Below are 225,279 nucleotides of genomic sequence, written 5' to 3'. Positions count from 1 at the left end.
GGAAATCGATCAGCGGGGTGCGTTTGATATAACCGCCGGAGGTGACTGTCACGACCATGTCCTCGCGCGCAATCAGATCTTCGTCGTCCATATCGCCGGACCAGTCGACAATCTCGGTGCGGCGCGGCACGGCGAACAATTCGCGCACTTCGCGCAGCTCGTCCGCGATGATGCCCATGATCCGCTCCCGCGAGCCAAGGATTTCGAGGTATTCCTTAATCTTGGCCGCCAGCTCTTCCAGCTCGTCGGTGACTTCCTTGACGCCAATCTGGGTCAGACGCTGCAGACGCAATTCAAGAATGGCGCGGGCCTGCGTTTCTGACAGGTTATAGGTGCCATCGTCGTTCGCAGTATGGGTCGGATCATCGATCAATGCGATATAAGGCAGGATGTCACGCGCGGGCCAGCGCCGCGTCATCAGCTTTTCGCGCGCTTCTCCGGCATCGGCCGAGGACCGGATCGTGGCGACGATTTCATCGATATTGGTCACGGCAACGGCCAGGCCACAGAGGATATGGCTGCGTTCGCGGGCTTTACGCAAGAGATAAGCGGTGCGACGGGCGACCACGTCTTCGCGGAAATCAATGAAAGAGGTAAGGAACTTACGCAATGTCAGCTGCTCGGGTCGGCCACCATTCAGGGCCAACATATTACAGCCAAAATAAGTCTGCATCGGCGTAAAGCGGAACAACTGGTTCATCACGACTTCGGCGGTCGCATCGCGCTTCAACTCGACAACGACGCGCACGCCGTTGCGGTCGGATTCATCTTGTACGTGGGCGATGCCCTCGATCTTTTTCTCGCGCACCTGCTCGGCGATCTTTTCGATCATCGAGGCTTTGTTGACCTGATAGGGGATCTCGTCGAGCACAATCGCCCAACGATCTTTGCGGATCTCTTCAATCCGCGTCTTTGCGCGGATGATGACCGAACCACGACCCTCAAGGTAGGCTTTGCGCGCGCCAGTCCGGCCCAGCATAATGCCGCCGGTCGGGAAATCTGGGCCGGGCACGTATTCGATTAACTGCTCCGACGTCAGGTCAGGGTCTTCGATCAGCGCCAATGTGGCGTCAATTACTTCGCCAAGGTTATGGGGCGGAATATTGGTCGCCATGCCGACAGCAATACCGCCAGCGCCGTTGACCAGCATGTTCGGGAAACGGGCAGGAAGGACCGTTGGTTCGCGGTCTTTGCCATCATAGTTGTCTTGAAAGTCTACGGTATCTTTATCGATATCAGACAGCAGGAATGCGGCAGGCTTGTCCATGCGCACTTCTGTATAGCGCATGGCTGCAGCACTATCACCGTCCATGGAGCCGAAGTTGCCTTGACCGTCAAGCAACGGCAGCGACATCGAGAAATCCTGCGCCATCCGCACCAGTGCGTCATAAATCGCGCTGTCGCCGTGAGGGTGGTATTTACCCATTACGTCGCCCACAGAACGGGCCGATTTACGGTAGGATTTGTCGTGCGTGTTACCAGCTTCATGCATCCCATAAAGAATGCGGCGGTGAACAGGTTTCAGACCGTCCCGAAGATCAGGAATGGCGCGACTGACGATGACCGACATGGCATAATCGAGATAGCTTGTGCGCATCTCGTGCTCGATAGTGACGGACGGACCATCAAAGATCGGACGCTCTGGCGTGTTTTCGTCATTGTTTTCAGGCGTTTCTGGCGTGTCGTTCACGTGATCTGCTCAGCTTTTGATAGGCTCTATATGTTGCGGTTTTGTATAGCAGACGCCGCATATCAGGTGCAATGGCTGTGGCCCAAACGCACTGGCAGCATTTGGGTTAGAGTGCCAACACACTGTTTTTATTGAAAAGTAATAATTAACTGTCAGGCTGGTCGGGTAAGCAGCAAGGAGAGGTGAAAATGCCCGCAACTGATACCGAACTCATGCTAAAAGGCTATGGCCTGACCACGGCAGAGTTCTTTTACCGGATGCCTGACTATACACACGTGCTCAACAGCTATGTCTGGCAAGATTATGACATCGCGCCCGATCATCCGCGCCTGTTCAAATTTGTCGAGTTCTGGCAATCCGAGATCGAAGGCCCGCTCCACTCGGTGCGCTTTACCCATCGCAAGCTTTTGGCGACGGGCGAATGGCGCAATGTTGTGGGCGAGTTTACCCTGCACTGATCAAAGATCGCTGAATCAGGGCAGGCGCGATTAAGCTGAACAGCTTGCGCCGCCCAAAACGCAGAACTTGGCGCAATGGGGATGGTTTAGTGCCACGTCGCGCTCGGCCTCTTGCAAGGTGGCGCCAAGCTCGAATTCCGGCGCATAGGGCAGCAAGGTACAGGCCAACACGGCAGGCTTTTGCGCCCCTTTGCGTTTAACCACCATGCGGGAGGAGGCACACATCATCGCATCGGGCGAGACATCCAGAATACCCCAGCATGCGGTGGTAATTTCAGGAACTTCGACAGTTTCATCCATTTCGGGAAACAGCACTGTCATGCCCGCGTTTTGCGCATCAATATCAAAACCATACTCGGCAAAGAGGGCGGCATAACCGGCGCGGCTCTCGTTGTCGTTCTCAGCAAATATGGATCGGCCTGCGACAGCCATGCGAAAGCCGTTGTCGCGCAGCCATGCCATGCCGGTGAGGGTCTTCTCAAAAGCACCGGCACCGCGTTCGGTGTCGTGCAGGTCCTCGCGGTGGTGATCGACGGAAATGCGCAGGGTCAGCTTGCCGGGGTAGGCCGCATTCAACCGCATCAAGCCTGTCTGCACTGTTTTGCGCATCATCGGGCGCATGGCATTGGTCAGGATCAACACCTCATATCCGCGTGCCAATGCGCTTTCTGTCATGTCGATCATCTGCGGGTTCATAAAGGGCTCGCCGCCGGTAAAGGCGATCTCGGTCACCGGCCAGTCCCGCTGCTCCAGCTGGTCGAGGTAATCGCCAACCTCTGTCGGAGTGATGTAAACCAGCGCATCGTTGGTCGGGCTTGAGGCGATATAGCAGTTGGTGCATTCAATGTTGCACAGCGTGCCGGTGTTGAACCAAAGGGTCTTGGGGTTACTCAGCGACACGCGCGCGCGATCTTCGCCCTTGGCCGTCACGCGAGGGTCGAGAAATTTGCCGATATTCGCGCCGTCGGTCTCTGTCGCCAAGTCTTTCATCATTCGTCCTTGTCTCAACCCAACAGTTGCTGTGAAGTGTGCTATGTCAAACTTGGTCACATTAAAAGCCTGTGCAAGGTTAAGCACAGACTTGTGAAATGCTGGAAATAAGCTATGTTTGCGCTAACAGTTGGGTTTTGTGTCAGACACAAGCGTATTTAAGGGATCTTCAAAATGGTTTCACGCGTCATACCGGTTGACCCGTTCGACCTTGTTATATTCGGCGGTACGGGCGATCTGGCCCGCCGGAAAATTCTGCCAGGTTTGTTCCGGCGCTTCTGTGCAGGGCAGATGCCACCCGAGGCACGAATCATCGGCGCGGCACGCTCGGACATCGATGTTGCCGCATTTCGCGCAATGGTGGCCGAGGCGACGCAGGAATTTGGCGGCGGCTTTACCTGTGAGACCGGCACTCTTGAGGCCTTTCTCGAACAGATTGATTATGTCGCGATTGACGCGCGGGGCGATCAGGGCTGGGCCGAGTTACAGGAAAAGATGTCCGGCAAAGGTCGGGTCGAGGCCTATTATTTCTCGGTGTCGCCCGCCTTGTTCGGGGATTTGGCCGAGCGGTTGCAGAAATGGGGCATGGCTGATCAGGACGCGCGAATTGTGGTGGAAAAGCCCTTTGGCCGTGACCTTGAAACGGCGCAAACGCTGAACGCGACGCTTGCTACCTATTTCGACGAACACCAGATCTACCGGATCGACCATTACCTCGGCAAAGAGACCGTGCAGAACCTGATGGCGGTGCGTTTCGGCAATATGCTGTTCGAGCCGCTGTGGAATGCGCAATACGTCGATCATATCCAGATCACCGTGGCCGAGACCGTGGGTGTCGGCGGGCGCGGGGAGTACTATGACAAGTCCGGCGCGATGCGCGACATGGTGCAAAACCACCTGATGCAATTGCTGTGCCTCATCGCGATGGAACCGCCAGCGCGGTTTGATCCCGATGCGGTCCGGGATGAAAAACTGAAAGTGATCCGCGCGCTCGATCCGGTTCTGCCGCATCACATTATCCGGGGCCAGTATCAGGCCGAACCGATGAACGAGGCCAATGCGCCGGGCTATCGCACTGCCGTGGGCGATGCGCGGTCGCGTACCGAAAGCTTCATCGCGCTCAAGACCCACATCAGCAACTGGCGGTGGGCAGGGACGCCGTTTTATCTGCGCACGGGCAAGCGCATGTCGGCGCGCTCCTCCGAGATTACGGTCGTCTTCAAAGAAACCCCGCACTCGATCTTTGCCGAGGACGCCGGTCGGCATCGCAACGTGCTGTCGATCCGCCTGCAACCTAACGAAGGCATTACCCTTGGCGTCACTATCAAGGAGCCGGGACCGGGCGGTATGCGCCTTGTCGATGTGCCGCTGGATATGACCTTCGCCGATGCTTTGGGCGAAGAGGGGGCTGATCAGGTCGACGCCTACGAGCGCTTGATCATGGATGTGATCCGCGGCAACCAGACGCTGTTCATGCGCGGCGACGAGGTCGAGGCTGCTTGGGCATGGACTGATCCGATCATTGAGGGTTGGGAGGCGCGGAATGACGTGCCAAAGCCCTACGACAGCGGTTCGGACGGGCCGACTGATTCAACCGAATTGATGCGGCGTGACGGTCGCGAATGGCGCAAGGTGTCCTTATGAATGTGATCGAATACGCAGATCAGGAAATGCTGTCGATGAACGTCGCCAATGTTTTGGCGGGCGCGTTGAAGAAGTGCCTTTTGGTGCATGATTTCGCGTCCTTCGCCGTGCCGGGCGGCACCACACCGGGCCCGATTTTCGACATGCTCAGCGGCATCGCGCTGGATTGGAGCCGCGTGCATGTTTTGCTGACGGACGAGCGTTGGGTGGCCGAGGAGGACGGGCGCTCCAACGCGCGGCTGATCCGCGAACGCCTGTTGGTCGATCATGCCACCAACGCCCGATTTATCCCCTATTTTCAAAACGGTATGGATGCCGCTTCGGGCAGTGCTGCACTCGCCGAAACACTCACGTCTGAGTTGCCTTTGTCGCTGTTGTTGCTGGGGATGGGCGGCGACATGCACACCGCATCGCTGTTCCCCGGTGCGCCGGGGTTGAAGGAGGCGCTGGCCTCCGACGCGCCGCCGCTGTGCGCTGTGCAACCGCAAGATCAAGACATCGCCCGAGTTACTCTTGCGGCCCATGTGCTGGACGGCGCGATGGACAAGCATCTGGTGATCTTCGGCGACGCCAAACGCGCGGCCCTAGAGCGTGCCGCGACCTTACCGCCCGAAGAGGCGCCGATTGCCGCCGTACTTGACGAACTTACGGTGCATTGGGCCGCATGATGGATATTTGGAACAGCCTCGCCGCGCAGGCCAAGGCCGCGCAAGCCCGCTCGATCATGGCGTTGTTTGACACCGCTGATCGCGCCGACGACTTCGCCGTCGAAACCGCTGAAATGCGGTTTGATTATTCGAAGACCAACATCGACAATGCCACCCGCGATATGCTGCTGGCTCTGGCTGAAGACGCAGGCGTGGCTGCGAAACGTGACGCTATGTTCTCCGGCGCGCCGATTAACCAGACTGAGGATCGCGCAGTTTTGCACACGGCGCTGCGCAATCTCGATGGTGGGCCGGTTATGGTGCAGGGCGGGGATGTCATGCCACAGGTGCTTGATACACTGGCCCGCATGCGCCGCTTTGCCGATAAGATCCGTGCCAGCGACATAACCGATATCGTCAATATCGGCATCGGCGGCTCCGACCTTGGTCCTGCGATGGCCACCGCCGCGCTGCACCCTTATCACGACGGGCCGCGCACATATTTCGTCTCCAACGTAGATGGCGCTCATATCAGCGACACACTGCAGGGGCTCGACGCCAAGCGCACATTGATCATCGTCGCGTCAAAGACATTCACCACCATTGAAACCATGACCAACGCGCGCACCGCCAAGGCATGGATGCAAGAACACGGCGGTGATCCGGCCATCCAATTTGCAGCTCTCAGCACCGCCGAGGACAAAACGAGCACTTTCGGCATCGCGCCCGATCAGGTCTTTGGTTTTGAGGATTGGGTCGGCGGGCGATATTCAGTTTGGGGTCCTATCGGCCTTTCACTGATGATCGCCATCGGCCCCAAAGCCTTTGACGCCTTCTTGCGCGGCGCTCAAGCGATGGATAGCCACTTTCGCGCTGCGGCACCCCTTGAAAACATGCCGATGATGCTGGCACTGACTGGCATCTGGCACAATCAAATCTGCGGGCATGCCACCCGTGCGGTTCTGCCCTACGACCAGCGCCTGAACCAGTTGCCCGCCTATCTGCAACAGCTGGAAATGGAATCAAACGGCAAGTCTGTGCGGATCGATGGCAGCGACAGTCCGCGCAATACCGGACCCGTCGTCTGGGGTGCCGCAGGCACCAATGGCCAGCACGCCTTTTACCAACTGATCCATCAAGGCACCTGGGTTATTCCTTGTGAGTTCCTCGTGGCCGCCCAAGGTCATGAGCCTGATCTTGCCCATCACCACACGCTGCTGATCGCAAATTGCCTCGCCCAATCCGAAGCCCTGATGCGCGGACGTTCGTTGAATGAAGCGTGCGAGATGATGGCAGCGGCCGGCCTCACAGGTGATGAGCTTGAGCGCCAGTCCCGCCACCGTGTTTTCTCCGGCAACCGCCCTTCTACCACGCTGGTTTATCCGCGCCTTGACCCCTTTACTCTTGGCCAGATCATCGCGCTCTATGAACATCGCGTGTTCGTCGAAGGGGTGATCCTCGACATCAATTCATTTGATCAATGGGGCGTGGAACTGGGCAAGGAGCTGGCAACCTCGCTGCTTCCTGTCATCGAAGGCACCAAGCCTGCAACGGATAAAGATCCCTCAACCGCCACTTTGGTCGCTTGGCTCAATAAGCACCGCGGCTAAGGCAATTTGACCGAGAGTATTTCGGGGGAGTGCGGGGAGCAGTGTCCCCCGCCTTCCGCCCCCAGCCGTCGCAAACCTCACATAAGATCGGGCGCGCGCCCTAATCTGTTAGCCAAACGGCCCACGGTAAGCCCCTGCACGATGATCGAAAAAATCACGACGATATAGGTGCAAGTCAGGATCAGCGGCTTCCACTCGTTTTCTGGCAGCGACAGCGCCAGCGCCACCGATATGCCACCCTTCAATCCGCCCCATGTCATGATCGGTGTCACACCGGCATCAAACGTCCGAAAGGGTCGCAAGATCGAAACCGGAATAGCCACCGCCACAAACCGTGCGAGCAAGGCAATGAAGATTGTGGCCACGCCCGTGAGCAGCACGTCACCCGAAAACGCGATGGCAAAAACTTCAAAACCGATCAACAAAAATAGCACAGCATTTAAAATCTCGTCGATCAGCTTCCAGAAACCGTCGACATAGCGTCGCGTCAATTCCGACATGCCGCGTGCCGACCCGACATCGCCAATCAGCAAGCCCGCACAAACCGCCATAATCGGCGCGGAAACATGCAGGAATACTGCCAGTTCATAGCCGCCAAAAGCCAGCCCCAGTGTCAACAATACCTCCAGCGAATAGTCGTCGATATGGCGCATAACGCGGAATACCAGCCAGCCTAGAACCAACCCCAGCACCGCACCGCCCAATGCTTCTTGGACAAACAGCAGCGCAGCCCCAACCAGCGGGCTGCCCGCCTCGCCGTGGCTATCAGCGGGAAAGGCCAGCCCGACTAGCACCAGAAACACTACATAGCCGACACCGTCGTTAAACAGGCTTTCTCCGGCGATTTTGGTCTCCAACGACTTTGGCAAATCAGCTTCGCGCAAGACCCCAAGCACCGCGACCGGATCGGTCGGCGATATGAGCGAGCCAAAGACCATCGCCAGCAGTAAGGGCATGCCCGTTAGCCACGAAAACCCGAAGCCCACAACCAGCGTCGACAACGCAATCCCCAACGTCGCCATCAAAAATACCGCGATCCACTGTTCGCGCAGATCGCTGAGCTTTACGTGCAGCGCGCCGGCAAAAAGCAAGAGCCCCAGCATGCCTTCCAGCAGCGCCTCGGAAAAATCGATGCCCAGCACAAGGCCGCGTACAGTATCGGCGATTTGCAGGGCAGGCCAAATCAGATCAAGCCCCAGCAACACGAAGGACGCCAGCAGCGATACGACCAGAATGCCAATCGCCGACGGCAACTTGAGAAACAGATAGTTAATTGCCCCGAAGCCCCCCGCCAGAACAATCAGCAGGGAGGTAATTTGTAGAAAATTCATCGGGGGTTCCTTTTAAGGCTTCATATCATAGCTGATCCACATAGTGCGGGTGGCCAGCTTGTCATAAACACCGCGCCCGCGGTAATTATCGTCCGCCGTGATCCAGCGCACCACGCCCCAATCCTGCGCACGGGCCTCATCACCCACCGCGCGGATCAGCGCCTCGGCGGCCCCTGTGCCACGCGCTTGCGGCGCGACGAACAGATCATCAAGGAAACAGTTGGTTATGGCGCGCAACTGGCTGGTGAACGGGCGGTAGTGGGTGAACCCGATCAAGGTTCCGTCCGGCGATTCAGCCACGAAACAATTGGTCGTATGGCTCTCGTCCATCAACCAGCCAAACACGGTCTCGCGCATTTCGGCGGTTTGCTCGACCTTGTAGAACGTGGCATAGCCCTGAAACAGGCTTTCCCACTCTGCACGATCTGCGGCGGTAATGGGGCGGATGGTGACGGACATGCGGTTTCCTCTGTCTGGATGTCAGGTCGGTGGGTCTCAGGACTGGGGTAGTGCCTTGTCGATCATGGTAAACCTGTCGCGCACAGCATCCGAAATCGCACGGCGGGCACTGGCGTCAGGCTCCAGCAGGACCAGCACACAGTCAAAGGTTGCACGTAATGTGCCGCCTGACCAGAGTTGTTGGTTCACTGTGAAAGAGGTGTTGCGAAAGCCGCTACAGCCGCAGGTCACAACGTAATCCTCGTCCATCAACATCTCGCGGAGGTAGTGGATGTTGCCCGACCGGATCACGATGCGCGGCGCGCTGGCGCTGTGGAAATCCGCCAGTCCCCAATCCTGCACATAGCGGATGCGCAGCCGCTCGAACCACGCCATGTAAACCGCATTATTCACATGGTTCAGGCTGTCCAACTCGGAAAACCGGACTTGGTCGGCCATGGCCAGCGGTTGTCCCGGAGTGATGCCTGCCTGGGCCTGTAGGTCGGGGGACAGCGGGGTGTGATAGGGGATATTCATGTGATCATGAATATGTGTGCGGATGGTCGCTTGCAAGACTGGTGGCGTTACATCACTCTGCCGCAACATCGCTATTTATGGAGGACTTGTCGATGCTTGGCCAAATGATGACACAGCCGTTGCTGATCTCAAGCTTGATTGCCCATGCCGAACGGTATCATGCGGCCACGCCGGTTATTTCGGCCAAAACTGCAGGTGGAATCGAGCAAACGTCGTGGCAACAGGTCGCCATGAATGCCCGGCGTCTGGCCTCGGCGCTGACGGGTTTGGGGCTTGATCCGCAGGCACGCTGCGGCACGATTGCATGGAACAACCGCCGCCATTTGGAAATTTACTTCGGCGCCTCGGGTGGTGGCTTTGTCTGCCACACCATCAACCCGCGCCTGTTCCCAGAACAGCTGGTCTACATCCTCAACCACGCCGCAGACAAAATCCTGTTTATCGACAGTACCTTTGTGCCGCTGATCGCCAATATCCGCGACCAGTTGACCCATCTGGAACATATCGTTTTGATGGAGGCCGAGCTGGGCGACGCTGCTGCCACCTTGCCAGGAATCATCGCCTATGAAGCTCTGCTTGAGCAAGGCGATGCAGGCTATGACTGGCCGGAGCTGGATGAGAATACGGCCTCAAGCCTTTGCTATACATCAGGAACTACGGGAAACCCCAAGGGCGTTCTCTATAGCCACCGCTCTACTGTGCTACATTCACTTGCGGGCAATACCGCCGACGGTCTTGGTATTTCGGCCCGCGATGTGGTGCTGCCGGTTGTGCCGATGTTCCATGTCAACGCCTGGGGGCTGCCCTATATGTGCGCCATGATGGGCTGTCAGGTCGTGCTGCCCGGCCCGCGGCTTGATGGGCCTTCGCTGGTGCGGCTGATCGATGGCTACCGTGTGACCTGTGCCGCTGGCGTGCCTACCATCTGGCTTGGCCTCTTGGGCGAAGCGAAAAAGGCGGGCAGCAAGCTTGCCAGCCTTGAGCGCACGGTCGTCGGGGGCTCGGCGGTGCCACCATCAATGATTGCCACCTTCCGCGATAACTATGACGTCGAAACAATCCACGCTTGGGGCATGACCGAAATGTCGCCGCTCGGCTCGGTCAACCGACCCTTGGCGCGCCACCGCGATCTGCCGATTGAGCAGCAGCACAAGCTGCGCGAAAACCAGGGCCGCGCGCCTTGGGGGGTGGAGTTGGAGATTTGGGACGACAACGGCAAGCCAGTGCCGCATGACGGCAAAACCCAAGGTGATCTCGTCACCCGTGGTCACTGGATTCTGGATGCCTATTTCGGTTCGACCGCCGAAGAAACGCTCAGCAACGGCTGGTTTGATACCGGCGATGTGGCCACGATGGACGCTGACGGTTGCATCACAATTCGCGACCGCTCGAAGGACATCATCAAATCGGGTGGGGAGTGGATCAGTTCGGTCGAGCTGGAAAACATCGCCATTGCCCATCCGAAACTGGCCGATGCCGCTGTAATCGGCGCGCGTCACGCCAAATGGGACGAGCGGCCCGTGCTCATTGCGGTCAAAGCCGAAGGGGCCGACCCGAGCGAACAGGAAGTGTTGGATATTTTCGACGGCAAGATCGCCAAATGGCAGGTGCCGGACCGGGTGGTCTTTACCGATGCATTGCCGCGCAACGCGACCGGAAAAGTGCTCAAGCGCAATCTGCGCGAAGAGTTTGGCGAAGTGTTGATGGGCTAACCATCAGGGTCATATCAGTCGCGCAACTTTAGCCTAGTTGCGCGACACCTGACCTCGCGGGCCTTGTCGTGTGAGAGATGCTGCTGCCGTTTATGGGCAGCGCGCGTCGTGTGGAGGGCCGGGTGGTTCAAGACCAAAGTGCTGCCAGCAGCACGGCGGCCGTGATAAAGCTGTAGCTGATCATGTAGAGAAAATCGTGCATCCAACGGTGTGTCATATTGTGCTCCAATGTTGCTTAACTGACCTCATTGTTCACAAAACTCAGGGCGAGAATGAGCCGCAAATAGGGCGATAATGTGCCGTTTCACGATTTCTACGGTGGCTCGCGATATGCCGGTAAAGCCCGGCACAAGGTCACAATACATCAAGCCGCCATTTAGGAGAGGCCGCAATTCTGCTGGAAACATTGGATATTCTGGAGCGGGTAACGAGAATCGAACTCGTAACTAAAGCTTGGGAAGCTGCCGTGATACCTTTTCACCATACCCGCGCGCCAGTGCCTTGGGAAATAGGCTTGTGGGGCGGGGGCGTCAAGCCGACAAATGGTGCGAGGGGTGAGGACGAGCCCGCACTACGCTCATAACTTAGGGCTTGGTCGCGGTGAAAAAGTTGATCTGTGCAGGGATGCGCAGGCCCTCGGGGCCGTCAAATGGCGCAAAGACATCGATCACCATATCCCGCAGAGCGGCGATCTGTGCTGCGTCAGCCTCAAAGTGGGTGATCGCCATGCTGGCGGGGCCAATGCCAAGGCAAAGCTCGGCAAAATCCGCAATGCCGCCTTGTGGGGTCAAATGCACGGTCTGGGTGTCGCAGCCAATTTCGGCCAAACCAGCAGCACTCAATATCGCTTCGACGCGGGCCGGGTCGCGAAACGCAAAAGGGCCGGGGGCGTCTGGGTCGGATTTGGGTGTGGCACCCAGCACGGCACGCGCGGCTTGCGCAGGATAGGTGAAGTACGGGTTTTCAGGGATTTGCCCCCAAGCCGCAAAAGTAACGATGGAGCCAGATTTCAGAGCCTTCGCCATATTGGAAAAAGCCGCTTCGGGATCGGCAAAGAACATCACACCAAAGCGCGAGATCAGATTGTCAAAGCTCTGCGGCGCAAATTCGTGTCTGGCAGCGTCGGCGAGGATGAAATCTACATTATCGCGCCCTTGCGCCACGTTGCGAGCGCCCCCCAGTAGCGTCTCGGAAATATCGGCACCCGTGGCGTGGCCTTCAGGCCCGACCGCATCAGCCGCCTGCACCGTGCTGTTGCCCGCACCGCAACCAATATCCAACACACGTGCACCACTTTGCAAATTTGCCCGGAACAGAACGCCGTCGAGCACGGGTTGCATCAGGGCATCCAGGGCGGCCTGGTGGCGCAGCCATTTCGGCCCCGCTGCATCGGTCCAATAGTCGCGCTGTTCGCTGTTATCGGTCATCCACGTCTCCGTCTGCGGCCGCCACCGGCACCATCGCCGCCGCCCCCGGTATTAAAGGTGACGTTGGGCAGCTTTACAATGGAGTTGAGGATCGGGAAGGGCTCGACCGCGTTGGGGATGGCCGAAGCGTTCACGAAATGCTCCTGAAAGCGCGGCTCGATGGCGGTCTCGATCTTGTGGATCGCCCGCACGGTGGCTTCAATCTCGGCGCGGGCTTCGGTGTTGAGCAGCGCAATTCGCGCGCCCGTGCCTGCCGCGTTTCCGGCCGAGGTGACCTTGTCGAGCGGCGCATCGGGGATCATCCCCAGTACCATCGCATGTAGGGGGCTGATATGAGCCCCAAAGGCACCCGCCAGCACTACGCGGTCAACCTTGTCGACGCCGAATTTATCCATCAACAGCCGTGCACCGGAATAAAGCGCGGCCTTGGCCATCTGGATTTCGCGGATGTCGCGGTTGGTCACGGTGATTTTCGGCCCGCCCGACGCGGTGCCGTCATAGACCAGATAGGAATTCGTGCGCCCGTCAGGGAACACGTTGGGGGAGCCTGTCTGTTCTGCTGTGCCGATCAAGCCGGGGGCGTCGACAATGCCATGCATGCGCATTTCGGCGACCATTTCGATGATCCCCGAGCCGCAAATCCCTGTAACGCCGGTATTGGCGATCTCGGCCTCAAAGGCGGGGTCATCCGACCAGATATCGCTGCCGATCACCTTGAAACGTGCGATCTTGGTTGCCGGATCAATCTCGACCCGCTCGATTGCGCCGGGGGCGGCGCGTTGGCCCGAGCTGATTTGCGCACCTTCAAAGGCAGGGCCGGTGGGCGAAGAACAGGCCAGCACTTTGTCTTTATTGCCCAGCAAAATCTCTGCGTTGGTGCCCACATCGACGACCAGCATCAGATCATCGGATTTATCGGGTGCCTCGCTGAGTGCGACGGCGGCCGCATCGGCGCCGACGTGGCCCGCGATACAGGGCAACAGGTACACCCGCGCCGATTGGTGGATGTTCAGATCAAGATCATCAGCCCGCAGGCGGATCGCATTGGAGGTGGTCAGCGCAAAGGGGGCTTGACCCAGTTCAAACGGATCAATGCCCAAAAACAAGTGATGCATGACCGGATTACAGACAAACACCGCATCCATTATCAGTATCGGATCAACATTGGCTTCTTCGGCGATCTGCGCAAACAACCCGTTCATGCCTTCGCGCACGGCGCGGGTCATTTCCTGTGCGCCATCGGGGTTCATCATTGAATAGCTGACCCGGCTCATCAGGTCTTCGCCAAAGCGGATTTGCGGGTTCATTGTGCCGGAAGAGGCGACGACCTCGCCGGTCTGCAGATCACACAGATGCGCCGCGATGGTGGTGGAGCCCAAATCAACCGCCAGCCCGTAAACCGTGCCCTCATAGTAACCGGGCCAGATGTGCATGATCCGGGCGGGATTTTCCTGATCGCCCAGATGCACTGCGACCGTGACCTTCCACGCGCCTTTGCGCAGGATAGGTTGCATGGTTTGCAGGATATGCAGATCGGCGTTCACCTTTTCCAGCTGCCATTGTTCGCGCATCGCGTCCTGCAACCGCTCCAGGTCGCCGGAGGGGTCGTGCATGTCCGGCTCGGCGACCTCGACGTAAAACAGCTTGGTCGAGGGGTTGAGGATGATATCGCGTGCCTCGGCGCGTTTGCGCACCACCTGTTTGTGGACTTGGCTTTCCGGCGGTACGTCAATCACCACATCGGCCTGCACGGTCGCCTGACAGCCCAGACGGCGGCCTTCTTTCAGACCGCGTTTGTCCTGATAGCGTTGCTCGACACTGTTCCAAGGCGACAGGGCATCTTCGCGCACGGTGATGTTGTGCTTCGAAAAATCGCCATAGCTCGGGGTGATCTGGCATTTGGAGCAGATACCGCGCCCGCCACAGACTGAGTCGAGATCGACGCCCAACTGCCGCGCCGCTGTCAGGATCGGGGTGCCCACGGCAAAGCGTCCGCGCTTGCCCGAAGGCGTGAAAATCACCAGTGGTTCGTCGCTCATCTAACCCAAGTCCTCAACAGCTTTTGCGCCAACATAGCGCCCCGTGCAGCACGCGAAAGGCGACCAGCGGCAATTATTGACTATTACGCGCCACTCGGCGCGGTATCCTATGTCTTGCCCTCTTTGGGAATGACGGTTTTACCAAAGGCCGGTTCAGGCCAACTGGCGTCTGTCGCGCAGCATCAGCCAAAGCAGCGATCCACCCGCGAGTACCAGGAACGGCACCATCGCATAATTCACTGCCGCCCAGCCCTCGACAGCCGTGCCACCCGAGCAGTTCATCAACCCGCCCGACGCCAGCGAGGCCACGGTCACGCCACCAAAGACCAGCAGATCGTTCAGCCCCTGCATGCGCCCGCGCTCATGCGGGCCATGAGCACCGGCGAGCATCGTGGTCGCGCCGATAAAGCCAAAGTTCCAGCCCAGTCCGAGCAGGATCAATGCGACAAAGAAGTTTCCCAACTCGACCCCTTGCAAGGCGACCAGCCCCGCAGCAGCAAGGATGGCGATCCCCAGCCCCATGATCCGCTCAACGCCAAAGCGGGCAATCAGGTGGCCAGTGAAAAACGAGGGCGCGAACATCGCCAGCACGTGGCCTGTCACCACATCGGCGGCGATGGATTTGTCATAGCCGCACCCAACCACCGCCAGCGGGGTCGAGGTCATCACGAGGTTCATCAGGGCATACGAGACCATCGCACAGATCACTGCGACAGCGATGCGCGGCGTGGTCAACAGCTCCCAGCGGCTGCGGCCCTTGGGCGCATCATGCGCAGGGACCGGCGGCTTGGGGATGTCGACAAACAAAAACAGCAGGCTGCCGATGATGTTGATGCAGATGACCGCCAGATAGGTGCCAAAGAACGGCACCACATAGGCATCCGCCGTCAGCTTGACCAGCTGCGGCCCCAGCACCGCCGAAACCAGTCCGCCCGCCATGACATAGGAAATCGCCTTGGGGCGGAAGGTGTCAGAGGCTGTATCGGCGGCGGCAAAACGGTAAAACCCCTGTGCCGACATATAGATACCGGTAAAGAGGCTGCCCAGCAGGAACACCGGAAACGACGAGATATAAAGCCCGTAAGCGCCGATGGCACCGCCCACGGCGCCCCCCGCAGCGCCAAGGAAAAATCCCGTACGACGGCCATATCGCTGCATGATTGCCGAAACCGGCGTCGCCGCCAGCATGGAGCCGAGCACGATCATTGAAATCGGCAGCGTGGCAAAGCAGATGTTGGATGCAAGAGAAGTTCCGGCCAGCCCTCCGACCACAAAAATCATCGGCATTTGCGCACCCAGAAAAGCCTGCGCCGCCACCAGAACCGCGACGTTGCGCCGCGCTTGGGAATTGTTTGTCATCGTGTCCGTCCAACTAATGCCGCCAAGGCGTACGCCCGCGATCCGACAAGGGCAACCCCTTGCGCTTTGCCACGTTGCCGCGCAGGTTGCCCCGCGTGAGTGCAATCAACATCAGGCGGATAAACGGGCGATGCGGCAGGGGCTGAAACTTCTTATTCTGGCCGGCAGCGCCGAGGCCCGCAGCATCGCCCAAAGCGCCGCCGGGGCAGGGGCCGAGGTGCAAGCTTGGGTAACCGAACCGCCGCGCGGCCCGAACCCGATGCCTGTGCCCTGTGAACTGGTCAGCTTTGACGATCACGGAGCGATTGCGGCGCAGATGCGCGGCTTTGATGCGGTGCTGGACGCCAGCCACGGGTTCGACGGCGCCATGACCGCAATGGGATTTGCAGCGGCGCGTCAGGCGGGATTGCCATTTCTATCAGTCCAGCGCCCGCCTTGGCAGGCCGAGGCAGTGAACTGGCGCACCGCCCGCGATCTCGGTGCTGCACTGCCAATGATCACAGCAGGCGCCCGGGTTTTTTCAGCCACCGGATGGGCCAGCCTGCCGGAATATGCAGGCTTCAACGGCAGCGTGCTCATGCTGCGCCAGACCTCGCGCCATGACCGCATGCCGCCGTTCGATTTCGTTAAGCCGATTTTTGGCGATCCGCCTTTCAGCACAGAAAGTGAGATCGCGCTATTCGCAGAAGTCTCAGTCGATTTGCTGATTTGCCGCAATCTTGGCGGTACACCCAGCCGACCAAAGCTGGAGGCCGCTTTGGCATTGGGGCTGGATGTGATCCTGATCGACCGCCCCGCGCCGCCTGCGGGCTTGCGGGTCGTCACCGACACCGCCCCAGCGCTCGAATGGCTGGCAACCTTGTGAGCACGGTGGGCCGTATCATCCGCACTGCTGCCGATCTGGCCGAGGGGGCGGCGTGGCTGGTGCAGACCGAGCCGCGCTTTGCCCCGGTGATGGAGGCGGTCGAAGAATTGCCATTGCGGCTTAAACCTCCCGGATTTGCGGCTCTTCTGGATATTATCGCCAGCCAGCAGGTCAGTGTCGCCTCAGCCGATGCAATCCGGGCGCGGATGCTGGCGGCGGGGCTAGTCGATGAAACCGCTGTGCGGCAGGCGGGCGAGGACGGGCTGCGCGCTGCGGGGTTCAGCCGCCCGAAAATCCGCTATGCACTGGCGCTGTGTGACGCTGGCCTCGACTATGACGCGATGGCCGCACTGGAAGACGCCGAGGTCGCGCGCGTGTTGTGCCAGCAAATGGGCATCGGTCCGTGGAGCGCCGAGATTTATCTGATGTTCTGTCTGGGCCGCGCCGATGTCATGGCTTCGGGCGATCTGGCTTTGCAAGAATCAGCGCGGATCCTGTTTGATCTACCGGCCCGACCGAGCGCACCGGAACTGGCCGCGATGGCCGCCGCATGGTCACCTTGGCGATCAGTTGCAGCCCGCGCGCTCTTTGCCTACTACCGCATTAACAAACAACTGGAAGGGTTGGGATGACACGGGTTTTGAATTCAGAGCGGCGCGAACCGGTTTCGGGCGAGGTCCGCTCGGTTGTGGTGTTTCTGCACGGCTATGGCGCCAATGGGGCCGATCTTCTGGGGCTGGCCGATCCGCTGGGCGAGCATCTGCCCGACACGCTTTTTGTGGCCCCCGATGCGCCCGAAGCCTGCGCCGGTGCACCGATGGGATACCAATGGTTCCCGATCCCGTGGATCGACAATTCCTCCGAGGAAGAATCCGCCCGTGGCATGGCCAGTGCCGTGAGCGACCTGAATTCCTATCTTGATGCGCTTATGGTGGATGAAGACGTGCTGCCCGAACAGGTGGTGCTGTTTGGTTTTTCACAAGGCACGATGATGGCCCTGCATGTGGCCGCACGGCGCGAGGATGCGGTGGCAGGTGTGGTGGCCTTTTCGGGGCGGCTTTTGTCGCCCGAGACATTGGCCGATGAAGCCGTTTCCCGACCACCCGTTTTGCTTGTGCACGGCGACGCCGATGAGGTGGTACCGCCCCAATCGATGCCCGCAGCCGCGCAGGCCTTGCAGGATGCGGGCTGGGAGGATGTCTTTGCCCATATCATGAAGGGCACCGGCCATGGCATCGCGCCCGACGGTTTGAGCGTGGCTCTGGCCTTCATGCGCGACAAGCTCGGACTGTAAAAAGTTTGGCTGCGCCAACTTTCGGGCAATTGCGCCCGAACTGCTGTTGGCGCGGCCCGCTTCCCCAAATCTTTGCTGTTTTGGCGCGATGCTGTCACGTTTGTGTAACCTTGAGCGGAGAAAGATCGGCGCATATCTGGTGCTGCATCTTTAGCTTGCCAGTGAAAAACAACGAGATATAGTCTAGTTAAACGGGCAGGGGGCGGCACCAGAAATGGACGGCGATTTCAGAACCGAATTTACCCGGGTGCCGGGAGCGCTCAAACACAAGCCTGCGCTGGTGTTGAATGCGGATTACCGTCCGCTGTCTTATTATCCGCTGTCGCTTTGGCCCTGGCAGGAAGCGATCAAGGCCAAATGGCTCGACCGTGTCGATATTGTTGCCGAATACGACGATGTGGTGCGCAGCCCCAGTACGGTGATCCGAATACCGTCTGTTGTGGTACTGAAAGACTATGTAAAACCTCAAAAGCGCGTGGCCTTCACGCGCTTTAATTTATTTTTGAGGGACGAGTTTTGCTGCCAGTACTGTGGTGCTCGTGGCGATCTGACCTTTGACCACGTGGTGCCGCGCGCCGCCGGAGGGGTGACCTCTTGGCAGAACGTGGTCGCGGCTTGCAGCCCCTGCAACCTGCACAAGGGCTCCAAACCGCTGCACCGCACGGGTATGAGCCTGCGCCGCCCGCCGCGCCAACCTGCGGCAGAGGAGTTGCGCAATATGGGCCGTAAATTCCCGCCGAACCATCTGCATGAAAGCTGGATGGATTTTCTGTACTGGGATGCAGAGCTACAAGCTTGAGCGCGGGGCAATATCGTCGACGTGACTCAATAGAGCGCCTACGGCGCACACCTTTTACATGCCATCAGATATCGAGGTCGATCCAGACCGGGACGTGATCGGAAGGTTTGTCGCGGCCCCGCACGTCGCGGTCGATCTGACCGTCGCGCAGGGTATCCGCACAGGCGGGGCTGAGTAGGAAGTGGTCAATGCGGATGCCGTTGTTGCGGTTCCACGCGCCAGCCTGATAATCCCAAAAGCTGTAATGCCCTGGCCCCTGTGTGCGGGCGCGAAATGCGTCCGTCAGGCCGAGATTGATCAACCGGCGCCAAGCCGCGCGGCTTTCGGGGCGAAACAGCGCATCCTCGCGCCAAACCTCGGGCGTGGCGGCATCTTCGGCCTGCGGAATGATGTTGTAGTCGCCCGTCATCAAGAACGGCGTTTCCGCCGCGAGCAGGGCTTCGGCGCGGGCTTGCAGGCGCGCCATCCACGCCAGTTTGTAATCGTACTTCGGCCCCGGCGCAGGGTTGCCATTCGGCAGGTAGAGCCCGCAAATCCGCACCGCATCCCGCGCGCCCACCACAGTGGCCTCGATCCAGCGGGCCTGTTCGTCTTGCGCGTCACCCGGCAAGCCACGCGTGACATCTTCCAGCGGCAGCTTTGACAGGATCGCAACCCCGTTGAACGACTTCTGCCCGTGGGTTTCGACGTTGTAGCCACGATCCTCGAACAGGCTGCGCGGGAAAGTTTCGTCGACTGATTTGATCTCTTGCAGCAAAACGACATCCGGCTGGGCCTCGTCGAGCCATTGCGGCAAAGCCTCGGCGCGGGCCTTGATACCGTTGATATTGAAGGTCGCGATTTTCATGAACTCTCCCTCACGCTGCGCTGTGGCTTCTATCGCGGAACCGCCCCGCGCGGCAAGGCCACAGGGAACGGTAGTGGGCGGCATGTTTTGGCAATGATTCTCGTCAACAGGACGCTGATAGCGCAGTTCGAACGGGGCGAAATGCCGAGGACGGCGCCAGATATGGGGCTGTCGATAAGTTATTTTCCGCCGGTGGACATTTCGACACCCTGTTTCCACAACCGCAAATTGCACTGCTAACCTAATGTGGATAAATGAAAAATTTACTTTTTGTTAACTAATAATTTGTTGTTGGATACCGCTCAGCGGGCAATCGTTGTTGGACTGCAACTTTAATGCGCAACTCTAGAACGATTGGATTTTAATATGACTGCTCTTGCTCTTATCTGCGACCAAACTTTCGCTGCAAATGTGCAGATCCACGCTCAGCATGTAGCCGCGACTTCCATGATGACAGGCGGCGGGGTCGAGCTGTTCACTACCAGCTGTACCCCTGTGACCCTTACGGCCGGCATGGGGGTCGGGCTCTTCACCACCAGCTGCATCGCGCCCCAGACCGATACCTTGACCGGCGGCGGCGTCGCTCTCTTCACCACCAGCTGCTGAACACGAAGGCTCCGGCCCGGCGCGTTCACGTGTCGGGCCGCCAAACAAGTACGAAAGGGCGCGCCCCATGTCGAATATCGTTTCATTCCGGTCCCGCAGATTGCAAGTCGGCTTGGGCCAAGCGGCGCTGATCGAAGGGTTTGCGAGCATGCGTCGACAGCCTGATGACGTCTACTGGCTCAAAGAAAACGCCGAGCTACTGGGAATTCTCAGCGCCACGAAGCCGACCTGCGCAGTGGCAGACCTCGCGCCTTATCTCCCGCTCTATGAGACCATCTGCGAGCGGCTCCGGTTCTTTCCGCAATACTATCGTTTTTTACTTTCGATTTGTCTGGACCTCGAAGATTTGGGGATGCCGGGGCAAAACGGCGAGATGCTGTGCAACCATGTGGCGGCGGCGGGGTTGGTACAGGCCGAAGTCTCGGACCTGCAACGGGCCGAAACGCGGCGGCTTCTGGCGCGGCGCGGGATTGGTGGCGCGGTGGGGCAGGGTGCGCTTGGCGCGCGGTTGCACCGGTTCATTGATCGTTCGACCACCTTTGCGATCCCGAACCGCAAAGCCGCCTATGAGCTGACCCATATCGTCTTTTACCTCTCGGAATATGGCGCCCGTGATCCACAGATCAGCGAGGCGGCGGTCACCAGTCTGGAATATGCCGGATTGTTGGCATTTCTTGATCAGAACATCGATTTATTGGCCGAGGTCTGCATCGCGCTGAGGTTTGCCGGCGAGCGCCCGAGCCCGATTTGGGAGGGGGCGATAAAGGACACCCAAGACGCCCTGCAACCTGTCGATAATGCGGGCCTGCCGTTGGAAGATGCCTGCCACGAATATCTGGTCACCGGATGGGCGCAGCATGTGGCGGGCAGGCCAGCTTTCACGCAGCAGGTGCCGCAAGGGTCGCTGCGATTTGCTCAACGCGCGCGCCCCGAGGGCGTGCTGCGGCAGATGTCGGAGACATTATTTGGCATGACGGCCCTACGCGACGGCGACTGGCAGCATATGCGGGGCCATATCTGGCCTGATCTCGACGTCGCCGGCCATCAGCTTTTGCAAAATGCCGAACGGTCGACCGACAAGTTCGACTCATTTTTCGAAAAATTTGCGCGCACCGCGTCGGTTTAGACCCTACGCGGTGCCGAGTTTACATCGAGAACGAAGTGCCGCAGCCGCAAGAGGCCGTAGCATTAGGGTTTTCGATGACAAAACGCGCGCCGATCAGCTCTTCCGAGAAATCGATGACCGCATTGGACAAAAACGGCAGGGAAACGCTGTCCACAACAACCTTCTGGCCGCTGCCTTCAAGCACCAGATCATCCTCGGCCGGGGTGTCGAGCGCGATCTCGTACTGGAAGCCCGAACAGCCGCCACCTTCGACAGCGACGCGCAGGGCCTTGCCGTCAGTCGCAGCACCAATCTCGGCCAGACGCTCAAACGCGCGGGGGGTCACTTTGGGGGGCAAATTCATCTTGGGGGGTGCTCCGACCAGTCGGTTTCATTCCTGTGGTGTTCACTATATAGAAATCCGCAGGACAGGCCACAAGGACCAGCGACAATGCGCGCACCTTTCGCCTCTGATCCGGTAACCGCGCAGGGACGGCGCGTGCCGGAGGAGGAAAGCACATTCCGATCCTGCTTCCAGCGGGACCGGGACCGGATCATTCATGCCAGCGCCTTTCGGCGTCTCAAGCACAAGACGCAGGTCTTTGTGGAGCATGAGGGCGACTATTTTCGTACCCGTCTGACCCATTCCATCGAGGTGGCGCAGGTGGCGCGCACCATCGCAGGCGCACTGGGATTGAACGGCGAGTTGACCGAGGCTGTGGCGCTTGCCCATGACTTGGGGCATCCGCCCTTTGGCCATACCGGCGAGGACGCGCTTCAGGCGCTAATGTTCCCGTACGGCGGGTTTGACCACAACGCTCAGGCGATCAAGATAGTGACCTCTTTGGAGCGGCACTACGCAGCTTTTGACGGGCTGAACCTGACGTGGGACACTCTGGAAGGCATCGCCAAGCACAACGGGCCAGTGCTGAGCCCCGACGGGTCGGGCGATCTGCCGCATGCTTTGGCGGACTATAACGCCCTGCATGATCTGGAGCTGCACACCCATGCCAGCGCCGAGGCGCAGGTCGCGGCATTGTCGGATGATATCGCCTATAACAACCACGATCTGCACGACGGTCTGCGTGCGGGTCTGTTCACCGAAGAGGACGCTGCGGCGTTACCGCTCGTCGGCGCGGCCTTTGCCGAGGTGGACCGGCTCTATCCCGACACGGACAGCTATCGCCGCCGCCACGAGGCGCTGCGGCGGGTATTCGGGGTGATGGTGGCAGATGTCATCGACACCTCAAAGGCGATCCTGATTGGCAGTGGGGCGCGGTCGTCTTCTGACATCCGGCATCTGGGCCGTCCGGTGATCCGCTTCTCCGATGCGATGTGGGCCGATATCGACCAGATCCGCAAATTCCTGTTCCAGCGTATGTACCGCGCGCCCTCGGTCATGGAAAAACGTGCCGAAGTGACCAAGGTGGTCGAGGACCTGTTTCCGCTTTTCTTGGAAAATCCCGATATGCTGCCGCGTCATTGGGCGCGCCAGATCGAGGATGCGGCACAGGATCGCACTACGCTGGCCCGCATGGTTGCCGATTATATCGCAGGCATGACCGACCGCTTTGCCTTGCAGGAACATGTGCGTCTGCTACAGCCTGCGCACCCCCCTTTGCCCCGCGATTGACTGCCCCCCATCAAATGATACACGGGCGGTGAACACAGGAAGACCGACATGAACCTCTTTGCCGAAATACGCCAAACCATCATCAGTGCGCTTGAGACGATGGTTAATCAGGGCGCATTGCCCGAAACACTGAACTTTGACGCGATCACCGCCGAGCCGCCCCGCGATGCCTCGCATGGTGATATGTCGACCAACGCCGCGATGGTGCTGGCCAAGCCCGCTGGCATGAAGCCGCGCGAGATTGCCGACGCGCTGGCCCGCCAGTTGATGCAAGACCCACGGATCACCGCAGCCGATGTGGCCGGACCGGGGTTTCTGAACCTGCGTCTGGCGCCTGTGGTCTGGCAGGAAATCGCACAGGTCGTGCTGAACGAGGGCACCGATTTTGGTCGCGCCACTTTGGGGCAGGGCAAAAAGGTCAACGTCGAATATGTATCGGCCAACCCGACCGGCCCGCTCCATGTCGGCCACACGCGCGGCGCGGTTTTTGGCGATGCGCTGGCCAGCCTGCTGGATTTTGCCGGTTACGATGTGACCCGTGAATACTACATCAACGATGGCGGCGCGCAGGTCGATGTGCTCGCCCGTTCGGTTTATCTGCGCTATCAAGAGGCGCATGACCTGACTGTTGACTGGCCCGAGGGCAGCTATCCGGGAGACTATCTGATCGAGGTCGGCGAGGCGCTGAAATCAAAAGTGGGCGACGCCTATCTGGAACAGGGCGAGGATGTCTGGCTCGAAGAAGTGCGAAACTTCGCGACTGAGGCAATGATGGACCTGATCCGCGCTGATTTGGCCGCTCTGGGCGTCAAGATGGATGTCTTCTACTCCGAAAAGTCGCTTTACGGCACCGGCCTGATTGAGAAGGCGATCGAGGATCTGCGCAACAAAGGCCTGATCTACGAAGGCGTGCTGGAGCCACCGAAGGGCAAAAAGCCCGAAGATTGGGAACCGCGCGAGCAGACGCTTTTCAAGTCCACCAAACACGGCGATGACGTTGACCGTCCGGTGATGAAATCTGACGGGGCATGGACCTATTTCGCGCCCGATATCGCCTATCACTATGACAAGGTGCAACGCGGCTTTGACGCGCTGATTGACGTGTTCGGCGCCGACCACGGCGGTTATGTCAAACGGATGAAGGCTGCGGTCAGCGCGCTTTCCGAAGGCCGCGTGCCGCTCGATATCAAGCTCACGCAATTGGTGAAGCTTTATAAAAATGGTGAGCCGTTCAAGATGTCCAAACGGGCAGGGACCTTTGTGACCCTGCGCGACGTGGTCGATCAGGTCGGGCCGGATGTGACCCGTTTTGTGATGCTGACGCGCAAGAACGATGCCTCGCTTGATTTCGATTTCGCCAAGGTGCTGGAGCAGAGCCGCGAGAACCCTGTGTTCTATGTTCAATATGCCCACGCCCGCGTCGCCAGCGTGCTGCGCAAGGCCGAAGCCGCAGGCATCGACGTGAGCGATGCGGCCCTCAAAGCCGCCGATCTGGGCAAGCTGGATCATGAGGCCGAGCTGGCGCTGCTGCGTAAGATCGCCGAATGGCCGCGTCTGGTGGAGACCGCCGCACGCAGCAACGAGCCGCACCGTGTCGCGTTTTACCTCTATGAGCTGGCGGGCGATCTGCACGGGCTTTGGAACCGTGGCAACGACGAAACCCAGTTGCGGTTCATCCAGGAAGACGCCCCCGAAACCTCGCAGGCAAAAATCGCCCTAGCGCGGGCCACAGCGATTGTAATTGCGGCGGGTCTTGGTATTCTTGGCGTGAGCCCGGCGCAGGAGATGCGGTAAACGCACCACGCGCCACGACAGGCAACCCCAAGATCAGACCCGCTTGGCAATGTACCGCAGCGGGCAGCGAGGCGCAGATGGCAGACTTCAACCATACCCCTGACGGGGGCGATTACAGCTATGACTTCCAGAGCGAGTTCAGCACCGCTCCGCAGCCTAACACCTTGGGCAAGCTGACAAATGGTGCGGGGGCTTTGGTCTCGCTCGTGTTAATCGCAGGCATTGGTGTCTGGGGCTACAAGCTGTTGGTGCGCGACGTCAGCGGCATCCCTGTGGTGAAGGCTGCGGTCGGTGAAATGCGGGTCCGTCCAGACGAGCCGGGCGGGCAGTTGGCCAAGCACCAAGGCCTTTCCGTCAACAGCGTTGCGGCCTTGGGCACAGCGGGCGCACCCGCAGATGAACTGCGTTTGGCACCCAGCCCTATCGAGTTGACCGAAGAAGACCAGATCACTTTGGTGGCAATGGTTGCAGACGTACCACAGGACGGCACAGCCGAGGCCGCGATGGAGGGCGAGATTCCCGATGTCGCAGGCGCTTTGCAGTCCGGCGATGTGACAGCTTTGGTCGAGCAATTGACCGCCGGCATCGACCCGATGGATGCAACCTCGGACCAGCTTGCTGATATCGAACAGGCCGCTGTGGTCGTCGAGCCCGAGCTTGAATCCGCACCGGCCAATAGCATCACCGCACCAGGCGTGCGCAACTCGCTGCGGCCGCGTAAACGACCCAATGACGTTGCGATGGTGGTGCAGGCCTCGCTGCGCAGCGACGCACCCGCCGCTGCCAAGGCTTCCGCCGCCGAGATTGACCCCGCATCACTGGCCAAAGGCACGCGGCTGGCCCAGTTGGGCGCGTTCGACAGCCCCGAAGTGGCGCGCGAGCAATGGGACCAACTGAATATTCGCTTTTCAGCCTATCTTGATGGCAAACAGCGGGTCGTCCAAAAGGCGACCAGCGGCGGGCGGGTGTTTTACCGTCTGCGCGCTCACGGCTTTGAGGATATCGCTGACGCACGGCGCTTCTGCTCGGCTTTGGTCGCTGAAAACGCCGATTGTATTCCTGTCGTAACGCGGTGATGCGCCGATGAGCACGTTTGGTGCCACGATCCTGTCTTCGGACGGACCACTGCTGACGGCGGAGGAAAAGCGCTTCTTTCGCGAGGCTGATCCCTTTGGCTTCATCCTGTTTGGCCGCCATCTGGAAACCCCGGATCAAATCCGTGCGCTTTGTACGGAATTTCGCGAGGCAGTGGGCCGCGACTGTCTGATCACGATTGATCAGGAGGGCGGGCGCGTGCAGCGCCTGCGCCCGCCTTTGGCACGCGCATGGCTACCGGCACTGGACTTCGTGAATGCTGCCGCCTCGGCCTCGCGGGCGATGTATCTGCGGGCACGGTTGATCGCCGATGATCTGCGCCAACTTGGCATCGACAGCAATTGCATCCCCAACCTTGATCTTGCTTTGCCCGAGACCCATCCGTTTTTGCTCAACCGTTGCTATGGCAGCGATCCGGCAGTTGTCGCAGCCCTTGGGGCCGTGGTGATGGAAGGGATGGTCGCAGGCGGCGTGTTGCCGGTGGTCAAACATGCGCCCGGCCATGGCCGCAGCACGCTCGACAGCCACCATAACCTGCCCGTGGTTGACGCGCCGCTCGACACCCTGCGCAAAACCGATTTTCTGCCCTTCAACCACCTGCGTCACGCGCCGCTGGCGATGACCGCGCATATTGTGTTTTCCGCGATCGACGACTTGCCTGCGACCCTGTCGCCCAAGGTGATGGGGCTGATCCGCGACGAGATCGGCATGACAGGGCTAATCATGAGCGATGATATCTCCATGCAGGCGCTCTCGGGCGATCTGGCCAGCCGCAGCCGCACAGCCATTGCAGCAGGCTGTGATGTGATCCTGCATTGCAACGATACTTTGGTCGAGCGCCGCGCGGTCGCCGAGGCCGCAGGCCGGATGACACCAACCGCCCAAACCCGCGCCGATGCAGCGATGGCCTGTCGCACAGCGCCTGACGATGTTGACATCACCGCCCTTGAGCGCGAACTTGAGACGCTTCTGGGTGGGGCGGGACATGGCTGATACCACATTCGAGGAAGACACAGTCTCGGTTGCCGAGCGGCTTGCCGCAGAAGCGCTGATCATCGACGTTGACGGGTTCGAAGGCCCGCTTGACCTGTTGCTGACCCTCAGCCGCACACAAAAGGTCGACCTGCGGCGCATTTCAGTGCTGCAACTGGCGCGGCAGTACCTTGCTTTTGTCGAACAGGCCAAGGCGCTGCGGCTCGAACTCGCGGCGGACTATCTGGTGATGGCGGCATGGCTCGCCTTTCTCAAATCGCGCCTGCTACTGCCGCCCGACCCTGAGGATGAAGGTCCCTCGGGCGAGGAACTGGCCGCCCATCTGGCGTTCCAGCTTGAGCGTTTGCAAGCGATGCGCGATGCTGCTGCCCGTCTGATGGCCCGCGACCAGTTGGGCCGTGACTTCTTTGCCCGTGGCCAAACCCACGAGGTCGAGCGGGTGCGCCGCGTTACCTATACCGCGACGCTGCTCGATCTGATGCAGGGCTACGCCCGTATCCGCACCCGTGACGATTTCCGCCCCTTTGTGATGGACCGGGATGCAGTGTTTACGATGGAGCAGGCGCTGGAGCGGATGCGCGGGCTGATTGGCTATGCAGGGGATTGGTCGGACCTGACCAGCTATCTGCCCGAGGGGTGGGAGATTGACCCCGTCAAGCGGCGCTCGGCCACTGCCGCAACCTTTGCCGCCTCGCTCGAACTGGTCAAGGAAGGCCATCTCGAAATTCGCCAATCCGAGCTGTTCGCGCCGATCCAGTTGCGCAAGAAGGAACGTTAAGCGTGACCCCAGAGACTGAAGAAAAAGAAGAAAGCCTGTTTGCCGCACCGCCGCTGGCCGAACAGGAGCGGATGATCGAAGCCGTGCTTTTTGCGACCTCCGAGCCGGTCACGCTGGCCGAATTGGACGGGCGGATGCCGCATGGCTCGGACGCTGCCGAGGCAATGGTGCATCTGCGCAAACGCTATGAGGGGCGCGGTGTGACGGTGGTGCGGGTCGGTGACGGCTATGCCATGCGTACCGCGTCCGACCTTGGCTTTCTGATGCAAAAGGAGACTGTCGAGGTCCGCAAACTTAGCCGCGCCGCGATCGAAACCCTTGCCATCGTTGCCTACCACCAGCCCGTCACCCGCGCCGAGATTGAGGAGATTCGCGGTGTGTCGGTGTCGCGCGGCACTGTGGACCAGCTGCTGGAGATGGAATGGATCCGCTTTGGCCGCCGCAAGATGACACCGGGCCGTCCGGTGACTTTCGTAGTCACGCAGGAGTTCCTTGACCACTTCGGGTTGGAAAACGCCCGCGACTTGCCTGGCTTGAAGGAATTGCGCGCCGCCGGATTGCTGGAGAACCGTCCCCCCTTTGGATCGCTGCCGATTGTCGGCGATGGCGAGGTCGAAGAAGAAGCGACCCGTGGTCAGAGCGAACTTTTCGAGGATTGATCGCACAGAACCTGAAAAGGGCCGCAATTCGTGCTATATAATGCCGCGAGGTATTAAGGAGTTTTGGGCAATGAACCAAATTATCAACATGATTATCCGTCAAGTGATGAACCAGTTGGTGCGCCGTGGCATCAGTGCGGGGATCAATCAGGCATCCAAGATCGGCAAAAACAGATCAGGGCGCGATATGGCCGATGCGGGCACGGATCAACCGCAAATGAGCAAGCAAGACCGTCAAGCGGGCCGTGCATCGCAGCAAAATGGGAAACGTGCGAGCCAGTCGATGAAAGCCGTGCGGCGGGTCACCAAGCTTTGATCAGGTCCTGAATGCTTTAGAACGCGCAGCGTTTCGGCGTGCGCGGTTCTCTTAGCGGAAGTGCTTGGAGAGCTTGAGGCCCTGACCTTGATAGTTCGAGGCGATGCCCGCACCATAAAGCTGGGTCGGCACCTCGGCCATGCGCTCATAGACCAATCGCCCTACAACTTGTCCGTGCTCCAGCACAAACGGCGCTTCGTGGCAGCGCACCTCCAGAACCCCGCGTGATCCAACACCGCCCGCCGAGGCATGGCCAAAACCAGGGTCGAAGAACCCAGCGTAATGCACGCGGAATTCACCGACCATCGCCAGATAGGGCGCCATTTCGGCGGCATATTCGGGCGGGATTGTCACAGCCTCGCGGCTCACGAGGATGTAGAAGGCACCGGGGTCGAGGATGATCTGGCCATTGGCGCTATGCACCTCTTCCCAGAAATCCGCCGCCGCATAGTGGCCAATGCGGTCAAGGTCGATCACGCCGGTATGTGGCTTGGCACGGTAGCCAACGAGCGTGGTGTCGGGTAGTTTCAGATCGACGGAGAAGCCCAAGCCATCGTCAATCACGGCCACGCCATCCACCAGTGGCGTCTCGGCGTGCAAGGCACGCAAGCCGTCATCATCCAGCACCGCAACGCCACGGCCAAAACGGATCTGGTTTAACCGCATGCCGGGCCGGACGAGGACCGAAAACGAGCGCGGACAGATCTCGGCGTAGAGCCCGCCTTGATAGCCTGCGCCGATGCGGTCAAATTCGGTGCCGCCATCGGTGATGGTGCGGGTCAGCAGGTCCAGCCGTCCGGTTGAGCTTTTGGCATTAGCCACAGCCGCGACATCCTCGGGCAGCGCCAAATGTTCCATCAGCGGCACTACATAGACGCAGCCTTTTTCGAGAACGGCGCCATGGGTCAGATCGATCTGATGCATCTGGAATTCGGCCAGCCGGTCCATGACCTTGTTGCCATGTCCTGCCAGAAACGATGCTCGCACACGGTAGGCTGTGGTGCCAAGGCGCAGATCGAGGCTGGCGGGCTGGATTTGTTCGGGGGTGACGGCGGGATCGGCGGTAATCGCCTGCTGCGCGATCATCTGCGCGATCTGCTGGTTGGGAATTACACCGTTCATCGCGTCGCACCTCTCGCAAAGACAAACGCCCGCACCGATAAAGGTGCGGGCGCTGTAAATCGGTTGGTCGGGCTAGCAGGACTCGAACCTGCGACCTTCCGTCCCCCAGACGGACGCGCTACCAGACTGCGCCATAGCCCGACTATGGGCGGTTCATACCTGATCTTGCCTGCGGTGCAAGAGGGAATTCGCACCGCGTGCATGGCGCAGATCAGTCTTTTCGATCAGCCGGAGCGCCGCCCTTGCGGGTGGCGGCCATCGAATCGCGCAATGCGGCAAATTTCGCCAGCGCAGGAGCAATTTCGGCCGCTTGGCGGGCAGAGAAGCCGCGCGCGCGGAAGGCAGCAGAGAGCAACGAAGGGGCCGCGGCAATTTCCGAGTCCGAAGGCACCGCAGGCGTGTCGATCACCCGCGGCTTTGGCGCTGGTGGTGCAGCCGGTTCGGATTGTTGTGTCGGCTCAGGCTCTTGGACGGGCTTAACAGGCTCGGCCTGCAGTTCGGGTTCGGGCTGGCGCTCGGGCTCGGCCTGTTCTGATACGGTCCGTTCAGGCTCGATCTGCGGCTCAGCTTCATCCTGTTCGTGGGATGCGAATTGGGGCTCTGACTGGGCTGCGATTTCGGGCTTTTTATCCTCTGGCTTGTCGTGAGAGGACCCCTCCATCGCAGGGGGCGTGTTGTCAGAGACAGGTGGCACCTGTGGGGATGCGTCTCCCAGCGGGCGGCGCAGGAAGGCGGGCAGGGCGGTTGGCTCTGCTGTCTGCTCAGACGCTTGCGGCTGGTCGGCTTCTGATGGTGCTTGATCTGTGGTTTGCACAGGCCTTGCCTCAGCGGCTTCGTCGCCTGCTTCGGAAGTTGTCTCGGCTGCTGTCCATTCTGCGCGATCCAGCGCTTGCCCGATCATCCCGGATTCAGATACCGCCGCGTCGGTAGTTTTTGTTTCTGTTTCGTCAACAGTCTCCATTGTTTCCAATTCGGAAACCAAGTCCGGTGACGAAGCCTCTACTTCTGCCACGGAATAGGGCGTGTCTTCGCCTTCATCAGCGGCCATCGGAGCAGCATCGGTATCAACGGCGTCGGGCATTTCTTCGCCAGCTGAGGCGGGATCCTGCATCATCTCGTCAACAGGTGCGGCAACGTTTTCAGGCGCGGTGATGGGCTCGGCGGAGCTTTCGGGCGCGGGAGGCTCGGGCGCCGTGGCACGGAAATCCAGTACCACGCCTTTTTCTTCGATTTCAGGCTCGGGCAGTGGCGTAACCACCGGGACGGCATCGACCGGCCCCAATTGCGACAGCGTCAACTCGTCCAGCGGGCCGGAGAGGTCCGCGACATGGCTCATGCCCTCTTCGCGCAGGATTTTTTGGACGCCCTTAATGGTAAGCCCGTCATCATGCAGCAGCCGCTTGATGCCACCCAAAAGCAGCATATCTGCTGGGCGATAATACCGCCGACCGCCCGCACGTTTGATCGGCTTTACTTGGGTGAATTTGCTTTCCCAAAAGCGCAGCACATGGGCTTGGATGCCCAACCAGTCAGCAACTTCTGAGATGGTGCGAAAAGCGTCTGGCGATTTGGCCATGGGTTAGGACTTGTTCCCGTCCGCGACCCGGTCTTTCATCAGATGCGATGGGCGGAAGGTCAGCACACGGCGCGGGTCAATCGGGACCTCCTCGCCGGTTTTCGGGTTGCGGCCCACACGGGCGGTTTTATCGCGCACCGAGAAGGTGCCGAAGGACGAGATTTTAACCTGCTCTCCGGCCACCAGCGCATCGGACATGTGTTCAAGAACAGCTTCGACCAGTTGCGCGCTTTCGTTGCGGGAAAGACCAACTTCCGCGAAAACAGCTTCGCTCAGGTCCATCCGCGTCAAGGTCTTATTGGCCATTACATCCCCCATATTTTGGAACACCATAGGCTGTCACAATTTTCTGTGTCAATATTAATGACTTGCGAGGCACCTTTTAGGCGGAACTTTTGCACGTTTCGTCAGGCAGTTACCAGCGCAGGACCACCGCGCCCCATGCCAATCCGCCGCCGATTGCCTCGGTGACGATCAGGTCGCCCTGCTTTATCTGGCCCCGTTGCCGCCCGACGGACAGCGCCAGCGGGATCGATGCAGCAGAAGTGTTGCCGTGGTCCTGCACCGTGACGACAACCTTATCCATAGGCAGGCCGAGCTTCTTAGCCGTGCCTTGGATGATGCGGATATTAGCTTGATGCGGCACGATCCAGTCGACATCGCTGGCCTCGACGCCAGCACGTTCCATCGCCGTTGTGGCTGTGGCAGCTAGCTTTTCCACCGCATGGCGGAACACCTGATTGCCCTGCATGCGCAGATAACCGGTGGTGCCAGTGCTGACGCCGCCATCGACATAGAGAAGATCACGGTAGCGCCCGTCCGAATTCAGGTCTGTCGCCAGAATGCCGCGATCCTGCGGGGTGCCTTCGGCTTCTTGCGCCTCAAGCAGCACGGCACCGGCACCATCGCCAAACAACACGCAGGTGCTGCGGTCGGTCCAGTCCATGATGCGGCTGAAGGTTTCGGCGCCAATTACCAGCACGCGGCGCGCCTGACCCGACAGGATCAGCGCATTGGCATTGGACAGCGCATAAACAAAGCCCGCGCAAACCGCTTGCACATCAAAGGCAAAGCCGCCGGTCATGCCCAATTGGGCCTGCACCATCGTCGCGGCTGAGGGGAAGGTCAGATCAGCTGTAGAGGTCGCCAGAATGATTGCATCGACGTCATCGGCCACAAGCCCTGCATCCGCCAGTGCGGCTTTGGCAGCGGCGGTTGCCATCGCGGAGGTCGTTTCCCCTTCGGCGGCGAAATGGCGGCGTTCAATGCCGGAGCGCGACTTGATCCATTCGTCATTCGTATCGAGGGTTTTCTCAAACTCGGCATTCTCCACCACCCGCTCGGGCAGGTGATGGCCGCAACCGATGATAACCGCACGCAAATTCATTCAGATTTTTCCTCGCCAGGAAGCACAACAGCAACACGCGTGGCAATTTTATCGTTAAACCGGTTGGCGGACAATTGCGCCGCCAGCTTGATCGCAGCCGAGACACCCATCGCATCGGCAGAGCCATGCGATTTCACCACTGTACCATTAAGACCGAGAAACACGCCACCATTCACGCGGCGCGGGTCAATCTTTTTGCTCAAGCGCTGCAGTGAGGTATAGGCCAGAAGCGAGGCCAGACGCGACAGAGGCGAATATTTGAAAGCTTCGCGCAGGCGCGCACCGATCATGCTCGCAGTGCCTTCGCCGGTCTTGATCGCCACATTGCCGGTAAAGCCGTCGGTAACAATCACATCGGCGCGGGTGCCAGAAACATCAACACCTTCGACAAAACCGACGAAGTCATAGCCAGCATCGTCCGATTGGCCACGGATCAGATCAAAAGCTTCTTTAAGCTCGGCGCGGCCTTTGTGCTCTTCGGTGCCAACGTTTAGCAGACCGACGCGCGGGCGTTTAAGGTCCATGCCGTTGCGGGCATAGGAAGCGCCCATCAGCGCATAGCGCATCAGATCTTCGGCATCGGCACGCACATCGGCGCCAACATCGAGAATCACGTTAAACCCTTGCGGGTTGGAGGAGGGATAAAGCACCGCAATCGCCGGACGGTTAACACCGGGCAGCTTTTTAAGGCGGATCATCGACAGCGCCATCAGCGCACCGGTGTTGCCACATGACACGGCAACGGCAGCCTCATGCGTGCGCACAGACTCGATGGCGGACCACATTGACGTGTCCTTGCCGGTGCGGACAACCTGACTGGGTTTGTCATCCATGGTGACAACATCTGCGGCATGACGAATCTCGCACCGGCCCTGAAGCTCGCGACGTTTTGCCACGAGCGGAGCCAGCACAGATTCGTCACCATGCAAGATAAGCGTGATGTCTGGGTTTACCTTGGCGGACAAGGCACACCCGGCCACAACAATGGCCGGGCCTTGGTCACCACCCATGGCGTCCACAGAAATCAAGGTCTGCCCGGCTTTCGCTGCGGTCTGATCGGTCGGGGCCGTCATCGATTGCGAATGCCTCATCTGATCAATTTATGCGATATACCTGAAGCAGCTTATGCTGCGTCGTCTTCCAGATCAATCTCGTCGACCAGAGCAACAACTTCGGTGTTATCATAGTGGCCACAGGCCGCACAGATGTGGTGTGGACGCTTAAGTTCACCACAGTTCGAACATTCGTTCGGGTTGGCGGCGGTAAGCGAATCGTGCGAGCGACGGTTATTGCGGCGCGATTTGGAAACTTTATTCTGCTGGACAGCCATGTCTGGTGCCTTTGTCATTCGGGGCCAAACGGCACTTCGCGGTGCACATCAGCCGTGTTTCAATTTCGGACCCGGTCGGGCGTGACGCCGCTTTAGGCCCGCAGCCTCGCATTGTCCAACCTTAATTGGGGTGAGGCGGGCAAAATACCGTCAAAACGAAGGGATGCAAGCCAGTATTTGGCCTCAATCGTCCTACCCTGCGGTCATTTTCCTTCAAGCTTGTCCTTAAACGAGGCCAATCCGGCAAAAGGCCGCGCATCTTCGTCGGTCATCGGCGCGTCACCGGGTTTGGTGTAAACCAGCTGTCCGAGTTCGGCCTCGTCCTTGCGCGGATATTCCGGCACCGCAAGCACCAGAGCCTCCTGCATCACCACCGCAGGATCGATCCAAGCGCCGAGCGCCTCGGTGGTTTCGTCTTCCGGCATCTCGACCTCGGGGTCCTCGGGATCAGAATAATCATGCACAAACCGGCGGGTGATCTTCTGGTCGATCCGGGTGGTAACAGGCTCAAGGGTAACGACGCAGGGCTGGACGATGGTCGCACCGAGCTTTGCACGCAGCTCCCAATCAGTCTTGCCCAAGGGCACAATCTCGCCTTCAAAACTGAGTTTGCGCAGCGCCGAAAGATCAAGCGTGTTGGCGATCTCGGTGCAGGTCGCGGCGTCAGGGCGCAGCGCGAAGGTATTTCGGGCGCTTTGCAGCAGGTCTGCAACGCGCAGAGCGGTGGGGCTGGGAGGGGTACGGGACATGTGCATTAACTTTCGTTTCTTGAACCCGAGGGGGCCCTTAGTGTATGCGAGATAAAAGCCAGACGTTTAAAGGGCAAGAGGGCAGACAAAATGCGTGATGTGAACCGATCTGGCAGAAATGCCCTGCGGGCGGCAACCTGCGCGGCCTTTTTGGCGATTTCCGCCTGTACACCCCAGTTTGAGAACCACGGTTATGTCCCGCTTGAGGCAGACTTGCAGACCATTCAGGTCGGTCAGGACACCCGTGACAGCGTCGCCGAAAAGATCGGCGTCCCGACCTCATCGGGCGTTTTGGGGGACGGTGGCTACTATTACGTACGCACCCGCCTTAAGATCATCGGCCCCTTCGAGCCGCGCGAGATCGAGCGTGAAGTGGTTGCGATCAGCTTTACCAACGCCGGTGTTGTCCAGAATGTGGAACGTTTCGGGTTAGAGGAGGGCCGCGTTGTGCCCCTGTCGCGCCGCGTGACGACCTCGGATGTCAGCAGAACATCGATTCTGCGCCGTTTGCTGGGCAACTTAGGACGGTTTAATCCGGCCGGTTTCGGCGGATAGCATGACGTCATGACGCGGTCACATGTCATCGGCACAGATGCTTCGGCAGGGGGCGGTGGGATGGACAGGATGCTGACGCCGCTGGTCAAAGGCAAATACATCGCAGCGCAAGCGCAGGGGCAGGCCGATATCGAAGCCGCCCAGCGGTTGCGGGCCCAATGTTTCGGGCTTTCGCAAGACCTTGATATCGAGGGCTTTGACGCCGGCGCGGTGCATGTGCTGGTACGCGCACGCGACAGCGGCGTGCTGGTATGCTGTTTCCGCCTGCTGGCTTTGCGGGGCACCGATTTGCCGCGCAGCTATGCCGCGCAGTTCTATGATCTGCAGGCATTGCAGGGCTACGATGGGCTGATGTTGGAGTTGGGCCGGTTTTGCGTGCACCCTGACTGGCGCGATCCGGATATTGTGCGCGTCGCCTGGGCGGCGATGACCGACTTTGTCGATGCGCATGACGTGCAGATGCTGTTTGGCTGCGCGTCTTTCGCAGGGATCGATACAGCGCAGTACCTTGATGCCTTTGCGATGCTGAAAGCGCGGCATCTGGCACCGGCACGCTGGTTGCCACAGGTAAAGGCGCCGCATGTGTTTCGCTATGCCGCAAAGCTTCGCCGCAAGCCTGATCTGCGCAAAGCCATGCTGCGGATGCCCCCCTTGCTGCGCAGTTATCTGATGATGGGGGGCTGGGTGAGTGATCATGCAGTCGTCGATACCGGGATGAATACGCTGCATGTTTTCACCGGATTGGAGATCGGCGCGATCCCTGCCAGTCGAAAACGGTTGTTGCGGGCCTTGGTTTGAGAGATTTTTAGCCGCCGCCGGAGATATTTAGGGCCAAAAACAGGAGGCCCGTTGACGTCCCTGCGGCGTGCGGGTAGCGAGGCGCCATGGCAAGAGCACCTCTTTTACAACTCAATGAAATTTCGCTGACCTTTGGCGGTGATCCGGTTTTCGAAGGCCTGTCCCTTGTGGTGCAGGCGGGCGACCGCGTCGCGCTTGTAGGGCGCAACGGGTCGGGCAAATCGACGCTGATGAAGGTGATGGCCGGTCTGGTCGAAGCCGACAGCGGCGAGGTCGTGGCCGGTCCGGGCGTGTCGGTCGGCTATATGGAACAGGAACCCGATCTGAGCGGGTACGAGACCCTGGGCGATTTTGCAGCAGCGAATCTGGATCCGGGTGAGATGTATAAGGTCGAGCGGGCGGGCGAGGGGCTGAAGTTTGACCCTGCACGTCCTGTGGCAACCGCCAGTGGCGGTGAGCGGCGGCGTGCGGCTTTGGCGCGCTTGATGGCCGAAGAGCCTGAATTGATGCTGCTCGACGAGCCGACCAACCATTTGGATATCGAAGCGATCCGCTGGCTTGAGGACGAGCTGAAGCAGACCCGTACCGCATTTGTCATCATCAGCCACGACCGCGCGTTTCTGCGCGAGTTGACGCGGGCGACCTTGTGGATCGACCGCGGCATGGTGCGGCGTCAAGAGACCGGCTTTGGCGGGTTTGAGGCGTGGCGTGACCAGATGTGGGAAGAAGAGGACATGCAGCGCCACAAGCTGAACCGCAAAATCAAGGCGGAGGCGCGTTGGGCGGTTGAGGGGATTTCGGCGCGGCGCAAGCGCAATCAGGGCCGTGTGCGGGCGTTGCAGGAATTGCGGGCCGAGCGGTCGTCGCAGATCACGCGGCAGGGCACGGCGGCGATGGTGCTGGAGGCCGGTACGAAATCGGGCCGCAAGGTTGTCGAGGTTGAAGGCATCTCCAAGCAGTTCGGCGATAAAACGATTCTGCGCGATTTTTCGTTGAAGGTGCAGCGCGGCGACCGGATTGCTTTGGTCGGCCCCAATGGTGTGGGCAAAACCACGCTGTTGAACATGCTGATTGGCAAAGAAGAACCCGATAGTGGCAAGGTCACTTTGGGCACCAATCTGGAGCTCGCCCTGTTTGATCAGGCGCGCGCGCAGCTTGATGGTGACATGACCCTGTGGGACAGCCTGACCGGTGATCCCGATATGCGGGTCTCGGGCAAAGCGGATCAGGTTTTGGTGCGCGGCATGCCAAAGCATGTTGTTGGATATCTTAAAGAATTCCTATTTGACGAGGGTCAGGCGCGGGCACCGGTCCGGTCCCTGTCGGGCGGCGAGAAGGCACGGTTGTTGCTGGCCAAAATCATGGCGCGCGAGAGCAATGTGCTGGTGTTGGACGAACCGACCAACGATCTGGACGTCGAAACGCTCGATCTGTTGCAAGAATTGCTCGACAGCTATGACGGCACGGTGATCATGGTCAGCCACGACCGTGATTTTCTGGACCGTGTGGCCGCGACCACCATTGCGATGGAGGGCGACGGGCGCGCCACGGTCTATGCCGGTGGCTGGACTGATTACCTGAACCAGCGCGGGCAGGATGATTTCTCCGACTCGGTGACCAAGGCCAAGGCACCTGCGGCAAAGGAAAAGCAATCAAAGGCGGCGAAGTCCGGCTTGAGCTTTACCGAGAAGCACCGTTTGGAAGCCTTGCCCGAAGAGATTGCGAAAATTGAAGCGGAGATTGGCAAGCTCGAGCTTTTGCTGGCAGATCCGCAGCTTTTTACCCGCGAGCCGATGAAATTCAAGAAAGCCACGCAAGCCCTTGTCGAGCGTCAGGAAAAGCTCTCCTCAGCCGAGGAAGAGTGGATGGCGCTTGAGGAGAAGGCAGGGGGCTGAGCCGCCTGCCTGTCTGGCTCACCCCGTTTGGCTGCATCACAGGGGGGTGATGACCGCGCCCGTGGTGATGGAACCACCGGTGATGATACGGCAGTTGAGCCCCGAGCGATGGGTCAAAAGCTTGTCGATCGTCTTGCCAGTGATCATATCGATATAGCGGCAGGGCGTATTGAGCCGCCCGCCTTCCAATACCACATCCCCGACCTTAAAGCGCCGTCCGACCAGATGGTTGAGCGGCACGTCGCGGGTGGTCAGGTTGCGGCGATGCTCAGAAGGGTCGAGGGTGATCCCATGATCGCGCAGCAGGGCTTCGAGTGTCTCGACTTCGATCAAAGTCACTTCTCGCACGTCAGGAAAGGCGGAATAGGTGCCAGTATCGATGCCCTGCGCATAGCGATCGCCTTCAATTCCGACGCCTGCCACCAAATCAGCGCTACTGTGTGCCACCATCGGCGCGCGGGCTTTGGGGGTGGTGTGAATGTGTAGCAGGCGGCCTTGCCAGTGCGCTGACACTGTCATCACCGCATCCTCAAGGCCCCATCAAGCCGAATGACTTCGCCATTGAGATAGCCCATTTCGACTATGAAACCGGCTAACCGCGCATATTCAGACGGGTTGCCGAGACGTGCGGGGTTGGGCACATCGGCGGCAAGACCCGCTTGGACGTCGTCGGGCAAGCCTGCCAACATCGGTGTGTGAAAGATACCGGGGGCAATGGTCATCACGCGAATGCCGTCTTTGGCCAGATCACGCGCCATCGGCAGGGTCATACCAACGATCCCGCCCTTGGAAGCGGCATAGGCGGCTTGGCCCTTTTGACCGTCATAGGCGGCGATTGAGGCGGTGTTGATGATCACGCCGCGCGCACCGTCAGGTTCGGGCTCGTTGCGGGCCATGGCAACAGCAGCCAGACGCGCCACGTTGAAACTGCCCACAAGGTTGATGTCGATGGTGCGCTGGAAAGCATCAAGCGGGTGCGGGCCATCGCGGCCGATGGTTTTGATGCCATAGGCAATTCCGGCGCAGTTCACTGTGACGGTGATGCTGCCCATCTGCTCAATAGCGAAGTGAATGGCAGCCTGTACCGAAAGTTCGTCCGTTACGTCGGTGGCGATAAAATGGCCGCCAATATCCGCGGCGACCTGCGGGCCACGGGTCTCGTCACGGTCGAGCAGTGTGACCTTGGCGCCATTTTCCGCAAGGTGGCGTGCCGTGGCTTCACCGAGGCCCGACGCCCCGCCTGTGACGATGGCGCATGTGGTTGCGAGTTTCATGGAATTTCCCCCCGATATGCAATTTTGCCGCAGATGATCATGGACGCGGCGGGGGTGCAAGAGGCGGCAAGGGCGGGCAGGCGATCACTCTGCCGCCCCGTTTGTGCAGGGCGGCAGAGTTTGTATTTTAGCCCAGTTGCACGAGCGCGTGGCGCTTTTTGCCAGCACTAAGCTTGATCGGCGCAGCAAGAGCGGCAGCGTCGATCATCAGGCCCGCATCGGTCAGCGGTGCATCGTCGATCCGTGCGCCATTTTCGGAGATCAGGCGCTTGGCCTCTTTGCCCGAACCAGCCAGACCGGCACGCACAATGAGCTGCACGATGGAAATCCCATCGCCCAGTTCCGCCGCGCTGAGGGTCAGTGTCGGCAGGTCATCCCCAACGCCACCACGTTCAAACACCTCGCGGGAGGTGGCCTCGGCAGTTTGGGCCGCCTCGGCACCGTGCAGCAGGCCGGTGACCTCGTTAGCCAATCGGATCTTGGCCTCGTTAATTTCGGATCCTGCGAGTGCGCCAAGGCGGTCACATTCATCGACCGGAAGCTCGGTGTAGAGCTTGAGGAAGCGTCCCACATCGGCATCGGTGGTGTTGCGCCAGAACTGCCAGAACTCATAGGGCGACAGCATATCGGGGTTAAGCCAGATCGCGCCGGACTGGGATTTGCCCATTTTCTTGCCGTCAGAAGTCGTCAGCAGCGGCGAAGTCAGGCCGTAGACTTCCCCGTCGATCACCCGGCGGGTCAGGTCGATGCCGTTAACGATATTGCCCCACTGATCCGAGCCACCCATCTGCAGGATGCAGCCGTAACGGCGGTGCAGCTCCATGAAGTCATAGGCCTGCAGGATCATGTAATTGAACTCAAGGAACGACAGCGATTGTTCGCGGTCGAGCCGTGATTTGACCGATTCGAACGACAACATCCGGTTGATCGAGAAATGCCGCCCGATGTCGCGCAGAAAGTCGAGGTAGTTCAGCCCGTTAAGCCATTCGGCATTGTCGATCATTAGCGCGTCGGAAGGGCCGTCGCCATAGGTCAGGTAGGCGCTGAATACCTTTTTGATGCCCGCGATATTATCGGCAATATCATCAGGGCCGAGCAGCGGGCGTTCATCGGCGCGAAAGCTGGGATCGCCCACCCTAGTGGTGCCGCCGCCCATCAGGGTGATCGGTTTGCCGCCGGTTTTTTGCAGCCAGCGCAACATCATGATCTGGATCAGCGATCCGACGTGCAGGGACTTGGCAGTGGCGTCAAATCCGATATAGCCGGGTTGGGCGCCTTTCATCAGGGCTTCGTCCAGACCTTGATAATCGGTGCAGTCGGCCAGAAATCCGCGCTGCATCATCACGGCGATGAAATCCGATTTTGGGTGATAGGTCATGAAGCTTGCCTCGTCAGTGAATTGCGGGGCAATCTATAGGCTGCGGGCAGACAAAGGAAAAGGCCATGAATAAGGCCATTGGTAAAACAGGCGTGGTAAGCGCATTGGGTGCGATGTCGGGCACGTCGCTGGACGGGGTCGATGCAGCAGTCGTGCGCACTGACGGGCATGATATCACGGGGTTTGGTGAGAGCCGCTATCGTGCCTATTCGGAGGCCGAGCGGGTTGTGATTGCAGCGGGCTTTGGCAAATGGTCTGGGGACGCGGTGACGGCCGCGGCGGCCGTGGTCGAGGCGGCGCATCTGGAAGTGCTGAATGGGTTTGACGCAGTTGATCTGATCGGCTTTCACGGCCAGACGCTGGCTCATGCGCCGCGCATGCAGGGCACCTTGCAAGTTGGCGATGGCGCGGTGCTGGCCGAGGCGCTGGGGCTGCCGGTGGTTTGGGATTTTCGCAGTGCCGATGTTGAGCTGGGCGGCGAGGGCGCGCCCTTGGCACCGTTCTTTCACCATGCCTGCGCCCGCTATGCCGGTATGACCGAACCAGTTGCGTTCTTGAACCTTGGTGGGGTCGGGAACCTGACATGGGTGGACCCGTCCTGTGCGCGACCCGAGGCGGAAGGTGCCTTGCTGGCCTTTGATACCGGCCCCGCCAATGCACCGCTGAACGATCTAATGCAGGCGCGTCTGGGCAAGGCCTATGACGAAGGCGGCAAGCTGGCGGCACGCGGCACCGTGGAGCAAGGCGCGCTGGAGCTGTTTTTGGCTGAACCGTTCTTTGCGAAGATGCCACCCAAGTCGCTGGACCGGAACGATTTTGCCGAGATGGTCGCCTTGGTCGGAGAGTTGGGTGATGCCGATGCTGCCGCGACGTTGACAGCGATGTGCGCCGCAGGCGTGGCCGAGGCGATGCAGCATTGTCCGACGCCACCGGCGCGGGTTTTGGTGACAGGCGGCGGGCGGCATAACCCTGTGTTGATGCAAATGCTGAAGGTCAGTCTGGATTGTTCAGTAGTGGCGGTCGAAGCGGTCGGACTGGATGGCGACATGCTGGAAGCACAGGCATTCGGGTATCTGGCAGTTCGGGTGGCGCGGGGGCTACCAACCTCTTGCCCGGGCACGACCGGCGTTCGCGCGGCTGTGGGAGGTGGCACGGTTTCGATGCCTTCGGTGCGGCGTGGCTAGGCAGAAAGTTTGCGATTTGCCAGAAGCAAGGTTAGCGCTTCAGGGATTGGGCGTAGATTTTGGTAAAGCTGCGGTAGCTGGGCGAGACGGATTTAAGGTGTGACGCGATTTCCGCGTGCAAGGATGGCAGGGCGTGGAATGGCACCATCGGCATTGCGTGATGTTCGGCGTGGTAGGGCATATTCCACGCCAGAAACCGCAGCAGGCGATTGGTGAGCGTAGTGCGGGTGTTTTCAAGCATATTGGCGACGGGCGGGCAGTGGCCGTGCTCGGCCAGCAGGTAAAGCCGCAAAAAAGGCTGGCCGATCAGGGCGGGTAGCAGCCACAGCCAGAACACCAACGGCGAGAATAACAGGGAAATCGCGGCGAAGCCGTAGAGGGCCAGCAGGATACTGGCGTCGCGGCGCATGGCGGGGTGTTTTCGGGACGGCAGGTAGGGCGCGGTGATGCGCCCTTGGGCGTGGTGCCAGAGCAGTTTCGCATTGCCTGCCCAATAGCCCCAGCCAGACAGATAGACCAGGTATTCCGGCCATGTGGTTGGGCGCGGATGGCCGGCTATCTCGGGGTCGCGGGCGGGATCATTGGTAAATTTGTGATGCGCCAGATGGTAGTAGCGAAACCATGTGAAGGGCAGCGCGATCAGCGGGGAGACTGCGTGGCCGACAATATCGCTGAGCCCTGTTTGGGCGAAGGGCGTTTTATGGGTGCATTCGTGGCTCAGCGTGAACAAAAATACCATCGTGATGCCGTAAGGTAGAAGCATAAGCGGCCAAAGCGGGGCTTGCACAGTGATGTAGGCCGCCATTGCCGCCAAAATGCCGAGGTGCGCTGCGAGATGGACCAGCCCGCGGATTTTGGACTGTGCAAGCAGGGCTGCCTTACGTTCGGGCGGCAGGGTGGCGATAAACTGGGCGTGATTCATAGGGTGTAAATTGCGTGCCTGATACTTGCTGTGCAAGCAGGATCAGCAGGAGGATTGCGGTGACCAACGAAATACCGGTTCGCCGCGCGGTCGGGTGATCTTAGTGACGCAGATGCGGTCACCGACGCGCAGGGACGGATAGTGTTTGATGGGCGCAAGAGCGACCTCGCCTGTGCTGGTGCGGGCCTGCATGTGCCAACTGTCCGGTCCGGCAGAATCGTCGCGATCTTCGATTGACAGCAGCGTTGCAGGCAAGAGCCGCTCGGTCCGCTGGCGGCTGTCAAAAAAGTAGAGACCTGCCAGCAGGGCGATGCCGAGATAGGGGATTAATCGACGGTTCATCGGGCGGTTTTCTTGGGTTGCGCTGCGCCATCCGGCATCAAAAGAAGAGTGCCGGGATTGGGCAGGAATGCGGTAGAGAGCAGCGGTATCATGGTGTAATGTTATGGAAAATTAGCCTGCCGTGCAAAATAATTGCGACCGTCATGCCAAAGATTAGATTACGCGTCGGGGGCCGCAGTGAGGGACAGCTCATAGAACACCACAAGGTCTTCGGCGAGTGCGGGCAATGGCTGGTAGGGGCCGCGCTGCTGGAAGCCCAAGGCAGAATAGAGGGCACGCGCCGGTGCGAATGATTTTGACGTGTCCAGCAAGACCTGCACAAAGCCATCGTTGCGGGCTTGGGCGATCAGGCCTTCGCAAAGCAAACGACCCGCACCCGTGCCGCGCGCGGCGTCGGTAACATAGAGGCGCTTGATTTCACTGGATGTATCGCTCAGCCGGTGGGACATGCCACAGCCGATCACTTCGCCATCGCGCTCTGCCATCAGGATGACACCGGACGGGCGGGCGTGGATTTGCGCCAGATCGTCCATCAGCAGGGCATATTTAGCCTGCGGATAGAAGGTCTCGGTCATGGCGCGTTCGGCGGGGGCGTAGTTCAGCAAGAAATCGCGGTACGCCCAGCACAGCGTGCGTACCGCGTTGATATCAGCCTCCGAAGTGGCCTGTCGGATGGTAACTGGCTTAGCCACGCAGGATGCTGCGCCCAGCGTAGGTGGCGGTCTCGCCCAGCATTTCCTCGATGCGGATCAACTGGTTGTACTTCGCCAGCCGGTCGGAGCGTGCGAGGCTGCCAGTTTTAATCTGGCCGCAGTTGGTGGCCACGGCGAGGTCGGCAATGGTGGCATCTTCGGTCTCGCCGGAGCGGTGCGACATTACATTGGTGAAGCCCGCGCGGTGGGCCATATCGACGGCGCGCAGGGTTTCGGTGAGCGTGCCGATCTGGTTGACCTTGACCAACATCGAATTGGCACTGCCGCGTTCGATGCCCATTTTCAGCCGCTCGGGGTTGGTGACGAACAGATCGTCGCCGACCAGTTGAACCTTATCGCCGATCCGGTCGGTCAGGGCCTTCCAGCCGTCCCAATCGTCCTCCGCCATGCCGTCTTCGATGGAGATGATCGGGTAGTCGCCCACCAAGGCCGCAAGGTAGTCTGCGTTTTCGTCGCTGGAGAGGGATTTCCCTTCTCCGCTAAGCTCGTAGCGACCATTCTTAAAGTATTCGGTCGCGGCGCAATCCAGTGCAAGGTAGATATCCTCGCCCGGCTTATAGCCCGCCTTCTCGATGGATTTCAGTATGAAATCAAGCGCATCACGGGTAGAGCTGATGTTGGGCGCAAAGCCGCCTTCGTCGCCGACACCAGTCGCAAGGCCAGCGGCAGAAAGCTCGCCTTTCAGGGTGTGGAAGACTTCGGCACCCATACGCACGGCGTCGCGGATGTTTTCCGCCGCGACAGGCATGATCATGAATTCCTGAATATCGATCGGGTTGTCAGCGTGTTCGCCGCCATTGATGATGTTCATCATTGGCACAGGTAGCACGCGGGCCGAGGTGCCGCCGACATAGCGATAGAGCGGTTGTGTGCAATAATCGGCAGCCGCTTTTGCGGCAGCCAGCGACACACCCAAGATCGCGTTGGCACCAAGGCGGGCTTTGTTGGCAGTGCCGTCAAGCTCGATCATCATCTCGTCGATCTCGACCTGCTCGGTAGCGTCGATGCCGACCAGTGCTTCGGCGATCTCGCCGTTCACGGAGGCGCAGGCCTCCAAAACGCCTTTACCCATATAGCGCGATTTGTCGCCATCACGGCGCTCGACGGCTTCATGCGCGCCGGTCGACGCGCCCGAAGGCACGGCGGCGCGGCCCATGGTCCCGTCTTCGAGGATCACATCGACCTCAACCGTGGGATTGCCGCGGCTGTCGAGGATTTCGCGGGCGTGGATGTCGATAATCGTGCTCATGGGGGTCTCCTGTTGCGGATTTGGCGGTGGTTTAGCCTGCCGGGCCGGGCTTGGAAAGGCTGACGGTGGTTAGGGGGCGTGTTTTACGCTCGCGCAGCACGGTATAGACGCCGGAGGCGACGATGATCGCGGCCCCGATCAGGGTGAAACTGTCAGGGGTCTCGCTGAAGACCGTGACCCCCACGACCAGTGCAAAGACCAGACGCGCATAGCGGAACGGCGTGACAAAGCTGACATCGCCAATGCGCATCGCAGCAACGATGCCGTAATAGGCAAAAAGCCCGATGATGAGGGCGCAGGCGATATAGGCAGATTGTGTGAGGTCCAGCCCGACATAGGGGGTCTGCGTTACCGCCATCAGCGCGGTGCCCGTGGGGATAAGCACGAGAAACCCCATAAAGCTGAGTTGCATCGAGGTGACCTGTGCCGGTACGCGGCGGGTCGCCAGATCACGGGTGGAGAGGCCAAGGACCGCGATCAGCGCCAGCAGCGACAAAGGCTGGAACGAGTCCATGCCCGGGCGGATGATCAGTACAACGCCGAACATCCCGACCAAAATCGCGCTCCAACGCCGCCAACCAACGGGTTCGGCCAGAAACAGCGCGGCACCAAGCGTCACCACCAACGGCGTCGCCTGCAGAATCGCAGAGGCGCTGGAAATCGGCGTGAGCGTGATGGCAGAGATAAAGGCCAGCGTGCCGATCATCTCGCCCGCGCCGCGCAGCATGATCGGACGAGAGAGGTAGACGCGGTCAAACAGGCTTTGCCCTTGGATCACCACGATGGCCCCAAAACCGATTGCGCCACCCACGCCGAGCATCGTCAATATCTGGCCGATAGGGACATGGCCATTCGCCAGCAACTTGATGAACATGTCCTCGATGGCAAAGCCAAGCATCGCCAGCGTCATCAGCAAAGCGCCACGCAGATTGTCCATCGCGGAAGTCCTTCAGGTAGGGAATTGGGAGGTCATAAGTCGTGCTGTCGCCATGGCCTTTTTGCGCTGCGGGGGCAAGGGGTATGGCAGCGCGCAGGCCAAGATGCTAGCACCACGCACATGAGATGGCCTTCCCTTTCACGCTCCCCCGCAGACACGGGGCTTACGGTTTTGCTTGCCGCTTTCGGAGCTTGGCTGGCATGGGCGCTATCGGCGCCAGTCTATATGTTGCTGGGCCCTGCTGTCGCGGTCAGCCTTGCCGGTTTGGCGGGCATGCGTACGGCGATTGATGCGCGGTTGCGCGATGGGTGCTTTGTTATTCTGGGCGTCACCGTAGGGGCGGGGTTTGATGCGGATGCGCTGGCGGCGATGGTGCGCTGGCCTTTGGCGTTTGTGCTGATGGGGGGGGTGATTGTGTTGATCCTTGTGGTCAGTCGCATGGTGCTGACGCGGTGGTTCGGCTTTGACGCCCGTTCGGCCTTGCTGGCCGCGGCGCCGGGGCATTTGAGTTTTGTGATCGCCATGGCCAGCAGCATCGGCAGCGATGTTGCGCGGATTTCGATCACCCAGTCGGTCCGGTTGTTGTTATTGACCTTGGTGGTGCCGTTTCTTGCCATTGCGATGGGAGTCGATGTCTCGGGTAACATCGCGCCGCTGGGGGCTGAAATGGCGCCCCTGCGTATGGTGTTGCTGTTCGCGGCCGCGGTGCTGACAGGGCTGGCATTCAAACGCTTTTCGGTACCTGCACCTTTGTTGCTGGGTGCGATGGTGGTCTCGGCGCTGGGGCATCTGACTGGCGTGACAGCAGGCGTGTTGCCGCAATGGCTGGTGTTGCCTGCCTATCTGGTCTTGGGCGCTTTGATTGGCACGCGGTTCTCCGGTGTCACGCCTGCGTTGTTTTTCAGCGGGTTGGCGGCGGGGCTGACGATCACGGCCATTGCGGTCGGGCTCGCTGGCCTGGGCGCGCTGCCCGTGGCTTGGGGGCTGGAGATGCCGATAGCGCATGTGTTGGTCGCCTTTGCCCCTGGCGGGTTGGAGACGATGATTGCCATTGGCGTGGTCCTGAACGTGGTGCCGGGCTTTGTTGCGGCCTGCCATATCATGCGCTTGGTGGTGCTGAGTATCGTGCTGCCTTGGATGTTGGCGCGCTTGTCACGGCAGGCAGCGCAGCCCGACGGAGACCGCGTAATTTAACCTGCAATCCAAGTACCAAAACGCAGGCTAGGACGGCGGGGTGCCTGCCATCCAAGAAGCCCAAGGGTCGGCTTCGGCCTCTACTTCGGCTTCGCTCTTTTGCTGTGCCGCTGGCGCCGATGCGGTTTTGCCATCCGTGAGCTAATCTTTGGGACGGACCATCATCCGGTTGCCGAGCTTCTGGGTCTCCAGCGTATCAAGCGCCGAGACCAGTGCGCTGAGTTTGCCGTAGCCATAGGTGCGGCTGTCAAAATCGGGGTGACGGGCCTGAATGGCTTGTCCGATCTGGCCGAGGTTGTACCAGTCGTCCTCGCTGTCGATCTTGTCAAAGGCCTCGCGGAACAACGGCAGCGCTTTGTCCGCTGCACTGCCTTTTACGGGGACGGCAGGTGCGTCTGGGTCAGGAATATTCTCGATCAGAATGAAACGGTTGTAGACGTTGCGCAGGGACTCGTTGGTCTTTTGCTCGCCAATACCGATCACCGTAAGACCGTCTTCGCGCAGGCGATTTACAAGAGCGGTAAAGTCGCTGTCCGAGGACACGATGACAAACATATCGAATTTGCCCGAATGCAGGATGTCCATTGCATGGATCACCAGCCCGATGTCGGTGGCGTTCTTGCCGCGCGAATTGTTGGTTTCCTGATGGGCGACCAGCCCGAGCGTGCGGATCGGCTCGCGCCAGCCTTTAAGATGCTCGTTCGACCAGTCACCGTAAACGCGGCGCAGCGCAGGTTCACCGATAGAGGCCACTTCACGCATGATCTTGGCGGCATGTTTGGCAGGCACGTTATCGGCGTCGATCAATACGGCAAGCAGAGGGCGGTCACGGTCGGTCATGTCGGGTCCTTTTTGAGCGGCACGCCATAAAGCTCGAGCCGGTGTCCACGTAGTTCATAACCCAGCTTGGCTGCGATACGTTCCTGCAAGGCTTCGATTTCGGCGTCGACGAATTCGATCACCTCGCCGGAGTTCATGTCAATGAGGTGGTCGTGATGCTCACGCTCGGCATCCTCGTAGCGTGCGCGCCCGTCGCCAAACTCGAGCTTGTCGAGAATACCGGCCTCTTCAAACAGCTTTACCGTGCGGTACACCGTCGCGATCGAGATGCCCGCATCGCGCGCCACGGCGCGGCGTAACAGCTCTTCGACATCGGGGTGGTCGACAGCATCTTCAATCACCTGCGCAATGATACGCCGCTGGCCGGTCATGCGCAGGCCCATGGCTTCGCAACGGTGGATGATCGGTTTGCGCATGTCTCGCCCCTTGTCGCACGGGCTTTCGATGTAGCGGGATTTGGCCAAAGGTGCCACCGGCATTTGGGGCAAGAAGGTTGACATGTGGCGCAATGCAGCCCATGTGGAGGTCAAGCGATGCCTTCTGCCGCGTGAGCAGCCCGGATCCTTGCTGAATTTAGCAGGACCGATATCAAGGCCCGCCGATGTTCCCAAAATCACGCGTGGGGCCAAGCGCAATGGACAGGTGTAAGGCATATGGCCTGCGCCTGCGATCCGTTTTGCGTTACCCTGCGGCGCCTTTGAAGGGCGCGGCAAAGCGATGGGGCAAGGCCAAGGCCGGTGCCCGGAAAGACGACGATGAGCGATTTTGATATGATGGGCCTGCCCAAGAAACTTGTGGCACGGCTAACTGAAATGGGTCTGAAAGACCCGACTCCGATCCAGCGACAGGCGATTCCACACGGGATGAACGGCCGTGACGTGATGGGCCTTGCCCAGACTGGTACCGGCAAGACAGCGGCCTTTGGTGTGCCGTTGGTGGCCCAGATGATGGCCATGGAAGGCCGCCCGAACCCGCGCTGCGTGCGTGGCCTTGTTCTGGCCCCGACCCGCGAGCTGGCGACACAGATTTCCGTGAACCTGCGCGACTATGCCAAGGGATCGTCCTTGCAGGTGGCGATGGTTGTCGGCGGGCAGTCGATCAATACCCAGATCAAGCGTCTGGGCGGCGGCGTTGACCTGTTGGTCGCCACGCCGGGCCGTTTGCTCGACCTGATGGACCGCCGCGCGGTTCGTTTGGACGAAGCATCGTTTCTGGTGCTCGACGAGGCGGACCAGATGCTCGACATGGGGTTCATCCATGACCTGCGCAAGATTGCTTCCGTGATCCCGAAGAACCGCCAGACCATGCTGTTCTCGGCGACCATGCCCAAGCTGATGAACGAGATTGCAAACACCTACCTGCAAAGCCCGATCCGTATCGAAGTCTCGCCTCCCGGCAAGGCCGCCGACAAGGTTACCCAAGAGGTGCACTTCATCGCCAAGGCGGAGAAGACCAACCTGTTGATCGAGCTTTTGACCAAGCACAAGGGCGAGCGCGCTTTGGTGTTCGGACGGACCAAGCACGGTTCGGAAAAGCTGATGAAGACGCTGGTTAAGGCGGGTTTCGACGCGACCTCGATTCACGGTAACAAGTCGCAAGGCCAGCGTGACCGTGCGATTGAAGGCTTTAAAAAGGGCGATCTGACCGTTCTTGTGGCGACTGATGTGGCGGCCCGTGGTCTGGATATTCCCGATGTGAAGCACGTCTATAACTTTGAATTGCCGAACGTGCCTGACAACTATGTGCACCGTATTGGCCGGACCGCCCGCGCGGGCAAAGACGGGGCTGCAATCGCATTCTGCGCGCCTGACGAGATGGGCGAATTGAAGGCGATTCAGAAGACTATGGGTATTTCGATCCCCGTGGCCTCGGGCCGTCCGTGGGAAGCGATGGAAATCCCTGATAAGCCCAAGGGCCGTGGTCGGGGCGGTCGCCCTGGTGGCGGCGGTGGTCGTCCGGGTGGCGGCGGCGGTGGTCGTCCTGCGGGTGGCGGCGGTGGCGGCGCTAAATCAGGCGCAGGTCGCAGACGCAGCAGTGGCGGCGGCAAGCCGGGCGCGCAAAAGGTCGCGTGACCATGCGCAAGCTGACCCTTGGTCTGCTTTATATTCTCGTGGCGGCGCTGGTATCAGTGCCGCCACTTCTTGCTGTGCTGGTGCTGGACACCTGCACGGAGGGGGCCGAGGTGTCCTGTCGCGGATTGAGTGGCAGCACGTGGTTCGGCGGGGAAATGGCCTTGATCTGGATGTCACCGCTGGTTGTCGCGGCGGTTCTGATATGGGTGATATTCCGGCTTCGGCGCGGGACGACGACGTAAAGAACAACGCCCGCTCTGCTGGTCCGGCCAAGCCGGTTTGCACATTGACAACCCGCTGATCTTGGCTGCTTTTGACGCCATGGAACGTAAATCCCATATAGATACATTCGGCACCGTGGCACTGATCGCCTTTTCGTTGAACCTCGGGTTCAACCAAGTGGTGGTGAAGGTAACCGGCGACGGGTTGAACCCTGTTTTCGCGGCGGGCCTGCGCTCGGTCGGGGCGGTGGTGGTTTTGCTGATCTGGATGCGCCTGCGGGGGGCCAGCTTCTCTGTGCCGCGTCGCGCTTGGGCGGGCGGGGTCATAACGGGCTTGCTGTTCGTCATTGAATTCACCGGCCTGTTTGTGGCGCTAGATCTGTCGACAGTGAGCAGAGTATCGGTGATCTTCTATTCGATGCCAGTCTGGCTGACGTTAATGGCGCATTGGTTGCTACCGAGCGAGCGTTTGACGCGGCTCCGGCTGGCAGGGTTGGGAATGGCGATGGCCGGTGTGGCGCTGGCCTTGAGCGACCGCAGCGGCGGGCATGTCAGTTGGGCGGGTGATATCATGGCGTTGATGTCGGCACTGAGCTGGGCCGGTATCGCGCTGTGTTTGCGGATCACCCCGCTGTCCGAGGTGCCGCCCGCGCCGCAACTGTTGTTTCAAGTGGTGATATCAGCGCCGATCCTGCTGCTTCTGGCGCCGCTTTTCGGACCGCTGGTGCGGGAGTTTGAGCCGGTGCATCTGGCGGCGCTGATCTATCAGATTTTCGCGGTGGCGAGTTTCGGCTATCTGGCGTGGTTCTGGCTGCTTAAAATCTACCCCACGTCCTCGGTGGCTTCGTTCAGCTTTTTGTCGCCGGTGATTGCGGTATTGCTGGGTTGGTTGCTGCTGTCTGAACAGGTGGCGTTGTCGGTTTGGGGGGCGCTGTTCTTGGTGGCGGCCGGGATTTACCTGATCAACCGCAAGCCCCGCTTGCAAGCGGCGGAGTAAGTTTTCTCGGCCAAATAAAGCTTAGGTGCCGCAGAAAGTCGCGGGGACGATTTCATCTTCGGTTGGCGGGCGTTCGAGCGTCGGGTCGGTTGATGCGTAAGGTGTGGCCAGCGCGGCCATCAATTTGGTGAACGGTTCCATGTCGCCCGCGACGGCGGCCTCGATCATTTGCTCGATGCGGTGGTTGCGCGGGATGACGGCGGGGTTGGCGCGATTCATGGCCTCGGTGTCAGGGGCAGCGCCGAGCCGCAGTTTCCATTTGCTTTCCCAAGCGTCGAAAGACGCGCGGTCGGTGAAGTGATCGCGGGCTTGCGCAGTAGGCAGGGCGCGGAAGGTATTGGTGAAGTCGGCGCTGTCTTGTTGCATCAGGGTAAGCAGTTCCTGCACCAGCCCCAGATCATCAGGTTGTGGGGATGTGACGCCGATTTTGGCGGCAAAGCGGCGGAGCCATGCGGCTTCAAGTTGGCCGGGCATTGCCTCGACGATCTCGGTGGCCTCGGCGATGGCGGCGTCTTTGTCATCAAGCTGTTGGATCAGGCTGGTGGCCAGTTGGGCCATGTTCCAAACCACGATATTGGGTTGGTTACCATAGGCATAGCGGCCCTGCGTATCGATCGAGGAGTAGACGCGGCCGTTGTGAAACCCGTCCATAAAGGCGCAGGGGCCATAGTCGATGGTTTCGCCGGAGATGGCGCAATTGTCGGTGTTCATCACGCCGTGGATGAAGCCCACGGACAGCCATGCTGCAACCAATTCGGCCTGTGCCGCACAGACGGCGCGGAGCAGCCCAATCGGGCCATCTGCGTCGGGATAGTGGCGGGCGATGGCATAGTCGGTGAGGGTGCGCAGGTTGTCGACCTCGCCGCGATGGGCGAAAACCTGAAAGGTGCCAACGCGCAAATGGCTGCTTGCCACACGGGTCAGCACAGCGCCGGGCAGCCCGCCGGCTTCGCGAAATACCGGCTCGCCGGTGGTGACGGCGGCCAGCGCACGGGTGGTGGGGATGCCGAGAGCGTGCATCGCCTCGCTCACTACATATTCGCGCAGTACTGGCCCAAGCCATGCACGACCGTCACCGCGACGCGAATAGCGGGTCGGGCCGGAGCCTTTGAGCTGGATATCGCGGCGGATTCCATTGGTGTCCACAACCTCGCCCAGCAGGATCGCGCGGCCATCTCCCAGTTGCGGGTTATACGTGCCGAACTGGTGGCCTGCGTAATTCTGCGCCAGCGGCGCGGCGCCTTCGGGGATCTGGTTGCCGGAGAACACCTGCGCGAGGTCTTGGGCGCCACCTTCGGTGATGCCGAGCAGCAATGCGAGATCGCGGTTATAGGCCAGCAGGGTCGGGGTCTTCACGGGCGTCGGATCTTGCCGCGTGAAAAAGCCATCTGGCAGGGTGGCATAGCTGTTGTCAAAGGGGATGTGCATAGGTCAGAGCGTCCGTGACATGAGCATATATTGATCGCGCGGCTTAAATCCGGCGCGGGTGTAGAGCTTGACGGCGGAGGCGTTTGAGCGGTCGACCTCAAGATGCACGGCGCGCAGTCCGCCTTGGGCCAGTGCCCGTGGCAGCGCCAGCAGCGCCTCGGAGGCAACGCCACGCCCACGCACCCCGGGGCGCACGTAAAGCTCGTCGATGATTGCATCGAGACCGCCAAACTCCACCGACCAGCCAAAACAGATCACGACATAGCCGATGGCCGCCCGTGGCGGGCCAATCAGATAAACGGCACCATGCGGAATGCCATCAAGCAGCGGTGCAAGGCCACGGCGACGGGCCTCGTCGGTCATCTTGATCCCCGCTTCCTCATGAAACGCCGTGACCAGCGTGACGAGTTTATCGAGATGGTCGGGCGCACCGAGGGTGAGAGAGGCGCTCATAGCCGCGCCAGACGCTCGGTCAACAGGGTGAAGAAGCCATCGGCGTCCAGATCGTTGATGAAAGTCGCATTGGCGGGACGGTCGGTGACGCGCCACCAATCGGCGACGGTCATGCCCATCGTCAGTTCCGATTGGGTCTCGATCTCGACGTTGATGTGGCGGCCAGAGAAAAGCTCGGGATTGATCAGGAAGGCGGTCACGCAAGGGTCGTGCAAAGGCGCGCCTGCCGAGCCGTATTTCTCGATGTCGAAGCGCTCGAAAAAATCGGTCATCTGCGCCACAGCGGTGCCGACCTGCGTGCCAAGGGCGCGAAAGGCGTCGTTGCGCGGTTTGGTGACCAGCGCCTTGTGCGTCACGTCCAGCGGCATCACCACTATAGGTATGCCTGATTTAAAAACAATATCAGCGGCTTGCGGGTCGACGTAAATGTTAAATTCTGCCGTCGAGGTGATGTTGCCACCCTCGAAATAGCCGCCCCCCATCAGCACGATCTTTGCGGCTTTCTCGGCGATATCGGGGGCTTTTTGCAGGGCGGTCGCGATGTTGGTCAGGGGCCCCAGCGGGCAGAGTGTGACCGTGCCAGCGGGATGGGCGCGCAGGGTTTCGATGATGAAATCGACTGCATGGCCTTCGGCGAGCGGCATAGTCGGGTCGGGCAGGTCGGGGCCATCAAGGCCGGATTTGCCGTGCACATGCTCGGCGGTCACCAGATCGCGGCCCAGCGGGCGGTCGCAACCGGCAAAGACTTTGATATCGGGGCGTCCTGCCAGTTCGCACACGATCCGCGCGTTCTTTGAGGTCAGATCAAGCGGCACATTTCCCGCAACGCAGGTGATGCCCAGTACCTCGATCTCTTCGGGGCTGGCCAGCGCCAGCAGGATCGCCACGGCGTCGTCCTGTCCGGGATCGGTATCGATGATGATTTTTTGGGGCGACATCGCACTTCTCCTGTTTGGCGGCTGTGTAGGGCATATCGGGCACAACGAAAAGAGCGCGGCAGGCTGCGCTGCGGATTTGGCCGATCACATCGGCGTGGATTTGCCAGCGCGTTCATTGGCTTTTACCGCGTCCCACAGTGCATCCATCTCGGCCAGATCGCTTTGATCGGGGGTTTTGCCCGATGCGGCCAACCGCGCTTCGACACCTTCGAAACGACGGGTGAATTTTGCATTGGCGGCACGCAATGCAGCTTCGGGATCAATACCCAGATGGCGGCCCAGATTTGCCATGACAAACAGCAGATCGCCATATTCCTCAAAGGTTTCCGTCTCGGTCAGGGTATCGCGGGCCTCGACCAACTCCTGCGCCTCTTCGACGATTTTGTCGATCACCTGATCGGTGGAAGGCCAGTCAAACCCCACACGCGCTGCACGCTTTTGCAGCTTGTAGGCACGCAGCAGGGCGGGCAGGCCGACGGCGACACCGTCCAGCGTGCCACCCTGCGCCTTACCTGCACGCTCGGCGGCCTTGATCGCCTCCCAGTCGCGGGTCTGTTGCTCGGCTGATTTATCGCGATCTTCGTCGCCGAAAACATGTGGATGCCGAGCGACCATTTTGTCAGAGATGCTGCGCACTACGGATTGAAAGCTGAACAATCCCGCCTCTTCGCCCATCGCGGTATGATAGACCGATTGCAGCAGCAGATCGCCCAATTCGCCTTCAAGCTCGGCCCAGTCCTGCCGCTCAATCGCGTCGGCGACCTCATAGGCTTCCTCGATGGTATAGGGCGCAATGGAGGCAAAATCCTGTTCGATATCCCACGGGCAGCCCGTCTTGGGGTCGCGCAAACGGCGCATGATTTCGAGCAGCCGTTCAATGCCTGCGCCTTGGTCGTGAATGAGGTCGTCAGCCATTGCAGCTTGGTCCTGTCTGGTGTCAGATGCGCACCTGACCAATTTCGCACCAAGGAGTCCACCCCATGCCCGTCGTCAACCGCATCGCCGATTTCGCGTCTGATATGACCGCGTGGCGACGCCACCTGCATACGATCCCCGAACTGTCCTTCGATTGCCCCAAAACGGCGGCGTTTATCAAAGAACGGCTGGAGGAGATCGGGGTCGACGAGATCCATGATGGCATCGCGCAGACCGGCATTGTGGCGATCATCAACGGGCAGGGTGCTGGCGGCACTATTGGGCTGCGCGCCGATTTCGATGCGCTGCCGATCACCGAGGATACCGGTGTCGACTATGCCTCTACCCATCCCGGCAAGATGCACGCCTGTGGCCATGATGGCCATACCGCGATGCTGCTGGGTGCGGCGAAATACCTCGCGGAAACGCGCAATTTCTCGGGGCGTGTGGCGCTGATTTTCCAGCCTGCCGAGGAAGATGGCGGCGGCGCAGAAGTCATGTGCCGCGAGGGCATAATGGAGCGTTTCGGGATTACCGAAGTCTATGCCTTGCACAACACACCGGGGCAGGACGTTGGCAAGTTTCTGACCACTCCTGGCCCGATCATGGCGGCGGTGGACACTGCAACAATTCACATCACCGGGCGTGGCGGCCATGGCGCGATGCCGCATGAAACGATTGATCCGGTCGTCGCGGCTTGTTCTATCGTGCAGGCGATCCAGACGATCATCAGCCGCAACACCGATTCCGCGCAAGAGCGGGTGATCTCGGTCACGCAAATCCATGCAGGCAGCGCCAGCAACGTGATCCCCGAAACTGCGATGGTGCAGGCCACTATCCGCACTTTCGACGCCGACACCCGCGCGCTGATCCAGCGCCGGATGGAGGAGATCGTGCAGGGTCAGGCGGCAAGCTTTGGCCTGACCGCAAAGCTCGACTACGAGATCGGCTACCCCAGCACCGTCAACTCGGTCGAACAAACCGCCTTTGCCGCCAAGGTAGCGCGCGATGTGGCGGGTGATATCGGCGTTGATGCGGCGTTCCCCAAGGTCGCAGGAGCCGAGGATTTCTCTTATATGCTGGAGGAGCGGCCCGGTGCCTATCTCTTCCTTGGCGCGGGCGAAGGGGCAGGGCTGCACCACCCCAAATTTAACTTCAATGACGATATCGCCCCCGTCGGTGCCTCGTTCTTTGCGCGGTTGGTTGAAACCGCCCAACCGCTGGCGAAAGGCTGAGACATGGCTTTGGAAGATGCGAAAACCCAGATTGATCAGGCGTTTACCCGCGAAGATCTGAAGGGTCCGAGCTTTGAAAACGCTTTTGGCGGGGCGACGTCGTTCCTGCGCCGCCGTTACACCAAGGATCTGACCGGCGTCGATATTGCCGTGACGGGCGTGCCCTTTGATCAAGCAGTGACCAACCGTCCCGGCACGCGGCTTGGCCCCCGTGCGATCCGTGAGGCGAGCACTCTGCAGCCCTACGATCCGCCTTATGGCTGGGATTTTGACGTGCTCAGTGAATTTGCCATAGCCGACTATGGGGACCTCGCGTTCGATTACGGCCACGTCAGCCAGTTTCCCGACACGTTGACCGCGCATATTCGGGGCATTCTGGATGCCGGCGCGGCCAGTGTGGTGCTGGGCGGCGATCACTATATCAGCTTTCCGATCCTCAAAGCCTATGCCGAAAAATACGGGCCGATCAGCCTGCTGCATTTCGATGCGCATTCCGACACGTGGCCGGACGATGACATGACCCGGATTGACCACGGCACGATGTTCTACAAGGCGGTTAAATCGGGCGTGATTGATCCCGCGACCTCGGTGCAGGTCGGTATTCGCACGACCAACCCCGATACGATGGGCGTGACCACCATTGACGCCCGCGAGGTCCATGAAAAAGGTCCCGTAGCGGCGGTGGAGAAGATCAAAGCGGTGCTGGGCGACCGTCCGACCTATCTGACCTTCGACATTGATGCGCTTGATCCGGCATATGCGCCGGGCACAGGCACGCCGGTGTGGGGCGGGCTGACGTCGGCGCAGGCTTCGATCATGCTGCGTGATCTGGCGGGGATCAACATCATGGGCGGCGATGTCGTCGAGGTCTCGCCGCCATTTGACACGACAGGCGCCACGGCGATTGCAGGCGCCCATGTGGCGACGGAAATCCTGTGCCTGTTGGGCGCGCGGATGCGCAAATCCAAATAAGACCAATACAGCACTGCGCAAACCCCTGCGCGGCGCTGCGATAAAGGAAAAGGAATTGTTAAAGATGATAGGCTGGATCTTACTGCTGCTGGTGATTGGCTTATTGGTCTATGTGCGGATCGCTCCGTCAGATGCCAAACGCTGGAATGCGGAAATTGACGCCACTCAAGACAGCACGACCGCAGGAAGCGCCACGCGGGTGATTGTCGGGGACGCCGCTACATTCGCCCGTATCCACCGCGCCGCTTTGGCGCTACCCCGCACCGAAATCCTTTCCGGATCGGTCGAGGATGGCAAAGTGACCTATATCACCCGCTCAAATGCTATCGGCTTTCCCGATTATACCACTGTGCAACTGATCGGCGATCAAATCCGGATGTTCGCCCGCCTGCGCTTTGGCACGTCAGATCTGGGCGTCAATCGTGGCCGTCTGGAACACCTCGTCAGGGCTGCTCAACCCTGAGGAAAGACAGCCCTTTTGTACCTCGCGCCACATCGGCACGTTCAGCGACATCTGGCACTGCGCCATAAACATGCGCCCGTCGACTTGCAGGCAAATCGTCTCGCCCAACTCAACGCGGTTGTGGTTGCGATCGGTGCAATAACAGTCCGTCGTTTTATGCTCCTGCGCCTTCACATCTGAAAGAGCAGGCAGGATCATCAGCGCGAGGATCAATACAAAGCGAACCATGTGCCATGTTACCACGGCTCTGCCTCTTGACCAAATCATTCTCATCAGCGACAGCACCCCTATGATCCCAATGGACCGCCTTGAACAAATTTCGCAACGCTTCCAGTATCTGGAAGCGTCGATGTCGGCCGGCGCGGACGGGGCGGACTTTGCCCGCATCGCCAAGGAATATTCCGATCTGCGCCCTGTGGTGGAACAGATCGACGCCTATCGCCAGCTTTTGCGCGACATGGACGAGGCCCGCGCCATGCTGCGCGACCCTGAAATGGCCGAGCTGGCCGAAGAGGAATTGCCGCGCCTGAAGGCCAAGTTGCCCAAAGCCGAAGCCGCGTTGCAGCTGTCCTTGCTGCCGCGCGATGAGGCCGATGCCAAACCTGCGATGCTGGAGATACGGCCCGGTACGGGCGGGGATGAGGCTGCGCTTTTTGCCGCCGATCTGCTGCGCATGTATCAACGCTACGCCGAGGCGAAAGGCTGGAAGGTTGATCTGATCGAAGAGCAGATGACCGAGCTTGGCGGCGTCAAGGAAGTGGTCGCGCATATCACCGGTCGCGACGTCTTTGCGCGGCTAAAATACGAATCGGGCGTACACCGCGTGCAGCGGGTGCCGAGCACCGAAAGCGGCGGGCGTATTCACACCTCTGCGGCGACCGTCGCGGTACTGCCCGAAGCTGAAGATGTGGATATCGAGATCAACGCCAATGATCTGCGGATCGACACGATGCGATCGTCCGGCGCGGGCGGCCAGCACGTCAACACCACCGATTCCGCGGTGCGCATTACCCACTTGCCAACTGGCATCGTGGTGACCTCCTCCGAAAAATCCCAGCACCGAAACCGCGATAAGGCGATGCAGGTGCTCAAAGCGCGGCTTTATGACATGGAGCGTAACCGCGTTGATAGCGAACGCTCGGCCAGCCGCGCCGCACAGGTCGGCTCCGGCGACCGATCCGAGCGGATTCGCACCTATAATTTCCCGCAAGGCAGGCTGACCGACCACCGCATTAACCTGACGCTGTACCGGCTGGATGCGGTGATGCAGGGCGATCTGGACGAGATTGTCGATGCGCTGACCGCAGATGCCCAAGCGCAGATGATGGCCGAGATGAGCACATGAGCGCGCCCACTGCTGAGGTATCTCGATGAGCGCGCCTACGGCGGCGATGGCAATGGCGGCGGCAGCAGCACGGTTGCGGGCGGCGGGGGTGCCGGACCCTGCGCGGGATGCGCGGATTTTGCTGGCCCATGCGGCCTCGGTTGATGCGGCGCGGGTCACATTGATTGCCCCCGAAGAGATTGCCCCCGAGATCGCCGAGCGGTTCGAGCATCTTGTCGCTTTGCGTGCCGTGCGGGTGCCGGTGTCACAACTCGTTGGCGCGCGGGCTTTTTATGGCCGTGATTTCAAGATCAGCCGCGACGTGCTGGACCCACGCCCCGAATCGGAAACCCTGATCGAGACCGCGCTGGCGGAGCCATTCACACGGATGCTGGACCTCGGCACCGGATCGGGCTGTTTGCTGGTCACACTGCTGGCCGAACGCCCTGACGCCACGGGTATGGCGGTGGACCTGTCAGAAGCGGCCTGTCTGCAAGCCAGCGCCAATGCGGTGCTGCACGGAGTGCAGGCGCGGGCCGAAATTCTGCAATCAGACTGGTTCGAGCATGTCGAGGGACGGTTTGATCTGATCGTCTCGAATCCCCCCTATCTGGCTGCCGAAGAGATGCTGACTGTCGCGCCGGAACTTGCCTTGCATGAGCCGCGCATGGCGTTAACGGACGAATTCGACGGGCTCAGCGTCTACCGGATCATTGCCGCACAGGCGCAGGGTTACCTTACCCCCAAGGGGCGCGTGATGGTCGAAATCGGTTGGCAGCAAGGCGATGCGGTGCGGCAAATCTTTGAAAACGCTGGCTGGGGCAGAGTAACGCTAGCTACTGATCTGGACGGTCGGGCACGTGTTATTTGTGCAGACCGGCCTGCGTAAATCGGTAAAAAGCGTCTTTGTGGCAGAAAATATGCGACTTTACCCTTGCCGTGACCGCATCTGCGTGTTTATTCAGGGGTGTTGCAGCGGTGGATGCCAATCGGCGGTCCCGCGCGGCGTTATGCCCAACATATCGAACAGCCGGTTCTTTTTGGCGACTTTATCGCCGCCCGGTCTATACGAACACCAGCATTGAAGGCTGAAAACATTTCATGAAATCCTCCAGATCACGGTCCCGGTCTAAGAATAACCGCAACCGCCAACCGCAGGGCGGCAACGTCGTCAACCGCGTGTTCGACAGTTCCGGCCCCGAGGGCAAAGTGCGTGGCACGCCTCAGCAGGTCATCGAGAAATACAATCAGCTGGCGCGAGATGCCCATCTGAGCAACGACCGCGTTGCCGCCGAGAACTTTCAGCAGCACGCTGAACATTACCTTCGGATGCTCAGCGAAGCGCAGCGCGAAATCGACCAGCGCCGCGACGATCAGGAGCGCCAGAACCGTGAGCGTCAGGCCGAGCGGGATCGTGAGCGGCCCCAGCAGGGCGATCACGGCCAGCAGCAGGGCGATCAGGGTAACCAGCCACAGCAGGGCAACCAGCAGCAGCAGGGCAACCAGCAGCAGCAGGGCAACCAGCAGCAGCAGGGCAACCAGCAGCAGCAGGGTAACCAGCCGCAGCAGGGCAACCCGCCGCAACAGAACAATCAGCAGCAGGGCAACCAGCAGCCGCAAAGCAACCAGCCGCCAAGCGAGCCGCAAGGCGATGCGCCGCAAGAAAACCAGCGCCGCCGCAGCCCCAGACGCAACGAGCGCAAAGACAGTGGCGATCAGCCGCAGCCGGATCTCGCGCAGACACAGCAGCCGGACGCCGATGCGAATGACGCTGGTGATCAGGACAGCGGACTGGTCGAGACACCCGAGAGCAAGCCCAAGCCCAAGCGCGCGCCCCGTCGCAAAGCCGCGCCAAAGCCAAAGCCAGAGAGCGAACCGAGTGCCGATAACGGCGACCAGCCCGAAGCAGCCGAGTGATTTGAGATATTAAAAAGGCCCCGTTCATCGGGGCCTTTTTTCGGGCCTATGGCCAAGGCGGCGCGTCTGCGCAGTTAGTTGATCAGCGCCTTTGCAATCAGACTAGCAGCCGTCGCCAGATAAATGTCGTTGCCACTAATCAGATAAACTTCGTTGCGGCGCGGGCTCGGCAGGCCACGGCGGTGCCAGTCTTGAACCACCACTACCTTCTTGCGATCAAACCGGTGCCCGACTGCATATTTGTGCTGACGCCCGTGGGACTTGGCTTTGACGCTCTTGGCGGCATGGCTGTGACGTGAAGACTGCACATATTGAACAGGCTCCCTGCGATTGTGATCGCTACGCTCGGACTGTGCCTCTCGCGCAGATGTGCGCCGCGTGTCGGCCTGTGCGGGTGAGGTCGCGGCAAAGATCGCAATGGCGATCAGGCTGCTATTGATGAATTTGCGCATGTCATGCTCCTGCTCTGTTGTTTGGGCGACCCTCTGTTCGGGGCCGCATAGAGGTCAAACGCATCCGCACCGCGCTTCCGTCGCCAAAGGCTGCATATTTAATGCCTGCGCGCGTGAAACCGCCGATGCAGTCGCGCAGAAGTGGTATTACGTCAGCTAAGCTGACTTTTATTCTCCCCGCCTCTTGGATTTTGAGATCATGTCCCTTAACACCGCCCTTTCCGGTCGCAGCCTACCCGGACAACAAAACAAGGGTTACGAAATGAAGACGATAGTCATCTGCTCCGGCGGACTCGATTCCGTGTCGCTCGCCCATATGGTCGCGCAGGAAAACCAGCTTACCGGCCTTGTGTCGTTTGACTACGGTCAGCGGCACCGCAAAGAACTTGATTATGCCGCGCTCTGTGCTGTGCGGTTGAATGTACCTCACGATATTATTGATCTGCGCAGCATCGGCGCGGTTTTGTCCGGCTCGGCGCTGACCGACGATATCGACGTGCCCGATGGCCATTATGCCGAGGAGAGCATGCGCGTCACCGTGGTGCCCAATCGCAACGCCATCATGCTGAGCATCGCCTTTGGCGTGGCCGCAGCGCGGGGCGATCAGGCGGTGGCGACGGCGGTGCATGGCGGCGACCATTTCATCTATCCTGACTGCCGCCCTGCCTTCACCCAAAGCTTTGAAGTCATGCAAAAATACGCGCTTGAAGGCTATGCCGAGGTGGCGCTTTATACGCCATTCGTGCACCGCACCAAGGCCGATATCGTGACAGCGGGGCAGGAGCATGACACGCCGTTTGACTTGACATGGTCCTGTTATAAGGGCGGCACCGATCATTGCGGGCGCTGCGGTACTTGCGTGGAACGGCGCGAGGCCTTCCATCTGGCGGGGGTTGCAGATCCGACACCCTACGAAGACCCTGATTTCTGGGCTGACGCGATCACGGCCAAGGTGGCAAGCTGATGTACCGGATCACCAAGGAATTCCACTTTTCAGCGTCACACCAATTGGAGCATTTGCCCGACGGGCATCAATGTGCGCGGTTGCACGGCCATAACTATGTGGTGGTGGTCGAACTGGCATCGCCCGAGCTTAACGCCGACGGTTTCGTGCGCGACTACGGTGAGCTGAAACCACTGAAAACCTATATCGACGGCACCTTTGACCACCGTCATTTGAACGACGTGCTGGCGGTGCCCTCGACCGGAGAAAACATGGCGAAACATTTCTATGATTGGTGCGCTGCGCGTTGGCCGGAAACCACCGCTGTCAAGGTCAGCGAAACCCCCAAGACCTGGGCGGAGTATCGACCATGAGCAAGTTGCGCATTGCCGAGATTTTCGGCCCCACCATTCAGGGCGAAGGCGCCCTGATCGGCGAGCCGACCGTATTTGTTCGCAGCGGTGGCTGTGATTACCGCTGCACATGGTGTGACAGCATGCATGCCGTCGATCCGGTCCACCGCCATGAATGGGCCGCGATGACCACGGATGCAGTCTGGGGCGAGGTCAGTCGGTTGTCAGGGGGTGGGCCGTTGATAGTAACGCTGTCAGGCGGCAACCCCGCGATCCAGGATTTCGGCCCGCTGATCCGTCGCGGCAAGCGCGTCGGCTATCGTTTCGCCTGCGAGACCCAAGGCTCGCTCGCCAAATTGTGGTTCTCCGAGTTGGATACGCTGGTGCTCAGCCCCAAACCGCCCTCCAGCGAGGAGACTGTGGACTGGGTGGCCTTTGATGCCTGTCTGGAGGCGGCTAAGGGCTGTGGCAAGGTCGTAATGAAGATCGTGATTTTTGACGATCTCGATTACGGCTGGGCGCGTGTCGTGGCTGAGACCTATCCCGATCTGCCGCTGTTCTTGCAGCCCGGCAATCCGGACGTGGACCCCGACGTGGCGGTTGATCCGCAGCAGGTCGCGGACCGCTTGGAATGGCTGGTAGGTAAAGTCATCGAAGACCGCTGGTACACGGCACGGGTGCTGCCGCAGCTTCATGTTTTGCTTTGGGGCAACAAACGCGGGGTCTGATCCCCGCATCAGGAGAGTTTGATGGAAACGATTTACAGTAACCTGACCCAATTGGGTGGTGCGACTGAATTGCCTGCCTCGCCCGAGACCGCTGTGCTGGAGCGGGTCGCCAATCCGCAGGCCGATGTCGACTACTGTGTGCGCTTTACCGCGCCGGAGTTTACCTCGCTCTGCCCGATGACAGGCCAGCCCGACTTTGCCCATCTGGTGATCGACTATGTGCCGGACGCCTATCTGGTGGAGTCGAAATCACTCAAGCTGTTCTTGGGGGCATTTCGCAACCACGGCGCGTTCCATGAGGATTGCACCGTTTCGATTGCGCGGCGGTTGGTCGATTTCCTCGGCCCGCGCTGGCTGCGGATTGGTGGTTATTGGTATCCGCGCGGCGGTATTCCGATTGATGTATTCTGGCAGACTGGCGCGATGCCGCAGGGGGTGTGGATCCCCGATCAGGGTGTGCCGCCCTATCGCGGGCGCGGCTAGGCCGGCGACCGGTTCAAGGGTTAATCGGCACGCCTGCTTGGGTGACATAGCGAATGCGGCCGTGCTTGCGCAGCACGGCCTCGCGTTCCTGCCAGGGATAGCGACGGTCTTCGGCCACCCGCGACCAGAACAGCACGCCACCTTTGCGCCACGGGTCAAGCACGATACCGTCCTGCATTGACGCGCCTGCCGCCGAAATCACGGCGCTGGAATGGTCGATCAGGATGCGGCTGTCAGCATTGGCGATGGCGCGGTGCATGCTCAGGGTCGTGAAGTTTTCGGCGTCGAGCCGCTTTTCCATATCTTCCGCCCAATGCCAGCACAGCCCACGCGGTTTATCCCCGCGATTGACCTTGCTGTTATGTACCAGCGGCGCGTCTTCGATTTGGTAGGCCAGCGCCAGTTGATGGCTGTAGTCATAGGATATCTGCGCTGCGCGTGCCGCCTCCGATGGATCAACGTGTGGACCAAGCGCACGGATCGCGGTCGTGAGAGCGGCGATATCGCTCTGGCTACCGCGTGGCGGCGGGCCGCCGTAGCCTGTGGCACAAGCGCCAAGCGTGAAAATTAGCAAAACAGTCAGAAGTCGGAACATAAACAACTCGGTACAGTCTTAGGGTTTAAAGGTGCGCGCCAAGGCGCAGAATGCCTCAAGCGAGACCTGTTCGGCCCGCTCGGTCGGTTTGATGCCTGCCGCGTTCAGGTGGTCTTCGATATCAGGCGTCATTGATTTGAGCGCCGAGCGTAGCATCTTGCGCCGTTGGTTGAAGGCGGTGGCGACCACACGGTTAAGGATCGCAGGATCGGCGGGGAAGCGCGGCTCTGCAAGTGCGGTCAGGTGCACCACCGCCGAGGAGACCTTGGGCGGCGGGGTGAACGCCTCGGGCGGCAGATGCATCACAATACGCGGTTCCGCCCGCCATTGCGCGAGCAAGGCTAGCCGCCCGTAAGCCTTGGAGCCGGGGGTGGCGACAATCCGCTCTGCGACCTCGCGCTGGAACATCAAGGTCAGGCTCTCCCAGAACGGTGGCCATTCCGGCGGGGTCAACCAACGCACCAAAAGCTCGGTCCCGACATTATAGGGCAGGTTTGCTGCAACGCGGATCGGGGCCGTCAGATGGGCCAGCGGGTCAATCTCCAACGCATCGCCGACAATCACCTTAAGGCGGTCGGGGTAGGCGGCGGCGATCTCGTCCAGCGCGGGCAGACAGCGGGGGTCTTTTTCAATCGCCAGTACCCGTCGAGCGCCCTCGGACAACAATCCACGTGTCAATCCACCGGGGCCGGGGCCAATTTCCAGCACGTCACAGCCGGTCAGATCGCCCGCCTGTCGGGCGATCTTGGCGGTCAGGTTCAGGTCGAGCAAAAAGTTCTGGCCCAGTGATTTGCGCGCGCTGAGCTCATGGGTGGCAATGACGTCGCGCAACGGTGGCAGGGTGTCGATCGAATTCATCTGGTCTCCGCCATGCGGTGGGCCAGCCGGATCGCTTCGATCATGCTGGTCGGGTTGGCAATGCCTTGGCCCGCGATATCAAAGGCGGTGCCGTGATCGGGCGATGTGCGGATAAACGGCAAGCCCAGCGTCACATTCACCCCACGGTCGAAGTCGAGGGTCTTGATCGGGATCAGCGCTTGGTCGTGATACATCGCGATGGCCGCGTCATAACGGGCGCGCGCGGCAGCATGGAACATCGTGTCGGCGGGCAAGGGGCCTGCCAGATCAAAGCCTTCGCCGCGCATCTGGGTGATCAGGGGCGCGATCCAGTCCAGCTCTTCGCGCCCCATTGCGCCACCTTCGCCCGCATGGGGGTTTAAGCCCGCAATGGCGAGACGGGGATTTGCGATGCTGAACTGGCGGCGCAAACCGTAGGCCGTGATCTCGATGGTGCGGCGCAACAGGGCTGGCGTCAGAACCTGCGGTACCTGCGCCAATGCTATGTGGATCGTCGTGGGCACCACGCGCAGTTGGTCGGAGGCCAGCATCATCACAACATCGACATCGCCGGCCAAGGCCGCAAGATATTCGGTATGGCCCGGGTAAGCGAAACCTGCGCCATCCTGCAGCGCCTTTTTGTGGATCGGTGCGGTGCAAAGCGCCAAAGCCGCGCCGCGCTGGACCAGATCAACACCTTGGGCGATCACATCAATCACCCGTTGGGCGTGACGCGGATCGGCGGTGCCATGGGTGGCATCGGTCCCGAAGTCTGTGGCAAGAACCGGCAGCGCGTCCGTATGAATGCCGCAGGCGTCCTCGGTGCGATCCACCACGCGGTGGGGAATGTCGCGGGGCAGGTGGCGCGGATCACCAAGCCACAGCATCGGCACCTCACGCGCCAATGCCGCCCAAGCTTTCGCCGCGACTTCCGGTCCTATTCCGGCAGGCTCCCCACAGGAGAGCACCACCGGCAAGGCAGCACCGGTCACAGGCGCAAGATGCGGGCGTTGGCGCGAAGCTGTTCCAGCAACTGGTCGGAGTAGCCTTGCAATTTACGCTGGCGGATTGCCGAGGTGACCTGTTCGCGGGTGACTTCGGAGTTGCCCGCAGCGGTACGTTTGCACAGCATCAGGAACACCAGCGTCTGACCGTCCGAACGGGTCAGCGCGACCGAGGATTCACCGGGATCAAGCTTGGCCAGTTCAATGGCGATGTCTTGCGGAATTTCGGCAGGCTTTTTCGCGCCCCGCTCAAGCACGGTGGCAGGTTGGCCCTTGGCGACCCCGTAGAGATCGTCACAAACATCGACGCGGGCCCGCAACTTGGCTGCTTGGGTCAAGCCGGCTTCGCTGCGACCACCGGCGATGTAATAGGCGGCATATTCGATTTCGGAGTATTCCTGCTTGGGTGAGCCGGTCTCTTCGATGGCGCGCAACTGGAACAAGGCCACGGCATTGGGGATCGGCAGCGGGGCGGTCACCTCGCCGGGCGACAGTGCCAGAATGATCGAATGCAGGCTGGGCGGCAGATTCTCGAGCGGGGTCCAAGGCATTTGCCCCCCGGCGCCGCGCGTGGCCGTGGCTGAATATTGCCGCGCATAGTTCGAGAATTCCGCCTGCGAGCGGGTCTGCGAAATTTTTTCGGCCAGCGCGTTCACTTGGGCGGCATTGGGCGGTGGCGCGGGGATGATGATCTCGGAGAGCAGCACGCGGATGCCGCTGCCACCCGAGGAGGTGCCAAGCTCGCGGTCAATCTCGGTCTCGGAAATCTGGACGGTGCCGTTATAGCGTGCGCGAATGAGATCGCGCCACGCCAGCGTGACCTTGATGAAGTCGCGAAATGTCTCCTGATCCACGCCCGACTGGCCCAGAGCCTCGATAAATTCGTCCGATGACAGATTGGCGCGTGCGGCGAATTCTTCCATCCCTGAGGTGAGACTCGCAGGGGACAGGGTCAGCCCGACGCGGGCCACCTCGGCGGCGCGCAGGCGATCATCAACCAACGCATCAATGGAACTGGCACGGTCGGCGCCCGGCGCGTTGAGCAGTTGCAAAAACCGCTGGCGCTGGGTGACTTCGTATTCGGTGACCACACTGTCATCAACCCGCACCACCGGCGCGAAAAGATTTTGCGCCACGGCAGTTTGGCCCGTCATCGTGACCAGCATCATGACAGCCAGTGACCGGATCAGGGAGGGCGGTTTCATTCGGGTCAGTTTTTGCATGTGCGTTCGTATCTTTCTGTTCCAGTTGAGGCTGAGAAGCCCTTCAGGCCGATATTAAATCCGATATCTGTCGACGGCTCGACACTTGTAGACGATGAATAGCGGCGCTGGACCGAAAGGTCGACTGTCACACATTCATTGTTGTACGTCAGGCCAAGTCCCGCCGTAGCGGCGCGGTCGTCCTCGACATCAAAACGCCAGTCGGCACTAACCGCCCACTGGGTGTTGATCCTGAAATCACCGTCGAGATTGATTTCGGAGATTTCTTTCGTGCGGTCTTCTTCGGCATCAACGCCGAGCCAGACGTAACTGCCGCCCAAACGCCCGCGCTTGAAGGTCCAGTCGCCGCGCAGCTCGGCCTTGGTAAAGTCGAGATCACCGTCCACAAGGCTGCGTCCGGTAAGCGACACGCCCTTGGGCATTTTGATCTGTCCGGCAACCAGCACGGCCGAGGCGGTACCGCTGAGCCCGGAGGTTTCGGTAAAACTGGTGTCAGCGGCGCTGCGAAACACCTGTCCAAAGGTCAAATTGCCCTCCCAGCCGGCGGCGTTGATCCGCGAATAGCTTAGCCCGACGGCAGCCGCAGCATTGCGTTCGCGCCGGTCAGGGCGAGGAAATCGTGACAGGGCCAGCAGATTACCCTCGTCAAATTCTACCCGCGTGCTTTCTTCGTTGGGGATCGGCAGGCGGCTGTTGCCGGTCCAGCCAAGTTGCACCACAGGCTCCAACACATGCGACACACCTGCCGCGCCACGCCGGATCATCGGATAGCGCAAGGCCACTGCGACATGGGGCGCGATGTCGCTATGGTTCTGCGCGACACTGCTGTCTTGAGTGATGTCAAAGAAGTTGAAGCTCGCGCCTGCTTGCAGGTCGGTCACCAGACCGGTGCGGCTGGTAAGGCGGCGCAGCCAGTCGATTTGGCCGTTTATCCGCGCCACGTCGCGCCCGACAATGTCCATATCCGAGCCGCGCCTGTGGCTGTGGGCTTGTAAGCCAAAGCGGATTTCACCGCCCGCCGCGACAGGGAAAAACCGCCGCTCGAAATCACCATCCAGCACCAGTGTCGGTTGGGTATCGTTGTCTTCGCCGTCGCGCAGGGTCTCGAAGTTGTAGAGGCTTGCACGCACATAGGCATCGCGCTTTGCCCGCGACACGGTCAGCTCGCTCTTCAGGCGGTCCTTGCTGGAATAACCGTACTCAGACAGATACGAGGTGTCCCCCACGGCCTCGACGGTGAAAAGCAGTTTGTAGTTGCGCGCCAGATCAAAGGTACCTTCGCCGAAAATATAGCCGCGCGTGCTGTCGGGCCGCTGGTCATCTTTCGAGAACGCGCCGTTAAACTCCATCCGGCCCGTACGGAATGCCTGCCGGTATCTCAGCTCCAATGTGCGGGTCGCACTGGAGACATAAGGCGTCACAGTCAGATCGCGGTGATCACCGATTTTGATGAAATAGGGCACCTTAAGCCCTGTGCCGAGCTGTGAGGTGGTGCGGAACGACGGGGCAAGAAAGCCCGACGCGCGGTCAAGTGTCGGATCGGGCAGGCGCAGACGCGGCAGGTAAAACACCGGCACATCGCGGATGCGAAAGGTCGCCTCGTCAAAATAAAGCTGCTGTTCGAGTTCGTCGTGAATAACACGCTTGGCCCTGATCTGCCATAGAGGAGGGCGACCATCATTGCATACTTTACAAGAGGTTACGGAAGTTTTGTAAAGCTGGCTATAGCGGCCATCGACGCGGTCGATCTGCACTGCCGCAAGCTGAAGTTGCTGGTTCAACACCAGCCGCGCGCCTGTCAAAAGCCCGTTGCGCAGGCCTTGATCCAACTCACCGGCATCCGCGAGCAGCACCGTATTTTCGCCATCCAGCAACACAATCGGCCCGTCGAGGATCAGCGTGCCAGTCTGTTGGTTGTAGCGGATCGCCTTGGCGCGCAGGCGGCGGTTGCCCTGAAACGCTTCGACATTGCCTTGCGCCACCAGCGTGCGGTCACGGGTGATGAACACCTCGTCCGCTACGAGAATGGCAGGCTCCGCTGGAGTGACGGTCTGCTGCGCCTTGAGCGACAGCGGCAGCACAAAAACCATACACAAAAGGGCTATTGCACGCCGCATCAGCCGTCCTCCAACTGCAAAAGCAAACCGAGCGCGAGTAATACAGCCGCCACAGGTGTGGCCCAAGCCGATAGCACTACAGGGATCTGGCCGTTTTCACCCAGAATCTGGGTAAAGCTGCGGATGAAGTAGAGGCCGAAGCCCGTGAGTACCGCCGCGAGCACTGCAACGCCGGTGCCGCCGAAACGCGCATGCCGCATGGTAAAGGCGCTGGCGACCAGAACCATTGCCATCAGAAACAGCGGCCGGGCAAATTCGGACTGAAGCCAGACTTTGTGGCGGCGCGGGCTGAAGCCGGCCTGCTCAAGCTTGCGGATGAAATCGGGCAGATCGTAGATCGACACGCCCGCGGGCTCGCCGATGGTGTCGCGGATCTGGTCAAGGGTTAGCGAGGACGGCACGATGAGGGTCCCATAGGTTTTTGCGTTGCCTTCTGCGTTAACGCCATCCTTTAAAGGCCAGGTTTTGGCGTTGCTCAAGGTCCATCCTCCGTCTTCCAGCATCGCACTGCCAGCTTCGATGCGCTGGATCGGACCTTTTTCGGGGTCATAGGTGATAAAGGTCACATCATAAAGTATGGATGCGTCCGCATTGGAGCGCCACGCGCGGATGACCGTCTGGCCCGCTTCAGTGCCCTGCCGCAACCACAACCCCTCACTGCTGAGCGACAGCGCCGAAACCCCGCCCGAGCGGTATTTATCCGACAATTGCTCATAGCGCTTGCCTGTCGCCGCGACGATGGGATTAAGCATGCCCACAGCCATGACGCCAATGATCAGCGCCACCGTGACCGGCGCGATCAACGCTTGCAAAGCCGAGCGACCCGATGCGCGAGTCACCACCAGTTCGGACGACCGCGACAACGAGATAAACAACGCGATCGTAGCCAGAATGGTGATCAGCGGCAAAATCAGATTGATCGTTTCAGGCGTTTTCAGCAGCGTGAGCTGCAAAATCTTCTGCCACCCCAGATCAAAGTTGCTGAATTTGCGGGCCTGTTCAACCCCGTCAATCAGCATGACCAGCGTAAACAGCACAATGGTGATGAGGAGAAATGTCATGGCAAAGCGGCGGGCGAAATAGAGGTGCAGGATCATGCCGCAGCTCCTGATCTGAAACGGGTCCACCAGCCGGGATGAGCGGCCTGCCACAACATCGCGACCACCAAGAACGCCCCCAAGAGCGAAGGCGCATACATCAGTGGCCACATATCCGCATCGCTGCGCACCGTATCGACCAGGGTGCCGCGCAGCCCGTCAATCACGATGAGCAGGCCAAAAGCCAAAACAATCTCGCGCCAGACGCCAAAACGCGAAAACCCGCCAATTAACAGGGTGGAAAACCCGACGAGGGCTGCGACTATACAAAACAGGGGCTGCGCAAAGCGCGAGTGGATTTCTTCGGCAATGACGCCCTTCGTCTCGCCCGACGTTGCCGAGATCGTACCGAGATTGGCCAGAAGCACCGGTGTCACCATCGCGGTGATCGGCAAGGCTTCGTCGGTCCGGTCGGACATCAAGGCCGAGATATCAAAGGAAAAATCGCGGAATTTCGCAGTAGAAAGCCTTTTCTCTTCGCGATCCAACCGCTGCGCCAACCCGTTCACCATGATCAGCGTCGAGCCTTGTCCGTTGCGCACCAGATAGGCTTCGGCGGCTGTATAGATCACGCCTTGCTTTGCATCGCGGCGGTCAGATAAAAACACATCGCGCAACACGCCATCCGCATCGATCTGGCGTGTATAGAATGTGATTTCGTCGGAAGGGTGCAAAAATGTGCCTTCGGTCAGCAACCGCGCCGAGATATTTTGCGAAATGTCATTCTCGCGTTGCTGCAACTGCGCCTGTGCCAGCGGCACTAACAGATGGCTCAGCACCGTCATCATCACAGCGACGCAAATTCCGTAGACCAGCACCGGCCACGCCAGCCGCCACGGGCCCGAACCGGTGGCTTGCAGCACCGTCAATTCGCTTTCGCCCGCCATCCTGTTGGTGACATAGACCGCACCGGCAAAGGTGGCGATCGGCAACACGGTTACGATGAGCTTGGGCAACCCAAGTGCAGTGAATTCAAGGAAAACCAGCGCCGATTGCCCGTCGCCGATGAGCCGGTCAAACAGCACCACAGCTCTGTTGATCCAGAACAATGCCACAAGCACCAAAGCGAAAAAGCCAAACAGCACAAGAAGCTGTGACAGCATGTAGCGATCTACTCTGCCCATGGTTTCTCCCTGCACGGCTCTGTCGGCGTTTGGCGCGATCTTAATGTAGTTTAAGGCGGGGGAAAACTGCTATCTGCGCAGATCGGCTGGTCACTCGGGAACGGGCGGGCTAGATTTGCCGAGACCCCTCAATCAAGGCGCGATACATGACCGATCTTACCCCCCTGAGCTTCATTGAAACCGACATCGAGCAGTTTGCCGAATTCGAAGGGCGCATCGCCGTTTTGATCGCGCCGGATGCAAAACTTGGGGGCGGCAGTGCGCGCATCAACAAGCTGAGCCGTGGCGCGTTGCTGCGACTGGTGCAGAGCGCGGACTTTGCCAAGACCAAGCCAGGCGACGTGATAACAATGGCTTATCCGGCAGGAATGAAAGCCAAAGCGGTCGACGTCATCCATTTGGCGCGCCGCCCTGACGTGACACAGGCCCGCAAAGCTGGCGCGACGCTGGCAAAGCTGCGCGGCAACGCGGAAATGCTGGTGGTCGCAGGATCGGTCCAGCGCGTTGCCGAGGTCGGCTACGGCTTGGTCCTGCGTGACTATAGTTTTGATGATCATAAATCTGCCGCCACGCCGCGTGCGGGGCAGGTCAGCATCATGTGTGCCAAGCCCGAAGAGGCCAAAGCGGCGATGGCACCGCTGCTGACAATTGCCGAAGGCACCTTCATGACCCGCGATTTGGTCAATGCGCCTGCCAACTATCTGACTACAAACGCTTTCGCTGAACGGCTGAAAGAGATGGAGAGTCTTGGGCTTAAGGTTGAAGTTTTGAATGAAGAAGCGCTCGCAAAGCTCGGAATGAGAACGCTTTTATCCGTTGGTCAAGGGTCTGACAGCCCGTCGTATGTGGTGATCATGCGCTGGGACGGTGGCGCGAAAGATGCTGCACCCTTGGCCTTGGTCGGCAAGGGCGTGGTGTTCGACACCGGTGGCATCAGCCTCAAGCCCGGCGCGGGCATGGAAGACATGACGATGGACATGGGCGGCGCGGGCGTCGTGGCAGGGGTGATGCGCAGCCTCGCGCTGCGCAAGGCCAAGGCCAACGTCGTCGGGTTGGTGGGCATCGTCGAGAATATGCCTTCCGGAAGCGCGATCCGTCCGGGCGATGTGATCACCTCAATGAAGGGCGACACGGTTGAGGTCATTAACACCGACGCCGAGGGGCGTTTGGTGCTTTGCGATGTGATGTGGCACGCTCAGGAAGCGTTCAAGCCTGCGGCGATGATTGATCTGGCGACGCTGACCGGCGCGATCATCGTTGGCTTGGGCCATGAAAATGCAGGGGTTTTCTCAAACGATGACGCATTGTGCGGTGATTTCCTGAAGGCGGCGCAGACCGAAAACGAAGGTGCGTGGCGGATGCCGCTGGGTCAGGCCTATGATGACATGCTCAAAAGCCGCGTTGCCGATATGCAAAATATAGGCGGGCGCGCTGCCGGTTCGATCACCGCGGCGCAGTTCTTGCAGCGGTTTGTCAAAGAAGGCACCCCGTGGATCCACCTTGATATTGCGGGCGTGGCCTCGGTTAAATCCGAGACGGCGTTGGCGCCTAAAGGTGCAACGGGTTGGGGTGTGGCAGCGCTGAACCGTTTGGTAATGGACCGGTTTGAAACCAAGGATTAAACCGTTGGGCGGCGGGGTGCCCGAAAGTGCCGCGCCGCCCGGTTTTACGCAACGCGGGATCACAACACAGGATTAACGCCATGGGTGCTGCCTATTTCTATCATCTTACCCAGCGCCCCTTGGTGGAAACCTTGCGGATGTTGCTAAGCAAGTCACTTGAAAACGGTTGGACCGTGGCCGTGCGCGGGGCGCACTCAGCACAGCTTGAGGCCTTGGACGTAGCGCTCTGGGGCGGGGCTGCAGACAGCTTTTTGCCGCACGGTATGGCGGGCGGGCCGCACGATGCGGACCAGCCGGTGCTTTTGACAACGCAAATGCAGGCCACAAACCAGCCGCGCTGTGTGATGGCCGTGGGCGGCGCCGAGGTAGAGGCAACCGAAGTCGCAGCGCTGGAACGGGTGTGCATCTTGTTTGACGGCGATGACGAGGCCGCTCTGGCGCGGGCGCGAGAGCAATGGAAAACGCTTACGGCGGCGGGGGCTTCGGCACAATACTGGTCGGAAGAAAGCGGCCGTTGGGAGAAAAAGGCCGAGAAATAAATTTCGATCAGCGGGTCAGGATCATCTCGCCCTGCGAAATTTCGATCCGGCCCCAGCGCTGCAAATAGCCCATGCCCAAAAGCGATTGCTGCATCTCGCCTTCGTTGACCACAGCCCCGACATTTCGGTCGATATGATCGCCAAGCCGGAATTCGGCGAGGCGGACGTATGCGGTACGCACTTCGCCATTGGCTGTGGTAGCGCGCCCGAGATAACTTAGGCCATTGGTATCAATGCCGGCGCGCTGCGCATCGGCTTCGGTCAGGACAATATCGGTGGCGCCAGTATCTACGACAAAGCGAACGGCGGCATCATTGACCCGCGCGGTGAGATAATAGTGGCCGTCGCGGGCTTGTTTCAAAATGATCTGGCCGCTTTCGCTGAGGTTGAACTGACGGGGGGTGGTGTCCTTGCTGATGTCCTGCCAAAGCCCTACACCCGCCATCGCGCCAATAAATATCAGCCCCCAGACCGCGGCGTATTGCAGGGTTTTGTTAAGCCCTTCACGGCCCTGCATAAAAAACCAGCCGCCGACCACCGCCAAGAGCGCAATCAGATAGATCAGATGTCCGGTTTCAACGTCTGCCATGGGGACTCCTCGCGCGGCTGTCTGACAGATATAGGTACGCGCGGTCGGTCTGTCAGCCTACGCCGGGGCCGAAACCGAAGGCGCTCAGCCCGTCGAGCACGAATTGCACCGACAAGGCGGCAAGCAGCATGCCGAGCAAGCGGGTCAGAACGTTAATCGCCGATTTGCCAATCGCCCGTTCCAAGGCGCCGCTGGCTTGCAGAACCAATCCCATGACGACCAGCGTCAGCGCGGTGATCGCGAGCACGGTAATCAGCCCTTCGGCACCGGGTTTCTCGCTGGTCAGCAGGATCACCGACGCAATGGCGCCAGGGCCCGCGATCAGCGGGATTGCGATGGGAAAGACAGAAGGATCGTCGTGATCATCCTCGGTTTGGTCCTCGCGGCGCTTGGTGCGGCGCTCGAAGAGCATGTCGAGGGCGGTGATGAACAACAGGATGCCACCGGCCACGCGGAAGGCAGGCATCGAGATGCCGATAAAGCCGAGCACGGCCTCGCCGAAGGCTGCGAATACGGCCAAGACCAGACCGGCAACAAAGACGCCGCGCCATGCGATCAGGCGCCGTTGTGCGGGGGACATGCCGCGCGTTAACGCCAGAAAAAGTGGCGCGATCGCGATAGGATCGATCACCACGAACATGGTGACCAGCGCGGTTATCATATAGGCGGTGTCGAGTGTTAGCATATGATGTTCCCGGGGGGCGCGGACCCCGGACCCCGGGGATGTTTTAAGTCAAAAGGAACTAGGCCGTAGCTTTTTCCAGCTTTTCGAGGGCACCCATCCAGATGGATTCGGCCCGCTCCAATGCGTCCATAACTTCGGCGTATTTCTTGTTCCACACTTCAAGCTCGCCGACTTTGCTACTTTCGTAAAGGTCGGGGTTGGCAAGTTTTTTGGCGAGCTTATCCCGCATGTCGTTGATCTTGGTGACGCGGTCCTCAGCCTTGCGGACTTCGCTGCGCAGGGCCAGCACGTCTTCGCGGCTGGCACGTTTGGGTTTTGGCGCGGCCTTGGGGGCAACGCCCGCTTTGCTGACCGGTTTGGACGGGGTCAAAAGCAAGCGGCGATAGTCGTCGAGGTCGTCGTCATAGGGTTTGACCGTCCCATCTGATACCAGCCAAAGCCGGTCTGCGACCATCGACAGCAGGTGCATGTCGTGGCTCACGAGGATCACCGCGCCCGTATAACGGGTCAGCGCTTCGACGAGGGCCTCGCGGGATTCGATGTCGAGGTGGTTGGTCGGCTCGTCAAGGATCAGCAGATGCGGCGCGTGGAGCGTGGCAAGCAGCAGCGAAAGGCGGGCCTTTTGGCCGCCCGACAGACGGCCTACTTCGGTTTCTGCCTGTTCAGCGCCGAGCCCGAAGCCTGCAAGCTGGGCGCGCAGTTTTGGGGCCATTACGCCGGGGCGTGCGGTGATCATATGCTGCAACGGGGTTTCGTTGATGATCAGCTCGTCCACCTGATGCTGGGCAAAGAAGCCAACGCGCAGTTTGTTCGAGTTGATCTGCTTGCCCGCCATCAGCGGCAGACGGTCCGAGAGCAGTTTCGCCAGCGTCGATTTACCTTGGCCGTTTTTGCCAAGCAGCGCGATGCGGTCGTCTTGGTCGATGCGCAGATTTAGACGGCTGAGCACCGGATTGCCCTCGGAATATCCGACCGAGCCGTTCTCGATGTTGATGATCGGCGGCGACAGCTCCTCGGGTTCGGGGAAGGTGAATACCTTGCGCGCGACCTCTTCGGGCGGCGTGATCATATCCATCTTTTCGATCATCTTCAGACGGGACTGCGCCTGTTTGGCCTTGGAAGCCTTGGCTTTGAACCGGTCCACGAAGGACTGCATATGGTCGCGGCGGGCCTGTTGTTTCTTGGCCATCGCGGTCAGCACGGCACGCTGTTCGGCGCGCTGGCGGGCGAATTGATCGTAGGGGCCTTGGTAATAGGTCAGTTTGCGTTCATCGAGGTGCAGGATGCCGCTAACCGCGCGATTCAGCAGACCACGATCGTGGCTGATGATGATCACCGTGTGAGGATAGCGCGCGAGGTAGTTCTCCAGCCAGAGCGCCCCTTCGAGGTCGAGATAGTTGGTCGGCTCATCGAGCAGCAGCAGATCGGGCTGGGCAAAAAGCACGCCAGCAAGGGCCACGCGCATGCGCCAGCCGCCGGAGAAATCCGAGCAGGGCATCAGCTGTTCTTCGTCGTCAAAACCCAGACCTTTGAGGATCGCGGCGGCGCGGCCTTCGGCGGACCATGCATCGATATCGGCAAGACGCGCTTGGATATCAGCAATGCGGGTCGCGTCGGTGGCGGTCTCGGATTCGGCCATCAGTTCGGCGCGTTCGGTATCGGCGGCGAGCACCGTATCGATCAGCGAGGTCTCGGAGGAGGGCACTTCCTGTGCGACACCGCCGATTTTGGCGCGCGACGGCAGCGAGATCGCGCCTGCGTCCAGCCCAAGCTCGCCACGGATGATGCGGAACAAGGTGGTCTTGCCGGCGCCATTGCGGCCAACAAGGCCGACCTTATGGCCTGCGGGAATGACGGCGCTGGCCTGTTCGAACAGGGGGCGACCTTCGACGGAGTAATTTATTTCTGAGATGCGTAACATGCGCGGGCTGTAGCAGAGCCTTTCGGCAGGGGGAAGCGGCACGCGGCGGGTTTATCGGTTTTTGCGAGAGCCAACAGCCGCTGCCCTTTCCAAGCGGCATGAGCCATGCTAACGGGGCGCCGATGTAATATGCGGCTCTGGACAAACCGGGGCCCGTTAAACCGGAGACGCCCCATGGCCCTTGAACGCACATTTTCGATCATCAAACCCGATGCAACACGCCGCAACCTGACCGGTGCGATCAACAAGAAATTCGAAGACGCAGGTCTGCGCGTTGTCGCACAAAAGCGTATCCAGTTGAGCAAAGCTCAGGCTGGCGAATTCTACAAAGTGCACGCCGAGCGTCCGTTCTATGACGAACTGTGTGAATTTATGGCGTCCGCGCCAATCGTAGCTCAGGTTCTGGAAGGCGAAGGCGCCATTGCAAAGAACCGTGAAGTCATGGGTGCGACCAATCCTTCGGATGCAGCCGCAGGTACAATCCGCGCTGAATTCGCTGAAAGCGTTGGCGAAAACTCCGTCCACGGTTCCGATGCGCCTGAAACGGCTGCTGTTGAGATCGCGTACTTCTTCTCGGGTCTTGAACTGGTCGGTTGATCGGTTTCGAGCCAGTTCAGACTGAAAAAAGGCCGCTGAGAAGCGGCCTTTTTTGTTTTATAGTAGGAGTTTAGGAGCGGACATTCGCGCTCCTGTTTAAGTTCGCGTGATGCGATGAAAATTGCCCCTCGATATCCCTTGGATCGGGCGTAATGCGCGCCGCGCGGGTCAGATGGCCTTCTAGCAAGTCGACGTTGCGCAGGTGAGATTTCCAACCGACGTCAAAGAGGTCACCCACCAAGGGGACCGAGCCGATGACGAAATCGATACCAACGTTGGCAGCCATTTTGGCCAGTGTGGCCCGCGGCACGCCCATCCGGTGCGCCTCTTTCATAATATAAGCTGACGGCAGCAGGGCGGCGGCGTCACCGACACCGGGGATCAGGCCAATAATCGAGTCCCAGCCAACGCGCACACCAATGATCGGCAGGCGGAAGGCACTGTCCATGCGCGTGGCAAGCTTGCGTAGGCGGGCAAGGTCGGCGGAATGGGCGGGCTGGTGAGGGGTCATTGTGGTTGTTCCTTGGAGGTTCCAAAGACAACGCATCATACGGCGCGCAAGTTCCGTGGGCGTTTAGCCGGAGCGGACGCCGATCAGGTTCATCATCCGCTCGAATTCGGTCTGGGCGGGGTCACTGGAGCTAGACTTTAAGGCGTCGAACTTTACGCGCAGCGCGGCTTTTTCAGCGCCTTTGCAATCGTTCCACGGGCGGCCTTGCAGCGCCATGACCAGCACATAGTAGCCGATGAAATGGGGTTTGGTCCCGTTACACAACAGCCGCGCATAGGCGACATCCGCACCCATTTCGCGGAGCATTTCGGCAGATGTTATGCCTGCTGCAGTGCAACTGGCCTCAAAAGCGGGGCCGAGGTTGCGGATAGATGAAACCGGCGTCGTCATGGCGCTGGTTTACCGCAAACGGGCAGGGCTGTCGCCTGTTTAAAGGCTGGCGTAATCGGTGATGATCGGGGCCGGGCGCGCGGGTGGTTTCGCGGCTGTCGTCTGGTTCATTTGTGTGGGTTGCGCGCTCGGCTTTTGTGGGCTGCGCGTTGTGTCAAGTCGGGCCATCGTCGTGCTCCTCGTTGTGAGGGGTCCCTACATTAGGGCGATCCCTTCACAGGATAGTGCCGGACCTTCTGGCCGACAGATGGGCGCAATTGTGACCATTCCTTGCCGGTGTCAAGGGGCCGTGAAGCGGTGAAGTGTGGTTTGCTCCCAAGTCTCGCCAGTGCGCAACAAAATGGCGGGAAATGGCTTATGAAACAGCGCGTCAGGCCATAATTGTGGCTCTAGGGCGACACCGGCATAGGGGGCTAGAACGGGGTTGCCGGCCAGTGCGGTCTCGGCCTGCATAAGATTGCTGCCAGCATAAACCTGCAAGCCGGGCGCGGTCGTGGCGATCTCTAGCGTGGTGCCATCGGATCCGCGCAGGGTTGCGGCGGGTTGTGGGGTGGCGCGGGGCGCATGGGCGAGGCAGAAGTTGAGATCAAGCGCGGGATCGCGGCTCAGGCGGCGCGGGGTGGTGAAATCAAACGCGGTGCCGTGCAGGGGCGCGATCTCTCCGGTGGGCAGGTTCATCGCGTCTGTGGGCAAATAGCTTTGCGCCGCGACCTGCAGGGTATGGCCGGTGATGTCGGGCGCGCCGTCGAGGTTCCAGTAAGGGTGTGAGGCGACGTTGATCGGAGTGGTCCGGTCCGTGGTCGCGGTGATGTGCAGGGTGAGCGTGGTCTCTGCAATGCTGTAGGTTGCAGTGAAATGGCGGGTGCCGGGCAGGCCGTTGGTGCCGTCAGGCAGGGTGCAGGTGAACGTCACCGCGTGCGGGTGCTGCTTGGCCACCTGCCAAAGCTGTGCGTGCAACCCGTCAGGGCCTGAATGCAGGCTGGTCTGGCCGTTCTCGTTCAGCGGCATCTGGTAAGTCTGGCCGTCGATCTCTGCCAGCCCGTCACGGATGCGGTTCGCAACCGGCCCGACCAGCGCACCTGCCGAGGTCGGCTTGGCGCTGCGGGCGTTAGGGGTGGCATATTCCAGCACCAGATTGCGCGGAGAGGCCCCAAGGCGCAGGCCAACAAGTGCGGCGCCCAGCGGCAGGACCGTGGCGCTCATAGCGTTGGATTTTAGGGTGATGGGTGTGTTTGCTGTCATGCCCGTGAGAATGGCCGGATCAGCAGGGGGCTGCAAGACCGGACGCGTCGGGGCATCCGGCCTTGTCGGGTGTTTAGAAGCAGGCTTCGAACAGTGCTTTGGTGTTCTCTGCCGTCATCTCGATCGGGTTTCCGCCGACACTGGGATCGCGCAGCGCAGACGCGACCAGCGCGTCGATATCGGGGTTCTTCACGCCGAGTTCGGTCAGATTGGCAGGGATCGAGAGATTCTTGTTCAGATCGGCGACAAATGCGCGGAAGCCGTCAAAGCCGCCGTCGATACCAAGGTAGTGCGCGGCCATGGCCAGACGATCCTCAATTGCCGCGCGGTTATAGTCGAGCACCGGCAGCATCACGACAGCATTTGTGGTGCCATGGTGGGTGTGGTGCACCGCGCCGATGGGGTGGCTAAGCGCATGGATCGCGCCAAGGCCCTTTTGAAACGCAGTCGCACCCATCGCGGCGGCAGACATCATCTGGCCACGTGCTTCAATATCGCTGCCATCGGCAAAAGCGCGGGGCAGGTATTCCTTCACCAACCGCATGCCTTCCAACGCGATGCCTTGTGACATCGGGTGGTAATGCGGCGAGCAGAAAGCCTCGAGACAATGCGCGAAAGCGTCCATGCCGGTGCCTGCGGTGATGGCGGGCGGCATGCCGACGGTCAGTTCGGGATCACAGATCACCACGGCCGGCAGGATTTTTGGGTGGAAAATGATCTTCTTCTCATGGGTCTCGGAGTTGGTGATGACGCTGGCGCGGCCCACTTCCGATCCGGTGCCAGCGGTCGTCGGCACGGCAACGATGGGCGCGATGGCGTCGGCGTCGGCACGGCTCCACCAGTCACCAATGTCCTCAAAGTCCCACAGCGGGCGGGTCTGGCCTGCCATAAAGGCGACGACTTTGCCCAGATCAAGCCCCGAGCCGCCGCCAAAGGCGATGACCCCATCATGACCGCCCGCTTGGTAGGCTTTGACGCCCGCATCGACGTTTTGTTCGGTCGGGTTTGGATCGACGTCCGAGAACATAGCGCGGCCAAGGCCCGCAGCGTCCAGCAGGTCGAGAGTTTTTTGCGTGATCGGCAGGCTCGCGAGACCTTTGTCGGTGACCAGCAATGGCTTGGCGATGCCAGCAGCGGCACAGGCGGCAGCGATTTCCGAGATCCGGCCCGCGCCGAAACGGATCGCGGTGGGGTATGACCAATTGGCGGTAAGGCTCATGCTTCAGGCTTTCTTAAGGTGGTAGGATTTGGGACGGGTCAAGGCGTGATAGCCCAGTTCCGACAGGCCAGCGCCGCGTCCGGTGTTCTTGCAACCGGTCCAGCACAGGGCAGGATCAAGGTAGTCGGCGCGGTTCATCAACACAGTGCCAGTCTCCAGCCGCGCGCCGATGGCATCGGCTGCTTCGGCATCAGCGGTGAAAATCGCCGCCGTGAGGCCAAACTGACAATCATTCATTAATTCAATGGCTTCTTCGTCGTTCTTCACTGACATAATGCCAACGACGGGGCCAAAACTTTCGTCGCGCATCACGCGCATGTTGTGGGTCACATTTGTCAGGATTTGTGGTGTGAGGTAGGCACCGCCATCATCGGCAGGCATCTTTTCGATATGGGCCGTTGCGCCATCAGCCAGCGCTTCGTCGATCTGGGCACGGACTTCTTTCGCGAAACGGACGTTGGCCATCGGGCCAAGGGTGGTCGCTTCCTCCAGCGGATTGCCAAGCTTCAGCGCATTGACCCAAGCCACGGCCTTTTCCACAAAGCCGTCATAAAGGCTCTCGTGCACATAAATCCGCTCAATCCCGCAGCAGCACTGACCGGCGTTAAACATCGCGCCATCCATCAGCCCGTCAACAGCGGCATCCAGATTGGCATCGGCACGAACATAGCCCGGATCCTTGCCGCCGAGTTCAGTGGCGACGCCGGTAAAGGTGCCAGCGGCGGCGCGCTCCATCGCCTGACCACCGCCAACAGAGCCGGTGAAGTTTATGAAATCAAACGCGTTTTCGGAAATCAGCGCCGAGGTGGTGTCATGGTCCAGCACGATGTTCTGGAACACATCTGCAGGCACGCCGGCCGCGTGATAGGCATCGGCCAGATGCTCGCCCACCAAAATGGTCTGGGCGGCGTGTTTCAGGACTACCACGTTGCCCGCGATCAACGCAGGCGCGATGGTGTTGTTGGCGGTCATATAGGGGTAATTCCACGGGGCCACGACAAAGACCAACCCATGCGCTTCGCGGGTGATTTTGCGGCTAAAGGCGGCGCTGTCTTCGATGACAGTCGGGGCCAGCGCGTCGTGGGCAATTTTGGCCATATAGGTGGCGCGTTCCTTCAGGCCACCAAGCTCGCCGCCATAGCGGGTCGGGCGGCCCATCTGATGCGCCAGTTCGGTAACCATCCGGTCGTGGGTGCGCTCAACTTCCGCCAACGCGCCGAGCACGAGGTCGATGCGCTCCTGCAAAGGGCGCGCGGCCCATGCTTTTTGCGCTTTGCGGGCGCGGGCCACGGCCTCAAGGGCGGCGTCCTTGCTCAGGCATTCACGCTCGGCATAGACCGATCCGTCAATTGGCGAGATACATTTGGTTGTCTTGGTCATGGTGTGTCTTTCACTTCACAAAGGGCGTTCAAGCCCGTTCAAAGCCGCGGGCGATTTCCCAGTCGGTCACGACGCGGTCGAATTCTTCCAGCTCCCATTCGGCGCTGCGGGTGTAATGGTCAACCACATCATCGCCCAAAACCTCGCGCAGGAAGGCAGAGCCGCGCAGGTTTTCGCAGGCAGCCCGCAGGGTTTGCGGAATGTCGCCTGCTTTGGCGTCGTCATAGACGTCGCCCTTGCTCGGCGCGGCGAGGGTCATCTTATCTTCGATCCCCTTGATCCCTGCGGCCAGCATCACCGCTTGGGCCAGATAGGGGTTCAGGTCCGAGCCGCCAATCCGGCATTCGACCCGCACGCCTTTGGTGCCAGCGCCACACAAGCGGAAACCGGCAGTGCGGTTATCGACCGACCAAACGGTTTTCGTCGGTGCGAAGGTGCCCTTTGCGAAACGCTTGTAGCTGTTGACGTAGGGCGCGAGGAAATAGGTATAATCAGGCGCAAAGGCGATCAACCCGGCCATATAGTTCTTCATCAGTTCCGACATGCCAAGGTCGTCGTCCTTGTTGAGGAACATCGGCGTGCCGTCTTTCCACAGCGACTGGTGCACGTGGCTGGAGGAGCCGACGCGGTCGCGGTGCCATTTGGGCAAGAAGGTCGCGGCATGGCCGTGCTGCCACGCGATTTCCTTGACCGCATGTTTGGCGATGGTGTGGTAATCGGCACAATCAAGGGCAGGGGAATAGCGGATGTTGAGCTCTTCCTGACCAGCCTCTGCCTCGCCCTTGGAGTTTTCAATCGGCAGACCGGCGGCATAGAGGTGATTGCGGATCGGGCGCATCACGTTCTCTTCCTTGGTGGTCTGGAAGATGTGATAATCCTCGTTATAGCCGCTGATTGGCGTCAGCTCACGGAAGCCACCTTCGCGGATTTTATCAAGGCTGTCGGCAAAGAGGAAAAACTCAAGCTCCGTCGCCATCATCGCCTCAAAGCCAAGCTCGGCCAGACGGGCGATCTGCTTTTTCAGGATCGCGCGGGGCGAATGGGGGACAGGGTGGTTGTGATGGTCCAAGACATCGCAAAGCACCATCGCAGTGCCCTCAAGCCAGGGCACAGGGCGGATGGTCTCAAGATCGGGCTTCATCACATAATCGCCGTAACCTGACTGCCACGAGGTCGAGGCAAAGCCATCGGGCGTGGCCATTTCGATGTCAGTTGCCAGCAGGTAATTGCAGCAATGTGTCTCGTTGAACGAGGTTTCGACGAAGTTGACCGCGTGGAAACGCTTGCCCATCAGACGGCCCTGCATGTCCACCAGACAGACCAGCACGGTGTCGATGGTGCCTTCTGCAACAGCGGTTTTCAGGTCGTCAAAGCTCAATGTGCGCGGCATGGGTTCGTTCCTTGGAGGAGGGGTGTTCGGCGGGCCGTATCGGCCCGCCTTGGATAGCTTAAATCAACCGTTTGTATAGGGGGGGCCAGCTTTGTTGATGACCTCGTTATAGTCGCGGAAGATTTGCACGATTTTCGAGTGGATTTCGCCTTCCTCGGCGATTTCGGACCAGAATTCCTTGGCCGCGGTTTCAACTTCGGCCCATTCGCCAGCTGGCACTGTGCTGAGCTTGAGCTTGTCGCCCTGTGCCCGCAGACGCGCCTCGCCGCCCCAATACCACTGGTTGCGATAGGTGTGTCCTGCCTCAATTCCTGCCATCACCAACTGCTTGAGGTGATCAGGCAGATCCATCCACTGCTGCTGGTTGACGAAGAACGAGCCGATCCACGCGCCCGAGATGTTATTGGTCAGGAAGTAATCGGTCACATCGGCCCAGCCAACGGTATAGTCTTCGGTGATGCCCGACCAAGCCATGCCGTCAAGCTCGCCGGTTTGCACGGCAACTTCGGCATCCTCGTAAGGAATGTTTACCGGCACCACGCCAAAGCGCGACAGGAAGCGGCCCGCGGTGGGGAAGGTGTAAAGCTTCATGCCATCCAGATCGGCGACCGACTTGATCTCTTTGGTGGTGTTGAAGTTACACGGATCCTGACCCGCAGCAGACAGCCACGCGACGCCAACTTTTTCGTACTCCGAGCGCCAGATATCGGCCAGACCGTACTGGTTGAACAGCACTGGCACGTCGAGGATGTGTTTGGTCGCAAAAGGGAAATAGCCGCCGAACTGCTGCAGCGGCGTGGGCGACGCCATTGAGTCGTCGTCCGAGTGGACCATGTCGATGGTGCCGCGCTGCATCGCTTGGAAAAGCTCGCCGGTGGGCACGATCTGGTCGGCGTAGAACAGTTCGATCTCCATCTCGCCGTTGCCAGCCGCATTGATGTAATCAACACAAGGCTTGGTCACATGTTCACCCAATGCCGCACCGGCATAGGTCTGCATGCGCCATTTGATGGCGGACTGCGCGTGTACGATCGACGGGGCTGCAAGGGCTGCGGGGGCCGCAACCGCCGCGCCTTGAAGGAATTTTCTGCGAGTTGTCATAGGTCTCTCCATTGTTGAATGATCAAGCCGCCTTACTGGCGATTCTCGTTATTATTTGTCGTAGACGTAATCGGGCAGCCAAGTGGCGATCTGCGGGAAGACCATCACCAGCACCAGCGCCAGAACCATGACCAGCACGAAGGGTGTGATCGAGGCATAGATGTCGCGCAGGGTAATCTCCGGCGGGGCCATGGCCCGCATCAGAAACAGGTTATAGCCAAATGGCGGCGTCATATAAGCAATCTGCGTGGTGATGGTATAAAGGATACCGTACCAGATCAAATCAAAGCCAAGCTCGCCGACCAGCGGCACATAAAGCGGGGCGACGATCACCAGCATTGCCGTATCGTCCAGAAACGTGCCCATCAGGATGAACGAAAGCTGCATCAGGATGAGGATCGTCCACGGGCTGAGGTGAAGCTGGTCGGTGAACAGCCCCTCGATAGCCTTAACCGCGCCCAACCCGTCAAACACCGCGCCAAATGCCAGCGCCGCAAGGATGATCCACATGAACATGCAGGTGATGCCCAGCGTATTGCGCACCGAGTTCTCGAAGACTTCCTTGGTCATGCGGCCCTTAAGCACTGCCGCAAAGAATGCAGCCCCAGCACCGATGGCCGAGCTTTCTACAAGGCTGGTCCAGCCGTTGACGAAGGGTACCATCATCACCGCGAAAATCACCAGCGGCAGGATGCCCGCCCGAAGCAGGCGCAGCTTTTCGGCGCGGGGAATGTCGCGATCCTCAACCGACAAGACAGGCCCCAGCGCGGGGTTCTTCCAGCAGCGGATCACAATATAGGCAATAAACATCGCCGCCATCATCAAGCCCGGCACGACGCCCGCCAGCCACAACTGCCCGACTGGCTGGCGCGCGATCATCGCATAAAGCACCAGCACCACCGAAGGCGGCACCAGTATCCCCAAACTCGATCCCGCCTGAATGACCCCTGTCACCATCCGTTTGTCATAGCCGCGTTTGAGCAGTTCCGGCAGCGCGATGGTCGAGCCGATTGCCATACCCGCAACACTAAGCCCGTTCATTGCCGAGATCAGCACCATCAACCCGATGGTTCCGATCGCCAGCCCGCCGCGCACGCCCCCCATCCAGACATGGAACATCTTGTACAGATCGTCGGCAATCCGAGATTCAGACAGCACATAGCCCATGAAAATAAACATCGGCAGGGTCAGCAGCGGATACCACTTCATCAGTTTCATCGCGGCGGAAAACCCGATGTCATAGCCACCCTTGTCGCCCCAAAGCAGCAGGGCGGCCATCACGGCAACAAAGCCGATGGCACCAAACACCCGCTGCCCCGTGAGCAGCATCAGCATCATCGTCGCAAACATCAGCGTGGCGATCATTTCGTAAGGCATCAGACCGGCTCACCCTTCAACAACAATAAATCTTTGAACAACTCCGACACGCATTGCAGCAGCATCAAAAACAGCCCGATAATCATGATGGTTTTGATCGGCCACATCCAAGGCCGCCAGACCGAGGGCGAGGTCTCCAACCGCCCGATCTCTTCGGTGCCTGTGATCAGACCCGCAAAAAACGAGATCGGCTCGGTGCCCCAATAGCCCAGCGAATAGGCGGTCGAGCCAATCGCGCCATAGACCATCACGCCCAGATAGAAGATCAAGAACAGCACGGTGATCACATCGGTCCACGCTTTGCGGCGCAGCGACCATTCACCATAAAGCAGGTCCATCCGCACGTTGGACCCAAGCTGCAACGAGTAGGGGCCGCCGAGAATGTAATATGCCACCATGGTGAACTGCGCGACCTCAAGCGTCCAAAGTGCTGGCAGAAAGAAGGTCTTGCTGATCGAAGACCACAGCAAGATGCCCATCAGCACGAAAATCCCGTACATCACGATCCGGCCCAGCCGGTAGTTGATCGCGTCAATGGTGTTAATATAACCGCGTGCCAGCCTGATCATCGTGTGGTCCGTTCGAGGTTTTTCAGTGCTGCGGTGATCCAGTCGCTCAACATCTGCGCCATCGCGTGCTGGGCGCTGTCGTCGGCGATAAGATCATTGCGCAGTTCAAGCATGATATTGGGGTGCCCGCCTGCAATCGCGTGCTCTCTCAGTGTGTGGGTCACGCCGTCTTCAGGGCCGTAGGGCGCGTTGCGCTGGATAGCCATCGGGCTGAATTGCGCGGCAATGGCCAACATGGCATCCGCCAAGCGCGTATCTGTATCGTGCAAAATCCCGATTTCAACCGCGCGTGGCTTGCCATGATAGGTCGGCGTAAAGCTATGCACTGTAATGATTATCGGATCACTGCGCCCTGCAATTGCGGCTGCGAGTGTGGTTTTGAACGGCGTGTAATAGCTGTCGGTCCGCGCCTTGCGGGCCGCCGCATCCAGCCCGAGATTTCCAGAGACGCGGATAAGCTCGCTTTGTTCGGGCATTGCATCGGGCGCATGGGGCGGGCGGTTGCAATCATAAACCAGCCGCGAGATGCCGCTGGCCACCAACGTCGCATCCAGCATGCGCGCCATGTGTTGCGCCACGGCTAGCGCGCCTGGGTCCCAGACCGCATGGCTTAGCCGGTCCACAGCGGCCAGTCCCAAATCGTTTAAATCAGGCGGAATATGGGCGGAGGCATGTTCACAGACCAGCACAATTTCCGACCCGCCAGCCAGCGTTGTCACAATTTCAGCAGTATCTGACAACGCGATTTGCGGCACCGGTATTCCCCCAAGTTTCGGTCACACTCAGGGGGCATGGGGATTCTGTCAACAAGTATCTGTAACGAATCGTACATCTGCTGTAGTTCTGTAATGAAAGCTATCAAAATGGGCGTATCGACCTTGTCACAACAAGCCATCACCATCGCGGAACGCATTCAGAGGGCGCTTGATACTCTCACCCGTGCCGAGCGACAGCTGGCCCAAGCGATCCTTGAGAATTACCCAGCAAGCGGGCTCGGGCCTTTGTCAGCCTTGGCCAAGGATGCGGGTGTATCTGGCCCGACAGTCTTGCGGATGGTGCAAAAGCTCGGGTTCAAAGGCTACCCGGATTTCCAGACTGAACTGCGCGAGGAGCTGCGCGACAAGGTCAAAAACCCGATCTCCAAACATGATACATGGACCGAAGGCGCGCCGTCCGGCCATGTGCTTAACCGCTTTACTGACGCAGTAATGGAGAACATCCGCCATTCACTGGCCCAGATCGAACCCGCGGCCTTTGACGCCGCCTGCGCGCTGATTGCCGATCCCAAGCGTAAAATATTCATCGTCGGCGGGCGGATTTCGCATACGATTGCGGAGTATCTGTTTCTGCACATGCAGGTGATCCGGCCCGACGTCATCCATGTCCAGTCGACCTCGAACACATGGCCGCATTACGTGCTGGATATGAAAGAAGGCGATGTCGTGGTGGTGTTCGATGTACGCCGTTATGAAAACAACACTTTGAAGTTGTCTGAACTTGCTCATGCCAAGGGCGCGAAGATCATTCTGCTGACCGACCAGTGGCGCTCTCCGGTGCACGCCCTGTCTGACATCTGTTTCAGCAGCCGGATTGTGGTGCCCTCGGCGTGGGATTCTGCCGTGATGCCCTTGTTGCTGGTCGAATCCATGATCTCTGCGGTGCAGGATATCTTGTGGACCGACACACGCGACCGGATGGAGACACTGGAAGCGATCTTTGATCAGACCAAGATGTTCCGGAAATTCACCTGACCTGCGCAGATTTCCCTAAAAATTGATGCGCCAGTCAATGACGCGGGGCGGGCGGCTCGACCTTTTTTGAGCCGCATAGAAATTAATTTCAGAAACTTGAAACTAACTAAATAACCCTACGTGTATGAGTTAAGCCGCGGTGAACTTACGAGGGGTAAGCGCACTTATTTCAAACGGCTTCGTCGCACATGCGTCGGTCATAATGAATACATTGTTAACCAGGGAGACATCCATGCAGCTTACCATTCGCAATATGTTGCGGGGGACATGCGCGAGCGCACTGTGCCTGACGGCGACATTCGCAAATGCCGCCTCACACCGAGAGGCACCCGGCATCACTGAACAGCCAAAAGTTGACGCCACCGACTTTTATGTGTTTCGCAGCTACGAAGATGGCCGCGATGACTATGTGACCTTCATCGCCAACTACCAGCCGCTTCAGGCGCCCTACGGCGGCCCGAATTATTTCACCATGGACCCTGATGCGATCTATGAAATCCACGTCAGCAATGACGCGGACGCCGAAGAAGAGATCACGTTCCAGTTCAAGTTCGACAACAACCTGAAAGATGGCACTGGCATTCAGCTGGATATTGACGGCACCAATGTGGCCATTCCGCTGCGCACAGCGGGTCAGATTTCAAAAGAAAAACCGAATGCCGGTGGTTTGCTAGGTGAAACAGAGAGCTACGGCATTACCATGATCCGTGGTGACCGTCGCAGCGGTGAACGCACAACGCTGACCAACCCCCGTGGCGGTGCCGTTTTCCAAAAGCCGATCGACAATATCGGCAATAAAACAATCCCGAACTACCGCGCCTATGCAAATAATTATATCTACACCAGTGTCGATATCCCCGGTTGCGACATGAAGGGCCGTTCCTTCGTTGGCCAGCGCGCCGAAGCTTTCGCGGTTAACCTTGGCGAAGTCTTTGATTTGGTCAATCTGGTGCCAATCCAGGGCCCGGCAAATCCGATGTGGCCGCAGTATGACTCGGATAATTTTAATGCGGGTGGCATCGTTCAGGATCGTGCCAACGACGATCTGATCGGCAAATCGAACGTGACATCAATTGCGCTCGAAATCCCGACATCTTGCCTGACGCAAGGTAGCGAGACAGTGATCGGTGCGTGGACAACTGCAAGCCTGCCACAAGCCGAACTAGAAGATCCGTCGCCTTCCTACGAGGCAACATCGATCTACGGTGGTGCATGGGTGCAGCAGTCGCGTCTGTCGAACCCGCTGGTAAACGAAGTGGTCATCGGTATGCCGGACAAAGACCTGTTCAACGCCGCCGAGCCGATCATCGATGAAGCACTGGCTGTTTATGTAACCAACCCGACCTTGCCTGCGTTGCTGAATATTCTATTCAACGGCAACAGCGAATTCGGGACCGACAATATCGCGCCCTCTAACTTCCCGCGCGCCGATCTGGTTGCTGCCTTCCTGAGCGGCTTCCCCGGGGCCAACCAGCCACAGGGCTTCAACCCTGAAACCGATCTGTCGGAAATGCTGCGCCTGAACACGGCACTGCCAATCACGCCGCGTGATGAGCAGAACACCTTTGGCCTGCTTGCCGAAGATCTGGCTGGTTTCCCGAACGGTCGTCGCCCTGGCGATGATGTGGTCGATCTTGCCCTTCGGGTGATGATGGGCCGTTTGTGCCATGACGTTCCACTTGGTGACGAGTTGGGTGCAGATGCCGACAACATCAACCTCGGCCTTTGCGGCACTGGCGATCCGTCGACTGTTGCTCCAGCTGGCCTTGTGCCATTCACCGATGGCGCACCTCTGCGTGCCACCGAATTGCAAGCAACGTTCCCTTACCTGAACACGCCGCTTGCTGGTTCACCTAACAACTAAATCGCACCGGAAAGGAGAATTCCTATGTTAAAGAATATCTCGATCCTCGCGGTTCTGGCTGTGGTCCTTGTGGCCTGTGGCGGCGGCGGTGGCGTGACCGGTTTTGCGCAACTGGGCTCCGACTTTGCCCGGGCCTTTGCGCAGGATCGCAATGCCGAACCGATCTCGCTTGAGAATGTGACGTTGGTCAAGACGCCGCTGGTTGAACCCTTCAACCCTTGAGGCGACAGATCGGGCAGGTGAGTTTCCCGCCCGATCAACTAAAACCCAAATCAACGCGGCTGCCCTAGGGCGGTCGCGTTTTTTAGTACCCATTGTCTGGGGCGGTGAGATGCGGAGCGTCAGGAGCTTCGGGCCGCTAGGGGCTAACAACCGCTGGTAAGGCGCCGATCGACATGCCGTACCACCGCCCGGTCACCAGTACCTCACGAACGCCAAGGCCAGTCTGGCGCAACAACCGGCTGTTGAGGGTGACGGTCGTGCCATCCACTTCGGCGCGGCTGATGATGTCAAAGGCGTCGGAAGTAAATCCGACCCCGCCGAGCAGGATAACGCCCGCTTCTGCAAGATCGGACTTGGTCAAAAACCCTTTGCGCTCCCGTAACTTGATCAACTGTCGTGCACTGCTGGCAGAACCTAGAACGGCAGCGAGCACTGTCTGCTCGGCTGTATTGACGTTGAGCGCTCCGCGCGTTGCCAACAGGCTGACATAAGGGTCAAGCTTGGCCCGCTCCGCAGGATCGAGACCCGCAATATCGCTCAAGCTGCGTACGGGGCCGCCCCGAACCAGCGCGTCGGTCACGGTAGTGGCCACACGGTCGGGCAGGCCAAGGGAGGTAGTAAGCCGCGCAAATACCAGTTGCTGTGCCAATCCGCCCAAGCTCAGCGCGTTAAGGTCGAGCCGCCCACGAACATCCATGACGGTGATCGAAAATCGGCCCGTCGCCAGTACCACCTCTTCTTGCGCGGCAAGCGCCCAGTTTTCGGCGTAGTGATCGATATCGGGCGCTTGCTCCATGTCGCGGCGCAGGGCTGCCACCATTGATGCTTCGGCCCCCAGTGCCAGCGCCTCCGCTTGGGTTGCGGCAGCGGCACGGCGGGTGCGGTCCATCAGGTTTTCTTGCGAGGTGAACATCAGCACAATGATAGCGGCCCCCAAGGCGAGGGCGACCAGCACATTTACCAAGATGACACCCGCATCACGAGGGCTATTGCGGCTCATTCTATCAACGCCTGTGGCAAAGCCACTGTGCGGCTTAAGGTCTCACCGGAGGCAAAGGTCAACGCCATCCGGACGGCACGCGCTTGGGGAAACTGGCTGTCGCTGGGCCAGCCCTCATGCCAAATCCGCTCAAGATCCATAACTTCGAAGCGCAGGTCGCGGACGTCATAGACCAAGGCTTGTGCCAGCGGGTCGGTGGTCTGGGTATCCCCGCTCTCGCGGATCAACGCGCCATCGCGCAGCAGGTAGCGCCGCAGGCTTTTCTCACGGGAGATATCAGCGCGCAAAGAACCTTCGGCCAGCGTTACTGTCAGCGGGTCGACCTGAGCCCAATCACGCCCAAAGACCAGCAGCGCGCGGTCGATACGGGCGATCTGCTCCAGCCGTCCGTCTGTGCGGGCGCGTACCTTCAGGATGGTATCTAGCGTCGTAAACGACGCCATCCCAACCATCGCAAAGATGATCAGCGCGACCAGCATTTCGATCAGGGTGATCCCTGCGTCACGCGGGTGCGGCGCCGTCATACGGTGGTGGCGCCAATCAGCGTTGTTGTACCCTGTGCCACGCTGAGCACTGCAAGCCCGCGCAAACACTGGCCATCGGGTTGGAACTTGAAGGGCCCCAGCACCCCGTCAAATCCGGCCTCGCGCAGCAGACCCTTACGGTCTTGTTTCCCGATCCGCCCCAAAATACGGGCCATTTCGACAGCATCAAAGGCCAATCCCGCCACGACGCCTGCTTCGCCTTGACCGTCTGCCTCAAGCGCCGTGGCAAAAGCTTCAAACCGCACAGGATCGGGCGCGGCAAACCATCCGCCGCGCAGGGAGGCGATACGGTAAGGAGCGATCGCGGCCCATTGGTTGGAGCCAAGCAATTGCACTCCCGCCGCCTGAAGGGCCGCGGCTTGTTCCTCGAACGGGCCACCCACCACGGGCAAATACACCGCCTCGGGCAAGGCGCCGCCATTGGCGCTGCGCAGCTTGTCGACCAATCCGGCACCGGAAGCCGCCACGAGGGGCGGGGGCATATTTACGCCAATGCCCGCTGCGACAGACTGCGCCGCCGTGGCGGATAGCGTCCCGAAAGCGCCGGGCGGCACCACCACGGCGATACTGCGCTTGCCGCGTGTTGCGGCAAAGCCGAGGATCGATTTGGCCGATTGCAGCGGTGTGACGCCGAAAACAAACAGATTGCCCCCCGCGATAGAACTGTCGTTCGAGAGCGATACCACCGGTACATTGCGCCCCACCGCTGCCGCCACGGCGCGGCTTTGCCCTGACAAAAGCGGCCCCAAGACCATCTTGGCCCCGCCTGCGACTGCTGATTTCGCAGCAGCGACAGCGCTAGCATCGGTTTCACCACTATCGATGACGGTGACTTCGGCATCCGCACCAGTTGGATTGCCACCAAGGCTTGCAGCGGCGGCCATGATCTGACCTATTGACGCACGCGCGCCAGACAGGGGCGCTAGAAGGGCGGCTTTGCCGACGGTCCCCACAGGGGGCAGTTTATCATCCCCGCCCAGTGCCAACCCCGAACAACCCGAGAGCCCCAGAACCGCCGATGACCCAGACAGAGCCAGCAGCATCCGACGTCGAGATAGCCCCCGTCCCACCGCGCCGTGGATGGTTGCGCCGGAGTGTCTTTCTGCTGGGTCTGACATGTTTTGCGGTCCTCGTTTACGCGGTAGCATTGATCGTGACTTTACCCGCTTCGGCTGTGCGCGAGCTTGTCATACTCCCACCTCAAGTCACAGGGCTTAATGGCAGCGCATGGCAGGGGCGGGCAACGCTCGACGGCGGATATACGCTGAACTGGGATCTGCGCGGCTGGTCGGTTTTGACCACGCGCGCGGTGTCCGATTGGACCTTGCAGGGCCCAGATACGCAGCTCACGGGTATCTTGACGGTATCGCCATGGGCCGCCGAGGCCAGTGATGTGGCGGGCCGTGCAGGACCGGGCTTGTTGGCACTGCTGCCGGGATCACCGTTGAAAGACTGCACCTCCCGCGCTGTGGTCGATGTGCAGACACTGGCATGGCAACGCGACGCGGCCCGCGCGGGCGGCGTGATCCAGATTGACGCGGGCACCTGCCAGGATCTTCTGGGTCGCGCCACGGCGATCCCGCAAATGACCCTTGATCTCAGTGCGCAGGGCAGCGACGCCCGCGCCGTGCTCAGCGACCGCGACGGCACTTTGGCGCAGGTGACAGTGACGGGCGACCAACGCCTGATCCTACGGGTGGAGCCCGAGGGCGCGACGCTGGTGCCGGGCATGCCCACCGGCGGGCCGATGATTATTGAATACCCTTTCGCCACCCTGTTCTGACCCTTCGCCTCAATTCACCAGATTGTTCAGATTCACGATTGGTAGCAGGATCGACAGCACCAGAAGCATCACAATGCCCCCCATCAACAGCAGCACCGCCGGTTCGACCAAAGCGACCAAGGCCGCCACTAGTGCATTAAGATCGCGCGCCTGATCATCTGCCGCGCGGGTCAGTGTTGTGCCGAGCACACCGCCCGCCTCGCCACTGGCGACCATGGCAATCAGCATCGGTGGGAACACCCCCGCATCATCCAGCGCGCGCGACAGTGCCGTACCTTCGCGCACCCGCGCTGCAGCTTGAATGACCTTGGCGCGGATATGCAGGTTCGGCACGGTCTGCGCGGCGGCGGCCAGCGCGTCAACCAGCGGCACGCGGCTCACAGTCAATGTTGCCAAAGTGCCCGCAAACTGCACCGCATTGGTTTTCAGCGAAAACCCCCGGGTTATCCGGAACTGCGCCAGAAACCGGTGCCAACGCAGCCGGATCGCAGGCCGCCGCAACAGCGCGGCAATGCCGGTAATGGCCCCTGCAATCCCCCCTAGAACCACCAAGCCCCATTGATTGATAAAGGCACTCAGCGCAATCAGGGTGCGCGTCAGCAAAGGCAACTCCGCCCCGCGCGAGGTGAATACCCGCACGATATCGGGCACCACGAAGGTCAGCAGCGCCACGATCACCGCCAGCGACACCAGTGCGAGGATGGCAGGGTAGAGCAAAGCGAGTTGCACAGTCTGGCGGTTCTTGGCACGGGTTTCAACAAAGCCCGACAGATGGTCCATCACTTGACCCAACTGGCCCGAGGCCTCTCCGGCGGCGACGGAGGCGCGGTAGAAATCGCCAAAGGTCTGGGGATAATCGCCCAAGGCTTGCGCGAAACTGCGCCCGTCCAGAACCGCTCCGCGCAAATTAAGCAAAAGCGACGAGACAACGGGGGTGCTGCTCTGGTCGGCAACTGTTTTCAACGCCTGCTCCACCCCGATCCCCGAACCAACAAGCGTGGCCAACTGGCGCGTAACCAACGTCAACTGACGGCCCGAGATGCGGGATCGTGAAAACAGCGGTTTGCGTGCGTCAGCGCCCTTCTTGAGCACAGTCGGTTCGACCGAGACAGGCGCCAGTTTGCGGCTGCGCAGGGCACTGCGCGCGGCCGACGCACTGGCGGCCTCTATGATGCCCTTGGCATTTTTGCCATTCGGATCAACGGCCTGATAGGCAAACGCCGGCATCAGAAGACATCCTGTGGCACAACCGAATCCTCATGCACCGCGCGGGCAACCTCTTGGGCAGTGGTCAATCCGGCGCGCATTTTCTCGATACCGTCGAGCAGGATGCCAGGCCCGCGGGCGCGGGCAGCGGCGATCAAAGCCGCCTCCGATCCGCCTTCGTGCATCATCCGCTCCAACCCGGTGTCGATCTCGATCACCTCGTAGAGCGGCAGACGCCCGCGATAGCCGCTGTCGTGGCAGGCCTCACAGCCCGCACTTTTACGCACTGTCTCGCCAGCTGCGATTTTACCCGCCAGCAGGTCACTTTCTGCTGGAGTAACAAGGTGGTCGCCCAGACATTCGGGGCAATTTCGCCGCACCAACCGCTGCGCGATCAACCCGCGCAGCATCGGGGCCAGCAAGAACCGCTCCACCCCCATTTCGACCAGTCGCGCCACCGCGCCGATAGCCGTGTTGGTGTGCAGGGTGGAGATCACAAGGTGACCGGTCATCGCCGATTCAACAGCGATCTGCGCCGTCTCGCGGTCGCGGATTTCGCCGACCATGATCACATCGGGGTCTTGGCGCAAAATGGCGCGCAATCCACGGGCAAAGCTCAGATCGGTCTTGGCATTGACCTGCATCTGGCCGACACCGTCCATCGTGTATTCGATGGGGTCTTCGACCGTCATGATATTGCGCTGTCGGTCGTTGAGCATATCAAGGCCGGCATAAAGCGTGGTGGTTTTACCCGAACCTGTAGGTCCAGTAACCAAGACCATGCCATCGGGGCGTGACAGGATGCGTTTGAGCGCGCCATTATCCCGCTCGGACAGCCCCAAATGGTCAATGCCGCGCAGGGTCTGGCCACGGTCCAGCAATCGCAGCACCACACGTTCGCCGAACTGCGAGGGGATGGTGGAAATCCGCACATCCAGATCATAGCCGCCCACACGCAGTGATACGCGCCCGTCCTGCGGCAGACGTTTTTCAGCGATGTCGAGCTTGCCCATCACCTTGATCCGGCTGGTCAGCAGCGGCGCCAATGCGCGCTTGGGGCTCAGCACTTCGCGCAGTACCCCGTCAACGCGGAATCGGACCAGAAGGCGGCGCTCCTCGGTCTCGATATGCACGTCCGAGGCGCCTTCCTTGACGGCCTCCAGCAGCAGTGCATTGATCAGCCGCACTACCGGGGCATCGTCGTTCTGCGCCAGCAAATCGTCAACAGAGGCGGCGGTATCGGCCAGCGAAGCCAGATCATCATCGGCATCCGCCGCCACCTGCGCTGCTTCGGTCGCAGAATCGCGGTAAAGCGTGCCAAGGATCGCCTCGAACTCGGCTGCGGTGATTTCTTCGTAAGGCAGGGGGCCGCCGTGGATACGCTGCGCTTCAATCAGTGCCTCAAAAGGCGCATCGGCGCGAAACTGGCAAAAAGTGCTGCCCGACCGGTGCGACAGCACAACGCCATTGGTTTGCGCAAAGCCGTAAGCAAGCCGTGCGGCGGGGGGCATGTCATTCATGGCAAGACCTCAAGCAGCAATCGGGCCGAGACGACGCCCGGTTCGGGGCGACGGTCGATTTCAAGCGCACGAACAGTCACTGCGTCAGTTTGCTCAAGATCGGCGAGCCAGGTCAGCACTGTGGCAAAAGGTGTGTCGTCCAGCGTTACACGGCTGCCTTGCCCGTCAGGTTCGATCCGCCGCAAGGAAAGACCCGCGGCTTCCGCCGAGCGGGTGATGCGGGTTGCAATCGGCGTGTCGTTGATCGCGCGGGGCGCAGGGGCCTCGCCGCGTTGCGCCAATGCGGCGGTGTCGGTGACCAGGCGGTAAGCTGCGATTTCGGCCCGCGCTTCGCTTCTTGCGGCCTGCACAGGCTGCCAGACAAAGCGGTAGCCCGCAAACAATGCGACTAGAGGCAAAACTGCGAGGATGAGGATTTTTTCCCGCGTGCTCAGGGCGTTAAAGGCCTTCATTGACTGGCCCCGCGACTGATCCGCATCTCGACCTCTGCGGCACCGCCGTTGGCGTTGGCGGCACCACTGCGCACGCTAAAGCCTTGTTGTTCCAGAATTTGTTGCAACTGTTGCAGGTCATCCAAACCGCGCCCCTCGACCAGCACTACGAGGCTGCTCTCCTGCGCACCCCATGCAAGCCTGCGAAAGCTGACAGGGGTCGGCAACCCTGCCATCGCTGCAGTGACATCGCTGAGCAGTGGCAGGAAGGTGCCTTGCTGTTGGACCGCCGCGACAGGCGCAAGGCGCGCGAGGATCGCGTTAATATCGCTGCTTTCCAAGGTGATGCCGGGCAAAGGGGCGGCAATCGCGGCTTGTGCCTGGGCGCGCTCTTGCTGGGCGAGGCGGCGTAGCGCCGACAGATCAAACATCGCCAGTGCGACATGCACGATCAACGCGGCCACCAGCGCTGAACCGACAAACAAGGCAATGCCGCGCCGGTTGGCACTGTCTTGGCGCAGGCGGGCAAAGCTGAATGCCATATCGAGCGGATCAGGCGGCGGCGGGGCGGCAGAGAGGTCCTGCGCGGGCAGACTATCTGGCAAGGCTGCGGCCAGCGAGGTCAGCGTTGGCTTGCCCGCCCGCGCCCAGAGGATGGGCAGAATCTCGACCGGCGTGGCAAAACCTGTCCCGTCCGAGGACCGGACCACTACTCGGTCACCATCGCGCCAAGCCGCCCAGGCGGGGTTCTGCGCTGAGGCCACGGGGCGGGGGATCAAGAGGAAATCGGGCAGGGCGGGACGGGGCTGCGTCTCGAATGCTGCAAAGACAGTGCGGGCAAGCACCAGCGCCAGTGTTTCGCCTGCGCCTGATGTGGCCAAGGGGCCGTGGACGACTTGAACGGTGTCAATCGGCGCGGCAATCCGGTCTTCCACCGCATAGGTGAGCAAGGCGGCCCGCTGGCGCGATCCGGCTTTGGGCAGCGTCACGATATGGGCAGCGATCACCTCGGCGGGGACCAAGACTGGCGGACCGCCGCGCAGCATTGCCCCATATTGCGCAGCCCTGCGGGTCAGTGAAAGTGAAGGATAGGCAGGCAAGGCAGATTGCGCAGTGTCAGCAGGCATGCCGACTGGCAGCCCAAAGGCTGCGTCTGGCGCGCTAATGCTTTGATTAGTCACGAATTATTGCCTTTTCTCGATCCCGCTGTTGCGATACTATGCTACAGCCACGTCTACACAAGGGAAACAGTTTCATGGGTCTTAAGAAAATGCCACGCCATCGCGCCTTTGACAGTAAGGCGAGGCGCACGCACGGGCCTGATGCTGGTGTGACCTTGATCGAGATGATGGTGGTTTTGGTAATTATCGCCTTGGTCGCCGCGATCATTGTGCCCAATGTTATTGGCCGTCCGGATGAGGCGCGGATGACTGTGGCCCAGTCCGATATCCGTGCCATCGGTTCGGCGTTGGAGCTTTACCGTCTCGACAATCAGAACTATCCGACCACCGCGCAAGGGCTTGAGGCATTGGCCGTGCGCCCGACAGCCCCGCCCGAGCCGCGCAATTGGGTGGCGGATGGCTATCTAACGGCGGTCCCGATTGACCCTTGGGGCAACGATTACCTCTACCGCTCACCGGGCGATACGGGCGGGTTTGATCTGATGTCACTCGGCGGCGATGGCGCGCCGGGCGGTGAAGGTACGGCGGCCGATATCGTGCACGGCCAGACACAGGCCAACAAATGAGGCATCCGGCCCTGCCGAGACAGACACGCGGCGGCGGTGCTGCTGACGCAGGCGTGACGCTGATCGAGGTCTTGGTGGTGCTGGTATTGGTGGGCGTGATGGCGGGCACGGTCGCGCTCAGCGTCGGGAATGGCGGGCGCGGAGATGTGGCGGGGCAGCAGGCTGATCTGCTGGTCGCAAGGCTTAACAGGGCGGCGGATGAGGTGATCCTGACCGGCTCGGCAATGCGCTTTGACTGGACCGCCCAGTCCTACGGATTTTCTGTGTATCAGGGCGACAGTTGGGAGCCGCATTCGGTGGCGCTGTTGGCCGAACCTCATATTTTGCCAGACCGGCTGCGCCTTGGTGAAACCGCCGGATCAGCGACGCTATCCGCCGATATGCGGCTGGACGACGGGAAAGTTCTGGCGCTGGAATTGTTGTGGAGCGGCAGTCGCGCCGAGCAGATTACCTTTGACGGCATCAATGCGGAACGTGTGGGGCAGGGATCATGACGGCAGATCACGGTAAAGACAGAGGCTTCACGCTGATCGAAGCGCTTGTCGCGATGGCGGTTTTGGCGCTGGGGGCGGTATCGCTCCTCTCTGCCGCCGAAAGCCATACCAAGCGGATCACAGAACTGACCGGACGCGTCGCCGCGCGCTGGGTGGCGGAGGAGGCCCTGACGCAATTGCGGTTGGGGCTAGAGCCCGAGGGGCGCGGTGTTGTGATGTATGGAATTACCTTCGACGTCGATTATGACCGCGCTGAAACCACCGACAGTGATGTGCAACGGTTGAGCCTGCGGGTCGCACGCGCCGGGACCGATCAGACGCTCTATGTGCTGGATGGCTATGTCGATAGCGGAGCGGCGTCATGAAGCTTAGTCGCGTGACGTTGCTCCAGACAGGGATTGCACTGCTCGCCGTGGGCAGTGTCGCCGCAGCCGCCGCGCCGCTGAGCTGGCATCTGCGCGGGCATGACCGTGTGATGCCTCCCGTCGCGCAGCTTAGAACACCTGTGGCCGAAACATCCGGCGGCGTCGATATCGGTCCGGCGCTCGCACTTGCCCCGTTCGGCAGCGCCAGTGCACCGCCACAGGCGCAAGTCGCGGCGCCGCCTGTTGATCTGGTGTTGCTCGGCGTTATTGTGCGCGATGATCCGGCACGGTCGCTGGCTCTGATCAGCGTGGCGGGCACCGAGGCCAACTTCCGCCTGGGTGATGCGCTCACCCCCGAAGTCTTGTTGACCGATGTCGCAAAAGACCATGTCACGATCGAAATAGACGGCGTTTCCAGCATCTTATCTTTTGCGGGCAGGGAAATTGACCCCGAGGCCGAAGCGGCTCCTACGGGTCTGGAACGGTTGCAGGCGTTGGCAACCTCGGGCAGTGGCATGACGGCCAGCGAACGGGTGGATGCAGCGCAGCGCGCCCAGCCGACGACAACACAGGATTTCATCAACATGTGGCGCGACCGCATCAGCGCCAATCCCGCACAGGTTCTGGATACAATAGGTTTGGTGCCCACCGATAATGGCTATAGGATCGCGGAAAAGCATGACGTCGGTGTTAATCGTGCAGGGTTGAGGGCAGGTGATCTAGTGAAATCTGTAAACGGGCAAGTCGTGGGCAATGTCGATAAGGACCGCGATCTCTATGATGTCGTGGCCGAATCCGGTCTTGCGCGCATCGAAGTCGAAAGGGACGGGCAGACCATCGTGATGTCGTTCCCCCTGCAATGAAGCATCCTTCCTCATATTTCTGCGCGGCCGTACTGGCTGCAGCGCTGGCGCTGCCATTGCCGGCGCAAGCGCAAGATACCTTTGTTATCAATCTGCGCGACGCCGATATTTCGGTGCTGGTCGAGCAGATTTCTGAAATTACGGGTCGCACGCTGGTGCTTGATCCGGGCTTGATCGGTGATGTGACCGTGGTTTCGGCGCAAGCGCTGGACAAGGAAGGCGTCTGGTCGCTGTTTCAGTCCATTCTTCGGGTGCGCGGCTTTACGGCTGTGCAAGCTGGCACGATCTGGCAGGTGGTGCCCGAGGCCGAAGCCCGCACCGTGAGCGGCCCGACGATGGCGGAGACCCCGTTTGTTGGCGGTCAGGATGTGGTCACCGAGATGTTGCGGCTAAACCGTCTGCCCGCCGCCGAAGCGGTGCGGGTCTTGCGGCCTCTGGTGGCTGAATCAGGTTATATCGAAGCGGTTGAGGATCCTAACGGGATCATCATTACCGACACTCTGGACAATGTGGCGCGGATCACCGCGATCGCGCGTAGTTTTGACGGCGACGCCGAAGTGCGCGCCGAGGTTTTGCGCTTTCGCAGCGCCGATGCTGCGACTGTCGGCAGTGCCATCATAGAGGTTTTAGGCCCGGCGGGCACCGGCGCTCGGCTTTCGATTGACCCCAATTCAAACCTTTTGCTGGTGCGCGGCACGCCAACGGATATCGCCGAAATCCGCAGCCTTGCCATCGCCATGGACGTGGCTCCTCGCAAAGATCCACGCGCGGCTGTCGCCACCACCGTCTTTAACCTGCAATACGGCGACGCGGCTGTGATCGCCGAAATCATTCGCGGCACTGTGGGCGATGCCACCAATATCACGAATGTCGTCGCTGAAGATGTGGGCGCCGCAGGAACCGCCGAAGAAGTTGCGGGCGGCAAGTTTGTTCCGCTGTCACGGGTCATCACACCTGACGCTGTGGCGGTCACCCCCTCGGTCGAGACCAATTCGATCATCGTGCGCGGTACCGCCGCACAGGTGCAGGAAATCGGCCAGCTGATTCACGCGCTGGACGTGCGCCGCCCTCAGGTCATGATCGAGGCGGCGATTGTCGAAGTTTCGGGCGATGTGGCGGAGCGTTTGGGCGTGCAGCTTGGCCTTGGCCCCAATATTCCTAACGGCGGCATCGCCGCGACTGCTTTTGCAAATGGCGGCGGCAGCTCGTTAGGGGCGGTTCTCTCGGCGGTTGGCGTGCCTGCAGGCTCGGTTCTGTCAACAGGGTTCACGCTGGGCGCAGGGGCCAATGATTTCGGTATTTTAGTACAAGCCTTGTCGCAATCCACTCATGCGCGGCTGCTGTCGACCCCGTCGGTGACAACGCTTGATAACGAGCCTGCGACCATTGTCGTAGGCCAGAACGTGCCGTTCCGGACCGGCAGCTTCGCCACTGATGGCAATACACTAACCCCGTTCACCACGATCGAGCGCAAGGATGTCGGCATCACCATGAACGTAAAGCCGCGTATCACCGGCGGCAATGTCGTGCAGCTGACAATCGAACAGGAAATCTCCAGCCTCGTGGATGCAAACGTTGAGGGGGCCGCAGATCTGGTCACCAACCGGCGCGTGATCAACACCACCGTCATGGCCGACAATCGCGGCACAGTGGTGTTGGGCGGTCTGATCACCGATGATCGCAGCGGCGGCACCAGCAAGGTTCCCGGCCTTGGTGATCTGCCGGTGGTGGGGGAGTTGTTCAAATCCCGCAATGCCCGCAACACCCAGCGCACGCTTTTCGTGTTCATGCGCCCGACGATCCTGCGCAGTCGCGAAGATGTTCAGGCCGCCTCATCGTCACGCTATAACAAGCTTCAGGCGGCAGACGCGCGCCAACCGCCGAAATCCTTGCTGAAAGAGCGTGAAGTGCGCCAGCTGCCTTTGGAAATTCAGGGGCTTTACTAAGCCTGTGTTTCCAAAGGTCATGCGCTGGTTTGACCGAAGGGCGATGGTTTAAGGTCGGGCGCGTATCCCGAGTTGCGGCATACCCGCATCCTTAAATTCAGTGGTTTTTGGGGTGGGAGACGCCAAGGCTGCTTGCCAATGCATGCGATCCCGCTCGGCTTACGGGGCCGGATTTATGCGGGAGCATCCCTTTATCAGCTTTCACATAGGCAGCAGACGCACTAGGCATCCCTATCTTTCTCATTCTAGGACAAACCATGGCGCAGAAAGCCACTATTTATAAAGTTGAACTTTCCGTTTCCGACATGGATCGTCACTACTATGAGACCCACAAGCTGACCGTCGCGAAACATCCGTCGGAGACGGATGAGCGGTTGATGGTGCGCCTTCTTGCTTTTGCGCTAAATGCGCATGAGCAATTGGAACTGACCAAAGGACTTTCCACCGATGACGAGCCGGATATCTGGCAGAAAAGCCTGAGTGACGAGCTGGAGCTCTGGGTGGCGCTAGGTCTGCCGAGCGAAAAGGTTGTGCGCCAATCCTGCGGTAAAGCCGACAAGGTTATTGTCTATTCCTACGGTGGCAGGACGGCCGAGATGTGGTGGGAAAAGATCAAAAACAGCACCGCGCGTTTTGACAATTTGAAGGTTATCAACCTCTTGGAGGACGATACCCGCGATTTGCAGAAGCTGGCAAGCCGCTCGATGAAGTTGCAAGTGAACATCCAGGACGGCGAGGTTATGGTCAGCGTTGATGATAGCATCGTCTACATTACACCGGTCAAATGGAAGGACGCTTCCTAGGTGATTGCGTCCCGCAGGCAAAGCATCTGCGGAAAAGAGAATGCGGCGAAGGCCGGCTTGCCTCTATCCAAGGTTGAACCTAAAGCTGTGGCGCGGGAAACCTCCCGCAATCAGATATCGAGCGTTGCCTGAGATGCCCCTTACTCCGCCTTCCAACCTTTCGGGCTTTGCGGCTGCCTGGAGCATCGTGTTCGTCTGGTCGTTCTGGCTGATTGTAAGCCGCATCGCACAAGACAGCGGGCTGACGATCTATGATCTGGCGGCGTTCCGCTATGGTCTGGCAGCTTTGGTGGCGGTGCCGCTTTGCCTCTATTACAAACCGTGGCGCGGGCTGCGCCTGTTCCAAATCGCCGTAATTTCGTTCATTCTTGGTCCGGTCTATATCCTGACGGTGTTTTCCGGTTTCGTCTATGCGCCCGCTGCTCATGGCGGGATATTCATGAACGGCCTGTTGCCGCTGATCAGCATTATTTTCGGCGTCTTTCTGATGCGTACGCTGCCAAGCTCGCGGCAGATGGTGGGTGCGGCGCTGGTGCTCTTCTCGGCTGTGGTACTGGCCTATGATGCGAGTGTGACCAGCGCCGAGGGGGCGTGGATCGGCGATATATTTTTCACAATCGGGGCGCTGTTTTTCTCCTCCTATGTGATTTTGTCAGAGCGTTGGCAGCTCGGCGCAATGCAGATCATTTTCTGCGGGACCGTTGTGAACGCGGTACTTTATCTTCCGATCTGGGCGCTTTGGCTGCCTTCGGGCATCGCGGATGCGCCAACAGGCGCGCTGATGCTGCAGATGATATACCAAGGCTTCGTGCCGAACCTGATCGGCCTGCTTTTCATCGCCCATGCCTCACGGACGATCGGCAACGGCAATACTTCCTTCATTCTGGCGGCAGTACCGGGTGGCGGCGCGATCTTGGGCGCGCTGCTGCTGGGCGAAAGCCTTAGCATTCTCAGCATTTCAGCACTGGTCTTGCTGACCATCGGCCTGATGATCAGCGTGCGCAGACGCAAAATACTCACCGCCTGATCTGACGAGGGCGACAACGTCCTTTATTCAGCAGGCTGCCCGCCGACAAAGGATTGGGGCTGTTCCGCACTTTCCAGACCCCAACCCTTGATGACCCCGTAAACCGCAGGGATCACGATCAGCGTCAGCAAGGTGGACGACACCATCCCGCCAATCATCGGCACGGCGATGCGCTGCATGATTTCGGATCCCGTGCCATGCGCCCAGAGGATCGGCATCAGCCCGGCCATGATCGCCACGACAGTCATCATCTTGGGACGCACACGGTCAACGGCGCCGACCATGATCGCGGCATAAAGTTCCTCTCGCGTGAGGGGGCGGCCTGCGGCGCGGTCTTTGGCTTCGGTCAGCGCGTGGTCGAGATAGATCAGCATGATCACGCCCGTTTCTGCCGCGACGCCCGCAAGCGCGATGAACCCTACGGCGACTGCGACGGACATGTTGAACCCCATGAACCACATCAGCCAGATCCCCCCGACAAGGGCGAATGGCAGTGACAGCATAACGATCAAGGTCTCGGTCAGGCGGCGGAAGTTCAAAAAAAGCAACAGAAATATCAACGCCAAGGTTAACGGCACCACGACGGCAAGCCGCTTTTTGGCGCGTTCCAGATACTCGAACTGGCCGCTCCATCCCAGCGAATAGCCTTGCGGCAGGGTGACGGACGCCGCTACGGCTGCCTGCGCTTCGGCCACATAGCCGCCCAGATCGCGTCCCGCGATATCAACGAAGATATAGACGGCCAATTGCCCGTTCTCGGTACGGATCGACGTGGCTCCGCGGGTGCGTTCAATCGTGGCCACGTCGCCTAGTGGGATGGTGCCGCCACCGGGCAAGGCGACCTGCACCTCGCGCCCGATTGCTTCGGGGTCCGAGCGTAGGGCAGCAGGGTAGCGCACCGCCACGTTGTAGCGTTCGCGCCCTTCTACGGTCTGGGTGATCGCCTTGGCCCCCAGCGCCATGCCGATCACCTCCTGCACATCCTGAACCGATAGGCCGTAACGGCCCAAAGCCGCGCGGTTGGGGGTAATATCGAGGTAATAACCACCAATCACCCGCTCCGCATAGGCGCTGGTGGTACCAGGAATGGTTCGGACCACGGATTCGACCTCGCGGGCGACTTTTTCCATCTCGGTGAGGCTATTGCCATAAACCTTGATCCCCACCGGCGTGCGGATACCGGTCGACAGCATGTCGATGCGGGCCCGGATCGGCATGGTCCAGGCGTTGGAGACACCGGGGAATTGCAGGGCTGCATCCATCTCCTGTCGCAGGCTTTCGGTCGTGACGCCGAGGCGCCATTCCTCTTCAGGGCGGAGTTGGATGATGGTCTCGAACATCTCGGTCGGGGCGGGGTCTGTTGCCGTCAGGGCGCGGCCTGCTTTGCCGAATACCGTCAACACTTCGGGGAAGGATTTGATGATCCGGTCTTGGGTTTGCATCAATTCTGCTGCCTTGGTGACCGACAGGCCGGGCAGGGTGGTGGGCATATACATCAAGGTGCCCTCGTTCAGGGTCGGCATAAATTCCGACCCCAACTGCCGCGCGGGCCAAATGGTGACCACGAGGGCCGCCAGCGCCACGACGATTGTCAGGGTCTTGGCCTTCAGCACCCCTGTGATAACCGGCCTATAGACGGCTATTAAAAATCGGTTCACCGGATTCTTATGCTCGGGAATAATCCGCCCGCGCACAAAGACGACCATCAGCGCAGGCACCAGCGTGACCGACAAAAATGCCGCTGCAGCCATCGAAAAGGTTTTGGTATAGGCTAGCGGGCCGAACATCCGGCCTTCCTGACCTTCTAGAGAGAAGATTGGCAGGAACGACACGGTGATGATCAGCAGGCTGAAGAACAACGCTGGCCCGACTTCGGTCGCCGCCTCGATCAACACCTCGACGCGAGGCTTGTCAGGGGCGGCGCGTTCAAGATGTTTGTGCGCGTTTTCAATCATCACGATAGCCGCGTCAATCATCGCCCCGATGGCGATGGCGATGCCGCCAAGGCTCATGATATTGGCCCCGATCCCCAGCGCTTTCATCGCGGTAAAGGCCATCAGCAAGCCCACCGGTAACATCACAATTGCCACCAGCGCCGAACGGAAATGCAGCAAAAACACGATCGTCACCGCCGCCACCACAAGGCTTTCTTCCAGCAGGGTAGTTTTGAGCGTTTTGATCGCTGACAGGATCAGATTCGAACGGTCATAGACCGGCACAATTTCAGCCCCTTCAGGCAGGCTCTGGGCGATCACGTCTAGTTCGGATTTGGCATTTTCAATAACATCAAGCGCGTTGGCTCCAACCCGTTGCAACACGATGCCGCTGGCAACCTCGCCGTCACCGTTCAACTCGGCAATGCCGCGCCGCTCATCAGGGACAATCTCGACGCGTGCGACATCGCTCAGCAGGATCGGCACGCCAGAAACACTGCGCAACGTGATATTGCCGATGTCTTCGGTCCCAGACAAATAGCCGCGTCCGCGCACCATAAATTCGAACTCCGAAAGCTCTACAGTGCGCCCGCCGGTATCCATGTTGCTGGAGGCGATCGCGTCACCAATGTCGGTCAGCGTGATGCCTTGGGCCCGCATGCGGACCGGATCGACCGTGACCGAATATTGTTTAACGAACCCGCCGACACTGGCGACCTCTGACACGCCCTCGGCGCGGCTGACACCAAATCGCACAACCCAATCTTGCAGGGTGCGCAACTCGGCCAGCGACAGGTTTTCGCCGGTGATCGCATATTGATAGACCCAGCCTACGCCGGTGGCATCAGGCCCAAGCGCAGGGGTAACGCCCGCAGGCAGATTGGCGGCGGCGGCGTTGAGATATTCCAGCACCCGCGAACGAGCCCAGTATGGATCAACACCATCCTCGAAGATGATGTAAACAAAGGAAATGCCAAAGAAAGAAAAGCCCCGCACCACCCTTGATCGCGGCACCGTGAGCATCGCGGAAGTGAGCGGATAAGTCACTTGATCCTCGACCACTTGCGGCGCCTGTCCAGGATAGTTGGTCAGCACAATGACCTGCACATCCGACAGATCGGGAATGGCATCAATCGGCAGGCTGCGCAGCGACCAGATGCCCGCGCCGACGATCATCGCCGTAGCAAAAAACACCAGCATCAGGTTGCGGGCCGACCATGTGATGATCCGGCCGATCATTCTGCGGCCTCTGGTGCGACCAGGGCCGCGAGGGCTGCATTAAGGTTGCTTTCGGCGTCGATCAGGAAGGTCGAGGTGGTAACAATGCTATCGCCGCTCGCGATGCCTTCGCGGATTTCGACCATGCCGTTGCCTTGTCGTCCGATCACCACGTCCTGAGGCGCGAATTTGCCGTCGCCCATGTCGCGGATCACCACCTGACGGTCACCTGTATCGATCACGGCGGTTTGTGGGACCTGCACAACAGGGGCCGCATCGCCGGCTGAAAGCTCGACTTCGGCGAACATATTGACCAGCAAACGCCCGTCTTGATTGGGCAGCTCAATCCGCACGCGCGCGGTTCTGGTTTGCATATCCACAGCGGGGTAGATCTCGTTTATGGCGCCCTGGAAGGTCTCGGCGGGCAGGGCGGAGAAGGTGATTGTCGCGGGCGTGCCGCGGTTCAATCCTGCAAGCGCGGATTCAGGCACCTCGGCCATCACCCAGACCACCGAGGTATCGGCAATGCGAAACAACGGCGCGCCGGCGGATGACATCATACCTTGCACGGCCATCCGCTCCATCACTACGCCAGTGAGCGGCGCGATCAGCGGGGTATTCACCGGCGGGCTTTGATCGGCGCTAATTGCGTCAATCACCGATGACGGCACCCCAAGGTTTGCCAGCCTCTGGCGGCTGCCCTTGGCGCGTCCTGCGCCGCCGCGCAGGTCCGAGACATAAAGCGCTGCAGCGGCTGCAATTTCTGGTGAGTAGAGCATTGCCAACGGTGCGCCAGCAGTGACAGTCGTGCCGATCGTCACATCCTCAACCTGTTCGACAAAGGCATCGGCGCGCAGGGAAATAACGCTGATCTTGCGCTCATCCAGCTCGACAATGCCGGGCGCGCGCACGGGCATTACCATCGGCGCTGACACGGCAAGAGAGGTGCGCACCCCGGTTCGTTGCAGCTTTCCGGGCGAGACAGTGACGGATCCCGCATCGGTAGCCTCATCTGCATAGACCGGTAGATAATCCATATTCATCGAGTCCTGCTTTGGCACTGGCGAGGTGTCTGGAAGACCCATCGGATGGCGATAATAGAGGATTGTGCGCTCGCCTTCGGGCGCGGCTGTCGCGGTTTCGGCTGCGGGATCGAAAGAGACGTCTTGGCTGGCCAGCACCGCAGTAAAGTCGCGACCGTCCTGTGTTCGTGTGGGCTGCGCCGACCATTCGGCAAGCCCGTCAGGATGGCGGTAATAGATCACTGGCCCCGTGGCTGTGACTGCCGGGGCTGGCATGGCCTCAGCGTCCCGGCCAAGGAGGGCGGTGAACACCATCTGCGCTTCGCCGCTTAACCTCGCGGGTGTCCAACCCTTGCCGCCTGCCGACAGGCCGACCCATCCTGCCGTGCCGCCGACGATGCCGATCAGGGCCAATTTGCCAAACACGCTCATTCCTGCACCTCGATAACGATGCGGGTCTGAACCGTCTCGGCCTCGCCCTGAACTTTGGCGGCAACTGAAAGCTGCCAGTTGCCCTCCATCGAAAGATCGGTGGCAAAGCGATATTGGCCCGCCGTTTCAGTAGGCAATGCTGTGATCTGCGAGGCCATCATCGCCATGCCGTCGGGTTCCATATCGACGCGCGTGGCAAAGATGATCGCGCCCTCAACGGGCTGCTGGTTGCGCTGGTCGGTCAGGCGCAGGGTCAGCACGGCTTGGTCGCTGACAGGGTAAGTGGTTTCGATCAGCTCGAAGGCGTAATCGGTAGCTTCTGCCTGAACGGCGCGAACAGACGAAAGGCTGGCGGCAACGAAAGCCACGCAGAAACGCGAGAGGGTATGGGGCATGACAGGCCTGATATTCTAGAGATGTGTTGTGCGCGATCACGACATCGCCCCGGTGGGGAGCGGTCTGCAAACGCGGGGATCAAGGTGCGCGGAGCACCTGAGCTGTCAGGCTTCCGGAGGTCTCTGTAAATCACTGCCCGACCGTTGCGCAGTCTGCGCGAGAACGGGGGACGACAGCGGTGCCATGGCGGCCAGCAGGCGGCTCGGGACCAGTGTCCAATCAGGGCCGACCAGCCCCACAGAACCGCGACATTGAGACGACAGATGGCAAGGAGCATCGCAATCGGGGATATCAGCGCAATCGTCCATCGCAACATCCGAAGCTGCGTCGGCCTGCGCCATTTCCATGGTGGCCGCTTGGGCAGAAGTCACCAAGGAAGTGCCCGTCTGTGCAAGGATTGCACCGACCAGCAAAGTCATCAGGAAAAGGCGTAGTTTGAGCCACATATTGCTGGCTATGTCGCTAATTCGCAGGTGCAGCAATACACATTTTGTTGAAGCGCAGAGTGGTGATGTTGGTAGGTAGGTTCAACCGCACGGTCCGGCACGAGTGGCTGAATTGATACATCATTGAAAGCCTAGCGGAAGCGCAAGATCACGCCACGCAATATAGCAGGAGAACCACTACTTAGCAGTGGACCGCCGGAACATAAGCATCGGCGGCATCACACCCGCCCAGACACGGAAAATGGCCGCGTAAGTTCTATGAATGATCCCAGTTAAATATGGGGGATTATCGAAGTCCAAGCTTCCGTGGAGCTAAAATGAAAATCAGTGCAATGAGCGCTCCTGCCAGAGGTACACCCCAACTTAGCACTATGCGTTTCATTCCGGGCTCCAGCATCAAGGTGGATTGATAGATGTCGGTCCGGCGCAATATTCTAGTCATTTTGATTGAGCCTAAAAAGTGGTGGCCCAATCGTCATCCAGAGATCTAGGTAGCAAGTCAAAGAGAGTTGGGGAATGAGAATGCCCGCCTCGGTGACGAGGCGGACATTCAATTAAATTAATACTATTTAAGCGATTATCTCATTCGGGGCAGGCTGCGCCGGTCTCAATCCAGGATTTCGTCAGCGCGCCGAACACTTCTTGCGATCCAGGTGCGGGGGTACGCCCCTTGCCCGGATGCCAAGCCCAGCCGACCAGCCCGTCCGTGGCGTTGTGTTCTTGGATATCCGCGAGGGTACGATCGCCATTGCGTTCAGGATCTTTTAGCTGGGCGCAAATCTCGCCGACGGTCAGACCGACCCAGCCCATGCTAACGGGCGGCAGATGCCACGGCTCATGACCGGGGATACTGCCCTCATTTCCGACGAATTCGACATTCTCGGCTCCGTGGCACGACGTGCAATGCAGGCCGGGTGGGCCAAAACCACTTTCGTCCCAGCGAACAACTGGCGGGTTATGGGGCCGCATGTCGTCGCCTTGCGTGGGCAGGTTGCCAACGGGATGGCAGTTCATGCAACGCGGATGGGTGATCACTTTTGCCATCTCGTTAAACAGGGCTTTCGACCGCTCGGTCTTTTCCTCAATCGAGTTGAAGGCGTCCGGTCCGCGCAAATCCTGTGCGGCGAGAGGGGCGGCGAAAACCAAGGCCGCGAGTATCATTCCAGTGCTGCGCATCTCAGGCCTCCAATGCTTTGAGGATGTCTTGTGGACGAATTGGGATGGTCCGCAAACGGGCCCCCGTGGCATGGAAAATCGCGTTACCAATTGCAGGTGCAACCCCGATTACCCCGGGCTCGCCGAGGCCGACAGGCGTGTGATCGTTGGTCACGAAGTCGATATCCAGTTCAGGCACCTGATGCATGCGCATCGGCGTATAGGTATCGAGGTTTTGATCGCGCGGCAGGCCGTTTTCGATCTCCGTACCCTCGTGGATTGCAATCGATGCGCCCCACAAAAGCGCGCCTTCCGCTTGTGCGAGCGCTCCGTCAGGATGCGCTAAGGTGCCCGCGTCGATGCTGGCCCAAAGTTTTTCGAGTTTCACCTCGCCATTATCACGATCAACACGGACCTGCGCGACAGTGGCAATCCATGTTGGCATGCTGCGTTCTTGACCTGCAGTCACCGAGATGCCCATGCCGGTGCCCTCGGGAAGATCACCACGATTTGCCCAGCCGGATTTCTCGATAACACGCTTTAGAACTTCACGCATCCGTTCGGCCCCACCAACGGCGTTTGGTGCGGAACCTGCGTTGCGTCCCTCGGCGTCGAGCAACGACAAGCGGTAGGCGGCGGGGTCCTGACCCAGTGCGTTCGCAACTTCATCGATATGGGTTTCGACCGCCCAAAGCGTAAAGCCCGGCGCGACCGACCGCAGATTGCCCGGCAGGAATGTGTCGTGCACCAATTCGTTTTGTACAGTGCGGACCCGCATGGTTTCCGCCCCGTACCAGTGATCGGCGCCGCTGATCGAGAATGGATCAACCTTGCCACCCTGAATGCCGTCCCCCAGAAAACCCGGAGCGATTGGCACGGTCGACCAACCAGACGCGCAGGCGTGGTCATAGACCCGAAGTGCGCCATCTTCGCCAGTGACCGAGCGCACACGCTGAACCGTGGGTGAGCGCGGACAATCCAACTGGCTGTCATCGCTGCGCGACATCACCATTTTGACCGGGCGGCCAATTGCCTTGGCAGTCAATGCGGCAGGAATGACGAAGTCACAGAAGAGCCGGCGGCCAAACCCGCCGCCAAGATAAGAGGTCTCGAACACGAGGTTCGATGGGTCAATTTCCAGCGCTTCGGCGACAAGCGGCAAGGTCAGCGATTGCCACTGATTACCCGCGTGCACCCGCCATGTATCGCCATCTTGCCAGACCAGCGCGTTGCCGGGCTCTAGCTGCATATGCAACACGGTGTGGGTCCGGTATTCGCCTTCATGCACCGTTTCGGCTTCGCTCAGGATCGCGTCAGGCTCACCTTCAAGTACGAACAGCGATCCGGCTGCGTCGTCATTCACCAGCCGCGCGCCTTCTGCCATCAGCTCGGCTTCACCGGTTTGCAGCCCGGAGCCACCTTCCCATGTTACCTCAAGCGCCTCAACAGCGTTTGAAGCGGCAGTCCAGCTGTCGGCGACCACTACCATCCATCCTTGGATGGTGTTGGTGGGGTCATTGATTTCGACCGTCTGAATATAGCCGTCGATCTCTTTCGCGGCGGAATCGTCCCAGCTGGCGACCTTGCTGCCAAACCGCACCGGCGGCATGACCGGACGGGCATAGACCATGCCTTCGACGGTACGGTCGATGCCATAGATCGCACTGCCATTGACCTTTTCAGGCACATCGCGGGCCGTGGTGTCGCGGTTTAGCAAGCGCCGCTCGGACGCGGGCTTCAGCGTGATGGCTTCGAGCTCTTCAGCGGTAAACTGACGGTCAACGGCACCGCGCGCCACCAAGTCACCATAGCTGATAGACTGGTCGCCGTGGATGATCTTGCTGTTACGAGCTGAGCATTCCTCTGCTGGCACGCCCATCTCACGCGCGCCAGCGTCGATCAGGGCCATGCGGCCTGCGGCACCTGCGCGGCTGAAGGCAAAGTAATTGTGATTGACCGACCATGAACCGCCGGTGACCATATAGCCCCACTTCGGATCGGTATCGACATGGACGAACTCCACATCGTCCCAATCGGCTTCAAGCTCCTCGGCAATAATCCGTGAAAGAGCGGTGCCAACGTGCTGGCCCATCTCGGCCATATGGATGTGCATGGTGATCTTACCGTCACCAGCGATGGCGTACCAAACTGTCGGCTCATAGCCTTCGCCCAGCGTCTGCCCAACAGGCGCAAGCGCCGAAGCCGGGCCGCTCAACAAGCCAGAGGTCACGCCAGCGCCTGCAACGGCGAGGAACCAGCGACGCGTCATCGAAATATCTGTATGTTTGGTCATTACTTGGTCCCTTCGGACTGGGACGCAGCAGCGATTTTTATGGCTTTGCGAATTCGGACATAGGCCATACAGCGGCACAGATTGCCAGCCATGCCTGCGTTAATCTCTTCATCTGTCGGCTCGGGGCTCTCCGAGAGCAACGCTGCCGCCTGCATGATCTGGCCAGACTGGCAATAGCCGCATTGTGGGGCCTGCGCCTCAATCCATGCGGATTGCACGGGGTGGAGCGCACCCTCATCCAGACCAGCGGAAGCGGCCAACCCTTCAATAGTTGTTACGTCCGAACCTTCGAGCGAAGAAACAGGGGTCACACAAGACCGGCGCGCTTGTCCGTCAACATGCACGGTGCAGGCGCCGCATTGCGCGATTCCGCAGCCGAATTTTGTACCCGTCAGCCCCAGCTTGTCTCGCAAGACCCAAAGCAGCGGGGTATCCTCTGCGACATCAATCTCAACAGCCTGCGCGTTGAGCGTAAAATTCACCATATTCTGTTCTCCAGTTAAGCACGCGAAATCGCGTTGGAGAACTCAGCAGAGTAGCTCAACAAAACACACAATTTCTTCTAGGTCACACCAGCTAGTGCTGATTTAGCAATCGACCACATCTTTAACGCGGACAGCTTGCGAAAATACTAACAACCTCGGTCGGAGGTGGATCGCACTATCCGAAATCGAAAGGTGAGCGGATAGTGGTTAAGATAGTGGATCGTGCTTAAATCCTGCACAGGAGCAGCCGTAAGTTTTCCGTGATTTTCTATGGTAGATTGGTTTAGTAGATTGAACCGAGCCAACTTTTGCCCCGCGGGGGTCGGCAGCGCCTATTTGGGGGAAGGCGGAGTGATTGGGTATGGTAGGCCCGGCAGGACTTGGGTCGGTAGAAATATATAATTAATATCAAGCCCTTACATGGGGTGCGTCACACGCAGAATTGATCGTGTGACACATCACCAGTCCATGTCCGCTAAAAGACCCATGCCGGAAGCTGCCAATAGCGCACGCTCTACATCAGCTGTGTAGACCTGAGAAGAGCTCGAGCTGGCGTGGCCATGAATCGCCATGATTTGATATTGTGTGGCTCCATGGTGCGACAGGAGCCTGCCAGCGGCTTTGCGAATTCCGTGCGAGGATAAGTGTCCGAGGTCGGCCTCGATACACCAAGCCTTGAACCTATTACGCAGCCCCTCTGGTGAACGAAATGGCTTTCCATGGGCTGTCAAAAGATAGGCATCAGGGGACAGTACTACGCCTGATCTAATGGCCCGCTCTAATGGTGGCAAAACCGGCACAGAAACGGGCGACGATCCAGCTTTTCGGGGCTGCCAGCTAATGTGGAGGACACCGTCTATCCGCTTTTCCTGTTTAGGACCTAGCCAATAAGCATCGCCGATCCGGCACGCTGTGAACATGAATAGTGTTAGTGCAAGATGCGCCATCGTGCCGGGCTTATGGACCTCACGGTACTTCTCCAAATCTTCTAATGACCATGGTGTTGCACCACCCGCGCTCCGATAGTCAGCTGTTATATCAGCAACAGGGTTACGCGACACATATCCGCGTGCTTTGCCCCATTTGTACATCGCTTTGAGGAATTTCAGCACATTCTTGCGCTTCCCAGGGGTGGCGGCAAGGCTGTCTAGATAACGCTGAATTTCCGGCGCTGGAATGAGCGCGGGCAGCCCAGCAAACTGTTTGCCGCGAGAATTTGGACTTTGGCTGGTGAATTTACTTAGCTCTGCCGCAAATGGTTCGCGCTGCTTCAACGTGAGTGGTGACGACTGCCCGGCTTTTACCATTGCCTCTAGATGGCTAATGTAGAGGTTTGTGAGCCAGCTCACAGATCCTTGCAAAATCACTTGGGTATTGGTGATCTCATATTTCTCACCGCATCTTGCGGCGGCATATGCATCATGGAACAGGGCATGCCCTGGCGAAACCTTAAGAGTGATCCTTTTATTCGGATCACCAGCCACTCGTACAAGATAGCGAGTGTTCCCGCTGGGCATCTTAGCTGCAATGAGGCCCGGATATTCAACCTTCATATCTACCATCCCGCAACAGTCCCTTGTTCATAGGGCAGGGCATCGGCAAAAGCGTCAAGGTCGGCTTTGTCGTAGACCCTCTTCCCACCAAGCTCTTTTCTTGGAATTGTCAGCCCCCGCAACATGCTCTCAGATACCCCAATATAATGGGCGGCCTGAACGGCTGGCATCAATCTGGGTGCGAATTCACGTGCGGCTGCCATGGTGCCTCTTAGGGGTGTTTCGGCCCGGTGGATGAGATCACTTGATATGTGATCCAGCACCCCCGACAATGCGAGCCCTCGCAGACGTTAGTCTAACAGATTTGAAACGATTTTCCGCGCCCCGCTTGGTTCGGGGTTCCCGTCTAGGTCCGCATGCTCTCGATGATCTGCCAGACGTCCTGCTCTATGATTTGCCATGTCGCGCGCATGTCGTCGAGGCAGGCCTCAAGGGCATCGGCTTTGTCGTCTGAATAGTGGGCGGGAAAGGCCAGGCAGTAGGCCTTCTCGTATGCTTTGGAAAATTGGGCAAATGGATCATGCGGTCCGAAGACCTCAACAACTGCCTGAATCAACAACCTGTGCACAGCGACCTCGGCGGGTTTGAAGAATGGGTTGGCTGGGTCTGGCTCTGGTCCAAACCGGGCCGCCACCTCGCGCGCAAAGTCGGCAGGGGTAGGGGCATTCATGATGTTTTCCTTTCGTCAGTTCAAAAATCGGCGTCGAGCGCCGAAGTTCCGTTTTTCGGTCCATAGGTTTGCCTAGGGCAGTTCGCAGAGTGATGCGCCTGGTCGCGCTGCAGGCCCGACGATTTCGCCTCCCAAAGGATTTTTGGTGATCGGACTGGTCCAGCAGGCGGGCGAGAGGACAACCATTTGAGGTCAAAACTGCATCCTCACGGATGGGCATAAGTTTTGACGTACTGAAAGTACTCTCTGCGCCTACAAGTCGCCCATAAGAATTTTCTGCATCGGAACGGTTCTTTCTGACGCATCAGTGCATTTGAAATTCAAAGCCAGTTCCCACACTTCTCAGTCATCGCAACACAACTGGAAGAATGACAATGACAGACTTACCCGATTTTTTGACAGCTGAAGACACTGCCCGCTTGATTGGGGTGTCAGAGCGGACACTCGCCCGGTGGCACAGTGTGCGAAAAGGTCCCGCACGCATCAGAGTAGGTCGCAAGGTGCTCTACCGCCTCGTCTCGGTTCATGACTGGCTTCGCGCCAATGAAACGAGCCCTTCCAAGACCTTTGAGGGAGGTCGCTATGAACATGCTTGAAGCCGCATTGGACCATGCCTTTAAAGGACATTTTGTCTTCCCGACGCATTCGGTATTGGAAGGATCCTGCACCTGCAACAAACCAGATTGCAGCAGCCCCGGCAAACATCCAATCACTATGGGCTGGCAGGGGGCTGCCACGACGGACCCGACTCAGATTAGAGCGTGGTGGACGCAGTGGCCTTGGGCAAACATTGGCATCGCTATGGGCCCATCGCGCCTCATAGTACTGGATGTTGATGTCTCAGAGACCAAAGACGGCAGGATCACTCTTGCGCGTTTAGAGAGAGAATATCGCGCCTTACCCAAAACTTACACTGTCCGTACAGGGAGTGGCGGACTGCACTATTACTTTGCGGCAAATGAAACCGTCGTAAAAAACAGCGTTGGTCGCTTGGGCGAAGGCCTCGATATCCGCAGTGACGGTGGATACGTGATCGCGCCCCCCTCCCTTCACATCTCAGGAAACCGCTACTCCGTGGAGCATCAAAATGACTAAAATTGCACTATTCCCAAACTTCCTTCTCGACCTCGTTTCCGAGAAATCGAACGTCGTCTCCAGCGACCACTTCATGAGAGAGGGCCGTCGCAATAACGATCTGACCCGCATGGCTGGTTCTGTTCGGCGGATTTCAGGGTTAGACGAAGAGGGCCTTTCGCGCGTTTTGCTTACGATCAATCAGACATCGGGCAATCCGCTTCCCGAAAATGAGGTCAGAGGTATTGCGCGAAGTGTCGCTAAATATGAGGCGAACCCAATAGACCTTATAGATGACGTGCACCTGTCCAAGGCATTGGCGGAAGAGCTTCGCGATGAGTTCCGCTTTTGCGCTGGCGCTGGCTGGATGCGATACAGCCTGGGCCAATGGAAGAGTGATACTGGCGGAAAACATGTACAAGAACGTGTTAAAACTTTTGTTGCGGCACTTTACGAAGGAATGAAGTTGAGAGGCTTGGCTGCGGATTCTGACCGGGTGAAGGCCATCTCAGCCTACCTTAAAGCACCGAAGATCAACAACCTAATTACCTTGGCGACAAGTGATCCAGCGCTTTTGGTTGAGGAAACCGTGTTCGACGCCAAGTCGGGCCTCCTTAACCTGCGCAATGGAACCATTGAATTTGCCACCGGGAAGATTGTTTTTCGCGAACATCGTGCTGAGGACTACCTGACCAAAATTGCTGACGTCACCTATGATCCAGAGGCAACAGCACCTTTATTTGATAAGCTCTTAGCTGAAGCCCTAGAACCTGAACTTGGTGCATTCGTCATGCGGTTCTTCGGCTACGTTGCAACCGGCCAAGCGGACCAGAGGGTCTATAGCATCTTTTACGGAAAAGGCGCGAACGGGAAGTCGACGGTAGTCAACATCATCCAGCGAGTTTTGGGTGACTACTGTGCCAACGTTGAACCCGCCACGTTCCTGCAAGCCCGTAGCGGACAAGTCAGGGGGGATATTGCAAGGCTAAAGGGCATCCGGATGGCCGTTTCCAGCGAGTTTGGTATAGGGCAAGTTATGGATGCTCCATTGGTGAAGCAGTTGGTTGGTGGAGATGCAATCACGGCACGCCGCCTCTATCAATCTGAGTTTGAGTTTACGCCCACGGTGGTGCCGGTTTTCGTGACAAACGCGCTACCAGTCATCAACGGGGCCGACGAAGCGCTGGCAGCACGCACTATTGTGGTGCCCTTCACCAATATCATTCCACCAGAGGCGCGGGATCCGATGTTGCCCTTCAGACTATGGGAAGAACGTACCGGTATTCTGAATGTTCTTCTGGCTGGCGTGCAAGACTATCTCTGTGACCGGAAGCTCAGAATTCCGAAACCCGTGAAAGACGCCGTCGATGCCTACATAAAGAGTTCTGATTTGTTGGCTCAGTTCCTGGAGGATTGTTGCGGCATTGGCCCCTCCGGGACTGTCGGCGCACAGGATTTGTACAACGCATACAGATACTGGTGCATAGAACATGGCGTGAAGTCGCTGACGCAACCGGTATTCAAGGGCGAACTCTTGAAGAAGGACGGGATGCGCCAGGGGAGGACTAGCGAAGGGATGCGGTGGACGGGGGTTACCCTCAAGGCCTGATCAGGGCCGTGTAGGCTGTGTAGGCTAACATACAACTTTCTTAGGTATTTTTTTCATAAACCTGAATAGTTTGTTGTTCGCCTACACAGCCTACACAGATCATTTTCCCCTCAACTGTCACATTTTGTTTCCGTGGGGTGCATATGCACCCCACGGGTATTCTAATAGGATTTTTGTGCGGAAGACCGCCAATATGATCGAAAATCTGAAACCCTCATTGGCCGTAAAATCGTTTTTGTAGTCCCGCAGACTAATAAAAAACCGCGTTAGGGCGACGGAACATTCCTATTCTGTGCATTTCGACGGATTATGAGAAAACCGCGCACCTATTCATTCTCACTTCCGATCAGCCGCGTACTCCTCCCAGCGTCGTCGCGCCTCCGCAGCCCCCTTCTTGGCATGAGGGAACGCGGTCACTTCGGCGTATCGGGCAGCACCTTCGTAACTCGCCCAAAGCGCCGCTTGGATATCGATCGGAACTCGTTCAATTCCACCCTCCTTGACCCGCCTTTTCCGACCCCTGATCCGAAACCTTCTCCGGCTGGCCCCGTCAACCTGCATGGCCTTTTGAGAATAGGCTTCGCAAAACATGTTCAACATGGTCGGTCTCCAATATGGCCCTCGGCCCGAGGCCGTGAGAGGGCAGGTTTGTGCGTCAGGCCGGCGTTAGTGGGGTGGGTAACTAACCTGAGGGCCTAGGGCCTCAGGCGGCGCTCTGGAGCCCCTGTGACGTGGCAAGATAGGTGGTCAAGTTAGACCTCTCCGTTTGGTTCAGAGATTGAACTGCGTTTAGAAGATCGTCGAAGCCGATGGCTTTGCCAGAAGCCGCACCTTTGACAATCCGCAACAGTTGGGCGTCAATCACATCACGGGGGTCAGGTTTCTGCAGGCGGTCATCGGCCCGCGTCGTGAGGCTCAGGAGCGCCGCCGCAAAGTCCATGGGCTTGTAGGCAGGCTCAGGTTTGAACTCCCACCAGCGGACGTTTGCCAGCGTTTTGATCGACAGATCTGCATGTCTGGTTGTGCCTGCCTGGAACAGATCCGTCTGTGTCCAGACAAATCCCAGATGGGTCTCGACCCAAGCTTTGATGGCATTTGACCGCACGCCATGAGGCAGCGCCTCGATGAGTTTGTTGACCATGCCAACGGCGGGTCGCACATCGCCGGTGCTCGCCCAGCGAGAAGCGACAGCGACCAGAAACAGATGAATATCCAACTGGACCGCGTGGCCCCGACGCTGGATAGAGTCAATTGCGGCAAGGAACTGGTCGTCACTGTTGGCCAAGGCCAATTTGGTAAAGTTGATCGGTGCCATGATGTATCCTCCAAAGATGTGATGCTACCGTCAAACCACGCCTGTTGCCGTGGCTTGTCAGGTAGCACCCGGGGTCCCAGAGCAGAGGCTCAGACCCGGTTGGCCGGGTTTAGACCGGGTGCTACCTTTGGAGATTTTCATCGACTGTAGTGACATGTGCCGTGTCGATGGCCGGGAAGACCGGACTTTGAACGCGCAGGTTTGTTCGACCTGCCCAGGTGCGCCTGGGTCGCGGGGATTGGCCACTTCCGCCCACCACATTCCACCAAGATCTGGACCGTCAGGAACCGGATGTGGCATCAAATGCGGAAGCTGACAGAGTGCCTGCCCCTTCGCTGTCTCTGGCCGGACTGTCCCCCCTGACCCCATGGGGTCAGGCCTTACGGCACTGTCTCATTGGGGGTACGCCAAACCCCACCAATCCGGCATTTTGGACCCCGTCTACAACAGGGCAGAGCTATGGCCTGAGTGCCCCATCAAGAGGGCTAGCGAGCGCTTGTTCCGCGTGGGCCTCAGGTGGCCCCACCGAGAGGACATTTGCTGCCTCTCGATAGGTTAACTCTGGCTCAGATTTGAGGTTAAATATAGCAAAGGTGTACACCTTTTTTTGTTTATAAACAAAGTGCTGCGGCTTTAAATAGGGGGGCGCAAACTCGGCGGGGTTTTTGAGTTTTGGCTGTGATATCATAGCGGATGGGCGTGCCCGGGAAATGCTGTAGGCCGGGATCAAAGCGGATCTGAGAGCGAACAGCGTTTAGAAATGTGGAGACAGACAGGTGGCGCCTGTCCGATCCTAGGGGAGGTTCAGATAAAACTGAATCGCAGTGCTGGTAACTGCCGATGGGGGATGTAGTCTAATCATTATGATCAACTTCTCACAGCCGTCAGATGATCATCCGGATTTATCGTACTCGCCGCTGCTCAGGGCAGCGCTCCTGACGCTGACCCATGCCGATGACCAGGGACCGATTGGACTGACCAAAACCAAGGCCTTCAAGCGGACCTTTGTGCAGTGGGCCGCAATGCATTTTAACTGGCCTGGCTACAGCTATGAGGAGTTGATGCGCTACCACAAAGTTCTCAATGAATACGATCATCCGCCGCTTGAGCTGCTGCATTTTTTATTGATCCAGCTGAAGTTGGGGCGGCACTATAAGGGTGAGTTTAAGTTAACTAAGAGGGGCAGGGATCTTGCCCATTCGCCGGGTGCGCTTTTCCAAGAGTTGATCCCCTTTTACATTCTGAAGATCGATCATGCGGCGTATGGGCGCTTCGAAAACGCACTCTGCGGCAATTGGGATGTCTGGCTCAATGTGATTAACCTCGAAGTCGAAAACGGCGCAAGTGAGCACAAGCTCTACAGCACGTTTTATGATGATGGGGCTGACTGGCACACCTCTGAGTGGCGCAACATTGCAGCCTTCTCCCATTCTGTCCTGAAACCTTTGGAGTGGTCAGGCCTGATTGTGGGCCAACCGGTGGAGGAAAAAGGACGAACGGAGCATATCTACTTCAAGACACCGCTCTGGCGGTCGGCCTTGCAACTGGAAACGGACATTAGCCTTACGCCAGCTCAACGCCATTGATTGAGCCGGTGACCAAGATTAGGAAAAGGGCATCACTGCTATGCAGCAGCCGCTTAGTCGACGACCAGGGCACGAACCGCAGAAAGCTCCAGCAACTAGTTCGCTGCCTGGGACGCCTTTGATGCTGCGGTAAAGATCGCCCTTTTGTCTTGCTTTAGAACGGCGAGCCAAGATTTTATATAGCAAGCGTGGTCCTCACGCGGAACTGGTGCGAGGCCAAGTTCGGAACAAAGGAAGGCCGCACCCAGTTCCGCGACCAATTCTTCCATAGCGTAGGCCTGATCCCCGAACCGGCCAGAGAGGTCACGATCTAAGCGATGGGAAACACCTGTCCAGTGGACCAACTCATGACTCAGCGTGCCATAGAAGGCTTCTGCTGCCATGGTTGTGGCGGTGTCAATAAACCGGCAGCGCTCGGGCATCCGGATCAGATCCAGACTTGAGACGAAACAAGCCTGCTCACCGTTCTCTTCAATCCTAGCCCCTGTGTGGGTGGCAAAAGCCTCGGCCCGTGCAACGGGAGTAAACAGTGGCGTATTAAGCAGATTTTCGACCTGAAGTTCAAAGCCATCGACCTGTGCGGCGTTGAATACCCTACTTGCCCGGGCAACAAAATGTTTGGGTGCCTCGTCTTCTGATGTGTGATTTTGGTAAAAAACCACGAGGGAAGATTTTTCACCCTGTCGGACCTGACAACCAACTTGCTGCCATTGCCGGTACGTGCCCCAGGTGTTCGACGGATAATCTTTGGAGAGGGATGCGATCCACAAGTTCAAGATATTGATGCCGTTGTAGGGGCGTTTGGAGGCAACATTGACCGGCCTTGCGAAGCTGCCGCCAGACCTGGTGATCCAGGGTGTCTGGAACTCACCCGCAGTCTCAATGGCCGCGATAATGTGGTTTGTAATCTGGCTATGAACGTCAAATTTCATTGTGGTCCCTGACATTGGGCCGATCCTTTGTGTTGGGGTGGGGGATGATTTGCCGTGGATGCCGTCTTGCTGAATCTGCATTGGTTGAGCTTGTTGGTCAGAGGGCGATGCAAGCGCGTGCCTCATGGTCAACAAAGCTCACTGTCATTCGCCACAACGACTGCAGAGTAAGGTTTTCGAGTTTGAACCGCAGGAGATGGAAGCCAGGCTTCGTCCTCACTTGATCTGAGTAAAGATTGCCGCCGCGTTCTGTGTATGTTCCCAACCGTGAGGCGGCTCGCCGTGCAAGGAAAATAGTTTGTGCATGCAAGCAACTAGCCACGTTCAAAACGCTGGACATGGCATACACTTTTATATTTTGTGACAATCGAATTGGAGAAAAAAATGGGACGATCCGCTGCACTTATTGGACTTATCACCTTCGTTCTGACGTTACCGGTCGCCACAGCTGCGCGAGACAGGTTCTCTTCGTTATCAGGTGATGTTCGTATCGTCGGTGGAGCCATGGACATCAAAGCTGTAGCCGTTGGAGATCGAGTTTTCCCGCTCGAAGTCTCATATGCTGCGGAACTGATCGACAAGATAGGTAACCTGATCCTGGTTGCGATCTACAGCGGCGGCACCGGTTGTCCTGCGGAGTTTGCCTGGCTAAACACCACGCCGGGCAAAGTTGGCCTTAGTGAAACTTTCGGCACTTGTGCTGACGTACCCGAGGTAAGCTACGACGCGGAGACTGTAACTGTCACCATGAACTCCTTTGATGCCAGCGAGGGGCTGGTCGCTTTTGTGTATGATGGTGAACAGATCGAGCGTCGTTCGCTGGGCCTCGTGAGCTCGGATATTGCACGAACGTCTAAGGGCGATGTAAACGCGTGGATCGGCGAAAGCCCCTATGAATATTTGACAGCGCCTGAACATGAGGCAGAGATGATTGCCAATGTCGGTTGGGATGTGCTCGACGAATTGCGCAATACTATGATTATCGGATCGCAAGAAATGATCGTGGAGGGAAACTGGATCGTCGGATCAGGTTGCCAACCGCATATGTGCAACACTGACTTTGCGGCCATGGCATTGCACCGCGGCAGCGGGAACTTCATCGCCGCTATTAAGCGGGATGGGGTCGTGCCGCGCCTCATCGGCAAGCCCCCAGAAGCGCTGCCTGTGACAATCCGAAAAGTCATGACATCGCGTTGATCGGCACCGACGCAACGTGGTGGTGTCAGGCAGACCATATAGTGAACCGCCCAAGTTTCGGGCTCAGCACTGTGGTTCGGAGTCCCTCCAAAGACCGCCAGCTGCGCGTAGAGGAAATACGGCCGGCAAAGTGCTAAAGTCGATGTTTCTGAAGGATCACACGGACGAAGTTGATTAATCGTCTTCTGTTGGCCCATGCTCTGCAGTTGCAGCAACCTGCAGTATTTTCCTTTAATGCGCGACAAACCAGGATTTGAGTTCAATTGCCGTTGCCGAATAACCTGAATCCCGTCTAACGTCTCATAACAAAAGATTTAATTGATTTTCTGCCCCTAGTGGCATGCTACTTGACCGGGAAATATTTGTATGGACAAGCGATTGCTCAGTGAGCGTGACATCTGCACAAAGTACATCACCCCTGCGCTTCGCGGATCTGGTTGGGATGAAATCACCCAAGTTCGTGAAGAAGTTAGCTTTACCAAAGGTCGGATCATCGTCAGAGGCAAATTGGTAAGCCGTGGTAAGGGCAAACGCGCTGATTATATCCTTTCCGTTAAGCCGAACATTCCTATCGCCATCATTGAGGCGAAGGAAAACACCCAGGCCATTGGTGCGGGGCTTCAACAAGGTTTGGCATACGCAGAAACCCTAGAAATTCCATTTGTCTTTTCTTCGAATGGTGACGGTTTCGTTTTCCATGATCGGACCGGGATGAGCCCGACACCCGAGGTTTCGCTTGCTCTGAATGAGTTTCCATCACCTGAGGAGCTTTGGGCGCGGTATTGCCAGTGGAAGGGTCTGTCAGATGACGCGTCAGCCGTGGCCTTACAGGACTACTTTGACGACGGCAGCGGCAAGGCGCCGCGCTATTACCAGATCAATGCCGTAAACTCTACTATGGAGGCCATAGCAAAAGGGCAGGACCGGGTTCTTCTGGTTATGGCCACAGGCACTGGCAAGACTTACACAGCGTTTCAGATAATTTGGCGACTTTGGAAGGCAGGCAAGAAGAAGCGCATCCTATTTTTGGCTGATCGAAACGTGTTGATCGACCAAACGATGGTGAACGACTTCAGGCCCTTCGCAGGCAATATGGCCAAACTGTCAACGCATGCGAAAACCATTGAGAGGGCAGACGGCACTTCTACTGATTTGACGCTAGCTTTAGATAAGCGTCGCAGGATCGACACGTCTTATGAAATCTACCTCGGTCTATACCAAGCAATTACAGGTCCGGATGAAAGCCAAAAGATTTATAAGGAGTTCTCGCCCGACTTCTTTGACCTGATCGTCATTGATGAGTGCCACCGGGGCAGTGCGGCTGACGATTCTGCTTGGCGGGAAATCCTAGCCCATTTCACGTCAGCGACCCAGATCGGCCTGACTGCTACGCCAAAGGAGACCGAGTATGCGTCAAACATCGATTACTTCGGTGAACCTGTTTACAGCTATTCGCTGAAGCAGGGCATTCGCGACGGTTTTTTGGCACCTTACAAGGTCATCAAGGTTCACATCGACCGCGACGTTCAAGGCTATCGACCTGTTCAGGGGCAACTCGACCGCGATGGCGAAGAGGTTGAAGATCGCATTTACAATGCCAAGGATTTCGACCGCACGCTGGTTTTGGAAGATCGTACCAAGCTGGTAGCCCAAAAGGTGACAGAGTTTCTAAAGCAAAGCGGCGACAGAATGGCAAAGACCATCGTTTTCTGCGTAGATCAAGAACACGCTGCCCGCATGCGCCAGGCCTTGATAAACGAAAACGCCGATCTGGTGGCGCAAAATCACCGTTACGTTATGCGCATCACCGGCAATGACAAAAATGGCCTAGACCAGCTTGGGAATTTCATCGACCCCGAGGCACCCTATCCAGTGATCGCAACGACCTCACGGCTTCTCTCCACCGGCGTTGACGCGCAGACCTGTCGATTGATCGTGCTCGACCGCGAGGTCGGATCCATGACTGAGTTCAAACAGATTATTGGCCGAGGGACCCGCGTACATGAGGATACCCAAAAGCTTTTCTTCACGGTGATGGATTTCCGTGGGTCGACCAGTCATTTTGCAGACCCCGAATTCGATGGTGAGCCCGTCCAAATCTACCAACCTGGCCCTGATGATCCGATTGCGCCTCCGGATGATGTCCCGCAGACTGATATTGATGGCGAGCCTTTGTCGCCGGAACCGAGTGACGACGAAACGGTTCTTATCGATCCGGTTGATCCGCTTGATCCGCTTAATAGCAAAACTGGCGGTGGACCGATCCGTAAGGTCTACGTAGACGGTGTAGGGGCGATCATTGTAGCTGAACGCGTGGAATACCTGGATGAAGACGGAAAGCTGATTACAGAGTCCCTACGAGACTATACCCGCAAAGCACTGCAGCGGCAGTTTGCCAGCCTCGATCAATTCCTTAAGCGCTGGAATGGCGAAGGACGCAAGCAGGCTGTATTCGAAGAGCTGGAAGCCGAAGGCCTTCCTTTCGATGTGATCGCAGCGGAGCTTGGCAAGGACCTTGATCCGTTCGACCTGATCTGCCACATCGCCTTTGACGCCAAACCCCTAACCCGACGAGAGCGGGCCGAAAGCGTGAAGAAGCGCGATGCGTTCACCAAGTATGGTCCACAGGCGAAAGCCGTTCTCGAAGCTCTGCTGGAAAAATATGCCGATGAAGGCGTTATGGACCTCGACGACCTCGGTGTTCTGAAGATCGCACCGTTCAGTGGCATGGGAAGTGTGATTGAACTTGTCCGTGCTTTCGGTGGAAAACCCAAATTCGAACAGGCCGTTCACGACCTGCAGTCTGCAATATACCAAGAAAGCGCATAACTCATGTCCGTCCGTACCCTCGTTAAGTCCATCCAGGACATCATGCGCAAAGACACCGGCGTGGATGGCGATGCTCAGCGCATCAGTCAGCTGTGCTGGATGTTCTTCCTCAAGATCATCGACGATCAGGATCAGGAACTCGAGCTGACGAAAGAGGACTATACCTCGCCCATCCCTGATGCCCTGCAATGGCGCGCCTGGGCGGCGGACCCCGAGGGGATCACGGGCGACACGCTGCTGGATTTCGTGAACAACACCCTGTTCACGCAACTCAAAGCGCTGCCCACCAATGCAGGCCCCCGCGCCAAGGTCGTCCGCGATGTGTTCGAGGATGCCTACAACTACATGAAATCCGGCCAGCTGATGCGGCAGATGATCAACAAGATCAACGAGGTTGACTTCAACAATCTGACCGAGCGCCAACACTTCGGCGACATCTACGAGCAAATCCTGAACGATCTGCAAAATGCAGGCAACGCGGGCGAATACTACACCCCGCGCGCCGTCACCGCCTTTATGGTGCAACAGATCGACCCGCACCCTGGCGAAATCATGTTCGACCCTGCCTGCGGCACCGGCGGCTTTCTGACCTGCGCCATGCGCCACATGCGCGAGCGCTACGTCAAACGCCCCGAACATGAGGCACAGATGCAGGGCGCCCTGCGCGCCGTGGAAAAGAAACCGCTGCCCCACATGCTTTGCGTCACCAACATGCTGCTCAACGGGGTCGAGGAACCTGACTTCGTGCGCCACGACAACACGCTCGCCCGCCCCTTGGTCAGTTGGACCCGTGATGAAAGGGTCGACATCGTCCTGACCAATCCGCCTTTTGGCGGCAAGGAAGAGGACGGGATCGAAAGCAACTTCCCCACCTTCAAGACCCGGGAGACCGCCGATCTGTTCCTCGCCCTGATCATCCGCCTGCTCAAACTGGGTGGCCGCGCCGCGGTGGTCCTGCCCGATGGCTCGCTGTTCGGCGAAGGCATCAAGACCCGGCTCAAGGAACACCTGATGGAGGAATGCAACCTGCACACCATCGTGCGGCTGCCGAACTCGGTCTTCAAACCCTATGCCTCCATCGGCACCAACCTGCTGTTCTTTGAAAAGGGCACGCCCACGCAGGACATCTGGTATTGGGAACACCGCGTGCCCGAGGGGCAAAAAGCCTATTCAATGACCAAGCCGATCCGGCTGGATCATTTGGACGACTGCGCCGCATGGTGGGGCGGGGCCGCGCGGGAAGGCCGCGTCGAAGGCCCGCAGGCGTGGAAGGTGACGGCGGACGAGATCAAGGCGCGTGGCTATAATCTGGACGTCAAGAACCCCCATGCGGTGGAGGAGGATCACGGCGATCCCGAAACCCTGCTGGCCGAGTTGGACGGGGCAGAGGCCGAGGTCGCCGCCATCCGTGATCAGTTAAGAGCAATTTTGACTGAGGCGCTTATTCAATGAGTTTTGATCGGCTGCTGGCGTCCTTTGAAAAGATTGGTGACGATCCTGACCGCATTCAACAATTTCGAAAGATTGCCATCGCTTTGGCGATTTCAGGCAATCTGGACACGCCTTCAACAACGATGCCACCTGAGAAAATTCTCGAAGCCCTTGAAAAGGTTAAGGCCAATCTGATTAAGAAAGGCGAACTACCAAAACAGAAGAAGTTTGATGCACTCACTGATGAGGATTTCCCGGAAAGTTTTTCAGGTGTTTCCCGCTTTGCAAGATTGGGGTCACTTGCGCGGATAGAAAAGGGGCAAACCGGGATACAACAGGCGCAGCCCGGTACATTCCCACTTGTCGTGACAGCAGCCGAACGGGGCACTTGCGATCATTTTGATTTTGATGGTGCCGCCGCCATCGTGCCGTTGGTGTCTTCCACGGGCCACGGCAACGCCAGCCTGAATCGACTGCATTATCAGGAAGGAAAGTTCGCGCTGGGCACCATCCTTGTGGCGATATTTCCGCATGATCCTAGCCTGATTTCCGCTCGGTTCATCTTCGAATATCTTTCGGCTTTCAAAGACGAATTGCTGGTGGCGCGTATGACGGGCACCGCCAATGTCACACTGAGTGTCGGGCGGGTCGCGGAGGTGCCAGTGCCCTTGGTTTGCCCTGAGGTTCAGGCCAAGGTGGATGAGTTGATGGCGCTGTGTGATCGGTTGGAAGAGGCCCGCACGGCGCGCGAGGGGGTGCGCTACAAGCTCACCGCCGCCAGCCTCGCCCGCCTGACCGCACCCGAGAACGCACAAGCACAGACAGGCGAGAGCAAGCGAACGGGCAACGGTTCTCCGTCCGGCCCGGCGCGCTTAAAAGACGCGGATTTCCATTCCCACGCCCGCTTTGCCCTGGAATTCCTCCCCGCCCTCACAACCCGCCCCGACCAAATCAAACCCCTCCGCCAAACCATCCTGAACCTCGCCGTGCGCGGGAAGCTGGTGGAGCAGGATGCTTGTGATGAAGCTCCCTCTTTGGCGTTGAGTCGAATTGCTGCTGAGCGTGATGAACTTGTTCGGAACAAGATCATTCGGCGGGAGAAGCCTCTTGCGGGTGTTGATCCAACTGAGTTGCCTTTCGAAATTCCGAAGGGATGGAACTGGGCGCGGGTAGGAGATTTGTCACTATTTACGCAATATGGTACGTCCGAAAAGTCGCATCCAGTGGACAAAGGTGTCCCCGTTCTTGCGATGGGGAATATTCAAGATGGCCGAGTTATTTGGGGCAATGATAAGAAAATCCCTGCAACATCAAAAGAATTGCCGAACCTGTTTCTAAAGACATTCGATCTTCTCTATAATCGCACGAATAGCGCTGAATTGGTTGGCAAGACAGGCCTCTATCTCGGCGAAGATGATTGCCGCACCTTTGCGTCCTATCTGATCCGGATACGCCTGTCATCGCAGTCAACCTCGCCATACTATTTGAACCTGGCAATGAATGCTCCAGTCTTTCGGGACACGCAGATTGTCCCGTTGATCAAAAAACAGACAGGGCAGGCAAACGTTAACGGGACGGCGTTGAAAAATATGTTGGTCCCCCTCCCACCCCTCGCCGAACAACACCGCATCGTGGCCAAGGTCGATGCCCTGATGGCCCTCTGCGATCGGCTGGAGGCCAGCCTCGCCACCGCCGACACCACCCGCCAACGCCTCCTCACCGCCCTTTTGCATGAAGCGCTAGAACCCGCCGCAGAACTGGAAATTGCATGACGTTGAAAACCACCGAGGCAGAGCGGCTTCTGACCACCCGATTTGGTGAACCCGTCAAAGCCCCGACCGACTATGTTGTCGGCTTTCGCACGGGAACCGGAAAAGTGCTGGCGATGCACCGGCAAGCCAGTGAAACCCGTATCTGGTTTCAGCCACCTGCGCCTCCATCGCTTATAGGGGTGAAGCTTCTCGCCGAACCGAACAATGGCAACTCCAACATCAATGGTCCGCTGTTACCTTTGACTCGCTCAGACACCCTCCGGGCCGAGATTGACAGCGTGGCTGCTTTACAGCGCTTCATTGATTGGTACGGAGGTGGTCTTGCCCCTGAAACCGCAGCCTCCCCGACACTGCGCCCCTTTGACTTTAAGGCCGTGTTTGCCCGCTTCCAAAGCCTGGTCACGGAACGGTCTGGTCATCCATTTGAGACCTTTGAAGATGGGTTGGCGGCCAGTTGGGAAAACTACAAACCGCTACTGCGTGATCATGCCCTTACATTGATGCGCGCTGACACTTGGGACGAGACCAGCATCGGTTCCGGAATAATCCTTCAGCATGTGATTGATGCAATCGAAATCCAAAAGGATAGTCGCACGAACCTCACCAACAATCTTTTGTTCTGGCAAAACAGATACGGCCATGCGAACCGCGAGCATCGAATCTTGTTGGAGGCACTACATACTTCCCGCCAGCGACAAGAGGTGGAAGCGCTGCTCTTCGGGCTTTATAGGGGGGATGCTGACGACGCGGCGATATTTGATCGTCTTGCAGGCATGGGTGGAAAGTACACTTTGATTGCCTACCTGTTCTTTCTCAAGAACATGGATCGCTATATGCCGATCCAACCCACCGGGTTTGACCGGGCTTTCGACATGATGGGCATCGAATTCTCGACCCTGCGGAAATGTTCATGGGGTAACTATTCTACATATCTTGCAATCCTCGACTCCCTGCGTCCGCTGATTGCGCAAGAGGCAAAGCTGGCATCTGTCCAGCTTGTTGATTCACATTCATTTGTTTGGATTTTGGCATCACTCCTTAAACGGGAGGCGGCAGGTCAGCTGACGGTGTCTAGCGACAAACCGTCCGATGGCCGCGTTCTAGGCAGTCGTGAAAGATCGATTATTGCGATGCGTGGCTCTGTCGAAAACACAGTCAAAGGCTCAAATGGTCAGGTGGTCGAGCGCTTGGTGAAAAACAAAGAGCTACGGATGTCTTTGTATGAGCTGGAGGTCACCATTGCGCGCCTGCTTGATATACAAAATAATTGTTGCGCCCTGACCGGCATTCACTTTCAGTTCCACGGTGGTGAGGCTGACCAAAACCTGCTGCCATCGTTGGACAGAATTGACAGCAACGGGCACTATGAAGTTGGAAACTTGCAGGTTGTTTGCCAGTTCATCAATTTCTGGAAAAGTGATGGCGACAATGAGATGTTTGCCCAGCTCCTTATGCTCGTAAGGGGGCAGGAGGCGATCTAAAATGTTCCAGTTCAAATCCGTAAACCTGGGGCCCTAAATGCCTCCCAACTCGATCATGTAATCCGCCTCTGGCCGCTTATGGGTAACCAGCAAGATCTGGCCCAGCCGCGACTTTAGGGCCTCAAACATGGCGGCAGTATTGGCCGTGCGGTTCTGATCCATGCTCGCATCAATCTCGTCCCCGATAAAGACTGGGAAGATACCCTGGGTGAGGACCTGTCCGAGGCCGAGCCGGAGCGCCAGACAGGCCACGGCCTTGCCTGAGCCTGAGAGGGTATTCAGCGCTTGCCCGTCTACGGTGATGGCAAAACACTCGTCGGCGTAAATGATCTGTCGCTCGCCGCCGGTCATTTGCGCCAGATACTGGCTTGCCACCTTGTTCAGAGATGGGAGCAGGTGTTGTTTGACCATGCCACGAAGGTTGGTCAGCGCTTGCCGTGCCCGTTCCCAATCCTCAGCCTCCTTCAGACTGTCGGAAACCTCAGCCATGCCTTCAGTATAGCGTTGCAGGTCCAGCTCAAAGCGGATGCGAAGCGTGTCGTATAGGACCACGGCGCTACGCAGAGTAGCCAGCTTATCGTAGCCCTTAACCGGCTCTATCAGCGTTGCGATTTCTGCTTGCGCCGCCTTGAAAGCGCGCTGCCAGATGTCAAAGGCCGTCTGTTGATCTCGGTAAAGCGCCAGACGGTCTTCGAAGCGCTGCCGCTCTCGCAATTGTGCAACGTAGTCCGGCAGACCGGCAAGCGCCATATCCAAGGATTTGATCTCCTGGTTCAGCTCCGAGCGGCGAATTGCATAGCCGTTGCGAAGCCGGTGGTTTTCAATCTCAGCAAAGTCTAGGGCAGGGCGCTCGCAGGGGTGAACATCTGCCAGGGATGTCAGCTGCGGCTGGATGTCTTCCCATGCCTGTGCCGCCCTCAGAAGGGCCAACAGGGCCTTGCGCTCCGTCGGAACACCCTCAGGCTTCTCAACATCATTCACCAACGCCAGATCGGCTGCGATGGCCTCAATGCTGGCTGTTTCCACGGGCCATTGGTGGGCACAGGACGGGCAGATGTGCACACCCTTTGATCTTAGCGCTGCAATCCGGTGCCTCAGATGTTCAGCATCCTGAAATGCCATGGCTTGCTTGACCTTCTGAACGCCCGCGCCGGGATCAGGTGCACTGGCCAGCAACCGCTGCTTGTTTTGCCACTGTTGAAACCCGTCACTTTGACCCGCAATCTTGGCAAGCTCGGAGTCACTGTAGGGCGACGGCTTCGGCAGTGCGGTCAATTCCATCTCAGCGGCTCTCAAGCGGGCATTCATCCCATCTTGGCTCGACGCCAAAGCCTGCAGCTCTGGGACCGGGGTCGAGACGGTTTCGTGTGGGGGCGTGGGTGGGCTGCGTGTCTCGGTGGTAACGCCTCGCAAATGGTCCAAGCGGGTGCGGGCCTTGGCCAGGTCAGCCAAATCTGCATCGATCTCGCTCAGCAAGCGGTAGTCATCAGGCTTGGGTGGTGGTTCCGGGGCGCGCAGGTTCTGCGAGAGGTCCCTGGCACGACGTTTCAGGGCATTGGCCTCATCGCCCGCAGATTTGGCCAGTTCTTCAATGACGCCAACGCCGATGACGCTGTCGACCAGGCGCTTGCGTTCAGCGGGCTTCATCGTCCCTAACGCCTCGATTTCGCCCTGTAAGGCTACGCAGGAGGCATCAAACACCTCCAGACCAAAACCAAAAAGCTCGACAACCTTCTGGTTTACTGGCGTTGTCCCCACGGCAATCTGATCAGGACCTCGAAACAGCGTGGCATGAGACGCGGTCCGTTCGATCACATAGGGCTTGCCCTTAAGAACGATCTCCAATCGGGCGCTGGCCTTCTTGTAGTCGCCGATCTTGCCACGAAGGGCTGCGGAACCAAAGAGGCACCAGCGGATCATTTCGACAACAAGGGATTTCCCGCTCTCATTTGCGCCAGTAAGGATCCCGAAACCCGGGCGAAAGGTGATGTTCTCGGTCAGGGTCTTACCGGTTGTTGAAAAGGTCACCGTGTAGCGAATGGAGTGCAGCATGGATCATGCCTCCCGGGATAAGCGGCGGTCATGAAACCGCTGCAGCATTGTGTTGGACAGCGTGTCGGAGACCCTGGCGTCTTCAAAAGCTCGCCGAAACAAGGCCTCGATGTCGAACTCGCCCAGTGTCACCTCCTCGGCCTCAGCTGCGGCCTCAGCCACGCGCTTTACGGTTAGTTGCAGACAGTCGATCTCTTGATCCACGGTCTCGCCCGCTGCCAACAGGATGCGGACACACTTGTCCTGAAGGTCGCCTGCTTCATTCAACTCAGCGAGAGGCAAGGTGACATAAAGGGTGTCGTCACTTTCTTCGCCATGGGCAAAGGGTTGGAGCGATCCAAAGACCGTGACGTCAACGCCATCTCGCGTAAATTCGGTGGCCTTATGCTCATGGCCGTTGAACACCTTGTCTATCCCTAGACTGGCGAGCTTCTGAAGCGGGATAAGGTTGGTGTTACTGCCAAACCCTGTTGTATCTGCATGAAAAAACGCAGCCAAGGCACCGCGATGGTCTTCAGTGATCCGGTCCGCCAACGGGGTGACCGGATCATAGCCGACAAACAGATGATTTCGAACTACCACCGGATCTGTCACGATGGTGACATTGTCAGCTGACGCCACAAGACGTGCGAAGAGGTCAAAAGCTGAAGCGCGCTCGAGGTCTCTTAAGAGATCATGGTTGCCACGCAGAATTATGAACTGCGTCTCGGGCTTCTCTGCGGCAGTATGCAAGTAGACATCGGCGGCTCGCAAGATCGCATCATAGGGTACAATCGCCCGATCAAATAAATCCCCTAGGCACACATGGAGATCAGCCTTGGTGGCTGCCAGGTTGACGGCAAACGCTTGCCAGACCATCTCTTCTCGCTCGCCGCGCCGATGAAGGGGCACACCGTGAACGAAGGATTTCGCCAGATGCGGATCGCCCATCAGATCAATCGTCAACATCATAGACTCCGCACGTTGGAATAGGTCAGTACACCCCAATCGCCTTTCTGGTTCGACTGCGGCTCAAACCCCAGATCCATCTGCACAGCACTGCTGTGTATATCGATGCCGGTCCGCTGAGCGGACCGCAGGAACCGCTGGAAAAACTTCCAACCGGTAATGGAGATCGAATGCCCCAAAACATCGCCAGGTTGGACCAAGACGTCGCCCTTGCGGTCCCTGAGTGTACCACAAGAAACAAAGGGCACGTCTGCCGTCGGGAATTCAGACGCTTCAGGATCCACCTGTCTGGCTTGGCGCAGAACGTCGCGCCAGGCCAGGCCTCGCGCATCGGTAACGTGGTCGAAGGTCTTTGCATAAAATGCCGGGTTCCCAAACCGCAATCCAAAGCAATATTGGATCTCGGCAAAGTGCAGCTCGACGGGCAAAGCGGCAAATATCGTGGTATCCTCGCCGATGGTCATGCCGAACCTCGATACCTTGAGCCAAGCGTCGATGGCGAGACCGCCAACAAGCATGTCATCCACCGTTAGAGGAGAGGCCGGGGGCGCGAATATCGGATCTTTGCCATTGGATAGGACTGGGGGTATTGACCCCGGTTCAGGGCTGGTCATGTCGGTTCTCCACTGATGGTTTGAGGGTAAGTATTTGTGTCTTGGCGGCCCTGTTGCGGACTCGGAGGTCTGACCGGTTCGCTGGGGCAAGCGGGTCTGGTACTTTGCGTCGACTCCCACCGGAAGCTCGCGATGCTGCTGCCGCTTCACCCTGGCATCCGTGATGTCGTGTTTGACCGGGACGAGACCAATCTTGAACGCAAATTTGGTACGGTCTATCGGTCCACAATCCCGTTTGGGTCGATGGGCGTAATCATCGCATCGCCCGTCCGCGCAAGGTGTCCGACGGCTGTCGTAGTCGGATTTCGGTCAGTTTGGGATCAAATAGCGGCCTAGTGGAGGCGGTAGGCCGTGGCGGGCTGGTTGTAGTGGCCCGAAGGCGTCTGCTGCAGGCTCGCGGCGGACAAGCGGCGCTCCTGCGCAATTTCCGACTGTCGTGGCTGCCTGCATGTCGTTCCGGCCCTAACCAGCCATTCAATCGCTGACCTATTGCTGCAATGCAGCCCGTCAGAGCGGCCATTCGCACATCGTGCAGCAATTTTTTAGGTCAGATGACCGCAGAGCGGACTTTACGGTTCTCTGTTTGCGGAGAAGTCAAGAAGCTGGGTTACTGGTCTTTCGGGGTCGTGGTTCTCTTCTGGGCTCTAACTACACTATATTTTTCAATAAAATTAGATATTTAACCCCTAAAAGTGCCCCACTTTTAGGGTGCTTTGGAAAAGTGGGCACTTTTGTTCTGGAATTTGATCCATATTGCTGGATAACAGCGACCAACCGGAATGAAGTATGTGCTTTGCAGGACCAGACTACCGCCTTGGGGATCAACATCCTAAAATCGCAATTGTTGGTGCCTGCCCAGGAGCACAAGAAGAAGAACAAGGTAGGCCGTTCATCGAGGACGCTGGGACACACCTTGCTGAGATGATACGGATCATCAACGCTATAAGCCCTGCTAAATTCCCTTCGGCAAACCGCGACAGGTCCAGTCCTTGCAGAGACTGCTTCGCATTGGTCTGACAGCACCCTCTAGAGGCCTTCCTCAAAACGAGCGTGTGAAACCGATACTGGCGCCAAGGTTTCGATAGCTATTGAGAACGATGTTGGAGGTCTGATGTTCCGCTCTGACCTTGAAAACGGGGGCGAATCCTTGAAAGTTCCATTTCTGGTTGGTCAGTTGGATCGTACTAGAGGCCTTTCGATCACTGCGCGCCACCCCAAAAAGCGGATGCACCCCTCTAAAGTCGTTCAAGTCGTAGGACAGGTCCAGCCCAAGCCGCAAGCCGTTTGCGAACGTATAGTCACCGCCGAGGGTAAGGCCGCGCGCGAATCCCGCAGCCGGGGCGTATTGACTTGAACGGGTCTCAAGTCTCAGCCCTGTACGCAGGACCCATCTAGGAGAAACAGCATAGGACAACTGTGCTTGGGCGGCGGTCTGTTTCGTGTCGTATCGACCTTGCACGTAGGTCAACTTTTCATGCTGCGCCGCGAGGTCAATTCGCGCGCGGTTGCCAAGGGTCTTTCCATAGGTAAGTCCTAGACCGTGACTGCGCGAATAGTGTGTCTCATCAATCCAGCGTTGCGTGGCATAAATCTCAACCAAAAGGCGTCGGCCGTCGGCGTTAAAATCTATCAGGCCAGTATGAGCGCGTAGAATGACATCGTTGGGCGCATTGCCATCAAACAGGCGGGCGTTGACATCCAAGCCGAAGCGCGCATGCAACCGCGCGGACAAGGGCGGGACCGCTGCGAGGCCAAACCCAAGTTCCACACCATTCGCCGCCTGCTCGCGCGCGGCAGGGGTAAGGTTGAACGACAGACCGCCCAGATTGACAGTTTCCGCCTGCGTCTGGCGGGCTGCATTGCTCTCCGGGATAAAGGCCATGCGAAAATAGCCCAGCCAATGTTTCGGTCGGTCGAGCCGAACGATCTGGGCATCGACGCGGTCGCGGACCTCGGGCCGTAAATCGGCATTTCGTACTTGCTCAAGATGGTAGCGTGCGCGCTCTGTCTGTCCCGCTGCGAGCAGAGCGCTTGTTAGTTCGAGCCGAAATGCCGGCTGCGCGGGCATCAGTGCGACAAGTTCGGCCAGAGGGGCAATCGCTTCATCGACCCGTCCCGCGCGCGCATTGGCAACACCGAGTATCCACAGACGGCGTAGGGTCTCTTGCTCAGTCGTTGGCTGGTAGGCCTGCACGGCGGAGATGACATCGGCGGCACGCCCGACATTGATCGCTTTTTCGGCGTCATCAAGGACAAATGCAAGCGTTTGTACAGGGAGCCACAGACACCATAACGCCCATAACGCGACAACCAGAGCGGGATGCATTTTTCGGTTCATGACGTCCCCAGTGTGATTACACAATGCGAAAGCGACAGGGCGTCCCTGCTGATTGCCCTTGCACCGGGTCACCGGACTTATTGTGTGGCATAAAAGGTGCCGCCGATGCCCACATCGAAGATTTGCGGTGACGGGTTGTTCACATCGTTGATCCCGCCATTCACGGTTCCGACCATTGCATTGCCACCGGGACCGAAGAAGTTGCCGCCAAACTGCAGGTTCGCGTCACCTTCCTGTCCGCCATTTTCTAACCGTCCTGTCATGTGAAACAGGAACGCCCCCGTGTTGATGTCCGGGATCGTATTGCCCGCAATGACCTGCGAGGGCGTATGTGTCCTGTTGATCGACGCGGGCATGGCTGGGTCGACGGTCAATTGCCCATTAATTGCAACAGAATTTGATGTGCCTGCTTCGGTTGCGACAATATTGCTGGCACCGCCGGAAAAAGGATTGGCTGCCTGTCCATCGGTCCAGGCTACATCGATATTTACGTCACCAATGATTTCTGCCGACTGCGGTGCAACAGTCGTTCCCTGAAGGTTGGCTGTTCCGCTGTTCACGCCGACCTTGAGTTGGCCCGTGTAGTTGGCGTTCAAACTGGTTGGCATGTCGCTCGTCGGCACGCGGGCGGTGGCTGCATCGAAGGCAGCTTCGTACCCCTGCGATCCCCCGATCCCGGCACCCGCAAGAATGCCACTGCTATTCGACAGGCAACCGGACAGGCCGCTTACAAGGCCAATGGACACCGCGGACACGAAAATTCTCTTGCTCATTTGATCAATCCCCTCAAAGTATAAAACATAGATAACGAACTATCCCGTCGCATTGATGCGTCGTCTGCCCCCTGTTCGGGGGGGATGCGGGATCTGCTAATCCGACTAATCGTGGCAAAGAAATTTGATAATAGATTGACGCGTTGAACGTTCTGCTCCGGTCCGGCCACTACAAAATTGAGAGTGAATAACAGGGGAAAGGCTTTGCGAAGGTATTTTGCGCCGGGAGCATATTTTGTAGGAATTGTTGTCGTCAGTGTTGCGCTGGCGCTCGCTCTGGTCTGGCTATCTACAAAGCAACCTTGGTTGGGACTCGGTCTCACGGTCAGTCTTGATGGCGATGTTGTCATCGACAAAATACACCGAGAGTCGGTTTTGCCAGCCGCCCTCAAGGGCGCCCAATTGCTCAGCATCGAACCGAGTCAAAGATCTTCGGCTTCGCGGCTGAGCTTTGAACCGACAGACCTGATCGAAGAGCCTGACGCGCTGAAGTCCGCGGCTGCCCTGCGCCGGTTCTTCCGGCGGCAAGACGAGATGGCCGCGATGTTGCGGGCGGGACCGGTTGAAATCGTGACAGTTTCTTCAGGAGCAATAGAAAGCTTTACTGTCGAAGCAAGGGCCACACGTCCGTTGGCCGATCTTCCGGTCAAATTGTGGTTGCAGCTTGGGGTCGCGCTTACTGGCCTTCTTGTGGGCGCTTGGCTGGTTTGCTTACGTGTACAGGATAGGGCGGCATGGATGTTCATGCTTGCTGGCGTGGGTTTGGCCATGGCCTCGGGCTCGGCGGCTGTTTATAGCGCCCGAGAATTGGCGTTAAGCCTGCCGGTGTTTGCGACTGCCAGCCGGATCAACAGCATCGGGTCTCTGACTTTCGGCATCGGCGTTGTCACCCTTTTCTTAATGTATCCGCGCCGGATCGTGCCGCGCGGCTTGCTTCTGCTGCCCACCGTTTTGATCGGCGGTGTCATTGCATTCATCCAACTGGCAGATTGGCCACGATATGTGGGCTTGATGCAGGACGCGATTGTCGCTGTTATGCTTGTGCTCCTAGCGGCGATTATGGCGCAAGTCGTCGTCAACAGGCGCGATCCAAGGGCCCGGGCAATGCTAGGCTGGTTTGGCCTTTCTATTGCGATCGGAGCCGGCGCTTTTGTGATGACCTCGGTGGTGCCGACACTACTGAATCTCCCGCCGTTTCTTGAGCAGAGTACGGCATTTCTGTTCTTCTTGTTGATCTATGTCGGGATCGCCATGGGTGTACTGCGGTACCGTCTTTTCGATCTGGGCACCTATGCGTTCGGTCTACTGTTCTATGGCGTCGGCGCAGCCCTCTTGCTGCTTCTTGACGCGGCATTCATCTTCGGATTTTCGCTTGACAGGGCACCGGCGCTTGGACTTGCGTTGGGGATTGTCGGCATGGCTTATTTGCCGGTGCGCGAGGTCATCGCCCGATGGCTGCGGCGCAACCGGCGACTGCCAGCCGAGGTCCTCTATCAACGCATTACCGAAATAGCGCATGCTGAGGCCGGACCTCGGCAGCAGGCACTGTTGCAGTCATTCTGGGCTGATCTCTTCAACCCTTTGCACATTACCCCGACAACGGTGGTCCACGATCTCACGACAAAACTGGAGAACGACGGTGCGATATTAAAGCTTGCACCTGTGGCCGGGCTTCCCGGTTTGGAGCTGGAATGGGCCCACCAAGGCGGGCGGTTGTTTTCATCGGCCGATTTGTCGCGCGCCAAGTCCTTGAACACAATGATCGAAAGTAGTCTGCGATTACACCACGAATACGTCGAAGCCGTTGCCGCAGAAAGGCAGCGCATTAACCGCGATATGCACGACAATATTGGCGTTCTGCTGCTTGGGGCGCTCCATGCAAGCAAGCCGGATCGGAAGGATCATTTGATCCGCCAAACTATGTCAGATTTGCGCGAGATCATTTCGAACCCCAATCAAACCAGTCTCCCTTTGCCGCAACTTGTAGCCGACCTTCGGGTGGAAATGCTGGAGCATCTTGATGCGGCGCGCATTGTTACACAGTGGCATGACGAAGGTCTCCCTAGTGTGGAGCTTGCCCCACAGGTCGTTCATACGTTGCGGTCCCTGTTGAGGGAAACGATTAACAATGTGATCCGACATTCTTCCGCTACCGCCGTCGATGTAAGCCTCGCAATCGCTGATGGCGGGCTGAGGATTTCGGTGCAGGACAATGGAAAGGGGTTTAAGACAGACCATGTCTCAACTGGAAACGGTTTGACGAACCTTGCAAGCCGGGTTGAACAAGTTGGCGGACGCTTTGCGGTCGCTACCAGCCCGGCGGGAACGCTTCTGAGCGCCACGCTCTCTCTCTCGCCGCCAATGGCGGCTGAACCCGCCGCCCAGATAAAGCCGAGGGCCGCAGAATGAAAAGCGTTCTGATCGTAGAAGACATCGTCGAGACCCGCCGATGGCTCGTCGATATGGTCTTGGGTATATTCCCCGGCACTTGCGTCTCCACCGCGGCTACCGTGCGCGCGGCGACCCGTTTGCAGGACAGAACTTTCGACTTGGTACTGATTGATCTTGGCCTGCCGGACGGCTCTGGGTTGGAGGTAGTGCGCATGATCAAGCGGAGCAGCCCCGATGCCATCAAGGTGGTCACGACGGTCATGGGCGATGACGCCAGTATCGTGGCGGCGCTTTCAGCCGGAGCGGATGGATATCTGCTTAAAGAGACGGCGCCAGAGACCTTTGCCCATCAATTGGCGCAATTATCCATCGGCCTACCCGCCATCTCGCCGTTAATCGCGCGGCGGATCATGGCACATTTCCGGCTCACGGGTCCGTCTTCGGATGCCGAAACCCTGTTAACCCATCGTGAAACCGAAGTTCTGGGGCTGATCGCGCGGGGACTGAGGAATGCCGAGGTTGCTCAGGAGATGGGCATTGCAGTGACCACCGTGGCAGGCCATATCAAGGCAATCTACCGCAAGCTCGGCATTGGCTCACGTGCGGAAGCTGCGTGGCACGCGAGCCGTCTTGGTCTCAGGACGGAGCGCGAGGGCTGAGGTCGGGAAAAGTCGCCTATTAGCGGAAATGTTCGATTTGCGAAGGAGCCAAGCTCTTATCTGGGCACTGTCAGAAGAAACTGTCTTGAGCATAGCAGGGTCCTTTCGTAGCGTCGCCGGACGACCAAACCGGATACATTCCGCTATTTCAAAACGAGCCGCGAGATCATCCGCCTAGCAGTGAGGCTGTACATACGGTTCCCCCGCTCGCTTCAGAGTGTTGAGGATCTGCTGGATGAACGCGGCATCAATGTCAGTCATGAAGCGGTCCGTTTCTGGTGGCACAGGTTTGATCCGATGTTCGCATCTGAGATCCGAAAGCGCCTGATCCAAGGCATGCTGTCCTGTTGCTGGCGCTGGCAATTGGACGAGATGTTCGTGAAGTTAAATGGTGAGCGACACTACGTCTGGCGTGCCGTGGATCACGAAGGTGAAATCTCGGAGAGCTTTGTCACAAAGGCACGTGACAAGAAGGCAGCGTTAAAATTTTTAAAGAAAGCAACGCGTAAGCTTTGGTCTCATCCTACGCGGCCCGCCGGAATACATAAGGTCGGATAATGGCGCAGAATTTATTGCCAAGAAGGTGCGTGCCTGGATCGGTGCCGTGGGTGCAAAATCCGCATTCATCACCCCCGGCTCACCGTGGGAGAACGGCTGCTGCGAGAGATTCAATGCCCCTTTCCGGGATGAGCTGCTCAACCGCGAGGTCTTCACCACGTTATGCGAGGCCCATCCTGATCGAACGCTGGCGGCGTCACTACGATACGATCAGGCCCCACAGCGCCTTAGATACCGGCCGCCAGCGCCCAAGAGCATCGTCCCGATAAACCAAAGACCGACTATGCACTAACATTCGAACTGGACCACCCGATGGGGGCACACAGGGTCTTAGTCGAGGGCGCGTGTAGACTTGTAGACAGTTGGAAGCGCCAAACAGGCTGAGAGCTTTCTGAACTATTGTCATGGGCCCTTGAATGGCCGCTTTGCGCATTCTGGGCGTGTGTCGAGCACTTGCAACGAATGTCCGGTTTTCGCCCTTTTCACTCCCAAACATGGAAGTTCCTGCCTAGATTTTCCGGTCGAACTTGCGAGCCAATAGTGCGTTACCATCGATGGTGGGATTAGTGTCCTTCCCGTTACTCGGTTCGGAAACGCGGCTACGGGATCACTTGACACATATCCGAAACTTAAAAGAACAGGGGGATCTAGTGCAGTTACTTTACTGGCACTGCCCTCTGAAGGCAGTGGCATTGTTGGTATTCTGTGTGACACCCCCCTCGTAACCCATTGGCACACAATGCGCGCCGATTTCGCGGCGTGTGACACGCTATCATTGAAAACATTGTATTTTATGGCGGTATGGTAGGCCCGGCAGGACTTGAACCCGCAACCAAAGCGTTATGAGCGCTCTGCTCTAACCAGTTGAGCTACAGGCCCGCCATGCGCGAGTGGGTATTCGTAGGAGAAGCTTTCGTCAAGGGTTACCGTTGTGCAAAGCAGCGCGATGCACTAAGCGCAGTGGCATATTTATTTGCGACTTGGGGATCCGATCATGACTGAACCGAAAAACGGCATTACCTATGCAGATGCGGGTGTCGATATTGACGCGGGCAATGCGTTGGTCGAACGGATCAAACCGGCGGCGAAACGCACGGCTCGGCCCGGCGTGATGTCTGGTCTGGGCGGATTTGGCGCGCTGTTTGATCTCAAGGCCGCAGGCTTTGCCGACCCTGTGCTGGTTGCTGCGACCGACGGCGTCGGCACCAAGCTGCGGATCGCCATTGATACAGGCAACGTCGATAGTATCGGCATCGATCTGGTCGCCATGTGCGTTAATGATCTGGTCTGCCAAGGCGCCGAGCCGCTGTTTTTCCTAGATTATTTCGCCACGGGCAAGCTGGAGCTTGATCAGGCCACGCGCATCATCAACGGCATCGCTGCAGGCTGCGAGCAATCAGGCTGTGCGCTAATTGGCGGCGAAACTGCCGAGATGCCGGGCATGTATCATGCCGGTGATTTTGATCTGGCGGGCTTTGCTGTGGGCGCGATGGAGCGGGGCACCGAGTTGCCGCGCGATGTGGCCGAGGGCGATGTGTTGCTCGGGCTGCCGAGCGACGGAGTGCACTCCAACGGCTATTCGCTGGTGCGCAAGATTGTCGAACTTAGCGGTCTGGGATGGGACGAATCCTGCCCGTGGGGCGAGGGCACCTTGGGCGCGGCACTGCTGACACCAACCCGGCTGTACGTCAAAGGCGCGGTTGCAGCGTTGCGTGACGATTGTGTTTCGGCGCTGGCCCATATCACTGGCGGTGGTCTGACCGAAAACCTGCCTCGGGTGTTGTCTGAGGGCATGGGCGCCACCATCAACCTCGATGCTTGGGATTTGCCTCCTGTGTTCAACTGGTTGGCGGCCCAAGGTGGCATGGAGCAAGGCGAATTGCTCAAAACATTCAATGCAGGCGTCGGCATGATCGCCGTCGTGCCAGCAGATAAGGTCGAGGCTGCCAAGGCGGCTTTTGCCACCGACGGGCACACCGCCATCGAGATCGGCCATATCACTAAAGGGTCCGGCGTTACTTACACAGGCGCGTTGCTTTGACGCGACGGGTTGCAATCTTTGTCTCGGGGGGCGGCTCCAACATGCGGGCGCTCGTCGATGATATGACCGGCGATCACCCCGCGCGGCCCTGTGCTGTGGTGTCCAACAAGGCCGATGCGGGCGGGATTAAATGGGCGCAAGACCACGGCATCGCGACTGTGGTTGTAGATCACCGTCCTTATGGCGAGGACCGTGCCGCGTTCGAGGACGCGCTAAATGCCGCCCTCGTGACGCATGCGCCCGATATTATCTGTCTCGCGGGGTTCATGCGCAAGCTGACGGGCGGCTTCACTGACCATTGGGCAGGGCGGATGATCAATATCCACCCTTCCTTGCTGCCTAAATATCGCGGGTTGCACACCCACGCCCGCGCGCTGGAAGCAGGCGATACCCGCCACGGCTGCACAGTGCACGAAGTGACGGCAGAACTGGATGATGGGCCGGTGCTGGGGCAGGCCAGTCTTGCAGTTTTGCCAGATGATACAGCAGATACTCTTGCGGCCCGCGTGCTGATGTTGGAACATCAGCTTTATCCGGCGGTTCTGCGCAGGTTCGCGGCGGATGACCGGCAGCGCATCACCCTGGAAGGGTGATCTGGTCAACTGGGGCGGGTTGTTGTAGCTGTCTTGAAATTGAGCGCGCCCTATTCTGACCTTTTGCAAAGTGTGTCCATGAAAACCATTACAACGACAGCCGACCTTGCCGAATTTTGTGAAGAGGCGGCCAAGCACGATTACGTCACCGTCGATACCGAATTTCTGCGCGAACGTACCTATTATTCAAAGCTTTGCCTTGTGCAGTTGGCGATGCCTGGCACCACGGACGACAATGCTGTGTTGGTCGATCCACTGGCTGAAGGTATCTCGATGGAGCCGCTTTATACGCTGTTCCGCGATACCTCGGTCGTTAAGGTTTTCCATGCCGCACGGCAGGACCTCGAGATTTTCTTTGTTGATGCACAGGTCTTTCCCGAGCCACTTTTTGACACGCAGGTCGCCGCGATGGTTTGCGGCTTTGGCGAGCAGGTCGGCTATGAGACACTGGTTCGCAAGATTGTGAACGAAGGCGTCGACAAGACCTCGCGCTTTACCGACTGGTCGCGCCGCCCCTTAAGCGATGCGCAAAAGGTCTATGCGCTGGCCGATGTGACCCACCTGCGCCAGATCTACGAATTTCTCGCCAAAAAGCTGGAAGAGAGCGAACGCGGCCGCTGGGTTGCCGAAGAGTTGGAGATTCTCACCAATCCCGACACCTATATCACTGTCCCACACGAGGCGTGGAAACGGGTGAAAACCCGCACTAATTCGCCAAAGTTTCTGGCAATTGTGCGTGAGCTTGCTGCCTTTCGCGAAGACTATGCCCAGACCCGCAACATCCCGCGCAACCGCGTGATGAAGGATGATGCGCTGGTTGAACTGGCCAGTTTGAAACCAACGAATGTTGAGGAACTGGGGCGAGCCCGTCTGCTGCTGCGCGAAGCGCGGCGCGGCGATATTGCCGATGGTATCCTTGCCGCGATCAAGGCGGGCAGCGCCTGCAAGACCGCCGATATGCCGCAGCCCGACCGCAGCCGCGACAAGATGCAGGTTAATCCTGCCCTCGCCGATCTGTTGCGGGTGTTGCTGAAAGCCAAAACCGAATCTGCCGGTGTGGCAGCCAAGCTGATTGCGCCTGCTGCCGATCTGGACGGGATTGCCGCAGGTCTGCGCGATTTGCCCGCGCTCAGCGGCTGGCGGCGCGAAGTATTTGGCAATGACGCCCTGCGGCTTTGTGAGGGCAAGATCGCTCTTACTGCCAAGGGTAGTACGGTCAAAGTTGTAGAAGTCTGAATTCAGGAGACACATCAGATGAGTACTATTGAGCGCCACCACGGCGGACCCCGCATGAGCCAGATCGTTGTACACGGGGAAACTGTGTACCTTGCCGGTCAGGTTGGCACCGAAGGCGCCAGCGTCGCCCAGCAAACCCAGGATTGCCTTGATAAGGTTGATGCGCTGTTGGCTGAAGTCGGCTCCGATAAGAGCCGCATGCTGCAAGTCATTATCTGGCTGGCTGATATGGCTGATTTTGCCGAAATGAATGGCGTTTGGGACGCGTGGGTGCCACAGGGCAACACGCCTGTACGTGCCTGCGGCGAGGCCAAGCTGGCCACTCCCGGCTATACCGTTGAAGTCATCGTGACGGCAGCGAAGTAAGTTTGCGAAAAACCGGTTGTGCGGCGGTCAGCGCCGCGCAACCTGCGCGTTGAGCTGTCCTTCGACACGGATCGACGTAACGCCCGCCAATGTCTGGTCGGTCACCCGCCGCGCCGCGATCACTTCGCGGGTGGGCACCGCACCAACGGCGGTTTTGCCCGTGGGGCGGATACCCTCAAGCCGGTAGGTCAGAACGCCATCTACGGGCTCTTCGTCTGCATTGGCGGGGGTCAGCTGGACCTCGTAAATCCCCTGACGCGCCGCAAGGCCGGTCGCCCGGATAATTGCACCGCCAGGCACCTGTTCGATGGTCAGATCGCTGATTTGCTCGAAAGGACGACCCTCGTAGGCGTTCTTTTCGGCACTGGACCTGCGGAACAGCCCGCCACTTGCAGGGATTAGTGGATTGGTCGTGCTTGCCGAGGCTGGTTCTGAGCGCGATTTTCCAAACCAGTTGAATGGATTGACGCGGCTGTCACGGATCGTGCCGCAGGCGCCCAAGCTCAGGGTCAGTACCAAAAGAAGTGAAGTCGTCTTGCGCATGTGGTCCGCCCATGAGGTTAATCATTGTCTTTTGACTAGCGCATCAAACGGGCCTTGGGAAGGGGGTGGACCTTTGGGCGATGTCCTCCTACCTCTGCTGGGAATGCCTACCTCAAGGAGCCAACCCGATGGCAACTGCCGCCTTTGAAGAACTTGTCGAAGATTTCGAGTTTCTGGACGAGTGGGAAGACCGCTATCGCCATGTGATCGAACAAGGCAAGGCGATGGACGCACTGCCCGAGGCATTGCGGGTGCCTGCGACCAAGGTGGATGGCTGTGCGAGCCAGGTCTGGCTGCACGCGCAGTTTGACGCGGGCAAGTTGCATTTTGACGGGGCCAGTGATGCGATGATCGTCTCGGGTTTGATCGCGGTGCTACGTAGCCTGTATAACGGGCTGACGCCCGCCGAGGTTTTGGCGGTAGACGCGCGAGCAGAGATGGCACGGCTGGGGTTGAATGATCATTTGTCGGCGCAACGCTCGAACGGGTTGCGGGCGATGATCGAGCGGATTTGCGAGACAGCCGCGGCTGCGTGATATTGTTCGACCTGGGGCCAAGCCACAGCTATTCTGAGGTTAATGTTCCGGCTGAAGAACGTTCATTAATTATTTGATATTGCTTTAGAAAGATCGCCGTACCCAGTCAGGCGGCGCTCAAATGGCAGGCGAAGTTTATCCGCGCAGGCCTTCGCTTTCTTGGTCAGCGCGGGATCATCAAGCTGCGCTTGGTAGACCAGTTTTTCATAGTTGCCGAAGTACATGTCGCGCAATTCTGGGTGGCGGTCGAGGCCAAGCGGCTTCCAGATAAAGGCGTCGAATTGGCGGACAGAGAAATCTGTAAGGTAGAAGGCCGTCATTTCATCGAGCGCCGCGAAGGTGTCGTTGCCTTCGAAGAAGCTGTAGCAGTGCGGACCTTCGATCATGCGAATGCCCATGCGGTCGCAGGCGGCTTGCAACATGCCACCGGTACCACAATCGGCGTAGACCACGAAGATATCGGCGAATTCATCCCGGCGTTCGGCGACCATCTTTTCGACCGCGGGGGTGATCTTGTCAGGGTAGTGATGCAGGTTGGCGGGCAGACAGTGGAGGTGCAAGTGGTCCCAACCGTTCGCCGCCTTTAGGGCAAGAATTTCACGCGCCAACGCGCCGCAGGCGATCAGGAGAATCTGATCGGTCTTGTTCATCTCTTACCCTTCCACAGCAAGCGGGCCAGCGCGGCAGCAATGAGCAGGGCGAGGGCGATAAGACCGATGGCAAATGCGGTCATCTGAGAACCAGCGAATGCGGTAGCCACCCAAACGGTGGGGCCAGCGGCACTGATCACCAAGACCAGCATCAGCGCAAATCTTGAAACTGGCATATCACAAACTCCTTTCCATCAAGATAGGGGGCAGGGTCGCTTGGTAAAAGGTCTGATCGGGCGGCTGATGTGGTACACATAAAAAAGGCCCCGCCGGATGGGCGGAGCCGTTGTTCGAGATTAAGGACACATTACGCGGATTTGGCGTTGTTGTGCTTGCGCGCCATCCATTCCTTGGCGGTCTCCACAGCCACGGCGGCATCCCGGCAATAGGCGTCTGCGCCGATAGCCTTGCCGAACTCTTCGTTCAATGGCGCGCCGCCGACCAGCACGATGTAATCATCACGAATGCCCTGTTCGATCATCGTGTCGATCACGACTTTCATATAGGGCATTGTGGTGGTCAGCAGGGCCGACATGCCAAGGATATCAGGGCCTTCGGTCTCCATCGCTTCGAGATATTTCTCGACCGAGTTGTTGATGCCGAGGTCAACGACTTCGAAACCGGCACCTTCCATCATCATGCCAACGAGGTTCTTGCCGATGTCGTGAATGTCGCCTTTGACCGTGCCAATCACCATCTTGCCGACGCGCGGGGCGCCGGTTTCAGCCAGCAGCGGCTTGAGGATGGCCATGCCACCCTTCATCGCATTGGCGGCGAGCAGCACTTCAGGCACGAACAAGATGCCGTCGCGGAAGTCGGCACCGACGATGGTCATACCGCCGACAAGCGCTTTGGTGAGCACGTCATAGGGGATCCATTTGCGCGAAAGCAGAATGTTTACGCCTTCCTCGATCTCTTCCTTGAGGCCATCGTAAAGGTCGTCAAACATCTGTTGAACAAGTTCTTCGTCGTCCAGATCGGCCAGGATGATTTCGTCTTCGTCGGACATGCGCGGTTCCTTCGTTACGGGTATTGCGGCTGCTTCGCATTAGCGTCCTTTTGTCACGGATAGGCAGGCGTTGGTGCGCAAATTGCGACACTGGCCGATTGTTGCGCGACGCAGGACGCTGATTGGATAGCTTGGAACAGGGGGCAGCAGCAAGATCGCGGCGGTCATAACTTGCGTGCGTTCCTCATTTGTTCTAACAATAATCATGGATACCGAGCATCAGCGATTTCGCATCAAGGGACGGGCGGCCGCCAGCAACCACGCAGGCCGTTTCGAGCGCTATGCACAGGAAGCATTTGATGATAGTTGGGAGCCGGAGGAGGCGCTTCCGGTCCTACGCACCGAGACGAGTATTGAGGTGCCGCGCAGTGTGATCACCTATAATCGCTCGCCGGATTTACCATTCGACCGCTCGATCAACCCGTATCGCGGTTGCGAGCATGGTTGCGTCTATTGCTTTGCACGGCCGAGCCATGCCTATCTGGGTTTGTCGCCGGGGCTTGATTTCGAAACCCGGCTGGTGGCGCGGCCCGAGGCGCCGCAGGTGCTGCGGCGTGAATTGGCGGCGCGCAGCTACCGCGTCGCGCCGATTGCAATTGGCACCAACACCGATCCTTACCAGCCGATAGAAAAACAACATGGAATCATGCGCGCCTGTCTGGAGGTTTTGTCCGAGTCCAACCATCCTGTGGCGATTGTGACCAAGGGCAGCCTGATTGAGCGGGATATCGACATTCTGTCCGATATGGCCAAGCGCGGGTTGGTGCGGGTCGGGATATCGGTCACCTCGCTGGATGCAAAGCTGAGCCGGTTGATGGAGCCGCGCGTGCCTGCGCCGCAACGGCGGTTGCAGGTGATCCGCCGCTTGACCGAGGCGGGGGTGCCGGTGCGGGTGATGGCATCGCCGATGGTGCCGGCGCTGACCGATCCGGAGCTTGAGGCGATCCTGACTGCGGGCCGCGATGCAGGCGCGACCCATGCCAGTTGGATCATGCTACGACTGCCGCGCGAGGTGTCGCCTTTGGTGCAGGAATGGCTGGCGACCCATTACCCCGACCGCGCCGCGCGGATAATGGGGCATTTGCGGGCGATGCATGGCGGCAAGGAATATGATGCCGAATGGCACCGCCGGATGCGCGGCGAGGGCCCCTATGCGGAGATGGTGGCAAAACGTTTTGCGATCGCGGTCAAAAGGTTGGGGCTGGACGCGAAGACAGCGCCGTTGCGCTGTGATCTGTTTCGGCCGCCTGCGCGCGACAGCCGTCAGTTGAGCTTAATCTGAGGCACGCATAAAAAAGCCGCCCTGATTAAGGGGCGGCTTAAATTTGAAGTCTTGCCGACAAGATTAGCGGCGGCGGCCCCGACGCGGTGCGCGGACCGGACCTTCGCCATCGGTGCCGTCGCTGGCCGAGGAGAACGGGCCGAGCACTTCGACGATCTCTTCCAATGTTGGCGCATCGCCTTTGGGCGTTTCGTCCAGTGCGGCACGCATCGCGACGAGGTGTTCTGGCATCGTGCCACAGCAGCCGCCAATGATGCTCGCACCGCAATTGCGGGCCATCACGGCGTACTGGCCCATCAATTCGGGCGTGCCGTCATAGTGGATGTGGCCTTCGTGGTATTTCGGGATGCCCGCGTTGCCCTTTGCAATGATCGGCAATTGGCCGTTCTTGGCGGCAAAGCCCAACACGGTGCGCAGCAGGTCCGAGGCACCGGTGCCGCAGTTGGCGCCGTAAGCCATTGGCGCATTGTCGAGGCCGTGTACCATTTCGACCATCGCTTCGGAGGTCATGCCCATCATCGTGCGTCCGGCGGTGTCAAAGCTCATCGTGCCGCACCAGTCGAGTCCCGCCAGCGCGAATCCTTCGGCTGCTGCGCGGTATTCTTCAGGGGCGCTGATGGTTTCAAGCCAGCCGATATCGGCACCACCGGCCTTCAGGCCATCGGCAGTTTCGTGAAACATCTCGACGGCCAGCGCGTGGGTCAGCGGCCCGACGGGTTCCATAATTTCGCCCGTGGGACCAACGGAGCCCGCGACCAGCACTTTGCGATCCGCACGGTCGGCAACTTCGCGGCCCAGTTCGGCGGCGACGCGGCTTAGCTCATGCACGCGCTTTTCCGCGCCGTGCAGTTTCAACCGCGAGGCATTGGCACCAAAGCTGTTGGTCAGAAACAGGTCACTGCCGGAATCAACGGCAAATTTATAGAGCGCGATGATCTTTTTCGGCTCGTCGGTGTTCCACATTTCGGGGGCGTCGCCGGACATCAATCCCATGTTGAACAAATTGGTGCCAGTGGCGCCATCGGCCATCAAGGTGCCTTTTTGGGCCAGCAGATCAGTAAAAGCGTTCGCCATCGGGGGCTCCTTTCGCGGGAATTTGGCCTGATGTCACGCAGAGAACATCAAAGCAACCTCATATTCTTCATGTTGTTTATGAGGTTGAGGCAAGAACAAAAGCGCCAACCAGACGGGCTGGTTGGCGCCTGCTTAAGATTACAAAGGGCAGGGCAGGTGGACTATTTAACTTCCGCCATGACTTGTGCCTTGGCCTCGGCCATCAGTTCCAGCATTTTGCTGCGCACGGTGGCCTCATTGGCCTTTTCGCCCAGATCACCGGAGACCTTGCGGTAAACATCCTCGTCACCGGCCTCCTCGAAATCCGATTTTACGACCTCGCGGGCATATTCAGCAGCGGCTTCGCCGGCTTTGCCCATCAGATCTGCTGCCCAAAGGCCCAGCAACTTGTTGCGTCGGGCGCCGGCTTTGAAGAGCATCTCTTCGTCATGGGCATATTTGTTTTCAAATGCGTTTTCGCGGTCGTTGAAAGTGCTCATCGGGGTCTCCTGTTGGTGGACGATACGATTGGACCAAATATGCGACCGCAAGCCGCGCTGCACAAGGGGAAGGCATACTTGCAGCAAGGGGGGGCTTGCACTATGAGGGGCGCAAAGGGGCCATGGATATTCCGGCCCGTGAGCGGAAAGGACGCCAATGGCCCGGCGCAAAAAGATTTACGAAGGTAAAGCAAAGATACTTTATGAAGGCCCCGAGCCAGGGACGATCGTTCAGTACTTCAAAGATGATGCGACAGCTTTCAACGCCCAGAAAAAGGACGTGATCGAAGGCAAAGGTGTGTTGAACAACCGCCTGTCGGAATATTTCATGACCGGATTGAACAACATCGGCGTGCCGACGCATTTCATCCGCCGTCTGAACATGCGCGAGCAGCTTGTCCGTCAGGTCGAGATCATTCCGCTTGAAATCATCGTGCGCAACTATGCAGCAGGGTCGATGTCCAAACGTCTGGGTCTCGAAGAGGGGCTGCAATTGCCGCGCCCGATCGTGGAATACTGCTATAAGGACGATGCTTTGGGCGACCCGTTGGTCACCGAAGAGCATATCGCTGCCTTTGGCTGGGCCACGCAGCAGGATATGGACGATATTCTCAGCCTCGCGCTGCGGGTCAATGACTTCCTCTCCGGTGTGATGATGGCCGTGGGAATCAAGCTGGTAGACTTCAAGATCGAAGTTGGTCGCGTCTATGACGGTGATTTCCAGCGTTTGATCGTAGCCGACGAGATCAGCCCAGACAGTTGTCGTTTGTGGGACATCGAGACCGGCCAGAAGCTGGACAAAGATGTGTTCCGCCGCGATCTGGGCTCGCTCACCGACGCCTATACCGAGGTCGCCAAGCGTTTGGGCGTGATGCCTAAGAACTCGACCCCAATTACAAAGCCTACGCTGATCAACTAGGATCGGCGCAGGCATTTAATACAACGATACAGATCAAGTAGGAGTTAGCCCCCATGAAAGCACGGGTGCACGTGATGCTCAAGAATGGCGTTCTCGACCCGCAGGGCGAAGCGGTACGCCATGCTTTGGGTGCAATGGGTTTTGGCGGCGTGAATGGTGTGCGTCAGGGCAAGGTGATCGAACTCGATCTCGCGCCCGGCACCTCCGAGGCCGAGGTGACCCAGATGTGTGAAAAGCTGTTGGCCAATACGGTCATCGAATCCTACTCCGTGGAGATGGTCTGAGCCGCGGCTCGGATTACTGAAAGGTCTGCGCCATGAAAGCTGCTGTCATTGTATTCCCCGGTTCCAACTGTGACCGTGACCTTGCTGTCGCGTTCAAAGCCGCGGGGGCAGATGTCACGATGGTCTGGCACAAGGATAGCACCTTGCCCGATGGCATCGACATTGTCGGCGTTCCGGGCGGGTTTTCCTATGGCGATTACCTGCGCTGCGGGGCCATCGCCGCGCAATCGCCGATTTGCCAGAGCGTCAAGGCCCATGCCGAACGTGGTGGCTATGTGCTTGGTGTGTGCAACGGCTTTCAGGTGCTGACCGAGACAGGCTTGCTGCCCGGTGCGCTTTTGCGCAATGCAGGGTTGAAGTATATCTGCAAGACCGTCGGGCTACGGGTCGAAACCACCAAGAGCGATTTCACCTCGCAATATGATCTCGGCGCGGTGCTGGATATTCCAATTGCGCACCATGACGGTAACTATTTTGCTGATCAGGCGACGCTAGCGGCGCTTCGCGATCAGGACCGCGTTGCCTTCCGCTATGCTGATAACCCTAACGGCGCGCAAGACGATATTGCCGGTATCCTGTCGCATAACCGCCGCGTGCTGGGCATGATGCCGCACCCCGAGCGGGCTGCAGATGCAGGGCATGGCGGCACTGACGGAGCGGCGCTCTTCCGCGCATTGGCCGGGGCGCTTGTTACAGCGTGACTTGAGTGCGCGCCCGCGCAAGCGTAGATTGTACGGATGAGCGACACGTCATCACCCAAGTCCGGCCTGACCATATCCTGGCGGGTCAGGGTCGCTATTAGCCTTCTCATGCTTTTGGCTGTCATCACGATTTCGGTGACCAACAGGCTTCTGACGGACCGTTTTACCGAAAGCACCCGCAGCCGCGCCGAGTTGCGTATCGCGCTTTACAGCGGCAATCTGCTGGCCGAGTTGCGCCAGAACGCGATTGTGCCGCAGCTTTTGGCGCGGGATCCGACCCTGATCGGCGCGCTGAATTCGGCTGATTACTCTCTCTCGACCCAGCGGCTGATATCCTTTGTCGAGGAAATCGGTGCGGCGTCCTTGATGCTCTATGACATTGACGGGCGGACTGTGGCGGCCACAGATCGCAACAAACTTGGCTCGCAGCACGGGGCGCAATCCTATTTTGTCGATGCGATCCGCTCCAACGCGACGATCTTTAGCACCATAAAGCGCGATGCGGGCGGCTACCGGTTTCTTTATTCGCGGCGCATTCAGGATGGCGGCACAACGCTGGGCGTTATTGCCGTCGAGGTTGATCTGCAAAAATTCGAGCGGGCTTGGGCGGGCATTTCGGACGCTGTCATCGTGATGGACAGTTCGGGCGAGATTATCCTCGCCACCGCCCCGACATGGCGCGGATTGACAGAACCCGAAGCCTTGGCCAACCACACCCCGCAATCCGCCATCGAACGGGCGATCAAAGCTACTGCCGATTGGACGGCGCTGCCGCCCGATGCCTATTTGCAGGGCGAAGCGGTGATGCGGCTGGAGAACAAGATCCCGTTTCGCGGCTGGCGGATGACCAGCTACACCACTTACGCCAGCGTGCGCGAAAAGGTGAACGGGGTGCTGGCGCTTGAAGTGATGGGATTTGCTATTCTTTTGGCGCTGACCTTCTACTTCCTTAGCCGCCGCACAGCGGGGCGGCTGGCAATTTTTCAAAGAGAATCAGCAAAATTGCGGGCGCTCAACGCTGCGCTGCAACGCGAGATTGCCGAGCGAAAGCGCGTACAAGAAACACTGGCCGTGGCCGAACAGACGCTGGTCCAATCCAGCAAACTGGCCGCTTTGGGTGAAATGTCCGCCGCCGTCAGCCACGAATTGAACCAGCCTTTGGCGGCAATGAAGACCTATTTGGCCGGTGCGCGCCTGTTACTACGCCGCAACCGCCCCGAGGAAGCATTGTCGTCCTTTGGCCGTATCGATGACCTGATCGAGCGGATGAGTGCAATCACACGGCAGCTTAAATCTTATGCCCGCAAGGGGCAGGAGGCGTTCTCGCCGGTAGATATGGCCGCAGCACTTGCTTCGTCACTTTCCATGATGGAACCACAGCTGCGTCAGCGTCAGGTCGAGATTAGCCGCATTCTGCCCGATAATCCTGTTATGGTGATGGGTGACCGGATGCGCATTGAACAGGTTTTGGTCAATCTACTGCGCAACGCACTAGACGCGACAAAGTCGGAACGAAACCCGCGCGTAGACATTATACTTTCAGCGGGAGAAACCGCGACAGTAACGGTGCGGGATAATGGGCCGGGGATCGAAGACCTCGATGCTCTGTTCGAGCCGTTCTACACAACCAAGCAACCCGGCGATGGCGTCGGGTTGGGATTGGCCATTTCGTCAGGGATCGTTAGCGATCTGGGCGGGAGGTTGATTGCGCGCAACGGCCAAGGCGGTGGCGCGGTTTTTGAAATGCAGCTGCCCATTCTTGGGGCAGACACAAATATAGAAGCGGCGGAGTAACAGATGGCACAGGCAATGAAGATCGCGATTGTCGATGACGAACAGGACATGCGTCAGTCCATCAGCCAGTGGCTGGCCCTTTCGGGCTATGACACCGAAACCTTTGCAAGTGCCGAGGAAGCCTTGAAGATCTTGGGGCCGGATTACCCCGGTATCGTCATTTCCGACATCAAGATGCCGGGCATGGATGGCATGCAGTTTCTTAAGAAATTGATGGGCAACGATAGTGCGCTGCCGGTGATTATGATCACCGGCCACGGCGATGTGCCAATGGCTGTTGAAGCGATGCGCGTGGGCGCATTCGATTTCCTCGAAAAGCCCTTTAACCCAGACAGGATGAGCGAGTTAGCCAAGAAGGCCACCAATGCGCGCCGTTTGGTGATGGACAACCGCGCCCTGCGTCGGGAGCTGTCAGACGGCGGCCAGTTAATGAAAAAGCTGATCGGTCAGTCTCCGGTGATGGAGCGGTTGCGCGAGGATATCCTCGATCTGGGGCAGGCCGACGGCCATGTGCTGATTGATGGCGAAACTGGCACGGGTAAAACCTTGGTGGCCCATGCGCTACATGCCGTGGGCAGCCGCGCTGGTAAAAAGTTCGTTCTGGTGTCCTGCGGGGCGTTCGAGGAAGATGCGCTGAGCAAACGCTTGTTCGGTCCGATGCAGCCCGAAGACGCGCAATTGCCTGCGATTGAGGAAGCCCGTGGCGGCACCTTGGTTCTCGAAGACATCGAAGCTTTGAGCGAAACCCTTCAAGCGCGCCTGCTGAGTGTGATCAACGAGCAGGGCACACCCGCCGAGACGCGGATTGTCGCGATTTCCAACCTGCAAGAAGCGGGCCAAACTTCGGAAGATGCGCTGCGCTCGGATCTGTTTTACCGCCTTGCCGCCTTGCGGATCACCGTGCCGCCACTGCGCCAGCGCGGTGAGGATATCCTTACCCTGTTTACGCGTCTAAGCGATCAGTTCGCCGATGAATACGGCTGCGAAGCACCGCAGGTCTCGGCGCAGGAAGCGGCGCAACTGTTGCAAGCGCCTTGGCCGGGTAACGTGCGCCAGTTGATCAATGTTGCGGAACGCGCGGTGCTGCAATCGCGGCGCGGCTCGGGCACGATCGCTTCGCTGTTGATGTCGGATCATGACGAGATGCAGCCGGTGATGACCACAGAAGGAAAGCCGTTGAAAGAGTACGTCGAAGCCTTTGAGCGGATGCTGATCGACAACACCATGCGCCGTCACAAGGGCTCTATTGCCAACGTGATGGACGAACTTTGCCTGCCGCGCCGGACGTTGAATGAAAAGATGGCGAAGTATGGCCTGCAGCGGTCGGAATACCTGTAAGGCTGCTCATAGCTGGCGGTTAAAAAGGGGCCGCGTGTCAAGCAACGCGCGGCCCCTTTAAGGTAAACTCTATGCCCATCTATCAGCCGGTTTGCTGCTCGACGATCTGGGTCGCTGTGCCGTTCGCATCGGTGATGCAGGTCCAGCGGCTGCCATTGGGTACATTCACGATAAAACGGTTCAGCTCGATCACTGGAATGGTGGCATTGATGCTGGCGCCTGCGATGCCGGTGTGATCGGCCACTGCCGCTACACAGCTTTTCTGCCCGCGCACGTCGGCCAACGCGGCCGGGTCCCCCGCAACGGCGACTTCGTCACAGGCGGCAAGGCCAATCAAGGCGAGGCAGGCAAGGGCAGGGCGGAAGATTGGCATAATCTGTAAATCCTTGTGGCCAACGGTGCCTTCACCAGGTGCCGTCAAATAGCAATAAATGCCGCGCGAAAGGTGCTGCGGCGCAATAATGCAAATGTTTCGCCCAGCCGCCGCCTTGTCAAGCGATCGCGGTCATAAGGGCCAATTGGTAGGCTTTGCGATAATTGCCCATTGTCATTTGACCGCCAAAGCACTTAACTAGGGGGATGGAATTGTCGATGCCGATGCGTGTCGACCCTCCTTAGAGAGATTCGCTGCTCTTGCAGGCCCGCAAAACGGGCGCAAAGCAGACCGATTGGGCCGGAAACGGCCAGTGAACCGCTGACGAACTGATCAGGCAAGCCCTGTAGGTGACACAGTTTATAATGGGTGTGAAACGGCACTGCCGCTCTTTACGCCGGAGAAGAACCGCGATGACGCGCGCCACAGCATTGAGCAGACGGATAAGGGCCTTTTCAGGCCCCGTCGCGCCCGCGTCCCCCATCGCCCTGACAAGTCACACATCACGAACCGGGGCACCCCCTGGGTCCGCCGTTTCGCGGGTGCTGTGCAGTATGGATTTATGCCTAAGAAAATGCTTATCGACGCAACGCACGCGGAAGAGACCCGTGTTGTTGTCGTAGACGGAAACAAAGTTGAGGAATTTGACTTTGAATCGGAAAACAAACGCCAGCTAGCTGGCAATATTTACCTCGCCAAGGTGACAAGGGTTGAGCCCTCGCTGCAGGCTGCTTTTGTGGACTATGGCGGAAACCGTCATGGCTTCCTCGCCTTTTCGGAAATTCACCCCGATTATTACCAGATCCCCGTCGCAGACCGTAGGGCGCTGCTCGAGGAAGAGCGTGCCTATGCTGAAGCGCAGGCCGCCAAGGAAGATGGCGAAGACAAACCCAAGCGCTCCTCACGGTCGCGCTCGCGCAGCCGTTCGTCCTCCAAGGCTGAAGACACCCGCAGCAACGACGCCACCGCCAGCACCGAGATCGAGGGCATGGAAACCGTCGATCTGACGGAAGACGATGAAGTCGAAGTCGGGGACGAGGTTGCCTCCTCACCTATGGAGCGGGTAGCGGAATCGCCGGTTGATACACCCAGCGTGGATGAAGACGACAGCGACGAGAACGGCTCTGACGACGCCGAGGAAGAAATCTCCAAAGGCAATGACGCCGCGGCCAAGGACGACAGCATCGAATCCGTTGCGGATGAAGATGACGCCGAAGACCTGCGCCCTGTGCGCAAGCCCCGCGCCAAGCGTTATAAAATTCAGGAAGTCGTCAAAGTCCGCCAGATCATGCTGGTGCAGGTTGTTAAAGAAGAGCGCGGCAACAAAGGCGCGGCGCTCACTACCTATCTGTCGCTGGCAGGCCGCTATTGCGTCTTGATGCCCAATACGGCACGTGGCGGTGGTATCAGCCGCAAGATCACCAATGCCGTTGACCGCAAGAAGCTCAAAGAAATCGCAAACGAGATTAAGGTGCCTGCGGGCGCTGGCCTGATTGTGCGCACCGCCGGCGCCAAGCGCACCAAGGCGGAGATCAAGCGCGACTACGAGTACCTACAGCGGCTGTGGGAACAGATCCGTGAACTGACCCTGAAATCCATCGCGCCGGCCAAGATCTACGAAGAGGGCGATCTGATCAAACGGTCGATCCGCGATCTTTATAACCGTGACATCGACGAGGTTTTCGTCGAGGGCGAGCGCGGCTATCGCATCGCCAAAGATTTCATGAAGATGATCATGCCATCGCATGCTAAAAACGTGAAGCTTTACTCGGAAAACCTGCCGCTGTTTGCGCGCTATCAGGTCGAAAGCTATCTGAGCGCGATGTTCAATCCGACGGTTCAACTGCCCTCGGGTGGCTATATCGTGATCGGTGTGACCGAAGCGCTGGTCGCTATCGACGTGAACTCGGGCCGCGCCACGAAAGAAGGCTCGATCGAGCAAACCGCGACCAAGACCAACCTTGAGGCTGCCGCCGAAGTGGCGCGTCAGCTGCGTTTGCGTGACCTTGCGGGCCTGATTGTCATCGACTTCATCGACATGGACGAGCGTAAGAACAACGCCGCCGTTGAAAAACTGATGAAAGACAAGCTCAAGACCGACCGCGCCCGCATTCAGGTTGGCCGGATCTCAGGCTTTGGCTTGATGGAAATGTCACGCCAGCGTCTGCGCCCCGGCATGATCGAAGCAACGACCCAGCCGTGCCATGCCTGCCACGGCACTGGTCTGGTCCGCTCGGACGACAACCTTGCGCTGTCGATCCTGCGCCAGATCGAGGAAGAGGGCACGCGCCGTCGTTCACGCGAAGTGTTGGTGACCTGTCCGGTCGGCATCGCTAACTTCTTGATGAACCAAAAGCGTGAGCATATCGCCCATATCGAAGGTCGCTATACGCTTTCGGTTCGGATTGAAGGCGACCCCAGCCTGATCAGCCCTGATTTCAACATCGAGAAATTCAAGACAGCAACCCGCGTGGTTGCACCCGTCGCTCATGTTGTGTCGGTGGATACCTCGCTGATGGATCAAATCGACGAAGATGAAGCCAACGAAGAAGAAGACGAAGACGCAGACGAGGTCGTGACCGAAGCTGCAGAGGAGTCGCAATCGTCAGATCAGCAAGACGAGAATGGCCAGCAGACAGACGGTGAGGGTAAACCCAAGCGCCGCCGTCGTCGGCGGAGCCGCAGCCGCGGCCGGAACAAGAACGGCAACGGCGAGAACGGCAACGGCGAGAACGGCGATCGTGACGAGCAAAACGGTGACAACCGCAATGACGCGCAGTCCGAAACCGCAGATGCCGGTGATGGCGAGCCTGTAGAGGCTTCCGCTGAAGCGCAATCGGGCGAGGCTGCTGCCAGCAAGCCAAAGCCGACAACCCGCAGCCGGTCACGCTCCGGCAGTGCGAAGAAGAAGGTTGAGGCGTCAGAAGCAACGCAGGACGTGCAGGCATCTGAACCAGCAGCAGAGGCCGACGCTAGAGCTGCCGAACCCGTTCCTGAAGGGGATGAGGGTGCGGCCAAGCCAAAACCCAAGGCCAAATCGACCCGCTCGCGCAGCAGCAAAGCCAAGACCGCAGCGAAGACCGAGGACGCAGCCGAGGCGACAGCAGAGGGCGAAGAGAAGCCCAAGCCCAAGCCGCGTGCATCGCGCAGCCGTGCAAAGCCGAAAGCTGCCGTGATTGAGGAAGCTGCGCCGCAGGGCGACACCGCGCCGACACCCGTCGCGGCAGAGCCTGTTCCAACTGAAGCGGCACCAGTCGAGACTGCGGCAGTTGAAACCACACCGGCACAGCCGGAGCCGGCTCGTTCCGAGCCTGTTGTGGTCGAGCAAAGCGCGCCTGAACCGGTCGCGACAGAGGCACCTTCAGAATCTGTCCCAGCGCCTGAACCTGCCCCAGCGCCCGCAGCAGCGGTCGAGCCTGAGCCCGAGAGCAAGCCGGTCGAGAAAAAGCCACGCCGTAAGGGCTGGTGGTCGCTCGGCGGGTAAGCTTCGCGATATATAGAATGAACCGAGGGGGTGGCTTTGGCTGCCCCCTTTGTCTTTTATCGGGGGGAGAAAATTTCCAGCTGGTTTCTTGCGCAGAGTGCAGTATGTAGGGCTGTCGGCAAAGCCCCTGTCAGTGCAAGCGCGGTCTCTCTAGCCGCCCTTGCGGATCAAATAAACCTGCGCCGCACCTTCATCCTGCGTCTCGACCAATGTATGGCCCGCCTCGGCGCAAAAATGCGGCACATCAATCACCGCTGCGGGATCATCGGCACGTAATTTTAAGATGTCGCCAGCCGCCAGAGGTTGCAAACGCTTGCGCGCTTTCAGGACTGGAAGCGGACACAAAAGCCCCGTGGCATCAAGATCATGAATGGTCATAAACGCCAGATACCTCGGATGTTACACTGCGTCCACAACCTTGTGAGAACGCAGGGCGTGACGGCGGGCAGCAAGAAGACTAAGCATGCGGTTATGTTTGGTATTGAACTTATAGATGCAGGCCTTCTCCCTGCCATGATCGTCGCACTTATGGCGGGGATTATCAGCTTTCTCAGCCCCTGCGTCCTGCCCATTGTGCCACCCTATCTGGCCTATATGAGCGGCGTTTCACTGGGCGATATGTCCAGCGTCTCGGCTGCGAGGCGTCGGGCGGTGATTGCAGCGCTGTTCTTTGTGCTAGGCTTGAGCACAGTGTTCTTGATCCTCGGGTTCACCGCCTCGCTGTTCGGTTCGTTCTTCTTGCAAAACCAAGTGCTTTTTTCGAGGATTTCGGGGGCGGTTGTTATCCTGTTCGGCCTGCACTTTCTCGGCGTTTTCCGCATCCCGTTCCTGAACCGCGAAATGCGGGTGGAAGCGGGAGACAAAGGCGGGTCGTCCTTCGGCGCCTATATCCTCGGGCTGGCCTTCGCCTTCGGCTGGACGCCGTGTATTGGCCCGCAGTTGGGCGCGATTCTCAGCCTTGCGGCCTCCGAGGCTTCGGTTTCACGCGGGACCTTGCTTTTGGGCATCTATGCCGCCGGGTTGGGTATTCCGTTTCTGCTGGCAGCGATGTTCATCACCCGCGCCATGGGCGTGATGAACCGCCTTAAACGCCACATGCAATTGATTGAGCGCGTGATGGGCATTTTGCTGATCATCGTTGGCGTGGCACTGCTGACGGGCGCCTTCTCGGCCTTCTCGTTCTGGCTGCTGGAGGTCTTTCCAGCACTCGGGGTTCTGGGCTGAAATAGCACGGCGTTCAGCCAGTGCTAATGAGGGCTGAAAAACGCCTTACTCTCGGCTAGAAACGCCGCTAGAATTTGGCCATGACAGGGCAGATCACAGATCCGGTAACCAGACGCAGGGTGTTTTACATCCCTGGCTATGACCCGATTCATCCAAGGCGCTACCGCGAACTGTACCGCAAGGAGGGGCAGGCGCAGGCGGCAATATCCGGCTATGAAATCGGATTGAAGCCGCGCAAATCAGGCGGAAATTACGGTTGGCATGTCAATGGTTTGATTGACGGTATTGATGTTAAGGCTGAAGTAGAAGTACTGGTCTGGTCAGATATTGTCCGCAACAGTATGAGCACATCGATCCCCGCCACCTATGCCCAGCTATTGCGCACCGCTTGGGTCTACATCTCGTCAGGCGCTATGGGCCGGTTGATGAAGCTGCGCAAAGGTCCGGTGATTGCAGCGCTTTATCCGGTTGGCATGCTACTTTTGCAGCTTGCCCTCGCGTTGGCGATTGCGGCGCTGGTTGGCTGGGGTATTGCCGAAGCGGTCGGTTACATCGCCAAACTTGTTCTTTCAGAGACGCTTGCCGGATGGATTTCTACGGCATCTGCTTTACTCGCCGCTGCTGTGATCGTGCCGCTGATCCTGCGGTGGTTCAAACGCAAAGACGGTAAGTTTTTCGCCTACTACCTGATGCACGATTACGCCTATTCGGCCTCCACAAACGGGGCCAATCCCCCTGAGCTTGAGGCACGGATGGCGCAATTTGCGGATTCCATAGCTGCGGCGCTGTCCGAGAATTCCCAAGAGGTGTTGGTTGTCGGCCATTCCTCCGGCGCGCATCTGGGCGTGTCGATTCTCGCCGATCTGATCCGTCAAGGCAGAGCGTCCGCAAGCGGGCCGGTTCTGTCATTTCTGTCGTTGGGGCAGGTTGTCCCGATGGTTTCGTTTCTACCAAAGGCCCATCGTTTGCGGGCGGACCTTCAATATCTGTGCACCCGCGATGAGTTGACATGGGTGGACGTCACCGCGCCCGGAGACGGCTGCGCCTTTGCGCTGTGTGATCCCGTAGCGGTGAGCGGCGTGGCTCCCGAGGGGAAAAAATGGCCGCTGGTCTTTTCAGCCGCCTTTACCCAATCGTTAAGTGCGGCGCGGTGGAAAGAGCTTCGGTGGCGGTTTTTCCGCCTGCATTTTCAATACCTTTGCGCCTTTGACCGGCCAAAAGACTACGACTACTTCCAGATTACAGCAGGTCCGATGACTTTGGCGGCGCGCTATGCCGGCCGCGCGCCTTCCAAATCGCGGATCGAGGCAGCGGTCAACAAATACCCATTTGTTGCCGCATGACCCAGCCTCCGAAACCGCCCAGCCGGCCCGACAAGGTCTCGCTTTGGCGTTATGCCAAGTTGTTCCGCGCCGACCTGCTCTCCGCCCAACCGGCACGGCTTTATCGCGCGTGGATGGCGGAGTTCAAAACCCCGTTCTTCCGCAGCTATCTGCTTAACCAGCCCGAGTTGATCAAAACTGTGCTGAAAGAACGCCCCGATGATTTCCCTAAGTCTGACCGTATCGGCGAAGGGCTGCGCCCGCTTTTGGGGAACTCAGTGTTTCTGACCAATGGCGAGACATGGAAACGCCAGCGCCGGATCATTAATCCGGCTTTTGAAGGCGGGCGCCTGCGCGACACGTTCCCCGCGATCTGGGATGCCGCTGAGGCCGCTGCCGCGCGGCTGGACGCGCATGTCGGCACCACCCTTGAGATCGAGGCTGAAACCAGCCATGCCGCAGCCGACGTAATCTTTCGCACCCTGTTCTCCATCCCCATCGACCACCATCTGGCCCGCGACGTCTTTGACGAGTTCAAGACCTATCAACGCTCACAGCCCTTGTTGAACCTTGCCGCGTTTATTCCGTTGCCGCGCTGGATGCCGAGGTTTTTCAAGCGCGGCACCAAGGCGAGTGCGGCGCGGATCAGGCATTTGATCACCCAATTGACTGCCGCGCGCATGGACGAGATCGACGCTGGCATCGCGCCTGACGATCTGGCGACAAAGATCATGACCACTGCGGATCCGGTAACCGGCGAGAAATTTACCACCGACGAGATGGTCGATCAGGTCGCTATCTTCTTTTTGGCGGGCCATGAAACAAGCGCATCGGCGCTGGCATGGACGCTGTATCTGATGGCGACGCATCCCGAGTGGCAGGACCGTCTGGCCGAGGAGGCGCAAGCGCTGGATCGCTGCGATTTTGCCGTGATGTCCAAGCTTCGGCTCAGCCGTGACGTGTTCCGCGAGGCGCTGCGGCTTTATCCGCCAGTGCCGATGATGGTGCGGGAAACCACCTGTCCCGAACAGTTTCGCGACCGCGAGGTGCCCGTCGGTGCGCAATTGGTGATCAGCCCGTGGCACCTGCACCGACACACGCGGCTATGGGACAATCCCGACGGATTTGATCCGACCCGCTGGCAGACCGAGAACGGCAAGAAATGCGGTCGTGAGGCCTATATTCCGTTTTCGGCAGGCGCGCGGGTTTGTACGGGGGCGGGGTTTGCAATGGTCGAGGGACAGTTGATCCTGTCGCGGATTTTGCGCGATTACCGGGTGATTGCCGACCCCGACCGCGTACCTGTACCGGTGGCGCACCTCACTGTGCGGTCACAGGCAGGAATATGGCTCCGGCTGGAGCGGCGCTAGCGTCCTCGTGCAGATTGAATTAAACACCTTCAAAAGCGGAATCATTAGGGACGGTCACGATATGGCATTGAACGCAGATCAGAAAAATCAAATGGCAAGCGGCAAGGGCTTTATTGCGGCTCTGGACCAATCGGGCGGATCGACCCCTAAAGCGTTGAGCCTTTATGGCGTCGAACCCGGAGATTATTCCGGCGACGCGGAAATGTTCAAAGCCGTGCATGATATGCGCGCACGCATCATTTTGGCCGATGATTTCACGTCCGAGAAAGTTATTGGCGCGATCCTGTTCGAGCGGACGATGGATGACGAGATCAATGGCAAGCCTGTCGCCCAACTGCTCTGGGAAGACCGGGGTGTCGTACCTTTTCTGAAGATTGACAAAGGTTTAGAAGATACTGCCAACGGCGTGCAGACGATGAAGCCGATGCCGGAGCTTGATGCGCTTTTGGCCCGTGCCGTCAAAGCAGGTATCTTCGGCACCAAAGAACGCTCTGTCATTCACGAGGCGAACGAGACAGGGATCGCAGCGGTCGTAGCCCAGCAGTTCGAGATCGCCAAGATCGTGTGTGGCGCAGGCTTGGTGCCAATTATTGAGCCCGAAGTGAACATCCATTCCGACACCAAGGCCGAGGCCGAAGAAATGGTCCGGGACGCGCTGGTGCGGCATTTGAATACTCTGCCCGAGGGCGAGATGGTGATCCTCAAACTGACGATCCCAGAGGTGCCCGGCACCTACGATGTGATTGCCGACCACGCCAATGTGTTGCGTGTGGTCGCTCTTTCGGGCGGATATTCCACCGAGGAGGCTTGTACACGTCTGGCGCAGAACTCCAAGATGATCGCCTCGTTCAGCCGCGCCTTGACCGAAGGGCTTAATGTTAAAATGACCGATGCGGAGTTTAACACTGCTTTAGGTGCGAACATCGACAAGATCTACCGCGCCTCCGTCGCGTAAACGCCGAACATTCTCAAACTCCTAGCCGGTTCTATATGGCCGGCTAGGTGATCCGCCGGATTGGTTCGCGGTTGCAAAACACCACAATCTGTCCGGCATTCTCGACAGCCTGATAGCCGCGACGGACCAGTTCCCGTTCAAAGCGGGCCCGTCCGACGAACATATCGATATCGCGCACCGAGCGTTCGACAATATTGCCTCGACAAGCCGATCTGTCGTTAAACAACGTCAACAGCCAATCCTCGGGGGTCATGGGAGAAGGATGCATATTCATGCATCGACCATAAGATATCTAAAGTAAATTTTTCTTTAATTCGCGCAGCACATAGAGCCTAATCGCCGAAGCAAGCCCTGTCTCTAATGCCCGATCTGCATCAATCTCAGCCACCAAGGCATTGATCGGCATATCTTTTTGGGCACAGATTCTGCGGAACTCTACCCAAAACTCGTCTTCCAGTGACACAGAAGTGCGGTGGCCCTTCAGTGTCACTGATCTTTTTGCCGGACGCGCGTTCATTTATCGCGCTTATGGGCCTCAAGGTTGCGCGCGATCTGTTCGGCGCGGGCTTTCAGCGCTTCTTTTTGCGCTTTCGACTGGCCGAACTGGACTGCGTTTTCGTCAGAGCGGGCCTTGCGGGAGGCTCGGTTACGCTCTTTTTTGACCTTGCTGAGGTTAATGGGGGCGCTCATTTGGGTCCGATCATATCTTCGGGCCGCACGACCCGATCAAATGTTTCAGCATCCACCAGACCTAATGCGATGGCCTCTTGCTTGAGGGTGGTGCCATTCTTATGGGCGGTTTTGGCAACTTTGGTGGCATTGTCATAGCCGATTGTGGGCGCCAGCGCCGTGACCAGCATCAGCGATTCTTTCATCAATTTGTCAATCCGGTCAATATTCGCCTGCGTGCCGACCACCATATTATCGGTGAAGCTGCTTGCCGCGTCGCCCAACAGTTGCATTGACTGGATGACGTTATAGCTCATCATCGGATTATAGACGTTCAGCTCGAAATGACCCTGTGATCCGGCAAATCCCACGGCGGCGTCGTTACCCATCACGTGGGCGCAGACCATTGTCAGCGCTTCGGCTTGTGTCGGGTTCACTTTGCCCGGCATGATCGACGATCCCGGCTCGTTTTCCGGCAGGATCAGTTCACCCAGACCGGAGCGCGGACCGGAGCCGAGCAGACGCATGTCGTTGGCGATCTTGAACAGCGAGGCGGCCACGGTTTTCAAGGAACCGGAGAACATCACCATCGCGTCATGGGCGGCCAGTGCCTCGAACTTGTTTGGGGCGGTGACAAAGGGCAGGCCGGTAATCTCGGCGATCTCATGGGCGACCTTTTCGGCAAAGCCCTTGCGGGTATTGAGCCCGGTACCAACCGCCGTGCCGCCCTGCGCCAACTCGTAGATGTCAGGCAGGCAAGATTGCACCCGCGCGATACCTTTGGCGACCTGATGGGCGTAGCCGCCAAATTCCTGACCCAGCGTCAGCGGCGTCGCGTCCTGCGTATGGGTGCGGCCGATCTTGATGATGTCTTTGAATTCTTCGGACTTGGCGTTCAGCGCGTCATGCAGCTTGCGCAAACCGGGCAACAGCGTGTCCCGCGCCACCATGCCAATCGCGATATGCATTGCGGTCGGGAAAGTGTCGTTGGAGGACTGGCTCATGTTGCAGTGGTCATTGGGGTGCACAGGCTTTTTGGAGCCCATCTCACCGACCATGATCTCAATCGCGCGGTTCGAGATCACCTCGTTGGCGTTCATGTTCGACTGCGTGCCCGATCCGGTCTGCCAGACCACAAGCGGGAAGTTATCATCAAACTTGCCGTCGATGACCTCTTGCGCTGCTTGCTGGATCGCAGGGGCCAGACCGGCATCCAGATCGCCAAAGCCGAGGTTCACCTCGGCGCAGGCCTTTTTGATCACACCAAGCGCGCGGATGATCGCGACAGGCTGGCGCTCCCACCCGATGGGGAAGTTCTGGATCGAGCGTTGGGTCTGGGCACCCCAGTATTTATCTGCGGGGACCTCAAGCGGGCCAAAGCTGTCGGTTTCGGTACGGGTATCGGCCATGTCACGGCTCCTGAGGCTATATAACGTCAGGGGCGGTGTAGCGCCCCGCGCGGGGCGTGGCAATCGCGGGTGGCGCTAACGCCGCGACTACTTGCGGAACGAATCGAGCGAGACGATCTCGGCGTCGCGGGCAGGCGCCTCAGCAACCTCAAGCTCGCTCTCGTCGATCTGCGGCAGGGTGTCGGAATCTTTACCGCCCTCGGCTTCATCGGTTTCTTGCTGCTCGAACCGCAGGCCAAATTCGACCGAAGGATCCACAAAGGTGCGGATCGCGTCATAGGGTATATAAAGCGGCTCGGGCGCGTCGCCAAAATTCAGCGTGATCTTAAACCCGTCGTCAGTCACCTCAAGGTTGTCATACCAGTGCTGCATCACCACGGTCATTTCGCTGGGATAGCGGTCAGACAGCCAGTCGGCTAGTTCGGCATCGGGATGCGAAGTGTCGAACGTGATAAAAAAGTGATGGCTTCCGGGCAGACCGCGGTCGGCGATATCAAGCAAAACCTTGCGGATCAATCCGCGCATGGCTTCGTGCATGAGATTGCCATAATCTATGCTGCGGCTCATTTTAGTCCCCTCATCTGCGCATCACGCTGGGTCAGCATACCCCATTTGGCGGCGAGGAAAAGGGGCCACTTTAAACCAGCGTCAGGCCAAGCGATGCAATTGCGAGGATCAGCATGCTGGTGACAAATCCGCGGCGAAAAACCAGCATTAAAATCGCGGCAGCAGCCATTAGAAACGCGGCTTCGGGATTGAAGCTGTCGCGCACGGGCAGGGGGATGGCCCCCCATTTGGGCACCTGCATCTCATCAAATACCACGTGGAACGCGAACCAGACCGAGAGGTTCGCAATGACCCCGACCACTGCTGCCGTGATTGTCTGCAACCCATTAACAAGGCGCGGCTGGGTCGCGATACGCTCCATGTAGGGCCCCGCAAGGAAGATCCACAAGAAACACGGGGTGAAGGTCACCCAAAGCGCCAGAACCCCTGCTGCCACCGCGCCGCCGAGGCCTGCTTGGGCGAACCCGGCCAGCAGGGCGACGAACTCGGTCACCAGAATAAGCGGCCCCGGGGTTGTTTCAGCCAGCCCGAGCGCGTCGATCATCTGGTTGGTGGTGATCCAGCCGAAGTCCTGCACCACGGTTTGGGTCATATAGGCCAGCACCGCATAGGCCCCGCCAAAGGTGACGACTGCAAGCTTTGAGAAAAACAGCCCCAGTTGCAGCAAGAAATCCTGCCCCAGCGCCAAGAGCACCGCCAAAGGCGCGGCCCAAAGCGCGCCGAATATTGCAAGGGTGCGCAGGCTGTGTGCCCGTGGCAGCGGCGTGGTGTCAGGCGTCGGGGCAGGGGATTTGCCAAACCACATACCGAACAAGCCCGCAGCGATCACAACAAGCGGGAACGGCAGGCCAAAGGCAAACAGGGCCAGAAAGGAAAGCGTGGCAATGATCCAGCCTTGAGCCCCGTGCAGCGCCTTTGCTGCGACTTTGCGCAGGGCAGCGAAAACGACAATGATCACCGCCGCTTTGATCCCTAGAAACGCAGCCTGCACCAGCGGCAACTGGCCATAGGTGGCGTATCCAAAAGCTAGCATTGCGATGATCAACGCCCCCGGAACGACAAACAGCAACCCGGCCAGTAATCCGCCAGTGATGCCGCGCAGGCGCCATCCGGCATAGGTTGCAAGCTGCATCGCTTCGGGGCCAGGCAGAAGCATGCAGAGCGACAGAGCGCGCAGGTAGGCGCTTTCGGTCAGCCATGGGCGGGTTTCGACCAGCTCACGGTGCATCAGTGCGATCTGCGCCGCAGGGCCGCCGAAAGAGAGCAACCCGATGCGGCCAAAGACCCGTGTTAGCTCTGCCCAGCTTGGCGCGGTCATATTGCACGGTCCGCAGGCCAGTCGTGGCCTTCATCGCTGCCATCGCGCGCCCAACGATAAAGCGCATCATAAAGCGCCATGCCGGCCTCAAGCTGGGCGTGATCATCGCGGTACTGACGCGATAGCCCGACCGAAAGCGCCAGAAGCCCCGCCGCTTGGGGGGCGTCCTCATGCCGGTTGGTATCGGCGGCGCGGATCACAGTGGCGAGGCGGTTCAAAGCATCGCTGTGCAGGCAAAAGTCATCCAGCAGTGCGTCAAAGGTGCATTTGGCCCCGCGATGGGAAAACGTGACCCCTTCGACATCAAAGGGTGTCGCGCCAAACCGCTCGGCCACGCCCGAAACCTCGGCAGGGGAGACAAACAAAAACCGCGCTTGCGGATCGATAAAGCGCCGGATCAACCAAGGGCAGGCGATGCGGTCAATCTTGGGGCGGTGGCGGGTGACCCACAGGGTGGCACCATCAACCTTTTCGGGCAAGGCAGCGGCCGGAATGCGCAGTGTCTCCGCGTGATCACGCCAGCCATACATGCCGCCAGACAGATACTCCGCCCGCAGCCCGTCCGCCCGAAGCCGCGCCGCCAATCCCTGGCTTAGCTTTAAACCACGCTGGCAGACGATCACGCAGGGTCGCCCCGCGAGGTGCGCTTTGAGGCCAGCGAGATCGGTGTGTGGGTACCGCACCGACCCCGGTATCAGAAAGGGGTCCTCCGCATGATCAGGATCTATCGAGATATCGATGATAACCGGCGCGTCGGGGGTGCCGATCAGCCGTAAGAGCTGCGGGACAGTCATTTCATTGGGGGCAGCCATAGCGTGCATCCTTGGATCAATTTTCAGGATGCGATCCTTGGGCCGGAGCCTCACGGGGCAATCGCGGTCCCCATGCGGATAACCTGCCAAGCGGCGGCCCGAACGTCAATAGACGCATCCGTCAACCGAGACCAGCAAGCGGCGCGAGGTTTGCGAGAAAATTGGGGGGAGGAGTAAGTGCAGGCTTCTGTTGCCAGGTGCCTGCGAACCCCGCCTTACACCGCTAAGCGCAAGGACTTAATTTTCAACAGTTCCGGTCGCTTACGCGGCCATCGCCATTGGAGCACGATTGTCATTTGCAATTGTACATTTTACGCCGATAACGGTGGCAGTCAGCCGAAACAAAGCTACACCTTTAGACGTTCGTCGATCCTATTTCGACCCCAGAACCGTCAAATGAACGGGTTTTGGTGGAGCCGCCGGGTACCGCCCCCGGGTCCGAACCGCTTATTACGAGCGCGTTTATGTCCATAGTCCCGAAGGACACCTCTAATCTAGGCCGCGCGTTCTGTGAATTCAAGAGGGCATCGGTATATCTGTGCGGCGAAGAGGGGGAAGGCTTGTAATCCAGTCCCGCGATCAAGGTGCGCGCTTCTGCCGCCAGTGCCATAGCCCAAGGCCACCCGCGACAATAAGCACAATCACAGCCGCGATCAGTACATGGGAAGCGCCTGACATGCTGCCAAGGACCCGGGCGAGAATTTCACCTACTGCCACGCCGAAGACCGCGTAAAACACCGCCCAGATCACAGCTGATACGGCGGCATGGGCAGCAAAACGCAGGGTCAGGATTTTGGACTGTGCCAAGACCATTGGGCCGACAATTCGCATGCCTGGAATAAAGCGGAACACGCTGGCAAGACTGTGTGGATTGGCGTTCACCCGTGCCATGGTGCGCGCGACAATCGGGCGCGACATCTGGCGCAACAGCCAAGTGCTTTCCTGATGGCGGCGGGCGTAAAGAAATATGCCAAAATCAGCGCAGAATGCCCCGAACGCTGCTGTCACCGCCACTTGCCACAGCGGCACCAGCCCGTGGTGCGCCATAACACCCCCCGCAATCGCTGCGGTTTCGCCTTCGATAAAGCAGCCCAGAAAGACGGCTATCAGCCCGTAATTTGCGATAAAACCTTCTATGCCGGACACTCCATGCGTTCTGTGTGAGGGGAAAAACTTCAGGGGTAAAGCTTAATCCGCACGCAAGCGGGATCAAGCCTGACGGTGCAGGAGGAACGCATAGCGATTTAGCATTTATAGTGTTTTGCGGATTATCCAGCCGCCAGCGAGGCGCGGCCCCCGGTGGGCACATCAGCAATATCGAGCCTTGGCAGGGTCAGCTGGAACGCGCTGCCTTTGCCAATCTCGGATTTCAGACTGATGTTGCCGCCATGGGCAATCGCGATATCGCGCGAGATCGCCAAGCCCAGACCGGTGCCGTTGTGGCGCCGCGACGCACTGGAATCGACCTGATGGAACGGCTCGAACACCTGCTGCACTTCGCTTTCGGGAATGCCGATGCCGGTGTCATAGACGGTAAAGGTAACGACTTTCGGCAAAGCTTCGACCCGCAGACCGACTTCGCCTTCTTCGGTGAACTTGGTGGCGTTGCTGATTAGGTTGATCAGCACCTGCTGGATGCGTTTGGCATCGGCCTCGATCTGGGCGTCCTGTACGTCGATGTTGAATGACAGCCCCTTGTTTTCAACAAGCGGGCGCAGCTGATCGACGGTCGTAGCGACCAGTGTCGCGACCTCAACGGGTTGGAGATCGACCGTCAGATTGCCGGAATCGATCTTGGCAAAATCAAGCACCTCGTTGATCAGCGTCATCAAGTGGTTGCCTGACCGCTCCGCCATATTCATCATCATGCCGATCTGGGCCCAGACGCCGTCTACCAAGGGGGTCATTTCGGCTTCGGTCTCGGGATGAGCCTTGATGGCTTTTTCCAGCGATTGTGGTGCGGGTAGGCGGTTGATGTTGCGCGCCAGTCTGACCTGACCCAGAATAACTGTCAGCGGGGTGCGCAACTCGTGGCTGAGCACGCCCATAAAGTCGGTCTTGGCGCGGTTGGCGGCCTCGGCGGCAAGCTGGGCGTTCTTCAAATCACTCACGTCGATCCGCAGGCCAACAATACTGCCATCAGGCATACGTTTGTCCGAGGTGCGGATAATCCGCCCGTCCGATAGGTGCTGCTCGGTGACGTAGTGGCCGAAACCCCGTCCGTCGATCCAGTTATCTACCCAATGCTGTTCGTTACCGATCGCCTCGGGGACCAGACCCTTGTGCACAGAGTCGGTGACGAGGTCGCGGTAGGTAGTGTTGGTCAACGTTTCCTTGGTCATATTATGCATCTGGGCGTATTTGCTGTTATGCAGCACGATCTTGCCGTTAGAGCCGAACATGACAAAGGCGTGGTCGAGCGCCTCAATGCCGTTTGAAAGTCGGCTTTCGGCGATCTTGTGCTTTTGCGCAAGTTGCATGATCAAACGCGTGCCGACCATCAGGATTGCGATCATTGAAATACGGAATATCCAGCGGCCTTCGAAGTTCGGTCGTTGGGTTGGCCAGCCGCCTTCGGTGACAGCAGCCAATTGCCAATGGCCAAAGGGAAACCTGAAATCGATCATGATCGGCATGTCTTCAAGTAGGGAAACATCGCCCAGCATGATCTGCCCGGTTGCAGCGCCCTCGCTGACCTCACGGATCAAAATATCATATCTCTCGTCGACTTGGGATATTTTCAGGTTCTTAAGAAAGGCGTCGAAGTTGATCACCATCGACAGGATGCCCCAGATCTGCGGCGCGCCTGTTGCATCAGCACTATCAAGCATCACGGGCTTGCGCAGGATCAGACCGCGACCGCCTTGGACCAGATCGACGGGACCGGTCATCAGCCCGTCACTGTTGCGCATCGCGGCCTGCACCTGCGGCCATTGATCGGCATTTTCGCGGTAATTCAGTCCGATGACTTTTTCGTTGCCCGCAATAGGGCTGACCAGCGTTACAACCAGATCAGGGGCTGCAACGACAGAAATAATATCGGGGTTGTTGGCGATCAGCGACGCGGTGCGGCGGGCATATTCATCTTGGGTGATCGTCGGATGGGCGCTGATCACCGCAGCTAGCTCGCTGATAGAAAGGACGCGGGACATCACCTCGCCCTCAATCCGCTCACGCAGGTTAATCATCTGGATCGTCGCGGCAAGCTCTTGATCTTTAAGGTAGGATTGGTAGCCGAGCCGCTCTATCTTGTGGCCAAAGCCAAGCAGGATGCCACCGATCAAACTAATGACCAGCCACCTCTTCGCACTGTCAGTTAAAGCGGCGTTCCGGCTAGCACCTTGCAAAAAAATTCCTTCCGTCCACCTGCCTCAACGGGTCTGTTTCTCCGGCGCTCCGGGACGGACCTCACTTAGCGACAGTTAAGGCCCTCGGGGCGGGGTTATGTATATGAAAATGACACTAAATTGTGAAAATTTCTTGACCTGTGACCGTTTCGACCCATCAGAACTGCGGTTGCAGCTCACGCGGTAGCCCGAAGCCGGAAAATCGCAAAGATTTTCAACTGTTTACGCGGCGTACTATCGGGCGGCAGCAGGCTTGCGAGCCGCGAAAATTCCTTGCGCCAACTGTTTGGTTTCCTCTTCAAGCGCGGTCAGCCCGTCCGTTACCGCCGCACCGTTCTGCGCTTCGGCGGCATCCGCGATGGCGGTGTGCAGGGCGACGATGCGGGCGCGATCGCGGGCGGTGAAGGTGATCATATTCATTAAAGGCTGCATTGCCTCCACGGCGCCGGCTAGCTGGTAAGACAGCACCGGATTGCCTGCCGCATCGACCAAAGCACGGTGAAACGCAACATCGGAGGCGCAGAACGCCTCGTCGGTCAAACCGGGCTGGCTTTGGCGATGTATCTCGGCCCGCATCGAGGCCAGATGGTCGGCGGTACGGCGTGCAGCACTCAGCGCACCGCAAGCGCGCTCCAGCGTAAAGCGCGCCTCGCAGGCGGTCTCGAAGCTCACGGCATTCATGCTCAGCAGCAGGATCGAAGTGGTGATTTGTTGGGCCTGTGCTGCCTCGAAGCTCAACCGGTTCACAAAGGCACCGCCGGTCGCGCCGCGCTGGGTGCGGATCAGCGATTGCGCGGCCAGACGTTTCAATGCCTCGCGAACCGTGGGGCGGGAAACGGCGAATTGCTCGGATAGTTCAGCCTCCGATGGCAGCCGTTCATCAACAATCAGACGCCCTTCAATAATGGCATCGCGGATCGCGCCAGCGATCTGGGCCGACAAATCGGCGGGGCTGGAAGGGTCAATTTTCATTTGTCTTACATTTAATATTTGCGAGGCGTTTAATTGTCTGACATTACTTTGAAGGGAACAGACTCGAATGCCAAGGTTAAATCATGACACCTGTTTTGCGCTCATCACTCTGGCTGGCCTTTTTCGGGCTGGTGCTGCTGGCGTGGTGGATGATGTACTCCATGGCGGCACAGATGGGCGTTGATCTGCTGGGGCGTCCTGATGCGACGGGCGAGCGGATGCGCTGGATGGATCCGCGCATGGAGATGGCGATGCCGATGGCGCAGTTCGGCCCGCTGTTTGTGATGTGGGGCGCAATGATGGCGGCGATGATGCTGCCGACCATGATCCCGACCCTGCGCAGCTATGAGGACCTGATTGCCAGCGCCAGCGGCACCCGTGCTGGATGGTTGGGAGTGCTGGTCGGGTATTTCACCGTGTGGCTAGCCTTCGCGGCGGTAATTGCCACCCTGCAGTTGGCGCTGCTGTTTGGGGGCGTGATTGATATGCTGGGCATTGCTAGGTCGCGCTGGTTTGCAGCGGCTTTGTTGCTGGGGGTTGGGCTCTTTCAGTTCACCCGCACCAAGGAGCTGTGCCACGGGGTTTGCCATTCGCCGATGATGTATTTCCTCGGCCACTGGCGCACCGGCTTTTCGGGCGGTTTGCGCATGGGGCTTGGTCTTGGGGTGTTTTGCGTCGGCTGCTGCTGGGGTTTCATGCTGCTCGGCTTTGCCGGCGGGGTGATGAACCTTGCGTGGATGGGGCTGGCCACCTTGTTCATGGTCATCGAGAAACTGCCCCAAATCGGACATTACGTAATAAAACCAATGGGTTTTGCCTTGATCCTCGGCGCAATTGCTGTGGCAGGCTGGCCCGTTATCTCAGGAGGATAAAATGACAGATACACAAGCCGCCGCACCCGCATTGGGCCGTGGGCATATGACGCCTGCGAATTGGGCCATTAAGGGAGAGCTTTTTCTTAATTGCTCCTGCACCGTGTTTTGCCCCTGCGTGGTCAGCCTTGGCGCGCACCCGCCCACAGAAGGCCATTGCCACGCATGGATGGCCATTGCCATCGACGAAGGCAACTTTGAGGGCGAGGATCTGTCGGGGCTCAATGTCGGCCTATTGGTCGATATTCCGGGCCGCATGGGCGAAGGCAACTGGAAGGTCGCCGCCTATGTCGATGAACGCGCAAGCGAAAAAGCGTTTGACGGGTTACTGCAAATCTTCTCCGGCGCGGCAGGCGGCACCACCGGGCTGTTCACCATGTTGGTCAGCGAGATTATCGGTGCCGAGCGTGCGCCGGTTGAGATCGTGCGCGAAGGCACCAAACGGTCCATCATGATCGGGCGCAAAATTCAGGGCGAGATCGAGATGCTGGCCGGTGCCGATGCCGATCATCCGGTGATGGTGAGCAACTCCAAATACTGGATGGGGCCGGATATTATCGCGGCGAAAGGTCTCAAAAGCCGCGTTCGGGACTATGGTCGCGTTTGGGACTTCGGCGGAATGTCCGCCGAAATTTGCCCGATTGACTGGAGCGGTTCGGCTAAGTGATTGATGAGACGGGCGTAGTATGTTTTTTTTTAGAAACAGCATGCTACGCCTGATATCTCACGCGATAAATGTTTATTTGCTGCGAAACAAAGCTTGTGGGCTGTGAACGCGATACACGAGCTTGGCTTCCGAAAGGTTTAATATGGCACTGATTTCTCCCTCGCGCCGTGTGCGTCGTACGCCTTTTTCCGATGGTGTCGAAGCCGCAGGTGTCAAAGCCTATACCGTTTATAATCGCATGCTGCTGCCCACGGTGTTTGCATCTGTGCAGGAAGACTATCGCCACTTGAAATCTGCGGTGCAGGTTTGGGATGTCGCTTGCGAACGGCAGGTCGAATTGCGTGGACCTGATGCAGCGCGGCTGATGCAAATGCTGACGCCACGCGATCTGCGGGGCATGCTGCCGGGGCGGTGTTTTTATATTCCCATCGTCGACGAGACTGGTGGCATGTTGAACGATCCGGTCGCGGTGAAGCTCGCCGAGGACCGTTGGTGGATCTCAATCGCCGATAGTGACTTGATGCTTTGGGTAAAGGGTATTGCCAACGGTTATCGTTTGGATGTGCTGATCGACGAGCCGGATGTTAGCCCGCTGGCGGTGCAGGGCCCCCAAGCCGAAGTTTTGATGGCGCGGGTCTTTGGGGACGCGGTGCGGGATGTGAAATTCTTCCGCTTTGGCATGTTCAGTTTTCAGGGCCGCTCGCTGGTGGTGGCGCGGTCGGGCTATTCCAAACAGGGTGGCTACGAGATTTATGTCGAGGGCAGCGATATCGGGATGCCACTGTGGAACGCGCTGATGGAGGCAGGTCGCGATCTTGATGTTCGGGCAGGCTGCCCCAATCTGATCGAGCGGATCGAGAGCGGATTGTTGAGCTATGGCAATGATATGACCGACGATAACACGCCGCATGAATGCGGTTTGGGCAAGTTCTGCGATACCCAGACGGCAATTGGCTGTATCGGGCGTGATGCTCTGTTACGGGTGGCCAAGGAAGGGCCAGTACAACAGGTGCGCGCCATCAGGATTGAAGGCGATGCGGTGCCGGGCTGCGATCGGCCTTGGCCATTGATCGCGCAGGGCAAAGCTGTCGGTCAGATCACATCGGCGGCGTGGAGTCCTGATTTTAATATGAATGTCGCGATTGGCATGGTGCGGATGACACATTGGGATCCGGAGACTGTGGTGCAAGTTCAGACACCTGCGGGGATGTTGGACGCCACTGTTCGGGAGAACTTCTGGATTTAGGTTTGCCATAGGATACCCCGCTTTCGACGTGTCAGTTGTGGGGCGGGGATGAGTTTAATTTGCAAAATGAAGCAGGGGCTTGAGCCCGGATAGGAGACGATGATGTTTAATGCACTTGTTGTGAACAAGGACGAAGACGGCAAAACCCACGCCGAGGTGACACGGATCGGCTTGGATGATTTGCCGCATGGTGAGGTGACGGTCGCGGTTGAGTATTCAACGGTCAACTATAAAGACGGTTTGTGCATCGGGCCGGGTGGCGGCTTGGTCCGGAAGTATCCGCATGTGCCGGGGATCGATTTTGCAGGCACTGTCGAGAGCTCGGATGATGCGCGCTATAAAGCCGGTGACAAGGTGGTGCTGACGGGCTGGCGTGTGGGAGAGGCGCATTGGGGCGGTTATTCCCAGAAAGCACGCGTCAACGCCGATTGGCTGGTGCCACTGCCCGACGGGTTGGACACACGGCAGGCGATGGCTGTGGGCACGGCGGGGCTTACCGCAATGTTGTCGGTGATGGCTTTGGAAGATCACGGGATCAAGTCTGGTCCGGTCTTGGTCTGCGGTGCTGCGGGCGGCGTGGGCTCGGTCGCGACGGCGATATTGGCGTCTTTGGGTCATGAGGTTGCCGCTGTGACAGGGCGGCCCGAGATGGCGGATTACCTTAAATCTTTGGGCGCGACACAAATAGTGGCGCGTGACGAGATCAATGAAACCGTCAAGCGCCCGCTGGAAGGCGAAACATGGGGCGGCTGTATTGATGCGGTCGGCGGCGCAATGCTGGCGCGGGTCTTGGGGCAGATGCAATATGGCGCCTCGGTGGCAGCGGTTGGTCTGGCCGGAGGTGCGGGATTGCCTGCCACGGTCATCCCGTTCTTGCTGCGCGGTGTGAACCTGCTGGGCATCGACAGCGTATTGCAGCCCTATGATAACCGGCTGCGGGCATGGGCGCGGATCGCAAAAGACCTGCCCATGGACAAGCTCGAAGCGATGGTACAGCCCGCTAAGCTCACGGATTTGCCACGGTTGGGCGGCGAGATCCTCAAGGGTCAGGTCAAGGGCCGCGTTGTGGTTGACGTGAACGCTTGAAGCAAGATTTGTCCCGCGCGCCCGATTGCTGCGTTATTGCAGGCTTCGGGCGCGCGGGACGCTCGACGCGAGCAGGGGTTTCGGCGTACCAAGGCGAGACATGCGACAGAAAGGAGACGCAACATGCCCGACTATGATGGCCAGAATATCTTTGCCAAGATTCTGCGGGGCGAGATTCCCAGCGTGAAGGTCTATGAGGACGCGGAAACTTATTGTTTCATGGACATCATGCCCCGCGCGGATGGCCATTGTCTGGTGATCCCTAAAACGCCCTGCCGCAATATGCTCGATGCCACCCCTGCGCAGTTGTCGGCCTGTATGGCGACAGTTAACAAGGTCGCAAATGCCTGTGTCACGGGCTTTGCGGCCGATGGCATTACCCTGCAGCAGTTCAATGAGGCCGCAGGCGGGCAGGAGGTGTTTCACCTGCATTTCCATATCCTGCCGCGCCATGAGGGGGTATCCCTCCGAGCGCCCGGCAAGATGGGCGACATGGAGGCGATCAAGGCCCATTCCGAGGTGATTGCCGCAGCGCTAGCTGCCTGAGGCCCCGGCCGGAAGGGGCTCGGCTTTGCTTAATATCGCCGATTAGGTTTGTACTCATTTGCGTTCAGCGCAGCCAACCGGTTGCCCCTTCTGCCTAGGACCCTATGATTAGGGGACCATACACAAGAAATGGGCCGGATATTTTAGTGCATCACGGCCCGTCACCTATGGAGGGAACAGCCATGAGCGACACGACCTCGCACGGGATACCGGAGCCTGACGGTATCGCAGATATTATTGAGACAGATTATGAAATTGGACAGGACAATTTCGAAGGAAGTATCGGCCCTTTCGGGATGGATATCCACAACCCCGTTTTCGCGATTTCGGGGGCTGCAATTGTGGCTTTTGTCTTTTATACCATCGCATTGCCGGAACAGGCCTCTGGTATATTCTCGGCGATGTTCGATTTTACCACAAAGAACTTTGACTGGTTCTTGCTGGGCGCTGCCGACATCGCGGTCATCTTTGCGCTCATGCTGATTATCACGCCCTTGGGCAAGGTCCGTTTGGGCGGTGATGAAGCTGTTCCGGATTATACCTATGCGGGGTGGTTTTCGATGCTCTTTGCCGCAGGCATGGGCATTGGCCTGATGTTTTACGGCGTGTCGGAACCATTGACGCATTTCTCGACCTCTTTGGGTGAGACATCGATTGGCGATAATGGTTTGCGCAGCGACTGGGCCCCTTTGGGCGCGGCGACGGGCGATGAGGCGGCCTCAGTACGTTTGGGCATGGCAGCGACGATCTTTCACTGGGGTCTACACCCTTGGGCGATCTATGCAATTGTCGCGCTGGCGCTGGCTTTGTTCACCTACAACAAGGGCTTGCCACTGACGATCCGCTCGGCATTTTACCCGATCTTGGGCGAACGTGTCTGGGGCTGGCCGGGCCATATCATTGATATCATCGCGGTTTTTGCCACGCTATTTGGTCTGGCGACATCGTTGGGTCTGGGTGCGACACAGGCCAATGCGGGGTTGAACGAGCTTTTCGGCGTGCCGATGGGTCAGACATCGCAAGTGGTGCTGATCACAGTTATCACGGCGATTGCTTTGGTGTCGGTGCTGCGCGGCCTTGATGGCGGCGTTAAGATACTGAGCGAGATCAACATGGGGCTGGCAGCGTTGCTGGCGCTGTTCACGCTGATTGTCGGGCCGACGGTATTCCTGATTACCTTCTTTTGGGATTCACTGGTGGCCTATGTGCAATATCTGCCGCAACTTGCAAATCCCTTTGGCCGCGCGGATGTGAACTTTTCGCAAGGCTGGACCTCGTTCTATTGGGCGTGGTGGATCAGCTGGTCACCTTTCGTCGGTATGTTTATCGCACGGATCAGCCGTGGCCGCACGGTGCGTGAGTTTATCACCTGCGTACTGCTGATCCCGTCTATTGTTTGCGTCATGTGGATGTCGATCTTTGGCGGCACTGCAATCCATCAGGTGCTGACAGACAGCTATACTGGGGCACAAGACGCGGATCTGCCGCTGCAATTGTTCCGGATGTTGGATCAATTGCCACTGGCCTCGATCACCTCGTTTATCGGGATTGTGCTGGTTGTAGTGTTTTTCGTTACCTCGTCAGATTCGGGATCACTGGTGATTGATACGATTACCGCCGGGGGCAAGGTTGACGCGCCGGTACCGCAGCGGGTGTTCTGGTGCATCTTCGAAGGTGCCGTGGCCATTGCGCTGTTGATTGGCGGCGGGCTGGCGGCCTTACAATCCATGGTGATTTCCACCGGTCTGCTTTTCACCGTGCTGCTGATGTTGATGTGTTGGTGCATCTTCCGCGGTTTGCAGGATGAGCGTGCCAAGGCCAAATAAGCCTGCAACATGTGACGATTTTGACGGCGGCCCTTCGAGGCCGCCGTTTTTCGTTTTCAGCGGCTTGACCTTGGCGGGCTTGCGGAGGACCTTCGCGCTATGACACTTGATTCAAAATGGGTCCGGGCCCAATTTCCCGCCTTTGCCGAGCCCGCCCTTCAGGGGCAAGCTTTCTTTGAAAACGCGGGCGGGTCCTATACCTGCCAGCCGGTGATTGACCGGTTGTTCCGGTTTTACACCCAGCGCAAGGTGCAGCCCTATGCGCCCTATGAGGCCAGCAGCCTTGGCGGGCAGGAGATGGACGAGGCCCGCCGCCGGATGGCCGCCTTGCTTGGGGTTGCTACCGACGAGCTGAGCTTTGGCCCCTCGACCACGCAAAACACCTATGTTCTGGCGCAGGCCTTCGGGCAGATGTTGCAGCCGGGCGAAGCGATTGTGGTGACCAATCAGGACCACGAGGCCAACACCGGACCGTGGCGCAGGCTGGCCGAGCGCGGCATCGAAGTGCGTGAATGGCAGATCGACCCCGAGACCGGATACCTCGACCCCAACCGGCTCGAAGACCTGCTGGACGAAAAGGTCCGGTTGGTGTGTTTTCCGCATTGCTCCAACGTGGTCGGCCAGATCAACCCGGTGACCGAAATCACCGCGCTGGCCCATGCCGCAGGTGCTTTTGTTTGTGTTGACGGGGTGTCTTACGCGCCGCACGGCTTTGTCGATGTGGGCGATCTTGGGCCGGATATTTATTTGTTTTCGGCCTATAAAACCTTTGGCCCGCATCAGGGGCTGATGGTGATCCGACGTGCGCTGGCGGAACTGCTGCCCAATCAGGCCCATGTGTTCAACGCTGGCACGCTTTATAAGCGTTTCACCCCTGCGGGGCCGGATCATGCGCAGGTGGCGGCCTGCGCGGGTATGGCCGATTATGTTGATGCGTTTTACGCCCATCATGTAGGCGGTGATGCGGCCCCAGCCGCGCGCTCGGTGGCGATGCACGATGTGATGCGCGACCATGAGACAAAGCTGCTGCAACCACTGCTGGATGCGGTGAGCAATCGCAATGCGGTGCGGCTGATCGGACCAGAGAACGCGCAGGGCCGCGCGCCCACAGTGGCATTGGCCACCAGCCGTCCGGCGGGCGAGATTGCGGCAGACCTGGTCAAACACGGAATCATGGCAGGCGGCGGTGATTTTTACGCAGGGCGGGCACTGTCGGCAATGGGGGTCGATCCGGCCAAAGGTGTGCTACGGCTCAGCTTTACTCACTACACGACGCAGGCCGAAATCGATCAACTTTTGAACGCCTTGGATGATGTTTTGTGAAACCAATTCCTTGATCGCTGCGTGTCTGACCTAGGTTCTGGTTCAGGCCAGCATCAAAGGACAGGGTATTGAACGACACATCTCCCATTCTCATATGGTTTCGCCGCGATCTAAGGTTGAGCGATCATGCCGCGCTGACTGCGGCTTGCCAAACTGGCCGTCCGGTGATTCCGGTGTTCATCCATGACGGATTGGTGGAGAAGCTGGCCGCAGCCCCAAAATGGCGGCTGGGCTTGGGTGTGGGGGCCTTGGCCGAGACGCTAAGTGCCAAGGGTAGCCGGTTGATCCTGCGCCGCGGTGGCTGCGCGTTGAGCGAAATACAAAAGCTGATCTGCGAAAGCGGCGCTGGCGCAGTCTATTGGTCGCGGCTCTATGATCCTGAAACGGTATCGCGCGATACCTCCCTGAAAGAAGCCTTGCAGACCGACGGTATCGACGTGCAGTCCTTTGGCGGACATCTGATGTTCGAGCCGTGGACTGTGGAAACCAAGACTGGTGGGTATTACAAAGTTTACACGCCGTTCTGGAATAACGTGAAGGCGCGGGGCGTGGACATGCCGCGCGGCACGCCTGCCGCCCTCAAATCCCCCGCGACCTGGCCCGCGTCGGATACGCTGGCCGAATGGCGGATGGATGCCGCGATGGATCGTGGGGCTGCTGTGGTGCGGCCTTTCGTGCAGCTTGGCGAGCAGGCAGCACAAGCGCGGTTGGGCCATTTCATTGATGAGATCGTCAGCAACTACAAGGCGACGCGGGATATTCCTGCGGCGGATGGGACCTCGAACCTATCGGAAAACCTGTCGCTGGGTGAAATCTCTCCGCACCAGTGCTGGCATGCTGGCATGCGTGCGTTACAAGAAGGCAAAGCCGGTGCCGAGACCTTTTTGAAAGAGCTGGTCTGGCGCGAGTTTGCCTACCACCTGATGCATCACACCCCGCGTATCCTTGATCGGAACTGGCGTGAGGATTGGGATGCGTTTCCGTGGAAAGACGATGCCCGCGCCACTGAAGTTCGGGCATGGAAAAAGGGCCGCACTGGCGTGCCTTTCGTCGATGCCGCGATGCGCGAGCTTTATGTGACCGGACGGATGCACAATCGGGGCCGGATGATCGTGGCCAGTTATCTGACCAAACATTTGCTCACCGATTGGCGCATCGGGCAGAAATGGTTCGAGGAGTGCCTGATCGATTGGGATCCGGCCAGCAATGCGATGGGCTGGCAGTGGTCGGCAGGCTCGGGGCCGGATGCGACGCCCTATTTCCGCGTGTTTAACCCCGCGACCCAATTGGAAAAGTTCGATCCGAACCGGGCTTATGCTGACCGCTGGATTGCCGAAGGCCGCGATGCTCCGCATCAGGACGCGCTTTCATTTTTCGATGCGATCCCGCGTCATTGGGGCATGCAGCCGGACGATGGCTATCCTGATCCCATCGTAGCGCTGGATGCAGGCCGCAAGCAGGCTTTGGCCGTTTACGAGAACCGCCGTTTTTAACAATTGTCAAATTGGATCAAGCGGTTAAAATTGAACCGACTTGCCCCCCATGAGGAGTGGCCATGATTTTAACTAATGTCGAAGGACAGTCGGATCTTCCGCGATACTTCACTCGTGTTTTCGCAATGGCGCAAAACATGCAGCACGGGCGGGTCGATTTTGCACTGCCCGACGGCCGCACTTTTCGCGCCGAGGGGGCAAAGCCGGGGCCGGTGGCCGAAATCCGTATCCATAACAATGATCTGTTTGCGCGCCTGATCCGGGAGGGCGACCTTGGATTCTGTGATGCCTATCTGGATGAATGGTGGTCTACGCCCGATTTGCAGGCGTTCATGGATCTGGTTCATGCAGGCAACGAAGACATATATGACGGCTTTCCGGGCATGGGCTTGCTGCGTAGTTTCGAAAAGTTCCGCTTTTGGATGCAGCGCAACAATCGCGGCCAGGCGCGCAAGAACATCAGCTTTCACTATGATCTGGGCAACGAGTTCTATGGTCTATGGCTCGATGACACGATGACCTATTCCTCTGCTTATTTCGAAGGCGGCGCACAGGCATCTCTGGAAGCCGCACAGATCGCCAAATACAAGCTTCTGGTCGATCAATTGGGCGTGCAACCCGGTGATCATGTGCTGGAGATCGGCTGTGGCTGGGGTGGCTTTGCCGAATACGCCGCTAAAGAGCGCGGGTTGAAAGTGACGGGGCTCACGATCAGCGAAGAGCAGATCAACTATGCGCGTGATCGCATTGAAAAGGCAGGGCTTTCTGACGTAGTTGATTTTAAACTTCAAGACTACCGCGATGAGCAGGGGCTCTACGACGGCATCGCCAGCGTCGAGATGTTCGAAGCCGTGGGCGAGCAATATTGGCCAGTGTATTTCGACACGCTGCGCAATCGCCTCAAGCCCGGAAAGGCCGCAACCCTACAGATCATCACGGTCGCTGACCGGCGGTGGAAGGTCTATAAACGCGGGGTGGATTTCATTCAGAAATACATCTTTCCGGGCGGCATGCTGCCCAGCCCCACAGCGTTGCGTCAACAGGTGGAGCGTGCCGGTCTGGTTGTGGATCGCTCTGTCGAATTTGGCAAAAGCTATGACCTGACCCTGCGGCGCTGGCATGAAACCTTTAACCAAAAGTGGGATCAGATCGCCGATCTGGGCTTTGATGAACGCTTCCGGCGGATGTGGAATTTTTACCTCACTTCCTGCGCCGCTACATTTGACAGTGGAAATTGTGACGTAACGCAGATTACGGTAAGGCGTCCGGGCTGACATTTGGCCCGACGCAAGACTGTAAAGGACCGCTAGATGCCCAGTGCCGCGCGACTGATGGGCGCCATTTGTTTGGCGATCGTTGCCTATGTGATCTCGGGAATGGTGATTCCGTTGCTGCCGGATAGCACCGATTTTGGTAATTTTGTTCCGATTAACGTGACCTTGGGCCTTCTTGCCGGTTGGTTTATCATGGGGCCGCGTGCAGGTCGGGGTACCACGGCGGGTATTAACAACGGGCTAACGGGCGTGCTTGTACTGATGCTCTGGGGGATCGGCGCGCAGGCAGTTTTCGAAATGGTACGCCTTGCCATGCGCAACCGATATGACGGCGCTTTCGAGGCGCTTGTGGCGGTGTTCACCATCTGGGCGGAATATGCGGTCTTGGTCGCAACGGCCCCGATTGGCATTGCACTGATCGTCTCGGCGGTTATTTCTGGCCTTCTGACCGAATTTGCGGGAAAGCGCTGGAGCTAATTACTTGAGAAATTTGTTTTTTTACGGCTCGCTGCGGCATTTGCCGCTGTTGGAGATCGTTTTGGGGCGCGATGCCAGCACCATCGAGACGCAATCGCTGGCGCTGAATGACCACGTTGTTTCGGCGGTGGCGGAAGGCCCGTTTCCGATGATCGAGGCGCAAAGCGGCGCGCAGGCTGCAGGGCTGTTGGTCCAAGGCCTTTCGGCGCAGGATATTGACCGCTTGGATTTCTACGAAGGCAGCTTTGCCTACGATCTGCTTGCAGTGAAATTGGCAGACGGGCAGGGCGCCGAGGTCTATTTTCCCCAAGCAGGCCTGTGGACCCCGCGGGGGCCGTGGTCGCTTGGGGAGTGGCAGCACAAATGGGCGGAGCTGTCGTGCATCGCGGCACGGGAGGTGATGTCATATTACGGGCGCAAGCCGCGGGAGGATGTGGCGCAGATGTTCCCGATGATCCGGTCGCGCGCGCAGGCGCGGATCAACGCCGTCACCACACGGCACGGGAGCGGCACCTTTCAGGGCAAGGTCGAGATCGTCGAGCGCACCCGCACTTATGCTGAGTTTTTCGCGCTAGACGATATCTATCTGCGCCATCAGCAGTTCGATGGCACAATGACCGAGACACTGGATCGTGCGGTATTTATCGCCACCGATGCTGCACTGGTCTTGCCCTATGATCCGGTGCGTGACCGTGTGCTTTTGGTTGAACAGATGCGCATGGGGCCCTTGGCCCGTGGCGACCGCACTTTATGGCAGCTAGAGCCCATCGCAGGCCGCATTGATGCGGGCGAAAGCCCTGAGGCTTGTGCGCGCCGCGAAGCCCGAGAAGAAGCGGGCCTGACCCTTGGCGCACTGGAACCCGTGGCCGAAGTATACGCCTCGCCGGGTACATCAACAGAATTTTACTATATCTATGTGGGCATCGCCGATCTGCCTGACACTGTGACAGGTACAGGCGGTCTGGACGCGGAGCATGAGGATATACGCTCGCATTTGCTCAGCTTTGACGCCTTGATGGATCTGGTTGATACGCTAAGTGCAGCAAACGCGCCACTGGTACTTGCTGCGTTCTGGCTGGCACGTCACCGCGACCGCTTGAGATCGTTGCGGGGGGGAGCTAAACCAGAGGTCAATTGAATTTTGGGGGCACCTATGCACGTCGCATCTGATCTGGCACAGGCCATCGGCAATACACCACTGATCCGGCTTCGCCAAGCCAGCGAAGAAACCGGATGTGACATCTACGGCAAGGCCGAGTTTATGAACCCCGGCCAGTCGGTCAAGGACCGCGCCGCTTTGTTCATCATCCGCGATGCGATTGCCAATGGCACGCTCAAGCCCGGCGGCACGATTGTCGAAGGCACGGCGGGTAACACAGGCATCGGCCTCGCACTGGTTGGTGCCTCGATGGGGTTCAAGACCGTTATCGTTATTCCTGAGACGCAAAGTCAGGAAAAGAAGGACATGTTGCGCCTTGCAGGGGCCGAACTGGTGCAGGTGCCCGCCGCGCCTTACCGCAATCCCAACAACTTTGTACGATATTCCGAGCGTCTGGCCAAAGAGCTTGCCCGCAGCACGAATGAAGGCGTGATTTGGGCCAACCAGTTTGACAACGTTGCCAACCGTCAGGCCCATATTGAAACGACCGGCCCCGAAATCTGGGAACAGACCGACGGCAAGGTTGACGGTTTTTGCTGTGCTGTCGGCTCCGGAGGCACGCTGGCAGGCATCGCGATGGCGCTGCAGCCCAAGGGCGTCAAGATCGCGCTGGCCGACCCTGATGGCGCGGCGCTGCACAGCTTTTACACCACGGGCGAGCTTGCAGCCGAGGGCGGGTCCATCGCCGAAGGCATCGGGCAGGTGCGCATCACCAAAAACCTCGAAGGTTTCACACCTGATTTCAGCTATAATATCCCCGATAGCGAAGCGCTGCCTGAAGTCTTTGACATGCTGAAGAACGAGGGGCTGTGCCTTGGCGCGTCTTCGGGTGTGAACGTGGCGGGGGCCAAGCGCATGGCGCGCGAAATGGGGCCAGGGCACACGATTGTCACCATCCTGTGCGACTTTGGCACGCGCTATCAGTCAAAGCTCTTCAACCCCGAGTTCCTGCGCGAAAAGGGCCTGCCGACGCCGGACTGGCTTGATAAGGCACCTGCCTCCATCCCCGGTGTGTTCGAAGACTCATGATGACTTTTATTCTGCGAGGTTTCGCGGTCCTCGGGCTGGTGTTCGGCCTCGCGACAGCTATTCTGGCGCAAGACGACATCAGCGCCGATCTTGACCGTTGGGAAACGATGGCCGCGCGCGCAGAAGCCGTTGTGGACGACGAAAGTGCGACCGACGACACCTATCGCGCCCTGCGCGCCAGTGTCGCAAGCTATCGCAGCGAATTTGATGCCGCGCGGAACCTGAATGCCGCACGGATCGAAGTGCTGCGTGAACAAATCGCCGCCCTTGGCACCCCGCCCGAGGGCGAGGGCGCCGAGCCGGAAGATGCCGAAATAACCGCGCAGCGCACCGAACTGACCGCACAGTTAAATACGCTGCTGGCGCCTGTCCAACGCGCCGATTCCGCCTATGTGCGCGCCGATGGTCTGATCAAGGAAATCGACAACATCCTGCGCGAACGACAGACGCAAGAACTGTTGTCGTTGACCCCCACTCCGTTGAACCCCGTCAATTGGGGCATTGCCCTTGGCGACCTGCGCGCCGCGCTTGCAGCCATTGCGAATGAGTCAAACGCCGAAGTTGCTGAGCTTTCGCGCAGCGATCTGCGCGAGACCCTGCCATTGGCTCTCGGTATTGCGGCCGTTGGTTTCCTGTTGGTGCTGCGGGGCCGAAAGTGGGCCACGATGCTGGTCGGTCGGTTGCAGCGTACGGGCGCGCGGGGCCTTGGCATCTGGCGCTTTGTGGTCTCGTTGTTCCGGATCATTTTGCCCTTGTTGGGGCTATTGTTGCTGGCGACTGGCGCGGTCATGTCTGGCGTCCTGGGTCCAATTGCTATTCAGATCGTCCGTCTGCTGCCCTTGATCGGCGCGATTGTGCTTGGATTTCGCTGGGTATCGGAACGCGTCTTTGCCCGTGATGCCGACGAAGCGCTGATCTTGCTGGAACCGCCGATGCGCACCCGTGGGCGGTTTTATGTCAGCGTGATTACTGTCGCCATCGTTATACAGGTGATCTTGCTGCAGGTCATCCAGATCGGCACGCCAGCTGTCAGTTCCGAGCCGGTCGTTGCCTTCCCGTTTTTCGTGGTCATCAGCTTTGCGCTCTTTAACCTCGGCAAACTTCTGCGCGGTTACACGGATACCGAAACGCCGACGGGGGACCCTGATGAGACCCGCGTCAGCACCCTAAGCCGCGTGGTGCGCGCACTAGGGCTTGGCGCGGTAGTCGTGGCCTGCATCGCGCCCTTGATGGCTGCGGCGGGTTACTACCAGCTCGCCGATGCGGTGCAGGGCCCCTATGTGCTCAGCCTCGCAGTACTGGGATTGGTCATGGCGTTGCAACGGTTCAGCGCCGATGTTTACGGCGCGGTGACGGGTCAAGGCGAACACGCGCGCGAGACCTTGATGCCTATCCTGTTTGGGATCTTGCTGGTCTTGCTTGCCGCCCCCGTTTTGGCGCTGATCTGGGGCGCGCAGGTCACTGACCTGACCGAGCTTTGGGCCGCCTTCAGCCGCGGTTTCGCCATCGGGGAAAGCCGCATTTCGCCGACCGATTTCCTCGCCTTCGCGCTGATCTTTGTCTTTGGCTATTTCCTGACGCGGCTCATTCAGGGCGCGTTGCGCAGCTCGGTGCTGCCCAAAACCAAGATCGACATCGGCGGGCAAAATGCCATCGTCTCAGGTCTTGGCTATATCGGTATTTTTCTGGCGGCGTTGCTGGCGATCACCGGAGCGGGGATCGATCTCAGCGCCTTGGCCTATGTGGCAGGCGCCCTGTCGGTCGGGATCGGTTTTGGCCTGCAAAACGTGGTCTCCAACTTTGTGTCGGGGATCATCTTGTTGATCGAGCGACCGATTTCCGAGGGCGACTGGATCGAGGTCGGCGGGCAGATGGGCTATGTCCGCGACATCTCCGTCCGTTCAACGCGGATTGAGACATTTGACAGAACAGATGTGATCGTGCCCAACGCCGATCTGATCAGCGGCACGGTCACCAACTACACCCGTGGCAACACGGTCGGGCGCGTGATCGTCCCCGTGGGTGTGGCCTATGGCACCGATACCAAAAAGGTCGATCGGATCCTGCGCGAAATCGCCGAGGACCAGCCGATGGTGCTCGCAAACCCGCCTGTCGCCGTGCACTTCATCCGCTTCGGAGCAGATTCGCTCGATTTCGAGATCCGCTGCTATCTGCGCGACGTCAACTTCACCATGCCGGTGAAGACCGCAATCAACCACGAGATCAACGCCCGCTTTATCGCCGAAGAGATCGAGATACCCTTCGCGCAGCGCGATGTTTGGTTGCGCAACCCCGAAGCCCTCACACCACGCACAGCAGAGCCCGCACCGCCTGCTACCGAGTTGGAAGAGGGCAGCGCTCCAAGGCAGGTACCGGACGGCTTGGCAGGCTCGAACGCATGACCAAAGCCCTGTTTCGAACCGACGCGTATCTTCGCGATGCGCCAGCCCGCGTTGCCGCTCATACCCCGGAGGGTGGCGTGGTGCTGGACGCGACGGTGTTCTATCCCGCAGGCGGCGGCCAGCCCGGTGATTCCGGCTGGCTTGATTGGGATGGCAGACGTCTGCCGATTGCCACAGCGATCAAGGGGCAGGGGGACGATATAATCCTTGTGCCGTCCGAGCCCGAGCAATTGCCCCCGCTGGGCGCGCATATCACCCAATCGCTTGATTGGGACCGGCGGCACCGTTTCATGCGCGTGCATACGGCGCTGCACCTTTTGTCGGTCGTGATGCCCTTTGCGGTCACGGGCGGGCAGATTTCGGCAACCCACGGCAGGCTTGATTTCGACATGCCCGACGCCCCGCAAGACCGCGAGATGATGGAGGCCGAGCTTAACGAATATATCAGCATGGACGCACGGGTCAGCGAAGAGTGGATTACCCGCGCCGATCTGGAAGCCGCGCCGCAGATGATCAAGACGATGGCCGTGAAACCCCCGCGCGGGGTCGAGCAGATCCGCTTGATACGGATTGGCGAGGAGACCGGCTGGATCGACCTGCAGCCCTGCGGCGGCACCCATGTCGCTCGCACCGGAGAGATCGGCGGTTTGCGTCTGGGTAAGATCGAGAAAAAAGGCCGGTTGAACCTGCGGGTTTATGTGCATCTCGACACCTGAGGCCGCGGGGCGGAAAACTTGGGGAACTTCCGCAGATAAGCGGGATTTCCCTCTTGCAACTTAGGGACTGCTCACGCTAAACCCCCGCTCACGGATCGGTGGCCGAGTGGTCGAAGGCGCACGCCTGGAAAGTGTGTAGGCGGGAGACCGTCTCCAGGGTTCGAATCCCTGTCGATCCGCCATTACATCTTTAATTCTAGATAGCTGTCAAAGTCTTAGAAGTCGGTAAGGCAAACGCGTACTCCATTGCGTCCGTCACTTCGATTTGCCACGGCGAAGTTGTTATGTTGGAATTGATCTTTGAATTGGCTCGTGAGGGGGGGGGCATTGCAGAAGACGCCGTTCTGGAAGGCCGATTTTTTCCATGCTGCTTGAATTGGGTCTCGCGATGCGTCCAACCTAGATTACAGAAGCTTGTTTGAGCGAACTGATTTTCCGCAAGTTTGCCTGAAATAGCAAGTGAAGATAGTACGCAATACGGCCACGATTTTGCTGCATAGAGAGCTGGATTTGCAGTTTTCGGCAGAATATGGTACAAATTCTCTCATATTACCGCAGTAAGTGGGATTTTATAATGGGACTTGCTCCGACGCCAGTCGTGCCACTTGACCCGCTTTTGCAGCAATTTCTTCGACTTGTAGAAGTGTTTGAGGCGAACCCGACTCCGGCTGGATTGCGAGAACTTGAGAGATTAGCCACGCATCTTATGGCGCGTGCACGTCAGCTGGGCCCTGCCGCGCTCGCGTTATTGCAAGGCGCAGTAGCGCGTGTGCTTGCCGTTCTGGTCAGCCCGACGGTGGTGATTTGGGCGGGGGCAATCGCCGGGGCCGCGTTGTTGTGGTGGGGGTTTTTTACAGTGCTCTCTGAACAAATCAAATTCCCAGACCCCAGTGTTGCCGCCGATGCGGCGATTGCGGCCATTCAGGCGCAACTTTTCGGGTGGGGAGTCGAATTTTGGAATGGGGCTGCGCGCAGATGCTGGGAGGCCTTCAAAGAAAGTTTGATCGATTTGATTAATCGTGCGGGTAGCATGAAATCGGTTCTTGGAAGCCCCGAGTGGCTGCCTAAATACAAGCTTCTAATCGGCGCATTGCTGAAATGCGTTCTGGGCGATTTGGGGTCGCTGACCGTCGGCATGCGGGACAAGCTTGCTGACTTGCTTCAGAAAATGCTGGTCGCTTCGGGCTTGCTGGCTGGTGGCTTGCTTGCAGGTGCTGGAGCCGCTGACGCAGCTGAACCCCACGATCAGGACGTTGCAGATGCAGTTAAAACGCTGGGGCTGACAGGTATTCCACGTGGAGATGGCTTCGGATACTGCGAAAGTCGGCCGCTTGACGAGGCCGAGGGCGCAGATTCGCATGAAGATGGAGAAGTACTTGCGGAAGAAGCTCCGTGCGATCCGATGCCATGGGATGTCGAGCTTCGTGTCGATTTGCCGCTGTCAGGATTCCCGGATGTGGATCTAGATAAACGCAAAGCGATTCTTGCGTGCTGGATGAAGTATTACGAGGACCTGATTGTTCAAGACCGCGGTGCCTTGCGTAAAAGAGATGATGATACGGACACTCGACGCGAAGATTTGTTGCGTTTGCGCCTGCAGGTTAATCGGCGCGAGCTGGAACGCCTTCGCCGTGCCAAACAGAACACGGACCGAGAATGTCAACTGCGTGAATTGCGGCGTAGCCCGACGGTTCTTGCTCCTCCTATGGAGAGCCGATTAAGATTGCGCTTCCCTGATCTATCCAATCCATTTTGATAGATCACTGGTTTTGCCAACGTCTCTGGGCGTTGCTCTTTCAAAGCAACCCGGATTTTTAAGGTCTGCAATGGCCTTCAAAGCAGACTTCGCTTCTCTATGATGCAAAGGTCCGCGTTCCGCCTGCCTTGCAAAATGTTATTCAATCAAGATGGAGATTTCGCACTTAAAATGTGCGACATCCCCTAAATTAAATCCCTGCGCAAATAGCTTCCTGAATCTCCTGGAGTTTGTCGGAGACCATCAACTTAAGTAAGGATGATGGTCTCCGACAAAAAGCAAAATGGCAAATCGCCAGAGGTCCGCGCACCTGCGGTCCGGATGGTGTTTGAGCATCAAGGCTCCTACGAAACGCAGGCGGGTGCGATTGCGGCCGTTGCACCCAAGATTGGCTGTATTCCCCTAACTATGAGCGGATGGGTCAAGTAGGCTGAGAAGGACAGCGGCATGCGGGCTGGCGTGACAACCGAAGAACGAGATCGCATCAAGGCGCTGGAACGGGAAAAACGTGAGCTGCGCCAGGCAAATGAAATTCTCCGCAAGGGCGAGGCCTTTGTCCGCCATTGGTCCGAGGACAATGGACGGGCGCTTATTTTGCGCCCACTCTCATCGTTTGCAATGCAAACGACTGCCGTGCAGCGGGACGGAACCCGACCGCCCACTGAAGCGATGATCGCCTTCATTCACTGCCCGTCAGGGCATTGCATAGCAATGTCCAGAGAGGGGTGGCAGGGCTTTGTCTATGTAGCCTTCGCATCGACACATTCGCAGATCGCATCGTCGGGTGGCGGGTCTCACGGTCCGCCAAAACGGACTTTGTTCTCCCCTCTCGGGACATTGCCGCCCACTGCCCTGCCGGGCAGTGGGCGGCAATATTTGTCAATTCGCTACACCGAGCGTTTGGCTGAGGCTGGCATCGAACCGTCGGTCGGCAGCGTCGGGGATTCCTACGACAACGCCCTCGCTGAAACGATAAATGGTCTCTACAAAACCGGGTTGGTTCGTCGTCAGGGCTCGTGGCGTAACATGCAGGATATGGAAATACCCACCCTCGGCTGGGTCGATTGGTTCAACAACCGGCGTCTGCTTGGTCCCATCGGAAACATCCCGCCAGCGGAGGCTGAACAGAACTTCTATGCACAGCACGACGTGCTCGATATGGTCGCATGAAGTGAAGCTACAGGTCTCTGGTAATACCGGGGCGATTCAGATCGCCAGCCACCTGTTTGCGTGTCAGCCCACTGGTCAGCGCGATTTGCACCGCGTCCTCGCGGAATTCGTCCGTCCGTTTCAGTCCCATAGTTCACCTCCTTTGCTGCAGTAAATGCTAACAAAGGAGCGGCACGAAGCCGCGACAGGTCCATTCCGGCATTCAGGGTCATTCTGAGACTGGTTCGATTTCGTCTGACAGCACCGCCAATACCCTCTTGGCAAGATTCCAATGCTGAGCGTTGCCCGACTGCCTGCATTTTGGCGGTACGATTTAGTCAATCGGTAATATGTGAACGGCACATTTTTGTAATTTAAGCATCAGGTGATGTGTGCGGTGGATAAGGTACGATATGCATGCCTTGGGTGGTAGCTGTGCATAACACCACTTATCCCACAACGAAAAACCCCCGCTGCGCTGGGGCAACGGGGGTTTCGGTCGTAGCGCATAAAAGTGATTTAAATCACCCTTCGCGTTCCAATTTCTTGCGTGCGAGCTTACGGGCACGGCGGATAGCTTCAGCTTTCTGACGCGCGTTCTTCTCGGAGGGCTTCTCGAAATGTTGCTTGAGCTTCATTTCGCGGAATACGCCTTCCTTCTGAAGTTTTTTCTTCAGGACCCGAAGAGCCTGATCGACGTTGTTGTCGCGAACACTGACCTGCATGTGGTTTACACCACCTTTCTAGTTTGAAGTTGCAATAATTTGCAGGAAGTTTGCCCATACCAACGTTGCGATCATTTGTACAGCCCGAGAGTTACGAAAAAGGGATAGAACAGCCGCGTATAACTTAAGTGATGCTATACAGGCGTTTGAGGCGCTAGCGAACGTGAAACTGTGCTGCGGTGTACTTCACGAGCCATATGCGATAGGCATCTCGAGATGCGCCGCCTTTCTGGCACGCATGGCTTTTTCAAAAATGATTTGGTTTGGCATGCCTCACGGCAGCCGTTCCCGATGCTCCGAGAAATCGGACGAAAGGAATATTACATGGAATTACCCGCAGCGATCCAAGGCGAGTCCCTCACACGCCTGTTGCAGGGCTTCGGCCTTGGTGCGGTTGTCGCAATGGGTGTCGGATTTGGGTGGGGCGGCTGGACATTGGCCAGCACCGCCGCAGACCAAACCGAAACCGAGACGACAGCCGCCGTCGTCGCCGCTTTGGCTCCGATCTGCGTCAAAGAGTTCAAAGCGGACGCACAGGCATCCGTCAACATGACCGCGCTTATGGAAGAATCCAGCTACAAGCGCGACGATATGTTGGAAAAAGCTGGCTGGGCCACCTTCGCGGGTAGCGACAAGCCAACACCAGGTGTCGCGAAGGAATGTGCCGAGCGTCTGACGGAAACTTAAACCACAAAATCTCGGTGACCAGAGGCGACTTTGGTCACCGTTAACGTCGGTCAATTGTACCGGCTTAGCCTGTTGAAAAATCGTTAAATCTAGGCGCTACATCCATCAGGTTGCGTTTCAGTACCATAGCTGTCACGCCGTCCCCCAAAGGGAGATTGGCGATGAATGGCAAACTCACACGCGCAACAGAGGTCGATCGGGTTGCGGAGCTTTTGGGCCTGCCGGAACACATCAACGATACTGAATCTCTCAACACCGAGGTTGCCAACGGTCTACCCGCGGCATCTTTGGAGAAAATCCTAACAGTCTTGGCCTCTCGACCGGTGCTGAATATTATTTCAGAGCGGGCGTTTCGACGGGCCAAAAGCGAAAAACTCCCGATCAGTGCCGTCAACAGCCAGATCCTCTATGATTTCGCCCGCGCTTATGTCGTTGCGGATAGAGTTCTCCACGGCAACGGGGCGTTGGTCATGCGCTTTCTGGAGAAGCCAAGCCCCGATTTCGATGGCGCACCGCCAATGGCCCTGGCAATTTCTAGCCCTGCGGGCGCGGATGCGGTAATCGAGCTGCTGAATAGCTGAGCCAACAAAGACGAAGCGACCGTGGCTAAGGCCACCAACACCATATTTCCTCTCGTGACGCTGTCGTGCAATGTATTAGCATGCATGTAGACGAATGGAGATGACATATGAGCGAAGTGGTCGGTTTTCTTGAAGGTCATTGCCTGTGTGGCAGTGTGAAAGTGCGCGTCGACGGCCTGCACGACCCACGGGCCGGTGGCTGCCATTGTCGCATGTGCCAACGCTGGTCCGGGGATTGTTTCTTTGCTTTAGTGCCGCTGCGGAAGCCGTGGAAGTGACAGGCCCTGTCACCCGCTATGCCTCCAGCCCGTTTGCAGAGCGGGCATTCTGCGCGACCTGCGGCTCACACCTCTGGATGCGAAACCTGAACGAGCAAGACCAGGACTACGACCTAATGCCGGGTTTGTTTGACGAGGCCCGCGGCTGGCCGCTCCGCTCGGAGATTTACACCGACTGTGCGATGGCATCGATTGCCCTAAAGGGCGATCACGATCGTGCAACGGCAGCGGCGTACGAGGCCAAGAAGGCACATACGAAAGCGGACCAATAAGGCAGGTGGGCATCCATCTGCGGCGGGTGATTTACTTAGTCAGGCAAAGAGGCGGTGTTTTCGCCGGCGACATGTATCGCCCCAACCTCAAACGTCCGCAACAATCTCGCCTTTCATTTCGCCGGTCAGCCTTGTTTGATCATCCCGGTGGATCGACTTGCGCACCTCGTCGATCTTCAGTTCAGCTGCGTCTCTGGTGGCTTTATCTGGCCATTCCGTGATCGCGGCGGTCGTCCGCGCGCTTGTGCGCACGATGGTAATCCGGCTCGCCCCGAAACTCTTCAGCGCGGGAAGCCGCTTTTCCTCGATCGCGCGCAAGGACACGTTATAGTCGGTGCCGTCGGCGATTTCCCATGTGGTAATAGTGATGTAGCGCATATGTCCCTCCATCATTTACCAGTTGATAATACCACAATTCGCCCAACCTGTATGCCGGATAGTGTCAGTGTTAATCTTCGCTCCAATCGCGGCGGGCGCGTGACTTGCACTGCAATGTCGGGAATACCTGACAGACAATGTGACCTACGCTGTTGAAACGCGGAAGAGATTTGCGCCTGGCAGGTTGAAGAACCCGTCGGCGCGGCCTAACGATTGCCTAGGATGGAGTGCAGAATGACCGAAATTTCCCGCCTTGATGGCGATTACGATTACATCATCGTCGGGGCAGGGACCGCGGGCTGTGTGTTGGCCAACCGTCTGACCGAAAACCCGAAAACGCGGGTCTTGTTGTTGGAGGCGGGCAAGTCCGACAATTACCATTGGGTGCATGTGCCGGTTGGCTATCTCTATTGCATCGGCAATCCGCGCACCGACTGGATGATGAAAACCGCCGCTGAGCCTGGCCTGAACGGGCGCAGCCTTGTGTATCCGCGCGGCAAGGTGCTGGGTGGCTGCACCTCGGTCAACGGCATGATTTATATGCGCGGGCAGGCGGCAGATTATGACCATTGGCGGCAGCTGGGCAATACCGGCTGGGGCTGGGACGATGTGCTGCCCTACTTTCTGAAATCCGAAGACCACCACGGCGGCGATACGGATTTGCACCGGCAGGGCGGCAACTGGAAGGTCAGCAAACAGCGGTTGAAGTGGGACATTCTTAAGGCGGTTCAGGAGGGCGCGAAAGAGTTCGGCATCATGCCGCGTGCCGATTTCAATGATGGGGATAACGCGGGCTCCGGCTTTTTCGAGGTTAACCAGGACAAGGGCCGTCGCTGGAGCACCGCGCGGGGGTTCTTGCGTCCCGCGATGAAACGGCCAAATCTGCGGGTCATTACCGAGGCGCATAGCGACCGGCTAATCCTCGAAGGCAAGACCGCACGTGGCATCAGGTTTCGCCACAAGGGCAAGGACTTCGAGGCTTTTGCAAATGCCGAAGTGCTGCTTTGTGCAGGTGCGATCAACTCGCCCAAGCTGTTGGAACTCTCAGGCATAGGCAGGGCAGATGTGCTGGCCGATCAGGGCATTGACGTGCAACACGAGAGCAACGGCGTTGGGGAAAACCTGCAAGACCATCTGCAAATCCGTACGGTTTACAAGGTCACAGGTGCGAAGACGTTGAACACGATGGTCAACAGCCTGTCCGGGAAGGCGCGTATCGCGCTTGAATACGGGCTGAACCGCTCCGGCCCGCTGTCGATGGCCCCCAGCCAGTTCGGCATGTTCACCAAGTCCGACCCGTCGCTGGCCACGCCCGATCTGGAATACCACGTACAACCGCTGTCCACGGACCGGCTGGGCGACCCACTGCATTCTTATCCGGCGATCACAATTTCGGTGTGCAATTTGCGCCCCGAGAGCATCGGTTCGTGCCACATCACGACATCCGACAGTGACACGCAGCCCGACATTCGCCTGAACTATCTCAGTGCAGACAATGACAAACGCATTGCGGTCAAATCGCTGAAACAGGCACGCGAGATCATGACAGCGCAGGCGCTGCATCGCTATGCGCCCGAGGAGGTCTTGCCCGGGCCGGGTTATGCCACCGACGCGGAGCTTCTCGCCAAAGCAGGCGACATTGCCACGACGATCTTTCACCCTGTCGGCACCTGCAAAATGGGGCAGGATACCAATGCGGTAGTAGGGACCGATCTGCGGGTCCACGGGATGCAGGGGCTGCGTGTAATCGACGCCTCTGTCATGCCACGCATCGTTTCGGGCAATACGGCGTCGCCCACGGTCATGATCGCCGAGAAAGCGGCGGATATGATCTTGCGAAGCGCGAACTGAGCCACGCAAGCGGCGCGCGGTTTAATGTGCGCCGTTCATCTGACGCGCAGCAGACCTTTCACAGGTCTCTGCCACCACTACTTTTTCTCAAGGAAGTTAAAGGCTTCTAAGATAGTGTCAGCCAACCCGTCGAAAAAACCGGGAGCGGTCACGTCGATAAGATCCTCGCCAGAAACCGGTGCGGCTTCAGCGCCGCCCTCGGCTGTTTTTATGGTAAAGTGAGTTGTCGGTGTATCGAGCAACTCTCGATAGCTCGCACCTTTGCCATGTTTCAGCACGTTGGTCATCAAGTAATACTGGTAAACCCGATCAGCGAGTTCAACTTCTCCGGCCTCCGCCAACAGAGACCTCAATTTTCTCGAAAACGGACCACGTTTGAAATGGTGCTGCATCCTCGCCTCAAAAACCGAGAAGATGTCGATTGCCGTATCTTTGAGCCCTTGTGTCGCGCTGCGAAGCTCTTCTCCGCCCGTTCCGGTAGTCGCCTGTTCCGCGACGAGATTCGAAGCTTCAACAATGCGATCTTCGAACGTCCTGGCGTTTGCCTTCGCTGCTGAGACCAGTTCGGGTAGGCTCTGTGACGCGTCCATCATATTCTCCTTAAGGTGCCACTCCCGTTAAAGCCAAGCGACTAGGAATGATAGTGCTCGCCTATGCAATTGTCTGACGTCAGGTCCTATGGGTCCAAAAGTGTCCGTCGTCAGAGTTTTCAGAACCAAAGGCGGCTAAATTTAGAAGAGTGTCTGGCTCATCTGATTGGTTGCATTATGCGGCGCGTTGGCGGCGTTGCAAGCGCCGCGCCTCAAGTGCTTTTCGTTTGATCTGAGCTACCCCTCGAACATCGGACACTGACGTAAGCTGCGATTTGAAGCTTGCTGATCTTCAACACGAAGGAGATCAGGAATGTCGAAACGGAAGCAACATCACCCAGAATTCAAAGCCAAGGTGGCGTTGGGAGCGCTGAAAGGCGAAGAGATTGTCAGCGAGCTGGCCAGTCGGTTTGGGGTTCACCCGACGATGATCCATCAATGGAAACGTGCATTGCTTGCGGGCGCATCTGGTGTGTTCGAGCGAGGCAGCCGGAAGGCACAGGAAGTCGATGAAGTGCAGGTCAAAGACCTGCATATCCCATTGCCCGACAGCACATGCTTGCATGTATGAGAGGAGAGATTGGGGAGTTAACCGTCGTCAACGATTTTTTGGCCAGAAAGCTCAAACCCTGGAGCGGCAAGTGAGGTGCAAGATGATTGAGCCGAACATTCCGGGTCTGTCCGTGGGCAAGCGATGTACCCTGCTGTCGATCTCGCGGTCGTCATTTCACTATGACCCAAGGGTGAGAGCGAGATGAACCTCGATCTGATGCGCGTCATCGATTGCCCGGCAGTCGAAATACAGTTTCGACGGGAAGGGCATTTTCCCATAAATTTTGAATTAGTTAGCCTACTTTTGCGGCTTGGATCGCGACTGGCGCCGCGCGATGGGCTGGGGCGCCCAACCCCGCAACACGCGCGGGATCGGGCCAGTTCTCAAGTATCTCGCTTACTTCATCGCGACGACGGTCAGCTTGCCTTTGACGCGCTCGGCGACGAACTGGATGTCCTTACCTTCTGCGAGCTTGGCGATGATCGCTTCGTCCGCGCGGAAGACCATTGTCATCGCAGGCATGTCGAGGTTCAGCAGGGGACCATGCGAGATGGTGACCTTACCGGCCTTGGTGTCGACCTTTTTGATCTTGCCCGAAGTGTACTCGGCAGGCGCTTTGGCTTCTGCTGTCACTTCCACTTTGGCTTCGGGCTCTTCCGCGGCAGCGTGGTCGTTTGCTGAGACGGTGATCGGGCCATGCATACCGGATTCGTAGTGGCCGGGGATCAGGCAGGCAAATTCGAACGTACCAGCGTTGGCGAAGGTCCAGACGATCTCGCCCGAACCACCTTCCATGAGGCGGATCGAGTTCGGATCATCATGCTCCATGTCCATTTTGGCCATGGCTTCTTTGTGTTCCTGATTGCCCTCGACAGTATCCAGCACAAACTCGTGCTCGATCTCGCCGCTGTTCTGGATCATGAACTTGATGGTTTCGCCCTGCTTGATCTCAAGATCATGGGGTTCAAAGATCATCTCGCCGTCGTCGGTTTCGCGCATTGTCACTTCGATCGTGCGGTCGACTTTGGCAGCATCGCCCGCCATGCCGATCTTCATTTCCATAGCATGGTCGTCGCCGTGGCCGCCGTCATGGCTGCCCGCTGCGAACGCAGGAGCCGAGAGGGTCAGGGCGAGGGTGGTGGTCAAAAGAAGATTTTTCATCGTTAAGTCCTTTGTGTTGCTCGTCTAGGTTTAGTCCAAGGGCCTGTTAGCCCTTGGAGGTAGGTTTGGGTGTCAGCAGGGTTTTGGGGCTGTTGTTTGAAGCGAAATCGGGCAATTCGCCGGTCCACTCATACGCCTGCTCGCCCGGAGGGTTCTCGTACCAACCGGGATCGGAGTAATCGTCCGCTTCGATGCCTTCACGCACCTTTACGACCGAAAACATGCCGCCCATTTCGATGGGGCCATGTGGCCCCCAGCCGGTCATCATGGGGATGGTATTATCCGGCAGCGGCATTTCCATCACGCCCATATCGGCCATCCCGTTGGTGCCCATTGGCATGTATTCGGGTTGGAAGGTCCGTATTTTTCGGGCGAGTGGTTTCTTATCCACGCCGATAAATGTGGGCACATCGTGGCCCATCGCGTTCATCGTGTGGTGTGACTTGTGACAATGGATCGCCCAGTCGCCAAGATGGTCGGCGGTGAACTCATAGGCGCGCATCGCACCGACGGGGATGTCGATGCTGACTTCGGGCCACTGTGCCTCTGGCGGCACCCAGCCACCGTCGGTGCAGGTGACCTTGAAGTCATAGCCGTGCATGTGGATCGGGTGGTTGGTCATCGTCAAATTCCCAACCCGCACCCGCACGCGATCGCCCTGATTGACCACAAGCGGATCAATGTCGGGGAAAATCCGGCTGTTCCATGTCCATAGGTTGAAGTCCGTCATCGTCATGATGCGCGGAATATAAGTGCCCGGATCAATGTCGAAAGCATTGAGCATGATCAGGAAATCACGGTCCACAGGCATGAAGTTCGGATCCTTGGGGTGCACGATAAACATGCCCATCATCCCCATCGCCATCTGCACCATTTCATCCGCATGCGGGTGATACATAAAGGTGCCCGATTTGGTCAGGTCGAACTCATAGACAAAGGTTTTGCCCGGTGGAATGCCCGGATGGCTCAGGCCACCCACACCGTCCATGCCCGAGGGCAGGATCAGACCATGCCAGTGCACCGAGGTATGTTCGGGCAGTTTGTTGGTCACATAGATCCGCACACGGTCGCCTTCGACGGCTTCAATGGTCGGGCCGGTGGACTGGCCATTATAACCCCAGAGCCGTGCGATCATACCGTCGGCAAGCTCACGCTCGACCGGCTCGGCGACTAGGTGGAATTCCTTGATGCCGTTGTTCATCCGGTGGGGCAGGGTCCAGCCGTTGAGGGTCACCACGGGGTTGTAGTCCGGCCCGGAGTTCGGGCGCGGCGTAATCGCGGTCTGGGCGCTGTCCATCACAGCGGCCTCGGGAAGCCCCATGTTTTCATGACGCGCCCATGCTTTTGAGGAAACCAATGCAGCACCTGCAGCGCCGGCCCCGAGTAATTGACGTCTGCTAATCATATCGTCGTTCCTTTTCAGTGTCCTGCGCCGCCAGCGGCGAGTGTTGCACCTTCTCCACCGGCAGAGCCGCTGGAGGCACCGCCGCCATAGATGGCAGCAGTCATATTGGCTTGGGCCACATAGAATTCACGTTTCGCGCTTGCGGATTCCAGTTCGGCGTTGAGTTTCTCACGCACGTCGGTCAGCAGCTCGAAAGTGTTGGTGATCATGCCGTTGTAAGACAGCAGACCTTCATCCTCGACCGTGCGGCGTAGCGGCAGCACGACATCGCGGTAGTGGCGTGCGATCCGGTAGGAGGACAGGTAGCTGGCCTGAGCGCCGCGCGCTTCGGAGCGTACATTGACCGCTTTTTCCGCCAGCACGTTTGCCGCTTGCAGATAGGCCAGCTCGGCCTTGCGCATGCGGGCCTTGCCCGTGTCGTAGATCGGGATGACAAACTCGACCTCAACCTGAGGCGTAATGCCGGTCTCGATCTCGCCGTCTTCGACCTCACGCTCGGACTCAAGGCCCGCGATGATCTCCAGATCGCTGACCAGACGGGTCTGATCTGTCAACCCGAATGCCGCAGCCTGTGCTTCGAGACCCAACTTGGCGACACGCAGGTCCAGCCGGTTGCGCAGGGCTTTGGCTTCGATATTGCCAACGCCACCAGCAGATTTTGGCAGGGAGGGCAGGCTGTCTGGCACGTAATAGTCGACGTCAGATCCCCAAAGCCCCATCAACCGCGTGAGTTCTTCTTTGGCCGAAGTCGCGTTCATCCGTGCCTGTGCAAGCTGACCGGAAAGCTCGGCGTGAAACGCCTGCTCGCGCGCTTGGTTGGCTTTGTTTAGTGCGCCGGTTTCACCCAATTTACGCGCAAGTTCCGACCCTGCATCCGAGGTGGCCGTCGCTCTTTTGAGGTAGCTCACAGTCTCAAAGGCCGCGACCGCGTTAATCCACGCCTGACGGGTCTCGTTGGCGAGGGTCAGCGTGTCGTTCACCGCACTCAATTGCGCGGCGCGAAAGTTCACATCCGCCAAGGCGACGCGCTGTTTGCGGGTGGTTGCGTCAAGAATATTGGTAGCGATCATGCCCTCAAGCGCGCGGTATAGGCCGAGTTCGGCCGCACCGATCCCCAAGATACCAACCGACACAACCGGATTTTCCGGCATCGATTGCTGCCATGCTTCAACGGCCGACAGACCGACGCTGGCGTAAGACGCCTGAAGACCTTTGTTATTGAGCAGGGCGACCTGCACAGCCGTATCAGCCGACACGGTCTTACGATACACCATCGCCCGCACTTGCTTTTCCAGCGCGGCATTTTCGCCTTGGGTCTGGGCAAAGGCAGTCTTTTTGCCAATCGCGGTCGAGGTTTGGCCTGACACCACGGAGAAACCAGCCTTGGCATCGGTATAGATCTGCGGAATTTCAGTGGCGCAGGCGCTGATCACCAGCGGCAGCCCGAGAATAAAGGGTAATTTTGGAAGGGGCATCAGTGGCTCTCCGACATTTCATTCAGCATGCGCCAGTCGCGCGGCTCGGTGGGGGCACGGTAGGCATAGCCTGCCATCGGATCGCTATAGCCGGAGGGCGAGCTGACAGCCTTCTCGGCGACCGCTTTCTGGGCGGCGACCACGGGCAGGGGCGTTGGCTCATAGGTGCAGGCACCTAGGACAAGGGCAGCAGCCCCTGTGAGGATTCGGGTTTTCATGATTTTTATACCTGTTGATATTTCTTCAGTCTTACGCTGCCTCAGGCACGCAAGACACTGGCCCCTACGGGCCGGAACGTCAGATCAGGTATTGGGGAGGGCGCAGGAACGACCCCAGCTCGATCGAGCGGGTCTGGGCGTGCAGCAACATGTACTTGCCGCGCGCTTCGGGCCTGGCACCGGCTTGCAGGGTAGTTTCGAGTACGGCTGAAATGCAGATGCCATTACAGCATTTGTCAGCCGTATGGTCCTTGGCATTCTTTTGCGATTCAGGTGTGCATTCACCCGCCATCGCGTCGTCAACCATATCGACTTGCGCCATATCGCTATGGTCCATCTCGGCATGACCCGTCATCGCATGATGAGGCGAAGCCGCCCCGCTACATTGTGCGGTGATCTGGACCGTTTCATGCATGCCAGTGGCCGCATGAGACGCTGTCGAGGGGAATGACATCAGCGCAACAATAACCCCAAGGCAGGCGAGTGCCCGAAGCCATGACGATATGATCTGCGCTACTTTCATGAGGGGATAGATGTGCGATATGTATCTGCCTGTCAACGCTTCCTGCGCGGGAGGGTTCACAGGGTTTTTGTCAGGCATTAAAGTCGGAAGCCGCGCTGGCAATGTATCTGAGGTGTATTACCTATGATTTCATGGCGCAGAGACCATCGGCGGAAAAGCCGCTGCCTAAGCGTTCTGACGGGATTGTGATCAATTTCTGCGCCTCGGCGGGTGCAGGCTTGCATGGTCCCGAGATACACGGCAAGGATATGGCCGCCTCGTTTTATTGTTGCTGCCTTATGGTACAACCCGCTCTTTAGAAAGTTTCCTGATGAATATGCTCAAAATCGTTGCCGTTCCCATGCACCGTGAAGGGCGCAAATTCGTAGCGATTTTCGCTGCCATCACTGTAGTGCTCGGATTTATCTGGGAGCCACTGTTCTGGCTGGGTGTGGGTGCAACAATCTGGTGTTACTACTTCTTTCGCGATCCGGTGCGGATTATCCCGCAAACGCCGGGGCTGGTGATTTCCCCCGCGGACGGGGTCGTATCGCTGATCCAAGAAGTGATCCCGCCCGCCGAGCTTGGCCTCGGAGACGCAAGCGTGACGCGGGTGTCGGTCTTTATGAATGTGTTCAACTGCCATGTGAACCGCGCACCGGTTGCGGGCACGGTCCGCCATGTCGCCTATCATCCCGGCAAATTTCTGAATGCCTCGCTTGATAAGGCCAGCGAGTTGAACGAGCGTAATCACGTCACTATCGAGACCGATGCAGGCGTCAAGGTCGGGGTGGTCCAGATCGCCGGTCTGGTGGCGCGGCGGATTGTGTGTTTTGTGAAAGAAGGGGACCGGATCGAGGCTGGCCACCGCTTTGGGCTAATCCGCTTTGGCAGCCGCCTTGACGTATATCTGCCGCACGGGATTGCTCCCGCTGTTGCCGTTGGTACCACAGCCGTCGCGGGAGAGACCATTTTGGCTGATCTGAATGCGGCGAGTACCGCTGCCGTAGGTGTTTCGGTATGAGCGAGCCCCGCGAAATTAAACTCAGGCATATCGTCCCCAGTCTGGTGACTGTCTTTGCCATCTGTGCCGGTCTCACCTCGGTTCGGATGGGCCTTGAGGGGCGGTTGGAATTTGCTCTGTCGTTTATCCTTTTGGCGGTATTTCTGGACGCGGCGGACGGAAAGCTGGCGCGGTTCCTTGATACGGCCAGCCCCTTTGGCGCAGAGCTTGATACGCTCGCCGATTTCTTCAACTTCGGCATCGCGCCGGGGATCCTGATCTACAGTTCGCTCTACCACGGCACGCCCAACGCCAATTTTGGCTGGCTCGCCGTCCTCGTGCTTGCGGTCTGCTGTGCCTTGCGGCTGGCGCGGTTCAATCTTTCCCTCGGGGAGGAGAAGGCCGCACTTAAGAAGGATAACTTCTTTGTCGGTGTGCCTGCGCCTGCGCTCGCCTGCCTTGCGCTGATGCCGGTGTTTATGCACCTCTCGGGCTGGGAGAACGCTGACTTCCCAATCCTGCGGGCATTTTACATCATCGGTGTTGGCCTGCTGGCTGTCAGCACGATCCCGACCTTCTCGATCAAGCACGCCTCAATCAAGCGCAAGCATCTGGCTGTGGTTATCTTGCTGGCGGTTCTGATGGTGATCAGCTTTATGACCTATCCTTGGCCGACACTGGTCGCGCTGAATTTGCTCTATCTCGCAACGCTGCCACTTTCCTACTTTGCGCACCGTCGTCTGACCCAAGCGTAGGCAATGCTGCAAAGCCAAAAAAGGGCCGCGTCTCAACCGAGGCGCGGCCCTTTTTTGTGTTAAAGACTTGAAGCTCTTAGCCGCGACGGCGTCCGCCTATGCGCCCAGCGCGTCCACGGCCTTCGTGACCGGCTTTTGGCGTGACCTTGTTGAACTTGATCCAGTCGGTGCCATGCGGGTCACGATCAAAGAGGAAGTTGGCAGCGCGGATCGCTTCCATCTCTTTGCCCGCACGGGGCAGGGTTGAGCCCAAGCCAAAGATCGTCACGAAAGTCTCGTCGTCGATGTCTTCGGGCAGGATAATTCCCGCAGCCATCACTTCGGCCTTCTTCTCGGCAATCTTGGTCGCGTTCACTGGCAGGCCGACAGGGTTCATAATGGCGGAGGTCATACCCGCGCCCATCGCCATCGGCAGGAAGGCGTTGTTGATACCGTGGCGGTTCGGCAGACCAAAGCTGATGTTGGAAGCGCCACAAGTGGTGTTCACCCCAAGCTCCTCGCGCAGACGCCGCACCAGCGTAAACACCTGATGTCCTGCCGTCGCCATCGCGCCGATTGGCATCACGAGCGGATCGACCACAATGTCATGCGCTGGAATGCCGAAATCAGCGGCACGCTCGACGATCTTTTTAGCCACGTTAAACCGCACGTCGGGGTCTTCGGAAATGCCTGTATCGTCGTTCGAGATCGCCACAACCGGCACATTGTATTTCTTCACCAATGGCAGAACGAGCTCTAGACGCTCTTCCTCGCCGGTGACGGAGTTTAGCAGCGGTCGCCCTTCACAGGCCTCAAGCCCGGCTTTCAGCGCGCCCGGAACCGAACTGTCGATACAGATCGGCGCATCGACAACCGATTGCACCCGTCTGATCAGTTCTGGCATCAACATCGGCTCGACAAAGTTGTTGTCGGCGTAGCGCGGGTCTTCGCCCATTTTGTTAGAGAACACCGCGCCGGAGTTCACGTCCAGAATGGTGGCACCTGCGGCAACCTGTGCGATGGCGTCCGCCTCGACCCGAGAGAAATCGCCCCGTTCCAACTCTTCCGAAAGGATCTTGCGGCCCGTAGGGTTGATCCGCTCGCCAATCACACAGAAAGGCTGGTCAAAGCCGATGATGGCGGTCTTGGTCTTGGATTCGACAATAGTGCGGGTCATGTAACAATTAATCCTTTGAGCCGGTGTTAGCAGGCTGCGCGGCAGCGCCGCCGTTTTCTTGCGCCCATGTGGCGTTGGTCTTGATCCCACCCAGCGGGAAGAAGTGCACATGGGTGATGTTAAAATCTGGGTTCTGGGCCTTATACAAGGCAAGCTCACTGATCACATCTGTCGGCTCATAAGGCAACAACAGCTTGGTTACATCCATCGCGCGTTTTTGCAGCACTTTCAGCGACGGGCCGACGCCGCAAGCAATGGCAAATTTAATCAGCGTCTGGAGCTTCGCGGGCCCTGCAATGCCAATGTGAATAGGCAGGGTGATGCCGGCGAACTTCAGGCTATCGGCCCATTCAATGATCGGCTGTGCCTCGAAAGCAAATTGCGTCGCGATGGCCATCTTGGCATCGGTACGGGTCTGGAAGTCGTTCTTCCACTTCAACGCCTCATCGACCCGCAAGCGTTTCCCGTCGGTGTCAATGTCGCGGTTGCCTTCAGGGTGGCCAGCCACATGCAAACGCTCGAAACCCGCTTCATCAAAAAGGCCGGTTTCCATCAACTGCATGGAGTCGCTGAAATCTCCAAGGGGTGCAGCAACGCCGCCCGCCAGCAACAAAGCCTGCTTCACATCCGCTTCGCCCTGATACATCGCGATCCAGTTCGCCAGTGTGGCGCGGTCCTTGATGATGCGGGCAGGAAAGTGCGGCATGACCTTGTAGCCGTCCGCATTCAAACGCTTGGCCGTGGCGACCATGTCCTCGATCAGGGTGCCCTCGATATGGGCAATGTATACCCGCGTCCCCTCAGGCAGCAAATCGCGGAAATTCTCAACCTTCTCGGCGGTGCGCGGCATGACCTCTATCGAATAGTCTTGCATAAACGCCGCGATCTCGGCGGTCGGCATCACAGGGGCAGGGGCTTGCTTGCGGCGGAAATTCAACAGAGACATGATATTATCCTTGAACATGAGGGGCGTCAGGCCCAGCCGTCGTTGTCGATAAGGGATTTGATCTTTGCGCGGTCAAATTCGGCGTCAATGCGGGCCACTTCGGCGTCGGCAATCGCGTCGTCACTGTCGCCCGCAACCTCGACCGCCGCAGCTTTGCGCCACTCCGCCAGGTATTCATCGGTGCCCGCAGCGCCGGTTTTCATCGCGGCGCGGTCAATCGCCTGCTCGAAACGTTCGGGCAATTGCCGTTTGGTGCCGCGACGGCCCTTACCGACGATCACCTGCGCCGGAATATCGCGCCAGTAAACGATTGTGACCTCAGACATTGTTGATTCCCCGTTCCCTCTACCATTCCGCCTTCTCTAAAGGATGCATCGCCCCCACCAAAGACGGTTTTCGACTTAAAGCAGGGCAGCAGCGACCAAACGCGACAGCCGCGCCAACATCCGTCCTCACTATTTGACCCAAACTATCTGCACCGAAGGCCCCCAAACCCCCTCTCAGCATAACCTGCATGGCCAACCACTATGCAAAAGCCCACCTCTGCTCTAGGCTCCAACAAACGCCCCGATGAGATCACACGCTATGCCGAGACCGACCGCCTATGTGATCTGTGCCACGCCCCGCAGCGGCAGCACCCTGCTGTGTACCCTGCTCAGGTCCACCGGAATCGCGGGTGACCCAAACTCCTACTTCCGTCCGAATGATGTCGCTGAATGGGCGCTGGAATGGGGCCTGCCATCGGCCGATCACTGCTTTGGCCCTTGCAGAAGCCGCTTGGAGCGAATGGTTCGCCGCTCAATCGATCACGCCGCTGCGCCTCACGTACTCTGCGTTAGCCGCCGACCCTCAGGGCGCGGTGGCCCGAGTCTTAACGCACCTGAATCTTGATCCAGCACGGGCCGGAGCCCTTGAACTGCGCACTGCTATTTTGCGCGATCGACAAAGCGCTGAGTGGTGTGCCCGCTATAAATCCCAGACCGGCAGTGTCGGCTAAGACGCGCTTCCGCTGGGCGTTCCCGCTTGCGTGTGCCTGCGCGTCCGATTACGCTAACGGCAACTCTATATGAAAGGCGCGAACCATGGCGCCACAGCGTCCCAAAGGTGCGGACGCGCTCGACAAGGACAAAAAGCCGAATCTGAGCCCCGCGCCAGTTCCGCCCAGATCGTCCGAACTTTACGCGGCCCTTGATCTGGGCACAAATAGTTGTCGCATGTTGATCGCGCAGCCAAAAGGCAGCGGATTCCATGTGGTTGACAGTTTTTCCAAGTCGGTCCAGCTCGGATCGGGGCTGGAAAAGACCGGGCGGTTGTCGCGCGGATCCATGGCGCGCACCCTACAGGCATTGCGCATCTGTCAGCAAAAACTGCGTCGTAACAAGGTGCGCCGGATGCGTCTGGTCGCCACCGAGGCCTGTCGCCGTGCGCTCAACGGGGCCGAGTTCATGGCCCGCATCCACCGCGAAACCGGCCTGCGGCTCGACATCATCAAACCCGAGGAAGAAGCCCAGCTTGCGGTAATCTCCTGCGCGCCATTGGTCAGCCAAAAGACCGAAAACCTGCTGGTGGTGGACATCGGCGGCGGCTCGACCGAACTGGTCTGGATCGACATCTCGAAGGTGCCCAAGGCCGATAGGGCACGGTCAATCATGCGCCTGCATTCAGGGTTCAATCAGGCAATAACGGATGTCCCTGCCGCCAAGGTGGTGGACTGGATCAGCGTGCCCTTGGGGGTGGCTACCTTGCGCGACCAATTCTCCGATGTTGAGGATGATGCCGCGCGTTTCGCGCTGATGAGTTGGTTCTTCGAGGAAAACCTCGCCGATTTCACCCCCTATCAATCGGCCCAGCCGCAGGAGCGGTTCCAGATTGTCGGCACATCCGGTACTGTTACGACAGTTGCCGCTAGCCATCTTGGCCTGAAGCGCTATGACCGCACCAAAGTAGACGGCTTGAGCATGACCAGCGCCCAGATCGACAAGGTGATCCACTCCTACCTCGCGATGGGGCCGGGCGGGCGGCGTGCCGATCCCCGGATCGGTCAGGACCGTCAGGCGCTGATCATGTCGGGGGCGGCGATCTTGCAGGCCTTGATGCGCTGCTGGCCGACAGACCGGCTCAGCGTCGCGGATCGTGGCCTGCGTGAGGGGCTGCTCTACGCACAGATGAGCGCCGATGGCGTATTGGAAGAAGGAAATTACTGATGGCCAAGATACCGGACGGCAAGAACACATCCGGACGCGGGCAACGCGACCTGAAGGTCAAAGTAAAATCGGCACGTGGCCGCAAGCTCAGCTCGACCCGTTGGTTGCAGCGCCAGTTGAATGACCCTTACGTCAAACGCGCCCGCGCCGAAGGATACCGTGGTCGCGCGGCCTATAAGATATTGGAACTGGACGATAAATATCGCTTTCTGGTGCCCGGCGCGCGGATTGTCGATTTGGGGGCAGCCCCCGGTGGCTGGTGTCAGGTCGCCGTCAAACGCAGCAACGTTCTGGGCGAACGGTCGGGCAAGGCCGTCGGCACGATCCTTGGGATCGACTTGCAGGAGATGGAGCCTATTGCCGGCTGTGAGTTGCATCAGATTGATTTTATGGAAGACGACGCTGATCTCAGGGTCAAGGAGTTGCTCGGCGGTAAGGCCGATGTGGTGATGTCGGATATGGCGGCCTCGTCTTCGGGCCACAAACAGACCGATCACAACCGGATCATGGCGCTCTGCGAAGCGGCTGCCTATTTCGCCTTTGATGTGCTGGAAGAGGGCGGCACCTTTGTCGCCAAAACTCTGGCTGGCGGCGCCGAAGGCGATTTGCAGAAACTGTTGAAACAGCGGTTCACAAAGGTCGCCAACTATAAGCCACCCGCAAGCCGTGCCGACAGTTCCGAGAAATTTGTCGTCGCAACCGGATTTCGCGGCGAAGTTTAGGCGGCGATTACCAGTATGAGATGCAGCTAGCGCTGCTGATGCAGGAGGCTTGGGCTGGCGGATGGTCGTAGCGATTGGATTGCGGCCTGCCGGAACCCATCCGTCGACGCTGCCTCGACGCGGCGCGAGGCGGCCTGTACGCGCGCTTTCGTGATATCAGCCTGTCCGGCCTGACGGATCAGTTCAAACATGCGCGCGTGGCGGCTTGCAGTCTCTAGGGGTGGGGAGTGCATGCATCTGTCCTTTTCACGGTATGATGCAGAGCGGCGTATAGGATCATTAAGCCATGAGAGCGGCGCAGATCAGGCAAAACTGCGGTGTTGAAATGCCACCTCGCGGTCGAATTATCAAGGTTGCTAGGCGACTGCGACTCAAGACATTAAAGGGGAAAACGCTATCGTTACGGGTGTGAATGCTATATTTGAACAATTTGCAGCCGTGCCGAAAGGCGCGAGGTCGCTCGATTGATGTAATGCTTTATATCTTACGTTTAACTATCTGTATTATAGCGTAAATAATATTTTATTCCGACCGTTAAAAGCCAATATATTGGCCCTCCCCATCAAAATGCTTGACGACTATCATTTTTAAGAAGTAGCCTCTCCCCATCGGCAGGAAGCATCGTTTCCCGCCACGGGGAGGAACAATGAAAAGTCCGACGCTTCATGATGTCGCGCAGTTGGCGGGGGTCAGCTACGCCACCGCAGACCGTGTGCTGAACCAGCGCGGCAATGTGGCGGCGAAGTCCGTGACCAAGGTTGAAGCTGCTGTCGCGCAACTTGGATATGTGCGCAATATCGCAGCGGCAAACCTGTCCAAAAACCGCACCTATCGGCTGGCTTTTGTCCTGCCGCACCGCAGCAATGCCTTCTTTGGCCGGATGCATGACCACCTTGATCAGGCAAAGCTGCACCTGAAGGCCGACCGCATCGCGATTGATGTGATCGAATTTAAAGCGTTTGAAATTGATGCCCTCCAAGAAACCCTTATCGGACTTGCGAAGGCGCAGTATGACGGCATTGCAATCGTCGGTCTGCAACAAGACCGGATCAAAGCGCCACTGGATGCCTTGCGCGCCGCTGGCACCAAGGTTGTCTCGCTTGTCTCCGACCTGCCAGAAAGCTGCCGGGATTATTACATCGGCATCGACAATAACAAAGCCGGGCGCACTGCCGCGCGGCTGATCGGCATGGCGCACGCGGGGGCAGCGGGGCAGGTGCTTGTCACTGCCGGTTCGCTTGATGCGCTTGACCACTTTGACCGCTTGCACGGCTTTCGTAATGTGCTGGAGCGGGATTTCCCCAATCTCATCCTCCAAGACGTCAGCGAAACCCGCGATGACCCGCGGCTGATGCGTGAAACGCTTGTGCAATCGCTGGGACAGCCGCACGGCATCACAGCGCTCTATAATGTCGGCGCGGGTAATGACGGGCTGATCGACGCGCTGCGCGTTGTCGGACGCCCCGATCGGTTCTGCTGCATCGTGCACGAACTTTCCCAACCCACGCGGCAAGCGTTGTTGGAGGGAGCCGTGGATGTCGCGATCGACCAACGCCCCGAAATCGAATTGAACCGCGCCTTGGCTGCTTTACGGGCCTTGCTGGATGGCAGGCCCCCACCGCCTTCACCGGAGCTCATTCCGGCGATCTACCTGCGCGATAATCTTCCTGATGAAACCATTCAATAATAACGGCCCAATATCCCATGACCAAATTCTTTGAAAACCTACAACCTCTGCGCTTTGACCCTGAAAGCCGCGATCTCGCGTTCCGGCACTACAATCCGGACGAGATTTTTATGGGCAAGCGGATGGAGGAGCATCTGCGCTTTGCTGTGGCCTATTGGCATTCATTTGCGTGGCCAGGCGGCGATCCGTTCGGCGGGCAAACGTTCGAGCGGCCTTGGTTTGGCGACACGATGGAGAATGCCCGCCTCAAGGCCGATGTCGCCTTCGAGATGTTCGACATTCTCAATGCGCCGTTCTTTTGCTGGCACGATGCCGATATTCGCCCCGAGGGCGATAGCTTTGCCGAAAGCCGCCGCAATTTCGAAGAGATTATTGAATATTTCCAAGCCAAGATGGAGACCCACAAGACCCGTCTGCTTTGGGGTACGGCGAATATGTTCAGCCACAAACGCTTCATGGCGGGAGCGGCGACCAACCCCGACCCTGACGTTTTCGCGTGGTCGGCAGCGACGGTAAAGCTTTGCATGGATGCGACCCATAAGCTTGGCGGGCAAAATTATGTGCTCTGGGGCGGGCGCGAGGGCTATGAGACGCTGCTCAACACTGACCTGAAGCGAGAGCGCCAGCAAGCAGGCCGCTTCTTGCAGATGGTCGTCGAGTACAAGCACAAGATTGGCTACCAAGGCGCGATCCTGGTCGAGCCGAAGCCGCAGGAGCCCTCCAAACACCAGTATGACTATGACGTGGCCACGGTTTACGGCTTTCTCAAGGAGTACGGGCTTGAGGGCGAGGTTCAGGTGAACATCGAGCAGGGCCATGCCATTCTGGCGGGCCATTCGTTCGAGCATGAACTGGCCCTTGCCGCATCACTGGGCATCCTCGGCTCCATCGACATGAACCGCAACGACTACCAATCCGGCTGGGACACTGACCAGTTTCCTAACAATGTGCCGGAAACCGCGCTGGCCTATTACGAGGTTCTCAAAGCAGGAGGCTTCAAGACCGGCGGCACCAACTTTGATGCCAAACTGCGCCGCCAATCGCTGGATCCGGTCGATCTGATCGCCGCCCATGCCGGTGCAATGGATGTCTGCGCTCGCGGGTTCAAGGCTGCAGCGACGATGCTCAACGATGGCGCTCTCGAGACGCTGCGCGACGAACGCTATGCGGGCTGGGACAGTCCGGCGGCGGTTCAGATGTTGCAGGGCGATCTGGAAACGGCAGCGGCACGGGTCGAGCGCGAGGGCATCAACCCCGAACCCCGGTCGGGTCGTCAGGAAATTCTCGAAAATATCGTAAACCGTTTTGTGTGAGACGCCTGTGGGAGGACAATTATGAAATCGATCAAGGGACCAGCGCTGTTTCTGGCGCAGTTTGCCAGCGACGAAGCCCCGTTCAACTCATGGGACAGCATCACCAAATGGGCGGCTGATTGTGGCTATAAGGGTGTGCAGGTGCCGTCATGGGACGCCCGTCTGATTGACCTCGAGAAGGCAGCAGAAAGCACCGATTACTGCGACACCTTCAAAGGCCAAGCTGCCGAGAATGGCGTAGAGGTGACCGAGCTTTCGACCCATTTGCAGGGCCAGTTGGTTGCCGTACATCCGGCCTATGACACTGCTTTTGACGGTTTCGCCGCCGAGCATGTGCGCGGCAATCCTGCGGCACGGCAGGAATGGGCCGTGGATCAGGTCAAGAAGGCGCTGACCGCGTCGAAAAACATGGGGATCGGCGCCCATGCGACCTTCTCCGGCGCGCTGGCGTGGCCCTACATCTATCCGTGGCCCCAGCGCCCCGCGGGCTTGGTGGAGACTGCCTTTGACGAGCTTGCCAAGCGCTGGCTGCCCATCCTCAACCACGCCGAGGATTGTGGCGTCGATGTTTGCTATGAGATCCATCCGGGCGAAGATCTGCATGATGGCGTCACCTATGAGATGTTTCTAGAGCGGACCGGTAACCATGACCGCGCCTGTATGCTCTATGACCCCAGCCACTACGTGCTGCAATGCCTTGATTACCTTGATAACATCGACATTTACAAAGACCGCATCCGGATGTTCCACGTCAAGGACGCCGAGTTTAATCCAACGGGTCGGCAGGGCGTTTACTCGGGCTATCAAAGCTGGACCGACCGCGCCGGACGCTTCCGCAGCTTGGGCGACGGGCAGGTCGATTTCGGGGCAATCTTCTCGAAAATGGCAGCAAATGACTTTGATGGTTGGGCTGTGGTGGAATGGGAATGCTGCCTTAAGCACCCCGAAGACGGCGCGCGCGAGGGGGCACAATTCGTCAAGGATCACATTATCCGCGTGACCGATAAAGCTTTTGACGATTTCGCCGACGGCGGCACCGACGAGGCGGCAAACCGCAAGATGCTGGGGATCAACTGATGGCCCGTCTTCGTCTTGGCATGGTAGGCGGCGGCAATGACGCCTTCATTGGCGGCGTGCACCGCATTGCAGCGCGCATTGATAATCGGTTCGATCTGGTGGCAGGCGCCTTGTCCTCCACGCCTGAAAAGTCGGCCGCCAGTGCGGAGACCTTGGGGATCGCGCGATCCTACGGCTCATTCACCGAAATGGCCAAGTCCGAGGCCGCCCGTGCGGATGGTATTGAAGCCGTGTCGATCGTCACGCCCAACCATGTACATTTCGCTGCTGCCAAGGCATTTCTCGCTGAAGGTATTCATGTGATCTGTGACAAGCCGATGACCTCGACTTTGGAGGATGCAACGGCGATGCAGCAGGCCGTTGCCGACAGTGACGCTTTATTTGTGCTGACTCATAACTACACCGGCTATCCGATGATCCGGCAGGCCCAAGCGATGGTTCATGCAGGCGAGCTTGGCGATATCCGCATCGTGCAGGCGGAGTATCCGCAGGACTGGCTGACCGCGCCGATGGAGAACGAAGGCGTCAAGCAAGCCGAGTGGCGTACCGATCCCGCACGTTCGGGCGTCGGTGGGTCGGTTGGCGATATCGGGACGCACGCGCATAATCTGGCTTGTTTTGTCAGTGGCTTGGCTGTTGAAAGCCTTGCCGCCGATTTGCAAAGCTTTGGTGCAGGCCGCAAGCTCGATGACAATGCCCATGTGATGTTGCGCTTTGCGGGCGGCGCACGGGGGATGCTGTGGTGCAGTCAGGTCGCACCGGGCAATGAAAACGGGCTCAAGCTTCGGGTTTATGGCAGCAAGGGCGGGCTGGAATGGCATCAGGAAGACCCCAATTACCTGTGGTTCACCCCGCTGGGCGAGCCTAAGCGCCTGATCACCCGAAACGGTGCCGGAGCAGGACAAGCCGCTGCTGCCGTCAGCCGCATTCCTGGCGGCCACCCCGAAGGATATCTCGAAGGGTTCGCCAATATCTACACCGAGGCCGCCGATGCCATTCGCGCTGTCCAAAACGGCACCCCGCGCGACGCCGCGATGGGGCTGTTGCCGGGCATCAGCGAAGGCATGGCTGGCATGGCCTTCATCAACGCCTGTGTCATGTCATCGTGGCAGGACGCCGCTTGGGTGACGCTCTGATGTCAGTGCCCGTGCTCGCCCTGCAAGCTGTCAGCAAAAGCTTCGGCCCTATCGAGGTGTTGCATGGCATCGATCTCGCCTTGCGTGCCGGCGAAGTGCACGCGCTGATCGGCGAGAACGGCGCGGGCAAATCGACGACGATGAAAATCCTCGCGGGCTATCAACCAGCCACCCAAGGCAGGCTGCTGCTCGACGGGGCCGAGGTGACGTTCGAGAACCTGCATGCGGGCGAGAAAGCCGGCATAGTGATGATCCATCAGGAGTTTAACCTCGCCGAGCAACTCACTGTGGAGCAAAACATTTTCCTTGGGCGAGAGCTGACGCGCGGGCCGTTTCTGAACACCTCGGAAATGCGGAAATTGACCCGCTCCTATCTGGCGCGGGTGCGCTGCACCGTCGATCCAGATGCGCCGGTTTCGACCCTTTCGAACTCAGACAAACAGTTGGTAGAGATCGCCAAGGCCCTGTCGCGCGAAGCGCGGGTCTTGATCATGGACGAACCGACCGCCGTGCTGACTGCTAACGAGACAGACGTGTTGTTCGAACAGGTGCGTATCTTGCAGCAAGAGGGCACGGCGATCCTGTTCACCTCGCACAAGCTCGACGAGGTGGCGGAAATCTCTGATCAGGTCACCATTCTGCGCGACGGGCACGTTGTGCATGCAGGGGCCACAGGCCAGATCAACGAGGACGGCATGGCCACGGCAATGGTCGGGCGCGATGTATCCGACCTCTATCCCGCCAAGCCCGGCGTGGCCGAGGATGCCGAAACAGTATTGTCTGTCAAAGGCTTGACCGTTTCGGGCCATGCACAGGACATCGATATTGACCTTAAGCGTGGTGAGATACTCGGCATCGGCGGGCTGATCGGGGCAGGCCGGACCGAAGCGATGGAGGGGCTGGCCGGATTGCGCCCCGCGCAGACCGGCGAGCTGACGCTTTTTGGCAAGTCGGAGCAGATCAACGCGCCTGCCGACGCGCAAGCGCTGGGGCTTAATTATCTGACCGAAGACCGCAAACTGCGCGGCCTGCTCCTCAATTGGCAGATGCGCGAAAACCTGACGCTGCAAACCCTGTATAAATTCGGCGGATTGATGATTGACCGCCGCGCCGAGAGCGCCGCCTTGGACACTGCAATTCGCGAATTTGACGTTCGCGCGGGCAGCCGCGATATCAAGGTCGGCAATCTGTCGGGCGGCAACCAGCAAAAACTGTTGCTGGCCAAGGTCATGCTGGCCGAACCGCGCATACTCATCGTTGATGAGCCGACCCGCGGCATCGACATCGGCACCAAACAACAAATCTATGTCTTCCTGCGCAAACTCGCGGCTGAAGGGTTCTCAATCATCGTAATCTCCTCAGAGATGCCCGAACTTATCGGACTTTCCGATCGTATCGTGGTGATGCGCTCTGGCCGGATTGCAGGCACGCTCGGCGAAGATGACATTACCGAGGACGCAATCGTGCGCCTGTCCATGGGGCTGAGCGCCACGGCTGGCACCACGCCCCCCAAGCAGATGGCATGAGGCAACCAACATGACCGATATTCCCCTGACGACACCCGCCCGCAAGATGCCCTCGATGGCCGTGCTCGGCCCGCTTTTGGCGCTGATTGTGCTGGTCGTGATCGGCGCGTTGATGAACCCGAACTTCCTCAGCGGGGCCAATATCACCAATGTGCTGGCGCGCTCGGCCTTCATCGGGATCATTGCAGTCGGCATGACATTCGTGATCACCGCAGGCGGGCTTGATCTCTCGGTCGGCTCGATGGCAGCGTTTATCGCGGGTCTGATGATCTTGGTAATGAACGCGGCTCTGCCGACCATGGGGGTGGGCGTGCCGATCATCCTGCTTGGCATGGCGGTGGCGCTGGTTGCGGGCATTCTTGCGGGGCTGCTGAACGGGTTTTTGATCACCACCTTGGGCATCGAGGCATTTATCGTCACGCTGGGGTCGATGGGTATTTACCGCAGCCTTGTCACGTGGCTGGCCGATGGTGGGACGCTGTCGCTCGATTTTTCGCTGCGGACCTTTTACCGTCCCGTTTATTTTGATGGCTTCCTTGGGATCAGCTGGCCGATTATCGTCTTTGCCCTCGTGGTTATCATTGGTGAAATCGTCATGTCGCGGTCGGTCTTCGGGCGCCATTGTGCAGCCACGGGCTCCAACGAACATGTGGCGCATTATTCCAACGTGAACGTGAACCGCACCCGGCTTTTGACCTATGCCGCTCTTGGCATGCTGGTCGGGGTCGCGACCATCATGTACGTGCCGCGCCTTGGCTCCGCATCTTCCTCCACCGGTGTGCTCTGGGAGCTGGAGGCGATTGCTGCGGTGATCATCGGGGGCACCGTCCTCAAAGGCGGGTTTGGCCGTGTCTGGGGTACCGTGATTGGTGTGCTGATCCTCAGCCTGATTGACAACATCTTAAACCTGACCGACTTCGTCTCGCCCTATCTGAACGGCGCGATCCAAGGGGTCATCATCATTCTCGCTGTAATTTTACAGCGCGAACGCAAGGCGGGCCAATAGGGCCGCTCATATCGAAAAACGGGAGAGAGAAATGAAACATACAACGACATTCGTCGCTGCCGCACTTGCGACACTGGTCGCAGGGGCCGCATGGGCCGAAACCAAGGTGATTGGCGTGTCCATTCCGGCTGCCACGCACGGCTGGGCAGGCGGGATGAACTTCCACGCCCGCGAAACCATCGAACGGCTTGAGAAAGTGTATTCTGACCTTGAGTTTGTCTTGTCGACGGCGTCCGACCCGGGCACGCAGGTCAATGACATCGAAGACATGGTCGCCACGCGCAACATCAACGCACTGGTCGTGCTGCCATTTGAATCCGATCCGCTGACCCCGCCTGTACAGGCTGTGGCCGATAGCGGCGCTTGGGTGACCGTGGTGGATCGTGGCCTCTCCGTCGCGGGGATCGAAGACCTTTATGTTGCCGGTGACAACAGTGGATTTGGCACCGTTTCAGGTGAGTTTATGGTGTCGCGGATGCCTGAGGGCGGTGATATTGTCGTGTTCCGCGGCATCCCGACGACGATCGATAACGAGCGCGTTGACGGCTTTACTGCCGCCATCGAAGGCTCCGGCATCAATGTGCTCGACATGGAGCACGGCAACTGGAACCGCGATGACAGCTTTACGGTGATGGAAGATTTCCTCTCCAAATATCCAAAGATCGACGCGGTTTGGGCTTCTGATGATGACATGGCCATCGGTGTATTGGCTGCGATTGAGGCGGCTGGCCGCGATGACGTGAAATTTGTGCTCGGCGGTGCCGGTATGAAAGAAATGATCAAGCGCACCGCCGACGGCGATGTGATGGTCCCCGCCAACGTCACCTATCCACCCTCAATGATTGCCACCGCGATTGAACTGACCGCCGTGGGCCTGACCTCGAACGCGCCAGTCTCGGGCACTTTCGTCATCGGCTCGGTATTGGTGACCAAAGACAACGCGATGGACTTTTACTATCCTGACAGCCCGTTCTAAACAGAGCTAACCGGCTTTGGCCCGCCAGTCGGTGGGCCAAAGCGCCTCTCACCAAAGAAAGCGCGCGCATGTATCTCGGACTGGATCTGGGCACCTCCGGTGTCAAAGCGTTGCTGATCGATGCCGCGCAGACCGTTGTGGCCGAAGGGCAGGCGCCGCTCGTCGTCAGCCGCCCGCAGTCGGGATGGTCAGAGCAGGATCCTGACAGCTGGATCACTGCTTGCGAAGCTGCGATTGACGCGGTGCGCCGCGCCGCACCACAGGCATTTGCGGCACTGAAGGGCATCGCGGTATCAGGGCAAATGCACGGGGCGACCTTGCTTGATGCGCAAGATCAGCCGCTGCGCCCGGCAATTTTGTGGAACGATGGCCGCTCTGTCGAGGAATGCAGGACGCTTGAGGCCCGCGCCGATTTTCGTGGCATTGGCGGCAATATCGTTATGGCCGGCTTTACGGCGCCAAAGCTGGAATGGGTACGCACTCATGAGCCGGAAGTATTCGCGAAGACCAAGAAAGTATTGCTGCCAAAGGACTACGTTGGCCTGTGGCTGACGGGGCGGCATATGTCAGAGATGTCGGACGCCGCTGGTACGCTTTGGCTCGATGTTGCGCGGCGCGACTGGTCGGACGCCCTGCTTGAGGCGACGGGCCTCACCCGCGCCCATATGCCCGAACTGGTTGAGGGTTCGGCGCAGGCAGGGATGCTTCGCAAGGAATTGGCAAGCGTATGGGGTGTCGGCGCTGTCATTGTCGCCGGCGGGGCCGGAGATAACGCGGCGACGGCTTGCGGGCTGGGCATCACCCAAGCAGGCGACGCTTTTGTGTCGCTGGGCACCTCGGGGGTGCTGTTTACAACCACAGACCGTTTTGCCGCCAACACAGAGGCCGCAGTTCACAGTTTTTGCCACGCGGTGCCTGATACCTGGCATCAGATGGGGGTGATCCTGTCGGCGGCGGACGGGTTGAACTGGCTCTCTGAAGTCGTCGGACAATCGCCGCAAGCCTTGGCAGCATTGGTGCCTGAAAAGCCCGAAGCGCCGTCGCCGGTAACTTTTCTGCCCTATCTCTCTGGCGAGCGCACGCCTCACAACGCGCCACAGGCATCGGCGGGATTTCTGGGTCTCAAACGGGAGCAGGGGTTGCCGCAACTGGCGCAATCTGTGCTCGAAGGGGTGGCCTTTGCCTTGGCCGATTGCCGTGATGCCATTGAAGGCAGTGGCGCGGAGCTGAAAACTGCATGGGTGGCGGGTGGCGGGAGCCATTCAAAAGCCTGGCTAAATATTATCGCTGCTTCCACGGGCCTGACACTTAAAGTGCCACAAAGCGGGGCGCAGGGTGCGGCCCTTGGCGCGGCCCGTCTGGCGATGGCGGCTTGCGGCGAAAGCGACGTTTTCACGACGCCCGAGCTGATGGCGGAGATCACGCCAGACCCACTACTTAGCGCAGCCTATGCTGAACGCATTAAAGGTTTCCGTAAGGCTTTTCATGCGCTTAAAGAAGTCGGGATGGGGTGAGGACAACCCGCGCAGATCTAACCGATTGCTGCCAAAAACGGAAATGTCCCTAGCAGCCAATAGGCCAGACGCGAAAGCTGTCCCGTCATGATTGCCAGCCCCATCAGCACCATCGCAATGCCAGCCCCTTTGTAAAGCCAGCGCCCCGCCGTGCCGATGCCACGGATGCGCGCGGCAATAGCATCGGTAAAAAGTGCTGCAAGCAGAAATGGCACACCAAGCCCGGCGGAATATATCGCCAGCAACCAGATGCCATCCTGCATCCCGCCCGAGGTCGAACTGAGCGTCAGGATCGCGCCAAGGATCGGCCCGATACAGGGCGTCCAGCCGAAGGCAAAGGCGAGCCCTAGCACATAGGCGCCCAGCGGACGCCCGCCGGGGATATTCAACGCGGGGCGCGTATCGCGAGACAATGCCGGAATGCGAAACAGGCCCAACATGACAAGGCCAAACAGGATAATGATCGCACCGCCCAGAAAGTTGAGCTCGGTCCGCCATGCCAGCAGTAGAGAGCCAAGCGCGCTGGCCCCGGCACCTAGTGCAATGAAGACCGTCGAAAACCCGAAGACAAAACAGACACTCAATCCCAATGCCCCAGCACGCGCACGCAACCCGACATGACGGGTGGTGCGCAGGTCAGGTTGCCCAGCAATATAGGACACATAGCCCGGCACCAAGGGGAGCACACAGGGCGACAGAAACGAGATTGCTCCGGCCAGAAACGCTGCAAGGATGCCGATGCCCGAGATATCCATCGCTATGCAGCCTTGATTAATATTGTACGAATTCTTGCGGCGCATGCACGCAATCCGGCAACCATCCGGGGCAGGTCGCGAGGGCCTGTGAGAGCCGCCGGACGGCGCGATGGGCTTACCTCAGCAATCATTCAATATAGCCCCGCAAAAACGACACCATCTCAGGATCGTCCCATTTTGCTGGCCCGACCAACCGTCCGAGTTCTTGCCCCTCGGCATTGATCAGGATCGTGGTCGGCAAGCCAACCGTGCGTAGGGCGGTGGCCGATAACATCGTTTGATCGACATACATCTTCAGATGCGTCACCCCGATCTCGTCATAAAATCGCTGGACCACGGGTGGGCCCGCCTTATCGATCGACAGCGCCACGACCTCAAATTTGTCACCGCCAAGTGCGGCTTGCAGCGCGCCCAGCGTTGGCATCTCTTCGCGGCAGGGGATGCACCATGTCGCCCAGACATTGACCAGCAGCACCTTGCCCCGCAGCGATTCCATATCCGCGCGCGTGCCGTCGTGGGTGACAAAGCGGACATTGATCACCGGTTGCGGCGTGTCATGCAAAGCAAAGCCTTGCGGCGCAGCGTTGCTGATACTTGGCCAAGCTACCAGTAGAGCAAAAGCTAATTTGCGCAGGCTCATTTCAGTGCTCCCTTGGATGCCGGCTGTTGTAGTTCGCGGATCAATGGCAAAAGTTTCTCTTGGACAATTTCGCGGGTGATCGGGCCGACGTGGCGATAGGCAATTGTCCCATTTGCCGCAATCACGTAGGTTTCGGGCACGCCGTAGACACCCCAGTCCACGCCAACACGGCCGTTTCTGTCAGCCCCGATCCGGACATAGGGATCGCCCAACTCGTCCAACCACGCGCGGGCCTGTTCGGGCGGGTCTTTGTAATTTATGCCAAAGAGTGGCACGACACTCGTGGCGCTCAACTCCATAAAGATCGGATGTTCGGCGCGACAGGGGACACACCACGAAGCAAAGACATTCACCACAGACACCTGTCCGAGCAGATCCTGCGTGGTCAATCCTTCAGCCCGCCCAAGAACCGCAGGCAGCGTGAACTGGGGCACCGGTTTGTCGAGCATGACCGACGGCAGCGCGTCATCGCCGGTAAAAAGACCCCAGCCAAACAGCCCCATCAGCGCAAAAGCAATGATCGGCACAATCGTCAAAGCGGAGATTTTTCGGCGGCGTGGCTCAGGTAGCGCCAAAGGCTCTAGCTCGTTCATTCCCGCGCCTCGATATCGCCGCGGGTGACGTCTTCTTGCACCGTACGGGCGCGGTCGGGCCATGTGCTCTTGATATAGCCAAGGATCTCCTCAATCTGCGCGTCTGTCAGCACATCGGCAAAGCCCGGCATGTTACTCTCGTAGCCACCACCAACAATCTCGGCGGTGCCGCGTTTGATGATGTCGGTCAAAATGCGATCGGCGTGATGCCACGTATGTCCTGTCTCGTCGTGCGGCGGCGCAGGCAGTTTGCCATCAGACGACCGCTCTCGCCAGTTCGGTTCTCCTTCAAGGGTTGCGCCATGGCAACTGGCGCAGTTTTCTTGGTAAAGTTCCTCACCTGTCTGCGCCAGAACCACTTGCGCAGCGACGGGGCCTGCCGCGATCGCCAAACCCAGAGCGCAAGATCTGATATACCTGATCATCTATTAACTTACCTTTACCTCAGCAGGGTGCAGCGGCGGCTCTCTCGAGATGACTGGCGATGCGTCACATGCACTCCAGCCTCACAAGGCCCCACTGCACCACATGCTCTTATTTCGTGCCGTCAGAACGGATGTACTTCACCAGTGCGATTGCTGCGAGGATCAAAACCACCACGAACAAAAGGCATATCAACGCCATCGCGACTATACCGCCGCCCATTAACTCACCATTCATCATCATACTGTATTCCTTTGTTTATTTCCGAAATGCGGTTGGGCACAGAAGTATGCCAAACTGCGATCTGTCCTATTCGACGGCATAGACCGTCGGCGCTGCGTCTTTTTCGACCGAGTAGACCTTGAAAGGTTCCTGCTTTTCGCCGCCCATTCCGGGCGAGCCGAGCGGCATGCCGGGTAGGGTGATCCCTGCTATCTGGGGTTGTTCGTCCAGCATTTTGTTCACGACATCTATGGGCACGTGACCACTGACCACATAGTCACCCAAGAAGGCGGTATGGCAGCCTTGAAATGCTTCGGATATTCCCGCGTCTTTGCTGATCTGCTCCAGGTCATGGGTCGGCTTTACGTCGACCGTAAAGCCATTTTCGCGCAGATAATCAGCGTAGTTTTCGCAGCATCCACACTGCGGGTTCTTATATAGCGTCACGGTTTCAGCGCTAAGGGGGGCGGCATTGAGACTCATTGCGAGCACCGCTGCAGCGCCTGCGCTGGCAAGGGTGGTCAGACCAAAGATCTTTTTCATCTGGGTGTTCCTATTATTCAGGTAAATTTTCTAAAGGGTATTTCGGTTTTCTTTTCGCGCGCGAGTTTGTGAAAAGTGAATTTGCCACAAATCCGGTGGCCGCGACGACGACAGGCGCAGACCTTGCGGCCCGCATGGCCGCAAAAGCGTCAGACGAAGTATTTGGGGGGCTGTGGGTCTAGAACATGTTCGATGTTGCGAAGCATTGGCACAGCGGGCAATGGCGGCATAAACATGCGAGATAACACATGCGGGGCACATGCGACGACTGGCAAAACAGCGGCAGACCCGACGCCTGCGCCGCAAGGCACAGCACATTCTGCCTCACAGACGACACCATCAGACATCTCTGATCCAACGCATCCGTCGCAGGGCAGGGCGCCTAAATCACTGGAGCTTGTCTGTGCCATCGACATTTCAACGCTTCTCGCCAGTGATCCCTTCGGCGCCACAAGGGTGCCGAGTGTCAAGGCGATGAGCAGAACAAGATGAAATGCGCGGTTCATGGCCCCGATATGGCACCTTCCAGTTGGGGGAGGTCAAGACGACGGTGAAAACGTTTATGTGATGCGCAGTGCACAGCATCGCAATCACAATGCCGGTGACGAGCACCGATGTGGTGATACACTGAGCACGGTTGAAAGATTAATAAAAAGGGCCGTCCTGTCCGTCTCCGCTGAATCGAACATTTCCGCTAATGGGCGACTTTTCCCGACCTCAACCCTCGCGCTCCGTCCTGAGACCAAGACGGCTCGCGTGCGGCTTTGATGATGTAACCGCCCTCCGGCGGCATCGATGTGCCAAGGTGGGTCTGCAATGATCCACAAAAAGGAGAGCGGTCATGTCGGATATTA

General features: G+C 58.7%; 226 protein-coding genes, 4 tRNA genes, 1 other RNA gene and 5 pseudogenes (1 of these 236 only partly in view). 117 read left to right on the top strand and 119 right to left on the bottom strand.

From position 1 onward, the window contains the following. Positions 1-1,690, bottom strand: the 5' portion of a protein-coding gene (gene gyrA / locus BM174_RS03615; protein ID WP_093922466.1) for a DNA gyrase subunit A. The gene continues 1,067 nt to the left of window position 1, outside the view; only the first 1,690 of its 2,757 coding nucleotides appear in the window; its start codon is at positions 1,688-1,690; the stop codon falls past the left edge of the window. A gap of 188 nt (positions 1,691-1,878) precedes the next feature. Here gyrA and BM174_RS03610 point away from each other — a divergent pair, with 188 nt between their 5' ends. Further along, a complete protein-coding gene (locus BM174_RS03610; RefSeq protein WP_093922465.1) occupies positions 1,879-2,148 on the top strand; it encodes an usg protein in 270 nt (89 codons plus the stop codon). Positions 2,149-2,178: 30 nt separating this feature from the next. Here the strand turns inward: BM174_RS03610 and BM174_RS03605 are convergent, their stop codons facing one another. Beyond that, positions 2,179-3,138 (bottom strand): radical SAM protein, encoded by a 960-nt coding sequence (locus BM174_RS03605; protein WP_093922464.1) that lies wholly within the window; start codon positions 3,136-3,138, stop codon positions 2,179-2,181. Between the two features lie 174 nt (positions 3,139-3,312). Between BM174_RS03605 and zwf the strand changes: the two genes are divergently transcribed. From zwf to pgi, 3 genes are read left to right on the top strand one after another with little or no spacing between them, the layout of a single operon-like run. After that, on the top strand, positions 3,313-4,782 hold the full coding sequence (gene zwf / locus BM174_RS03600; RefSeq protein WP_093922463.1) for a glucose-6-phosphate dehydrogenase: 1,470 nt from the start codon (positions 3,313-3,315) through the stop codon (positions 4,780-4,782). Further along, entirely contained in the window at positions 4,779-5,450 is a 672-nt protein-coding gene (pgl, locus tag BM174_RS03595; protein WP_093922462.1) for a 6-phosphogluconolactonase, read from the top strand. Before zwf ends, pgl begins: the two co-directional genes overlap by 4 nt. Next, entirely contained in the window at positions 5,447-7,039 is a 1,593-nt protein-coding gene (pgi, locus tag BM174_RS03590; RefSeq protein WP_177209404.1) for a glucose-6-phosphate isomerase, read from the top strand. The genes pgl and pgi overlap by 4 nt, the downstream gene beginning before the upstream one ends. Positions 7,040-7,116: 77 nt before the next feature. Here the strand turns inward: pgi and BM174_RS03585 are convergent, their stop codons facing one another. Genes BM174_RS03585 through BM174_RS03575 form a run of 3 tightly spaced genes read right to left on the bottom strand, consistent with a single transcriptional unit; the run spans position 7,117 to position 9,345 of the window. Continuing rightward, positions 7,117-8,370 (bottom strand): cation:proton antiporter, encoded by a 1,254-nt coding sequence (locus BM174_RS03585; protein ID WP_093922460.1) that lies wholly within the window; start codon positions 8,368-8,370, stop codon positions 7,117-7,119. Between the two features lie 12 nt (positions 8,371-8,382). Beyond that, positions 8,383-8,829 carry a GNAT family N-acetyltransferase gene (locus tag BM174_RS03580; protein ID WP_093922459.1) on the bottom strand — a complete coding sequence of 149 codons (447 nt, stop codon included), beginning with the start codon at positions 8,827-8,829 and terminating at the stop codon, positions 8,383-8,385. Between the two features lie 36 nt (positions 8,830-8,865). Then, positions 8,866-9,345: an acyl-CoA thioesterase gene (locus tag BM174_RS03575; protein ID WP_093922458.1), complete on the bottom strand. Its 480-nt coding sequence runs from the start codon at positions 9,343-9,345 to the stop codon at positions 8,866-8,868. Positions 9,346-9,437: 92 nt separating this feature from the next. Between BM174_RS03575 and BM174_RS03570 the strand changes: the two genes are divergently transcribed. Next, the gene (locus BM174_RS03570) at positions 9,438-11,057 is read left to right on the top strand and encodes a long-chain-fatty-acid--CoA ligase (RefSeq protein WP_093922457.1); all 1,620 of its coding nucleotides are present in this window, start codon (positions 9,438-9,440) and stop codon (positions 11,055-11,057) included. A gap of 416 nt (positions 11,058-11,473) precedes the next feature. Here BM174_RS03570 and BM174_RS03565 read toward each other — a convergent pair. From BM174_RS03565 to BM174_RS03550, 4 genes are all read right to left on the bottom strand, one after another. After that, a tRNA-Gly gene (locus tag BM174_RS03565) sits at positions 11,474-11,547 on the bottom strand. A 94-nt stretch (positions 11,548-11,641) separates the two neighbouring features. Continuing rightward, complete coding sequence (locus BM174_RS03560; RefSeq protein ID WP_093922456.1) at positions 11,642-12,484, bottom strand: class I SAM-dependent methyltransferase; 843 nt, start codon at positions 12,482-12,484, stop codon at positions 11,642-11,644. Continuing rightward, on the bottom strand, positions 12,481-14,523 hold the full coding sequence (locus BM174_RS03555) for an ASKHA domain-containing protein (protein ID WP_093922455.1): 2,043 nt from the start codon (positions 14,521-14,523) through the stop codon (positions 12,481-12,483). The genes BM174_RS03560 and BM174_RS03555 overlap by 4 nt, the downstream gene beginning before the upstream one ends. Before the next feature lie 153 nt (positions 14,524-14,676). Further along, on the bottom strand, positions 14,677-15,882 hold the full coding sequence (locus tag BM174_RS03550) for an MFS transporter (RefSeq protein WP_093922454.1): 1,206 nt from the start codon (positions 15,880-15,882) through the stop codon (positions 14,677-14,679). A 130-nt stretch (positions 15,883-16,012) separates the two neighbouring features. Here BM174_RS03550 and BM174_RS03545 point away from each other — a divergent pair, with 130 nt between their 5' ends. The 4 genes from BM174_RS03545 (at position 16,013) to BM174_RS03530 (ending at position 18,840) form a co-directional block, all read left to right on the top strand. Further along, positions 16,013-16,747 carry a precorrin-6A/cobalt-precorrin-6A reductase gene (locus BM174_RS03545; RefSeq protein WP_177209403.1) on the top strand — a complete coding sequence of 245 codons (735 nt, stop codon included), beginning with the start codon at positions 16,013-16,015 and terminating at the stop codon, positions 16,745-16,747. Continuing rightward, positions 16,729-17,379, top strand: coding sequence for a DNA-3-methyladenine glycosylase family protein (locus tag BM174_RS03540; RefSeq protein ID WP_093922452.1), 651 nt, complete (start codon positions 16,729-16,731; stop codon positions 17,377-17,379). The genes BM174_RS03545 and BM174_RS03540 overlap by 19 nt, the downstream gene beginning before the upstream one ends. Next, on the top strand, positions 17,376-18,041 hold the full coding sequence (locus BM174_RS03535; protein ID WP_093922451.1) for an alpha/beta hydrolase: 666 nt from the start codon (positions 17,376-17,378) through the stop codon (positions 18,039-18,041). Before BM174_RS03540 ends, BM174_RS03535 begins: the two co-directional genes overlap by 4 nt. Before the next feature lie 214 nt (positions 18,042-18,255). Further along, positions 18,256-18,840, top strand: a complete 585-nt coding sequence (locus BM174_RS03530) for an HNH endonuclease (RefSeq protein ID WP_093922450.1) — start codon at positions 18,256-18,258, stop codon at positions 18,838-18,840. Between the two features lie 64 nt (positions 18,841-18,904). On the opposite strand, the gene xth is transcribed toward BM174_RS03530, so the two are convergent. Beyond that, positions 18,905-19,687, bottom strand: a complete 783-nt coding sequence (gene xth, locus BM174_RS03525; RefSeq protein ID WP_093922449.1) for an exodeoxyribonuclease III — start codon at positions 19,685-19,687, stop codon at positions 18,905-18,907. 673 nt (positions 19,688-20,360) lie between these two features. Between xth and BM174_RS03515 the strand changes: the two genes are divergently transcribed. Then, positions 20,361-21,419, top strand: coding sequence for a DUF6902 family protein (locus tag BM174_RS03515; protein ID WP_093922447.1), 1,059 nt, complete (start codon positions 20,361-20,363; stop codon positions 21,417-21,419). Positions 21,420-21,438: 19 nt separating this feature from the next. Here BM174_RS03515 and BM174_RS03510 read toward each other — a convergent pair whose 3' ends face one another. After that, positions 21,439-21,762, bottom strand: coding sequence for a HesB/IscA family protein (locus BM174_RS03510; RefSeq protein WP_093922446.1), 324 nt, complete (start codon positions 21,760-21,762; stop codon positions 21,439-21,441). Positions 21,763-21,849: 87 nt separating this feature from the next. Between BM174_RS03510 and BM174_RS03505 the strand changes: the two genes are divergently transcribed. The 7 genes from BM174_RS03505 to BM174_RS03475 all read left to right on the top strand — a co-directional run bounded on the left by BM174_RS03505 (position 21,850) and on the right by BM174_RS03475 (position 28,666). Beyond that, positions 21,850-23,031 carry a deoxyguanosinetriphosphate triphosphohydrolase gene (locus BM174_RS03505; protein ID WP_093922445.1) on the top strand — a complete coding sequence of 394 codons (1,182 nt, stop codon included), beginning with the start codon at positions 21,850-21,852 and terminating at the stop codon, positions 23,029-23,031. 48 nt (positions 23,032-23,079) lie between these two features. Beyond that, positions 23,080-24,825, top strand: coding sequence for an arginine--tRNA ligase (argS, locus tag BM174_RS03500; protein WP_093922444.1), 1,746 nt, complete (start codon positions 23,080-23,082; stop codon positions 24,823-24,825). Positions 24,826-24,902: 77 nt separating this feature from the next. Continuing rightward, positions 24,903-25,901, top strand: coding sequence for an SPOR domain-containing protein (locus tag BM174_RS03495; protein WP_093922443.1), 999 nt, complete (start codon positions 24,903-24,905; stop codon positions 25,899-25,901). A 7-nt stretch (positions 25,902-25,908) separates the two neighbouring features. Continuing rightward, a complete protein-coding gene (gene nagZ, locus BM174_RS03490; protein ID WP_093922442.1) occupies positions 25,909-26,913 on the top strand; it encodes a beta-N-acetylhexosaminidase in 1,005 nt (334 codons plus the stop codon). Continuing rightward, complete coding sequence (locus BM174_RS03485; RefSeq protein WP_093922441.1) at positions 26,906-27,691, top strand: segregation and condensation protein A; 786 nt, start codon at positions 26,906-26,908, stop codon at positions 27,689-27,691. Before nagZ ends, BM174_RS03485 begins: the two co-directional genes overlap by 8 nt. A 2-nt stretch (positions 27,692-27,693) precedes the next feature. Beyond that, entirely contained in the window at positions 27,694-28,350 is a 657-nt protein-coding gene (scpB, locus tag BM174_RS03480; RefSeq protein ID WP_177209402.1) for an SMC-Scp complex subunit ScpB, read from the top strand. Positions 28,351-28,420: 70 nt separating this feature from the next. Further along, entirely contained in the window at positions 28,421-28,666 is a 246-nt protein-coding gene (locus BM174_RS03475) for a hypothetical protein (RefSeq protein WP_093922440.1), read from the top strand. A 51-nt stretch (positions 28,667-28,717) separates the two neighbouring features. On the opposite strand, the gene BM174_RS03470 is transcribed toward BM174_RS03475, so the two are convergent. The 8 genes from BM174_RS03470 to BM174_RS03435 form a co-directional block, all read right to left on the bottom strand. Further along, on the bottom strand, positions 28,718-29,788 hold the full coding sequence (locus BM174_RS03470) for a 2'-deoxycytidine 5'-triphosphate deaminase (protein WP_093922439.1): 1,071 nt from the start codon (positions 29,786-29,788) through the stop codon (positions 28,718-28,720). Between the two features lie 64 nt (positions 29,789-29,852). After that, positions 29,853-29,929: transfer RNA gene (locus BM174_RS03465), tRNA-Pro, on the bottom strand. Positions 29,930-29,999: 70 nt separating this feature from the next. Next, positions 30,000-31,364: a MerR family transcriptional regulator gene (locus BM174_RS21325; RefSeq protein WP_245766253.1), complete on the bottom strand. Its 1,365-nt coding sequence runs from the start codon at positions 31,362-31,364 to the stop codon at positions 30,000-30,002. Between the two features lie 3 nt (positions 31,365-31,367). Continuing rightward, positions 31,368-31,670 (bottom strand): integration host factor subunit alpha, encoded by a 303-nt coding sequence (gene ihfA, locus BM174_RS03455; RefSeq protein ID WP_093922438.1) that lies wholly within the window; start codon positions 31,668-31,670, stop codon positions 31,368-31,370. Between the two features lie 109 nt (positions 31,671-31,779). Further along, positions 31,780-32,751, bottom strand: coding sequence for a beta-ketoacyl-ACP synthase III (locus BM174_RS03450; RefSeq protein WP_093922437.1), 972 nt, complete (start codon positions 32,749-32,751; stop codon positions 31,780-31,782). Then, a complete protein-coding gene (gene plsX / locus BM174_RS03445) occupies positions 32,748-33,824 on the bottom strand; it encodes a phosphate acyltransferase PlsX (RefSeq protein ID WP_093922436.1) in 1,077 nt (358 codons plus the stop codon). Before plsX ends, BM174_RS03450 begins: the two co-directional genes overlap by 4 nt. 50 nt (positions 33,825-33,874) lie before the next feature. After that, positions 33,875-34,081 carry a 50S ribosomal protein L32 gene (gene rpmF, locus BM174_RS03440; protein ID WP_093922435.1) on the bottom strand — a complete coding sequence of 69 codons (207 nt, stop codon included), beginning with the start codon at positions 34,079-34,081 and terminating at the stop codon, positions 33,875-33,877. A gap of 203 nt (positions 34,082-34,284) precedes the next feature. Continuing rightward, positions 34,285-34,830: a YceD family protein gene (locus BM174_RS03435; RefSeq protein ID WP_177209401.1), complete on the bottom strand. Its 546-nt coding sequence runs from the start codon at positions 34,828-34,830 to the stop codon at positions 34,285-34,287. A gap of 90 nt (positions 34,831-34,920) precedes the next feature. Between BM174_RS03435 and BM174_RS03430 the strand changes: the two genes are divergently transcribed. From BM174_RS03430 to BM174_RS03420, 3 genes are all read left to right on the top strand, one after another. Continuing rightward, positions 34,921-35,385, top strand: coding sequence for an outer membrane protein assembly factor BamE (locus BM174_RS03430; RefSeq protein ID WP_093922434.1), 465 nt, complete (start codon positions 34,921-34,923; stop codon positions 35,383-35,385). Positions 35,386-35,454: 69 nt separating this feature from the next. Further along, entirely contained in the window at positions 35,455-36,183 is a 729-nt protein-coding gene (locus BM174_RS03425; protein ID WP_093922614.1) for a GNAT family N-acetyltransferase, read from the top strand. Positions 36,184-36,269: 86 nt separating this feature from the next. Then, complete coding sequence (locus BM174_RS03420; protein ID WP_093922433.1) at positions 36,270-38,078, top strand: ABC-F family ATP-binding cassette domain-containing protein; 1,809 nt, start codon at positions 36,270-36,272, stop codon at positions 38,076-38,078. A gap of 36 nt (positions 38,079-38,114) precedes the next feature. On the opposite strand, the gene BM174_RS03415 is transcribed toward BM174_RS03420, so the two are convergent. The 3 genes from BM174_RS03415 to tyrS all read right to left on the bottom strand — a co-directional run bounded on the left by BM174_RS03415 (position 38,115) and on the right by tyrS (position 40,730). Beyond that, positions 38,115-38,597, bottom strand: coding sequence for an MOSC domain-containing protein (locus tag BM174_RS03415; RefSeq protein ID WP_093922432.1), 483 nt, complete (start codon positions 38,595-38,597; stop codon positions 38,115-38,117). Further along, the gene (locus BM174_RS03410; protein ID WP_093922431.1) at positions 38,597-39,352 is read right to left on the bottom strand and encodes a 3-hydroxyacyl-CoA dehydrogenase; all 756 of its coding nucleotides are present in this window, start codon (positions 39,350-39,352) and stop codon (positions 38,597-38,599) included. Before BM174_RS03410 ends, BM174_RS03415 begins: the two co-directional genes overlap by 1 nt. Positions 39,353-39,479: 127 nt before the next feature. Continuing rightward, positions 39,480-40,730: a tyrosine--tRNA ligase gene (gene tyrS / locus BM174_RS03405; protein ID WP_093922430.1), complete on the bottom strand. Its 1,251-nt coding sequence runs from the start codon at positions 40,728-40,730 to the stop codon at positions 39,480-39,482. 65 nt (positions 40,731-40,795) lie between these two features. Here tyrS and BM174_RS03400 point away from each other — a divergent pair, with 65 nt between their 5' ends. Further along, the gene (locus tag BM174_RS03400; protein WP_093922429.1) at positions 40,796-41,914 is read left to right on the top strand and encodes an anhydro-N-acetylmuramic acid kinase; all 1,119 of its coding nucleotides are present in this window, start codon (positions 40,796-40,798) and stop codon (positions 41,912-41,914) included. Positions 41,915-41,945: 31 nt separating this feature from the next. Here the strand turns inward: BM174_RS03400 and BM174_RS03395 are convergent, their stop codons facing one another. From BM174_RS03395 to BM174_RS03375, 5 genes are all read right to left on the bottom strand, one after another. Then, entirely contained in the window at positions 41,946-42,836 is an 891-nt protein-coding gene (locus BM174_RS03395; protein WP_093922428.1) for a fatty acid desaturase, read from the bottom strand. A 42-nt stretch (positions 42,837-42,878) separates the two neighbouring features. Next, positions 42,879-43,178: a hypothetical protein gene (locus BM174_RS03390; protein WP_093922427.1), complete on the bottom strand. Its 300-nt coding sequence runs from the start codon at positions 43,176-43,178 to the stop codon at positions 42,879-42,881. A 158-nt stretch (positions 43,179-43,336) separates the two neighbouring features. Further along, positions 43,337-43,870 (bottom strand): GNAT family N-acetyltransferase, encoded by a 534-nt coding sequence (locus BM174_RS03385; protein WP_093922426.1) that lies wholly within the window; start codon positions 43,868-43,870, stop codon positions 43,337-43,339. Further along, positions 43,863-45,140, bottom strand: coding sequence for a phosphopyruvate hydratase (eno, locus tag BM174_RS03380; RefSeq protein WP_093922425.1), 1,278 nt, complete (start codon positions 45,138-45,140; stop codon positions 43,863-43,865). The genes BM174_RS03385 and eno overlap by 8 nt, the downstream gene beginning before the upstream one ends. 31 nt (positions 45,141-45,171) lie before the next feature. Continuing rightward, complete coding sequence (locus tag BM174_RS03375; RefSeq protein WP_093922424.1) at positions 45,172-46,077, bottom strand: DMT family transporter; 906 nt, start codon at positions 46,075-46,077, stop codon at positions 45,172-45,174. A gap of 120 nt (positions 46,078-46,197) precedes the next feature. On the opposite strand from BM174_RS03375, the gene BM174_RS03370 reads away from it, so the two are divergent. After that, positions 46,198-47,271, top strand: a complete 1,074-nt coding sequence (locus BM174_RS03370) for an AbrB family transcriptional regulator (RefSeq protein ID WP_093922423.1) — start codon at positions 46,198-46,200, stop codon at positions 47,269-47,271. Between the two features lie 141 nt (positions 47,272-47,412). Here the strand turns inward: BM174_RS03370 and BM174_RS03365 are convergent, their stop codons facing one another. Both BM174_RS03365 and BM174_RS03360 read right to left on the bottom strand, forming a co-directional pair. Next, on the bottom strand, positions 47,413-48,111 hold the full coding sequence (locus BM174_RS03365) for an NYN domain-containing protein (protein ID WP_093922422.1): 699 nt from the start codon (positions 48,109-48,111) through the stop codon (positions 47,413-47,415). Beyond that, entirely contained in the window at positions 48,108-48,527 is a 420-nt protein-coding gene (locus tag BM174_RS03360; protein ID WP_093922613.1) for a Fur family transcriptional regulator, read from the bottom strand. Before BM174_RS03360 ends, BM174_RS03365 begins: the two co-directional genes overlap by 4 nt. 339 nt (positions 48,528-48,866) lie before the next feature. Here BM174_RS03360 and BM174_RS03355 point away from each other — a divergent pair, with 339 nt between their 5' ends. The 3 genes from BM174_RS03355 (at position 48,867) to BM174_RS03345 (ending at position 51,401) form a co-directional block, all read left to right on the top strand. Further along, complete coding sequence (locus tag BM174_RS03355; RefSeq protein WP_093922421.1) at positions 48,867-50,183, top strand: DEAD/DEAH box helicase; 1,317 nt, start codon at positions 48,867-48,869, stop codon at positions 50,181-50,183. A gap of 2 nt (positions 50,184-50,185) precedes the next feature. Beyond that, complete coding sequence (locus BM174_RS03350) at positions 50,186-50,425, top strand: hypothetical protein (protein WP_093922420.1); 240 nt, start codon at positions 50,186-50,188, stop codon at positions 50,423-50,425. Between the two features lie 79 nt (positions 50,426-50,504). Then, positions 50,505-51,401, top strand: a complete 897-nt coding sequence (locus BM174_RS03345) for a DMT family transporter (RefSeq protein WP_093922612.1) — start codon at positions 50,505-50,507, stop codon at positions 51,399-51,401. Between the two features lie 21 nt (positions 51,402-51,422). On the opposite strand, the gene BM174_RS03340 is transcribed toward BM174_RS03345, so the two are convergent. From BM174_RS03340 to mazG, 4 genes are all read right to left on the bottom strand, one after another. Beyond that, positions 51,423-52,829 carry a protein adenylyltransferase SelO gene (locus BM174_RS03340; protein ID WP_093922419.1) on the bottom strand — a complete coding sequence of 469 codons (1,407 nt, stop codon included), beginning with the start codon at positions 52,827-52,829 and terminating at the stop codon, positions 51,423-51,425. A 3-nt stretch (positions 52,830-52,832) separates the two neighbouring features. Next, positions 52,833-53,282 carry a GNAT family N-acetyltransferase gene (locus BM174_RS03335; protein WP_093922418.1) on the bottom strand — a complete coding sequence of 150 codons (450 nt, stop codon included), beginning with the start codon at positions 53,280-53,282 and terminating at the stop codon, positions 52,833-52,835. Continuing rightward, a complete protein-coding gene (locus tag BM174_RS03330; RefSeq protein WP_093922417.1) occupies positions 53,279-54,220 on the bottom strand; it encodes a nucleoside hydrolase in 942 nt (313 codons plus the stop codon). The genes BM174_RS03335 and BM174_RS03330 overlap by 4 nt, the downstream gene beginning before the upstream one ends. A gap of 84 nt (positions 54,221-54,304) precedes the next feature. Beyond that, positions 54,305-55,135, bottom strand: coding sequence for a nucleoside triphosphate pyrophosphohydrolase (mazG, locus tag BM174_RS03325; protein ID WP_093922416.1), 831 nt, complete (start codon positions 55,133-55,135; stop codon positions 54,305-54,307). A gap of 65 nt (positions 55,136-55,200) precedes the next feature. On the opposite strand from mazG, the gene BM174_RS03320 reads away from it, so the two are divergent. The 3 genes from BM174_RS03320 (at position 55,201) to BM174_RS03310 (ending at position 57,805) form a co-directional block, all read left to right on the top strand. Continuing rightward, complete coding sequence (locus BM174_RS03320; RefSeq protein ID WP_093922415.1) at positions 55,201-56,370, top strand: M20 aminoacylase family protein; 1,170 nt, start codon at positions 55,201-55,203, stop codon at positions 56,368-56,370. A gap of 3 nt (positions 56,371-56,373) precedes the next feature. Then, positions 56,374-57,342: an agmatinase gene (gene speB, locus BM174_RS03315; RefSeq protein ID WP_093922414.1), complete on the top strand. Its 969-nt coding sequence runs from the start codon at positions 56,374-56,376 to the stop codon at positions 57,340-57,342. Between the two features lie 64 nt (positions 57,343-57,406). After that, positions 57,407-57,805, top strand: a complete 399-nt coding sequence (locus BM174_RS03310; RefSeq protein WP_093922413.1) for a DUF1499 domain-containing protein — start codon at positions 57,407-57,409, stop codon at positions 57,803-57,805. On the opposite strand, the gene BM174_RS03305 is transcribed toward BM174_RS03310, so the two are convergent. After that, positions 57,746-58,003, bottom strand: a complete 258-nt coding sequence (locus tag BM174_RS03305) for a hypothetical protein (RefSeq protein WP_245766265.1) — start codon at positions 58,001-58,003, stop codon at positions 57,746-57,748. The two genes, BM174_RS03310 and BM174_RS03305, sit on opposite strands and share 60 nt — an antisense overlap. Positions 58,004-58,094: 91 nt before the next feature. Here BM174_RS03305 and prfA point away from each other — a divergent pair, with 91 nt between their 5' ends. The 3 genes from prfA (at position 58,095) to BM174_RS03290 (ending at position 61,046) form a co-directional block, all read left to right on the top strand. Then, positions 58,095-59,150, top strand: a complete 1,056-nt coding sequence (prfA, locus tag BM174_RS03300; protein WP_093922611.1) for a peptide chain release factor 1 — start codon at positions 58,095-58,097, stop codon at positions 59,148-59,150. A gap of 25 nt (positions 59,151-59,175) precedes the next feature. Continuing rightward, the gene (prmC, locus tag BM174_RS03295) at positions 59,176-60,018 is read left to right on the top strand and encodes a peptide chain release factor N(5)-glutamine methyltransferase (protein ID WP_093922411.1); all 843 of its coding nucleotides are present in this window, start codon (positions 59,176-59,178) and stop codon (positions 60,016-60,018) included. A 212-nt stretch (positions 60,019-60,230) separates the two neighbouring features. Continuing rightward, complete coding sequence (locus BM174_RS03290) at positions 60,231-61,046, top strand: DUF4167 domain-containing protein (RefSeq protein WP_093922410.1); 816 nt, start codon at positions 60,231-60,233, stop codon at positions 61,044-61,046. Between the two features lie 74 nt (positions 61,047-61,120). Here BM174_RS03290 and BM174_RS03285 read toward each other — a convergent pair whose 3' ends face one another. Continuing rightward, the gene (locus tag BM174_RS03285; protein ID WP_093922409.1) at positions 61,121-61,498 is read right to left on the bottom strand and encodes an RcnB family protein; all 378 of its coding nucleotides are present in this window, start codon (positions 61,496-61,498) and stop codon (positions 61,121-61,123) included. A gap of 262 nt (positions 61,499-61,760) precedes the next feature. Between BM174_RS03285 and queC the strand changes: the two genes are divergently transcribed. The 4 genes from queC to queF are packed head-to-tail and all read left to right on the top strand — an operon-like array spanning position 61,761 to position 64,005. Continuing rightward, positions 61,761-62,462, top strand: a complete 702-nt coding sequence (gene queC, locus BM174_RS03280) for a 7-cyano-7-deazaguanine synthase QueC (RefSeq protein WP_093922408.1) — start codon at positions 61,761-61,763, stop codon at positions 62,460-62,462. Then, the gene (gene queD / locus BM174_RS03275; protein ID WP_093922407.1) at positions 62,462-62,815 is read left to right on the top strand and encodes a 6-carboxytetrahydropterin synthase QueD; all 354 of its coding nucleotides are present in this window, start codon (positions 62,462-62,464) and stop codon (positions 62,813-62,815) included. Before queC ends, queD begins: the two co-directional genes overlap by 1 nt. Beyond that, positions 62,812-63,522, top strand: coding sequence for a 7-carboxy-7-deazaguanine synthase QueE (gene queE / locus BM174_RS03270; RefSeq protein ID WP_093922406.1), 711 nt, complete (start codon positions 62,812-62,814; stop codon positions 63,520-63,522). Before queD ends, queE begins: the two co-directional genes overlap by 4 nt. 18 nt (positions 63,523-63,540) lie before the next feature. After that, positions 63,541-64,005: a preQ(1) synthase gene (gene queF / locus BM174_RS03265; RefSeq protein ID WP_093922405.1), complete on the top strand. Its 465-nt coding sequence runs from the start codon at positions 63,541-63,543 to the stop codon at positions 64,003-64,005. Between the two features lie 13 nt (positions 64,006-64,018). On the opposite strand, the gene BM174_RS03260 is transcribed toward queF, so the two are convergent. Genes BM174_RS03260 through lptF form a run of 7 tightly spaced genes read right to left on the bottom strand, consistent with a single transcriptional unit; the run spans position 64,019 to position 72,002 of the window. Further along, positions 64,019-64,600 carry a hypothetical protein gene (locus tag BM174_RS03260; RefSeq protein WP_093922404.1) on the bottom strand — a complete coding sequence of 194 codons (582 nt, stop codon included), beginning with the start codon at positions 64,598-64,600 and terminating at the stop codon, positions 64,019-64,021. 18 nt (positions 64,601-64,618) lie between these two features. Further along, the gene (gene rsmA, locus BM174_RS03255) at positions 64,619-65,458 is read right to left on the bottom strand and encodes a 16S rRNA (adenine(1518)-N(6)/adenine(1519)-N(6))-dimethyltransferase RsmA (RefSeq protein ID WP_093922403.1); all 840 of its coding nucleotides are present in this window, start codon (positions 65,456-65,458) and stop codon (positions 64,619-64,621) included. Continuing rightward, the gene (pdxA, locus tag BM174_RS03250; protein WP_093922402.1) at positions 65,455-66,429 is read right to left on the bottom strand and encodes a 4-hydroxythreonine-4-phosphate dehydrogenase PdxA; all 975 of its coding nucleotides are present in this window, start codon (positions 66,427-66,429) and stop codon (positions 65,455-65,457) included. The genes rsmA and pdxA overlap by 4 nt, the downstream gene beginning before the upstream one ends. Then, entirely contained in the window at positions 66,426-67,664 is a 1,239-nt protein-coding gene (locus BM174_RS03245) for a peptidylprolyl isomerase (protein WP_093922401.1), read from the bottom strand. The genes pdxA and BM174_RS03245 overlap by 4 nt, the downstream gene beginning before the upstream one ends. Further along, complete coding sequence (locus BM174_RS03240; RefSeq protein ID WP_093922400.1) at positions 67,652-69,781, bottom strand: LPS-assembly protein LptD; 2,130 nt, start codon at positions 69,779-69,781, stop codon at positions 67,652-67,654. The genes BM174_RS03245 and BM174_RS03240 overlap by 13 nt, the downstream gene beginning before the upstream one ends. Continuing rightward, positions 69,781-70,878: an LPS export ABC transporter permease LptG gene (gene lptG, locus BM174_RS03235; RefSeq protein WP_093922399.1), complete on the bottom strand. Its 1,098-nt coding sequence runs from the start codon at positions 70,876-70,878 to the stop codon at positions 69,781-69,783. The genes BM174_RS03240 and lptG overlap by 1 nt, the downstream gene beginning before the upstream one ends. Next, a complete protein-coding gene (lptF, locus tag BM174_RS03230; RefSeq protein WP_093922398.1) occupies positions 70,875-72,002 on the bottom strand; it encodes an LPS export ABC transporter permease LptF in 1,128 nt (375 codons plus the stop codon). Before lptF ends, lptG begins: the two co-directional genes overlap by 4 nt. Before the next feature lie 146 nt (positions 72,003-72,148). On the opposite strand from lptF, the gene BM174_RS03225 reads away from it, so the two are divergent. Beyond that, on the top strand, positions 72,149-73,624 hold the full coding sequence (locus BM174_RS03225; RefSeq protein WP_093922397.1) for a leucyl aminopeptidase: 1,476 nt from the start codon (positions 72,149-72,151) through the stop codon (positions 73,622-73,624). Positions 73,625-73,704: 80 nt separating this feature from the next. Beyond that, positions 73,705-74,163, top strand: a complete 459-nt coding sequence (locus BM174_RS03220; RefSeq protein ID WP_093922396.1) for a DNA polymerase III subunit chi — start codon at positions 73,705-73,707, stop codon at positions 74,161-74,163. Positions 74,164-74,170: 7 nt separating this feature from the next. Here BM174_RS03220 and BM174_RS03215 read toward each other — a convergent pair whose 3' ends face one another. Genes BM174_RS03215 through BM174_RS03205 form a run of 3 tightly spaced genes read right to left on the bottom strand, consistent with a single transcriptional unit; the run spans position 74,171 to position 77,358 of the window. Then, entirely contained in the window at positions 74,171-74,752 is a 582-nt protein-coding gene (locus BM174_RS03215) for a retropepsin-like aspartic protease family protein (RefSeq protein ID WP_093922395.1), read from the bottom strand. A 52-nt stretch (positions 74,753-74,804) separates the two neighbouring features. Then, the gene (locus BM174_RS03210; RefSeq protein WP_093922394.1) at positions 74,805-75,437 is read right to left on the bottom strand and encodes a MarC family protein; all 633 of its coding nucleotides are present in this window, start codon (positions 75,435-75,437) and stop codon (positions 74,805-74,807) included. 58 nt (positions 75,438-75,495) lie between these two features. Continuing rightward, entirely contained in the window at positions 75,496-77,358 is a 1,863-nt protein-coding gene (locus BM174_RS03205; protein ID WP_093922393.1) for an ABC-F family ATP-binding cassette domain-containing protein, read from the bottom strand. Positions 77,359-77,532: 174 nt separating this feature from the next. Here BM174_RS03205 and ndk point away from each other — a divergent pair, with 174 nt between their 5' ends. After that, positions 77,533-77,955: a nucleoside-diphosphate kinase gene (gene ndk / locus BM174_RS03200; RefSeq protein ID WP_093922392.1), complete on the top strand. Its 423-nt coding sequence runs from the start codon at positions 77,533-77,535 to the stop codon at positions 77,953-77,955. Between the two features lie 70 nt (positions 77,956-78,025). Here ndk and BM174_RS03195 read toward each other — a convergent pair whose 3' ends face one another. The 11 genes from BM174_RS03195 to BM174_RS03150 form a co-directional block, all read right to left on the bottom strand. Beyond that, a complete protein-coding gene (locus BM174_RS03195; RefSeq protein ID WP_093922391.1) occupies positions 78,026-78,466 on the bottom strand; it encodes a DUF4112 domain-containing protein in 441 nt (146 codons plus the stop codon). Positions 78,467-78,529: 63 nt separating this feature from the next. Further along, complete coding sequence (locus tag BM174_RS03190) at positions 78,530-78,856, bottom strand: TfoX/Sxy family protein (RefSeq protein ID WP_093922390.1); 327 nt, start codon at positions 78,854-78,856, stop codon at positions 78,530-78,532. Between the two features lie 39 nt (positions 78,857-78,895). Further along, on the bottom strand, positions 78,896-79,024 hold the full coding sequence (locus BM174_RS21545) for a hypothetical protein (RefSeq protein WP_281244828.1): 129 nt from the start codon (positions 79,022-79,024) through the stop codon (positions 78,896-78,898). Positions 79,025-79,135: 111 nt separating this feature from the next. Continuing rightward, on the bottom strand, positions 79,136-80,098 hold the full coding sequence (locus BM174_RS03185) for an aldose epimerase family protein (protein ID WP_093922389.1): 963 nt from the start codon (positions 80,096-80,098) through the stop codon (positions 79,136-79,138). Between the two features lie 73 nt (positions 80,099-80,171). Beyond that, positions 80,172-81,317, bottom strand: a complete 1,146-nt coding sequence (locus BM174_RS03180; RefSeq protein ID WP_093922388.1) for an iron-containing alcohol dehydrogenase — start codon at positions 81,315-81,317, stop codon at positions 80,172-80,174. A gap of 3 nt (positions 81,318-81,320) precedes the next feature. Further along, positions 81,321-82,697 (bottom strand): aldehyde dehydrogenase family protein, encoded by a 1,377-nt coding sequence (locus tag BM174_RS03175; protein ID WP_093922387.1) that lies wholly within the window; start codon positions 82,695-82,697, stop codon positions 81,321-81,323. Positions 82,698-82,725: 28 nt separating this feature from the next. Next, on the bottom strand, positions 82,726-84,087 hold the full coding sequence (locus BM174_RS03170) for a glutamine synthetase family protein (protein WP_093922386.1): 1,362 nt from the start codon (positions 84,085-84,087) through the stop codon (positions 82,726-82,728). A gap of 63 nt (positions 84,088-84,150) precedes the next feature. After that, a complete protein-coding gene (locus BM174_RS03165) occupies positions 84,151-85,188 on the bottom strand; it encodes a TRAP transporter substrate-binding protein (protein WP_093922385.1) in 1,038 nt (345 codons plus the stop codon). 51 nt (positions 85,189-85,239) lie between these two features. Beyond that, positions 85,240-86,565, bottom strand: a complete 1,326-nt coding sequence (locus BM174_RS03160) for a TRAP transporter large permease (RefSeq protein ID WP_093922384.1) — start codon at positions 86,563-86,565, stop codon at positions 85,240-85,242. Beyond that, positions 86,565-87,134 (bottom strand): TRAP transporter small permease subunit, encoded by a 570-nt coding sequence (locus BM174_RS03155; RefSeq protein WP_093922383.1) that lies wholly within the window; start codon positions 87,132-87,134, stop codon positions 86,565-86,567. Before BM174_RS03155 ends, BM174_RS03160 begins: the two co-directional genes overlap by 1 nt. Further along, positions 87,131-87,889 (bottom strand): N-formylglutamate amidohydrolase, encoded by a 759-nt coding sequence (locus tag BM174_RS03150; RefSeq protein WP_245766252.1) that lies wholly within the window; start codon positions 87,887-87,889, stop codon positions 87,131-87,133. Before BM174_RS03150 ends, BM174_RS03155 begins: the two co-directional genes overlap by 4 nt. Before the next feature lie 93 nt (positions 87,890-87,982). On the opposite strand from BM174_RS03150, the gene BM174_RS03145 reads away from it, so the two are divergent. The 3 genes from BM174_RS03145 to BM174_RS03135 all read left to right on the top strand — a co-directional run bounded on the left by BM174_RS03145 (position 87,983) and on the right by BM174_RS03135 (position 90,971). Further along, the gene (locus tag BM174_RS03145; protein WP_245766251.1) at positions 87,983-88,885 is read left to right on the top strand and encodes a MurR/RpiR family transcriptional regulator; all 903 of its coding nucleotides are present in this window, start codon (positions 87,983-87,985) and stop codon (positions 88,883-88,885) included. Between the two features lie 232 nt (positions 88,886-89,117). After that, positions 89,118-90,749 carry a DUF4331 domain-containing protein gene (locus BM174_RS03140; protein ID WP_093922382.1) on the top strand — a complete coding sequence of 544 codons (1,632 nt, stop codon included), beginning with the start codon at positions 89,118-89,120 and terminating at the stop codon, positions 90,747-90,749. 24 nt (positions 90,750-90,773) lie between these two features. Beyond that, entirely contained in the window at positions 90,774-90,971 is a 198-nt protein-coding gene (locus BM174_RS03135) for a hypothetical protein (protein WP_093922381.1), read from the top strand. 136 nt (positions 90,972-91,107) lie between these two features. Here BM174_RS03135 and BM174_RS03130 read toward each other — a convergent pair whose 3' ends face one another. Genes BM174_RS03130 through BM174_RS03120 form a run of 3 tightly spaced genes read right to left on the bottom strand, consistent with a single transcriptional unit; the run spans position 91,108 to position 93,634 of the window. Next, entirely contained in the window at positions 91,108-91,971 is an 864-nt protein-coding gene (locus BM174_RS03130) for a type II secretion system minor pseudopilin (RefSeq protein WP_093922380.1), read from the bottom strand. After that, entirely contained in the window at positions 91,968-92,495 is a 528-nt protein-coding gene (locus tag BM174_RS03125; protein ID WP_093922608.1) for a type II secretion system protein GspJ, read from the bottom strand. The genes BM174_RS03130 and BM174_RS03125 overlap by 4 nt, the downstream gene beginning before the upstream one ends. Then, positions 92,492-93,634, bottom strand: coding sequence for a penicillin-binding protein activator (locus BM174_RS03120; RefSeq protein WP_177209400.1), 1,143 nt, complete (start codon positions 93,632-93,634; stop codon positions 92,492-92,494). The genes BM174_RS03125 and BM174_RS03120 overlap by 4 nt, the downstream gene beginning before the upstream one ends. 35 nt (positions 93,635-93,669) lie before the next feature. On the opposite strand from BM174_RS03120, the gene gspN reads away from it, so the two are divergent. After that, complete coding sequence (gene gspN, locus BM174_RS03115) at positions 93,670-94,299, top strand: type II secretion system protein N (RefSeq protein WP_177209399.1); 630 nt, start codon at positions 93,670-93,672, stop codon at positions 94,297-94,299. A gap of 9 nt (positions 94,300-94,308) precedes the next feature. Here the strand turns inward: gspN and BM174_RS03110 are convergent, their stop codons facing one another. The 4 genes from BM174_RS03110 to gspL are packed head-to-tail and all read right to left on the bottom strand — an operon-like array spanning position 94,309 to position 98,637. After that, the gene (locus BM174_RS03110) at positions 94,309-95,526 is read right to left on the bottom strand and encodes a type II secretion system F family protein (RefSeq protein WP_093922377.1); all 1,218 of its coding nucleotides are present in this window, start codon (positions 95,524-95,526) and stop codon (positions 94,309-94,311) included. Then, positions 95,526-97,025 (bottom strand): GspE/PulE family protein, encoded by a 1,500-nt coding sequence (locus tag BM174_RS03105; protein ID WP_093922376.1) that lies wholly within the window; start codon positions 97,023-97,025, stop codon positions 95,526-95,528. The genes BM174_RS03110 and BM174_RS03105 overlap by 1 nt, the downstream gene beginning before the upstream one ends. Next, positions 97,022-97,477 carry a type II secretion system protein GspM gene (gene gspM / locus BM174_RS03100; protein WP_093922375.1) on the bottom strand — a complete coding sequence of 152 codons (456 nt, stop codon included), beginning with the start codon at positions 97,475-97,477 and terminating at the stop codon, positions 97,022-97,024. Before gspM ends, BM174_RS03105 begins: the two co-directional genes overlap by 4 nt. Beyond that, on the bottom strand, positions 97,474-98,637 hold the full coding sequence (gene gspL, locus BM174_RS03095) for a type II secretion system protein GspL (RefSeq protein WP_093922374.1): 1,164 nt from the start codon (positions 98,635-98,637) through the stop codon (positions 97,474-97,476). Before gspL ends, gspM begins: the two co-directional genes overlap by 4 nt. A 74-nt stretch (positions 98,638-98,711) precedes the next feature. Here gspL and gspG point away from each other — a divergent pair, with 74 nt between their 5' ends. The 7 genes from gspG (at position 98,712) to BM174_RS03060 (ending at position 104,701) form a co-directional block, all read left to right on the top strand. Then, a complete protein-coding gene (gene gspG, locus BM174_RS03090; RefSeq protein ID WP_093922373.1) occupies positions 98,712-99,203 on the top strand; it encodes a type II secretion system major pseudopilin GspG in 492 nt (163 codons plus the stop codon). After that, positions 99,200-99,697 (top strand): prepilin-type N-terminal cleavage/methylation domain-containing protein, encoded by a 498-nt coding sequence (locus BM174_RS03085; protein WP_093922372.1) that lies wholly within the window; start codon positions 99,200-99,202, stop codon positions 99,695-99,697. The genes gspG and BM174_RS03085 overlap by 4 nt, the downstream gene beginning before the upstream one ends. Further along, positions 99,694-100,062 (top strand): type II secretion system minor pseudopilin GspI, encoded by a 369-nt coding sequence (gene gspI / locus BM174_RS03080; protein ID WP_093922371.1) that lies wholly within the window; start codon positions 99,694-99,696, stop codon positions 100,060-100,062. Before BM174_RS03085 ends, gspI begins: the two co-directional genes overlap by 4 nt. Continuing rightward, positions 100,059-100,925 carry a type II secretion system protein N gene (locus BM174_RS03075; protein ID WP_093922370.1) on the top strand — a complete coding sequence of 289 codons (867 nt, stop codon included), beginning with the start codon at positions 100,059-100,061 and terminating at the stop codon, positions 100,923-100,925. The genes gspI and BM174_RS03075 overlap by 4 nt, the downstream gene beginning before the upstream one ends. Continuing rightward, a complete protein-coding gene (gspD, locus tag BM174_RS03070) occupies positions 100,922-102,871 on the top strand; it encodes a type II secretion system secretin GspD (protein ID WP_093922369.1) in 1,950 nt (649 codons plus the stop codon). The genes BM174_RS03075 and gspD overlap by 4 nt, the downstream gene beginning before the upstream one ends. A 257-nt stretch (positions 102,872-103,128) precedes the next feature. Beyond that, a complete protein-coding gene (locus BM174_RS03065) occupies positions 103,129-103,674 on the top strand; it encodes a YaeQ family protein (RefSeq protein WP_093922368.1) in 546 nt (181 codons plus the stop codon). Positions 103,675-103,807: 133 nt separating this feature from the next. Then, complete coding sequence (locus BM174_RS03060; protein ID WP_093922367.1) at positions 103,808-104,701, top strand: DMT family transporter; 894 nt, start codon at positions 103,808-103,810, stop codon at positions 104,699-104,701. Positions 104,702-104,724: 23 nt separating this feature from the next. Here BM174_RS03060 and BM174_RS03055 read toward each other — a convergent pair whose 3' ends face one another. The 10 genes from BM174_RS03055 to BM174_RS03010 form a co-directional block, all read right to left on the bottom strand. Then, positions 104,725-107,874 carry an efflux RND transporter permease subunit gene (locus BM174_RS03055; protein WP_093922366.1) on the bottom strand — a complete coding sequence of 1,050 codons (3,150 nt, stop codon included), beginning with the start codon at positions 107,872-107,874 and terminating at the stop codon, positions 104,725-104,727. Continuing rightward, positions 107,871-109,307 carry an efflux RND transporter periplasmic adaptor subunit gene (locus BM174_RS03050; protein ID WP_093922365.1) on the bottom strand — a complete coding sequence of 479 codons (1,437 nt, stop codon included), beginning with the start codon at positions 109,305-109,307 and terminating at the stop codon, positions 107,871-107,873. Before BM174_RS03050 ends, BM174_RS03055 begins: the two co-directional genes overlap by 4 nt. After that, positions 109,304-109,702, bottom strand: a complete 399-nt coding sequence (locus BM174_RS03045; RefSeq protein WP_093922364.1) for a FixH family protein — start codon at positions 109,700-109,702, stop codon at positions 109,304-109,306. Before BM174_RS03045 ends, BM174_RS03050 begins: the two co-directional genes overlap by 4 nt. Before the next feature lie 105 nt (positions 109,703-109,807). Further along, positions 109,808-110,149, bottom strand: coding sequence for a hypothetical protein (locus BM174_RS03040; protein ID WP_093922363.1), 342 nt, complete (start codon positions 110,147-110,149; stop codon positions 109,808-109,810). A gap of 582 nt (positions 110,150-110,731) precedes the next feature. After that, a complete protein-coding gene (locus BM174_RS03035) occupies positions 110,732-111,325 on the bottom strand; it encodes an Isoquinoline 1-oxidoreductase subunit (RefSeq protein WP_093922362.1) in 594 nt (197 codons plus the stop codon). Position 111,326: 1 nt separating this feature from the next. After that, positions 111,327-113,597 (bottom strand): xanthine dehydrogenase family protein molybdopterin-binding subunit, encoded by a 2,271-nt coding sequence (locus tag BM174_RS03030; RefSeq protein WP_093922361.1) that lies wholly within the window; start codon positions 113,595-113,597, stop codon positions 111,327-111,329. Continuing rightward, complete coding sequence (locus tag BM174_RS03025) at positions 113,597-114,082, bottom strand: (2Fe-2S)-binding protein (RefSeq protein ID WP_093922360.1); 486 nt, start codon at positions 114,080-114,082, stop codon at positions 113,597-113,599. The genes BM174_RS03030 and BM174_RS03025 overlap by 1 nt, the downstream gene beginning before the upstream one ends. A gap of 458 nt (positions 114,083-114,540) precedes the next feature. Beyond that, complete coding sequence (locus BM174_RS03020; RefSeq protein WP_177209398.1) at positions 114,541-115,635, bottom strand: tyrosine-type recombinase/integrase; 1,095 nt, start codon at positions 115,633-115,635, stop codon at positions 114,541-114,543. A gap of 2 nt (positions 115,636-115,637) precedes the next feature. Beyond that, positions 115,638-115,838 carry a MerR family transcriptional regulator gene (locus tag BM174_RS03015; protein ID WP_093922358.1) on the bottom strand — a complete coding sequence of 67 codons (201 nt, stop codon included), beginning with the start codon at positions 115,836-115,838 and terminating at the stop codon, positions 115,638-115,640. Positions 115,839-115,981: 143 nt separating this feature from the next. Further along, positions 115,982-116,305 (bottom strand): hypothetical protein, encoded by a 324-nt coding sequence (locus BM174_RS03010; protein WP_093922357.1) that lies wholly within the window; start codon positions 116,303-116,305, stop codon positions 115,982-115,984. Between the two features lie 368 nt (positions 116,306-116,673). Here BM174_RS03010 and BM174_RS21695 point away from each other — a divergent pair, with 368 nt between their 5' ends. From BM174_RS21695 to BM174_RS02995, 3 genes are read left to right on the top strand one after another with little or no spacing between them, the layout of a single operon-like run. Continuing rightward, positions 116,674-116,901, top strand: coding sequence for a helix-turn-helix transcriptional regulator (locus BM174_RS21695; protein WP_093922356.1), 228 nt, complete (start codon positions 116,674-116,676; stop codon positions 116,899-116,901). Next, entirely contained in the window at positions 116,888-117,400 is a 513-nt protein-coding gene (locus BM174_RS03000) for a bifunctional DNA primase/polymerase (RefSeq protein ID WP_177209396.1), read from the top strand. The genes BM174_RS21695 and BM174_RS03000 overlap by 14 nt, the downstream gene beginning before the upstream one ends. Then, positions 117,393-118,988 carry a phage/plasmid primase, P4 family gene (locus BM174_RS02995; protein ID WP_093922354.1) on the top strand — a complete coding sequence of 532 codons (1,596 nt, stop codon included), beginning with the start codon at positions 117,393-117,395 and terminating at the stop codon, positions 118,986-118,988. Before BM174_RS03000 ends, BM174_RS02995 begins: the two co-directional genes overlap by 8 nt. A 703-nt stretch (positions 118,989-119,691) precedes the next feature. On the opposite strand, the gene BM174_RS02985 is transcribed toward BM174_RS02995, so the two are convergent. Further along, entirely contained in the window at positions 119,692-120,303 is a 612-nt protein-coding gene (locus BM174_RS02985) for a hypothetical protein (RefSeq protein ID WP_093922352.1), read from the bottom strand. Positions 120,304-121,166: 863 nt separating this feature from the next. Here BM174_RS02985 and BM174_RS02980 point away from each other — a divergent pair. Next, positions 121,167-121,889, top strand: a complete 723-nt coding sequence (locus BM174_RS02980; protein WP_093922351.1) for a hypothetical protein — start codon at positions 121,167-121,169, stop codon at positions 121,887-121,889. 95 nt (positions 121,890-121,984) lie between these two features. On the opposite strand, the gene BM174_RS02975 is transcribed toward BM174_RS02980, so the two are convergent. Next, on the bottom strand, positions 121,985-122,821 hold the full coding sequence (locus BM174_RS02975) for an ArdC family protein (protein ID WP_245766250.1): 837 nt from the start codon (positions 122,819-122,821) through the stop codon (positions 121,985-121,987). A gap of 384 nt (positions 122,822-123,205) precedes the next feature. Here BM174_RS02975 and BM174_RS02970 point away from each other — a divergent pair, with 384 nt between their 5' ends. The 5 genes from BM174_RS02970 to BM174_RS02950 all read left to right on the top strand — a co-directional run bounded on the left by BM174_RS02970 (position 123,206) and on the right by BM174_RS02950 (position 131,531). Beyond that, positions 123,206-124,018 (top strand): hypothetical protein, encoded by an 813-nt coding sequence (locus BM174_RS02970; RefSeq protein ID WP_143092415.1) that lies wholly within the window; start codon positions 123,206-123,208, stop codon positions 124,016-124,018. Between the two features lie 366 nt (positions 124,019-124,384). Beyond that, positions 124,385-126,847, top strand: a complete 2,463-nt coding sequence (hsdR, locus tag BM174_RS02965; protein ID WP_093922348.1) for an EcoAI/FtnUII family type I restriction enzme subunit R — start codon at positions 124,385-124,387, stop codon at positions 126,845-126,847. Between the two features lie 3 nt (positions 126,848-126,850). Then, on the top strand, positions 126,851-128,299 hold the full coding sequence (locus tag BM174_RS02960) for a class I SAM-dependent DNA methyltransferase (protein ID WP_093922347.1): 1,449 nt from the start codon (positions 126,851-126,853) through the stop codon (positions 128,297-128,299). Next, positions 128,296-130,050 carry a restriction endonuclease subunit S gene (locus BM174_RS02955; RefSeq protein ID WP_093922346.1) on the top strand — a complete coding sequence of 585 codons (1,755 nt, stop codon included), beginning with the start codon at positions 128,296-128,298 and terminating at the stop codon, positions 130,048-130,050. The genes BM174_RS02960 and BM174_RS02955 overlap by 4 nt, the downstream gene beginning before the upstream one ends. Then, positions 130,047-131,531: a hypothetical protein gene (locus tag BM174_RS02950; RefSeq protein WP_093922345.1), complete on the top strand. Its 1,485-nt coding sequence runs from the start codon at positions 130,047-130,049 to the stop codon at positions 131,529-131,531. Before BM174_RS02955 ends, BM174_RS02950 begins: the two co-directional genes overlap by 4 nt. Positions 131,532-131,564: 33 nt before the next feature. Here BM174_RS02950 and BM174_RS02945 read toward each other — a convergent pair whose 3' ends face one another. The 3 genes from BM174_RS02945 to BM174_RS02935 are packed head-to-tail and all read right to left on the bottom strand — an operon-like array spanning position 131,565 to position 135,145. Next, positions 131,565-133,583 (bottom strand): ATP-binding protein, encoded by a 2,019-nt coding sequence (locus BM174_RS02945; RefSeq protein WP_093922344.1) that lies wholly within the window; start codon positions 133,581-133,583, stop codon positions 131,565-131,567. Positions 133,584-133,586: 3 nt separating this feature from the next. Then, positions 133,587-134,534, bottom strand: coding sequence for a metallophosphoesterase family protein (locus BM174_RS02940; RefSeq protein WP_093922343.1), 948 nt, complete (start codon positions 134,532-134,534; stop codon positions 133,587-133,589). After that, the gene (locus BM174_RS02935; RefSeq protein WP_143092414.1) at positions 134,531-135,145 is read right to left on the bottom strand and encodes a hypothetical protein; all 615 of its coding nucleotides are present in this window, start codon (positions 135,143-135,145) and stop codon (positions 134,531-134,533) included. Before BM174_RS02935 ends, BM174_RS02940 begins: the two co-directional genes overlap by 4 nt. A gap of 786 nt (positions 135,146-135,931) precedes the next feature. Here BM174_RS02935 and BM174_RS21690 point away from each other — a divergent pair. Continuing rightward, positions 135,932-136,162 carry a uracil-DNA glycosylase family protein gene (locus BM174_RS21690; RefSeq protein WP_093922340.1) on the top strand — a complete coding sequence of 77 codons (231 nt, stop codon included), beginning with the start codon at positions 135,932-135,934 and terminating at the stop codon, positions 136,160-136,162. Positions 136,163-136,184: 22 nt separating this feature from the next. On the opposite strand, the gene BM174_RS02920 is transcribed toward BM174_RS21690, so the two are convergent. Together BM174_RS02920 and BM174_RS02915 are read right to left on the bottom strand one after the other, a co-directional pair. Next, positions 136,185-137,471, bottom strand: coding sequence for a porin family protein (locus BM174_RS02920; protein WP_093922339.1), 1,287 nt, complete (start codon positions 137,469-137,471; stop codon positions 136,185-136,187). 89 nt (positions 137,472-137,560) lie between these two features. Further along, the gene (locus tag BM174_RS02915) at positions 137,561-138,256 is read right to left on the bottom strand and encodes a hypothetical protein (RefSeq protein WP_093922338.1); all 696 of its coding nucleotides are present in this window, start codon (positions 138,254-138,256) and stop codon (positions 137,561-137,563) included. Between the two features lie 306 nt (positions 138,257-138,562). On the opposite strand from BM174_RS02915, the gene BM174_RS02910 reads away from it, so the two are divergent. From BM174_RS02910 to BM174_RS02895, 4 genes and pseudogenes are all read left to right on the top strand, one after another. Further along, entirely contained in the window at positions 138,563-140,665 is a 2,103-nt protein-coding gene (locus BM174_RS02910) for a sensor histidine kinase (RefSeq protein ID WP_245766249.1), read from the top strand. Next, positions 140,662-141,306, top strand: a complete 645-nt coding sequence (locus BM174_RS02905) for a response regulator transcription factor (RefSeq protein ID WP_093922336.1) — start codon at positions 140,662-140,664, stop codon at positions 141,304-141,306. The genes BM174_RS02910 and BM174_RS02905 overlap by 4 nt, the downstream gene beginning before the upstream one ends. A gap of 165 nt (positions 141,307-141,471) precedes the next feature. Continuing rightward, positions 141,472-141,816 (top strand): annotated as a pseudogene (locus tag BM174_RS02900) (DDE-type integrase/transposase/recombinase); the annotation flags it as partial. A gap of 10 nt (positions 141,817-141,826) precedes the next feature. Next, positions 141,827-142,156 (top strand): annotated as a pseudogene (locus tag BM174_RS02895) (integrase core domain-containing protein); the annotation flags it as partial. A 510-nt stretch (positions 142,157-142,666) separates the two neighbouring features. On the opposite strand, the gene BM174_RS02890 reads toward BM174_RS02895, so the two are convergent. Continuing rightward, a tRNA-Ile gene (locus tag BM174_RS02890) sits at positions 142,667-142,743 on the bottom strand. Between the two features lie 115 nt (positions 142,744-142,858). On the opposite strand from BM174_RS02890, the gene purM reads away from it, so the two are divergent. The 4 genes from purM to BM174_RS02870 all read left to right on the top strand — a co-directional run bounded on the left by purM (position 142,859) and on the right by BM174_RS02870 (position 146,100). Then, positions 142,859-143,905, top strand: coding sequence for a phosphoribosylformylglycinamidine cyclo-ligase (gene purM, locus BM174_RS02885; RefSeq protein ID WP_093922335.1), 1,047 nt, complete (start codon positions 142,859-142,861; stop codon positions 143,903-143,905). Then, positions 143,902-144,498: a phosphoribosylglycinamide formyltransferase gene (gene purN, locus BM174_RS02880; protein ID WP_093922334.1), complete on the top strand. Its 597-nt coding sequence runs from the start codon at positions 143,902-143,904 to the stop codon at positions 144,496-144,498. Before purM ends, purN begins: the two co-directional genes overlap by 4 nt. 78 nt (positions 144,499-144,576) lie before the next feature. After that, positions 144,577-145,734, top strand: coding sequence for a ribonuclease D (gene rnd, locus BM174_RS02875; RefSeq protein ID WP_093922333.1), 1,158 nt, complete (start codon positions 144,577-144,579; stop codon positions 145,732-145,734). 18 nt (positions 145,735-145,752) lie between these two features. Further along, on the top strand, positions 145,753-146,100 hold the full coding sequence (locus BM174_RS02870; protein ID WP_093922332.1) for a RidA family protein: 348 nt from the start codon (positions 145,753-145,755) through the stop codon (positions 146,098-146,100). A 27-nt stretch (positions 146,101-146,127) separates the two neighbouring features. Here BM174_RS02870 and BM174_RS02865 read toward each other — a convergent pair whose 3' ends face one another. After that, positions 146,128-146,643: a hypothetical protein gene (locus BM174_RS02865; RefSeq protein ID WP_093922331.1), complete on the bottom strand. Its 516-nt coding sequence runs from the start codon at positions 146,641-146,643 to the stop codon at positions 146,128-146,130. A 128-nt stretch (positions 146,644-146,771) separates the two neighbouring features. On the opposite strand from BM174_RS02865, the gene BM174_RS02860 reads away from it, so the two are divergent. Beyond that, on the top strand, positions 146,772-147,179 hold the full coding sequence (locus tag BM174_RS02860; protein WP_093922330.1) for a SufE family protein: 408 nt from the start codon (positions 146,772-146,774) through the stop codon (positions 147,177-147,179). 65 nt (positions 147,180-147,244) lie between these two features. Here BM174_RS02860 and BM174_RS02855 read toward each other — a convergent pair whose 3' ends face one another. The 3 genes from BM174_RS02855 to BM174_RS02845 all read right to left on the bottom strand — a co-directional run bounded on the left by BM174_RS02855 (position 147,245) and on the right by BM174_RS02845 (position 148,838). Beyond that, on the bottom strand, positions 147,245-147,829 hold the full coding sequence (locus BM174_RS02855; protein WP_093922329.1) for a DUF1638 domain-containing protein: 585 nt from the start codon (positions 147,827-147,829) through the stop codon (positions 147,245-147,247). Further along, a complete protein-coding gene (locus BM174_RS02850) occupies positions 147,826-148,005 on the bottom strand; it encodes a hypothetical protein (protein WP_093922328.1) in 180 nt (59 codons plus the stop codon). Before BM174_RS02850 ends, BM174_RS02855 begins: the two co-directional genes overlap by 4 nt. 131 nt (positions 148,006-148,136) lie before the next feature. Next, positions 148,137-148,838 (bottom strand): corrinoid protein, encoded by a 702-nt coding sequence (locus tag BM174_RS02845; protein ID WP_093922327.1) that lies wholly within the window; start codon positions 148,836-148,838, stop codon positions 148,137-148,139. A gap of 205 nt (positions 148,839-149,043) precedes the next feature. Between BM174_RS02845 and BM174_RS02840 the strand changes: the two genes are divergently transcribed. Beyond that, entirely contained in the window at positions 149,044-150,120 is a 1,077-nt protein-coding gene (locus BM174_RS02840) for a PA0069 family radical SAM protein (protein WP_093922326.1), read from the top strand. Between the two features lie 63 nt (positions 150,121-150,183). Here BM174_RS02840 and bmt read toward each other — a convergent pair whose 3' ends face one another. Next, positions 150,184-151,194: a betaine--homocysteine S-methyltransferase gene (gene bmt, locus BM174_RS02835; RefSeq protein ID WP_093922325.1), complete on the bottom strand. Its 1,011-nt coding sequence runs from the start codon at positions 151,192-151,194 to the stop codon at positions 150,184-150,186. A gap of 161 nt (positions 151,195-151,355) precedes the next feature. Next, entirely contained in the window at positions 151,356-151,673 is a 318-nt protein-coding gene (locus BM174_RS02830) for a DUF1476 domain-containing protein (RefSeq protein WP_093922324.1), read from the bottom strand. 157 nt (positions 151,674-151,830) lie between these two features. On the opposite strand from BM174_RS02830, the gene purC reads away from it, so the two are divergent. The 5 genes from purC to BM174_RS02805 are packed head-to-tail and all read left to right on the top strand — an operon-like array spanning position 151,831 to position 156,709. Further along, on the top strand, positions 151,831-152,592 hold the full coding sequence (purC, locus tag BM174_RS02825; RefSeq protein ID WP_093922323.1) for a phosphoribosylaminoimidazolesuccinocarboxamide synthase: 762 nt from the start codon (positions 151,831-151,833) through the stop codon (positions 152,590-152,592). A 53-nt stretch (positions 152,593-152,645) separates the two neighbouring features. Next, the gene (gene purS / locus BM174_RS02820) at positions 152,646-152,876 is read left to right on the top strand and encodes a phosphoribosylformylglycinamidine synthase subunit PurS (RefSeq protein WP_093922322.1); all 231 of its coding nucleotides are present in this window, start codon (positions 152,646-152,648) and stop codon (positions 152,874-152,876) included. Positions 152,877-152,908: 32 nt separating this feature from the next. Next, entirely contained in the window at positions 152,909-153,577 is a 669-nt protein-coding gene (purQ, locus tag BM174_RS02815) for a phosphoribosylformylglycinamidine synthase subunit PurQ (protein WP_093922321.1), read from the top strand. A 36-nt stretch (positions 153,578-153,613) separates the two neighbouring features. Beyond that, on the top strand, positions 153,614-155,371 hold the full coding sequence (locus BM174_RS02810; protein ID WP_093922320.1) for a sensor histidine kinase: 1,758 nt from the start codon (positions 153,614-153,616) through the stop codon (positions 155,369-155,371). A 3-nt stretch (positions 155,372-155,374) separates the two neighbouring features. Then, positions 155,375-156,709, top strand: a complete 1,335-nt coding sequence (locus BM174_RS02805) for a sigma-54-dependent transcriptional regulator (RefSeq protein ID WP_093922319.1) — start codon at positions 155,375-155,377, stop codon at positions 156,707-156,709. 82 nt (positions 156,710-156,791) lie between these two features. Here BM174_RS02805 and BM174_RS02800 read toward each other — a convergent pair whose 3' ends face one another. Next, positions 156,792-157,082: a hypothetical protein gene (locus tag BM174_RS02800; RefSeq protein WP_245766248.1), complete on the bottom strand. Its 291-nt coding sequence runs from the start codon at positions 157,080-157,082 to the stop codon at positions 156,792-156,794. A gap of 562 nt (positions 157,083-157,644) precedes the next feature. On the opposite strand from BM174_RS02800, the gene BM174_RS02795 reads away from it, so the two are divergent. After that, entirely contained in the window at positions 157,645-160,566 is a 2,922-nt protein-coding gene (locus tag BM174_RS02795; protein ID WP_093922318.1) for an Rne/Rng family ribonuclease, read from the top strand. 150 nt (positions 160,567-160,716) lie between these two features. Here the strand turns inward: BM174_RS02795 and BM174_RS02790 are convergent, their stop codons facing one another. Further along, positions 160,717-160,944: a sulfurtransferase TusA family protein gene (locus BM174_RS02790; RefSeq protein ID WP_093922317.1), complete on the bottom strand. Its 228-nt coding sequence runs from the start codon at positions 160,942-160,944 to the stop codon at positions 160,717-160,719. A gap of 93 nt (positions 160,945-161,037) precedes the next feature. On the opposite strand from BM174_RS02790, the gene BM174_RS02785 reads away from it, so the two are divergent. The 4 genes from BM174_RS02785 to BM174_RS02770 all read left to right on the top strand — a co-directional run bounded on the left by BM174_RS02785 (position 161,038) and on the right by BM174_RS02770 (position 165,437). Further along, positions 161,038-161,790 (top strand): cytochrome c biogenesis CcdA family protein, encoded by a 753-nt coding sequence (locus tag BM174_RS02785; RefSeq protein WP_093922316.1) that lies wholly within the window; start codon positions 161,038-161,040, stop codon positions 161,788-161,790. An 80-nt stretch (positions 161,791-161,870) separates the two neighbouring features. After that, entirely contained in the window at positions 161,871-163,133 is a 1,263-nt protein-coding gene (locus tag BM174_RS02780; protein WP_093922315.1) for a hypothetical protein, read from the top strand. Beyond that, positions 163,130-164,482: a cytochrome P450 gene (locus tag BM174_RS02775; protein WP_093922314.1), complete on the top strand. Its 1,353-nt coding sequence runs from the start codon at positions 163,130-163,132 to the stop codon at positions 164,480-164,482. The genes BM174_RS02780 and BM174_RS02775 overlap by 4 nt, the downstream gene beginning before the upstream one ends. 61 nt (positions 164,483-164,543) lie before the next feature. After that, positions 164,544-165,437, top strand: a complete 894-nt coding sequence (locus BM174_RS02770) for a fructose bisphosphate aldolase (RefSeq protein ID WP_093922606.1) — start codon at positions 164,544-164,546, stop codon at positions 165,435-165,437. A gap of 43 nt (positions 165,438-165,480) precedes the next feature. On the opposite strand, the gene BM174_RS02765 is transcribed toward BM174_RS02770, so the two are convergent. The 11 genes from BM174_RS02765 to BM174_RS02715 form a co-directional block, all read right to left on the bottom strand. Next, the gene (locus tag BM174_RS02765) at positions 165,481-165,690 is read right to left on the bottom strand and encodes an N-(5'-phosphoribosyl)anthranilate isomerase (RefSeq protein WP_245766247.1); all 210 of its coding nucleotides are present in this window, start codon (positions 165,688-165,690) and stop codon (positions 165,481-165,483) included. A gap of 39 nt (positions 165,691-165,729) precedes the next feature. Then, entirely contained in the window at positions 165,730-165,954 is a 225-nt protein-coding gene (locus tag BM174_RS02760; protein WP_093922312.1) for a ribbon-helix-helix domain-containing protein, read from the bottom strand. Further along, positions 165,951-166,127 (bottom strand): DUF4169 family protein, encoded by a 177-nt coding sequence (locus BM174_RS02755; protein ID WP_093922311.1) that lies wholly within the window; start codon positions 166,125-166,127, stop codon positions 165,951-165,953. The genes BM174_RS02760 and BM174_RS02755 overlap by 4 nt, the downstream gene beginning before the upstream one ends. Beyond that, on the bottom strand, positions 166,124-167,515 hold the full coding sequence (gene fumC / locus BM174_RS02750; RefSeq protein WP_093922310.1) for a class II fumarate hydratase: 1,392 nt from the start codon (positions 167,513-167,515) through the stop codon (positions 166,124-166,126). Before fumC ends, BM174_RS02755 begins: the two co-directional genes overlap by 4 nt. 87 nt (positions 167,516-167,602) lie before the next feature. After that, a complete protein-coding gene (locus BM174_RS02745; RefSeq protein WP_093922309.1) occupies positions 167,603-168,082 on the bottom strand; it encodes an SspB family protein in 480 nt (159 codons plus the stop codon). A 70-nt stretch (positions 168,083-168,152) separates the two neighbouring features. Then, the gene (chrA, locus tag BM174_RS02740; protein ID WP_093922308.1) at positions 168,153-169,400 is read right to left on the bottom strand and encodes a chromate efflux transporter; all 1,248 of its coding nucleotides are present in this window, start codon (positions 169,398-169,400) and stop codon (positions 168,153-168,155) included. Then, on the bottom strand, positions 169,397-170,212 hold the full coding sequence (locus BM174_RS02735) for a chromate resistance protein ChrB domain-containing protein (RefSeq protein WP_093922307.1): 816 nt from the start codon (positions 170,210-170,212) through the stop codon (positions 169,397-169,399). The genes chrA and BM174_RS02735 overlap by 4 nt, the downstream gene beginning before the upstream one ends. Positions 170,213-170,388: 176 nt before the next feature. Continuing rightward, positions 170,389-170,736, bottom strand: a transfer-messenger RNA (tmRNA) gene (gene ssrA / locus BM174_RS02730). Between the two features lie 55 nt (positions 170,737-170,791). Beyond that, on the bottom strand, positions 170,792-171,358 hold the full coding sequence (locus tag BM174_RS02725; protein WP_093922306.1) for a DedA family protein: 567 nt from the start codon (positions 171,356-171,358) through the stop codon (positions 170,792-170,794). Positions 171,359-171,480: 122 nt separating this feature from the next. Continuing rightward, positions 171,481-173,496 (bottom strand): sensor histidine kinase, encoded by a 2,016-nt coding sequence (locus BM174_RS02720; RefSeq protein WP_093922305.1) that lies wholly within the window; start codon positions 173,494-173,496, stop codon positions 171,481-171,483. Between the two features lie 297 nt (positions 173,497-173,793). Further along, the gene (locus BM174_RS02715) at positions 173,794-174,531 is read right to left on the bottom strand and encodes a FadR/GntR family transcriptional regulator (RefSeq protein ID WP_093922304.1); all 738 of its coding nucleotides are present in this window, start codon (positions 174,529-174,531) and stop codon (positions 173,794-173,796) included. An 83-nt stretch (positions 174,532-174,614) separates the two neighbouring features. Here BM174_RS02715 and BM174_RS02710 point away from each other — a divergent pair, with 83 nt between their 5' ends. The 18 genes and pseudogenes from BM174_RS02710 to BM174_RS20750 all read left to right on the top strand — a co-directional run. Then, a complete protein-coding gene (locus BM174_RS02710; RefSeq protein WP_093922303.1) occupies positions 174,615-175,403 on the top strand; it encodes a DUF2182 domain-containing protein in 789 nt (262 codons plus the stop codon). Position 175,404: 1 nt separating this feature from the next. Beyond that, positions 175,405-176,070, top strand: coding sequence for a DUF1326 domain-containing protein (locus tag BM174_RS02705; protein ID WP_245766246.1), 666 nt, complete (start codon positions 175,405-175,407; stop codon positions 176,068-176,070). A gap of 142 nt (positions 176,071-176,212) precedes the next feature. Then, positions 176,213-177,316: a dimethylsulfoniopropionate demethylase gene (locus BM174_RS02700; RefSeq protein ID WP_093922302.1), complete on the top strand. Its 1,104-nt coding sequence runs from the start codon at positions 176,213-176,215 to the stop codon at positions 177,314-177,316. A gap of 102 nt (positions 177,317-177,418) precedes the next feature. Next, complete coding sequence (acuI, locus tag BM174_RS02695; protein WP_093922301.1) at positions 177,419-178,402, top strand: acryloyl-CoA reductase; 984 nt, start codon at positions 177,419-177,421, stop codon at positions 178,400-178,402. Positions 178,403-178,525: 123 nt separating this feature from the next. Further along, positions 178,526-178,948, top strand: coding sequence for an HIT family protein (locus BM174_RS02690; protein WP_093922300.1), 423 nt, complete (start codon positions 178,526-178,528; stop codon positions 178,946-178,948). A 182-nt stretch (positions 178,949-179,130) separates the two neighbouring features. Then, positions 179,131-180,774 carry a BCCT family transporter gene (locus BM174_RS02685; RefSeq protein ID WP_093922299.1) on the top strand — a complete coding sequence of 548 codons (1,644 nt, stop codon included), beginning with the start codon at positions 179,131-179,133 and terminating at the stop codon, positions 180,772-180,774. A 99-nt stretch (positions 180,775-180,873) separates the two neighbouring features. Next, positions 180,874-182,097: an aminotransferase class V-fold PLP-dependent enzyme gene (locus BM174_RS02680; protein ID WP_093922298.1), complete on the top strand. Its 1,224-nt coding sequence runs from the start codon at positions 180,874-180,876 to the stop codon at positions 182,095-182,097. A gap of 68 nt (positions 182,098-182,165) precedes the next feature. Continuing rightward, positions 182,166-183,590: a cryptochrome/photolyase family protein gene (locus BM174_RS02675; protein ID WP_093922297.1), complete on the top strand. Its 1,425-nt coding sequence runs from the start codon at positions 182,166-182,168 to the stop codon at positions 183,588-183,590. Positions 183,591-183,652: 62 nt separating this feature from the next. Beyond that, positions 183,653-184,864 (top strand): SAM-dependent methyltransferase, encoded by a 1,212-nt coding sequence (locus BM174_RS02670; protein WP_093922296.1) that lies wholly within the window; start codon positions 183,653-183,655, stop codon positions 184,862-184,864. Between the two features lie 36 nt (positions 184,865-184,900). Beyond that, complete coding sequence (locus BM174_RS02665) at positions 184,901-185,341, top strand: TrgA family protein (RefSeq protein WP_093922295.1); 441 nt, start codon at positions 184,901-184,903, stop codon at positions 185,339-185,341. A gap of 4 nt (positions 185,342-185,345) precedes the next feature. Then, positions 185,346-186,479: an NUDIX domain-containing protein gene (locus BM174_RS02660; RefSeq protein WP_093922294.1), complete on the top strand. Its 1,134-nt coding sequence runs from the start codon at positions 185,346-185,348 to the stop codon at positions 186,477-186,479. 15 nt (positions 186,480-186,494) lie between these two features. Beyond that, complete coding sequence (locus tag BM174_RS02655; RefSeq protein WP_093922293.1) at positions 186,495-187,529, top strand: cysteine synthase A; 1,035 nt, start codon at positions 186,495-186,497, stop codon at positions 187,527-187,529. Then, positions 187,529-189,931, top strand: a complete 2,403-nt coding sequence (locus BM174_RS02650) for a DUF3772 domain-containing protein (protein ID WP_093922604.1) — start codon at positions 187,529-187,531, stop codon at positions 189,929-189,931. Before BM174_RS02655 ends, BM174_RS02650 begins: the two co-directional genes overlap by 1 nt. After that, entirely contained in the window at positions 189,928-190,647 is a 720-nt protein-coding gene (locus BM174_RS02645; protein ID WP_093922292.1) for an alanyl-tRNA editing protein, read from the top strand. The genes BM174_RS02650 and BM174_RS02645 overlap by 4 nt, the downstream gene beginning before the upstream one ends. 92 nt (positions 190,648-190,739) lie before the next feature. Further along, positions 190,740-190,829, top strand: a tRNA-Ser gene (locus BM174_RS02640). Positions 190,830-191,176: 347 nt separating this feature from the next. Further along, complete coding sequence (locus tag BM174_RS02635; protein ID WP_143092413.1) at positions 191,177-192,403, top strand: hypothetical protein; 1,227 nt, start codon at positions 191,177-191,179, stop codon at positions 192,401-192,403. Between the two features lie 261 nt (positions 192,404-192,664). Then, positions 192,665-192,946: pseudogene (locus tag BM174_RS20755) on the top strand (transposase); the annotation flags it as partial. Between the two features lie 183 nt (positions 192,947-193,129). After that, a pseudogene (locus BM174_RS20750) lies at positions 193,130-193,570 on the top strand (hypothetical protein); the annotation flags it as partial. Between the two features lie 10 nt (positions 193,571-193,580). Here the strand turns inward: BM174_RS20750 and BM174_RS21540 are convergent. Together BM174_RS21540 and rpsU are read right to left on the bottom strand one after the other, a co-directional pair. Beyond that, positions 193,581-193,703, bottom strand: coding sequence for a hypothetical protein (locus BM174_RS21540; protein WP_281244834.1), 123 nt, complete (start codon positions 193,701-193,703; stop codon positions 193,581-193,583). A gap of 373 nt (positions 193,704-194,076) precedes the next feature. Further along, positions 194,077-194,277: a 30S ribosomal protein S21 gene (gene rpsU, locus BM174_RS02625; RefSeq protein ID WP_040700433.1), complete on the bottom strand. Its 201-nt coding sequence runs from the start codon at positions 194,275-194,277 to the stop codon at positions 194,077-194,079. Positions 194,278-194,601: 324 nt separating this feature from the next. Between rpsU and BM174_RS02620 the strand changes: the two genes are divergently transcribed. The 4 genes from BM174_RS02620 (at position 194,602) to BM174_RS21320 (ending at position 196,095) form a co-directional block, all read left to right on the top strand. Then, positions 194,602-194,964: a hypothetical protein gene (locus tag BM174_RS02620; protein ID WP_093922290.1), complete on the top strand. Its 363-nt coding sequence runs from the start codon at positions 194,602-194,604 to the stop codon at positions 194,962-194,964. 161 nt (positions 194,965-195,125) lie between these two features. Then, positions 195,126-195,545 (top strand): antitoxin Xre/MbcA/ParS toxin-binding domain-containing protein, encoded by a 420-nt coding sequence (locus tag BM174_RS02615; protein ID WP_093922289.1) that lies wholly within the window; start codon positions 195,126-195,128, stop codon positions 195,543-195,545. A 107-nt stretch (positions 195,546-195,652) separates the two neighbouring features. Continuing rightward, entirely contained in the window at positions 195,653-195,823 is a 171-nt protein-coding gene (locus BM174_RS21820) for a GFA family protein (protein ID WP_483883278.1), read from the top strand. Further along, positions 195,820-196,095: a GFA family protein gene (locus tag BM174_RS21320; RefSeq protein WP_245766244.1), complete on the top strand. Its 276-nt coding sequence runs from the start codon at positions 195,820-195,822 to the stop codon at positions 196,093-196,095. The genes BM174_RS21820 and BM174_RS21320 overlap by 4 nt, the downstream gene beginning before the upstream one ends. Before the next feature lie 87 nt (positions 196,096-196,182). On the opposite strand, the gene BM174_RS02605 is transcribed toward BM174_RS21320, so the two are convergent. Further along, positions 196,183-196,473, bottom strand: a complete 291-nt coding sequence (locus tag BM174_RS02605) for a hypothetical protein (protein ID WP_093922288.1) — start codon at positions 196,471-196,473, stop codon at positions 196,183-196,185. Between the two features lie 234 nt (positions 196,474-196,707). Here BM174_RS02605 and BM174_RS02600 point away from each other — a divergent pair, with 234 nt between their 5' ends. Further along, complete coding sequence (locus BM174_RS02600; RefSeq protein ID WP_093922287.1) at positions 196,708-198,324, top strand: GMC family oxidoreductase; 1,617 nt, start codon at positions 196,708-196,710, stop codon at positions 198,322-198,324. 77 nt (positions 198,325-198,401) lie between these two features. Here the strand turns inward: BM174_RS02600 and BM174_RS02595 are convergent, their stop codons facing one another. After that, on the bottom strand, positions 198,402-198,917 hold the full coding sequence (locus BM174_RS02595; RefSeq protein WP_245766243.1) for a hypothetical protein: 516 nt from the start codon (positions 198,915-198,917) through the stop codon (positions 198,402-198,404). Positions 198,918-199,227: 310 nt separating this feature from the next. Here BM174_RS02595 and BM174_RS02590 point away from each other — a divergent pair, with 310 nt between their 5' ends. Beyond that, positions 199,228-199,485 carry a transposase gene (locus tag BM174_RS02590; protein WP_093922285.1) on the top strand — a complete coding sequence of 86 codons (258 nt, stop codon included), beginning with the start codon at positions 199,228-199,230 and terminating at the stop codon, positions 199,483-199,485. 378 nt (positions 199,486-199,863) lie between these two features. Here the strand turns inward: BM174_RS02590 and BM174_RS02585 are convergent, their stop codons facing one another. The 5 genes from BM174_RS02585 to BM174_RS02565 all read right to left on the bottom strand — a co-directional run bounded on the left by BM174_RS02585 (position 199,864) and on the right by BM174_RS02565 (position 204,249). Further along, the gene (locus tag BM174_RS02585) at positions 199,864-200,628 is read right to left on the bottom strand and encodes a copper-binding protein (protein ID WP_093922284.1); all 765 of its coding nucleotides are present in this window, start codon (positions 200,626-200,628) and stop codon (positions 199,864-199,866) included. Positions 200,629-200,674: 46 nt separating this feature from the next. Further along, complete coding sequence (locus BM174_RS02580; RefSeq protein WP_143092412.1) at positions 200,675-202,033, bottom strand: multicopper oxidase family protein; 1,359 nt, start codon at positions 202,031-202,033, stop codon at positions 200,675-200,677. Positions 202,034-202,047: 14 nt separating this feature from the next. Next, entirely contained in the window at positions 202,048-203,508 is a 1,461-nt protein-coding gene (locus BM174_RS02575) for a TolC family protein (RefSeq protein ID WP_093922283.1), read from the bottom strand. After that, a complete protein-coding gene (locus tag BM174_RS02570) occupies positions 203,508-203,726 on the bottom strand; it encodes a hypothetical protein (protein ID WP_093922282.1) in 219 nt (72 codons plus the stop codon). Before BM174_RS02570 ends, BM174_RS02575 begins: the two co-directional genes overlap by 1 nt. 79 nt (positions 203,727-203,805) lie before the next feature. Then, on the bottom strand, positions 203,806-204,249 hold the full coding sequence (locus tag BM174_RS02565; protein WP_093922281.1) for a hypothetical protein: 444 nt from the start codon (positions 204,247-204,249) through the stop codon (positions 203,806-203,808). A gap of 307 nt (positions 204,250-204,556) precedes the next feature. Here BM174_RS02565 and BM174_RS02560 point away from each other — a divergent pair, with 307 nt between their 5' ends. Together BM174_RS02560 and BM174_RS02555 are read left to right on the top strand one after the other, a co-directional pair. Continuing rightward, on the top strand, positions 204,557-205,252 hold the full coding sequence (locus tag BM174_RS02560; RefSeq protein WP_281244833.1) for a phosphatidylserine decarboxylase: 696 nt from the start codon (positions 204,557-204,559) through the stop codon (positions 205,250-205,252). Next, the gene (locus BM174_RS02555; RefSeq protein ID WP_093922279.1) at positions 205,249-205,986 is read left to right on the top strand and encodes a CDP-alcohol phosphatidyltransferase family protein; all 738 of its coding nucleotides are present in this window, start codon (positions 205,249-205,251) and stop codon (positions 205,984-205,986) included. Before BM174_RS02560 ends, BM174_RS02555 begins: the two co-directional genes overlap by 4 nt. Positions 205,987-206,062: 76 nt before the next feature. Here BM174_RS02555 and BM174_RS02550 read toward each other — a convergent pair whose 3' ends face one another. The 3 genes from BM174_RS02550 to BM174_RS02540 are packed head-to-tail and all read right to left on the bottom strand — an operon-like array spanning position 206,063 to position 208,414. Beyond that, positions 206,063-207,142 (bottom strand): methyltetrahydrofolate cobalamin methyltransferase, encoded by a 1,080-nt coding sequence (locus BM174_RS02550; RefSeq protein ID WP_093922278.1) that lies wholly within the window; start codon positions 207,140-207,142, stop codon positions 206,063-206,065. Between the two features lie 7 nt (positions 207,143-207,149). Beyond that, entirely contained in the window at positions 207,150-208,088 is a 939-nt protein-coding gene (locus BM174_RS02545; RefSeq protein WP_093922277.1) for a methylenetetrahydrofolate reductase, read from the bottom strand. Positions 208,089-208,114: 26 nt separating this feature from the next. Further along, positions 208,115-208,414, bottom strand: coding sequence for a virulence factor (locus BM174_RS02540; protein ID WP_093922276.1), 300 nt, complete (start codon positions 208,412-208,414; stop codon positions 208,115-208,117). 244 nt (positions 208,415-208,658) lie between these two features. On the opposite strand from BM174_RS02540, the pseudogene BM174_RS21315 reads away from it, so the two are divergent. The 4 genes and pseudogenes from BM174_RS21315 to BM174_RS02525 form a co-directional block, all read left to right on the top strand. Continuing rightward, a pseudogene (locus BM174_RS21315) lies at positions 208,659-208,778 on the top strand (Stf0 family sulfotransferase); the annotation flags it as partial. A 13-nt stretch (positions 208,779-208,791) separates the two neighbouring features. Further along, entirely contained in the window at positions 208,792-209,085 is a 294-nt protein-coding gene (locus BM174_RS21685; RefSeq protein ID WP_425442320.1) for a Stf0 family sulfotransferase, read from the top strand. Between the two features lie 85 nt (positions 209,086-209,170). After that, positions 209,171-210,292, top strand: a complete 1,122-nt coding sequence (locus BM174_RS02530) for a Ppx/GppA phosphatase family protein (protein WP_093922274.1) — start codon at positions 209,171-209,173, stop codon at positions 210,290-210,292. Then, complete coding sequence (locus tag BM174_RS02525; RefSeq protein ID WP_093922273.1) at positions 210,292-211,014, top strand: RlmE family RNA methyltransferase; 723 nt, start codon at positions 210,292-210,294, stop codon at positions 211,012-211,014. The genes BM174_RS02530 and BM174_RS02525 overlap by 1 nt, the downstream gene beginning before the upstream one ends. Positions 211,015-211,040: 26 nt before the next feature. On the opposite strand, the gene BM174_RS02520 is transcribed toward BM174_RS02525, so the two are convergent. Then, on the bottom strand, positions 211,041-211,247 hold the full coding sequence (locus BM174_RS02520; RefSeq protein ID WP_093922272.1) for a hypothetical protein: 207 nt from the start codon (positions 211,245-211,247) through the stop codon (positions 211,041-211,043). A gap of 413 nt (positions 211,248-211,660) precedes the next feature. On the opposite strand from BM174_RS02520, the gene BM174_RS02515 reads away from it, so the two are divergent. The 8 genes from BM174_RS02515 to xylB all read left to right on the top strand — a co-directional run bounded on the left by BM174_RS02515 (position 211,661) and on the right by xylB (position 221,249). Then, positions 211,661-212,701, top strand: coding sequence for a LacI family DNA-binding transcriptional regulator (locus tag BM174_RS02515; protein WP_093922271.1), 1,041 nt, complete (start codon positions 211,661-211,663; stop codon positions 212,699-212,701). A gap of 17 nt (positions 212,702-212,718) precedes the next feature. Beyond that, entirely contained in the window at positions 212,719-214,014 is a 1,296-nt protein-coding gene (gene xylA / locus BM174_RS02510; RefSeq protein WP_093922270.1) for a xylose isomerase, read from the top strand. A 21-nt stretch (positions 214,015-214,035) separates the two neighbouring features. Then, positions 214,036-215,091 carry a sugar phosphate isomerase/epimerase family protein gene (locus tag BM174_RS02505; RefSeq protein ID WP_093922269.1) on the top strand — a complete coding sequence of 352 codons (1,056 nt, stop codon included), beginning with the start codon at positions 214,036-214,038 and terminating at the stop codon, positions 215,089-215,091. After that, positions 215,091-216,227, top strand: coding sequence for a Gfo/Idh/MocA family protein (locus tag BM174_RS02500; protein WP_093922268.1), 1,137 nt, complete (start codon positions 215,091-215,093; stop codon positions 216,225-216,227). The genes BM174_RS02505 and BM174_RS02500 overlap by 1 nt, the downstream gene beginning before the upstream one ends. Further along, positions 216,227-217,753 (top strand): sugar ABC transporter ATP-binding protein, encoded by a 1,527-nt coding sequence (locus BM174_RS02495; RefSeq protein ID WP_093922267.1) that lies wholly within the window; start codon positions 216,227-216,229, stop codon positions 217,751-217,753. The genes BM174_RS02500 and BM174_RS02495 overlap by 1 nt, the downstream gene beginning before the upstream one ends. A gap of 10 nt (positions 217,754-217,763) precedes the next feature. Continuing rightward, complete coding sequence (locus BM174_RS02490; RefSeq protein WP_177209395.1) at positions 217,764-218,759, top strand: ABC transporter permease; 996 nt, start codon at positions 217,764-217,766, stop codon at positions 218,757-218,759. Between the two features lie 31 nt (positions 218,760-218,790). Continuing rightward, positions 218,791-219,735: an ABC transporter substrate-binding protein gene (locus BM174_RS02485; RefSeq protein WP_093922266.1), complete on the top strand. Its 945-nt coding sequence runs from the start codon at positions 218,791-218,793 to the stop codon at positions 219,733-219,735. Between the two features lie 68 nt (positions 219,736-219,803). Further along, positions 219,804-221,249, top strand: a complete 1,446-nt coding sequence (gene xylB / locus BM174_RS02480) for a xylulokinase (RefSeq protein ID WP_093922265.1) — start codon at positions 219,804-219,806, stop codon at positions 221,247-221,249. A 17-nt stretch (positions 221,250-221,266) separates the two neighbouring features. Here the strand turns inward: xylB and BM174_RS02475 are convergent, their stop codons facing one another. The 6 genes from BM174_RS02475 to BM174_RS02455 form a co-directional block, all read right to left on the bottom strand. Next, complete coding sequence (locus BM174_RS02475; RefSeq protein ID WP_093922264.1) at positions 221,267-222,004, bottom strand: cytochrome c biogenesis CcdA family protein; 738 nt, start codon at positions 222,002-222,004, stop codon at positions 221,267-221,269. A 127-nt stretch (positions 222,005-222,131) separates the two neighbouring features. Next, on the bottom strand, positions 222,132-222,644 hold the full coding sequence (locus BM174_RS02470; RefSeq protein ID WP_093922263.1) for a TlpA family protein disulfide reductase: 513 nt from the start codon (positions 222,642-222,644) through the stop codon (positions 222,132-222,134). After that, positions 222,641-223,237 carry a DsbE family thiol:disulfide interchange protein gene (locus BM174_RS02465; RefSeq protein WP_093922262.1) on the bottom strand — a complete coding sequence of 199 codons (597 nt, stop codon included), beginning with the start codon at positions 223,235-223,237 and terminating at the stop codon, positions 222,641-222,643. Before BM174_RS02465 ends, BM174_RS02470 begins: the two co-directional genes overlap by 4 nt. Next, entirely contained in the window at positions 223,234-223,662 is a 429-nt protein-coding gene (locus BM174_RS02460) for a c-type cytochrome (RefSeq protein WP_093922261.1), read from the bottom strand. Before BM174_RS02460 ends, BM174_RS02465 begins: the two co-directional genes overlap by 4 nt. A gap of 109 nt (positions 223,663-223,771) precedes the next feature. Further along, positions 223,772-223,903 (bottom strand): hypothetical protein, encoded by a 132-nt coding sequence (locus BM174_RS21535; RefSeq protein ID WP_281244824.1) that lies wholly within the window; start codon positions 223,901-223,903, stop codon positions 223,772-223,774. Positions 223,904-223,969: 66 nt separating this feature from the next. After that, the gene (locus BM174_RS02455) at positions 223,970-224,425 is read right to left on the bottom strand and encodes a DUF411 domain-containing protein (RefSeq protein WP_093922260.1); all 456 of its coding nucleotides are present in this window, start codon (positions 224,423-224,425) and stop codon (positions 223,970-223,972) included. Between the last annotated feature and the right edge of the window lie 854 nt (positions 224,426-225,279).

The organism is Sulfitobacter brevis, from assembly GCF_900112755.1.
In the GTDB taxonomy this organism is placed as follows: domain Bacteria; phylum Pseudomonadota; class Alphaproteobacteria; order Rhodobacterales; family Rhodobacteraceae; genus Sulfitobacter; species Sulfitobacter brevis.
This window is presented reverse-complemented; position numbering and strand designations above follow the sequence as displayed.

Excerpts from the sequence above, each read along its gene's own strand:
- acuI (WP_093922301.1), top strand. The coding sequence starts at position 177,419 with ATGTTTAATGCACTTGTTGTGAACAAGGACGAAGACGGCAAAACCCAC.
- BM174_RS02920 (WP_093922339.1), bottom strand. The coding sequence starts at position 137,471 with ATGCATCCCGCTCTGGTTGTCGCGTTATGGGCGTTATGGTGTCTGTGG.
- BM174_RS03040 (WP_093922363.1), bottom strand. The coding sequence starts at position 110,149 with ATGTGGCTCAAACTACGCCTTTTCCTGATGACTTTGCTGGTCGGTGCA.
- BM174_RS02680 (WP_093922298.1), top strand. The coding sequence starts at position 180,874 with ATGACACTTGATTCAAAATGGGTCCGGGCCCAATTTCCCGCCTTTGCC.
- BM174_RS03110 (WP_093922377.1), bottom strand. The coding sequence starts at position 95,526 with ATGCCGGCGTTTGCCTATCAGGCCGTTGATCCGAATGGCAAAAATGCC.
- BM174_RS02795 (WP_093922318.1), top strand. The coding sequence starts at position 157,645 with ATGCCTAAGAAAATGCTTATCGACGCAACGCACGCGGAAGAGACCCGT.
- eno (WP_093922425.1), bottom strand. The coding sequence starts at position 45,140 with ATGAGCACGATTATCGACATCCACGCCCGCGAAATCCTCGACAGCCGC.
- BM174_RS02580 (WP_143092412.1), bottom strand. The coding sequence starts at position 202,033 with ATGATTAGCAGACGTCAATTACTCGGGGCCGGCGCTGCAGGTGCTGCA.
- BM174_RS03355 (WP_093922421.1), top strand. The coding sequence starts at position 48,867 with ATGAGCGATTTTGATATGATGGGCCTGCCCAAGAAACTTGTGGCACGG.
- BM174_RS02565 (WP_093922281.1), bottom strand. The coding sequence starts at position 204,249 with ATGAAAGTAGCGCAGATCATATCGTCATGGCTTCGGGCACTCGCCTGC.
- BM174_RS03290 (WP_093922410.1), top strand. The coding sequence starts at position 60,231 with ATGAAATCCTCCAGATCACGGTCCCGGTCTAAGAATAACCGCAACCGC.
- BM174_RS02605 (WP_093922288.1), bottom strand. The coding sequence starts at position 196,473 with ATGCGCTACATCACTATTACCACATGGGAAATCGCCGACGGCACCGAC.
- BM174_RS03140 (WP_093922382.1), top strand. The coding sequence starts at position 89,118 with ATGCAGCTTACCATTCGCAATATGTTGCGGGGGACATGCGCGAGCGCA.
- BM174_RS03365 (WP_093922422.1), bottom strand. The coding sequence starts at position 48,111 with ATGACCGACCGTGACCGCCCTCTGCTTGCCGTATTGATCGACGCCGAT.
- argS (WP_093922444.1), top strand. The coding sequence starts at position 23,080 with ATGAACCTCTTTGCCGAAATACGCCAAACCATCATCAGTGCGCTTGAG.
- BM174_RS21690 (WP_093922340.1), top strand. The coding sequence starts at position 135,932 with ATGTGCTTTGCAGGACCAGACTACCGCCTTGGGGATCAACATCCTAAA.
- pgi (WP_177209404.1), top strand. The coding sequence starts at position 5,447 with ATGATGGATATTTGGAACAGCCTCGCCGCGCAGGCCAAGGCCGCGCAA.
- BM174_RS03015 (WP_093922358.1), bottom strand. The coding sequence starts at position 115,838 with ATGGCAGCCGCACGTGAATTCGCACCCAGATTGATGCCAGCCGTTCAG.
- nagZ (WP_093922442.1), top strand. The coding sequence starts at position 25,909 with ATGAGCACGTTTGGTGCCACGATCCTGTCTTCGGACGGACCACTGCTG.
- BM174_RS02710 (WP_093922303.1), top strand. The coding sequence starts at position 174,615 with ATGACACCTGTTTTGCGCTCATCACTCTGGCTGGCCTTTTTCGGGCTG.
- BM174_RS03470 (WP_093922439.1), bottom strand. The coding sequence starts at position 29,788 with ATGAACGGTGTAATTCCCAACCAGCAGATCGCGCAGATGATCGCGCAG.
- BM174_RS02955 (WP_093922346.1), top strand. The coding sequence starts at position 128,296 with ATGAGTTTTGATCGGCTGCTGGCGTCCTTTGAAAAGATTGGTGACGAT.
- BM174_RS02520 (WP_093922272.1), bottom strand. The coding sequence starts at position 211,247 with ATGCACTCCCCACCCCTAGAGACTGCAAGCCGCCACGCGCGCATGTTT.
- BM174_RS02975 (WP_245766250.1), bottom strand. The coding sequence starts at position 122,821 with ATGAAATTTGACGTTCATAGCCAGATTACAAACCACATTATCGCGGCC.
- BM174_RS02595 (WP_245766243.1), bottom strand. The coding sequence starts at position 198,917 with ATGATGGACGCGTCACAGAGCCTACCCGAACTGGTCTCAGCAGCGAAG.
- BM174_RS03055 (WP_093922366.1), bottom strand. The coding sequence starts at position 107,874 with ATGATCGGCCGGATCATCACATGGTCGGCCCGCAACCTGATGCTGGTG.
- BM174_RS03345 (WP_093922612.1), top strand. The coding sequence starts at position 50,505 with ATGGAACGTAAATCCCATATAGATACATTCGGCACCGTGGCACTGATC.
- BM174_RS03035 (WP_093922362.1), bottom strand. The coding sequence starts at position 111,325 with ATGCGCAGCACTGGAATGATACTCGCGGCCTTGGTTTTCGCCGCCCCT.
- BM174_RS03105 (WP_093922376.1), bottom strand. The coding sequence starts at position 97,025 with ATGAATGACATGCCCCCCGCCGCACGGCTTGCTTACGGCTTTGCGCAA.
- BM174_RS03025 (WP_093922360.1), bottom strand. The coding sequence starts at position 114,082 with ATGGTGAATTTTACGCTCAACGCGCAGGCTGTTGAGATTGATGTCGCA.
- BM174_RS03335 (WP_093922418.1), bottom strand. The coding sequence starts at position 53,282 with ATGAGCGCCTCTCTCACCCTCGGTGCGCCCGACCATCTCGATAAACTC.
- BM174_RS02950 (WP_093922345.1), top strand. The coding sequence starts at position 130,047 with ATGACGTTGAAAACCACCGAGGCAGAGCGGCTTCTGACCACCCGATTT.
- BM174_RS02935 (WP_143092414.1), bottom strand. The coding sequence starts at position 135,145 with ATGACCAGCCCTGAACCGGGGTCAATACCCCCAGTCCTATCCAATGGC.
- BM174_RS03475 (WP_093922440.1), top strand. The coding sequence starts at position 28,421 with ATGAACCAAATTATCAACATGATTATCCGTCAAGTGATGAACCAGTTG.
- BM174_RS03160 (WP_093922384.1), bottom strand. The coding sequence starts at position 86,565 with ATGCCTTACGAAATGATCGCCACGCTGATGTTTGCGACGATGATGCTG.
- BM174_RS02545 (WP_093922277.1), bottom strand. The coding sequence starts at position 208,088 with ATGTCTCTGTTGAATTTCCGCCGCAAGCAAGCCCCTGCCCCTGTGATG.
- BM174_RS03285 (WP_093922409.1), bottom strand. The coding sequence starts at position 61,498 with ATGCGCAAATTCATCAATAGCAGCCTGATCGCCATTGCGATCTTTGCC.
- xylA (WP_093922270.1), top strand. The coding sequence starts at position 212,719 with ATGACCAAATTCTTTGAAAACCTACAACCTCTGCGCTTTGACCCTGAA.
- BM174_RS02555 (WP_093922279.1), top strand. The coding sequence starts at position 205,249 with ATGAGCGAGCCCCGCGAAATTAAACTCAGGCATATCGTCCCCAGTCTG.
- BM174_RS03215 (WP_093922395.1), bottom strand. The coding sequence starts at position 74,752 with ATGGCAGACGTTGAAACCGGACATCTGATCTATCTGATTGCGCTCTTG.
- BM174_RS03310 (WP_093922413.1), top strand. The coding sequence starts at position 57,407 with ATGATAGGCTGGATCTTACTGCTGCTGGTGATTGGCTTATTGGTCTAT.
- BM174_RS02735 (WP_093922307.1), bottom strand. The coding sequence starts at position 170,212 with ATGGCTGCCCCCAATGAAATGACTGTCCCGCAGCTCTTACGGCTGATC.
- speB (WP_093922414.1), top strand. The coding sequence starts at position 56,374 with ATGGCTTTGGAAGATGCGAAAACCCAGATTGATCAGGCGTTTACCCGC.
- BM174_RS03560 (WP_093922456.1), bottom strand. The coding sequence starts at position 12,484 with ATGACCGATAACAGCGAACAGCGCGACTATTGGACCGATGCAGCGGGG.
- ndk (WP_093922392.1), top strand. The coding sequence starts at position 77,533 with ATGGCCCTTGAACGCACATTTTCGATCATCAAACCCGATGCAACACGC.
- BM174_RS03245 (WP_093922401.1), bottom strand. The coding sequence starts at position 67,664 with ATGCAAAAACTGACCCGAATGAAACCGCCCTCCCTGATCCGGTCACTG.
- BM174_RS03145 (WP_245766251.1), top strand. The coding sequence starts at position 87,983 with ATGAAAGCTATCAAAATGGGCGTATCGACCTTGTCACAACAAGCCATC.
- BM174_RS03585 (WP_093922460.1), bottom strand. The coding sequence starts at position 8,370 with ATGAATTTTCTACAAATTACCTCCCTGCTGATTGTTCTGGCGGGGGGC.
- BM174_RS02455 (WP_093922260.1), bottom strand. The coding sequence starts at position 224,425 with ATGAAAAAGATCTTTGGTCTGACCACCCTTGCCAGCGCAGGCGCTGCA.
- BM174_RS02515 (WP_093922271.1), top strand. The coding sequence starts at position 211,661 with ATGAAAAGTCCGACGCTTCATGATGTCGCGCAGTTGGCGGGGGTCAGC.
- BM174_RS03165 (WP_093922385.1), bottom strand. The coding sequence starts at position 85,188 with ATGACAACTCGCAGAAAATTCCTTCAAGGCGCGGCGGTTGCGGCCCCC.
- BM174_RS03190 (WP_093922390.1), bottom strand. The coding sequence starts at position 78,856 with ATGACGACGCCGGTTTCATCTATCCGCAACCTCGGCCCCGCTTTTGAG.
- gspM (WP_093922375.1), bottom strand. The coding sequence starts at position 97,477 with ATGAAGGCCTTTAACGCCCTGAGCACGCGGGAAAAAATCCTCATCCTC.
- BM174_RS03125 (WP_093922608.1), bottom strand. The coding sequence starts at position 92,495 with ATGACGGCGCCGCACCCGCGTGACGCAGGGATCACCCTGATCGAAATG.
- BM174_RS21535 (WP_281244824.1), bottom strand. The coding sequence starts at position 223,903 with ATGATGATGAATGGTGAGTTAATGGGCGGCGGTATAGTCGCGATGGCG.
- purC (WP_093922323.1), top strand. The coding sequence starts at position 151,831 with ATGGCCCGGCGCAAAAAGATTTACGAAGGTAAAGCAAAGATACTTTAT.
- BM174_RS03485 (WP_093922441.1), top strand. The coding sequence starts at position 26,906 with ATGGCTGATACCACATTCGAGGAAGACACAGTCTCGGTTGCCGAGCGG.
- BM174_RS03260 (WP_093922404.1), bottom strand. The coding sequence starts at position 64,600 with ATGTTCCGACTTCTGACTGTTTTGCTAATTTTCACGCTTGGCGCTTGT.
- BM174_RS03550 (WP_093922454.1), bottom strand. The coding sequence starts at position 15,882 with ATGACAAACAATTCCCAAGCGCGGCGCAACGTCGCGGTTCTGGTGGCG.
- ihfA (WP_093922438.1), bottom strand. The coding sequence starts at position 31,670 with ATGGCCAATAAGACCTTGACGCGGATGGACCTGAGCGAAGCTGTTTTC.
- BM174_RS03030 (WP_093922361.1), bottom strand. The coding sequence starts at position 113,597 with ATGACCAAACATACAGATATTTCGATGACGCGTCGCTGGTTCCTCGCC.
- BM174_RS02465 (WP_093922262.1), bottom strand. The coding sequence starts at position 223,237 with ATGAACGAGCTAGAGCCTTTGGCGCTACCTGAGCCACGCCGCCGAAAA.
- BM174_RS02500 (WP_093922268.1), top strand. The coding sequence starts at position 215,091 with ATGGCCCGTCTTCGTCTTGGCATGGTAGGCGGCGGCAATGACGCCTTC.
- BM174_RS03545 (WP_177209403.1), top strand. The coding sequence starts at position 16,013 with ATGCGGCAGGGGCTGAAACTTCTTATTCTGGCCGGCAGCGCCGAGGCC.
- BM174_RS02570 (WP_093922282.1), bottom strand. The coding sequence starts at position 203,726 with ATGAAAACCCGAATCCTCACAGGGGCTGCTGCCCTTGTCCTAGGTGCC.
- BM174_RS02585 (WP_093922284.1), bottom strand. The coding sequence starts at position 200,628 with ATGAAAAATCTTCTTTTGACCACCACCCTCGCCCTGACCCTCTCGGCT.
- BM174_RS02505 (WP_093922269.1), top strand. The coding sequence starts at position 214,036 with ATGAAATCGATCAAGGGACCAGCGCTGTTTCTGGCGCAGTTTGCCAGC.
- BM174_RS02525 (WP_093922273.1), top strand. The coding sequence starts at position 210,292 with ATGGCCAAGATACCGGACGGCAAGAACACATCCGGACGCGGGCAACGC.
- BM174_RS02715 (WP_093922304.1), bottom strand. The coding sequence starts at position 174,531 with ATGAAAATTGACCCTTCCAGCCCCGCCGATTTGTCGGCCCAGATCGCT.
- BM174_RS03340 (WP_093922419.1), bottom strand. The coding sequence starts at position 52,829 with ATGCACATCCCCTTTGACAACAGCTATGCCACCCTGCCAGATGGCTTT.
- BM174_RS21540 (WP_281244834.1), bottom strand. The coding sequence starts at position 193,703 with ATGGGACTGAAACGGACGGACGAATTCCGCGAGGACGCGGTGCAAATC.
- gspD (WP_093922369.1), top strand. The coding sequence starts at position 100,922 with ATGAAGCATCCTTCCTCATATTTCTGCGCGGCCGTACTGGCTGCAGCG.
- purM (WP_093922335.1), top strand. The coding sequence starts at position 142,859 with ATGACTGAACCGAAAAACGGCATTACCTATGCAGATGCGGGTGTCGAT.
- BM174_RS21685 (WP_425442320.1), top strand. The coding sequence starts at position 208,792 with ATGATGTCGCTGAATGGGCGCTGGAATGGGGCCTGCCATCGGCCGATC.
- BM174_RS03495 (WP_093922443.1), top strand. The coding sequence starts at position 24,903 with ATGGCAGACTTCAACCATACCCCTGACGGGGGCGATTACAGCTATGAC.
- BM174_RS03570 (WP_093922457.1), top strand. The coding sequence starts at position 9,438 with ATGCTTGGCCAAATGATGACACAGCCGTTGCTGATCTCAAGCTTGATT.
- BM174_RS02705 (WP_245766246.1), top strand. The coding sequence starts at position 175,405 with ATGACAGATACACAAGCCGCCGCACCCGCATTGGGCCGTGGGCATATG.
- queC (WP_093922408.1), top strand. The coding sequence starts at position 61,761 with ATGAAGACGATAGTCATCTGCTCCGGCGGACTCGATTCCGTGTCGCTC.
- BM174_RS03425 (WP_093922614.1), top strand. The coding sequence starts at position 35,455 with ATGCTGACGCCGCTGGTCAAAGGCAAATACATCGCAGCGCAAGCGCAG.
- BM174_RS02810 (WP_093922320.1), top strand. The coding sequence starts at position 153,614 with ATGAGCGACACGTCATCACCCAAGTCCGGCCTGACCATATCCTGGCGG.
- xylB (WP_093922265.1), top strand. The coding sequence starts at position 219,804 with ATGTATCTCGGACTGGATCTGGGCACCTCCGGTGTCAAAGCGTTGCTG.
- BM174_RS02685 (WP_093922299.1), top strand. The coding sequence starts at position 179,131 with ATGAGCGACACGACCTCGCACGGGATACCGGAGCCTGACGGTATCGCA.
- BM174_RS03420 (WP_093922433.1), top strand. The coding sequence starts at position 36,270 with ATGGCAAGAGCACCTCTTTTACAACTCAATGAAATTTCGCTGACCTTT.
- BM174_RS02530 (WP_093922274.1), top strand. The coding sequence starts at position 209,171 with ATGGCGCCACAGCGTCCCAAAGGTGCGGACGCGCTCGACAAGGACAAA.
- BM174_RS03395 (WP_093922428.1), bottom strand. The coding sequence starts at position 42,836 with ATGAATCACGCCCAGTTTATCGCCACCCTGCCGCCCGAACGTAAGGCA.
- BM174_RS02970 (WP_143092415.1), top strand. The coding sequence starts at position 123,206 with ATGGGACGATCCGCTGCACTTATTGGACTTATCACCTTCGTTCTGACG.
- BM174_RS03240 (WP_093922400.1), bottom strand. The coding sequence starts at position 69,781 with ATGCGGCGTGCAATAGCCCTTTTGTGTATGGTTTTTGTGCTGCCGCTG.
- BM174_RS21325 (WP_245766253.1), bottom strand. The coding sequence starts at position 31,364 with ATGGCCAAATCGCCAGACGCTTTTCGCACCATCTCAGAAGTTGCTGAC.
- BM174_RS03450 (WP_093922437.1), bottom strand. The coding sequence starts at position 32,751 with ATGAATTTGCGTGCGGTTATCATCGGTTGCGGCCATCACCTGCCCGAG.
- BM174_RS02865 (WP_093922331.1), bottom strand. The coding sequence starts at position 146,643 with ATGCGCAAGACGACTTCACTTCTTTTGGTACTGACCCTGAGCTTGGGC.
- BM174_RS03050 (WP_093922365.1), bottom strand. The coding sequence starts at position 109,307 with ATGAGCGTGTTTGGCAAATTGGCCCTGATCGGCATCGTCGGCGGCACG.
- BM174_RS02615 (WP_093922289.1), top strand. The coding sequence starts at position 195,126 with ATGAATGGCAAACTCACACGCGCAACAGAGGTCGATCGGGTTGCGGAG.
- BM174_RS02490 (WP_177209395.1), top strand. The coding sequence starts at position 217,764 with ATGACCGATATTCCCCTGACGACACCCGCCCGCAAGATGCCCTCGATG.
- BM174_RS03210 (WP_093922394.1), bottom strand. The coding sequence starts at position 75,437 with ATGCTAACACTCGACACCGCCTATATGATAACCGCGCTGGTCACCATG.
- BM174_RS03610 (WP_093922465.1), top strand. The coding sequence starts at position 1,879 with ATGCCCGCAACTGATACCGAACTCATGCTAAAAGGCTATGGCCTGACC.
- BM174_RS02760 (WP_093922312.1), bottom strand. The coding sequence starts at position 165,954 with ATGAACGCGCGTCCGGCAAAAAGATCAGTGACACTGAAGGGCCACCGC.
- BM174_RS03120 (WP_177209400.1), bottom strand. The coding sequence starts at position 93,634 with ATGTCAGACCCAGCAGAAAGACACTCCGGCGCAACCATCCACGGCGCG.
- BM174_RS03415 (WP_093922432.1), bottom strand. The coding sequence starts at position 38,597 with ATGACAGTGTCAGCGCACTGGCAAGGCCGCCTGCTACACATTCACACC.
- lptF (WP_093922398.1), bottom strand. The coding sequence starts at position 72,002 with ATGGGCAGAGTAGATCGCTACATGCTGTCACAGCTTCTTGTGCTGTTT.
- BM174_RS21820 (WP_483883278.1), top strand. The coding sequence starts at position 195,653 with ATGAGCGAAGTGGTCGGTTTTCTTGAAGGTCATTGCCTGTGTGGCAGT.
- BM174_RS02785 (WP_093922316.1), top strand. The coding sequence starts at position 161,038 with ATGTTTGGTATTGAACTTATAGATGCAGGCCTTCTCCCTGCCATGATC.
- BM174_RS03580 (WP_093922459.1), bottom strand. The coding sequence starts at position 8,829 with ATGTCCGTCACCATCCGCCCCATTACCGCCGCAGATCGTGCAGAGTGG.
- purS (WP_093922322.1), top strand. The coding sequence starts at position 152,646 with ATGAAAGCACGGGTGCACGTGATGCTCAAGAATGGCGTTCTCGACCCG.
- BM174_RS03505 (WP_093922445.1), top strand. The coding sequence starts at position 21,850 with ATGCGCGCACCTTTCGCCTCTGATCCGGTAACCGCGCAGGGACGGCGC.
- lptG (WP_093922399.1), bottom strand. The coding sequence starts at position 70,878 with ATGATCCTGCACCTCTATTTCGCCCGCCGCTTTGCCATGACATTTCTC.
- pgl (WP_093922462.1), top strand. The coding sequence starts at position 4,779 with ATGAATGTGATCGAATACGCAGATCAGGAAATGCTGTCGATGAACGTC.
- chrA (WP_093922308.1), bottom strand. The coding sequence starts at position 169,400 with ATGACCGCGCCAAGCTGGGCAGAGCTAACACGGGTCTTTGGCCGCATC.
- fumC (WP_093922310.1), bottom strand. The coding sequence starts at position 167,515 with ATGGCCGATACCCGTACCGAAACCGACAGCTTTGGCCCGCTTGAGGTC.
- BM174_RS03175 (WP_093922387.1), bottom strand. The coding sequence starts at position 82,697 with ATGACCAAGACAACCAAATGTATCTCGCCAATTGACGGATCGGTCTAT.
- prmC (WP_093922411.1), top strand. The coding sequence starts at position 59,176 with ATGAGCGCGCCTACGGCGGCGATGGCAATGGCGGCGGCAGCAGCACGG.
- BM174_RS02700 (WP_093922302.1), top strand. The coding sequence starts at position 176,213 with ATGGCACTGATTTCTCCCTCGCGCCGTGTGCGTCGTACGCCTTTTTCC.
- queE (WP_093922406.1), top strand. The coding sequence starts at position 62,812 with ATGAGCAAGTTGCGCATTGCCGAGATTTTCGGCCCCACCATTCAGGGC.
- BM174_RS03605 (WP_093922464.1), bottom strand. The coding sequence starts at position 3,138 with ATGAAAGACTTGGCGACAGAGACCGACGGCGCGAATATCGGCAAATTT.
- BM174_RS03375 (WP_093922424.1), bottom strand. The coding sequence starts at position 46,077 with ATGGACAATCTGCGTGGCGCTTTGCTGATGACGCTGGCGATGCTTGGC.
- BM174_RS03185 (WP_093922389.1), bottom strand. The coding sequence starts at position 80,098 with ATGACAGCAAACACACCCATCACCCTAAAATCCAACGCTATGAGCGCC.
- BM174_RS03220 (WP_093922396.1), top strand. The coding sequence starts at position 73,705 with ATGGGTGCTGCCTATTTCTATCATCTTACCCAGCGCCCCTTGGTGGAA.
- BM174_RS03155 (WP_093922383.1), bottom strand. The coding sequence starts at position 87,134 with ATGATCAGGCTGGCACGCGGTTATATTAACACCATTGACGCGATCAAC.
- BM174_RS02940 (WP_093922343.1), bottom strand. The coding sequence starts at position 134,534 with ATGATGTTGACGATTGATCTGATGGGCGATCCGCATCTGGCGAAATCC.
- BM174_RS02830 (WP_093922324.1), bottom strand. The coding sequence starts at position 151,673 with ATGAGCACTTTCAACGACCGCGAAAACGCATTTGAAAACAAATATGCC.
- BM174_RS03330 (WP_093922417.1), bottom strand. The coding sequence starts at position 54,220 with ATGTCGCCCCAAAAAATCATCATCGATACCGATCCCGGACAGGACGAC.
- BM174_RS02670 (WP_093922296.1), top strand. The coding sequence starts at position 183,653 with ATGATTTTAACTAATGTCGAAGGACAGTCGGATCTTCCGCGATACTTC.
- BM174_RS03225 (WP_093922397.1), top strand. The coding sequence starts at position 72,149 with ATGACCGATCTTACCCCCCTGAGCTTCATTGAAACCGACATCGAGCAG.
- gspI (WP_093922371.1), top strand. The coding sequence starts at position 99,694 with ATGACGGCAGATCACGGTAAAGACAGAGGCTTCACGCTGATCGAAGCG.
- rpsU (WP_040700433.1), bottom strand. The coding sequence starts at position 194,277 with ATGCAGGTCAGTGTTCGCGACAACAACGTCGATCAGGCTCTTCGGGTC.
- BM174_RS03060 (WP_093922367.1), top strand. The coding sequence starts at position 103,808 with ATGCCCCTTACTCCGCCTTCCAACCTTTCGGGCTTTGCGGCTGCCTGG.
- BM174_RS02575 (WP_093922283.1), bottom strand. The coding sequence starts at position 203,508 with ATGCCCCTTCCAAAATTACCCTTTATTCTCGGGCTGCCGCTGGTGATC.
- BM174_RS02805 (WP_093922319.1), top strand. The coding sequence starts at position 155,375 with ATGGCACAGGCAATGAAGATCGCGATTGTCGATGACGAACAGGACATG.
- BM174_RS03020 (WP_177209398.1), bottom strand. The coding sequence starts at position 115,635 with ATGAAGGTTGAATATCCGGGCCTCATTGCAGCTAAGATGCCCAGCGGG.
- BM174_RS02775 (WP_093922314.1), top strand. The coding sequence starts at position 163,130 with ATGACCCAGCCTCCGAAACCGCCCAGCCGGCCCGACAAGGTCTCGCTT.
- BM174_RS03575 (WP_093922458.1), bottom strand. The coding sequence starts at position 9,345 with ATGAATATCCCCTATCACACCCCGCTGTCCCCCGACCTACAGGCCCAG.
- BM174_RS03360 (WP_093922613.1), bottom strand. The coding sequence starts at position 48,527 with ATGCGCAAACCGATCATCCACCGTTGCGAAGCCATGGGCCTGCGCATG.
- BM174_RS03075 (WP_093922370.1), top strand. The coding sequence starts at position 100,059 with ATGAAGCTTAGTCGCGTGACGTTGCTCCAGACAGGGATTGCACTGCTC.
- BM174_RS21545 (WP_281244828.1), bottom strand. The coding sequence starts at position 79,024 with ATGGCCCGACTTGACACAACGCGCAGCCCACAAAAGCCGAGCGCGCAA.
- BM174_RS02650 (WP_093922604.1), top strand. The coding sequence starts at position 187,529 with ATGACTTTTATTCTGCGAGGTTTCGCGGTCCTCGGGCTGGTGTTCGGC.
- BM174_RS02985 (WP_093922352.1), bottom strand. The coding sequence starts at position 120,303 with ATGGCACCGATCAACTTTACCAAATTGGCCTTGGCCAACAGTGACGAC.
- BM174_RS02800 (WP_245766248.1), bottom strand. The coding sequence starts at position 157,082 with ATGCCAATCTTCCGCCCTGCCCTTGCCTGCCTCGCCTTGATTGGCCTT.
- BM174_RS03555 (WP_093922455.1), bottom strand. The coding sequence starts at position 14,523 with ATGAGCGACGAACCACTGGTGATTTTCACGCCTTCGGGCAAGCGCGGA.
- rsmA (WP_093922403.1), bottom strand. The coding sequence starts at position 65,458 with ATGAATTCGATCGACACCCTGCCACCGTTGCGCGACGTCATTGCCACC.
- BM174_RS02620 (WP_093922290.1), top strand. The coding sequence starts at position 194,602 with ATGGAATTACCCGCAGCGATCCAAGGCGAGTCCCTCACACGCCTGTTG.
- gspG (WP_093922373.1), top strand. The coding sequence starts at position 98,712 with ATGGGTCTTAAGAAAATGCCACGCCATCGCGCCTTTGACAGTAAGGCG.
- BM174_RS03435 (WP_177209401.1), bottom strand. The coding sequence starts at position 34,830 with ATGTCCCGTACCCCTCCCAGCCCCACCGCTCTGCGCGTTGCAGACCTG.
- BM174_RS03535 (WP_093922451.1), top strand. The coding sequence starts at position 17,376 with ATGACACGGGTTTTGAATTCAGAGCGGCGCGAACCGGTTTCGGGCGAG.
- BM174_RS03045 (WP_093922364.1), bottom strand. The coding sequence starts at position 109,702 with ATGCCCCATACCCTCTCGCGTTTCTGCGTGGCTTTCGTTGCCGCCAGC.
- BM174_RS02495 (WP_093922267.1), top strand. The coding sequence starts at position 216,227 with ATGTCAGTGCCCGTGCTCGCCCTGCAAGCTGTCAGCAAAAGCTTCGGC.
- tyrS (WP_093922430.1), bottom strand. The coding sequence starts at position 40,730 with ATGACCTATCACCCAAAATCGGATTTCATCGCCGTGATGATGCAGCGC.
- BM174_RS02850 (WP_093922328.1), bottom strand. The coding sequence starts at position 148,005 with ATGCCAGTTTCAAGATTTGCGCTGATGCTGGTCTTGGTGATCAGTGCC.
- rnd (WP_093922333.1), top strand. The coding sequence starts at position 144,577 with ATGAAAACCATTACAACGACAGCCGACCTTGCCGAATTTTGTGAAGAG.
- BM174_RS02655 (WP_093922293.1), top strand. The coding sequence starts at position 186,495 with ATGCACGTCGCATCTGATCTGGCACAGGCCATCGGCAATACACCACTG.
- BM174_RS03135 (WP_093922381.1), top strand. The coding sequence starts at position 90,774 with ATGTTAAAGAATATCTCGATCCTCGCGGTTCTGGCTGTGGTCCTTGTG.
- BM174_RS03195 (WP_093922391.1), bottom strand. The coding sequence starts at position 78,466 with ATGACCCCTCACCAGCCCGCCCATTCCGCCGACCTTGCCCGCCTACGC.
- BM174_RS02905 (WP_093922336.1), top strand. The coding sequence starts at position 140,662 with ATGAAAAGCGTTCTGATCGTAGAAGACATCGTCGAGACCCGCCGATGG.
- BM174_RS03320 (WP_093922415.1), top strand. The coding sequence starts at position 55,201 with ATGCCCGTCGTCAACCGCATCGCCGATTTCGCGTCTGATATGACCGCG.
- BM174_RS02780 (WP_093922315.1), top strand. The coding sequence starts at position 161,871 with ATGACAGGGCAGATCACAGATCCGGTAACCAGACGCAGGGTGTTTTAC.
- BM174_RS03390 (WP_093922427.1), bottom strand. The coding sequence starts at position 43,178 with ATGAACCGTCGATTAATCCCCTATCTCGGCATCGCCCTGCTGGCAGGT.
- BM174_RS02840 (WP_093922326.1), top strand. The coding sequence starts at position 149,044 with ATGGATACCGAGCATCAGCGATTTCGCATCAAGGGACGGGCGGCCGCC.
- BM174_RS02770 (WP_093922606.1), top strand. The coding sequence starts at position 164,544 with ATGGCATTGAACGCAGATCAGAAAAATCAAATGGCAAGCGGCAAGGGC.
- BM174_RS02485 (WP_093922266.1), top strand. The coding sequence starts at position 218,791 with ATGAAACATACAACGACATTCGTCGCTGCCGCACTTGCGACACTGGTC.
- BM174_RS02960 (WP_093922347.1), top strand. The coding sequence starts at position 126,851 with ATGTCCGTCCGTACCCTCGTTAAGTCCATCCAGGACATCATGCGCAAA.
- BM174_RS02475 (WP_093922264.1), bottom strand. The coding sequence starts at position 222,004 with ATGGATATCTCGGGCATCGGCATCCTTGCAGCGTTTCTGGCCGGAGCA.
- BM174_RS03180 (WP_093922388.1), bottom strand. The coding sequence starts at position 81,317 with ATGAGCCTTACCGCCAATTGGTCATACCCCACCGCGATCCGTTTCGGC.
- BM174_RS02980 (WP_093922351.1), top strand. The coding sequence starts at position 121,167 with ATGATCAACTTCTCACAGCCGTCAGATGATCATCCGGATTTATCGTAC.
- BM174_RS21695 (WP_093922356.1), top strand. The coding sequence starts at position 116,674 with ATGACAATGACAGACTTACCCGATTTTTTGACAGCTGAAGACACTGCC.
- BM174_RS02645 (WP_093922292.1), top strand. The coding sequence starts at position 189,928 with ATGACCAAAGCCCTGTTTCGAACCGACGCGTATCTTCGCGATGCGCCA.
- BM174_RS03305 (WP_245766265.1), bottom strand. The coding sequence starts at position 58,003 with ATGATCCTGCCTGCTCTTTCAGATGTGAAGGCGCAGGAGCATAAAACG.
- zwf (WP_093922463.1), top strand. The coding sequence starts at position 3,313 with ATGGTTTCACGCGTCATACCGGTTGACCCGTTCGACCTTGTTATATTC.
- BM174_RS02540 (WP_093922276.1), bottom strand. The coding sequence starts at position 208,414 with ATGTCTGAGGTCACAATCGTTTACTGGCGCGATATTCCGGCGCAGGTG.
- BM174_RS02600 (WP_093922287.1), top strand. The coding sequence starts at position 196,708 with ATGACCGAAATTTCCCGCCTTGATGGCGATTACGATTACATCATCGTC.
- BM174_RS02755 (WP_093922311.1), bottom strand. The coding sequence starts at position 166,127 with ATGAGCGCCCCCATTAACCTCAGCAAGGTCAAAAAAGAGCGTAACCGA.
- BM174_RS02855 (WP_093922329.1), bottom strand. The coding sequence starts at position 147,829 with ATGAACAAGACCGATCAGATTCTCCTGATCGCCTGCGGCGCGTTGGCG.
- BM174_RS03540 (WP_093922452.1), top strand. The coding sequence starts at position 16,729 with ATGGCTGGCAACCTTGTGAGCACGGTGGGCCGTATCATCCGCACTGCT.
- BM174_RS02590 (WP_093922285.1), top strand. The coding sequence starts at position 199,228 with ATGTCGAAACGGAAGCAACATCACCCAGAATTCAAAGCCAAGGTGGCG.
- xth (WP_093922449.1), bottom strand. The coding sequence starts at position 19,687 with ATGAAAATCGCGACCTTCAATATCAACGGTATCAAGGCCCGCGCCGAG.
- plsX (WP_093922436.1), bottom strand. The coding sequence starts at position 33,824 with ATGACGGCCCCGACCGATCAGACCGCAGCGAAAGCCGGGCAGACCTTG.
- BM174_RS03510 (WP_093922446.1), bottom strand. The coding sequence starts at position 21,762 with ATGAATTTGCCCCCCAAAGTGACCCCCCGCGCGTTTGAGCGTCTGGCC.
- prfA (WP_093922611.1), top strand. The coding sequence starts at position 58,095 with ATGATCCCAATGGACCGCCTTGAACAAATTTCGCAACGCTTCCAGTAT.
- BM174_RS03130 (WP_093922380.1), bottom strand. The coding sequence starts at position 91,971 with ATGAGCCGCAATAGCCCTCGTGATGCGGGTGTCATCTTGGTAAATGTG.
- rpmF (WP_093922435.1), bottom strand. The coding sequence starts at position 34,081 with ATGGCTGTCCAGCAGAATAAAGTTTCCAAATCGCGCCGCAATAACCGT.
- bmt (WP_093922325.1), bottom strand. The coding sequence starts at position 151,194 with ATGGCGAACGCTTTTACTGATCTGCTGGCCCAAAAAGGCACCTTGATG.
- BM174_RS03010 (WP_093922357.1), bottom strand. The coding sequence starts at position 116,305 with ATGAATGCCCCTACCCCTGCCGACTTTGCGCGCGAGGTGGCGGCCCGG.
- BM174_RS03065 (WP_093922368.1), top strand. The coding sequence starts at position 103,129 with ATGGCGCAGAAAGCCACTATTTATAAAGTTGAACTTTCCGTTTCCGAC.
- BM174_RS02635 (WP_143092413.1), top strand. The coding sequence starts at position 191,177 with ATGGTACAAATTCTCTCATATTACCGCAGTAAGTGGGATTTTATAATG.
- BM174_RS02790 (WP_093922317.1), bottom strand. The coding sequence starts at position 160,944 with ATGACCATTCATGATCTTGATGCCACGGGGCTTTTGTGTCCGCTTCCA.
- BM174_RS02665 (WP_093922295.1), top strand. The coding sequence starts at position 184,901 with ATGCCCAGTGCCGCGCGACTGATGGGCGCCATTTGTTTGGCGATCGTT.
- BM174_RS03170 (WP_093922386.1), bottom strand. The coding sequence starts at position 84,087 with ATGCCGCGCACATTGAGCTTTGACGACCTGAAAACCGCTGTTGCAGAA.
- BM174_RS03430 (WP_093922434.1), top strand. The coding sequence starts at position 34,921 with ATGCGTGATGTGAACCGATCTGGCAGAAATGCCCTGCGGGCGGCAACC.
- BM174_RS03530 (WP_093922450.1), top strand. The coding sequence starts at position 18,256 with ATGGACGGCGATTTCAGAACCGAATTTACCCGGGTGCCGGGAGCGCTC.
- BM174_RS03370 (WP_093922423.1), top strand. The coding sequence starts at position 46,198 with ATGAGATGGCCTTCCCTTTCACGCTCCCCCGCAGACACGGGGCTTACG.
- BM174_RS03515 (WP_093922447.1), top strand. The coding sequence starts at position 20,361 with ATGTCGAATATCGTTTCATTCCGGTCCCGCAGATTGCAAGTCGGCTTG.
- BM174_RS02550 (WP_093922278.1), bottom strand. The coding sequence starts at position 207,142 with ATGACCCGCACTATTGTCGAATCCAAGACCAAGACCGCCATCATCGGC.
- BM174_RS02460 (WP_093922261.1), bottom strand. The coding sequence starts at position 223,662 with ATGATCAGGTATATCAGATCTTGCGCTCTGGGTTTGGCGATCGCGGCA.
- queD (WP_093922407.1), top strand. The coding sequence starts at position 62,462 with ATGTACCGGATCACCAAGGAATTCCACTTTTCAGCGTCACACCAATTG.
- BM174_RS03350 (WP_093922420.1), top strand. The coding sequence starts at position 50,186 with ATGCGCAAGCTGACCCTTGGTCTGCTTTATATTCTCGTGGCGGCGCTG.
- purQ (WP_093922321.1), top strand. The coding sequence starts at position 152,909 with ATGAAAGCTGCTGTCATTGTATTCCCCGGTTCCAACTGTGACCGTGAC.
- BM174_RS02470 (WP_093922263.1), bottom strand. The coding sequence starts at position 222,644 with ATGAGCCTGCGCAAATTAGCTTTTGCTCTACTGGTAGCTTGGCCAAGT.
- BM174_RS02860 (WP_093922330.1), top strand. The coding sequence starts at position 146,772 with ATGGCAACTGCCGCCTTTGAAGAACTTGTCGAAGATTTCGAGTTTCTG.
- BM174_RS02745 (WP_093922309.1), bottom strand. The coding sequence starts at position 168,082 with ATGAGCCGCAGCATAGATTATGGCAATCTCATGCACGAAGCCATGCGC.
- mazG (WP_093922416.1), bottom strand. The coding sequence starts at position 55,135 with ATGGCTGACGACCTCATTCACGACCAAGGCGCAGGCATTGAACGGCTG.
- BM174_RS03410 (WP_093922431.1), bottom strand. The coding sequence starts at position 39,352 with ATGAAACTCGCAACCACATGCGCCATCGTCACAGGCGGGGCGTCGGGC.
- BM174_RS02945 (WP_093922344.1), bottom strand. The coding sequence starts at position 133,583 with ATGCTGCACTCCATTCGCTACACGGTGACCTTTTCAACAACCGGTAAG.
- BM174_RS02915 (WP_093922338.1), bottom strand. The coding sequence starts at position 138,256 with ATGAGCAAGAGAATTTTCGTGTCCGCGGTGTCCATTGGCCTTGTAAGC.
- BM174_RS02845 (WP_093922327.1), bottom strand. The coding sequence starts at position 148,838 with ATGTCCGACGAAGACGAAATCATCCTGGCCGATCTGGACGACGAAGAA.
- BM174_RS03205 (WP_093922393.1), bottom strand. The coding sequence starts at position 77,358 with ATGTTACGCATCTCAGAAATAAATTACTCCGTCGAAGGTCGCCCCCTG.
- BM174_RS03000 (WP_177209396.1), top strand. The coding sequence starts at position 116,888 with ATGAACATGCTTGAAGCCGCATTGGACCATGCCTTTAAAGGACATTTT.
- hsdR (WP_093922348.1), top strand. The coding sequence starts at position 124,385 with ATGGACAAGCGATTGCTCAGTGAGCGTGACATCTGCACAAAGTACATC.
- BM174_RS02765 (WP_245766247.1), bottom strand. The coding sequence starts at position 165,690 with ATGACCCCCGAGGATTGGCTGTTGACGTTGTTTAACGACAGATCGGCT.
- BM174_RS02870 (WP_093922332.1), top strand. The coding sequence starts at position 145,753 with ATGAGTACTATTGAGCGCCACCACGGCGGACCCCGCATGAGCCAGATC.
- BM174_RS02690 (WP_093922300.1), top strand. The coding sequence starts at position 178,526 with ATGCCCGACTATGATGGCCAGAATATCTTTGCCAAGATTCTGCGGGGC.
- BM174_RS03400 (WP_093922429.1), top strand. The coding sequence starts at position 40,796 with ATGAATAAGGCCATTGGTAAAACAGGCGTGGTAAGCGCATTGGGTGCG.
- BM174_RS02995 (WP_093922354.1), top strand. The coding sequence starts at position 117,393 with ATGACTAAAATTGCACTATTCCCAAACTTCCTTCTCGACCTCGTTTCC.
- BM174_RS03085 (WP_093922372.1), top strand. The coding sequence starts at position 99,200 with ATGAGGCATCCGGCCCTGCCGAGACAGACACGCGGCGGCGGTGCTGCT.